Origin of the sequence: Mucilaginibacter phenanthrenivorans (genome assembly GCF_024721155.1) — a bacterium.
Classification (GTDB): domain Bacteria; phylum Bacteroidota; class Bacteroidia; order Sphingobacteriales; family Sphingobacteriaceae; genus Mucilaginibacter; species Mucilaginibacter phenanthrenivorans.
In genome coordinates, this window is the sequence record NZ_JAHVAP010000008.1 from 57672 (window position 1) to 288357 (window position 230686).

At 42.4% G+C, this 230686-nt stretch carries 175 protein-coding genes, 1 tRNA gene and 2 pseudogenes (2 of these 178 only partly in view); 100 read left to right on the top strand and 78 right to left on the bottom strand.

The features are described from left to right. The 4 genes from KXD93_RS19775 to KXD93_RS19790 form a co-directional block, all read left to right on the top strand. On the top strand, positions 1 to 1295 hold the 3' portion of the coding sequence (locus KXD93_RS19775) for a pyridoxal-phosphate dependent enzyme (protein ID WP_258139079.1). The gene continues 64 nt to the left of window position 1, outside the view; the window shows 1295 of its 1359 coding nt (coding positions 65-1359); its start codon lies off the left edge, out of view; the stop codon is at positions 1293 to 1295. 71 nt (positions 1296 to 1366) lie between these two features. Next, entirely contained in the window at positions 1367 to 2191 is an 825-nt protein-coding gene (locus KXD93_RS19780) for a tetratricopeptide repeat protein (RefSeq protein WP_258139080.1), read from the top strand. Between the two features lie 95 nt (positions 2192 to 2286). Further along, positions 2287 to 3159 carry a hypothetical protein gene (locus KXD93_RS19785; protein ID WP_258139081.1) on the top strand — a complete coding sequence of 291 codons (873 nt, stop codon included), beginning with the start codon at positions 2287 to 2289 and terminating at the stop codon, positions 3157 to 3159. Between the two features lie 208 nt (positions 3160 to 3367). Further along, complete coding sequence (locus KXD93_RS19790) at positions 3368 to 5296, top strand: LTA synthase family protein (protein WP_258139082.1); 1929 nt, start codon at positions 3368 to 3370, stop codon at positions 5294 to 5296. A gap of 21 nt (positions 5297 to 5317) precedes the next feature. Here KXD93_RS19790 and KXD93_RS19795 read toward each other — a convergent pair whose 3' ends face one another. The 5 genes from KXD93_RS19795 to KXD93_RS19815 form a co-directional block, all read right to left on the bottom strand. Then, on the bottom strand, positions 5318 to 6877 hold the full coding sequence (locus KXD93_RS19795; protein ID WP_258139083.1) for an ArnT family glycosyltransferase: 1560 nt from the start codon (positions 6875 to 6877) through the stop codon (positions 5318 to 5320). Positions 6878 to 7013: 136 nt separating this feature from the next. Then, positions 7014 to 8321, bottom strand: coding sequence for a UDP-N-acetylglucosamine 1-carboxyvinyltransferase (murA, locus tag KXD93_RS19800; protein WP_258139084.1), 1308 nt, complete (start codon positions 8319 to 8321; stop codon positions 7014 to 7016). 172 nt (positions 8322 to 8493) lie between these two features. After that, positions 8494 to 9219, bottom strand: a complete 726-nt coding sequence (locus tag KXD93_RS19805; RefSeq protein WP_258139085.1) for a DUF4290 domain-containing protein — start codon at positions 9217 to 9219, stop codon at positions 8494 to 8496. Positions 9220 to 9461: 242 nt separating this feature from the next. Next, on the bottom strand, positions 9462 to 10835 hold the full coding sequence (locus KXD93_RS19810; protein ID WP_258139086.1) for a dipeptidase: 1374 nt from the start codon (positions 10833 to 10835) through the stop codon (positions 9462 to 9464). Between the two features lie 179 nt (positions 10836 to 11014). Then, entirely contained in the window at positions 11015 to 11644 is a 630-nt protein-coding gene (locus KXD93_RS19815; protein ID WP_258139087.1) for a hypothetical protein, read from the bottom strand. Positions 11645 to 11794: 150 nt separating this feature from the next. On the opposite strand from KXD93_RS19815, the gene KXD93_RS19820 reads away from it, so the two are divergent. Continuing rightward, positions 11795 to 12055: a hypothetical protein gene (locus tag KXD93_RS19820; RefSeq protein ID WP_258139088.1), complete on the top strand. Its 261-nt coding sequence runs from the start codon at positions 11795 to 11797 to the stop codon at positions 12053 to 12055. A 101-nt stretch (positions 12056 to 12156) separates the two neighbouring features. Then, complete coding sequence (locus KXD93_RS19825; RefSeq protein ID WP_258139089.1) at positions 12157 to 13593, top strand: tetratricopeptide repeat protein; 1437 nt, start codon at positions 12157 to 12159, stop codon at positions 13591 to 13593. 117 nt (positions 13594 to 13710) lie between these two features. Here the strand turns inward: KXD93_RS19825 and KXD93_RS19830 are convergent, their stop codons facing one another. The 3 genes from KXD93_RS19830 to KXD93_RS19840 all read right to left on the bottom strand — a co-directional run bounded on the left by KXD93_RS19830 (position 13711) and on the right by KXD93_RS19840 (position 17023). Further along, on the bottom strand, positions 13711 to 14004 hold the full coding sequence (locus tag KXD93_RS19830) for a hypothetical protein (protein WP_258139090.1): 294 nt from the start codon (positions 14002 to 14004) through the stop codon (positions 13711 to 13713). A gap of 199 nt (positions 14005 to 14203) precedes the next feature. After that, positions 14204 to 14572 carry a helix-turn-helix domain-containing protein gene (locus KXD93_RS19835; RefSeq protein ID WP_258139091.1) on the bottom strand — a complete coding sequence of 123 codons (369 nt, stop codon included), beginning with the start codon at positions 14570 to 14572 and terminating at the stop codon, positions 14204 to 14206. 168 nt (positions 14573 to 14740) lie between these two features. Then, complete coding sequence (locus tag KXD93_RS19840) at positions 14741 to 17023, bottom strand: ATP-dependent helicase (RefSeq protein WP_258139092.1); 2283 nt, start codon at positions 17021 to 17023, stop codon at positions 14741 to 14743. Positions 17024 to 17198: 175 nt separating this feature from the next. Between KXD93_RS19840 and KXD93_RS19845 the strand changes: the two genes are divergently transcribed. From KXD93_RS19845 to KXD93_RS19865, 5 genes are all read left to right on the top strand, one after another. Beyond that, the gene (locus KXD93_RS19845; RefSeq protein WP_258139093.1) at positions 17199 to 18524 is read left to right on the top strand and encodes a paraquat-inducible protein A; all 1326 of its coding nucleotides are present in this window, start codon (positions 17199 to 17201) and stop codon (positions 18522 to 18524) included. A gap of 11 nt (positions 18525 to 18535) precedes the next feature. Then, positions 18536 to 19858 carry a paraquat-inducible protein A gene (locus tag KXD93_RS19850; protein ID WP_258139094.1) on the top strand — a complete coding sequence of 441 codons (1323 nt, stop codon included), beginning with the start codon at positions 18536 to 18538 and terminating at the stop codon, positions 19856 to 19858. Positions 19859 to 19957: 99 nt separating this feature from the next. After that, positions 19958 to 20545 (top strand): hypothetical protein, encoded by a 588-nt coding sequence (locus KXD93_RS19855; protein WP_258139095.1) that lies wholly within the window; start codon positions 19958 to 19960, stop codon positions 20543 to 20545. Position 20546: 1 nt separating this feature from the next. Continuing rightward, the gene (locus tag KXD93_RS19860; RefSeq protein WP_258139096.1) at positions 20547 to 20753 is read left to right on the top strand and encodes a helix-turn-helix domain-containing protein; all 207 of its coding nucleotides are present in this window, start codon (positions 20547 to 20549) and stop codon (positions 20751 to 20753) included. 101 nt (positions 20754 to 20854) lie between these two features. After that, positions 20855 to 22570: a S41 family peptidase gene (locus KXD93_RS19865; RefSeq protein WP_258139097.1), complete on the top strand. Its 1716-nt coding sequence runs from the start codon at positions 20855 to 20857 to the stop codon at positions 22568 to 22570. Positions 22571 to 22906: 336 nt separating this feature from the next. Here the strand turns inward: KXD93_RS19865 and KXD93_RS19870 are convergent, their stop codons facing one another. The 14 genes and pseudogenes from KXD93_RS19870 to KXD93_RS19935 form a co-directional block, all read right to left on the bottom strand. Beyond that, positions 22907 to 23509 (bottom strand): DUF416 family protein, encoded by a 603-nt coding sequence (locus tag KXD93_RS19870; RefSeq protein WP_258139098.1) that lies wholly within the window; start codon positions 23507 to 23509, stop codon positions 22907 to 22909. A 6-nt stretch (positions 23510 to 23515) separates the two neighbouring features. After that, positions 23516 to 24052: a hypothetical protein gene (locus KXD93_RS19875; RefSeq protein ID WP_258139099.1), complete on the bottom strand. Its 537-nt coding sequence runs from the start codon at positions 24050 to 24052 to the stop codon at positions 23516 to 23518. A 129-nt stretch (positions 24053 to 24181) separates the two neighbouring features. Continuing rightward, entirely contained in the window at positions 24182 to 24796 is a 615-nt protein-coding gene (locus KXD93_RS19880) for an REP-associated tyrosine transposase (RefSeq protein WP_258139100.1), read from the bottom strand. A gap of 105 nt (positions 24797 to 24901) precedes the next feature. Further along, entirely contained in the window at positions 24902 to 25105 is a 204-nt protein-coding gene (locus KXD93_RS19885; RefSeq protein WP_258139101.1) for a hypothetical protein, read from the bottom strand. A 126-nt stretch (positions 25106 to 25231) separates the two neighbouring features. Then, positions 25232 to 25867, bottom strand: a complete 636-nt coding sequence (locus KXD93_RS19890) for an immunity protein Imm33 domain-containing protein (RefSeq protein ID WP_258139102.1) — start codon at positions 25865 to 25867, stop codon at positions 25232 to 25234. Between the two features lie 4 nt (positions 25868 to 25871). Beyond that, positions 25872 to 26735: pseudogene (locus KXD93_RS19895) on the bottom strand (RHS repeat domain-containing protein); the annotation flags it as partial. A 212-nt stretch (positions 26736 to 26947) separates the two neighbouring features. Next, positions 26948 to 27211, bottom strand: a complete 264-nt coding sequence (locus KXD93_RS19900) for a hypothetical protein (protein WP_258139103.1) — start codon at positions 27209 to 27211, stop codon at positions 26948 to 26950. Next, positions 27208 to 29091 (bottom strand): RHS repeat domain-containing protein, encoded by a 1884-nt coding sequence (locus KXD93_RS19905; protein ID WP_258139104.1) that lies wholly within the window; start codon positions 29089 to 29091, stop codon positions 27208 to 27210. Before KXD93_RS19905 ends, KXD93_RS19900 begins: the two co-directional genes overlap by 4 nt. A 204-nt stretch (positions 29092 to 29295) precedes the next feature. Then, complete coding sequence (locus KXD93_RS19910) at positions 29296 to 29568, bottom strand: hypothetical protein (RefSeq protein WP_258139105.1); 273 nt, start codon at positions 29566 to 29568, stop codon at positions 29296 to 29298. After that, positions 29561 to 33457 (bottom strand): DUF6443 domain-containing protein, encoded by a 3897-nt coding sequence (locus tag KXD93_RS19915; protein WP_258139106.1) that lies wholly within the window; start codon positions 33455 to 33457, stop codon positions 29561 to 29563. Before KXD93_RS19915 ends, KXD93_RS19910 begins: the two co-directional genes overlap by 8 nt. A 49-nt stretch (positions 33458 to 33506) precedes the next feature. Further along, positions 33507 to 36947, bottom strand: coding sequence for a hypothetical protein (locus tag KXD93_RS19920; protein WP_258139107.1), 3441 nt, complete (start codon positions 36945 to 36947; stop codon positions 33507 to 33509). 67 nt (positions 36948 to 37014) lie between these two features. Next, positions 37015 to 38259: a hypothetical protein gene (locus KXD93_RS19925; protein WP_258139108.1), complete on the bottom strand. Its 1245-nt coding sequence runs from the start codon at positions 38257 to 38259 to the stop codon at positions 37015 to 37017. A gap of 909 nt (positions 38260 to 39168) precedes the next feature. Beyond that, on the bottom strand, positions 39169 to 40956 hold the full coding sequence (locus KXD93_RS19930; RefSeq protein ID WP_258139109.1) for a hypothetical protein: 1788 nt from the start codon (positions 40954 to 40956) through the stop codon (positions 39169 to 39171). An 8-nt stretch (positions 40957 to 40964) separates the two neighbouring features. Continuing rightward, a complete protein-coding gene (locus KXD93_RS19935) occupies positions 40965 to 41711 on the bottom strand; it encodes a hypothetical protein (RefSeq protein ID WP_258139110.1) in 747 nt (248 codons plus the stop codon). A gap of 224 nt (positions 41712 to 41935) precedes the next feature. On the opposite strand from KXD93_RS19935, the gene KXD93_RS19940 reads away from it, so the two are divergent. Further along, complete coding sequence (locus KXD93_RS19940; RefSeq protein WP_258139111.1) at positions 41936 to 42577, top strand: response regulator transcription factor; 642 nt, start codon at positions 41936 to 41938, stop codon at positions 42575 to 42577. On the opposite strand, the gene KXD93_RS19945 is transcribed toward KXD93_RS19940, so the two are convergent. Both KXD93_RS19945 and KXD93_RS19950 read right to left on the bottom strand, forming a co-directional pair. Next, a complete protein-coding gene (locus KXD93_RS19945; protein ID WP_258139112.1) occupies positions 42558 to 43988 on the bottom strand; it encodes a tetratricopeptide repeat-containing sensor histidine kinase in 1431 nt (476 codons plus the stop codon). The genes KXD93_RS19940 and KXD93_RS19945 overlap by 20 nt on opposite strands. Positions 43989 to 44136: 148 nt before the next feature. Further along, positions 44137 to 46101: a M1 family metallopeptidase gene (locus KXD93_RS19950; RefSeq protein ID WP_258139113.1), complete on the bottom strand. Its 1965-nt coding sequence runs from the start codon at positions 46099 to 46101 to the stop codon at positions 44137 to 44139. A gap of 205 nt (positions 46102 to 46306) precedes the next feature. Here KXD93_RS19950 and KXD93_RS19955 point away from each other — a divergent pair, with 205 nt between their 5' ends. The 4 genes from KXD93_RS19955 to KXD93_RS19970 all read left to right on the top strand — a co-directional run bounded on the left by KXD93_RS19955 (position 46307) and on the right by KXD93_RS19970 (position 49516). Next, the gene (locus tag KXD93_RS19955; protein ID WP_258139114.1) at positions 46307 to 46510 is read left to right on the top strand and encodes a DUF2683 family protein; all 204 of its coding nucleotides are present in this window, start codon (positions 46307 to 46309) and stop codon (positions 46508 to 46510) included. Beyond that, positions 46501 to 46758 carry a Txe/YoeB family addiction module toxin gene (locus KXD93_RS19960; protein ID WP_258139115.1) on the top strand — a complete coding sequence of 86 codons (258 nt, stop codon included), beginning with the start codon at positions 46501 to 46503 and terminating at the stop codon, positions 46756 to 46758. The genes KXD93_RS19955 and KXD93_RS19960 overlap by 10 nt, the downstream gene beginning before the upstream one ends. A 138-nt stretch (positions 46759 to 46896) precedes the next feature. After that, a complete protein-coding gene (locus KXD93_RS19965) occupies positions 46897 to 48900 on the top strand; it encodes a thioredoxin domain-containing protein (protein WP_258139116.1) in 2004 nt (667 codons plus the stop codon). Between the two features lie 118 nt (positions 48901 to 49018). Then, positions 49019 to 49516 carry an FKBP-type peptidyl-prolyl cis-trans isomerase gene (locus KXD93_RS19970; RefSeq protein WP_258139117.1) on the top strand — a complete coding sequence of 166 codons (498 nt, stop codon included), beginning with the start codon at positions 49019 to 49021 and terminating at the stop codon, positions 49514 to 49516. 58 nt (positions 49517 to 49574) lie between these two features. Here KXD93_RS19970 and KXD93_RS19975 read toward each other — a convergent pair whose 3' ends face one another. Continuing rightward, positions 49575 to 50612: a LacI family DNA-binding transcriptional regulator gene (locus tag KXD93_RS19975; RefSeq protein WP_373417367.1), complete on the bottom strand. Its 1038-nt coding sequence runs from the start codon at positions 50610 to 50612 to the stop codon at positions 49575 to 49577. Between the two features lie 123 nt (positions 50613 to 50735). Between KXD93_RS19975 and KXD93_RS19980 the strand changes: the two genes are divergently transcribed. The 4 genes from KXD93_RS19980 (at position 50736) to uxuA (ending at position 56593) form a co-directional block, all read left to right on the top strand. Continuing rightward, positions 50736 to 52217, top strand: coding sequence for a xylulokinase (locus tag KXD93_RS19980; protein WP_258139118.1), 1482 nt, complete (start codon positions 50736 to 50738; stop codon positions 52215 to 52217). A gap of 12 nt (positions 52218 to 52229) precedes the next feature. Next, positions 52230 to 53558 (top strand): xylose isomerase, encoded by a 1329-nt coding sequence (xylA, locus tag KXD93_RS19985; protein WP_258139119.1) that lies wholly within the window; start codon positions 52230 to 52232, stop codon positions 53556 to 53558. A 52-nt stretch (positions 53559 to 53610) separates the two neighbouring features. Beyond that, on the top strand, positions 53611 to 55296 hold the full coding sequence (locus KXD93_RS19990) for a sodium:solute symporter family transporter (protein WP_373417368.1): 1686 nt from the start codon (positions 53611 to 53613) through the stop codon (positions 55294 to 55296). Positions 55297 to 55405: 109 nt separating this feature from the next. Then, entirely contained in the window at positions 55406 to 56593 is a 1188-nt protein-coding gene (gene uxuA / locus KXD93_RS19995; protein ID WP_258139121.1) for a mannonate dehydratase, read from the top strand. A 34-nt stretch (positions 56594 to 56627) separates the two neighbouring features. Here uxuA and KXD93_RS20000 read toward each other — a convergent pair whose 3' ends face one another. The 5 genes from KXD93_RS20000 to KXD93_RS20020 form a co-directional block, all read right to left on the bottom strand. After that, positions 56628 to 57305, bottom strand: coding sequence for a LytR/AlgR family response regulator transcription factor (locus KXD93_RS20000; RefSeq protein ID WP_258139122.1), 678 nt, complete (start codon positions 57303 to 57305; stop codon positions 56628 to 56630). Further along, positions 57305 to 58804 carry a TlpA family protein disulfide reductase gene (locus KXD93_RS20005; RefSeq protein WP_258139123.1) on the bottom strand — a complete coding sequence of 500 codons (1500 nt, stop codon included), beginning with the start codon at positions 58802 to 58804 and terminating at the stop codon, positions 57305 to 57307. Before KXD93_RS20005 ends, KXD93_RS20000 begins: the two co-directional genes overlap by 1 nt. A 3-nt stretch (positions 58805 to 58807) precedes the next feature. Then, positions 58808 to 60316 carry a sensor histidine kinase gene (locus KXD93_RS20010; RefSeq protein ID WP_258139124.1) on the bottom strand — a complete coding sequence of 503 codons (1509 nt, stop codon included), beginning with the start codon at positions 60314 to 60316 and terminating at the stop codon, positions 58808 to 58810. A gap of 180 nt (positions 60317 to 60496) precedes the next feature. Then, positions 60497 to 61189: a toxin-antitoxin system YwqK family antitoxin gene (locus tag KXD93_RS20015; RefSeq protein ID WP_258139125.1), complete on the bottom strand. Its 693-nt coding sequence runs from the start codon at positions 61187 to 61189 to the stop codon at positions 60497 to 60499. A 186-nt stretch (positions 61190 to 61375) separates the two neighbouring features. Further along, on the bottom strand, positions 61376 to 64180 hold the full coding sequence (locus KXD93_RS20020; RefSeq protein ID WP_258139126.1) for a TonB-dependent receptor: 2805 nt from the start codon (positions 64178 to 64180) through the stop codon (positions 61376 to 61378). 213 nt (positions 64181 to 64393) lie between these two features. On the opposite strand from KXD93_RS20020, the gene KXD93_RS20025 reads away from it, so the two are divergent. The 27 genes from KXD93_RS20025 (at position 64394) to KXD93_RS20155 (ending at position 99453) form a co-directional block, all read left to right on the top strand. Next, positions 64394 to 66310, top strand: a complete 1917-nt coding sequence (locus KXD93_RS20025) for a tetratricopeptide repeat-containing sensor histidine kinase (protein WP_258139127.1) — start codon at positions 64394 to 64396, stop codon at positions 66308 to 66310. Between the two features lie 251 nt (positions 66311 to 66561). Continuing rightward, positions 66562 to 67632, top strand: coding sequence for a fatty acid desaturase (locus KXD93_RS20030; protein WP_258139128.1), 1071 nt, complete (start codon positions 66562 to 66564; stop codon positions 67630 to 67632). 190 nt (positions 67633 to 67822) lie between these two features. Further along, a complete protein-coding gene (locus KXD93_RS20035; RefSeq protein ID WP_258139129.1) occupies positions 67823 to 69355 on the top strand; it encodes a TolB family protein in 1533 nt (510 codons plus the stop codon). Between the two features lie 14 nt (positions 69356 to 69369). Beyond that, positions 69370 to 70290, top strand: coding sequence for a sugar phosphate isomerase/epimerase family protein (locus tag KXD93_RS20040; RefSeq protein ID WP_258139130.1), 921 nt, complete (start codon positions 69370 to 69372; stop codon positions 70288 to 70290). Between the two features lie 433 nt (positions 70291 to 70723). After that, positions 70724 to 72403 (top strand): GMC oxidoreductase, encoded by a 1680-nt coding sequence (locus tag KXD93_RS20045; RefSeq protein ID WP_258139131.1) that lies wholly within the window; start codon positions 70724 to 70726, stop codon positions 72401 to 72403. A 34-nt stretch (positions 72404 to 72437) separates the two neighbouring features. Continuing rightward, a complete protein-coding gene (locus KXD93_RS20050; protein ID WP_258139132.1) occupies positions 72438 to 73871 on the top strand; it encodes a Gfo/Idh/MocA family protein in 1434 nt (477 codons plus the stop codon). Between the two features lie 115 nt (positions 73872 to 73986). Beyond that, positions 73987 to 74604: a gluconate 2-dehydrogenase subunit 3 family protein gene (locus KXD93_RS20055; protein ID WP_258139133.1), complete on the top strand. Its 618-nt coding sequence runs from the start codon at positions 73987 to 73989 to the stop codon at positions 74602 to 74604. A 135-nt stretch (positions 74605 to 74739) separates the two neighbouring features. Further along, positions 74740 to 75909 (top strand): Gfo/Idh/MocA family protein, encoded by a 1170-nt coding sequence (locus KXD93_RS20060; protein ID WP_258139134.1) that lies wholly within the window; start codon positions 74740 to 74742, stop codon positions 75907 to 75909. Positions 75910 to 76020: 111 nt separating this feature from the next. Beyond that, on the top strand, positions 76021 to 77073 hold the full coding sequence (locus KXD93_RS20065) for a sugar phosphate isomerase/epimerase family protein (protein WP_258139135.1): 1053 nt from the start codon (positions 76021 to 76023) through the stop codon (positions 77071 to 77073). 46 nt (positions 77074 to 77119) lie between these two features. Next, positions 77120 to 78427, top strand: a complete 1308-nt coding sequence (locus KXD93_RS20070) for an MFS transporter (protein WP_258139136.1) — start codon at positions 77120 to 77122, stop codon at positions 78425 to 78427. 61 nt (positions 78428 to 78488) lie between these two features. Then, positions 78489 to 78920, top strand: coding sequence for a c-type cytochrome (locus KXD93_RS20075; protein WP_258139137.1), 432 nt, complete (start codon positions 78489 to 78491; stop codon positions 78918 to 78920). A gap of 75 nt (positions 78921 to 78995) precedes the next feature. After that, a complete protein-coding gene (locus KXD93_RS20080; protein WP_258139138.1) occupies positions 78996 to 79886 on the top strand; it encodes a hydroxypyruvate isomerase family protein in 891 nt (296 codons plus the stop codon). A gap of 127 nt (positions 79887 to 80013) precedes the next feature. After that, a complete protein-coding gene (locus KXD93_RS20085) occupies positions 80014 to 80889 on the top strand; it encodes a sugar phosphate isomerase/epimerase family protein (RefSeq protein WP_258139139.1) in 876 nt (291 codons plus the stop codon). Positions 80890 to 81019: 130 nt separating this feature from the next. Beyond that, positions 81020 to 81784 carry a 3-keto-disaccharide hydrolase gene (locus KXD93_RS20090; protein WP_258139140.1) on the top strand — a complete coding sequence of 255 codons (765 nt, stop codon included), beginning with the start codon at positions 81020 to 81022 and terminating at the stop codon, positions 81782 to 81784. 97 nt (positions 81785 to 81881) lie between these two features. Continuing rightward, positions 81882 to 84338, top strand: a complete 2457-nt coding sequence (locus tag KXD93_RS20095; RefSeq protein WP_258139141.1) for a glutaminase family protein — start codon at positions 81882 to 81884, stop codon at positions 84336 to 84338. Positions 84339 to 84362: 24 nt separating this feature from the next. Further along, on the top strand, positions 84363 to 85154 hold the full coding sequence (locus KXD93_RS20100) for an NIPSNAP family protein (RefSeq protein ID WP_258139142.1): 792 nt from the start codon (positions 84363 to 84365) through the stop codon (positions 85152 to 85154). Continuing rightward, a complete protein-coding gene (locus KXD93_RS20105; protein WP_258139143.1) occupies positions 85154 to 86587 on the top strand; it encodes a phytoene desaturase family protein in 1434 nt (477 codons plus the stop codon). The genes KXD93_RS20100 and KXD93_RS20105 overlap by 1 nt, the downstream gene beginning before the upstream one ends. A gap of 220 nt (positions 86588 to 86807) precedes the next feature. After that, positions 86808 to 88055 carry an efflux RND transporter periplasmic adaptor subunit gene (locus tag KXD93_RS20110; RefSeq protein WP_258139144.1) on the top strand — a complete coding sequence of 416 codons (1248 nt, stop codon included), beginning with the start codon at positions 86808 to 86810 and terminating at the stop codon, positions 88053 to 88055. A gap of 67 nt (positions 88056 to 88122) precedes the next feature. Further along, a complete protein-coding gene (locus tag KXD93_RS20115) occupies positions 88123 to 89580 on the top strand; it encodes a TolC family protein (protein WP_258139145.1) in 1458 nt (485 codons plus the stop codon). 135 nt (positions 89581 to 89715) lie between these two features. Continuing rightward, the gene (locus tag KXD93_RS20120; RefSeq protein ID WP_258139146.1) at positions 89716 to 90381 is read left to right on the top strand and encodes an ABC transporter ATP-binding protein; all 666 of its coding nucleotides are present in this window, start codon (positions 89716 to 89718) and stop codon (positions 90379 to 90381) included. Between the two features lie 24 nt (positions 90382 to 90405). Further along, positions 90406 to 91635: an ABC transporter permease gene (locus KXD93_RS20125; protein WP_258139147.1), complete on the top strand. Its 1230-nt coding sequence runs from the start codon at positions 90406 to 90408 to the stop codon at positions 91633 to 91635. 30 nt (positions 91636 to 91665) lie between these two features. Then, on the top strand, positions 91666 to 92862 hold the full coding sequence (locus KXD93_RS20130; RefSeq protein WP_258139148.1) for an ABC transporter permease: 1197 nt from the start codon (positions 91666 to 91668) through the stop codon (positions 92860 to 92862). 147 nt (positions 92863 to 93009) lie between these two features. Then, the gene (locus KXD93_RS20135; protein ID WP_258139149.1) at positions 93010 to 94383 is read left to right on the top strand and encodes a sigma-54-dependent transcriptional regulator; all 1374 of its coding nucleotides are present in this window, start codon (positions 93010 to 93012) and stop codon (positions 94381 to 94383) included. Then, on the top strand, positions 94367 to 95668 hold the full coding sequence (locus KXD93_RS20140; protein ID WP_258139150.1) for a sensor histidine kinase: 1302 nt from the start codon (positions 94367 to 94369) through the stop codon (positions 95666 to 95668). The genes KXD93_RS20135 and KXD93_RS20140 overlap by 17 nt, the downstream gene beginning before the upstream one ends. A gap of 83 nt (positions 95669 to 95751) precedes the next feature. Next, positions 95752 to 96528: an aquaporin Z gene (aqpZ, locus tag KXD93_RS20145; protein ID WP_258139151.1), complete on the top strand. Its 777-nt coding sequence runs from the start codon at positions 95752 to 95754 to the stop codon at positions 96526 to 96528. A gap of 209 nt (positions 96529 to 96737) precedes the next feature. After that, positions 96738 to 98402, top strand: coding sequence for an ATP-binding cassette domain-containing protein (locus KXD93_RS20150; RefSeq protein WP_258139152.1), 1665 nt, complete (start codon positions 96738 to 96740; stop codon positions 98400 to 98402). After that, a complete protein-coding gene (locus KXD93_RS20155) occupies positions 98392 to 99453 on the top strand; it encodes a glycosyltransferase family 4 protein (protein WP_258139153.1) in 1062 nt (353 codons plus the stop codon). Before KXD93_RS20150 ends, KXD93_RS20155 begins: the two co-directional genes overlap by 11 nt. Positions 99454 to 99573: 120 nt before the next feature. On the opposite strand, the gene KXD93_RS20160 is transcribed toward KXD93_RS20155, so the two are convergent. The 6 genes from KXD93_RS20160 to KXD93_RS20185 are packed head-to-tail and all read right to left on the bottom strand — an operon-like array spanning position 99574 to position 105452. After that, positions 99574 to 100677 carry a glycosyltransferase family 4 protein gene (locus tag KXD93_RS20160; protein WP_258139154.1) on the bottom strand — a complete coding sequence of 368 codons (1104 nt, stop codon included), beginning with the start codon at positions 100675 to 100677 and terminating at the stop codon, positions 99574 to 99576. 11 nt (positions 100678 to 100688) lie between these two features. Beyond that, a complete protein-coding gene (locus KXD93_RS20165; RefSeq protein WP_258139155.1) occupies positions 100689 to 101603 on the bottom strand; it encodes a hypothetical protein in 915 nt (304 codons plus the stop codon). A 1-nt stretch (position 101604) separates the two neighbouring features. After that, positions 101605 to 102552 carry a GNAT family N-acetyltransferase gene (locus KXD93_RS20170; protein ID WP_258139156.1) on the bottom strand — a complete coding sequence of 316 codons (948 nt, stop codon included), beginning with the start codon at positions 102550 to 102552 and terminating at the stop codon, positions 101605 to 101607. Continuing rightward, entirely contained in the window at positions 102545 to 103552 is a 1008-nt protein-coding gene (locus KXD93_RS20175; RefSeq protein ID WP_258139157.1) for a polysaccharide deacetylase family protein, read from the bottom strand. Before KXD93_RS20175 ends, KXD93_RS20170 begins: the two co-directional genes overlap by 8 nt. Beyond that, positions 103549 to 104712 (bottom strand): amidohydrolase family protein, encoded by a 1164-nt coding sequence (locus tag KXD93_RS20180; RefSeq protein WP_258139158.1) that lies wholly within the window; start codon positions 104710 to 104712, stop codon positions 103549 to 103551. Before KXD93_RS20180 ends, KXD93_RS20175 begins: the two co-directional genes overlap by 4 nt. Further along, positions 104712 to 105452, bottom strand: coding sequence for a class I SAM-dependent methyltransferase (locus tag KXD93_RS20185; protein WP_258139159.1), 741 nt, complete (start codon positions 105450 to 105452; stop codon positions 104712 to 104714). The genes KXD93_RS20180 and KXD93_RS20185 overlap by 1 nt, the downstream gene beginning before the upstream one ends. Before the next feature lie 265 nt (positions 105453 to 105717). Between KXD93_RS20185 and KXD93_RS20190 the strand changes: the two genes are divergently transcribed. From KXD93_RS20190 to KXD93_RS20210, 5 genes are read left to right on the top strand one after another with little or no spacing between them, the layout of a single operon-like run. Further along, positions 105718 to 107220 carry a B12-binding domain-containing radical SAM protein gene (locus KXD93_RS20190; RefSeq protein WP_258139160.1) on the top strand — a complete coding sequence of 501 codons (1503 nt, stop codon included), beginning with the start codon at positions 105718 to 105720 and terminating at the stop codon, positions 107218 to 107220. 7 nt (positions 107221 to 107227) lie between these two features. Further along, on the top strand, positions 107228 to 107971 hold the full coding sequence (locus KXD93_RS20195) for a class I SAM-dependent methyltransferase (RefSeq protein ID WP_258139161.1): 744 nt from the start codon (positions 107228 to 107230) through the stop codon (positions 107969 to 107971). Positions 107972 to 107976: 5 nt separating this feature from the next. After that, positions 107977 to 109023: a radical SAM protein gene (locus KXD93_RS20200; protein WP_258139162.1), complete on the top strand. Its 1047-nt coding sequence runs from the start codon at positions 107977 to 107979 to the stop codon at positions 109021 to 109023. A gap of 10 nt (positions 109024 to 109033) precedes the next feature. After that, a complete protein-coding gene (locus KXD93_RS20205; RefSeq protein ID WP_258139163.1) occupies positions 109034 to 110494 on the top strand; it encodes a B12-binding domain-containing radical SAM protein in 1461 nt (486 codons plus the stop codon). After that, the gene (locus KXD93_RS20210) at positions 110494 to 111315 is read left to right on the top strand and encodes a class I SAM-dependent methyltransferase (RefSeq protein WP_258139164.1); all 822 of its coding nucleotides are present in this window, start codon (positions 110494 to 110496) and stop codon (positions 111313 to 111315) included. The genes KXD93_RS20205 and KXD93_RS20210 overlap by 1 nt, the downstream gene beginning before the upstream one ends. A gap of 4 nt (positions 111316 to 111319) precedes the next feature. Here the strand turns inward: KXD93_RS20210 and KXD93_RS20215 are convergent, their stop codons facing one another. From KXD93_RS20215 to KXD93_RS20240, 6 genes are read right to left on the bottom strand one after another with little or no spacing between them, the layout of a single operon-like run. Continuing rightward, a complete protein-coding gene (locus KXD93_RS20215) occupies positions 111320 to 112276 on the bottom strand; it encodes a hypothetical protein (protein WP_258139165.1) in 957 nt (318 codons plus the stop codon). A 33-nt stretch (positions 112277 to 112309) separates the two neighbouring features. Further along, a complete protein-coding gene (locus KXD93_RS20220; protein ID WP_258139166.1) occupies positions 112310 to 113620 on the bottom strand; it encodes an O-antigen ligase family protein in 1311 nt (436 codons plus the stop codon). Next, positions 113604 to 114725: a DUF1972 domain-containing protein gene (locus KXD93_RS20225; protein WP_258139167.1), complete on the bottom strand. Its 1122-nt coding sequence runs from the start codon at positions 114723 to 114725 to the stop codon at positions 113604 to 113606. The genes KXD93_RS20220 and KXD93_RS20225 overlap by 17 nt, the downstream gene beginning before the upstream one ends. Continuing rightward, on the bottom strand, positions 114722 to 115798 hold the full coding sequence (locus KXD93_RS20230; RefSeq protein ID WP_258139168.1) for a glycosyltransferase family 4 protein: 1077 nt from the start codon (positions 115796 to 115798) through the stop codon (positions 114722 to 114724). Before KXD93_RS20230 ends, KXD93_RS20225 begins: the two co-directional genes overlap by 4 nt. Positions 115799 to 115809: 11 nt before the next feature. Beyond that, positions 115810 to 116772, bottom strand: a complete 963-nt coding sequence (locus KXD93_RS20235) for a glycosyltransferase (RefSeq protein ID WP_258139169.1) — start codon at positions 116770 to 116772, stop codon at positions 115810 to 115812. Continuing rightward, positions 116762 to 118402, bottom strand: coding sequence for a hypothetical protein (locus KXD93_RS20240; RefSeq protein WP_258139170.1), 1641 nt, complete (start codon positions 118400 to 118402; stop codon positions 116762 to 116764). The genes KXD93_RS20235 and KXD93_RS20240 overlap by 11 nt, the downstream gene beginning before the upstream one ends. 295 nt (positions 118403 to 118697) lie before the next feature. Between KXD93_RS20240 and KXD93_RS20245 the strand changes: the two genes are divergently transcribed. Further along, a complete protein-coding gene (locus KXD93_RS20245) occupies positions 118698 to 120119 on the top strand; it encodes an oligosaccharide flippase family protein (protein ID WP_258139171.1) in 1422 nt (473 codons plus the stop codon). After that, complete coding sequence (locus KXD93_RS20250) at positions 120116 to 121327, top strand: glycosyltransferase family 4 protein (RefSeq protein ID WP_258139172.1); 1212 nt, start codon at positions 120116 to 120118, stop codon at positions 121325 to 121327. The genes KXD93_RS20245 and KXD93_RS20250 overlap by 4 nt, the downstream gene beginning before the upstream one ends. 6 nt (positions 121328 to 121333) lie before the next feature. On the opposite strand, the gene KXD93_RS20255 is transcribed toward KXD93_RS20250, so the two are convergent. Next, positions 121334 to 122131 (bottom strand): glycosyltransferase family 2 protein, encoded by a 798-nt coding sequence (locus tag KXD93_RS20255; RefSeq protein ID WP_258139173.1) that lies wholly within the window; start codon positions 122129 to 122131, stop codon positions 121334 to 121336. 377 nt (positions 122132 to 122508) lie between these two features. On the opposite strand from KXD93_RS20255, the gene KXD93_RS20260 reads away from it, so the two are divergent. The 6 genes from KXD93_RS20260 to KXD93_RS20285 all read left to right on the top strand — a co-directional run bounded on the left by KXD93_RS20260 (position 122509) and on the right by KXD93_RS20285 (position 127333). Beyond that, the gene (locus KXD93_RS20260) at positions 122509 to 123081 is read left to right on the top strand and encodes an RNA polymerase sigma factor (RefSeq protein ID WP_258139174.1); all 573 of its coding nucleotides are present in this window, start codon (positions 122509 to 122511) and stop codon (positions 123079 to 123081) included. Between the two features lie 3 nt (positions 123082 to 123084). Beyond that, positions 123085 to 124392, top strand: coding sequence for a hypothetical protein (locus KXD93_RS20265; protein WP_258139175.1), 1308 nt, complete (start codon positions 123085 to 123087; stop codon positions 124390 to 124392). Positions 124393 to 124396: 4 nt separating this feature from the next. Further along, positions 124397 to 124939 carry a YceI family protein gene (locus tag KXD93_RS20270; RefSeq protein WP_258139176.1) on the top strand — a complete coding sequence of 181 codons (543 nt, stop codon included), beginning with the start codon at positions 124397 to 124399 and terminating at the stop codon, positions 124937 to 124939. Between the two features lie 31 nt (positions 124940 to 124970). After that, a complete protein-coding gene (locus tag KXD93_RS20275) occupies positions 124971 to 125906 on the top strand; it encodes a DUF5777 family beta-barrel protein (protein ID WP_258139177.1) in 936 nt (311 codons plus the stop codon). A 93-nt stretch (positions 125907 to 125999) separates the two neighbouring features. Further along, positions 126000 to 126668 carry a hypothetical protein gene (locus KXD93_RS20280; RefSeq protein WP_258139178.1) on the top strand — a complete coding sequence of 223 codons (669 nt, stop codon included), beginning with the start codon at positions 126000 to 126002 and terminating at the stop codon, positions 126666 to 126668. Positions 126669 to 126739: 71 nt separating this feature from the next. Then, positions 126740 to 127333, top strand: a complete 594-nt coding sequence (locus KXD93_RS20285; protein ID WP_258139179.1) for a TMEM175 family protein — start codon at positions 126740 to 126742, stop codon at positions 127331 to 127333. A 75-nt stretch (positions 127334 to 127408) separates the two neighbouring features. On the opposite strand, the gene KXD93_RS20290 is transcribed toward KXD93_RS20285, so the two are convergent. The 4 genes from KXD93_RS20290 to KXD93_RS20305 form a co-directional block, all read right to left on the bottom strand. Beyond that, on the bottom strand, positions 127409 to 128209 hold the full coding sequence (locus tag KXD93_RS20290; protein ID WP_258139180.1) for a hypothetical protein: 801 nt from the start codon (positions 128207 to 128209) through the stop codon (positions 127409 to 127411). A gap of 185 nt (positions 128210 to 128394) precedes the next feature. After that, positions 128395 to 129138 carry an outer membrane beta-barrel protein gene (locus tag KXD93_RS20295; RefSeq protein WP_258139181.1) on the bottom strand — a complete coding sequence of 248 codons (744 nt, stop codon included), beginning with the start codon at positions 129136 to 129138 and terminating at the stop codon, positions 128395 to 128397. A gap of 342 nt (positions 129139 to 129480) precedes the next feature. Continuing rightward, positions 129481 to 131088 (bottom strand): SusD/RagB family nutrient-binding outer membrane lipoprotein, encoded by a 1608-nt coding sequence (locus tag KXD93_RS20300; RefSeq protein ID WP_258139182.1) that lies wholly within the window; start codon positions 131086 to 131088, stop codon positions 129481 to 129483. A gap of 34 nt (positions 131089 to 131122) precedes the next feature. Continuing rightward, the gene (locus KXD93_RS20305; protein ID WP_258139183.1) at positions 131123 to 134236 is read right to left on the bottom strand and encodes a SusC/RagA family TonB-linked outer membrane protein; all 3114 of its coding nucleotides are present in this window, start codon (positions 134234 to 134236) and stop codon (positions 131123 to 131125) included. Positions 134237 to 134553: 317 nt separating this feature from the next. On the opposite strand from KXD93_RS20305, the gene KXD93_RS20310 reads away from it, so the two are divergent. Beyond that, entirely contained in the window at positions 134554 to 135660 is a 1107-nt protein-coding gene (locus KXD93_RS20310) for a c-type cytochrome (RefSeq protein WP_258139184.1), read from the top strand. 20 nt (positions 135661 to 135680) lie between these two features. Here KXD93_RS20310 and KXD93_RS20315 read toward each other — a convergent pair whose 3' ends face one another. Further along, positions 135681 to 136583, bottom strand: coding sequence for an AraC family transcriptional regulator (locus tag KXD93_RS20315; protein WP_258139185.1), 903 nt, complete (start codon positions 136581 to 136583; stop codon positions 135681 to 135683). A gap of 171 nt (positions 136584 to 136754) precedes the next feature. On the opposite strand from KXD93_RS20315, the gene KXD93_RS20320 reads away from it, so the two are divergent. The 3 genes from KXD93_RS20320 to KXD93_RS20330 are packed head-to-tail and all read left to right on the top strand — an operon-like array spanning position 136755 to position 142487. Beyond that, complete coding sequence (locus KXD93_RS20320; RefSeq protein ID WP_258139186.1) at positions 136755 to 137789, top strand: aldose epimerase family protein; 1035 nt, start codon at positions 136755 to 136757, stop codon at positions 137787 to 137789. Next, on the top strand, positions 137767 to 139113 hold the full coding sequence (locus KXD93_RS20325; RefSeq protein WP_258139187.1) for a sugar porter family MFS transporter: 1347 nt from the start codon (positions 137767 to 137769) through the stop codon (positions 139111 to 139113). The genes KXD93_RS20320 and KXD93_RS20325 overlap by 23 nt, the downstream gene beginning before the upstream one ends. Before the next feature lie 35 nt (positions 139114 to 139148). After that, the gene (locus tag KXD93_RS20330; RefSeq protein WP_258139188.1) at positions 139149 to 142487 is read left to right on the top strand and encodes a DUF5107 domain-containing protein; all 3339 of its coding nucleotides are present in this window, start codon (positions 139149 to 139151) and stop codon (positions 142485 to 142487) included. A gap of 27 nt (positions 142488 to 142514) precedes the next feature. Here the strand turns inward: KXD93_RS20330 and KXD93_RS20335 are convergent, their stop codons facing one another. Next, positions 142515 to 142889, bottom strand: coding sequence for a LiaF domain-containing protein (locus tag KXD93_RS20335; protein ID WP_258139189.1), 375 nt, complete (start codon positions 142887 to 142889; stop codon positions 142515 to 142517). A gap of 312 nt (positions 142890 to 143201) precedes the next feature. Between KXD93_RS20335 and KXD93_RS20340 the strand changes: the two genes are divergently transcribed. The 4 genes from KXD93_RS20340 (at position 143202) to KXD93_RS20355 (ending at position 147045) form a co-directional block, all read left to right on the top strand. After that, a complete protein-coding gene (locus KXD93_RS20340) occupies positions 143202 to 144629 on the top strand; it encodes an inorganic phosphate transporter (protein WP_258139190.1) in 1428 nt (475 codons plus the stop codon). 38 nt (positions 144630 to 144667) lie between these two features. Then, entirely contained in the window at positions 144668 to 145489 is an 822-nt protein-coding gene (locus tag KXD93_RS20345) for a universal stress protein (protein ID WP_258139191.1), read from the top strand. A 248-nt stretch (positions 145490 to 145737) separates the two neighbouring features. Continuing rightward, positions 145738 to 145884 carry a hypothetical protein gene (locus KXD93_RS20350; protein WP_258139192.1) on the top strand — a complete coding sequence of 49 codons (147 nt, stop codon included), beginning with the start codon at positions 145738 to 145740 and terminating at the stop codon, positions 145882 to 145884. A gap of 30 nt (positions 145885 to 145914) precedes the next feature. After that, the gene (locus KXD93_RS20355) at positions 145915 to 147045 is read left to right on the top strand and encodes a family 20 glycosylhydrolase (RefSeq protein ID WP_258139193.1); all 1131 of its coding nucleotides are present in this window, start codon (positions 145915 to 145917) and stop codon (positions 147043 to 147045) included. Between the two features lie 52 nt (positions 147046 to 147097). Here the strand turns inward: KXD93_RS20355 and KXD93_RS20360 are convergent, their stop codons facing one another. From KXD93_RS20360 to KXD93_RS20370, 3 genes are all read right to left on the bottom strand, one after another. Next, on the bottom strand, positions 147098 to 151321 hold the full coding sequence (locus tag KXD93_RS20360; protein WP_258139194.1) for a hybrid sensor histidine kinase/response regulator: 4224 nt from the start codon (positions 151319 to 151321) through the stop codon (positions 147098 to 147100). Positions 151322 to 151332: 11 nt separating this feature from the next. Then, positions 151333 to 154032 (bottom strand): PAS domain S-box protein, encoded by a 2700-nt coding sequence (locus KXD93_RS20365; protein ID WP_258139195.1) that lies wholly within the window; start codon positions 154030 to 154032, stop codon positions 151333 to 151335. Between the two features lie 221 nt (positions 154033 to 154253). Next, positions 154254 to 156785: a glycosyl hydrolase gene (locus KXD93_RS20370; protein WP_258139196.1), complete on the bottom strand. Its 2532-nt coding sequence runs from the start codon at positions 156783 to 156785 to the stop codon at positions 154254 to 154256. 233 nt (positions 156786 to 157018) lie between these two features. Here KXD93_RS20370 and KXD93_RS20375 point away from each other — a divergent pair, with 233 nt between their 5' ends. Next, on the top strand, positions 157019 to 157441 hold the full coding sequence (locus KXD93_RS20375; protein ID WP_258139197.1) for a hypothetical protein: 423 nt from the start codon (positions 157019 to 157021) through the stop codon (positions 157439 to 157441). Positions 157442 to 157443: 2 nt separating this feature from the next. Beyond that, positions 157444 to 158412, top strand: a complete 969-nt coding sequence (locus KXD93_RS20380; RefSeq protein ID WP_258139198.1) for an MBOAT family protein — start codon at positions 157444 to 157446, stop codon at positions 158410 to 158412. A 21-nt stretch (positions 158413 to 158433) separates the two neighbouring features. Here the strand turns inward: KXD93_RS20380 and KXD93_RS20385 are convergent, their stop codons facing one another. Further along, entirely contained in the window at positions 158434 to 159081 is a 648-nt protein-coding gene (locus KXD93_RS20385; RefSeq protein ID WP_258139199.1) for a hypothetical protein, read from the bottom strand. A gap of 282 nt (positions 159082 to 159363) precedes the next feature. Between KXD93_RS20385 and KXD93_RS20390 the strand changes: the two genes are divergently transcribed. The 6 genes from KXD93_RS20390 (at position 159364) to KXD93_RS20415 (ending at position 166268) form a co-directional block, all read left to right on the top strand. Further along, on the top strand, positions 159364 to 160404 hold the full coding sequence (locus tag KXD93_RS20390) for a sensor histidine kinase (protein ID WP_258139200.1): 1041 nt from the start codon (positions 159364 to 159366) through the stop codon (positions 160402 to 160404). Beyond that, positions 160401 to 161114, top strand: a complete 714-nt coding sequence (locus tag KXD93_RS20395; RefSeq protein WP_258139201.1) for a LytR/AlgR family response regulator transcription factor — start codon at positions 160401 to 160403, stop codon at positions 161112 to 161114. Before KXD93_RS20390 ends, KXD93_RS20395 begins: the two co-directional genes overlap by 4 nt. Before the next feature lie 236 nt (positions 161115 to 161350). After that, entirely contained in the window at positions 161351 to 164107 is a 2757-nt protein-coding gene (locus KXD93_RS20400; RefSeq protein WP_258139202.1) for a TonB-dependent receptor, read from the top strand. After that, complete coding sequence (locus tag KXD93_RS20405) at positions 164098 to 164907, top strand: DUF4249 domain-containing protein (protein ID WP_258139203.1); 810 nt, start codon at positions 164098 to 164100, stop codon at positions 164905 to 164907. Before KXD93_RS20400 ends, KXD93_RS20405 begins: the two co-directional genes overlap by 10 nt. Before the next feature lie 130 nt (positions 164908 to 165037). Then, positions 165038 to 165997 carry a hypothetical protein gene (locus KXD93_RS20410; RefSeq protein WP_258139204.1) on the top strand — a complete coding sequence of 320 codons (960 nt, stop codon included), beginning with the start codon at positions 165038 to 165040 and terminating at the stop codon, positions 165995 to 165997. Then, positions 165990 to 166268, top strand: a complete 279-nt coding sequence (locus KXD93_RS20415; protein WP_258139205.1) for a hypothetical protein — start codon at positions 165990 to 165992, stop codon at positions 166266 to 166268. Before KXD93_RS20410 ends, KXD93_RS20415 begins: the two co-directional genes overlap by 8 nt. Positions 166269 to 166347: 79 nt before the next feature. On the opposite strand, the gene KXD93_RS20420 is transcribed toward KXD93_RS20415, so the two are convergent. Both KXD93_RS20420 and KXD93_RS20425 read right to left on the bottom strand, forming a co-directional pair. Further along, positions 166348 to 167043, bottom strand: coding sequence for a DNA alkylation repair protein (locus KXD93_RS20420; RefSeq protein WP_258139206.1), 696 nt, complete (start codon positions 167041 to 167043; stop codon positions 166348 to 166350). A 72-nt stretch (positions 167044 to 167115) separates the two neighbouring features. Then, on the bottom strand, positions 167116 to 168153 hold the full coding sequence (locus tag KXD93_RS20425; RefSeq protein WP_258139207.1) for a LacI family DNA-binding transcriptional regulator: 1038 nt from the start codon (positions 168151 to 168153) through the stop codon (positions 167116 to 167118). A 698-nt stretch (positions 168154 to 168851) separates the two neighbouring features. On the opposite strand from KXD93_RS20425, the pseudogene KXD93_RS20430 reads away from it, so the two are divergent. Both KXD93_RS20430 and KXD93_RS20435 read left to right on the top strand, forming a co-directional pair. Then, positions 168852 to 169813: pseudogene (locus KXD93_RS20430) on the top strand (glycosyl hydrolase 115 family protein); the annotation flags it as partial. A gap of 855 nt (positions 169814 to 170668) precedes the next feature. Further along, the gene (locus tag KXD93_RS20435) at positions 170669 to 171169 is read left to right on the top strand and encodes a hypothetical protein (protein ID WP_258139387.1); all 501 of its coding nucleotides are present in this window, start codon (positions 170669 to 170671) and stop codon (positions 171167 to 171169) included. A gap of 28 nt (positions 171170 to 171197) precedes the next feature. On the opposite strand, the gene KXD93_RS20440 is transcribed toward KXD93_RS20435, so the two are convergent. Continuing rightward, positions 171198 to 172262 carry a glycoside hydrolase family 43 protein gene (locus KXD93_RS20440; RefSeq protein ID WP_258139208.1) on the bottom strand — a complete coding sequence of 355 codons (1065 nt, stop codon included), beginning with the start codon at positions 172260 to 172262 and terminating at the stop codon, positions 171198 to 171200. 266 nt (positions 172263 to 172528) lie between these two features. Here KXD93_RS20440 and KXD93_RS20445 point away from each other — a divergent pair, with 266 nt between their 5' ends. From KXD93_RS20445 to KXD93_RS20460, 4 genes are all read left to right on the top strand, one after another. Continuing rightward, a complete protein-coding gene (locus KXD93_RS20445) occupies positions 172529 to 173275 on the top strand; it encodes an SDR family NAD(P)-dependent oxidoreductase (RefSeq protein ID WP_258139209.1) in 747 nt (248 codons plus the stop codon). A gap of 35 nt (positions 173276 to 173310) precedes the next feature. Further along, on the top strand, positions 173311 to 175320 hold the full coding sequence (locus tag KXD93_RS20450; RefSeq protein WP_258139210.1) for a sialate O-acetylesterase: 2010 nt from the start codon (positions 173311 to 173313) through the stop codon (positions 175318 to 175320). A 218-nt stretch (positions 175321 to 175538) separates the two neighbouring features. After that, positions 175539 to 177119: a glucuronyl esterase domain-containing protein gene (locus KXD93_RS20455; protein WP_258139211.1), complete on the top strand. Its 1581-nt coding sequence runs from the start codon at positions 175539 to 175541 to the stop codon at positions 177117 to 177119. A gap of 93 nt (positions 177120 to 177212) precedes the next feature. After that, complete coding sequence (locus KXD93_RS20460; protein ID WP_258139212.1) at positions 177213 to 178835, top strand: GH35 family beta-galactosidase; 1623 nt, start codon at positions 177213 to 177215, stop codon at positions 178833 to 178835. 14 nt (positions 178836 to 178849) lie between these two features. Here the strand turns inward: KXD93_RS20460 and KXD93_RS20465 are convergent, their stop codons facing one another. Beyond that, complete coding sequence (locus tag KXD93_RS20465; RefSeq protein ID WP_308726299.1) at positions 178850 to 179977, bottom strand: family 8 glycosyl hydrolase; 1128 nt, start codon at positions 179975 to 179977, stop codon at positions 178850 to 178852. Further along, positions 179974 to 180132 carry a hypothetical protein gene (locus tag KXD93_RS20470; RefSeq protein WP_258139213.1) on the bottom strand — a complete coding sequence of 53 codons (159 nt, stop codon included), beginning with the start codon at positions 180130 to 180132 and terminating at the stop codon, positions 179974 to 179976. The genes KXD93_RS20465 and KXD93_RS20470 overlap by 4 nt, the downstream gene beginning before the upstream one ends. Before the next feature lie 589 nt (positions 180133 to 180721). On the opposite strand from KXD93_RS20470, the gene KXD93_RS20475 reads away from it, so the two are divergent. From KXD93_RS20475 to KXD93_RS20490, 4 genes are all read left to right on the top strand, one after another. Continuing rightward, positions 180722 to 183925, top strand: a complete 3204-nt coding sequence (locus tag KXD93_RS20475) for a SusC/RagA family TonB-linked outer membrane protein (protein WP_258139214.1) — start codon at positions 180722 to 180724, stop codon at positions 183923 to 183925. Positions 183926 to 183949: 24 nt separating this feature from the next. Next, positions 183950 to 185497 carry a RagB/SusD family nutrient uptake outer membrane protein gene (locus tag KXD93_RS20480; RefSeq protein WP_258139215.1) on the top strand — a complete coding sequence of 516 codons (1548 nt, stop codon included), beginning with the start codon at positions 183950 to 183952 and terminating at the stop codon, positions 185495 to 185497. 127 nt (positions 185498 to 185624) lie between these two features. Next, positions 185625 to 187835, top strand: a complete 2211-nt coding sequence (locus tag KXD93_RS20485; RefSeq protein WP_258139216.1) for a CRTAC1 family protein — start codon at positions 185625 to 185627, stop codon at positions 187833 to 187835. A gap of 199 nt (positions 187836 to 188034) precedes the next feature. After that, positions 188035 to 192213 (top strand): hybrid sensor histidine kinase/response regulator transcription factor, encoded by a 4179-nt coding sequence (locus KXD93_RS20490; RefSeq protein ID WP_258139217.1) that lies wholly within the window; start codon positions 188035 to 188037, stop codon positions 192211 to 192213. Positions 192214 to 192268: 55 nt separating this feature from the next. Here KXD93_RS20490 and KXD93_RS20495 read toward each other — a convergent pair whose 3' ends face one another. Beyond that, the gene (locus KXD93_RS20495; RefSeq protein ID WP_258139218.1) at positions 192269 to 193537 is read right to left on the bottom strand and encodes a peroxiredoxin family protein; all 1269 of its coding nucleotides are present in this window, start codon (positions 193535 to 193537) and stop codon (positions 192269 to 192271) included. Positions 193538 to 193659: 122 nt separating this feature from the next. After that, positions 193660 to 195351: a GH39 family glycosyl hydrolase gene (locus tag KXD93_RS20500; RefSeq protein ID WP_258139219.1), complete on the bottom strand. Its 1692-nt coding sequence runs from the start codon at positions 195349 to 195351 to the stop codon at positions 193660 to 193662. A 644-nt stretch (positions 195352 to 195995) separates the two neighbouring features. On the opposite strand from KXD93_RS20500, the gene KXD93_RS20505 reads away from it, so the two are divergent. Genes KXD93_RS20505 through KXD93_RS20515 form a run of 3 tightly spaced genes read left to right on the top strand, consistent with a single transcriptional unit; the run spans position 195996 to position 197751 of the window. Next, a complete protein-coding gene (locus KXD93_RS20505; protein ID WP_258139220.1) occupies positions 195996 to 196655 on the top strand; it encodes a carboxymuconolactone decarboxylase family protein in 660 nt (219 codons plus the stop codon). A 6-nt stretch (positions 196656 to 196661) separates the two neighbouring features. Next, positions 196662 to 197084: a putative quinol monooxygenase gene (locus KXD93_RS20510; RefSeq protein ID WP_258139221.1), complete on the top strand. Its 423-nt coding sequence runs from the start codon at positions 196662 to 196664 to the stop codon at positions 197082 to 197084. A gap of 28 nt (positions 197085 to 197112) precedes the next feature. Further along, positions 197113 to 197751 (top strand): NAD(P)H-binding protein, encoded by a 639-nt coding sequence (locus tag KXD93_RS20515; RefSeq protein WP_258139222.1) that lies wholly within the window; start codon positions 197113 to 197115, stop codon positions 197749 to 197751. Between the two features lie 219 nt (positions 197752 to 197970). Here the strand turns inward: KXD93_RS20515 and KXD93_RS20520 are convergent, their stop codons facing one another. The 8 genes from KXD93_RS20520 to KXD93_RS20555 form a co-directional block, all read right to left on the bottom strand. Next, a complete protein-coding gene (locus tag KXD93_RS20520; protein ID WP_258139389.1) occupies positions 197971 to 200322 on the bottom strand; it encodes a xanthine dehydrogenase family protein molybdopterin-binding subunit in 2352 nt (783 codons plus the stop codon). After that, positions 200264 to 201289, bottom strand: a complete 1026-nt coding sequence (locus KXD93_RS20525; RefSeq protein WP_258139223.1) for an FAD binding domain-containing protein — start codon at positions 201287 to 201289, stop codon at positions 200264 to 200266. Before KXD93_RS20525 ends, KXD93_RS20520 begins: the two co-directional genes overlap by 59 nt. Before the next feature lie 37 nt (positions 201290 to 201326). After that, positions 201327 to 201983, bottom strand: a complete 657-nt coding sequence (locus KXD93_RS20530; RefSeq protein WP_308726296.1) for a 2Fe-2S iron-sulfur cluster-binding protein — start codon at positions 201981 to 201983, stop codon at positions 201327 to 201329. A gap of 409 nt (positions 201984 to 202392) precedes the next feature. After that, positions 202393 to 203115 (bottom strand): SDR family oxidoreductase, encoded by a 723-nt coding sequence (locus tag KXD93_RS20535; RefSeq protein WP_258139224.1) that lies wholly within the window; start codon positions 203113 to 203115, stop codon positions 202393 to 202395. 147 nt (positions 203116 to 203262) lie between these two features. Beyond that, positions 203263 to 204282: an amidohydrolase family protein gene (locus KXD93_RS20540; protein ID WP_258139225.1), complete on the bottom strand. Its 1020-nt coding sequence runs from the start codon at positions 204280 to 204282 to the stop codon at positions 203263 to 203265. Between the two features lie 111 nt (positions 204283 to 204393). Then, positions 204394 to 205812: a carboxymuconolactone decarboxylase family protein gene (locus KXD93_RS20545; RefSeq protein WP_258139226.1), complete on the bottom strand. Its 1419-nt coding sequence runs from the start codon at positions 205810 to 205812 to the stop codon at positions 204394 to 204396. A 268-nt stretch (positions 205813 to 206080) separates the two neighbouring features. Next, on the bottom strand, positions 206081 to 207016 hold the full coding sequence (locus KXD93_RS20550; RefSeq protein WP_258139227.1) for an NAD(P)-dependent alcohol dehydrogenase: 936 nt from the start codon (positions 207014 to 207016) through the stop codon (positions 206081 to 206083). Positions 207017 to 207182: 166 nt separating this feature from the next. Continuing rightward, positions 207183 to 207761, bottom strand: a complete 579-nt coding sequence (locus tag KXD93_RS20555; protein WP_258139228.1) for a Crp/Fnr family transcriptional regulator — start codon at positions 207759 to 207761, stop codon at positions 207183 to 207185. A 438-nt stretch (positions 207762 to 208199) separates the two neighbouring features. Here KXD93_RS20555 and KXD93_RS20560 point away from each other — a divergent pair, with 438 nt between their 5' ends. The 5 genes from KXD93_RS20560 to KXD93_RS20580 all read left to right on the top strand — a co-directional run bounded on the left by KXD93_RS20560 (position 208200) and on the right by KXD93_RS20580 (position 215777). Continuing rightward, positions 208200 to 209099: a helix-turn-helix domain-containing protein gene (locus KXD93_RS20560; protein ID WP_258139229.1), complete on the top strand. Its 900-nt coding sequence runs from the start codon at positions 208200 to 208202 to the stop codon at positions 209097 to 209099. Positions 209100 to 209586: 487 nt separating this feature from the next. After that, positions 209587 to 210195 (top strand): TetR/AcrR family transcriptional regulator, encoded by a 609-nt coding sequence (locus tag KXD93_RS20565; RefSeq protein WP_258139230.1) that lies wholly within the window; start codon positions 209587 to 209589, stop codon positions 210193 to 210195. A 61-nt stretch (positions 210196 to 210256) separates the two neighbouring features. Then, positions 210257 to 211612, top strand: a complete 1356-nt coding sequence (locus KXD93_RS20570) for a TolC family protein (RefSeq protein WP_258139231.1) — start codon at positions 210257 to 210259, stop codon at positions 211610 to 211612. A gap of 9 nt (positions 211613 to 211621) precedes the next feature. Continuing rightward, a complete protein-coding gene (locus tag KXD93_RS20575; RefSeq protein WP_258139232.1) occupies positions 211622 to 212674 on the top strand; it encodes an efflux RND transporter periplasmic adaptor subunit in 1053 nt (350 codons plus the stop codon). A gap of 4 nt (positions 212675 to 212678) precedes the next feature. Beyond that, complete coding sequence (locus tag KXD93_RS20580) at positions 212679 to 215777, top strand: efflux RND transporter permease subunit (RefSeq protein ID WP_258139233.1); 3099 nt, start codon at positions 212679 to 212681, stop codon at positions 215775 to 215777. Between the two features lie 209 nt (positions 215778 to 215986). On the opposite strand, the gene KXD93_RS20585 is transcribed toward KXD93_RS20580, so the two are convergent. The 4 genes from KXD93_RS20585 to pyrE all read right to left on the bottom strand — a co-directional run bounded on the left by KXD93_RS20585 (position 215987) and on the right by pyrE (position 219297). After that, positions 215987 to 216059: transfer RNA gene (locus KXD93_RS20585), tRNA-Lys, on the bottom strand. Between the two features lie 120 nt (positions 216060 to 216179). Continuing rightward, a complete protein-coding gene (locus KXD93_RS20590; protein ID WP_258139234.1) occupies positions 216180 to 217808 on the bottom strand; it encodes an ABC-F family ATP-binding cassette domain-containing protein in 1629 nt (542 codons plus the stop codon). Between the two features lie 322 nt (positions 217809 to 218130). Beyond that, positions 218131 to 218532, bottom strand: a complete 402-nt coding sequence (locus KXD93_RS20595) for an SRPBCC family protein (protein WP_258139235.1) — start codon at positions 218530 to 218532, stop codon at positions 218131 to 218133. A 117-nt stretch (positions 218533 to 218649) separates the two neighbouring features. Beyond that, positions 218650 to 219297: an orotate phosphoribosyltransferase gene (pyrE, locus tag KXD93_RS20600; protein WP_258139236.1), complete on the bottom strand. Its 648-nt coding sequence runs from the start codon at positions 219295 to 219297 to the stop codon at positions 218650 to 218652. Between pyrE and KXD93_RS20605 the strand changes: the two genes are divergently transcribed. Beyond that, a complete protein-coding gene (locus tag KXD93_RS20605; RefSeq protein WP_258139237.1) occupies positions 219296 to 219922 on the top strand; it encodes an NUDIX hydrolase in 627 nt (208 codons plus the stop codon). The genes pyrE and KXD93_RS20605 overlap by 2 nt on opposite strands. Positions 219923 to 220053: 131 nt before the next feature. Here the strand turns inward: KXD93_RS20605 and coaD are convergent, their stop codons facing one another. Then, a complete protein-coding gene (gene coaD / locus KXD93_RS20610; protein ID WP_258139238.1) occupies positions 220054 to 220515 on the bottom strand; it encodes a pantetheine-phosphate adenylyltransferase in 462 nt (153 codons plus the stop codon). A gap of 179 nt (positions 220516 to 220694) precedes the next feature. On the opposite strand from coaD, the gene KXD93_RS20615 reads away from it, so the two are divergent. Genes KXD93_RS20615 through KXD93_RS20630 form a run of 4 tightly spaced genes read left to right on the top strand, consistent with a single transcriptional unit; the run spans position 220695 to position 224255 of the window. Next, the gene (locus KXD93_RS20615) at positions 220695 to 221591 is read left to right on the top strand and encodes a decaprenyl-phosphate phosphoribosyltransferase (RefSeq protein ID WP_258139239.1); all 897 of its coding nucleotides are present in this window, start codon (positions 220695 to 220697) and stop codon (positions 221589 to 221591) included. Beyond that, positions 221591 to 222928 carry an FAD-binding oxidoreductase gene (locus KXD93_RS20620; RefSeq protein ID WP_258139240.1) on the top strand — a complete coding sequence of 446 codons (1338 nt, stop codon included), beginning with the start codon at positions 221591 to 221593 and terminating at the stop codon, positions 222926 to 222928. The genes KXD93_RS20615 and KXD93_RS20620 overlap by 1 nt, the downstream gene beginning before the upstream one ends. Positions 222929 to 222933: 5 nt before the next feature. After that, positions 222934 to 223665, top strand: coding sequence for an SDR family oxidoreductase (locus KXD93_RS20625; protein WP_258139241.1), 732 nt, complete (start codon positions 222934 to 222936; stop codon positions 223663 to 223665). Further along, a complete protein-coding gene (locus KXD93_RS20630) occupies positions 223665 to 224255 on the top strand; it encodes an HAD family hydrolase (protein ID WP_258139242.1) in 591 nt (196 codons plus the stop codon). Before KXD93_RS20625 ends, KXD93_RS20630 begins: the two co-directional genes overlap by 1 nt. A 147-nt stretch (positions 224256 to 224402) precedes the next feature. Here KXD93_RS20630 and KXD93_RS20635 read toward each other — a convergent pair whose 3' ends face one another. The 5 genes from KXD93_RS20635 to KXD93_RS20655 all read right to left on the bottom strand — a co-directional run bounded on the left by KXD93_RS20635 (position 224403) and on the right by KXD93_RS20655 (position 230208). Then, positions 224403 to 226076 (bottom strand): glycosyltransferase family protein, encoded by a 1674-nt coding sequence (locus KXD93_RS20635; protein ID WP_258139243.1) that lies wholly within the window; start codon positions 226074 to 226076, stop codon positions 224403 to 224405. 74 nt (positions 226077 to 226150) lie between these two features. Continuing rightward, positions 226151 to 226690, bottom strand: a complete 540-nt coding sequence (gene rsmD, locus KXD93_RS20640) for a 16S rRNA (guanine(966)-N(2))-methyltransferase RsmD (protein ID WP_258139244.1) — start codon at positions 226688 to 226690, stop codon at positions 226151 to 226153. Further along, the gene (locus tag KXD93_RS20645; RefSeq protein WP_258139245.1) at positions 226666 to 227475 is read right to left on the bottom strand and encodes a DUF3822 family protein; all 810 of its coding nucleotides are present in this window, start codon (positions 227473 to 227475) and stop codon (positions 226666 to 226668) included. Before KXD93_RS20645 ends, rsmD begins: the two co-directional genes overlap by 25 nt. Before the next feature lie 81 nt (positions 227476 to 227556). Beyond that, the gene (locus tag KXD93_RS20650; protein WP_258139246.1) at positions 227557 to 228813 is read right to left on the bottom strand and encodes an acyltransferase family protein; all 1257 of its coding nucleotides are present in this window, start codon (positions 228811 to 228813) and stop codon (positions 227557 to 227559) included. Positions 228814 to 228987: 174 nt separating this feature from the next. Further along, a complete protein-coding gene (locus KXD93_RS20655; RefSeq protein ID WP_258139247.1) occupies positions 228988 to 230208 on the bottom strand; it encodes an acyltransferase family protein in 1221 nt (406 codons plus the stop codon). A 139-nt stretch (positions 230209 to 230347) separates the two neighbouring features. Between KXD93_RS20655 and KXD93_RS20660 the strand changes: the two genes are divergently transcribed. Next, positions 230348 to 230686, top strand: the 5' portion of a protein-coding gene (locus KXD93_RS20660; protein WP_258139248.1) for an ATP-dependent DNA helicase. Its footprint extends 1083 nt past the window's final position; the window shows 339 of its 1422 coding nt (coding positions 1-339); the start codon lies at positions 230348 to 230350; the stop codon falls past the right edge of the window.

Sequence of the window (230686 nt, forward strand, 5' to 3'; positions counted from 1 at the left end):
CAAAGGATATTCCTGCTACTGTTTTGGCTAAGATAGAAACCACTAACCCCGGTAACTCTATCAAGGACCGAATGGCGCTTAAAATGATTGAGGATGCCGAAAAAAGCGGCAAGCTTAAGCCGGGCGGAACCATTATTGAAGGCACATCCGGAAATACCGGTATGGGGTTGGCTATTGCAGCAGTTATAAAAGGATACAAATGTATTTTTACCAGTACCGATAAGCAGTCGAAAGAGAAATTTGATGCCTTGCGGGCTTTTGGCGCCGAGGTAATTGTTTGCCCGACCAATGTTGATCCGGAGGATTCACGTTCATATTACTCAGTTTCGTCGCGGTTGGAGCGTGAGGTGCCTAATTCGTGGAAACCTAACCAGTACGATAACCTATCAAATTCACAAGCGCATTATGAATCTACAGGCCCGGAGATCTGGGAGCAGACTGAGGGCAAAATTACACACCTTGTAGCAGGGGTGGGCACTGGCGGTACTATTTCGGGAATCGCCAGGTATTTGAAGGAAAAGAACCCTGCAATACAGGTATTGGGGATTGATACCTATGGTTCAGTGTTCAAAAAATACAAGGAAACCGGGGTTATGGACAAGAACGAGATCTACCCATACATTACCGAAGGTATTGGTGAAGATTTTTTACCGCAAAACGTGGATTTCAACCTGATAGATCACTTTGAAAAGGTAACCGATAAGGATGCTGCATTAATGACCCGCGAAATTGCGCGTAAGGAGGGCATCTTTGCGGGGAACTCAACAGGCTCGGCAATTGCAGGCGTACTACAGATGAAGGATAAGTTTAAGGAAGGCGATGTAGTGGTTGTGATCTTCCCGGACCACGGCACCCGCTACCTCGGCAAAATGTATAACGACGACTGGCTGCGCGATCGCGGATTTTTGAAGGACGGCAAGCTGACCGCACGCGACATCATCCAGAAAAAGGAAAATCAACAGATTGTTACCATCGATTGCGAAAAATCGGTGCTGGAGGCCATCAATACTATTAAATCGCTCAATATCTCGCAGATCCCGGTTACACAAAAAGGTATGGTGATAGGTAAGATAACCGAGAGTGATATTTTAAATTCTTTGATAGAAAATCCGTCCATTAAATCTCAACCCGTAAAAAACATTACCACAGCACCGTTTCCGTTTGTCGATCTTACTACTTCAATAGACAAAATTTCAGCTATGATCAACAAGGATAACATTGCCGTGCTGGTTGAAGACAACGGAGAGATCGAGATCATCACACAATACGATATCATTAACGCGATATCTGGTTAAAAAATGTTAAAGTTGGGTAGTTAAGGAGTGTGGGTGTTTTAGATTATTTTCCGCCGTCTTATATTTACCCCATGTTTAAACTTTTGATTGCCGCCGTTATTTTTTTGTCGGCTTGTTCTGCTGCGTTTTGCCAGGGAGATACTAGTGTTGCGTTTCATTTATTTCAAAAAGGATATAACAAAGAGGTTTCCGGAAATTACAAGACTGCACTTAGTGAATATGATTCATGTGCAATGGCCAATCCCGGCTATAGTAGAGTCTATTTATACAGGGGGTTAGTAAAATATCACTTGAAAGACCTTAACGGATCAATCGAAGACTATTCAAAATTTATAACTGCCAATCCCAATTCTTCGGCGGCATTTGATAACAGGGGATATTCAAAATTTTTGCTGGGCGATGACAAGGGAGCGCTGGAAGATTATAACAAATCAATTGCCATAGACCAGCATGCTGCAAAAACTTTCCTTAACCGTGGCGGCGTGAAAAACAGGATGGGTGATTTCCAGGAAGCTCTTCTCGATTTTAACAAAGCACTTGAACTAGACCCTGGTAACGCCGATATTTATTTCAATATCGGCATATCAAAAGGCGCCATGAATGATAACCCCGGCGCTATCGATGCTTTTAATAGCGCTATAAAGTTAAGGCCTTTGTTTGAGCTTGCTTTGTTATACCGCGCAACTAATGAAAGCTTATTAAGACAATATAAAGAAGCCGGAGAAGATTTCAATATGTGTATCACGCTGAATCCCAAAAACAGCGATGCTTATTTAAGTCGCGGTGCCATGAAACTGGATGAAAATGATAAACCAGGAGCTTGTGCTGATTTTCAAAAGGCGCTGGCGCTTGGAAATAAGCGCGCTGCTGATATTATAAAGGAAAACTGCAATTGATCTGTCGCTTAGACAGACTGTTACCTTTATTTTATAAGCACATTACAACATTTAATTGGATGAGAATTGTCTATATTTAACCAAATCCTAAATGAATGTCAGTATTTAAATACCTCCTTCTAATTTGTTTAATCTTTGTGATTTGCCCTGCGTTTTCTCAAAGTAATGATCCGGTTATGTTGAAATGGAAGCTAAAGCCCGGTGAGGTGATTTCTTATAAGACAACCATGGATGAGATCGACACAGCACATAGTAAAGATTTTTCCATAGACGGGTTTGATAAATTGTTAGGAAGTGATGTAAATAGCGCAGAAATAAAAAAAATGATTAAGCAGCTTCGCCAGGCAACCAACCTGTCTAATTTTGTGACTCACCTGAAGAAGAACTCAAAAAATGTGATTGATATAGAAATGAAGGCAGGGGATCAGCCGGCGGCTCAAACAACAGCCGATACAGGTGAAATGGGCAAAGCATTAAAACTTATGATGGCTACAATGGGAGGTGTTGTATTACGTGGTGCAATACGTGAAGATGGTACAATAGAAAGCTTTTATACAAAGAACGATCAGAAAAATTTGATAGCAACATTTTTTGAGTTGCCTGGCAGGCCGGTAAGAGTTGGTGATACGTGGTCAGCTGATGTTCACTTCCTTTCAACGGATCAGAGCTTTATCTGTGATAGCTCACATAGAAGGAATATTATTACAATTGTAAAAATAGACGATGTTGAGAACGAACACGTAGTAACAGTTAAGTACGATATTGAGGAATATGTATCGGGATACTTTAGCACTCCGTTTGATAAAAATCCGGTAAAAACAACTATGAGAATGACGCATAAGGCATTGGCAGATTTTTCAATAGAAAGAGGCAGATGGATAAATTATGATGGAATTATGTCGATATCTTCTACCGGTTTCATGAGCTCTCAGTCGGCCAAAAGATGTAACCTAACTTTAATTAATTAACTCCCCGACACCAACAAGTTGTCCTGATGTCATATTTGTCGAAGTTGGGCAGAGTAGAGGAACAATCAGTATAATAAAAACTGTTTTTTAGTATTTTCGTGTTTTAAATTAACACTGTTTTTACACAGAGTTAATTGTGGTTCTTGCGGTAGGGACCTCACCATCAATTATCCCGGTCAAATCGGGATAGATAAACACGTTGCGTTTAATGAATAACACTTTTCGACTGGCTGAATACAAGGCGCTTTTATATAGATTATTGCTTGGGTACTTATTCTACTTCATCAGCAGGGTATTATTCTTTGCATTTAACACCAATCTTTTCGCTGTTGATGACCTTTCGACTTTATTAAAGTTATGCTATTATGGGCTTGCATTCGATACAACTGCATTGTTGTATGTCAATAGCCTTTTTATAATCCTGAGTATTCTCCCGCTGTGGATTAATACGCAGGCCAGGTATCAAAAGGGGCTTGGTATTCTATACCTTGTTACCAACCTGTTCTTCTACGCCACCAATTTTATCGACATAATTTATTACCGATTCAGCCAGGTACGTTCTACTAAGGCTACGCTCGACCTGCTTTCTGATGAGAGTAATAAAAAGGCGTTATTCGAGCACTTTACCTGGGCCTATTGGTATGTAATTATCATTTATATACTTTGTTGCATAGCATGGGCGTGGTTGTACTACCGCGTAAAAGTTAAGCCCACGCCCATGGTAAAACCGAAGACGTATTTTATATCATCAGTAGTTGCAGTCTTACTGATCATGACGCTGGTTGTAGGTGGTATAAGGGGCGACTTTAAGCACAGCACCAGGCCAATCAATATGGTTGATGCTTATAAGCATGTTACCATCCCCAACCAGGGCGATATTATCCTCAACACGCCATTTGCAATATTCAGAACACTAAGCAGCAATAGCTTTAAAATTGAACACTGGACGAATGAGGCTTACATCAATGCGAACCTCAAACCCATAAAGCAGTACAATAGCAATCCCGCTGTTAAACCAAACATTGTGATTATTATTTGTGAGAGTATGGCTCGTGAGTTTTGGGGTAGTATGAACCGGAACACTAATATTCCCAACTTTAAATCTTATACGCCATTTTTGGATTCATTGTCAGACAGCAGCTTAATTTTTACCAATGCCTATGCAAATGGGCGGCAGTCCATTCATGCTGTGTCGTCTGTATTGGCTGGGATCCCGTCGTTTCAAACAGCGTTTACGTCGTCGCCATATGCAAAGCAGAAAATTCAGTCGCTGGTATCCATCTGTAATAGCATGGGCTATGAGACATCGTTTTTTCATGGTGCAGCTAATGGCTCGATGGGCTTTGAGGGCTTTGGCAGTATTTTGGGGATGAAGAATTACTACGGAAGGACGGAATACAATAACGAAAAAGATTTTGACGGAATCTGGGGGATTTGGGATGAGCCTTTCTTTCAATTCGTAGGTAAAACGCTTGGCACACAAAAGCAGCCTTTTATGGCTACACTATTTACCTTGTCATCACACGATCCATTCCAGATCCCCGAAAAATATAAACCGCGTTTTAAAGGCGGACCTTTGGCCATTGACAAATGTGTTCAATATTCAGATAATGCCCTGCGTCAATTTTTTAACTACGCCAAAACGCAGCCATGGTATAACAACACCATATTTGTGATCACGGCGGATCATACCAATCAAACGTATTATCCTGAATACAGCAAGCAGGTTAACCGCTTTGCTGTGCCGATATTGTTTTATAGCGCAAACAAGGCATACGCATTAAAGGGAGTAAGAACTGATTTTGCCCAACAGATGGACATTTACCCATCGCTGGTTAGCCTAATCGGGTACAATAAGCCATTCAGATCGTGGGGGAGGAGCCTGGTGGCCAATTTGCCAACAGAGCCACCAAGAGTTATCAATTCAACCGGTAATATTTATCAATACATGGAGGGAAATTATATTTACCTGTTTGATGGGAAAAAGATTACCGGGATATTCGCCGCCAACGATAAGGGACTTGAAAAAAACTTAGCCGATGCACCGCATACTGCTGAAATGGATAAGGGCTTATTGAATTGTAAAGCGTTTATCCAGGACTATTCGGATAGGATAGTGAATAAGAAGTTGAATTAATAGGCATCACTAATCAGGCCGTTATTCCAATCTCTTTACCGCAAGTTCCTTGCTGTACCTGTCGTTTAATTCCGGCCCGGGGTGGACCAAAATAAAGATCCCTGTTCCCTTTTCAACTGCAAGCGGATTTTTTACTTCCCCAACTTTACGATAACTTTCCAGGTGTGACGCGAATGTTTTGATGTTACCGCCGCCCTGGTCGTCAACGTAAATTATGTATTGTGCATTCAGGCTATCAGGAGCCCAAAGGGTAAAGCTGCTATTCAGGGAAATTACGTCGGGCAGGTTATACAGTTTGCCGAAATGATGCAGCGCACCGGCCTCGCCGTAATTATCGGCGTAGATCTGGGTGTGTTTTTGTTGCTCCGGCGTAAGGCTTTTCCACGCCTGCGCTACGCTAGCGGTCATTTCATCCCAGCCAAACATGTCGGCATAATCCTGTGTGGTGGCATGTTGCTTATGATCCTCCCAGGTGGTTGCAAAATCTAAAAACGGAATATGGTTACGATCATAAGTAAACACCGCCAGGGTTTTATTTAAGGGTAATATGGGTAGCACCAGCGGGAAGAAGATCAAATTTGGAATAGTGAACAAAATCAGCACAAAACCGCGCAACGCGTAACCGGTTGTTTTTAGCCATCGCTCAAACCCAAATCCACCAGCGGCAAATAACATTGGGTATGCGCCAAACAGGTAGTAGGCCTTGCCATTCATTACCAGCAAAAAGGTAAATATCAACACAAATGCAATTGCCAGGAATTGAAATTTATGCAGCCTGAATGAGAACAGTAGAAAAACAAAACCGGTTAACCAAACAAATAACGCTATGCCATTCACCAATAATTGTTGTTTAATAAAATCTGATGGCTTGATAAAATCCAACTGCTGCTCCCTTAGATTTTTCATATGGGTAATCACCGGCAAATGATGTTGAAGCTGCCATATAAGGTTTGGCAGGAAAATAAGCAGGGCCAGCAATGCAGCGCCGATGATGTGCTTATTCAAAAGTAACTTACGGTTTTTACTAAACACCAGGCCTATGATGAGCGCAAAGGTGAAAAATGCCATAGTATACTTGGTCAACAGGCCGAAACCAACAACTAAACCGAGGAAGTACAGGTATTTAACGGATGAGGTATTACAATATTTGGTGAGCATCCAAACCGCCATCACCCACCAAAGCTGGTCGAAAACTACCGGCTGAAAAAGGTAACCACTGGCAGCAAAGGCCGGCGAAAATATCATTGCCAGGCAAGCCAGCGCAACAGCAAACTTTTTGCCCCCCAACTCAACGGTAATTAAGCCGGTAAACCAAATGATCAATCCACTGCAGAGGGTAGGGAAGACCCGTGCCGCAAAAACAGAGTCGCCAAAAAGAACTGAACTGGCTTTTGCTACAACTGCAATAAATGGCGGCACCTCCTTGTAACCCCAATCCAGGTGATCGGCTAGCACAAGGTGCAGCAACTCATCACGATGAAAGCCGAAGTGCGAGATGGCCAGTAAATTTAAACCGATTTTAACGATAACAAAGATCAGAATGAAGGGGGCATACGTTGATCTCTTGTTTTGATACGGCATGTTTTATAATTGGGTTTGCGATAAAGATAATTATTAAGTCCGAAAGTCTGTAAAGCCGGAAAGTCCGAAAGATTATTTTTGCTTGATTTTGCTCTTCTTTCGGACTTTACTGGCTTCCGGTCTTTCGGACTTCGAATCAAATTCTCTTGATATTCGCACCCAACGCTATTAGTCGCTTGTCGATATGTTGGTAGCCGCGTTCAATTTGCTCAATGTTGTAGATTGTGGATTTACCCTTGGCTGAAAGCGCAGCAATCAATAATGACACCCCTGCCCGGATATCCGGCGAGGTCATGGAGATACCGCGCAGTTGTACCTGTTTGTCCAGGCCGATAACGGTAGCACGGTGCGGATCGCATAAAATGATCTGTGCACCCATATCCAGCAACTTATCTACAAAGAACAGGCGGCTCTCAAACATTTTCTGGTGGATGAGCACTGAACCCTTTGCCTGGATGGCAACAACAAGGCAAATGCTCAACAGATCGGGAGTAAAGCCTGGCCACGGTGCATCAGCAATGGTCATGATCGATCCGTCGATAAACGTTTCTATTTCGTAGTGCTTCTGTGCAGGAATATAAATGTCGTCGCCCCTAAGCTCCATTTGGATGCCCAACCGTTTAAATACGTCCGGGATCATGCCTAATTCATTATAACAAACGTTTTTAATGGTTATCTCTGATTCTGTCATGGCAGCAAGGCCGATGAACGAGCCGATCTCGATCATGTCAGGTAACATGCGGTGTTCAGTTCCGCCAAGTTCGGTAACACCTTCTATAGTCAGCAGGTTGGAGCCGATACCGCTGATCTTAGCGCCCATGCGGTTAAGCATTTTACAAAGCTGCTGTAAATAGGGTTCGCAGGCTGCATTGTAGATGGTAGTGATTCCCTTTGCGAGCACAGCAGCCATTACAATATTGGCAGTTCCGGTTACGGATGCTTCGTCAAGGAGTATATACGTGCCTTTTAAATTAGATGCATCTACGTTAAAAAAACCGTTCGATGGATCGTAATCAAACCTGGCGCCAAGTTTTTCAAAACCCAGGAAGTGGGTATCCAGGCGTCTGCGGCCTATTTTATCGCCACCCGGTTTCGGGATGGAGGCCTTGCCAAAGCGCGCCAGCAACGGACCTACTATCATAATAGAGCCACGAAGACCGCCGCCCTTTTCCTTAAAGGCGTCAGACAAAAAGAAATCAAGGTCGATATTTTTTGCTTCGAAGCTATAAGTGTCATCTGCCAGTTTTTCAACCGTAACCCCCATATCGCCAAGCAGCTCAATCAGCTTGTTAACATCCTTTATATCCGGAATATTACTTATCGTTATTTTTTCGCTTGTTAAAAGCACTGCCGAAAGAATTTGCAGTGCCTCGTTTTTTGCACCTTGTGGTATTATCTCGCCCTTTAGCGGAGTTCCGCCAATAATTTCAAACGCGTTAGTCATAATTAGTTCATAGTTGATGGTTCATGACTAGTTCATAGTTGATGGTTCATAGTTCATGGTGCTGCAAATATATGATCCTGCTATATGCCAATCAATCCTTTGCCACCGTGAGTTATCAACTAATTTCATGCGTTTTTGCTATGAACAATCAACTATGAACCATGAACCAGAATTAATACTTTTTAGGTCCGTTGGTACGGTTACGATTTTGGTTATTGTTGTTATTACGCGGGTTATTATTATTTTGGTTGTTGTTTGTGCGACCGCGATTGTTATTATTTTGGTTGTTGTTTGTGCGACCGCGATTGTTATTGTTGCTATTGGTGTTATGCGTATTTGCACGATACTCAACCTTATTAAGATTGATGTTTTCCTCTAGTTTTAATTGCCCGCCAGACAGGTTATAAAGGTCGTTTAGAATACTTTCATCTGTAACCGAATCCTTGTTCCATTGTACGTAGGCCATTTTCATGAAGTTGGCAACTGCCTGGGTCATGTGGCGCTTACGATCAGGGTCCTCAATGCTTTTAGCCTTTTCAATCATCAGCTCAATGGTTTTGCCATAGTGCTTGTATTTTATACGCTGGTGCGGATATCTTAAAGGCTCCGGCTTCATGTGGATCGCTTCCACTGATGGCTTTGGATACGGGGAATCCACATCTATCTGGAAATCAGAGATGATGTGCAGGTGATCCCAAAGTTTGTGCTTAAAGTCGGCAACGTCACGCAGGTGCGGGTTTAAGAAACCCATCAGGTCAATTACTACCTGTGCATAGCGGTTACGTTCTTCCTTGGTTGGCAGCGCAACAATATATTTTACCATATTTTGTACGTTGCGGCCATACTCAGACAGGATAAGTTTATTCCTGGTTGAGTTATAATCAAATTCTTGAGGCATAGTTTTTAAGCCGTTTAAATAAATTTTTTATGAAGATCTTTAAAATTAGCGCAGAGATTTTTCCCGGATTAGAGTAGGAACAACAGGCTAAAGTTGAATTTTAGTACGAAGTATTACGCAAATATAATGTATTTGTGTTGAAATGCAAATGTTTGTGTTAGAGATTAGAGACCGGAGATTAGAGATTAGTTAAAAAAAGTTCCTTAACTAATCTCTGGTCTCTAATCTCTAATCCCTGATCACTACTCCTCACTCAATTCTGCGAAATACTTATGGAAAAGCGGGATGGTTTCAATGCCTTTATAGTAATTAAAGATATCATACTTTTCGTTAGGGGAGTGGAGTGCATCGCTATCCAGCCCAAAGCCCATTAAAACGGTTTTAATACCCAGTTCTGCTTCAAAAAGTGCCACAATTGGGATGCTGCCGCCGCCACGGGTTGGGATCGGATCCTTTCCAAATGATTCCTTTATCGCTTTTTGCGCCGCTTTATAAGCTATGCTGTCAGTTGGCGTAACAACGGGCTCGCCGCCGTGATGCGGCGTAACTTTAATCTTTACTGATTTTGGTGCGATCTTTTCGAAATGAGCGGTAAATAATTGTGTTATCTCATCTGATACCTGGTTAGGCACTAAACGCATGGAGATTTTTGCAAATGCCTTTGATGGCAGCACAGTTTTGGCCCCTTCGCCAATGTAACCGCCCCAAATTCCGTTTACCTCAAGGGTAGGGCGGGTGCCGGTACGTTCAAATGTACTGAAGCCTTTTTCGCCCCAAAGTTCTTCAACGGCAAGGTCCTTTTTATATTCATCCTCATCGTAAGGTGCGCTGTTAAGGGCCTTGCGCTCTGTTTCAGTCAATTCAATTACCTTATCATAGAAACCCGGTATAGTTATATGGTTGTTTTCATCGTGCATAGAGGCAATCATTTTAGCCAATATGGTAGCCGGGTTTGCCACAGCGCCGCCGTATACCCCTGAATGCAGGTCACGGTTTGGTCCTGTTACTTCCACTTCCAGGTAGGAGAGGCCACGCAGGCCAGTTTCCAGCGACGGATTTTCCATACTTAGCATTGAAGTATCGGAGATCAACACCACATCTGCCTTTAACCTGTTTTTATTCTGTTTTACAAATATTCCCAGGTTTGATGAGCCCACCTCTTCTTCACCCTCTATCATAAACTTGATATTGCAGGGCAGGGTATTGGTCTGCATCATCAGTTCAAAAGCCTTTACATGCATATAAAACTGGCCTTTATCGTCGCAGGCACCGCGGGCGTAAATCTTGCCATCGCGCACTGTAGGTTCAAAAGGCGGCGTTTTCCAAAGCTCAAGCGGATCAGGCGGCTGAACATCATAGTGGCCATATACCAAAACCGTTGGTTTCGACGAATCGATTATTTTTTCACCATATATAATAGGGTAGCCGGCAGTTTGGCATACCTCCACATTTTCTGCGCCGCTGTCGCGGAGCTTTTCTGCTACAAACTCGGCAGTTTTTAAAACATCAGTTTTATATTTCGGATCGGCGCTAACGGATGGAAAGCGCAGCAGGGCGAATAACTCTTCCAGCATCCGGCCCTTATGCTGTTCAACATAGTCTTTTATAAGCTGCATAATTGTAATTTGAAGCAAATATAGGGTTTGTTTTGAGAGATAAAATGAGAGAGGAACAGAATGATAATTTGCTGATCACCACACAGGATAGTTTTGCAGCGATTGCATCAAGGTATCCATAAACAGAAAAAGCCGGGACGCATCCCGGCTTTAGTATATTTATAAATTTAAACCGATTATTAGTTTAAATCAGCAGTACCTACGTTTTTCTTATCGTTAAGATCAGCAGTGCCAACGTTCTTTTTGTCGTTTAAATCAGCAGTACCTACGTTTTTCTTGTCAGAAAGATCATCGGAAGCAATTTCTTCGTTAAGGTCAGCAGTGCCTACATTTTTCTTATCGTTAAGATCAGCAGTACCAACGTTCTTTTTGTCGTTTAAATCAGCAGTACCTACGTTTTTCTTGTCTGCGAAATCAGCGGTGCCTACATTCTTCTTATCTGCAAAGTCAGCAGTACCTACATTCTTCTTGTCAGAAAAATCGGCAGTACCTACGTTTTTCTTGTCTGCGAAATCAGCGGTTCCTACATTCTTCTTATCTGCAAAGTCAGCAGTACCTACATTCTTCTTGTCAGAAAAATCGGCAGTACCAACGTTTTTCTTATCTGCAAAGTCAGCAGTACCAACGTTTTTCTTATCTGCAAAGTCAGCGGTTCCTACATTCTTCTTATCGTTCAAATCTGCGGTTCCTACATTTTTCTTATCGGAAAAAGTATAGCCATTGTCTGATTTTAAGCTGATAGTCTGAGCTGACGACACTAATGCTGTTGCGCTTAAAACGATAATTGTAGAAAATATTAATTTTTTCATTTTGCTTTATAAATATGTTTTGTTATAAATATTCTTGTTCAATAAAATTTATCAGATACCGGGTAACCTTTATTTTTTACTTACGTACAAGGGGTAACGCCTGGTAGTAAGGTGTAAAAAACGCATTTGGTTGTAGTTTTGAGCTACGCTATGGCATTAACCATAATAAACCACGATAAATTTTTGAAAGGGAATAAAGCAAATGATGAGGATAATTACGCAATTAATGAATTGCCATTATCGCTATTTGTTATTTCTTCAGCGAAGCTAAATAATAAGGAACCGTTAACGCAGCTTGCCCAACACGAACAGTTGAAGGCTATAACTTGTGCAATTAAAATCTGTCTTAAAATTTACTTATTGGTCGCCAATAATTTATCGCCACAAGTTTACGAAATATTTTTCGAATAACAAAATAAATTTATAATTAAATTAATACAGTTTGCCTGCAATTAATATATTATTATCAATTATATATAACTTTATACGCAATTGAACGTAATAGTGACCCAATGAGAACCATTTTCATTTACATATGTGTTGCTTTGATGGCATTTTCGTTCGGCGCTAAGGCAGAGGATAGTGTTACGGGCGTGGATACGACTGAAATTATTAAGCTAAACAAGCAGGCCTATGAAATCCGTAACTCGAACCCCGACGAAACCGTTGCCGGTGCGCAAAGGGCTCTGGCAATGGCTCAAAAGGCGGGCTATTGGAATGGAGTAGGTGAGGCATACAGGGTAATGGGGATAGGTAACTATTATTTAAATAAACCCGAGGTAGCCATTGATAATTATTTGAACGCCCTTGCCCAATTTAGCAAAGCCGGGAATTTACAAAGCGAAGCCGCGGTTTATAATAATATAGGCAACCTGTACATGGATAATGATTATGATCAATCATTGTACTTTCTGCAAAAATCACTGAAAATTGCACAACGGTTGAAGGATAATGAACTGATGGCTAAGCTATATAATAATATAGGAAATATTTATTTTCGTAAAAAAGCTTACCACCAGGCATTAACTTACTATGATAAAAGTAATGACATGTTTGCCGTACTAAAGGATTCGGTAAATCTTATTAAATCCCTGCAAAATCGTGGCGTAATTTACTATAGTCTCAACCAGCTTGATAAAGCCCGTGTATTACTATTGCAAGCCAACAAGCAGGCAAAAGAAAAAGATTTGAATGAACCTGTTGCCAGCATCGATTTGACGCTGGCATCGTTGTATATCGACCAAAATAAATTCGACGACGCCCAGGAGATAGTTGCAGAGGGTTTAAACTATGCTAATATTATTAAGGACGAGAAACTGAAGCACGATTTTAATTACACTAATTACGAACTGGAGTTTAAGCGTAAGAATTACGAGCGGGCGTTGTTTTATTTGCGTGATATCTATCACCAGGACAGCTCGTCATTTAAAACAAGTGTTTCAGCCCAGCTAGGCTTACTGGATGTTAAGCATAAACAGGAAGCCCGGGACAGGGAAAATCAGCTGATCATTCAACGACAGCAATATGACCGGGTGAAGTTTTGGGCGGTAGCGGTAGTTGCCGGCCTCTTGCTGATATTGGTGGGCCTGTTAATCAGTAACGTAAAACGCAAGGCGAAAACCAACGAACAGCTTACTAATCTGAATGCGGAAGTTTCGCGGCAGAAGGATAACCTCGACCGCATAAACCATCACCTGGAGGAAATAATTGACGAACGCACAAAGGATCTGCAGATTAAAAACAAAAAGCTTTCCGAATATTCGTCCTACCTTTCGCACCAGATCCGCGGACCTATTGCTACGCTTAAAGGCTTAATGAACCTTGAAAAGGAAGGGCTGGTTGACCAGGCCGAATGTATTAAGATGATGAATAAGTGCGTGAGCGAAATTGATGATAAGATCATCGAAATGAGCGATATGCTTCACGATCCGGTGAAGACGAGTTTGTGATTATTTAGTCTTTAGTCTTTAGTCAGGAGTCTAGAGTCTTAAGTCAGAATCGGGATGTTTGGAAGCTTGAACGAAAAAACAAGACTACGGACTTAAGACTACAGACTATTGACTACATTACATAACCAACGGCCAGCTGCTATGAATCTGCGCCTCAATAAGGCCCAGATAAAGGCAGTACCACGCTATCATTTGCAGGATCACCAACTCACGGTGCTTTTTATAACCCTTGGTTTCAAAGGCAAGGGTTTCGTCGCCTGCTGTTACAAAAAATCTTTTTTCGCCGGTGCTTGGGGTGAAGCGCGTTTTTAAAAGATCAACCACTTTTACCTTCAGCTTGCTCGATGGATCATGAATTGTTCCGTTCTGTATTGCTTCGGCTTTAGGGATGGATATCAGGTAATTTGGCATAGCAAATGATTTTGTTTCATTTGCTATGTTGCAATTTTTACTCCAAAACAGGCCAAAACATCAAATCTGGGCCGTTTTTCAGTATTTTATAAGGGGGAAGGGATAAATTCTTTTTAAAAACAAAAAAAGCCACACCATGTATAACGCCCGCAGGTTTATACAGTAGTGTGTTATTTATTGAACAATAAGGGGGTAGAAATTAAACCATAGCGGGAATTCTGTTCCTTAGTTCTTCATAAAGCAGGATTACCTTGCGTTGCAGGTTTGCTATTTCGGCTTCGCGATCCAGGATCTTTTTCTGGGCAACATTTAAGTGCGATACCTGTGGCTCAATATCCTCAGCATCCAGCACCAAAAGATTAACCACGTTAACCTCATAAATGTTTGCAATTTGTTCAAGGCGGGATAAGTTGATGTCAGTTACTCCAGTCTCAATTTTTGAAAAGGCAGGAATAGAAATGCCTAACTTGTTTGCCACATCTTCCTGGCTCCAGCCACGTTGATGACGGATAGTACGAATGTTTTTACCAACTGACTTGTTGGTCTTCTTTTTTAGATTGTCGTTCATAACAGTTTACTAATAGTTTAAGAGGTTATTAGGAGTATAATAACATAGTCAAATCCTATGCCATATTTAATTAATGGGCAAAAGTGATTTGCCACAGACTTAATAAATATATTATGCGGAAATGTGTGGAATTATTTCCACAGCTATCGGTAAAAAATTGCTTAAACGTTAAACTATCCGGAGCTTGGCAAATTTCAGCAGGAGTTGCTTTTGGCCTATTTCCTTAAAAAATATGGTGGCCTTTATATCGGGTTTGTTACCTTCAAGGGTTAAAACCTTTCCAAAACCGAACCTTTCATGTTCAACTTCCATACCAACCTGCAACTTCGATGTGTCTGACGGGGCAAATCCCGGGGTGGGAACGTGCGCCTTTGCCAGTATCGAGGTTGTTTTTACGGGCGGGGCAGTTGCCGATTTTGGCTTTGAAAAAGTATCAGCAGCTTTATTGCTGTTCCAGGCTGTTTTTTCCTGGTCAAAAAATGGGTTGTTACTGCTAGCAGGCTTGGCACTGTAATCCAGTTCCAGGTACTGGGCGTCTATTTCATCCAAAAAACGGCTCGGCTCACAATTGATGAGTGTTCCGAATTTAAACCTTGAAGTTGCATAACTGAGCGTTAGCTTATTTTCGGCGCGGGTGGTGGCCACGTAAAACAGGCGGCGCTCCTCCTCCAAATCGCTGCGGGAATTGAGCGACATTTGCGACGGGAACAAGTTCTCCTCCAGCCCCACAACATACACCTGCGGAAACTCCAAACCTTTTGAAGAGTGGATGGTCATCAGGGAAACGGTGTCGGCGTTTTTGTTCTTGTCGTTATCGTCATTGGTGAGCAGGGCAATATCCTGCATAAAAACATCAAGACCTTTTTCCTCAATATCTTCCCGTTCCGAAAATTCCTTGATCCCATTCAGCAGTTCCTGGATGTTTTCGTAGCGGTTAAGGCCTTCTACCGATTTATCTTCATAAAGGTCCTTTAACAAACCCGAATGCTGCGCAATATGCAGTGCCGCCTCATAGGCTGAAAGGTTTTTTACGATCACCTGGAAGCTCTGGATCAGCATGGCAAAGGCGCTTACCTTGCCTGCAGTTCGCCCGTCCAGGTATTTGGATGCGCTGATGATCACCTCGAACGGTGAAATGTTATTTTTATCGGCACTAACAATAATATGGTCTACCGTTGTATCTCCAATGCCGCGGCGCGGGTAATTGATTACCCGTTTTAAAGCTTCCTCGTCGTTAGGGTTAAAGGTTAGCCTGAAATAGGCAACCAAGTCCTTGATTTCCTTACGCTGGTAAAAGGAGAGCCCCCCATAAATTTTATACGGCGTGCCCAGCTTGCGCAGGGCTTCCTCCATCGAGCGGGATTGCGCGTTCGTACGATATAGTATGGCAAAGTCGTGCCAGTTAAGGCCCTTGGTGCTGCGCTCCTGCATAATCGCTTCAGCTACCAATTTGCCCTCCTCGTTATCGCTGAATGCGCGCATCACCTTTATTTTGTCGCCGTTTTCCTTTTCGCTGAAAACACGCTTTTTTAGCTGGTCTTTGTTGTTGGCGATAATACTATTGGCCGTATTTACAATGTTTTGGGTCGACCGGTAATTTTGTTCCAGCTTAAAAACCTTCAGGTCCGGGTAATCCTTTTCAAAGTTCAGGATGTTCTGGATATTGGCGCCGCGGAAGGCATAGATACTTTGCGCATCATCACCCACCACGCAAATGTTCTCGTTTACGGCAGCAAGTTTTTTTACGATCAGGTATTGCGAGTGGTTGGTATCCTGGTACTCATCAACCATCAGGTATTTGAATTTGTGCTGGTATTTGTTTAGAACCTCAGGATGTTCCCGCAATAATTCGTTGGTTTTGTATAGTAAATCGTCAAAATCCATAGCGCCGGCGCGGTAGCATCGGGTAGCGTAGTTTTGATAGATGATACCTAACAGCGGCCTCTTGGTAGCAATATCGTCCGCCTGGATCTGGTCGTTCTTCTGGTATTCCATCCACGATACCAGGTTGTTTTTGGCTGCCGAAATGCGGTTGAGCACAATATTTACGGCGTACAGCTTATCGTCAAGGTTCATTTCTTTGATGATGGCCCTTAGTACGCTCTTGCTGTCGTCGGTATCGTAAATAGTGAAGTTGCTGGGGTAGCCAATTTTGTCGGCCTCAACCCTGAGCAGCTTTGCAAAAACAGAGTGGAATGTACCCATCCAGATGTTTTTGGCATCGGGACCCACAATTTTGGTGATCCTGTCGCGCATTTCGCGGGCGGCCTTGTTGGTAAAAGTAAGTACCAGGATATTAAAGGCATCAACGCCCTTATGGATGAGGTGCGCCACACGGAAGGTGATCACCCGCGTTTTGCCCGATCCTGCGCCGGCAACTATCATTACCGGACCTTTTATTTGTTCAACTGCTGCTCTTTGTTCGGGGTTTAATCCCTGTAGATAATCCAAATTCTGTTCCTCTTTTCTGCAAGGGCGAAATTAGGATTTTTGACGGAAAGGCGAAAGGGAGATTTCGGAAAATGGGATGGCGGATGATGACTCATTTCAGTGTAACATAAACCATCTGCCAAACAATACAGCAACTGTTGAGTTATATCACGGTCCAGATTTAACAAAACCAGATTTGACTGCCAGAAAAACAACCGATACTGCTAAGGGATTTAGCGTTTCCAAATTATTGCTCATCCTTGGCCTGGGTGCCTTTTTATGCTGCGAGGGATATTTTGGCTGCCGGCTGCATACTTTGTCTATTCAGCAGGAGGAGATCAAGAAGGATTATTCCGATATCAATAACATCACGCTAGGTTTGTTTTCGGTTGATCAATGGCGGGATAAGGTGTCCGGGATAATAAACCACCAGGTAAAGCATTTTACGCTTAGCCCTAAGCAAAAAAGGGACCTGCAGAAAGAAGTTGAACAGATCATCCTCGCGCTGATCAATAAAGCAGAGGGCCTGGTTAACAAGCCAACAAAATCCATCGGTGGCAAACTGAAAAAGCTGGCGGTGAAAACCTTTGTGAATACAGATAAGATTAAAGCACAGGTACCTGCCTTTGCAAAAACCATTATTGCCAAAATAGATAATCCGCAAAGTAAAAACAAGCTGAGTTCGTTAGCATTGAACAAGTTTGCACAGGCGCAAAAAACCGGCTATTTGGATAGCACCATCACGGCAAACGATTCGTTGAAGAACAAAATGTACCAAAAATACCACGTCTCGTCGCCCGAAGAATTCAACAGTAAGCTTACATCATCGCTCGACAGCATTCGTACCACTACTTACAATTATTGTTTTGGGATGCTGGGCTGCATCCTGATCGTTTTGGGGTTATGGTGGGTGTTCAGGAAGCGGGTGGAGTTGCACGCGGTGCTGTTTATCATGTCGCTGCTTTTTGCCTTCATCCTGCTGGCGGTTGGCTTAACCGCATCCATGATAGAGGTCGATGCGCGGATCAAGTCGCTTGATTTTGTGCTGCTGGGCGAACATGTGGTTTTTAAAAACCAGGTTTTGTTCTTCCAAAGTAAAAGTATCCTTGATGTAGTTGAGGTGTTGGTTAAACAGCCGGCGGTTGATTCCATATTGGTCGGTGTTTTGATCCTGATGTTTAGTATCCTCTTTCCCATCATGAAATTAACCTCCACCGGGATCCACCTGTTAAGCAAAAGAAAGCTGGCGGAAAATCGGTTCATCAAATACTTTGCCTTCCAATCGGGTAAGTGGAGCATGGCCGACGTTATTGTTATTGCCATATTGATGACCTATATCGGCCTTAACGGGTTGCTGGAAAGTCAGCTGGCCGGCCTGAATATTAAGAGCGACGCCCTGACCATCATCACCACCAATAATACGGCATTGCAGCCCGGCTATATCATATTCATCAGCTTTGTGTTGTACGGACTGGTTTTATCAACCATCTTGAAGTTTATTACACCTTATGATTCACATTAACAAGTACAGCTTTGACAACTCAATCACAACATAGGGAAACAAAAAAGTTCGGGCTGCCCCATATCCTGCTTATTCTTGGGTTAAGTGTGCTGCTCTGCGGGGAAGTTTATTTCGGCTATCGTTTGCACGCCCTCTCTGCCGAGCAGGAACAGATAAAGGAAGATTACAGCATGGAGAATAATATCACCTTCGGTTTATTTTCTGTCGACCAATGGCGCGACAGGATCACCGATGTTGTGAACCACCAGGTTACGGATTTTAATATGACACGCGCCCAAAAGCGGGCGCTGCAAAGGCAGGTAGAGCAGGCGCTTCACGGTTTAATTAATAAAACCGTTGCTGAGATCAACAAGCCGCAAAAATCAATAGGTGGAAAGCTGAAAAAGTTGGCGTTCAATACTATGGTGAATGCAGATAGCATCCAGGCATTGGTACCCTCATTTTCCAAAACCATTATCGACAAGGTGAACAGCCCATCAAGTACCAAACGGCTAAAAAACATTGCCACCAGTAAAATTGATCAGCTTGCTAAGCAAACCTACGATAATACGTTCGAAACCAATTCGCAGGTTGACAAATACCTTTATAACAAATACCATGTGTCTGACCCTGTCGAGTTCAATAAAAGGGTCTCTTCGCAATTAGCAGCTATCCGCCAGGTTACTTACAATTATGCTTATGCCATGCTTGGCTGCGTGGTTTTTGCGCTTGCCTTATGGTTGCTGATGCGCAAGCAGGTACATTTGCAAAGCACGCTTTTTATCATGTCGCTGCTGTTTGCCCTTGTTATGCTGGCAGTTGGGATAACCACTACTATTATAGAAGTGGATGCGCGGCTCCAGACACTTAGCTTTGAGTTGATGGGACAAAAGGTTGCGTTTGAAAACCAGGAGTTATTTTTCCAGAGTAAAAGTATCCTGAGCATAGTTTCCACCCTGATAGCGCAGTCAAAGCCGGATGCCGTAGTGGTGGGGGTTTTGATCATGCTGTTCATCATTATTTTGCCCGTTGTAAGGATGGTGGCAAAGGGGATCCATTTATTAAGCTCTAAAGAATTCGCTGAAAATAAGGTGGTAAGGTACCTTGCCTTTGAGTCGGGGAAATGGGATATGGCTGATGTAATGATAGTGGGCATCCTGATGACCTATATCGGCCTGAACGGGATCTTAAAAAGTCAGCTGTCCAACCTGAATATTCATAACAGCTTTATGAACACCACCACGGTAAACGATACCTCGCTGCAGCCGGGTTATTTCATCTTTGCCGGGTACGTGATCTTCGCATTGACATTGTCCTACATTTTAAAACGCATCACACCTTACGACGTAAAGTAAACAGGATCGATTTAATTTTAACAATTATTAACAATAAATATTTATTGTTTTTCGATAAATTATATACTTTTGGATCTCTAATAAAACAACCGGAGATCAATGAAAATAAGGTTAAAATTTTGGCTTCGCGCTATCCGGGTACTTGTCTGGATTTCAATAATAGGATTTAGCATCACCCTTTTTAATTCAGTTCGCCTGGCCATCGGCTCAAATACGATGCGTGCTGAAGTGAACCTGCAAAAAGCAGATACATTACCATTAACGCACGGAAGTCTTGAGTTAAGCAGCGGCGTTTACTCATTTAAATCAACAGAATTTATCGACCGGCTGATCTTCAGGCATACCTATGAAAATTGGGATTTCATCCAGTCGTTGTTTAGCCTGGTTAGCTGCTGCCTTTTACTGTTCACTGTCAATGGCATCAATGCCGAATCGCCCTTCACGCTAAAAGTTGCCAAAAGAATAGCGGGTATCGGCGTGGTGTATATAGCTTATGGCCTGATAAATATTGGCGCCGCCTTTTACATGCGGGCAAAAATAATACAGCTCGAGAACCATCTAAGCCTGCATTATTTTAGTTTCCCGGCCGACCTCTCATACATCAAATCAGGGGTGTTTATTTTGATCTTCTCGTTCATTTACCGCATTGGTGTTAGCTACCAGGAGGAAAACCAATTAACAGTGTGATATGCCGATCATTGTAAACTTAGATGTAATGATGGCGAAGCGCAAAATGTCGCTGAATGAACTGCAGGAAAAGGTAGGCATCACCCTGGCCAACTTATCTATTTTAAAAACAGGAAAGGCAAGGGCCATCCGGTTTGAAACGCTGGAATCGATCTGTAAGGCTTTAGACTGTCAACCAGCAGACATCCTGGAATATAAACCCGAATAATAAAGTATAACAGGTCGCCCGCTTTCAACCTAAACCTTATCACAATTGAATTGGCGGAACCAAAATTGAATAATAATCAAATCTATTAATACAATCTCCCTATGAAGAATATCAAATGGATCTTCTTACTTGTTTTATTGCAGCATGCAGGAATCGCGTTAGCGAAAGTCCCGGTTAATATTTACAAGCCTGAACCGGCGATAACGGTTGCTCAAAAAAATGATCTTGCATTGTTATGCAAAGTATGGGGACTGCTTAAATATCACCATCCCGCCGTTATAAAGGGCACTTATAACTGGGATGAGGAGCTGATTAAATTCTTACCAGCTTACAGCGCGAATAAGGGCAAGGCTGATCGCAATAAAATACTTTTGCAATGGGTCAGTAAATTTGGCGCGGTGCCTAAGTCTCAGCCGATTCCTGACAGTTTACTCGCTAATGCCAAGCTTGTACCCGATTACACCTGGATCAGGAAAAGTAAGTTGCCTGCTGAACTGGCGGATCTTTTGGTGTCTATCAGCAATTATCATTCTCCCGATGATCAAAAATACGTTAAGTTTCTTGCGGACGATGATATTGTGATCCCAACCTTTATTAATGAGGAAGCCTATCCAACCATGACTTACCCGGCAGTTGATTACCGGCTGCTGGCAGTATTTAGGTATTGGAACATCATTGAATACTGGTACCCGTATAGATATTTAGCCCGGCAGAAATGGGAAGATTGTTTAACCCCGTTTATTGTTGAGGCTATTGCTGCAAAGGATGAACTGGCCTATGCCCGCCTGGTACAAAAAATGGCAGGAACTATTATGGATAGCCATGCAACGGTTAATTTTAAAAAGCGGGACGAAGTTACCGGGAAATGGGTGATGCCCTTTATGGTTAAATTTATTGAAGATAAGGCAGTGATCAATTCGGTAGATGTAAAGTCGCCGGAGGTTGCCGGCTTACAGGTTGGGAACATAGTGCAGGCAATCGATGGTGTGCCTGTAGAAAAAATAGTGGACGACAAAAGGCTGTATGTATCCGCATCTAACAAAGCCGTGGTGTTACGGGAGGTAGCCAGGCTGCTGAACCGCAGCAGCGATTCGACCAGCAAAATAACCATAACCGCTAACGATGGGGCAACAAGGATACTGGCGGTAAGGAACAGCCTGTATAAACACTATGCAGCTGCACCGTATGACTTCCCCTACCAAAAGGACTCTTCCTGTTTTGTGTTGCCGGGCAATGTGTTATATGTAAATGCAGGCGCCTTTAAAGCCAGCCAGGTGGACCGGGTTAAACGGGAGTTGAAAAAGGTAAACGGACTGGTACTGGATGCAAGGCAGTACCCAAGAACCGGGGCCGGCGACGTGATCAGCCTGCTGCAGGGCTTATTGCTTGCGGATAAGGGGGCCATGTCTAAATTCTCTACCGCTGTAAAGGGATATCCCGGTTTATTCAGGTACGCTAAGCCGTTTATAATAGGGGAGGCCAATGCCGATCATTATAAAGGCAAGGTTGCCATTTTGGTTAACGAGGAAACACAAAGCACCAGCGAGTTTTTAACAATGGCTTACCAGCTGGCGCCCAGGGCCTTAGTAGTTGGATCAACAACGGCAGGGGCCGATGGTAACGTAAGCTATGCCTTCCCGTTACCCGGAGGTTTTATGACACAAATTACCGGCTTAGGCGTGTACTACCCCAATGGCAGGGAAACACAGCAGGTAGGCATTGTGCCCGACGTGAAAGTTGTACAAACCATCAACGGTTTCCGGAATCATAAGGATGATCTGTTGGATAAGGCGGTGGCTGTTATTAATGGTAAGTGATTAAGCGGCAATGTTTCCAGTTTTCAAGCAGGATGTCTTTGTATTCATTTCGGATAAAAGAGGTCTATCCAGCCTACAACAGCAAAGCTTACAAAGTAAAGCCGCTCCTGGTTCCTGAATTTATATTTGGTACTCATTTAAAATAAAAATACCGCATTGCCGGGTATTTGGCAAGCGGTATTTTCTTCATTTTGGCATTTTACAACATGGCATGCTGGCTACCTAAACGCGGGGCACGAGTACGCCTTTACGCTTTTGCCGGCGCTGCATACTCGCGCCAGGTTGGGTTTTATTTGATTATCAATCTGTTATATTGATAACAATAGGAGTGAAACACTACCGTAGTAATGATAAATCTATAATAGGTTCTATCGTCCTTAAGTCGTTTAATAGTTCATCTGTTATAATGTCCAAATCTATATTTGCTAAAGTTTCAATTAAAACTCTTTGTCTGTTTTTCTCTTTTATCATAAAATCATCGTGTTCAATTTGTATGTCAATGCTTGAATCCAATGAATTCAAATCATCTTTTTCCTGAATAAACATATCAACGGTATCACGGGCATAAACAGCCACATCGACTATTTTATCGCTATTATTATCAAGTAAAAAACTCAGTGAACTATAAATCGATGTGCAAGCATCTAAAGCAAATGAAACAAAAATTTCCGGAAAATCCTCTGTGTTTGGAGTAACCTTCTCAATGTTTAAAATTGCATTTTCCACGTTTTGCACTCTGATTAAATCTTTATTTAACAGACATTGAAATAATAAAGAAAGACCTTCTGCAAGTATATTAGAATCCCCCCAATTAGTTACTTTTTTAAAAAAGACATAATTTGGATAAAGCTTTTCGCATGTTAAAGCAGCAAAAATTATCTTTCCTTTATCTGAAATTAATTCAAGCGCGTTTCGTGTTTCTTGTCGGAATTTGTCCATTGTATTTTAATTATGGGTTTTGTTAGCCGTCTTAATCGGTGTAACTGGCTTAGCGCCTGCGGCATCAATAGCAGTTTGACACAATAAACAAATTGGTCTGCTTGCTCCTATGTCGGTTATACTTATGCCGTTACTAACAGCATGATTTAATACAGTCGTTTCAGCATGTCCTGGACCGGTAGCTTCAATTTCATTGCTTTTAAGCATCTGTCGTTGAGCAGGCCTTAATCTATTTTCGCTTGAGCCCACAACGCGAACTGCCTTGCCATTTGCGTCGATGCCATCAGCGACAGCAATAGTAGTTCTATTTTGGGTAGCAGCAGGAACCGCACTATGTATGTCATTTGCCCTTGAGCCAAGACTAGGAGCGTCCGAGATAGGGGGTTTAGCTATAGTTGTTTCCGGTATACCACCTTTGCCCTCTTCGGGTATAAATATACTTGCAATTGTTTGTAAAATTCTGCCGGTTATGGCAAGTTTTTCACCTATTGAAACGTCTTTGCTGCCGATATTTTGGATGTCTTTTGAAGTTGCTAATCCCAATTCCTTAGCAAGCTTTTCCCCCCGCCTGGCGCGAGTATGCAGCGCCGGCCTTTAGAGGTGGGGTACTCGTGACCATTCCAAAATGCCCATGGTTTGTACCCGCCAACCAATATGCAAAATACCCATGGTTTACCTTACCTCCGGATCAGCTAAAATTACGTCAATCAATCCGGACATACCATAATAGTTTCTTGCGCTGCTGTATAAATAATCTTCAGGCTTTTCGACAATTCCGGCTACCACCGGATTGTTATGGATATAATCTAGTTTTTGATGTAATATTTTATGGTCGAACAATTCAACAGGATGATTGTCCTGCTGCCATAATTGAAATTCAATGTTCTGACTGTTCTTTTGTCCGGCACGTTCCATCAACCATAACATCCATTCGCGCCGGCTTTCTCCGGGATGATCTTTGATTGCCTGCTTTAATGCTATTGAAGTATGCTTTTTCATATCCCGCATAATATCTTCCAGCTTGTTGCCATGTGTGCCGATGATCATGTGGACATGGCTGGTCATAATGCACCAGCCGTAAATTTCCAGTCCTTTATGCTGCTGGCAATGCTTCCAGCTTTCAAGCAAAATGTCCTTGTATTCATTTCGGATAAACAGGTCTATCCAGCCTACAACGGCAAAACTTACAAAGTAAAGCCGCTCCTGGTTCCTGAATTTATATTTGGTGCTCATTGAAAATAAAAATACCGCATTGCCAGTTATCTGGCAAGCGGTATTTTTATTCATTTTGGCATTTTGTAACATAGCATGTTGGCTACCTAAACGCGGGGCACGAGTACGCCTTTACGCTTTTGGCCTGCGCGGCATACTCGCGCCAGGTTGGGGCTGTTATTAATGGTAAGTGATTAAGCGGCAATGTTTCCAGCTTTCAAGCAGGATTTCTTTATACTCGTTGCGGATAAAAAGGTCTATCCAGCCTACAACGGCAAAGCTTACAAAGTAAAGCCGCTCCTGGTTCCTGAATTTATATTTGGCACTCACTGAAAATAAAAATACCGCATTGCCGGTTATTTGGCAAGCGGTATTTTTCTTCATTTTGGCATTTTATAACATAGCATGTTGGCTACCTAAACGCGGGGCACGAGTACGCTTTACGCTTTTGGCCAGCGCGGCATACTCGCGCCAGGTTGGGGTTGTTAGCAACAGAATTGAAACACTAACCTATAATAAAACCTTTTCATCAAACCAAATTTTTTCCGGTTCACCTGTAAGAATACGAAAGCCAAAAGGTAGCGCAAGATATTTTATTAGGTCAGGTCTCTTAAAAACTACATGATAATAATGAATAGTCTGCAGTGAACTAATATCCCCATCATAAAGCTCAGTAGTTAACCACCAGCCAGTCATATTATTAGGCGACGGATATCGAACAGCGTCTATGTCTTTTCCATCAAATACTCCTTCTGAAATTACAATTAATTGACTAAATAGAGGAAACAATGGTATGATGTCGTATTTAATACATTCTTGCTGCTGGTCAATAATTACTTTTATAGCGTGATCTCCGCCTTCGACAAAGCCTTTGCCGTCTGGTTGGACTTCATGTAAATTTATAATACTATTAGCGACAATCACAAACTTCAATAGCCATGAGTGGTAGGCGATCGTTTGACCGTCGTTTATTACAGGTTTGTAGTCTATAAAATAATTAATTAGATAAGTTAGCAGCGCAATGTATTGCTTCTGTTCCTGTTTACCCAACAAAAGTTTGAGTTCTAATCCGACAAAGCGTTTCAAGTTAACTGTAGTTAAATAACCGTTCTCGGTCTTAATTTTTATATTTTTTATTATTAGCATAATATTACGGATTATTTCTTTTTGCTGTACTTACCTCACCACCTTGTTTTTTACTACATCCAAGGCATTGGGGAAATAATTCTTTCGGTGGTTGTAAAGCACTAGGGGGTTGATGATCTGGTACAAAATTTCCGCTTTTCGTCCCGGGGTCAGTTGTGCCACAAGTATGACATCCCGTGTCGTTTCCTATATTATTTATTGCATCTCGTTCTGCTTTTGTAAAATTGCGTCCTGAACCATTTGCGGGAATAGAACCCGCTGCATAAGGCCCTGGCTCTAAAGTGCTAACTGGTTTGGTCAATGCCGATAAATCTGCAGCAAACCCTTCATTAAATACACTTTTTAGGGCTTGGGCAGTTGGCGCAATTGTCTCGCCAACCCCAGCAGTTGCTAAAACCGTTGTAACATTGGCGGCTCGGTCTCCGACAACCCCACCAAATGCCTTGCCATCCCCTTTAATTAATGCCTTAACTGCTGTTACTTCAGCATGTACCTGTTGGTAGACCGGAGACATCCTGATTGGCAATGTTGCAATTTGTCCTGCCGACATTTTGCTAACCGCTTTTACAGCACTCTTCGCTGTATTAATCGGATGCCTTAATGCACTATAAGTAGATGTAAAAAAGTTTTTGAAAGAACTTTTCGCGGAATTCCAGGCATCGCTTATAAATCCCTGGCCAGGCCACATGCCATCGGGGTCTTCAAATCTTATGGCGTTATCAAAACCATAAACGTATGATGACCATCGCCTTCCTTTTTCAGCTAAAGGGTCAATTGTTTGCCACCTAGCAACCACCGGATCATACAGCCTCGCGCCGTAATCATAAACCCCCAACTCTTCCTGCAACTCCTTCTTATTGTAAAGGTATTCATTTTTTAATAATGGTACAGGTGGGGAAACACTACCACAAAAAAAACCGGATGATACATTTGTACCGTCCGGTTATGCTGGTTTTTAATTTGATGTTTTGGTATTTGCTTTGATTTTCAATCTGTTACGTTGTTAGCAACAGGATTGAAACACTACCATAATGTGTTCGTTGTTAGCAACAGGATTGAAACATTGCCGACACATTAGCCCTAATCTGGTATACTTGATGAAATTTTGTCAATTAACGATTCAAGTTGATTTCCAAGCGGATTTGTTTCAAAATCATCTTTAAGACCGGCTTCCATTAGTTTACTTATTAATTGATCCTGTAATATATCTACAATGTAGGCTGTGACCTCTAGATTTATGACGTCATAGTCTCCTTTTTTATAACTTAGTCTGTCAAAAACATCTGGATCAACTACTGATTTAAGAAGATCGAAGTCGGTTTTATATAATTTAATATTTATCATTTTATCAGAAATGGATTGTAACTCGCACCTGTTACTGCTATTGATTTTCTTTGCGCTGCGCCACCCCCAGTACTTCTTGCCACATTTTGGGTTTTAGGCCCTCTATATGCGCTTTTTTTAGTACTCATAGTTGTAACAACCTTCCCTTCTTCATTCAGAACAACTTTAGCGCTTTTTCCTGTATATTTCGTTGTGCCGTTTGCTTGTTGAACAATACTTTTAGGTTCTTTAACCGCATCTAGTATAGATGACGGCTTTACGCCGTGACCCCCATCTCTACCTATGGCTTGAAGCAACCCGTGTTCAGTGTATCCAGTTATCTTGCTAGCCTCAACGCCTTTATCAGCAAGTTCAGCAAGCTTCCCAACCTCTCCAACTTTCCCAACCTCCCCAACTTCACCGCCCAATACTTGAGCCACTTCACCAGTTGCCATTCCGATTATTTCCGCCCTGTCACTATTGCTTCCATGTTTAAATTTTTCAACAGTATTGTTTAGGGCAAGAGAACCATTTAAAACGGTTTCCGGGTCTGAACGGACAAGCTTATCTATCCCTTTTGCGGTTTCAATGGGGTGAGCAATAGCATGTATTGTTCCTGTAACAGCGCCTTTTACGTCGTTATAAAAGCCCTTTGCAAACGCGCCAAGAACTCCGCAACAGTCCCCGTCAGGCCACATTCCATCAGGATCGGTAAAACGCATCGGATCGTCAAACGCATATCCATAGGGGGTTTCTCGTCTATCTTGTTCCGCTAACGGATCGACACTCGTCCACCTAGCAACCATAGGATCATACAGCCTCGCGCCATAATCATAAACCCCCAACTCCTTCTTATTGTAAAGATATTCATTTTTTAATGATGGAACAGGCGGATTACGATTTATTTCTAAACCAAAGGCATAGTAATCATCTACCTGCACAGGATTGGTAACACCGGTTTTTGAATCGAATGACACCCGGCTGTTACCCAAGTGGTCGGTTAAAAAATACTCGTAATTATAATGCTGCGCGCCATCAGGTAAAGCACGGCCTTCTTCGGTTTGAATGAAGCTTAGGGTTTCAGTTGTGGTACCGTCATATTGGATGCCGCTGATGTAATCGGTATTCCCTGTTACCGGGCTCTCGCGCCTTAATTTTTGGCCGTCGGCATCATAATAATAAGTGATGGTTTTTGCACCGGTAATCGCTTTAGGCAGATTCAGCAGGTTGTAGCTGGTGTTGGTAGTGCCGCTATTCCTGCTTGGGTCGGTGGTTATGTTGCCGTTTGCATCATAAGCATAAGTGTAAGGCCCGCCTGCTTTAATATTGGTATTGTCCGTACTATTGTCCGTTATGGTTTGCAACTGGTTGGTCAGGTTGCTCCCGTTCAAATAATTATAAACCAACAGATCGGTAGGAGCGGAAACATTCCCCGCGTACCTGTTTAACGATTTGATATTACCCATTAAATCATAGGTAATATTGTTCTCGTTAAAGTTATCAGTTGAGTTGGCGCTGATGAGCCTATTCAAGGGATCATAAGTGTAAGTATAGGTTTTGCTATCCGGCGAAGAACCTGTTCCCCAGTTTTGGTAGGCAATATTACCATTATATTGCTTTAAAGCACCTGTATTGTATTGCAGCTGTTCCTCGAAGTAGGAGCTGCTTCCCTGCCTTAACCATCCACGCTCATTGTATAAATAAGCAATATCTTGTTTATAGGTTGTGCTGTCCGTACTGTGCAGGTGTTTGGTTAATAGTTGGCCGATCTCGTTGTAACTGTTTTTCGAAATTTGTATCCTTGTATCGGCCAATTGCCCGGCATTGGTTATTTGTTTCCATGTGGAAATCTTGCGGCCAATTTGATCGTAATTGTATTGGTTGGCAATGGTTACCGCCACATTCCCCGATGCCGCTGCCGTATGGTGCAGGCGGGTAGTGGTAGTAGGTTGATTGCTGAAATTATAGGTTTATATCTAAAAAATAACCGGATGATACATTTGTACCATCCGGTTTTACTGTTTTTTAATTTGATGTTTTTGTGTTGGATTTGATTTTCAACCTGTTATGTTGGTAACAACAGGATTGAAACACTATCCTACCAACTATTTGCCAGATTCAGTTATTTCCCATTTGGAAATGGTGTTTTTCCTGTTAGCGGTGTGGCCCATTTTTAAATCTAAAATTTGTAAAACCGTATTATCTATATCGATTATCTGCTGTAAGCTAACAATCATCATATCCTGAAGTGACACAGGTTCACCGTTAAGAAATTGCCATTCACCTTCATTGTCGTGGACTACATATAGTATTGTCCCCGCTTTATTTATTATAGATTTTAACGTAAAGACCGCTTTGTTTAAATCTTGCTTAATCATCACTTTTGTCTAAATTTTGTTTCTTTGTTATTAACTGTAAGTTACCATTACTATTTGTACCACCTTTCGATTTAGGATTTATGTGGTCTCCCTCAACTTGATCCATATCAGCCTTGACACCCTTTTGAGATTGTTTTGATGGGTTCATCGGACTGCCATCTGCATCACTTTTTAATGATCCTCCATTTTGTTGAGCATTTAATTCTTTTGCATTTTTAAGCTGAGATGGTGAAAAATCCTTACCTTCTGCAATATTTAGAGGTTGGGGCAGGCCACTATAGTCAACTGGGCCGTTCCATGGTTTAGTCAATGCCGATAAATCTGCAGCAAACCCTTCATTAAATACACTTTTTAGAGCTTGGGCAGTTGGCGCAACTGCTTGACCAATCCCATCAGTTGCCAATACTGTTGCAACATTGGCTGCTCTGTCTCCAACAACCCCACCAAACGCCTTACCATCCCCTTTAATTAACGCCTTAACTGCCGTTACTTCAGCATGTACCTGTTGGTAGACCGGAGACATCCTGATCGGCAAGGTGGCAATTTGTCCCGCTGACATTTTGCTAACCGCTTTTACAGCGCTCTTAGCTGTATTAATGGGATGCCTTAATGCACTATAAGTAGATGTAAAAAAGTTTTTGAAAGAACTTTTCGCTGAATTCCAGGCATCGCTTATAAATCCTTGACCAGGCCACATGCCATCGGGGTCTTCAAATCTTATGGCGTTATCAAAACCATAAACATATGATGACCATCGCCTTCCTTTTTCAGCTAGCGGGTCAATTGTCTGCCACCTACCCAACACCGGATCATACAGCCTCGCGCCATAATCATAAACTCCTAACTCCTCCTGCAACTCCTTCTTATTGTAAAGATATTCATTTTTTAAATTAGGTGTAGGCGGTGTGCGATTTATTTCCATGCCAAAAGCATAATAATCGTCGGTTTGTATAGCTATGGCTGAACCCGAAACTGTTGAAAAATTCAGCCTGTTGTTACCTAAATGGTCGGTTAATGTATACTCATAGTTATAAGTACTACCGTTAGGGACGGCGCGACCATCCTGGGTTTCGATGAAACTGATAACCGGAGAAGTAGTAGTTGTACCCGTATACTGGATACCACTAATGTAGTCGGTTGTGATAGTACCCGATACTTTTCTAAGTTTTTCCCCTTCTGAATCATAGGTATAGGTAATCGGTATCCCTGAGGCAGTAACTGTTTGCGGCAGATTTAACAAGTTATAAGCAGTGATACTTTTGTTTTTCGTAGCGTCACTGGTATAGTTGCTGTTTGTCAAATTACCGTTTCCGTCGTACTGATAAGTCCAGCCGCCATGCAGCAAGCCAATATCTGATGTGGTAGCATCGTTAATACTTTGCAGCTGGTTGGTCGAGCTGTAAACATAGGCCAGGTCATCGGTAAGTGAGGCGCTTCCGGTTGAGCGCTTCAGCGTAAGGATATTCCCCATTAAATCATAGCTGATGTTCTTCTCATTATAATTATCGGAAGAGGAAGCATCAGTTAACCTGTTTAACGGGTCGTATCTATAACCATAGGTTTTGCCTATCGGTGAGGTGGCGGTTCCCCAACTCTGCATGGCTATATTGCCGTTGTACTGCTTCACCGGCGTAATGCCGTTTTGCAGGGTATCGGTATTATACTGCAACTGCTCGGCAAACAACCCGGCGCTGGTTTTTGCCAGCCAGCCGCGCTCATTGTAAATATTGGTAACGGTTTGCAAAAAGTTTACACTGTCGGTACTGTGCAGCTTTGTGCGCCGCAACTGGCCGATCTCGTTACAATCGATTTTCGACAGCATGATCCTGGTAGCAGGGTTAGGTGCATTGTTGCCAACGGTGATCTGTTCCCAGCTGGAAGTTTTTCTGCCAACCTGGTCATAATTGTATTGGTTGGCAATGGTTAATGCCAATGTCGCTGTGGTATTGCCGGCATCTTTTACGCGGTGCAATCTTGTCGTAGTTGTAACTGCGTTTGTGAAATTGTAGGTGCTGCTGATCTCGTCATAATTATATGGGCTTAGCTGCGCATTCAAATAATGCTGCTGGTAGCTTTTGATGTTTCTGCCAAAACCATCGTAATAATGGGCAGTCCAGAGCATATCCGTTGGCGCGTTCAGCACCGCCGTCTTTGTGGCGGTGATCAGGCCCTTAGTCATGCTGCTGGTCCCGGTCGGCGCGGTAAACCCTGCGGGAATGCCGGGGATATTGTTATAATCATCAAAGTAATTGACGGATAAAATGGTGGTTAGGGTAGGGTAGCTGGTTACATGGTAACCGGCGGTGTTATCGGTGTAATCCCGGTAATCCCATTGCGCGCCGGCATAAATACTGGCCTGCAGGGTTGCCAGTGGTATTGTAGAACCTGCGTTCCATAAGCCAGTCATAAATACCCTGCCCTGCGCATCATACTTATTTACCACCCACTGGTTATTCAGCCGCTGCAAGCTATCCTGCGTTAATACCGGCTGATCGAGCCTGTTGTAAACGATGAAATCCCAGCCCTTGCCGGGGATCATTTTCTGGGTTGGCCGTTCGCGGTCGTCATACCTGTATTGGTAGCAGTAGTTTTTAAGCTGAGCAGTCGTTGGAATGCCGGTGGCAACATCAGGGTTAGCGCCCGGCGGCAATACGTAGGCGAGGTTCCCCACTTCGTCATAAACATAATAAGTGCTCAGCATTTCAACAGCGGGTGTTGCCAAAGCATTATTAAGGTTATAGGTTCGTTTTAAAACTACACGGCCGTTTTTGTCGGTGTATGTTTCCATGCTGTTCAGGCAGCCGTCGGTTGCCGGTTTCCAGTTTTCGTTTCGGCTGATGGTTTCGGTTAACTGTCCTGTTCCGTAAAACGGAGTAGCAGCCCTTGTTAAAACCCTGCTGTTGTTGCTATTGGTTGTAGCCACATAGAACGCAACTTTTTTGCAGCCGGGATTATTGACTGTCGCCGTTCCGCTGAATGTGCTTTGGTCATTAGCGGTGTACAGCATCTTCATGGTATGCCCGGCGCTGTTCGGGTCGCCGTTTCCCGGCAGTTGCCAGTCGGCTCCCGGTGCGCCTTGTTCCACCAGGCGGTTTAATGGGGATGGTTCAAAGCCGGTAGTTGCTGATGGAAAAGCGGTATTCACAACGCCGTTCGGCTGTTGTGTAAGTGTTGAGCTGTTGGTAGGGTTGTAGAAATATGCCTGTCCCGCCAGCGGCGTCAGCGCATCACTCTTATAGCTCCCGTCACTCGTCCCCGAGCTAAGCGCATAAGGCAAATACTTCTTCACCTCACGCCCTATGGAATCATATTCCATGGGCTGCACCAAATCATTGGTGCCGGGCGAGGCCTTTACCTGCACGGTTTGGATGGGGCGGCCCAGCCCGTCGAAATAGGTGATGGACTGCATCAGGTCACAGATCGTGCGGCCGCGCAGCATGCTCGTGTCGGTAATGCCGGCTACCCTCGGCGTCGAGGTCATGATGTATGTTTTATCCACGCTGGGCGCCGCAGCCAGCGGGAAGCAATTTGAAATGTACAAATGCAGGTATTGCCCCGCTGTCGGCACAAAGCCAAAGGTCGGCACAGCCGAAATATGGTTGTTATGAAAGTAATTCCCCGGTGCGGGTGTGCCCGTCATGGGGGTTGTTACGTAGGTCTGGGAGTGGGAGCTCAAAGCTGAAAGCAAAAAGCTTAAAGCCAGGAGCAATTTCCCGAAGCGGGTGAAGGAGCTGAAAGCTGAAAGCGAAAAGCTTAAAGCCGGGAGCACCCATCCGTACCTGTTTTTTATGTTGAGATGTGTTGCCACGGTTGTCTGTTTTAAATTGTTAAAAACATTTTTATATTCATCATATGCCTCCGGCTTTCCCGGGCTTTTCGCTTTTTTCAAAGCTTTCTGCTTTAAGCTTTCTGCTTTAAGCTTTTCACGGCTTTCAGCTTTAAGGTTTATAATGATAATCAGTGTGCTTCACCAAATTGCCGTCCTTGTCCTTCACGTTTATGAGGCGCAGGTAATTGTCATAGTCGTAGGTGGTGGTTTCGCCTTTGGCGTCAATCATCCCGGTTATGCCGCTTACCGGGTCGAACACCAGGTTGCTCATTTGTGCATCGCTGGGGTAAACCGCAACATCGTCTATATAATCGCTTGCGCTAAAGGTTTTGCTGCCCGTATAGGCCTCGCTATGGTAATCCCAAAGGCTGCCGTTCTTCTGGAACCAGCTGATGACATAGGTTTTACCAACGGGTGGCGTAAAGCTTACCGTATAGGCGCTGTGGTTGCTGCGCAGTCCGGTATGGTGATTGGCAGTATCTGCGGTGGCAGAAAACTCGAAGCTTTGGTACCAGATCTCGTTCGCGGCAGCGTTCTTCACCTCGGCAACGGGCAGCAGGTTGTAATAGCCCCACAAATAGCTGCTTGCAGGTCCGTGCGATTTGGATTGCGACAATAAACCGCCGCTGCTGTTATAAGCATAAAAGTTCAGCCGGGTATCATAGCTGCCCGTGGTTTTGGTCTGGATGCTGTCGGGCTCGTACACATGGTTGCCAAAATCGCCGTAATTGGTCTTTACCGACTCCTGCATAACACTGTTCTTCCAATATTGCTGCTCAATAACGGGTTCGATATCGTTATCGTCAATCATGGCCTGGTAGGGCACGGTAACACCTGCCTGCACCATATCGCTGGGGTATTTGTAAACAGATTGCTGCAAAATGCCGTCGCTGCCAGTGTTTTGGGTTTCGCTCACCAAAAGGTTGGTGGTGTCGCGGTAAATGTCCACCTTATAAGTGCTTACGGGGTTGGCCCCGGCAAGGTCATAGGTGGTGGTGGTTACCGTATCGGGGTAGATCCATTGCGACACCAAAAAGTAACCTGAAATATCGAAAGGGGTAAACATGGATTCGCGAGGCGGATCGTAAATGGTGCGCGGCGGGTAATTCTTACGGACGATGTAATTGATCTGTTCCCGGTACTTCCGGGGATCTATGGTGGTATGTGTTGCAGTTTTGCTCACTATGCGGTACTGGTGGCTGCCTGCCGTATCGCTTGTGGTAACAAATGTTTGGCTCAAGCCTTCTATCCCGGTAGGGAAATCAAAATTGGAAAGGGGGGAGCCGGGGATCACCGTGCCGCGGAAAATAAATGCATCGATACCCGGGTTGGCAAAAATATATTGGTGCTCGGTACCGCCGTTATTCCACAGGGTATCCTGCAGCTCAATCACGTTGCTGTAATAAATATGGCTGCCTGTAAAATAGGTAAGGGGCGAAAGCGGGGCCGAGTAGGCTACCGGGTAGGTGCATATTTGCACCCGGTTTTCAAAATCAACGGTGTCCTGGCAGTAGGTTCCCTGCACCTGGGTTGAATAATACTTGTTGGGGTCGGCATCTGCCCTTACCCTGGCAGATGATTTATCCTGCGAGGTAAGCGCCGCGTACACATATTTTTTTGTGAGCGGCTTCCCAACAAGGGGGCTGGAGATATTTTTAGCCAGCCGCATGCCGCCGGCAGGGTAGTTGGCATACACAACCGGGCCGGGTTGCTGGTAGGTGTATGATACCGTGCCCACCAGCCTGTCGCTTTGTACAATCAGCTTTATTGTAAAATTACCACCGATTTTAAATGCGCGGTCATAGGTTCCTTTTGCAAATTTTTCCGAGTAATATTCCGACCCATCGGCGTTAATGATCTTAAACATCACAAACTGGTGCACCGGATCTATGGTGCCAGTACCAACGGAATCGCACTGGATGTGGAAATTGATATGCTGTGATGTATATAAATATAAGGGCGACGAGGCAGTCTGCTGACCCCTGTCCCCGGTGCCGGTTTGTGAAAGGCTCACGCTGGTAGGCGGCGGGAATATAATGCGGCCCTCATAAATAGTATTGGGTTCGTATATCAGGGTATCCGAACCTTTTGTGGGGTAGGTGATCTTGCTCATCAGCCCCATATAAGCATAGCTGCCGCTGGGGTTTCGGTAAGCTAAGCCAGATGGAAATAGCGTCGAAATTGAGGCGTCATTAGCAGTCGGGATCAAATTTTGATTGTTAGCCCCGTTAAAATATCCCCAATAATCCTGCGCGAATGAAAGGCGCGAAGCCAACCCATTGATATTATTATACTGCATGGTATGCGTTTGCGGCTGCATGCCGGCGGCGCTGCGGGTAACCGAGGTTAAAAACGGCCTGATGCTTAGGATGCTGCTGTTGCCGTAAGCATTGTAATAGCTTGAATTGCTTGCTATCGTATAGCTCAGGGCGTAGCTGTTGTACGGCTCCGCAGCACGTGAGGTGGTATCGGTTAACTGCCTTTTATAAAACTGTACGTCTTTTAAAAGCGAATCGCCTAAAATATCCGTCCGTGATTCATAATTGAAAATGGCAGTCTCAAACTTTGAGTTGATGGATTTTAACATGACCCCGGTTGTAACCAGGTCGCTGAAACAAATGTTACTGAAGGTGCCGGGGCCGCATTGATCGCTTGGATGGCACGGGTTAAGAATACTGCTGGCATTAGGCTGGATGGTCTGCGAGACGTCAGACAGGTAGCTGAAGCTTACCGTTTGATAGGTAAGCCAAATGTATTCGCCCGTATAGCGCTGTACGCTTTTGAGGTACCAGGCATTAGGGATGGGCAGCCCGTAATTTTTACCGCAGGCGGTGCCAACCCCGGTCGGGTTGGTTTTGGAGGTTTCGGTAGCGCCCGATCCGCCAAAGCAATATTTGGTGCCTTTGGGATCGATCACCATAAACGTCCAGTTGCCGGTGTATTCACCATGAAAATTGGTTTTTATTTTCAAGTTACTGGCCGAGATAAACACCACTTTGGTTTTATCATTTGGGTCGAGGTAGAACTTTCCGTTATAGCCGTTAAAATCAAAGCTGAAAATGTCTACCTGGGTGTCCTGTCCCGTTGGGTTCAGCGTTGCATCATTGATATAATCGTACACCGTCTGGGTTGTCTGGCTGATATCGGCAGTGGAGGGCGGGGGCAGCCAGTTGTTGCTTTCATCGGGATTGTTGTAAACCGTGCGGGTAATTACTCCCCCTGCGTTTAAAACCCAGCTCATCCCCGTGCGTGAAGCATTCTGGTTTACTAAAATACCATTTCCCGAATTATAGGAAAGGCTGATGGGTACGTCAACCTTGCCGGCTTTAATGTCGCCCATAGGTATGGAAGCGCTCACAGATCCGGCCGAAAGGCTCACCGGCAAACCGCTATACCGGGTAATTTCGAACGCGTTTGGCGCGGGCGGCAAAACCGTAGTTAATGCCAGCGAGGCCATGGGCTGCGTTGGATTAGGATGCTGCGCGGCTGCGTTAAACCAAAGCAGCAACAGGAGCATAATAATGTTTATATTTTTATTAAATGGATTCATTGATATTAAATTTTAAGAGTTAGAAATAGGGTAACCGGCATTGCAGGATACTATTGATGATGCCTTCTTATTGCTTCCTTTTCAATTCGTCAATTTCCTTTTGTTGTTGCTGCAATTTTTTATCCTGCTCTATCATATACAGCGTCAATTCCTCCACCTTTTGCAGCAATACCCTGTTCATTTCGCCCAGGTTAAGGCCGTTTTGTTTTACGTCCTGTTCGGTAGGTACGTCGGGCAGGTGGTGATTGGCGTCGATATAGGTTTTAATTTCGGTAAGGGCAGGGAGGCGGTAGCCTGTTTTGAACACATAATCGGGCCAGTTGGCATTCAACTTTACCCACAGGGCAGTGGCGATGGCGCTGCCGTTTACCGCCAGCTTGTAGCCTTTGGGGTCGGTTGTTCCGATACTTATATTGCCTGCGTTATCAATCCTCATTCTTTCAGAGCTGGCGGTTCCACCGTTAGTCGTTGTGGAAAAACTCAAATAGGAGCCGTTTGTGCCGCCGGTCCAGTCCTCGGATGCAAATCCCGAAATGCTTGCTGCATATTTATAGGTAAGGGGAGCAACCGAATTATTTGGCGCGCCAAATCCAAGGAAGCCCAGGCGCTGGTCTGTTGCGTTTGGTTCCGTATTTGTAATCGCCAAAAGGCCGCCGCCCGAACCTCCGCCCAGGGTACCGGAACTTATTGAGCGAACACCCACGCTAGTTGCGGTTGCCAGTACATCCAGCGCTGTTACCGGCGCAGTTGTTCCCATGCCAATCTTGCCGTCATAAGTAATCGTTAAACGGTCTGTCGAACTGGTGACCAGCGACAGGGAGGGCACATTGGCATACCCGATGGATGATTCCAGTACCATGCCGCCGTTTTTTCCGGATTCACCAACACTGCTTTCGCTGCTCATTTTGAGCAGTAAACCCAACCTGCGATTCACCGCGGTGACGTCGACCCCGGCATGCCTGATGGTCATCAATTCTTCGTAGGTGCCCGGCGCACTGCCGGTAAAGACTTCCACATTGGGGGTTACGGATGAAAACATGGGTACACCTGCCGAAATCGGTGATGGTGCACTGATGCCAAAGGAAGCCTTGCCCGAAACGCTCAGGCCGTTTGCAGGCGCTGCCGCACTACCTGCAAATGTGCCGACAGCCAGGGCGCCCTTAACATCGAGCAATGATAGTGGAGTGGTGGTTCCAATGCCTACGCCGCCGGTGTTACTATTGTAAATATTGGCGCCGCTGATGGTCCACTGTGCAGTTGCGCACTGAAAGGCGCATAAAAAGGGGATGATTAAAAAAAAGGCTGATTTCATATAAAAAGTTTTAAAGGGTTAAAATGAATTGATGTTTATGTGTTAATTGCTGGGTTAGCGATGTGTCTTAATTAGTGAATTAGTGATACGTGTCGAGGTGTTACATCTTAATTAGTTAGCTGGTTATTGTTGATTTTGGATTTTTAATTGTGAATTGATGATTGGTTTTAGGTTGAATTTTGGGCAAAGCTGATCCGCTGAGACTGAAGGTCTCATAATTTTATGCAGGCTTGTTTGTTACTGTTGCTGATTTTTAGGGGTATTCTTCATTCGTTAAGGTGTTAGGTGTTTGTTTTAATGTTTAACGCTTAAATATAAAAAAATTACCGGTCAAAAAATAAACTGGTACTAAGTCAACAGTCATTAGCCGCAAGTCTTAAGTCAAATCCAGTTTTTTTAGACTCATAACTCAAGACTTTCGAGTCAGGACTTAACATCAATTCCCGGTTGAGGCCTCATTACAAATATCGGGCTTCTCAAAACAAAAAGTGCTGACACTGTTTTGTCAGCACCTGGTGATCATTAACATTGGTACACCAGGCAAAGGGTAAACTTATAACAGGATTAATTATCAAAGTGTAAACTTGCATTTTTTAGGAACGCTGATAATCAGCGTGTTTCACAGTGTTCCGGGTGTTCCATGTGTAAAAATGGAACGCCTTGGAACAAAAAATCCTGCAAACATTGCTGCCTGCAGGGTAATGATTTTTTTTGGACGATATAAAATGTAAAGTTATGACAGGATTAATCATCAAAATTGTAAAGCCTTTTTTTAGGAACGTTGATAATCAACGTGTTTCATAGTGTTCCGGGTGTTCCATGTGGAAAAATGGAACGCCTTGGAACAAAAAACCCTGCAAACATTACTGCCTGCAGGGTAAACTATATCACCATAAAAAAGGTCGGGTTTTAATGGCAGTGCACGCTGAATGTGGCACTGATAGCAATGGTATTGCTGCCCGCATCATACACCGCGCTCCCGTTTATCCCCGCTACCGACGGGAAGGTGAAGCTTCTCGGCGCCATGGTAAACAACGGCGATTCGAACCATTCAAAGCTGTTGTAGGCGTACATATAATATTGGTCGCCGTTGAGCAGCTTGATGCTGTAATGCCCGTTGCTACCTGTTATCCCGGTGCCGAATGCATACCTGATCACGCCGTTAAACACGTAAGCATAGGTCCATGGGTTTTGCAGGATCTTGGCAGCCCCGGCATCGTACAGGAAGAACCATCCCGATGGCAGTAAATTGATGTTTTTGTTTGAGCAATGCCCCTTAATGTCTAGCGTCACGTTAATAAACGACGGAGCCGCAGGCGCACCAAAGTTAAGGTCGATAGAACCCTGGCTGCAGGGGTTAAACAAGCCGGTTTCTGCTAATATTGGCAGACGTGGATTCAGGTACAGGTTAAAGTTACTGATCACCACCTTGCACTGTGCAATGTCTGGTACAAACGGGAACACAACTACATCGCCGTCGTGCACAAACTCGCCGTGGGCGCCGGCAAGATATTGGTTGCCCGGGGTTACTATGGTTACGTCGAACACGCCGCTGTTGCCTGCTCCGCAATGGATGCGCACAGTTAGCGGATGGAAGCAGGTGCCATACGGATGCCCGGCCACGGCCCAGCTCCAGTCGAGGTTAAAGCAGCACAGGTGGCTGGTTTCAAAGTTAGCTACCAGGTTGCCGCCGCTGTCTTTGGTTATGGTTACATCACCTTCGCTTTTCCACTGCCCGGTTTCTTCGGTAAGGCTCCAGAGCGGCACGGTATCGCCGGCTTTAATATCGGCGCCGGTAACAAAGTTGGTGGTGTTGGGGTCAAGCTTCATGCTCACCTGCAGCGGCCTTGAAAAATGCCTCACCTGGGTATTACCTGCAGTCATTTTGATAGACAGCAACCCCGCCGAAACAAAGTTGATGCCATTACCGCCATTAACCTGGTTGCCCGAAGCGTCAATTACATTTGTGGGACTAAATCCGCCGGGAAACGCGCCGAATGAGGTTGTTGAGGTTGCGCTATAATCAACAATGTTTGATTTTAACTGGTTCGAGCTGATAGGCTGGCCGCTTTCGTCCAGCATTTGTGTGCCGGGCTGAATTTTTATTTGTGCCGATTCTACCATGCCTGCACCGGGAGCTAAATTAAGGGTGGTTCCGTCTGATACACCATCGGTTAATGCAGACTGTGTAACCAGTACAGAAGTACCCTTTGGCGGATTTGCATATTCAATGGCGCTTACATCCACTATGGTCATGGTATCCTTGGTTATGGTAATGGTTTGTGTAAGTGGTGCAAAGCCCGGAATTTGTGCCGATACATTAAAGGTAACCGGTGCGCCTGCCGATGGCGCAGCATTAGTGGTTAACGATAGCGGTAAAAAGCCATGCGAGGTTTTGAAGCCCGAAGTTGCGCCGCCGTCCATTTGAACCTTATCGGCGTCCTTGCCGCTGATGGTAACGTCAAAATCGCCCGGCTGAACTGTTGAGCTGCTGTTGGCATTGGCGAAGTGCACCAATACTGGTGCCTTGGCCAGTGTACTTTCGTTAACTACCAGGCTGATATGGTCGTTAGGCTTTTTACAACTGTTTATGGCAAACAAAAGCAGGGCTAATATAATGCCTATAAAAATTACTGTGAGGAAGCTCAATTCCGCGTTGGTTTTATTGAGCTGACTTTTTCTGGTTGTGTTTTTCATTGTCGTAATTATTTAATCCTGAAGTTAAAATTGAGTTGAACTACGGGTAACCAACGGTAACCCTGCATGTTTTGGTTAAATTGTGCTGCTTGTGAATTGTTGTCTGATAGTAATTTGGTGCCGGTAAACGAAGTGCCCGGGCTGGCCAGGTAATAGGTGCCTATATCAATGTTCATATTAAAAAGGCGGTTCGGAAAGCTCTTGAATAAGGCGACGCCTAAATAAGGTGCCACGCCCTTCCAATCAACAGACGCACTTAACGAACCAATTTGGTCCTTATTAAGGGTTTGGCTGCCAAACTGGTAGCTGCCCGACGGGGTTATAATTACGTTTGCATTCCCCTTTACCAGGTATGCTGCGCCGCCAACCAACCGGTAGCTTTTGTTGTTAAATGGGGCGTAGTCTGCCAACAGGTGCAGGTTTGAAAACTTTGCGGAAAGCTGGTCCTCAACCGGGAATGCTGAAAATCCGAACATGTTATTTGCCGTTACCGGGATAATACCGAAACCAAACCTGCCCGATAATTTTGGTGTGATGCCGTATTTAACATCGGCGCCAATGCCCTGGCTGCCAAGAAGGATCTGCACCGATATGGGCGAAACAAATTGCGCCATCGGTTTTTGTTGTGATTCTTCCGGGCTCACCTGTTTATTTTTAGGCTTCGCTACGCCGGCAAAATTTGACGCCGCGTTCTGCTGTGCGTAAACTGTTAGGCAAAGCAGCATTATGATTGTTGAAGTAAAAATATTTTTCATTGTGTTGGATCTTGATTTAAGCTTTAAAAAGTGCGACTTATCGTGTGGTGTCAATCCACTCGTCTGTCGGCTTACACAGGGGTTAAATAATTGCGATTTTTCATTGTGGTTTTTGTTTAGTTTTAACATCACAATTTTAGGCTGATGCGCCAGGGCACACAATACAAAGCAGTTGGTATTTTTTGGGGAGACAGCCGGACCTACTTTTACTATTAAATATTACAATGGAAATGACAGGAGAAAAACTATCGGTTATCATAGCGGACGATCACACCTTATTTATAAACGGCCTGCGCATGTTGCTGCAAAATGAGCCGGATATCGAGATCATGAATATTGCCGCCAACGGTAAGGAATTGCTGGGTTTACTGCACACCCATTCGCCCGATTTGATCCTGCTTGATATCAATATGCCGGTTATAAATGGATTCGATGCCCTAAAAAAAATAAAGTCCTTTTATCCGAAGATCAAGGTGATCATGCTCTCCACCTATAACGAGGAACATTTAATTGAAAAAGCAAAGGCAGGTGGTGCGGATGGCTATCTTTTTAAAAACGTAGAAAAGGATGAACTGCTGCAGGCCATGCATTCGGTAGGGCAGGGGCAATTATGTTTTCCACACAAAACGCCGGTAAACAATTCTGTTTTTGATGACTCGGATTCATTTTTAAAACAGTTTCAGTTAACCAAACGCGAGTTGGAGCTGTTGCAGTTCATCAAACAAAACTACACCAACCAGCAAATGGCCGATCACCTGCATTTAAGCATCTACACGGTTGAGACTCATCGCAAAAACATCATGCAAAAACTCAACCTTAAAAACCCTGTCGAGCTCACCAAATTCATTATTCAATATGATCTGTAAGCTTTGCTTTAAAGGGAATATAGGCTGATACAAGGGTTCCTTTACCTATATGAGCGTCCAGCTCTATCTTGCCTTTTAAAAAGCTGATGCGGTTCTGCATATTGGTGAGCCCCATGCCGGTGTAGTGCGCAGGGTCGGTAGCATCGAAGCCTTTGCCGTTATCTTCAATAGAGAGGCTAATACCCTGTTCATCCCGCAACAGCGAAATATCCAGGCGGCTGGCTTCGGCATGTTTCATCACATTATTTACACATTCCTGCAGAATGCGGTACAGAATGGTTTCTATGGTATCGTTATAAGGCTCATCAAAGCCCCTTGAGAAGAAATTAATAGCGATGGTGTTATTCGCTATGTTTTCAATAAATTGTTTGATTACAACGGCTAATCCGGTCTCATGCAGCGCCCATGGCATCATGTTATGTGAGATGGTCCGCACCTCCTTAAATCCGTCATCCACCAAACCAACGGCCTTGTCAAATCTTTTCTTTTGCTCATCGGTTGCAAATGGTAATTCGCCGCCAATAACGGTAAGGTTAATTTTGGCCGCCATCATGGTTTGGCTCACGCTGTCGTGCAGGTCCTGGGCAATTCGTTTGCGTTCTTTTTCTTCTGTTTGGATGATAGCCTGCATGGCAATATTGCTTTGCTTCAGCTTTGTTTGTTTGTAATAGATATAACCCAACAACAACAGCAACACCAGGAAAATAGAGATCCCCGCCATCCAGTAATTACGCCTAGAGATCTCGAATTGCTGTTGCAGGATGCGGTCTTCTCTTTGTGTTATCTCGTATTTAGTTTGAAGTTCATCAATGCTTTTTGCGTCTTTGATATTTAGTGTCAGACGCTTTTTAAAATAAGCGAGGGACTGCTTGTAGTCACCCATTCGCTCGTACAGGTCGGCCAGTTCGGTTAATGCACCTTTTTGCAGGTCGGCATAATTTATTTGCGTGGCATATTGCAGGCTGTTTTGCAGGGCGTCAAGCGATTTGGGATACTGTTTTTTATCCTTGTACAACATCCCCAGGTTAAAGTAATTGATGGTGAGCGCCAGTGTGTCATTAAGAGATTTTTTGTTGTCGATGGTCTTTAAAATATCCTGTTCAGTTTGGCTCTTTTCCTTCATGCTGCCCAAAACGTCGCCAATAAAATCACGGCTGTAGGATTCAGGCGAGTTTTGTTTTGTTTTTTGAACGATGTCCAATGAATCCTTGATATCAGCCGATTGCCTGAAGTAATCCAGGGCCTCCCGGTAACTATGCTTATGCTCATATAACCTGCCAAGTTCGGTAGCCGCCTTCAGTCGCTCTGTTGCAGGATAATTCCCGGATGCGATTTTTTTTAAACTATCAATGTTCTGACCGCAACACGGAATTATTATCACCAAAAGGAGAAAGGAAAAAAGGTATTTCATAATCCTGTATAAGTGGCCGGTTAAATATAGCGATTATATGAAATGATCGGAAACAGTGGCACTACCGTGTTTATCAAACAAAAAAAGACCTGCCTTTCACAAAGCAGGTCTTTCTTAAAATCCTAAAATTCAATTAAATCCGAAATCATTATTTCCCCCAAACATTATTCTTCCTGTCAACATCAGGAAGCTGCCTGTCCGGATCAAGCTCCATCGATTGAATTTCGGAAGTTGACGGGTAGATGAATGTCCAAACGCTATCACGTTGCCAGATGTTTACCGGCAGGTGGATGGTTTCGGTTTTGCCGTTTACCTGGGTGATCTTCAAATCAACAGGCATAGCCATTTTCTCTTTGTTAACTAAAGTGATCATTGCGCCATTGGCTGCATTATCCTTTACGTATTTAACCGATTCAACAGCTTGATCAAGCTTGTAAGTGGTAAAGAACCATGGTTTAAAGAACCAGTTCAGGTCCTCGCCTGCAGCGTCATTCATGGCGCGGAAAAAGTCGTACGGCAGCGGGTGTTTAAATGCCCAATGCTTAATGTACTCATGAAATGCATAATCAAAACGATCAGGACCTAAAACCACGTTGCGCAGCATATCCAGGCCCAAAGCGGTTTTGTTGTAATATTGGCCGTAATCATTCTGTGCCTCGCTTGGGGTCATTAATGGGTCCTTAGCTTTTCTCATAAAGGCAGCGATGCCATTAGCTGGCCTGGCCTTGCTGTTGAAATACTCGCCATTATTAAATTTCTCTGTGGAATATTCGTTGATGAAAGTATTGAAGCCCTCGTCCATCCACATATATTTACGCTCGTTTGAGCCTACGATCATCGGGAACCAGTTATGGCCGATTTCGTGGGTAATATCGCCAAACAAACCGCCTTTTTTAAGATTGCTTAAGCAGAAGATAGTACCCGGGTATTCCATACCCAGGGCAACACCCGATACGTTTACAGCTGAGTTCCATGGATATTCAAAATATTTACCGGAATAGATCTCGATACTGTTTTTTAAATATTCTGTCGAACGGCCCCAGGAATCAACGCCCGAGCTTTCAGCAGGGTAAGCGCTCATGGCAATACATTTACGGCCCGACGGTAAATTTACCTTTGCGCCATCCCATATAAACGCGTTTGAAGCGCCCCATGCAATATCGCGGGTGTTTTGCATTTTGTAGTGCCAGGTTAAAGTGCCCTTGAACGGATGCGTTGCAGCCTGGTCAACTTCCTCAGGTGTGATCAGCATTACAGTCTTATCGCTCTTGCGCATTTCTTCCATGCGGTTCTGCTGTGTTTTGGTTAACACTTCTGATGCATTTTGCAGATCACCTGATCCAACTACTGTCATGCTTGCAGGTGCGGTTATGTAATAATCATAATCGCCGTATTCGCAATAAAATTCGCCAAGGCCCATGTAAGGCAGGGTGTTCCAACCCTCTACGTCGTCATAAACGCACATGCGAGGGTACCATTCGGCAATTTCATAAACGTAGCCTTGTTTAAACTTCTTGCGGCCCATCCGGTCGGCGCCATAAAAAGGAATTGAAAAGCTGTAGTTGATCTTGACCTGGATCTTTTCGCCTTTAGCACCCATTGGTGTATTCAACCTGATCTGCATGCGGGCGTCAGAGATCACCGGGTCGGTTTTATAAGTATTGCCCTTGTAAGTTACCTGTACCGATTCGATATGGTAACCACCGCGACTAAAGCCTTTTACGTCGAAACGGTCGCCGCCAATCGGGGTAGTTGCTGCACCGCGGGAATCGGGTTTAAATAAATTTTGATCCAGTTGCAGCCAAAGGTGATCCAACTGATCCGGGCTGTTGTTGGTGTAAGATATAGTTACCTCGCCTGTAATTGAAGTATCCTGTGCGGTTTCGTTTAATGATGCTTTGATCAGGTAATCCGCACGGTTTTGCCAGTAATGTTCGCCGGGCTGTCCGCTTGCCGACCGGGTGCCGTCGCCGGTTACTGGCCATGGCGTAGGGGCAAAGATCTCGTTATGGTCGTATTTTACAGAATCGGATTTGGTTTGTGCCGATACCGCTGTGCTTAACAGGAGTAACCCAAAAGCACCTAATAAATAGTTTAGTTTTGAATGCTGCATTTTAATTATAATAATTTGAGGGCCAAATTAACCAAATAAATTATGAATGTGATAATTTGTATTGGGGATGATACATTTGGAGTTATTAGTTGACTAGGTTGATTAGGTGAGTGGTTGATTTGGTTTGCAAATAGCATCTAACTACCCACAACAGTACGCGTTATATTGTTATAATTCTTAATTGGAAATTCATATTTTTGTTATTATGGAAACTTTAATAATGCACCCTACCAATAAAGAGCAGGCAGCTGCGCTAAAAGCGATTGCTAAGGCACTGAAAGTCGCTTTTGAATCGGATAAGGGTTCTGCATATAATCCTGCGTTTGTCGCAAAAATATTGGCCGGAGAAAAGGCAAAAAATGACGGCGAAAAAGGCCTTAAGGTTGATGTGGAAAACCTATGGAAATAGAGCTTTACAAAGATGCCAAGGACGACTTAGAATACTGGAAAAGATCGGGCAATAAAGCTATTCAAAAGAAAATACAACAATTGTTCGCAGATATGAAAGAGCATCCTTTTGACGGCATAGGAAAACCTGAAGCTTTGAAATATGAACTGGCAGGAAAATGGTCAAGACGTATTAACGGCGAGCACCGAATTGTTTATACCGTTACGGCTGATGTTATAAATGTTTATTCATTGAAGGGGCATTATTAAACAGACTTCTTTAATTTCCTACAACCTAACACCGCTTCTAATCTACCAATCTTCCCTTTTTGTAAAACTTTTATCAAATCCAATTGATATTAAATGATTGTGTTTAATATTCGCATTTTTGTCGGCTAATAATCAGCTATGAATCAACTTGCCAATTCCACTTCGCCATATCTGCTACAGCATGCCAATAACCCAGTTAACTGGTTTCCATGGGGGCCGGAGGCCTTGCAAAAAGCAAAGAATGAAAATAAGCTGATATTAGTGAGCATCGGCTACTCGGCCTGCCACTGGTGCCATGTTATGGAGCATGAAAGCTTTGAGGATGTAAGCGTCGCCGCCGTAATGAACGAATTTTTTGTTTGCATTAAAGTGGACAGGGAAGAACGCCCGGATGTTGACCAGGTGTACATGAGCGCTATCCAACTGATGAGTGGCAGGGGAGGATGGCCATTGAATTGTGTCTGCCTGCCCGATCAGCGCCCGATTTACGGTGGTACCTACTTTCGTAAAAATGACTGGACTAGTCTGCTGTTCAACCTGGCCGATTTCTACAAACAGAAACCCGAAGAAGCAGAGGAATACGCAGCCCGCTTAACTGAGGGCATCCAACAATACGAATCGGTACCGTTTGTAAAGGAACAAGCCGAATATAGCAAGGCCGACCTGGACGCGATCATCATTAACTGGAAAAAATATTTTGATAAGGAGGAGGGCGGAATGGGCTCGTCGCCAAAATTCCCGATGCCAAATAACTGGCAATGCCTGATGCGTTATGCCCATTTAATGCAAGATGATAGTGTTGCCGAGGCAGTGAAGCTAACCTTGTATAAAATGGCCTTTGGTGGTATTTACGACCATGTAGGCGGTGGGTTTGCCCGCTATTCGGTTGATGATCACTGGCATGTGCCGCATTTTGAAAAGATGCTGTATGATAATGCACAGTTGATCAGCCTATATGCCGAAGCTTTTACATGGGACCCTGATCCGCTTTATCCTAAAATAGTGAGTGAGATAATTGGTTTTGCTCAAAACGAATTAATGTCGCCTGAATATGGTTTTTTCTCAGCGCTTGATGCGGACAGTGAGGGTAAGGAAGGTAAGTTCTACATCTTTACAAAAAAGGAAATTGAAGAAATTTTAGGCAATGATGCAGAATTATTTTGCATCTATTATAACATCACCGAAAGCGGTAACTGGGAAGAGGAGCATTCCAACGTTCTGTTCAGGAATGAGGGTGACGTTGATTTGGCGAAAAAATTGGGTTTGCCTGTTGAGGAATTACTCGACAAGATAAATTCATCCAAACAAAAGGTATATGAAGCCCGCAGCCACCGTATTCGGCCGGGACTGGACAATAAGATCCTTGCCTCATGGAATGGCTTAATGCTGAAAGGTCTTTGTGATGCTTATAGAGCGTTCAATAAATTGGAATATCTTGATCTTGCTCTTAAAAACGCAGGGTTTATTTTGGATAATTTAATAACTGCTGACAGGTTGTCACGCGTTTATAAATCAACGGATAAAAATCAGGTTGCCTTTCTTGACGACTACGCAAACGTAATTGACGCCCTTATCGCCTTGTACGAGGTAACCTTTGATGAACAATGGTTACACCAGGCAAAAAAGCTTACTGATGCAGCTTTAACCCATTATTATGACGAAGAAAAAGGCATCTTTTACTTCACCGCTAGTGATGATGAACTACTAATAGCCCGCAAGTCGGAGATAATGGATGGAGTGATCCCTGCGTCAAATTCGGTAATGGCACGTAACCTTAAAAAACTTGGCTTACTATTTGACAATGAAAATTATCAGCAGGTTTCAGCCCAGTTGCTCAGGAACATTGTGCCGCATTTAGCACGTTACGGTTCCAGCTATTCAAATTGGATCATGCTGCTGATAGAGGAAGTGTTCGGTACTTACGAAATTGCCATAACCGGTGATGATTTTGAGGCCAGGCGAACAGAAATAGAAAATAATTACATCCCCAATAAAATAATGTTGGGCGGTAAAAAAGGAAGTTTACCTTTGCTGCAAAACAGGTTTGGAGAGGTTACACAAATATTTATTTGTAAAGACAAAACCTGCGGATTGCCTGCAACGGATACGAAAACTGCCTTGACCGGGATTAACGGATTTTAGAGATTTCCGAAAATAAGTACATTTAAATAACACAATAAACAAAATAGAATCATAATAAGCCGGAAGCATCCGATTTAATGCGTTAAATCACTAAATCCCGGTCACAAACACATTTACAATGAAGATTAACCCACAACACGTAGTGTCATTAACTTACGATCTGTATGTTGACCAGGACGGTGCCGAAGTATTGCAGGAAAGTGCAACAGAAGAGCAACCGCTTACTTTTTTATTCGGAGCAGGACAAATGCTTCCGGCCTTTGAAGAAAATCTGAGTGCCCTTTCAACCGGCGATACTTATGATTTCCGTTTAAGCGCCGGAGATGCTTACGGTGAATATGATGAAGAAGCCGTAGCAAACTTGCCTTTGGAAATGTTTAACGAAAGCGGTGTGCCTGAAATTGGAACTGTTATACCTTTGCAGGATAACCAGGGTAACCGTTTCCAGGGAATGGTAGTTTCTGTTGCTGAAGATTCAGTAATAGTTGACCTTAACCACCCGATGGCTGGCCAGGAGTTACATTTTAAAGGAAATATCCTGAATGTACGCCCTGCTACTCCTGAAGAATTATCACATGGCCACGCGCATGGCGCCGACGGTCACCACGCACACTAATTGTTTTTGAAGTCTTAAGTCCTGAGTCGGAAGTCTTTAGTCGTGATGACTTAGAATTTCAGACTTGGGACTTTTTGCTTGACGACGCTCTTACAATAAGCTCCGGTTTTATACTGATGGTTTTTGGTGTAACTGATGTGTCCTTATTTCCCAACTCATCAAAATATAAATTTGCCACTGCCGTACCCATATTCACGCTGAATTGATCTATCGTGGTAATGGAAGGACTTGTTATTTCGGTAAAGGCTTCGTTTGAATAACCGCAAATACCCAACTGGGTTGGCACTTTAAATCCCATCGCGGTAGCTACTTCCAATACACCGAGTGCCGAAAAATCAGATGTGGAGGCAAAAATGGCGTCAGGCGGAGTGCGTAAGCTCAACAACTTTCGCGTTGCTTCTGCCCCGAGCTCCTTTGTCCATGCGTTTTCAACCACAATTGTTTCATCTACTAAGATATTGAATTTTTCCAGGGCCCTCAGGTACCCGATTTTCCGCTGACGGAAGATATTCAGGTTTTGCGGTCCTTCCAGCAGGGCGATTTTTTTATACCCTTGCCCAATTAAATGACAGATCGCTTCAAATGAAGCCTGTTCGTTATCATTTATCACCTTTAGCGTTTCCAGTTCTTCAGCCACGCGGTCAAACTGGATCAGCCGAATGCCTTGGTCCAGTACGTTTTGCAGATGATCGTAATTGTAGCTGTCTGCCGAAACGGAGATCACGATACAGTCAACATGCTGGTTAATTAATGTATTCACACATTTTACTTCTTTTTCATGCAATTCATCCGACTGGCAGATGATTAAATTATAACCTTTTTGATAGGTTATAGCCTCGATGCCGGCTATCACGTTCGAGAAAAAGTTTTGATTAATGCGCGGCACCACAACACCTATTGTCTGGGTTTGTCCCATCCGCAGGTTTGATGCCAGCGTATTGCGCTTGTAGTTAAGCTCGGCGGCAGTTTTTAATACCAATTGCTTGGTTGCCTCATTAACATAGCCATTATTACTAAGGGCCCGTGAAACCGTAGATGCGGTTACATTGAGCCTTTGGGCAATGTCGTAAATGGTGACGCGTTTTTTAGATTTCATAAAGATTTTGTAAAGATGATAAAATATTTTTCTGCAATCGATTGCATATTCAAAAAATAATTTAATTTCGTGCGTTCAATCACCAAATTATAAATCGGCCCTTGCGGATAAATATTAAATAACATGTTATTATTAGGCATTGATATAGGTACATCTTCGGTAAAAGTTTCTGTTGTTGATGCTGCATCGCAAAAAGTACAGGCATCGGCACAATACCCTGATGAGGAATCACCTATAATAGCCCCGCAACCCGGCTGGGCCGAGCAATCGCCTGAGATGTGGTGGGATCATGCACAAAAAGCCATCGCGCTTTGTAATGTAACAGCCGCTTACAATCCTACGGATATTGCCGCTATTGGTATCGCTTATCAAATGCACGGTTTGGTTTTGGTTGATAAGGATCAGCAAGTGTTAAGAAATAGTATTATCTGGTGCGATAGCCGCGCGGTAGAGATTGGCGACAAGGCTTTTGAAGCGATAGGCGAGGAGCAATGTCTTTCGCATCTGCTAAACTCTCCGGGAAATTTTACAGCCTCAAAACTTGCATGGGTAAAAGAAAATGAGCCGGAGATCTACAATAAAATAGATAAAGTAATGCTTCCCGGCGATTTTATTGCCATGAAGCTTACGGGGGAAATTACTACGTCAGTATCTGCCTTGTCTGAAGGTGTCTTCTTCGATTTTGAAACCAACAGCATATCAAAGGATGTTATCAGTTATTTTGGTTTTAATGAAGCTTTATTCCCGAAGATAAACGAAGTATTTTCATCCCATGGTGAACTCTCAGTTTCGGTCGCACAGCAGCTAACTTTAAAACCGGGCATCCCGGTTACCTATAAATCGGGCGATCAGCCAAATAACGCCCTTTCATTAAATGTTTTAAACCCCGGTGAGGTTGCTGCTACAGCAGGAACTTCAGGCGTGATATATGGCGTAACGGACCAGCTGGGATATGATAAGCAATCACGTGTAAACACCTTTGCGCACGTAAACTACACCGAGCAGCAAAAACGCCTGGGTGTGCTTTTATGTATAAACGGTGTTGGCAGTATGTACCGATGGTTAAAGCAAGCATTCGGTGCCGCCGAAAGTTATTTGCAGCTAAATGAAAAAGCTGCTAAAGTACCTCTGGGCAGCGATGGTCTGCGTGTTTTGCCTTTTGGCAATGGGGCCGAACGGATGCTGAATAATAAAATGGTTGGCGCGCATTTTCATAATATCGATTTAAATATTCACAGCCAGGCACATGTTATTCGTGCGGTGCAGGAGGGGATTGCCTTTTCATTTCGTTACGGGCTGGATATTATGCGTGAAAACGGCATGAATCCAACCATAATCCGCGCTGGCAAGAACAACCTGTTTTTAAGTGAATTATTTACCGAAAGCTTTGTAAACATAACAGGCGTGCCTGTTGAACTTTACAAAAACGACGGCAGCGTGGGGGCAGCATTGGGAGCCGGCATTGGCGCAGGTATTTTTTCATCTCCCCAACAGGCATTTGAACACATGCACCCTGTTCAGTTGGTGCAGCCGTCAACCAAACAATTAGAACTCGCTTACCAGGAATGGAAGACATTACTCGAAAAACAATTAGTAAATAAATAATCCAATATCAATATGAGCATCATCTTAGGCGAAAAGGAATTTTTCAAAGGCATTGGCCAGGTAAAATACGAAGGTCAGCAATCAGATAATCCATTGGCATTCCGCTGGTACGACGAAAATAGGGTAGTCGCCGGCAAATCAATGAAGGATCATTTACGTTTTGCGTGCGCCTACTGGCATTCGTTTGTTGGGAACGGCGCTGATCCGTTTGGTGAACCGACCCACATTTTTGCATGGAATGAAAAATCCGATCCTGTTGAACGTGCCAAGGACAAAATGGACGCAGCCTTCGAATTCATCACCAAAATGGGAATGAACTACTATTGCTTTCATGATGTTGATGTAGTTGACTATGGCAACGACGTAAATGAGAACGACCGCCGTTTACAGGCGTTGGTTGACTATGCCAAACAGAAACAAGCTGCCAGCGGGGTGAAATTGCTTTGGGGAACTTCTAACCTGTTCAGCAATCGCAGGTATATGAATGGTGCAGCAACAAATCCCGATTTTCATGTGTTGAGCCATGCCGGTGCACAGGTAAAGGCGGCAATTGATGCTACGATTGCGCTTGGCGGCGAGAATTATGTTTTTTGGGGGGGAAGAGAAGGTTACATGAGCTTGCTGAACACCGATATGAAGCGCGAGCAGGAGCATCTTGCAAAATTCTTGCATACTGCTAAGGATTATGCACGGAAACAAGGCTTTAAAGGAACATTCTTTATCGAGCCAAAACCTTGTGAGCCAACCAAGCATCAATATGATTATGATGCAGCTACTGTATTCGGCTTTTTGCAGAAATATGACCTGTTGAATGATTTTAAATTGAATTTAGAGGTTAACCACGCTACACTGGCCGGCCACACGTTCCAGCATGAGCTACAGGTAGCTGCTGATTCAGGTTTATTAGGTTCGATAGATGCTAATCGCGGTGATAGCCAGAACGGCTGGGATACCGACCAGTTCCCGAATGATATCAATGAGGTTACAGAAATTATGATGATCATACTGGAAGCAGGCGGTTTCCAGGGCGGAGGTATAAATTTTGATGCTAAGATTCGTCGTAACTCTACTGATCCTGCTGATCTTTTCTATGCCCATGTTGGCGGAATGGATGTTTTTGCAAGAGCATTGATCACTGCGGATAACATCCTTCAAAAATCAGACTATTTAAAGGTCAGAAAAGATAGGTATGCTTCGTTTGACGCCGGAAAAGGCAAGGAATTTGAAGAAGGCAAGCTGTCGCTTGAGGACTTGAGAGCCTATGCAATAGACAATGGAGATCCAAAAACGACAAGTGGTAAACAAGAATATCTGGAAAATTTGATAAATAGATATATATAGTTTATAATTGTCAAACCAACATATAAAAAATCTAATTAAATTAAATATGAGCTTGAAAACCCTATCTCTCGGCGACTGGACCGTGTTCCTTGTCTACTTTGTAATTGTATCGTTTTATGGCTGGTGGGTATACCAGCGTAAAAATACCAGCGACGGTACTTCCAAAGGTTATTTTTTAGCAGAAGGTTCATTAACATGGTGGGCGATAGGCGCGTCGTTGATCGCTTCGAATATCTCTGCCGAGCAGATGGTGGGGATGAGCGGTTCGGGCTTTAAGATGGGGCTTGCCATTAGTACCTACGAGTGGATGGCTGCTGCTACACTGGTAATTGTAGCTGTGTTTTTTATACCTGTTTATCTTAAAAATAAGATAGCTACTATGCCGCAGTTTCTTCACCAGCGGTATAATGGCACAGTAGCCATGATCATGGCTATCTTCTGGCTAATGTTGTATATCGTTGTGAACCTCATGTCGATACTTTATTTGGGCGGCGTGGCGATAGCAGGTATTTCTGGGTTAGACCTTAAATTGGTGATCGGGCTGTTGGCCATTTTTTCAATAGTTATCACGCTGGGAGGCATGAAGGTTATTGGCTATACCGACGTTATACAAGTATTTTTCCTTGTATTAGGGGGACTGGCAGCTACGTATATTGCACTTCATTTGATAAGCGAAAAATCTGGTACAACTGGTCTTTGGAATGGGTTTAAAATACTGCGTGCGGATGCCAGTGATCATTTCCATATGATATTTAAGAAGGACAATGGGAACTATCTCGACTTGCCGGGTCTTTCGGTACTTATTGGCGGTATGTGGATCACCAATTTAAATTATTGGGGTTGTAATCAATACATCACACAAAGGGCGCTGGGTGCTGACCTCAAAACAGCCCGGTCAGGGATTCTTTTCGCTGCCTTCCTGAAATTGCTTATGCCTGTGATAGTTGTATTGCCTGGGATTGCAGCATACGTGCTTTATCAAAAGGGTATGTTTCACCAGGAAATGTTAAGCTCAAAAGGTGTTTTAGATGTTAATAAAGCTTATCCATCGGTTCTTAATTTGCTGCCGAATTACCTGAAAGGGCTTTCATTTGCGGCACTAACGGCAGCTATTGTAGCATCATTAGCAGGTAAAGCAAATAGTATAGCTACGATATTTACATTGGACATATACAAAAAGGCAATAAATACCAAAGCCTCAGAGAAGAACATGGTGAACACAGGTAAAATAGCTGTAGTGGTAGCTATGATCTTAGGCGTGTTGTTATCCTTTGTAATCGGAGACATGCTAATGGGCGAAGGAAAACAGGGCTTCCAATATATACAGGAATATACAGGCTTTGTTTCGCCGGGTATATTTGCCATGTTTATTTTAGGTTTCTTCTGGAAAAAAGCAACTTCAAATGCTGCATTATTCGCAACCATAGGTGGTTTAGTGTTCGCTATAATATTTAAGTTTTTGCCGTACTGGACTAATCTTTCCTTCCTGTCGCCGTATGGTTTTTCAAAACTAAATGCTGATCACGTATATGAAATTCCTTTCTTGGATAGGATGGGCTTTGTGTTTATCATCTGTATCGTAGGAATGTATGTTATATCAATGATGGAAAATGCTAAAGGATTACTAACCAATGGTTTAGAAGTAGATGTAAAGATGTTTAAAACGAACAGAAGCTTTGCAATTGGAGCCATAGTAATTGCTGTCATTCTTACTACATTGTATACCGTGTTCTGGTAATACTTAAAATCAGGAATTAAAATACAAGAGTCGGAGGTTAATTTTTCCGGCTCTTTTTATTACCATGTTGATTCTATATAGCTATTTTTAACGCAAATAATATAAACCTATGTTCAGCAATTTAGAACAAACATTCCGCTGGTATGGTCCCGCAGACCCGGTTACGTTAACAACAGTTAGTCAGACGGGAGCTACCGGCGTAGTAAACGCCCTGCACCATATTCCAAGCGGAGAAGTATGGAGCTTGGATGAGATAGAAACACGGAAAAATATTATCCTGGCCGCCGGGCTTACCTGGTCGGTGGTGGAGAGTGTCAATATTCATGAAAGCATAAAAACAGCCGGGCCGCAGCGCGATGAATATATTGAAAAATACATTGCCACTTTAAAAAACCTGTACAAGGCAAACATAAAAACGGTATGTTATAACTTTATGCCAGTATTGGATTGGACACGTACTGATATAGATTACCGCCTGCCAAACGGTGCATCTGCTTTGCGGTTCCATGCACCTGCGCTGGCTGCCTTTGACCTGTATATTTTAGAGCGACCAGCAGCATTTGACGAATTTTCGGTCGATCAGCAAAAAGCAGCGAAGGCATATTTAGATAGTATCGATAATGATGCAAAAAAAACGCTCACCAAAAATGTAATGGCAGGTTTGCCCGGAACAGATAAGGTTTTAACCATTGCAGAGTTTAACGGTCATTTAGAAAAATACAAGGAAATTGATGCCGCAGCGCTTAAGCAAAATCTTGCTTATTTTCTGCAGGCTATTATTCCGGAAGCTGAGCTAATGGGAATAAAAATGTGCATTCACCCGGACGATCCGCCGTTCCCGATATTTGGCTTACCGAGGATAATCTCAACAGAAGAGGATTTGGAGTTTGTAGTTGGCGCAGCCCCATCACGCAGTAACGGACTTACGTTTTGCACCGGTTCATTAGGAGCAAGGGAAGATAATGACCTGCCGGGAATAGTGAGCAGACTCGGAACGCATTTCCATTTCCTGCACCTGCGCAATGTACAGCGGGAAGCCGACGGAAGCTTTTATGAGGCAAATCACCTTGGCGGCAGCACAGATATGTATGCCGTTATGAAAAATATTATACTGGAACAAAAACGTCGTGCAGAAAGCGGGAGGGAAGATGTTGCCATCCCAATGCGCCCGGATCATGGGCACAAGCTTTTGGATGATTTCAGGTATAATACCTTTCCCGGATATTCAGCAATTGGCAGGTTAAAGGGACTGGCCGAACTAAGGGGACTGGAAATGGGAATTAAAAGGAGTTTGTAAATTTGTAGAGACGCAATATTTTGCGTCTCTACCCTTACAACAATATTTTTCCATCAAACGCCCCGCCAACAGGTACCGCCACCTGCCCAATGTGCAACTGATGCCTTTCAATCCTGTCAACTTTGGTTTTGTTAACAATGTAAGAGCGGTGTACCCTCACAAAAACATCACCCGGTAATAGAGAAATAACTTCTGCAATGGTTAGCCTTGACATTATTCTGCGACCATCATTCATAATAAAGCTCATGTAATTACCTGCCCCCTCAAGGTAAAGCAATTCATTAAAAACTATCTTTATTTGTTCGTAGCCGGCTTTTATAAAAATGCTATCAACAACAGGTGCGTTTTTTTGCCTTAACATCAGCTGTTCATTAGCCTTATGGCAGGCCTTCAGAAAACGGGTAAAGGCAAAGGGTTTCAGGAGGTAGTCAATGGCATTCAGTTCGTAGCCGGTTACTGCATGTTCAGCATAGGCGGTAGTGAAAATAACCAATGGTTTTTGTTGCAGACTTTCCATCAATTCGATCCCGGAGATATCCGGCATTTTAATATCCAGAAATATCAGGTCGACAGGTTCCTTAGCCAAATAGTCTATCGCCTTAAAGGCGTCAGTAAAATATTCAGCTACCTCCATAAAAGGTACTTTGGCAGCCAGCGATTTTATCACTTCCAGTGCAAATGGTTCGTCATCTATGGCTATGGCTTTTATCATTAAAGGTATTTTTCTATTTCGGTATAAAGTTCTTCTCCGTCGCTGGGTTGTTTGGCATCGGCCTGAACCAGCTTGCCGGTTTTATCAAAAATAAAGTAGCTTGGATATAGCCGTTCCTTTTTGCCGGGCAACAACTCTTCCCAAAACTGTTGGATCTCCGTATTGCTTTTCCGCAAATGCGTGCCGGTTATCCCGTTCAGGTGAATGAATTTTTTCCAGTCGGCGTCCTTTTCGTCAGCATCCATATCCAGGTACACAAATACAACATCCTTATCCTTAAAGCGTTGTTTCAATCGTGGATTAAAGGTCAGCTCCCTTTTGCACGGGCCGCACCACGTTCCCCAAACGTCTAAATATATTACTTTTCCCTTAAAGGTATTTACCACTTCGTAAATAGATTTTACTTTTTCATAACCTGCAAATACATCAATGTTTTTGAGCTGTTCGTTTTGTTTGCCAAGTAATTCAAGCGTATTTACCTTACGCTGTAATACTGCCATATAGCTGCTGGTAGGGAAATTGCTTTTAAAGCCGTCCATTAGCGGTGTAACATGGGTGATATCTTTTTCGCCGCACTCCTTCCAGATAGTTTGGGCAAGGTATTGTTCGGCTACGCTTTTGCTGAAATACTGCTTCATCAAATACCAGTGGATATAACTTTTCCCATTTCTTTTAACCACGGCAAGCGCGCTATCAAGGGACATATGGTATACTTTCAGGAACGCCTCTTTGCTGCGCGCGTCTGTTGGTTCATATTGAATAAAGATCCTGGTATCCAAATAGCTGATATAGGTTTCAACAAAGTTGTAAAACCAGGGCCCGGCCGGAAAGATCTTCGGTTCGGGTTGAAGACCGTCAAAATTTGCTATGATAAATTCGCCCACCTTTTTTTTATCGGCTGGCATTACACCGCGGGCAAAATAATTTAGCTCATTATAAGCCTGGTAATAGATCTCCGATTCGATCAGTTGTTTATCGTTTGTGTTTAGTGCTGATTTATGTACCCGTGCAATGTTTTCGTCCCTTATGCTGAACCAGGGTTTTACTAATTTTTCCTGCAAATCAGCGAGAGAAAGTTTTGCATAAGGGTTGTTTTTATAATCGCCCTGCAAAAAGAACGGTGGCTCATTCAGTTTTGCCTGGTAAAGCAGCTTGTTTTCTTCAGCGGCCGTGCCGCTGAAGCCGGTGATTTTCCCCGCCGAATCAATTAATAAACTAAGCGATTTTCCCGGACTTAATAAAACCGTGGTCATTAAGTTTTTGTAACGAAGCGTAGCGAATTTTTGTGTTGTTAGTGCAATTTTACTATCAAACTCCCCTTGATTGCTGATCGCTATCCTGGTATCATTTTCACTGTAATAACCATATACTAATGGGATATTTAAGGTTACTGAATCAACGCCTTTAAAGTTTTTAACGCGCCCGCTTATTTTAAATTGGGCAAAGCTGTTGAGGCTGGCCACCAATGTGATGACCATTAAGGTAATTGTCTTTTTCATGTTTTAAGATTTTTGGGCAGTTAGTGTAAGGGATAGATGAATAAAAAACTCTTGTGTGTTTTTCCGGATAACCAGTTCGTGCCTTTGCGGATATAATAATTGCAGGCGCTGTTTTACATTGTCAAGGCCGGTTCCGGAATGGTAGCGCTCTGGGTCGTTTTCTTTTTCGGGGTGGATGCTGTTATGCACGTCAAGGTGCAGGGTATCGTCCTGTTTAAACAGGTTTACCTTTATCCATGATTTTTCCTTCAGGCTGATGCCGTGCTTGTAGGCATTTTCAATAAACGGAATCAGTAGCATCGGGCCAATTTCATAGTAGCCGATGATATCCTCAATCAGGATCTCAATATTAATGTTGGGTGATGAAGCTATGCGGAGGTTTTGCAGATCGATATAATTATGCAGGTAATTGATCTCCCTGCTCAGCGCAATCTTGTCCTGGTTGTTTTCGTGCAGCATAAAACGCATCATATCGCCCAGCTTCTGGATACCCTCGCCGGTTTTTTCTGCATTTTCCATTAAGGCGGTGCCATACAATGTGTTTAATGCATTGAATAAGAAGTGAGGATTGATCTGCGAACGTAGAAACTGTAGCCCTGCATTTGATGTACCTAGTTCTGTTTTTAAGTTATTAAGTTCAGCGCTTCTTTCGCGTTTTACCTTATACAAATACAGGCTAATGGGGACGATAACAGCAATTTGTATCATCCAGATGAAGGAAAATAGCACTACGAAACTTATCCCGGAGTATGACGCTCTGGCCGAATATGCGCCATTGAAGGGAATATTTATAGCCAGCGAGATAAGCACGATTGTTAACCAAAACGGGCCCTTTTCGTTCTGCTGGTAATATTTGGGAATAATGTGATAAAAACAAACAAGGTAGATTATAAAACAGCAGGGGATAATGAGCGCCAGGAAGAAGGCAAACCCCCAGTAAGGCTCAAACACAGCAATGCCAAACATGGCAATTCCCCACAGTAATAAAAACCAAATAATATCGGTAACAATAGTATTGGTTTTCCAGGAAGCCTTTACCTGTTTCAGTGTTAATGCCCAAAATACAAACTGTTTAAAAATTACGTACCCAACTATTGCCGTATTTACGGCAACGGCTACACCTAATTCCCTGAACAGCGAGTCAGGCAGTACATTGTCGTCGTAAGGCCTGTCAAGGCAATCTTTTAAAACAAAAAGCCCCCAGGTAACTAGTATGCCCGCAATAATGGTTAATAAAGCATTGTACCACTTTTGTGCAGTGATGAATTTGTTAGGCAGGGAGCAGGCCACCCAAATAAATGAGGCATATACAGTTACATAAACTATGATAAATGGGAGCATATAGTTTACAAAGAAATTGAAATGGAGGCCTTTCTCCCTGAAACGGACCATGCCCCAGGCGTTTTCCGAATAGCGTCCGGTCCAATAGATGTTAACTGAGCCAAATAGGCTATAAATGGCTATCAATAATAAAACAGTTGCAATGCTGATTTCTATGTTCCTGAATTTCATGATACAAGCTTACCATGATTGGCGCTAATAGAAAATAAAATGTGACTAAGGCTGGAAAAAATGTGACGAATTCGTGAATTCATAGTTGATGGATCATAGTTTATGGTAAAAAAGCAAAACGCAGCGGCTATGAACCATGAACTATGTTCTATGAACCATGAACTATGTTCTATGAACCAATTAAAAAAAGTCTATTGTTCCATCCGTATTTAGCGCACAATGAATAAACACCCGCGCAAGCACAGGTTGCCGGTTTATGGTTGCCGGTAAAAATTGCTTGTCTTCTTCGCTGAACAGGCTCGGTGAAAAATTAATGGTTTGATTATATTGATAGGCCTTGGAAACAATGTGTACCTTGTAGTCGGCGAGCCTGCCGCCGGGGCTAACAAGTAGCTCAACAACTGCATCAAAATAATCAAGGTTAATACCCTCTGTGTCGAAAGGCAGCCTGAAAAAATTGACGTAAGGAATAAATCCATAGTAGATACCGCCGATCCTCAGTGGACGGGTAACCCGCATGCCGCTATCGATAACTGCATCAAACCTGTACTGAATATCCGTGCTTGTATCCAAAGGGGCTTCGAAAATAAATTGATTCTTATCATAATCAAACTTTTCAGCAAGCTTGCCATCGTTATCATAAAAGCTCCACATCCCGGTTTTGGTGCCTTTAGTGTAAAAGCCATCGGCTACTAATACGCGCCGCCTGTAAAAAGCTTTGTATGCACCAACCCTGGTTTGCGGATCGGTTTTTAGCACTTTGTATCTTTCAATCACCGAGTTTGTAATCCAGTTTTTCTTTTCCACAGTGTCCTGTGCAAAGCAAGTGGTTGCAAAAAGGGGTATTAAAAGTAAAAGCAGGCTATATTTCACATCAATTGGTTTCAGCCAATATAACGGATGTTAGATCAAATTCAAAAAATAAAATCAGGAAGCCTATCGGATAACCAGAAATATTCAAGTTGGGAAATAGGTCTCGGATATGAAAAATTAATCTATAGCGATGGGTTTTAAACCCATCGCTATGTAAAAGCCGTTGTCATATCTAATGAATATTATTTATCCGTTTCTTCTTCCACCGCCGCCAAAGCCACCGCCGCGTCTTCCGCCACCACCGCGGCCGCCTTTAGGTTGTGAGCCGGCAAATTTTTGCAGACGCAGCGTGAATGTCAGCATAAAATAACGGCCCAATCGGTTGGTGCGGGTATCTATGATCTGGTTTCCGCTAACGGAACGGGTTATCCCTGTATTTTCATTGAACAAATCAAAGGCCTGGAAACGTAAAGAGGCAATGTTCTTTTTCAAGAACTGGCATTCAATATACGAACTTAGCAGGGTAGGGTTGGCCTTTACCGTACTGCTGAACCCATGGTTAATGGTTTGCACAAGGTTATACCCAAGGATCCAGTTGTAGAAAAAGTAACTGCGCCCGTCAAGTCCGATAGTCCATGTTCTGGCATTTGTACTTATAGACGATGGTAAACTGTATTTGGTTGTATTGATGCTGTAATTACCGCTTACTTCGGTATCCATTACACTATCGATATCAACCCGCAGCTTTGCACCCTGGTTAAATACCCAGTTCTTGCCCAGGTTGCGTTCATCTTCAATGTAAGACACGTTGTTATTAAAAGCGCCGCTGCCATTAACTGTTACGGTGAACTTGCGGTTATCAAATGGTTTTGAAAACGAATAATTGCCGTTCATTGAGTAATAGCCGTTGGTATTTAGGTAATGGGTTTCCTGTTTGGTGCTGGTTGCTACCGTTCCGCTTGTTCCGTTATCAGAAGCAACGGGCGACGAATTGCCTACAATCTGGTTCTCGATGGTGTTAAAACTGAGGTTGGTAAATAACGAATTCCCGCTTGCAATATCAAACTGGTTATACCTGAAATTGATACTGTTGCTGAAAGATGGCTTAAGATTGGGATTGCCATAAACAACATTCTGCGGGTTTGAGTAATCGGGTTGTTCCTGTAGCTGGGCAAAGCTTGGCTGACTGCTGTTACCACTGTAGTTTATGGTAAGCGAATGGTTTCTTTCAAAATTGTATACAAACCTGGCGGTTGGCACAATGTTAAACGTGCTTGTGGATGTATGAAAACTATGCGACTCCCCGGTTAGCGTTGCCGGTTGCGCCGATAACCCTACAGTATAATTGTATTTCGTCTTTATACCACGTAAGTTCAAGCCAAAGCGGTTGGTAACAAACTGGTAATTATACAGTGTGCTCAATGAATCCACGTAGGTTTGCGCACCAGTTGCAGGGTCTATCCTGTAATTGTACTTGTCGTTATCTGTATTGGTGTAGCTGTACGAGTAATTTGCTTCCAGGTAAGTAGTATTTCCCAGGGGCTCGAGGTAAGAAAAATGCAGGTTAAATTTGCTTGAATTGCTGTTGGTATTAATTTGCTGATATAGCGGCGTTACAATACTATCCTGAACGGTGGTATACTTGTCGTTAAAATCTTGCGTATGGTTTGAATAACTGTAGCTGGCATTAATGCTCAAGTTGCGCCCCTTTGTGTGGAACTTGTGGTTAAAAAGCAAGGTTGCGCCGCCGCTTGGGGCCGAACTATTAGTTAACGAATATTCAGTTCCGTTAACTGTTGCTCCGTTACGCATATTGCTGAAAATATCGCTGTTATTATCATTTGATGAGCCATAAGAAAAATTAGGGTTGAACTTCAGGTAATTCAAGGTATCGATCTTATATTCCATATTAAAATCAAAACGATGGTTGATGCTATGATTCTGGTCGATGGTGTTATCATTATTGATTAAGGCTCCCGATTGGAAAACATCCTGTTGTTGCGACGTGCTGGTTGATTTGGTGTCTTTATCAGCAAAACTATAGCTGCCATAAATGGTGATCTTTTTGCCCCAGGCATCGCGGTAATTTAAGCCCAGCGATTTATTATCTGTAATGCCATTTGCTGTACTGACCCCACCATCGCTGCTGCCTCCTCCTCCCGATCTGCCCGACCTTCCTCCGCTGCCGCCGGCTTGGGTAAGGTTAAAGGCATTCGTGTTATTGTTGTTGTCGGTGCCAAGTAATGAGATCTGTTGGTCGTTATTAAATGAATTGGCTGATAACTTGGCCTGGTAGCGACCGTCATTGCCGGCGCCAACTGTACCTTGTCCAAATCTGCCCTTCTTCTTACCTTTTTGTATAGTGATGTTCAGGATCTTGTCCGGATCTCCCGTTTTTATGCCGGTTAAATTGGCCTGGTCGCCGTAATCATCAATTACCTGGATACTCTCCACAATATCAGCAGGTAAGTTTTGAGTGGCTGTTTGAACATCCCCGGTAAAATAATCTTTTCCGTCTACGCGCACCTTCGATACCAGCTTGCCATGAGCCGTCACATTACCATTAGCATCAACGCTAACTCCCGGCAGTTTTTTCAACAGATCCTCGACAGGCGATCCTTCGCGCACTTTATAGGCACTTGCTTTATATTCAATAGTGTCCTCCTTAATAGTGATCGGGATAACCGCGTTTACAGTAACTGTATTAAGCATATTGGTTTGCACTTTTAGCTTTATCGGATCCAGCTTTATCGGCTTGGTGCCGTCTTCCATAACATACCTTCGGGTAAATATTTGATATCCCACTCCCGTAACCGTTATTTTGAAGTTTTTCGACTTGACAATGGGGAAGTCATAAACACCCTTAAGGTTACTTGTTACAGTAACGCTATCTGTGGCGGAGGTAAGCTTAACGTTAACAGCGGGCACGGTGCCCGTACTATCGACTATTACTCCAAAAACCTCGCGCGACGGTGGTTTCGGGGTTTGTTGTGCAAATGCTGTTACACAAAACAGACTCAAAAAAAGAAAGGAAAGTAGGGGAGTTTTCATATCAAAAAAGCTTATAACTGCTTATCGTCCATGAATATAAGTCTCCGGTTTAATAATTTGCCGCCCTGTCATACAAATGTTGCAGTACAGGGCATATGTCATGTAATTGTTGCAAGCAACTGATTTTTAGCGATTGAATTCTTGCAGATCTATGCGGATGGTAAGCTTAATGCTCACAACAACCTTTGCTAGCTTAATACCGTATTAATGCCCATGAGAGGTTTTATAATTTTATTATCACTTCTGCTAATCTTTAAACTATCTATTGCCCAACCGGGTCAGCGAAGTCATATCGCTGGTGGTAAGGCTTCGTCGTCACATGCTGATATAGATAATTTAAATAACGTAGCTTATGATATTTTCCTAAGCGAACCTGATTCTGCGCGTAAAATAGCGGAAAACGCCTTGCTACTTTCTCAAAAATCTAACTACTCATTAGGAATGGGCCGTAGTTTTTATAACATTGGACTTATTTACTGGTCGCAATCCTATTATACCATAAGCTTATTCTATCTCAATTCAGCAACAAACTATCTGTCCTTAAGTCATCCTATGGAGCTTTCTGATTGTTTCAATGCACTCGGTCGTACTTATGCTGATCTTGGAAATTATAAACAAGCGTTAGTTGAGTTAAACAGATCGCTTAGTCTTGCAGGAAATGATACTACCAGGATTGCCGAAGTCCATAGTCAACGCTCGTATGTTTATTTTGCCGAAAAGAATTATGATAAGGCAATTGTAACCGCACAATATGCACTGAAGCTAAACCTAAGCGTTGATGCTACAGGGAACGTAGCTGTTTTATATGCACGTTTGGGAGGCATATACCGCTGTAAGAAAAACTATCGCGCTGCCCTTGATTATGATGATGTTGCTTACGATCTCAGCAAAAAAACATTCAACAAAAGGTTACGGGCTAAAATGTATGTTGAATATGCTTTAATAAACAATGAACTTCATAAATATGACCTTGCTATAAGTTATGCAAAAAAGGGCGCGAGCCTTGCAGACAGTATTGGAGTTGTTGATGCGGAAGCAGGCGCTTATAACGCTATGGTGAAGAGTTATGAGCTGAAAAATGATTTACAGGGCGCACTGGCGTACCAAAAGAAATATACGGCAATGAATGATAGTATAAGCGCGTCGGCCAGGTTAAAAACCGTAAAACTTATACAAAACTATTATGCCCTAAACTCAAAGTTGGAGGGCATTAAGCTGATGGAGGCAAATGATATTGAAAATAAAGCTAAAATAAAAGCCCAAACCCGGTTGATTTTAATCTTGTCCGTTTCCTTATTGGTATTAATATCCCTGTTGTTTGTTACCTTTTATCTTTATAAACAAAAGAAGATACTTAGTAGCAAATTAGGTATTCAGCATAATGCCCTGTTGGATCAAAAACAGTTAATTGAAATCCAAACAGCAGATCTGCAATCAGTAAACGGACTTAAGGATAAATTGCTCGCCGTTATCGGGCATGATTTACGCACCCCGGTTGCTAACATGAGCAATATTGTTGAGATGTTTAACGACGGCTATCTCAATGAAAGTGAAGTTGGCGACTTAATGAAGGAGATAGCCCCGATAATTAAAGGGGCCGAGTTAACGCTTTCAAATCTTACCGAATGGGCAGGAAGTCAGATAAAAGGAAGAAATGTAAATTCTACCAACGTTGATATATTTTTGCTTGGGGTTGAAATGGAGCAAACCTTTACGCATCATCTTCAATTAAAAAATATTGAATTTGTTAACCAGGCCTATGCAGGACAATCTGTACTTGCCGACGAGAACCATATAAAAGTTATCTTACGTAACCTGGTTAGCAATGCTATTAAATTTACCGATAATAAGGGGAACATAAAACTCTCTACAAAAATTGAGGGTAATTCAATAGTGGTTAGTGTAACAGACACGGGCAAGGGAATGAACCGCAGCGAAATTGAAAAGTTATTTTCCATTAATACACACTTCTCTCATTCGGGTACCTCGGGCGAAAGGGGAACAGGTATCGGTTTGCTTTTATGCAAGGAACTTGTTGAGCTAAATGGTGGTAAATTGTCGGTAAAATCAGTAGTTGGCAAGGGTAGCACATTTTACTTCAACCTGCCGTTAATGGGCGCTTACGCTTAATAAATCGTAAAATATTTTAATTTTTTTGACGATTTTTTTCCTGTTTGTTAAAGATTTTTAAAATCAATAAAATCCTCCTTTAAGGTATCCTCAGGCCTGTTTTACAGACATTATCATGACAATTCTTGATGAATTTGGGGTTAAGTATTCGTTATGGTTGTGTTTTAAATGCTTTTACTAATGAAATAATATCTACTTTACGGTGTTCTAATTACAGTTAGACTATAAATTAAACTCTTTCCCCATTTATAATGGCATTTTTAAACACGGTACTTGAACCACCTGCTTACGGGTGGACGGATGAATCTGGCAATCTCTCGAAACCTACCCAACAACAAATTTTTAAGGAATTTTTTTCGAGGTTGAATGTGTTTAAGGATAAAAAAAATTGGCTTTCATTTCTTAGCTGGATGCTGATAGTGTGCCTTGCGCCTTTTTTAGGTTTATTTATTTTTAAATATTTCTCAATAACCGGTCTGGTAGTCGCGTTTGTTTATAGTATGATTTTCATGGGTACTCATGGTACTATTTGGCACCACAGGTATTGTACACATGGCGCTTATACATTTACCAATAAATTCTGGCGTTTTTTTACACAAAACCTTACCCTCAAAATAATTCCTGAAGAGATTTACGCCGTGTCGCACCATGTGCACCACGCGTTGTCTGATCAGCCCGGCGATCCGTATAATGCCCAGGGTGGTTTTTTATATTGTTTTTTGGCTGATGTAAATCACCAGCCCATAAATCGTAATATGAGTGAAAAGGATTATGCAAAATGCGTTAACTTAATGAAGCATACCGGCGTTACTACCAATACTTATGCCCAGTATAAAAAATGGGGCACATTGGCGCCTCCGTTGCGTACCATTATCGGGATAATATTAAACTGGAGCTTTTGGTTTGCTGCTTTCTATTTAATAGGTGGGCCTGCTTTGGCCTGTGCTGTTTTTGGAGCAGCAGGTTTTTGGGCCGTAGGGGTGCGCACCTTTAATTTTGAAGGGCATGGTAAGGGCGAGGATAAGCGTAAGGAGGGCGTTGATTATAACCGTGCCGATATGTCGATAAACCAGATCTGGCCGGGTTTCGTGGCCGGCGAATGGCATAACAATCATCACCTGTATCCTAAAAGTGCGCGTTCAGGTTTTAAACCTTACCAGGTTGACCTCGCGTTTTATTATATAAAGCTGTTGAGCCTTATTGGCGCCGTGAGTTCGTATCGCGATTCAAAAAAGGAATTTTATGCGGACTACTGCAAAGTGATTGTTGATGATAAAAAGGAATTTAAAGTACCAAAGGAAACGGCACTTGTTACCGAATAATTACGGATAAGAATATTTAACAATACTGCAAAGCCCCTCAAAACAGGGGCTTTGGTTGTTTTATACAGTTGCGTGTAACAATATTACTCGGCCATTCAAAAAGCGGATTAATGTTAAAAAAGTATTATTTGGTTTACAATTGGTTTTCTAACTTAGTAAACCGATTACACATTGTCAAAACCTAAATTCAATGAAACAGAAGATCTTGTACTTTTTTCTTTTTACTGTGGCTTTTGCTTTTTTTGCTCCTCGTGTACGCGCTCAAAATGCCGTTGGCATATTTGACAACCAAAGCGATGTAGGCGTAATCAAGCACCCGGGCACTGCTCAATTCGATGCTCATGAACAGGTCTATAATTTATCAGGTTCCGGAAGTAATATTTGGGCCAAAGCAGATGGGTTTCATTTTGTATGGAAAAGAATTAAGGGCGATTTTATATTACGAACCAATGCGGCATTTATAGGCAAAGGCGTTGAAATGCACCGCAAGATCGGCCTAATGATCCGCACTTCATTGGATTCAACTTCAAAACACGTGAATGCGGTGGTTCATGGCGATGGGTTAACGTCATTGCAATTCCGTAAAACAGTTGGCGGCGAAACGGAAGAGGAAAAATCAACACTTACACATGCTGATGTTATCCAGCTGGAACGTAAAGGGAATGTTTACACCATGTCGGTAGCACGAAAGGGTGAACTATTTGTAACCGAAGAAGTAAGCGATGTTGATTTAGGCGACGAAGTATATGTGGGGTTGTTTATCTGCTCACACAATGCCACTGTTACCGAAAAGGCCACGTTTAATAATGTGCGAATAGTGGTGCCTGCCCCAGCCGACCTGGTGCCATATAAGCAATATCTGGGCAGCAATATCGAGATCCTTGATTTAGAAAGCCAGAACAGCAGGATAATCTATCAGTCGCCAAAATCATTGCAGGCGCCAAATTGGATGAACGACGGCAAACGCTTGCTCTATAACAGCGAGGGCCTGCTTTATACCTTCGATCTGAAAACGAATACACCAACCGTATTTAATACCGGATCGGCAAAAAATAACAATAACGACCATGTGCTTTCATTCGACGGAAAGTGGTTGGCAATAAGCAGCGCAGATAAAACCAGCAATTCCATTGGATGGGTGGTGTCCACAAAGGGAGGGGAGCCAAGACGAATGAACGAGATTGGTCCATCGTATATGCATGGCTGGTCGCCTGATGGTAAATACATCGTTTTCTGTGGATCGAGAAATAACGAATATGATATCTATCGCATCCCGTCTGCGGGCGGCGCGGAGGAAAGGCTAACCACCTCACCCGGTCTGGATGATGGCCCTGAGTATTCGCCTGATGGGAAATATATCTATTTTAACTCTGTAAGAAGTGGGCTGATGCAGGTATGGCGCATGAAGGCTGATGGAAGCGAACAAACCCAAATAACAAACGACGATTATAACAATTGGTTCCCGCACATTTCGCCCGACGGTAAATGGATAGTGTATATTACCTTTTTGAAAAATGAAGTTACGCCGAGTGATCATCCCTTTTACAAGCATGTTTATCTTAGGTTGATGCCCGTAGGCGGTGGCCCATCAAAAGTTGTTGCCTATCTTTATGGCGGGCAGGGCACTATAAATACCCCATCCTGGACGCCAGACAGTAAGCATTTAGCTTTTGTAAGTAATACCAATTTATTGTTTCCTGTATTCCCGGTTGCGGGTAATTAAAATTTGATCAGAAAATGAATTCATCACGCAGAAATTTTATAAAAAATAGTGCAATGGTTGTTGCTGGTGCAGCGCTAATGCCAGATCTGGCATTGGCTGATCCGAAAAAGATCACCAGGTTAGGTGTACAGCTTTACACCGTAAGGGACGCGATGGGCAAGGATCCGATGGGTACCCTGAAAAAATTAAGTGAAGGGGAAGTAAAGCATGTGGAACACGCTAATTATATCGATCGTAAGTTTTATGGTTATACCGCCAAAGAATTTAAGAAAATCTTGAATGACCTATCCATGCAAATGCCAAGCGGTCATACGGTAATGACGGCCCATGATTGGGATACCGACAAAAAGGACTTTACCGATAAATGGAAATATACCATTGATGATGCGGCAGAAGTTGGCCAGCGCTATGTGATAAGCCCATGGTTGGATGAGGACCTGCGCACCAATCTTGACGGATTAAAACGCTTTATGGAACAATTCAACAAATGCGGCGAGTTATGCAAGGCGCATGGAATGAAGTTTGGCTATCATAATCACGACTTTGAATTCGGTACAAAAGTAGGAGATGGTAATTTGTTCGATTTTATTTTGAATAACACGGACCCGTCGCTCGTGGCCCAACAGCTGGATATAGGAAATATGTACGGATCACCCGGCGGCATTGCTTTGGATGTGATTAATAAATATCCCGATAGGTTTGAGCTGATGCATGTTAAGGATGAAATTAAAAGTTCGACTAACGGCGAAATGGGGCATGGTTTTGAAAGTACGATATTAGGCCAGGGGATTTTGCCGTTAAAGGATATCTTAAAGGCTGCCCGCAAAAAGGGAGGTACTTCACAGTTTATTATTGAACAGGAATCGTACCAGGGAAAGGATCCCATTGATTGTGTAAAAATTGACTTACAAATAATGAAAAAATGGCTATTCTAACAGTATAAATTCTAACTTACGGCCGGTTTTGAGTCTGCACTGCAATAAGAAGTTCAAAGAAAATTGTTCTACGTAATCAACCTCAAAATCCCCGGAAATTAAACTGAAGTTATTTTGCATTTTATATTTATAAATGTTAATTATACATGATTTTTTGCTAAAACAATTTAAGTGCAGCCAAACAACGATGAGGTAACAATTGCACGTTAATATTGGTAATATCGACAGCATTACCGATTGAGCAGGTTGACGCGCTAAGTGCTTTGTAATCAGGAATGTATTTCAGATGCCCGTTGCTAACTAACAAGTGCAAACTATAAATCGGCCTATTGTGTGGAAAAAACACAATGAAAATATTTGTTCAATAATTTTTTGTTCATACATTTAACAATTACCGATCTATAAATTTATTTAACCTTTTATACATTATAACATGTCTGCAAATACATATGACGCGATTGTCATTGGTTCAGGTATCTCGGGTGGGTGGGCCGCTAAGGAACTGACTGAAAGGGGTTTAAAAACCATTATGCTGGAGCGCGGCCGTAACATCGAGCACATTAAAGATTATGTGAACGCCAATAAAGATCCCTGGGAATTTCCACACAGAGGTGGCCGCACACAGGAAATGATAGCGGATTACCCTGTTCTTAAGCGCGATTACCCGTTAAATGAAACTAATCTTGATTATTGGGCAAGTGATAAAGACAGCCCATATACCGAAGTTAAGCGCTTCGATTGGTTTAGAGGGTATCATGTTGGTGGTCGTTCATTAATGTGGGGAAGGCAGTCATATCGTTGGGCAGACATTGATTTTGAAGCTAATTTAAACGACGGTATAGGTACCGATTGGCCTATTCGTTATAAGGATCTTGCGCCGTGGTATAGCTATGTTGAGAAATTTGCAGGCATTTCCGGCAATAAGGATCACCTTTCAATTCTGCCCGATGGTGATTTTATGCCACCGATGGAGATGAACGTTGTAGAAAAGGATGTTGCGAAGCGCGTGATGGAGCATTATAAAAACCAGCGTGCCATGATCATTGGCCGTACAGCTAACATCACCCAGCCTTTGCAGGCCCGCACAAATTGCCAATACCGTAATAAATGTTGGTTAGGTTGCCCGTTTGGCGCGTATTTTAGTACGCAATCATCAACTTTACCGGCTGCTATGGCTACCAAGAATTTAACTGTTCGCCCATGGTCAATAGTAACCAAAATCCTTTACGATAAGGATACCAAAAAGGCGAAAGGCGTAGAAGTGCTTGATGCGGAAACCAATCAGACTTATGAATACTTTGCAAAGGTAATTTTCCTTAATGCCTCTGCCTTAAACAGCGCATGGGTACTAATGAATTCAGCAACTGATATCTGGCCTGGTGGCTTGGGCAGCAGCAGCGGTGAATTAGGCCATAATGTGATGGATCACCACCTTGGTGTAGGTGCATCGGGGACTGTTGAAGGTTACCAGGATAAATATTATTTTGGCCGCAGGGCTAATGGGATCTACATTCCGCGCTACAGGAACCTGAATGGCGAAAAACGTGACTATATTCGTGGTTTTGGATACCAGGGCAGCGCGGGCCGCGAAAATTGGAGCCGTGATATTGCCGAAATGAACATTGGCGGGGCATTTAAGGATGCATTAACCGAACCGGGTGCATGGAGCATGGGGATCGGCGGTTTCGGCGAAACTTTGCCGTACCACGAAAACAAGATCACCCTTGATAAAACTAAAAAGGACAAATGGGGATTGAATATCCTGTCGTTCGACGTTGAGGTTAAGGACAATGAAAAGAAGATGCGTATCGACATGGCAAATGACGCCAAGGAAATGCTGGAGGCTGCAGGTTTGAAAAATGTGAATTCTTTTACCAGCAATGGCGTTTTAGGTAGGGGAATCCACGAAATGGGAACTGCGCGTATGGGCCGCGACGCAAAAACGTCGGTGCTTAACGAGTGGAACCAGGTGTGGGACGCAAAGAATGTGTTTGTAACTGATGGAGCGGCTATGGCCTCTAGCGCTTGCCAGAACCCATCACTTACTTATATGGCGCTTACCGCCCGTGCCGCCGCACATGCTGTGGAAGAACTGAAAAAGAATAACATCTAAAAACCTACTTAACAACATACAAAAACTAAATACAATGGCTGAAGAAAAAGAAACCGTTCAAAAAGCAAACCCTTCCCGCAGGGAGTTTCTGAAAACCACAACAGTAGCTGCTGCAGGCTTTATGATAGTTCCCCGCTTTGTTTTGGGCGGAAAGGGCTATACCGCACCGAGCGATAAACTGCTGGTTGCCGGATGTGGCGCCGGAGGAAAAGGACAAAGCGATATCGCCAATTTTTACAAAAGCGGTAAAGCCGAAATTGCTTATTTGTGCGACGTGGATGACAGGCAGGCTGCTAAAACACGTGCAAAATTTCCGAAAGCAAAATATTATAAAGACTGGCGCGAAATGTACGACAAGGAGTCGAAGAATTTTGATGCCGTTTCTGTTTCAACCCCAGATCATAACCATGCCATCATAGCTTACCATGCTATGCAATTGGGTAAGCACGTATATGTTCAAAAACCACTAACCCATGATATTTGGGAGGCCCGCATGTTAACCGAGGCTGCTAAAAAATATAAAGTGGTAACACAAATGGGTAACCAGGGCTCATCAAATGACGGCACACGTTTAATGTCGGAATGGTACGATGCTGGTTTAATTGGCGATGTACACACCGTATATTGCTGGACAAACCGCCCCGTTTGGCCTCAGGGTATCAAATGGCCGGCCCCTGAACCTAATATCCCGAAGGAATTGGATTGGGATTTATGGTTAGGTACCGCACCTAAAAAGGATTACGTTAATAAACTGGTGCCATTTAACTGGCGCGGCTGGTGGGATTACGGAACCGGTTCATTAGGCGATATGGGGTGCCACCTTGTGGAAGCACCTTTCAGGGTATTAGGCATCCAATATGCTAAGGATGTACAAGCTAGTGTAGGCAGTGTTTATGTTGATTCCTTCGAAGAAGGACATTTTCCTGAAAGCTGCCCTCCATCAAGCCACATTACCCTGACGTTCCCGAAAACTGAAAAAACAAAAGGCGATGTTACCTTACACTGGATGGACGGTGGCATTGAGCCTGAAAGACCTGATGAACTGTTAGCTAATGAAGATTTTGGCGGCGAGCAAGGCAATGGTACATTGTTTATTGGTACAAAAGGTAAAATGTATGCCAGCACCTATTCTGATGCTGCTACACTGCTGCCAACTGCTTTAACTAAGGACGCAAAAGCCCCTCAAAAGTGGGCACGTGTGCCTGGTGGTGCTGATGGGCACTATGCGCAATGGGTTGAAGGATGTATCGCTGGTTACGGTAAAACAGAGTTAAGCTCATCATTTGATAAGGCTGGCCCGCTTACTGAGGCATTGCTGATGGCAAATCTTGCGGTACGCGGCCATGAACTTAAAGGCGGAAGGATAAAGCTTTTATGGGATAACAAAGCCATGAAGGTTACAAACTTTGATGATGTTAACCAATATGTAAAACGCCAGTATCGCCAAGGCTGGGAACTTAAAGCATAAGGTAAAAGAATGAATTAGTGAATTGGCGAATTAGTGATTGAAAAGTTTCGATCACTAATTCAATTAATCACTAACTCGTTATTCACAAAATTACTAATTCACCAATTCACTAATTATGAATAGAAGAGATGCCATTGGAAGAGTAGCCCTGTTGATGGGGGGCGCTGTGATAGGTGCTGAATTCTTTATTTCGGGCTGTAAAAATGGCCCTGGTAAGGTTGAGGACCTGTTTGACGCAGATACTGTAGCTTTTTTAAACGAAGTTGCTGATACCATTTTGCCGACAACAAGCTCGCCGGGTGCAAAAGCTGCCAACGTTGGCCATTTTATGGCGGTAATGGTGCAGGACTGCTATTGGCCCAAGAATCAAAAAACGTTTTTAGAAGGTATTTCAAAGCTGGACGACGCCAGTGCAAAGAAATTCAGCGGAAAATTTATGTCGCTGACCGCTCAGCAAAAAACGGATCTGCTGGTTGATTTAGATAAGGAGCAGAAGGAATACACCAAAAAGAACGAAGCCTCTGAGCGGGAAGATAGCAAGCACAGAAACGATCCGGATTATAAAGGTCCGACAGTTGAACCGCACTATTTCAGGATGATGAAGGAGCTTACCTTATTAGGTTACTTTACATCAGAAATTGGTGCAACCAAGGCATTACGCTACGTTGCCGTACCAGGACATTACGATGGAAACCTGCCCTACAAAAAAGGCGATAAAGCCTGGGCGACCTGATAAGTTAGTGAGTGGTTGATTAGGTTGAATGGGTTGATTAAGTTTTTTACAACTTTAACTCATTCAACTTAAATAACCCATTCTAACTCAATCAACTTAATCAAACTTATTCAACTCAATCAACACTAAAAAAACATGGCTCACAGAAAACTCCGCATGGGGATGATAGGCGGGGGGAAAGACGCATTTATTGGCGCTATACACCGGATTGCCGCTAATATGGACGGCTTAATTGAACTGGTATGCGGCGCGTTAAGCGTACATAAAGAAACCGCGATTGAAAGCGGTCATATACTGTTCTTACCTGAAGACCGTATCTACACGAACTACGAGGAAATGATAACGGCAGAAAGTAAGCTGCCTGAGGATAAAAGGATGGATTTTGTAACCATTGTTACACCAAACTTTGCTCACTTTGCACCTGCAATGATGGCGCTTGATCATGGCTTTAACGTAGTTATCGAAAAACCAATAACTTTTACACTTGACGAAGCTAAAGCACTAAGAGAAAAGCTGGAAGAAACCGGCTTGATGTTACTGCTTACCCACACCTACTCGGGCTACCCGATGGTTAAGGAGGCAAAGCAAATTGTGAAAGGCGGATCGTTAGGAAAGGTCAGGAAAATTTATGTGGAATATATCCAGGGTTGGTTAAGCAAGCTTTCGGAAAGAGAAGGTAATGCGCAAGCTGCTTGGAGAACCGACCCTAAAAAATCCGGTAAAAGCGGTTGCATGGGCGACATTGGCACACATGCCGCTCACTTGGCCGAGTATATCTCGGGATTAAAAATAACACAGCTAAACGCATCATTAAACGTAGTTGTTGAAGGCAGAATGCTTGATGATGACGGCGCTATTTTATTACGCTTTGAAGATAACGCTACCGGCGTTCTAACTGCATCGCAAATTGCGGCGGGAGAAGAAAATGCTTTAAAAATTCGAGTTTACGGTGAAAACGGTAGCCTTGAATGGGCACAGCAGGAGCCAAACACCCTTACAATTAAGTGGACTGATAAACCGGCACAAATATTAAGGGCTGGTGCTAATTATGGCGACAGAGAATCGTCTTACGCTGTTCATAACACCCGCACGCCTGGAGGGCATCCTGAAGGTTACCTCGAAGCATTTGGTAATCTGTATCGCAATTTTGCATTATCGTTACAAGCGAAACTAAACAACGAAGAAGCAAAACCCGAATGGCTGGATTTTCCGGGCATTGAAGACGGCATAAGAGGCATGGCATTTATTGAAAATGTAGTTGCCTCGAATAACAGCAACGAGAAGTGGACGGATTACGTTATCTGATGTGCGGATATGTAAATGTGCGGATGTGCGAATAATTTGAAAATGTGTTGATTTATTTATCACCTCCGTTCACCAATGACTAATGACACAATGACCAATGACTAACAGAAAATGACTACAATAAAAGGACCTGCATTATTTATAGCACAGTTTATAGGCGATACCGCGCCGTTTAACAGCCTTGAAGGCATTTGCAAATGGGCTAAGGATCTTGGCTATAAAGGGCTTCAGCTACCAACGTTGGATTCTCGTTTTATCGATCTGCAAAAAGCGGCTGAAAGCAAGGGTTATGCGGAAGACCTGAAGGGCGAGATCAATTCATATGGACTGGAAATTACCGAACTTTCAACCCATTTACAGGGCCAACTGGTAGCGGTTAATCCTGTTTATGACGATCTTTTTGACGGATTCGCACCAAAAGAATTACGTAAAAACCCGAAGGCCCGCCAGGAGTGGGCGGTACAGCAGTTAAAATATGCTGCAAAGGCTTCTCAAAACCTGGGCCTGAATGCGTCTGTTACTTTTAGCGGTGCGTTGCTTTGGCCAATGGTTTACCCATGGCCGCAAAGACCGGCGGGTATTGTTGAAACCGGGTTTGATGAATTGGCTAAACGCTGGAAACCTATCCTTGATGTTTACGAGGACTGTGGAATAGATCTATGTTATGAGGTTCATCCGGGAGAAGACTTGCATGACGGCATTACCTACGAGATGTTTTTGGACAAGGTGAACAATCACGCCCGTGCGTGCTTGCTGTATGATCCATCGCATTTTGTTTTACAGTGCCTTAACTATTTGGAATATATTGATAATTACCACGAGCGTATAAAAATGTTCCATGTTAAGGATGCAGAGTTTAACCCAACCGGGAAGCAAGGTGTTTACGGTGGCTACCAGAACTGGATCGACCGTGCGGGCCGTTTTCGCTCATTAGGCGACGGACAGGTTGATTTTAAAGCGATTTTTAGTAAACTTACACAATATAATTATACCGGCTGGGCAGTGCTTGAATGGGAATGCGCCTTGAAACATCCGGAAGACGGCGCCCGCGAGGGAGCGGAGTTTATTAAAAACCACATTATCAGGGTTACCGAAAAGGCCTTTGATGATTTTGCAGCATCAGGATCTGACGATGCCTTTAATCGTAAAACGCTTGGTATTTAAAAACAAACCAATTATTTAAAAACTATTATAACCTAAAATTAGTAAAATGCAATCCATTAACCGTACTCAACTCTTTAGGGCAAGCTGCTTGTCGCTACTGGTAACATCGCTTTCATTTGGCATCAGGGCCGGGATTCTCAACGACCAGGGGGTAAGATTCCACCTAAATGCATCTGAATTAGGTACCATAGCCGCTACAGCGTTTTGGGGATTTCCATTGGCCATTATTGTAGGTGGGTTTATTGTAGATATCATCGGTATGAAAAAACTATTGGTTTCTGCCTTTGTATTTCATCTTATCGGTATTTTATTGACCATTTTTGCCAACGGTTACTGGACTTTATTTTTATCGACCCTATTGATAGGTATCGCGAACGGCACGGTTGAGGCTTCGTGTAACCCATTAGTAGCATCGCTTTTTACGGATAACAAAACAACAAAGCTTAACCATTTCCATCTTTGGTTTCCCGCTGGGATAGTTATTGGCACGTTGCTTGTTTTTGGCCTTGATTATACATTTGCTCATGGAGTATCGCCTAAACCGTATTGGATATCGCAACTCGAAATTGCTGCGATGTTAATCCCTACATTAATTTATGGGTTCCTGTTCTCTAAGCTGGAGTTCCCGGTAACCGAAAGAGTAGCGGCGGGTGTTAGTACCGGAGATATGTATAAGGCATTGATCAATCCCTTGTTCCTTTTTATGATAATATGCATGTTTGGTACAGCGATTACCGAGTTATTTACAAATCAATGGACTGACGTGCTTTTTAAAACGGTTACAGATAATGCTATCCTTATATTAACTTTTGTTGCGTCTGTACAAGTGCTGGGGCGCGCATTCGCCAGCCCTATTGTTCACAAGCTCGCGCCGCAGGGCGTTTTACTAATTTCTGCGATACTTTCTGCCTTGGGCATTTACCTGATGGTTCACCTGCATGGCGATGCTATTTATTTTGCAGCAGTTGTTTTTGGGTTGGGAGTAGCCTTTTTCTGGCCGTGTATGATAGGTTTTGTTGCAGAGAATCTTCCGCGTACCGGAGCCGTAGGACTTAACCTTATGGGCGGCGCCGGCATGTTCGGTGTGTCTATCTATATGATTTTTATGGGTGGATATTATGATCGGATCATGGCACAGAAACTTCCTCACGGGGCAAGCCTCGATGCCTATCGTTCTGCTGCCGGTGGTACGGATATGGCCAAGGCATTTGATGCAGCGAGGTCTGCAGCAGGGCCGGAAGTTTTAAATACTACACTTATCATTCCTGTCGTATTGATTTTTGCGTTCGCTGGTTTGGTAATTTATATGCGCTCTAGAAATAAGACAGCTCCTTTAAAATCAGCGGTTGTTTAAACAACAAAATATTAAAATTTTAATTCAATAATCCCTTATAACAACAAACAAGACACTAAAAATGAAGAAAGTTTTTGCAATCCTATTAATAAGTGCAGCAATATCTGCTTGCGGTGGTGGTTCTAAATCAGGCGGCGGTGCCGACAGCACAGCAGCAGCCGACCAAACCGCTAAGTCCGCTCAACCAAATGCTGATACCAGTGCAGGTAAAACCGGCGCAGCGGATGCAGGTGCAGCAGCCCCTGCTATTAAGTTAATGGCCAGTCTTGATTGCAATACTTGCCACAAAGCGGATGTTAAAGTGGTGGGCCCAGCCTTTAAGGACATAGCAGCCAAATACCCACCGACCGACGCTAATATTGATACTTTGGCTAATAAGGTTATCAAAGGTGGTAAAGGCCATTGGGGCGACATCGCAATGAGCGCTCACCCATCCTTAGCTGTTGGCGACGCTAAAACCATAGTTAAATACATTTTATCGCTCCATAAATAAATAGTATAAAGGAGTATTTCAATTGTGTCGATACAGAAAAGTTCTGTATCAAAAGGAACATAAACAAAACCAGCTATGGCAATTAAGCAAAACAGGCGGTCGGCAATAAAGAATATTGTAGCCGGTACTGCTGCTATCACCGCAACAGGCATGTTATCATCATTTACAACAGACGACAGAAAGGAAGAGTTGAGCGACAAACTAAAAGGCAATATAAACCATTCCGTTTCGCCATGGTGCTATAGCGAGCTCACGCTCGACCAGCTTTGCGTAACAGCTAAAGAGATCGGCATCACCGGGATCGACCTGTGTGGTCCTAAGGATTGGCCTACGCTTCAAAAGCATGGCATGTATTCGCCAATGTGCAACGGAGCCGAGATTAATCTTACCGATGGCTTTGGTGATACCGAGTTTCATGAACGGTTGATAAAAAGCTATACTGAAATGATTCCCCTGGTTGCCAAAAATGGTTATACCAACCTGATCTGCTTCAGTGGCAGCAAGCGTGGCAAGGACGATGAAACCGGTTGGAAGAATTGCGAGGAAGGCTTAAAAAAACTATTGCCGTTGGCCGAAAAGCATAAAGTTGTTTTGTGCATGGAATTGCTAAATAGCAAAATAGACCATAAGGATTACCAATGCAATACATCGAAATGGGGCGCTGAGTTGGCTAAAAGAATAGGGTCAGAGAACTTTAAATTGTTGTTCGATATCTATCATATGCAGATTGATGAAGGCGATATCATCAGGAACATAACCGATCATCACCAATATATCGCACACTACCATACAGGAGGGATTCCGGGTCGTCATGAAATTGACGATACCCAGGAACTTTATTATCCTGCCGTAATGCGTGCCATTGCCGCTACCGGCTTTAAAGGCTATGTAGGGCAGGAGTTTGTTCCGAAAAACGTGGACAAGATTGCTTCGTTGAGAAAAGCTATCCAAATTTGTGATATTTAGCTGGTCATTGGGCTGTAGTCATTGGTCAAAAAAAGCCTGCAGCTGCCATGAACTATGAACCATCAACTATGAATTAATACTCCGTTAAACCAAATACATCTAATACACTCTATAAATACAAAAACCTATGAGTACCAGGAGAGAATTTTTAACCCAGGCCGGGATGGTGACGGCAGGCCTGATGATAGCGCCGCATTTAGTATCGGCAAAGCCAAAAAGTGTAGTTGGTTTACAGCTATACAGTTTGCGCGACCAGCTACCAAAAGACGTAAAGGGCGTTATTGCTAAAGTTGCCGCAGCCGGCTATAAGGAAGTGGAGCCATTTGGTTATTCGAAACAAAATGGCTTTTGGGGACTTAATGCTAAAGATTTCAGCAGTTTGTTAAAGGACAATGGGCTAACCACGCCAAGCGCGCATTTTGATATGAACGGATATTTGGTTGACGGTAAAACTGAAGCGTTTGACTCGTATATCGAGGCCGCTAACATTACCGGGATGACCTATGTGATTATTCCATCCATCAATGGCGAGGTGTTGAAAAGTGCCGACCAGTTTAAAATGGTTGCCGAAAAAATGAATAAGGCTGCGGAGATCTGTAAAAAAGCAGGTTTGCAGTTGGGTTACCACAACCACAACTTTGAATGGAAACCCATCGACGGAACTACCTTTTATGATACGATTTTAAAGGAAACTGACGCTAAGTTGGTACACATGGAAATGGATATTTTCTGGGTGGTACGCGCCGGGCAGAATCCGGTTAAGTTATTTGAACAACACCCGGGGAGGTTTGCATTATGCCACATCAAGGACAGGGATAAAACCCAAACTGATTTGAATACCGAAATTGGCAAAGGTAGTATCGACTTTAAATCAATTTTAAGCCATGCGAAGCTTGCTGGTTTGAAACACTTTATCGTTGAACAGGAAAACTACATCAACATTGATCCTTATGTAAGCATTGCCGAAAGCGCTGCTTATTGCAAGAATGTGTTGCACGTGTAGTTAACGGTTGATGAAGTTGAGTAGGTTGAATAAGTTTATTTAGTATTGCAAATACAACCTAATCAACTGAATCTAACTCAATCAACTTACTAAACTCAATCTAACTTAATTAGCAACTAAATTAACTAAAATGAAATACTCACTATTATTAACCGCAGCCCTGGCAGGAAGCTTTTTTATGGCGAATGCACAGCAGGCTAAACCAGAAGATACCGAAGTATGGGACCCAATCCCGAAGGTGGTAACTCCCGGTAATACATTCAGGGATGCACCGTCTGACGCCGTAATTTTGTTTGACGGGAAGGGCCTTGACAAATGGGTTCAGGCAGATGACCAAACAGATGCCAAATGGGATGTGAAGGGCGATGTGCTCACCGTAAATAAAAAATATGGTAATATAGAAACCAAACAAAAATTCACCAATTACCAATTACACCTTGAATGGAAGGTGCCGGCAAGTATTACCGGTTCGGGACAGGCAAGGGGAAACAGCGGTGTGTTTTTAGCATCATTAGGTAAAGGCGATGCAGGTTATGAATTACAGGTTTTAGATTCGTACAATAACAAAACATATGTTAATGGTATGGCTGGGAGTATCTACAAACAGGCTATTCCTTTGGCTAATCCGGGCAGAAAGCCGGGCGAATGGCAAACTTATGATGTAATCTGGACTGCTCCAACGTTTAATACAGACGGCACAGTGAAAACACCTGCAAAAGTAACTGTGTTTTTCAACGGCGTTTTGGTTGAAAATGATTTTACCCTGCTCGGTCCAACAAAATATATCGGGAAACCTGAATACATTCAACATGGCCCTGCATCGATCAAATTGCAGGCGCACGGCGACAAAAGCGAACCCCTAAGCTACCGCAACATCTGGGTGCGGGAGTTGTAAAAATATTACTTCATAGTTGATGGTTCATAGTTTATATTTGTGAACCATCGGCTATGAAGTATTATTGAGGCCGGCGTAAAACTATTATCCCTACATCATGAACAAAAAACTAACGATAGCATTATTGCTGCTTGCGTTTGCCTGTAATTTAGTTAACGCCCAGGTTACAAAGGCCCCGGCTTATCCCTTAATTACCCACAATACCTATTTCAGCATCTGGTCGATGACGGATAGCTTAAACGCGCATCCAACAAGGCATTGGACAGGTAAGGACCAATCGTTGATCGGGATGATTAAGGTTGATAACACCGTTTATCGTTTTTTGGGTAAGGATGTACCATCTTATGCAACCATACTACCTGCGGCAGACGAGCAAGCCTATAAATGTCAATATACCGAAGCAGAACCAACCGGTAACTGGCAGGAAGTGAAATATGACGATTCCAAATGGCAAACAGGAACTGCGCCGTTTTCAGATGATAAAAAACAGGCTAAAACCGTTTGGGCAAGCAAGGATATTTGGGTTAGAAGAACCTTTGCACTTAATGATCTGAAAATCGATCGTTTGTTTTTAAAGCTATACCATGATGATAATGTAGAAGTATATTTAAACGGCGAGAAAATCTATAATAAAGTTGGTTGGGTAAGCGACTTTAAGCTTATCCCCCTAAAAGAAAAAATCAAAAACAGTCTGATTAAAGGCAAAAATGTGCTGGCCATCCATTGCGCAAACACCGCCGGCGGTGCATGGCTTGATGCTGGATTAGTTAACGAAGTAAAAGCCAAGCCGACAGGCATATTATTGGCTAAACAAAAAGATGTTACCGTAAATGCAACCCAAACCATTTATGATTTTGAGTGTGTTGGTGTCGATCTGAAGCTAACATTTACCTCTCCGCTGTTAATGAACGACTTAAACCTTTTCTCAAGGCCGGTTTCATATATCAGCTATAAGGTAAAATCAAACGATGGCAAAAACCATAATGTTAAGGTGTTTCTCAGCGCTTCAACAGCTATAGCAGTTAACACGCCCACACAAACTGTCACCGCGCAAAAATATCTTACGCAATCATTATCAGTTCTTAAGGCCGGAACTGTAGCTCAACCGATACTGCAGAAAAAGGGCGACGACCTGCGGATTGACTGGGGATATATGTACGTAGCCGCGCCGGCTGCTGCAAAGGCGGTACAATACATAACAACACAGGGAGAATCGGTAAACTCATTTCTTGGCCAAGGAGCCAATACCCTGGTAAAACAGGGAAAACAATTGGCTTTAAATACAGTGATTGATTTTGGAAGTATAGGAGCTGTAGCAAAGGAAAAATTTGTAGAGCTTGGTTATGATGATATCTACTCGGTTCAATACTTTAAACAAAATTTAAAGCCATGGTGGAAAACCACTGGTGCAACTATCGATAAGGAATTAACTACCGCAGCTGCAGATTATACATCTGTAATACAGAAATGCGATGCCTTTAACAAGAGCATGTACAGCGCTGCATTAAAGGCAGGGGGTAAAAACTATGCTGATCTGTGTGTATTGGGCTATCGTCAAAGTATTGCTGCACATCAACTGTTAAAAAGTCCGCAGGGAACTGTTTTATTCCTTTCTAAGGAAAACTTTAGCAATGGATCGATAAATACCGTGGACGTAACTTATCCGTCGGCCCCGTTATACTTAATTTATAATCCAAGGTTACTGGAAGGGATGTTAAATGGCATCTTTTTTTATTGCGATGGAAAAAATTGGGGGCATGACTTTGCTGCGCATGATTTGGGAACTTACCCGCTTGCCAATGGACAAACCTATGGTGAAAATATGCCGGTTGAGGAATCAGGCAACATGATTATACTTACCGCTGCTATAGTAAAGGCAGAAGGCAATACAGCATACGCCAAAAAGCATTGGAAAACACTAAGTGTTTGGGCGAATTATTTAAGCGAGAATGGATTTGATCCGGGTAACCAGCTTTGTACAGATGATTTTGCCGGGCATTTGGCGCGTAATGCAAATTTATCGGTGAAGGCAATTGTGGCTTTAGGCGCTTATGCCGATATGGCCGACAAGCTTGGCCAAAAGGCTGTAGCACAAAAATACAAAGCTATCGCCCTGGACATGGCCAACAGGTGGCAAAAGCTTGCCGATGCCGGCGACCACTATTCATTAGTGTTTGAGAAAAAAGATACCTGGAGCCAGAAATATAACCTGATTTGGGATAAGGTTTTAGGTCTGCATTTATTCCCGGCGCAGGTTTATAAAAAGGAGATCGACTATTATTTAACCAAACAGAACGAATTCGGTTTACCGTTGGATAGCCGAAAAACCTACACTAAATCAGATTGGATTGTTTGGACTGCATCGTTGGCTGACAATCAAAAGGATTTTAAAGCGCTGATCGACCCCGTTTATAAATACGCTACCGAAACACCATCGCGGGTGCCACTAAGTGATTGGCATGAAACCAAAGATGGTAAAATGGTAGGCTTCCAGGCACGCAGCGTTGTGGGGGGATATTTTATGAAGATGCTGGAAGCGAATTGGGTAAAATAAATTCACAAAGTTAACCATTGAACTATGAAGGGATTAAGAAAACTTCGATACCTGTTTTTAACTGTAGTCATTGCTGTTTTGGTAAGTTTTAGCAGTATTGTTAAGGCTGCAGATGGTTATTATTACCAGTTAAAGATCTATCATTTTAAAACCCAGACGCAGGAAGACCTGGCGGATAAATATTTGCAAAATGCATACTTGCCGGCACTTCACAGGTTGGGCGTTAAGTCGGTAGGGGTATTTAAACCTGTCGAGGGTGATACTTTGGGTAAACGCATCTACGTATTTATCCCGTTCAAAACCTGGGATCAGTTTAAAAAAGCTGACCAGCAATTAACCGCCGATCAGCAATATCAAACCGATGGCAAGGATTTTATAGATGCATCATATAAAGACGCTCCGTATACCCGCATAGAAACTATTTTACTGAGCGCCTTTCCTAAAATGTTATTCGCGGCTGTTCCAGAGCTTACGGCAAAAAAGACTGACCGGATCTATGAGCTGCGCAGTTACGAAAGTGCAACCGAGAAATACAATGTGAACAAGGTGAAAATGTTTAATGACGGCGATGAGGTTGCCTTGTTTAAACGACTTGGATTTAACGCGGTATTTTATTCAGAAGTGATAGCAGGAGCGCACATGCCAAACCTGATGTATATGGTTACCTTTAATAGTATGGCCGATCATGATAAGCTTTGGAAGGCATTTGGTGAAGACCCTTATTGGAAAACCTTGTCGGCAAAGGCGGAATACCAGAACAATGTGTCGCATGTGGACGCTATATTTTTGCATCCGGCCGCTTATTCTGATTTCTAATGAAGCTTGAAAGAAGGGATTACGACGCCATAGTGGTAGGCTCCGGGCCTAACGGTTTGGCTGCGGCAATCCTGATGCAGCAAAAAGGGCTGTCGGTTTTATTGTTGGAAGGCAAACCAACCATTGGAGGTGGTTTGCGAACCGCCGAACTTACCTTGCCCGGTTATCTTCATGACATCTGTTCGGCCGTACACCCGCTTGCAGTGGCATCTCCATTTTTTGAGACATTACCTTTAGACAATCACGGACTTGAATATTTATACCCTGAAATAGCTGCCGCTCATCCATTTGATAATGGCACCGCTACAATATTAAAAGGCACCGTTGAAGAAACGGCAAACCTGCTAGGTGATGACGCTGCAGGGTATGTCAAACTAATCGAACCGGTGGTAAAGGATTGGCCATTAATTGCTTCAGACGTATTAGGACCTTTACATTTTCCCAAATACCCGCTGAGGATGGCTAGGTTTGGTTTACCTGCCCTAACTTCCGCCAGCAATTTGGTAAAGCGTTTTAAAACTCCCGAAGCAAGGGGATTACTCGCAGGCATGGCAGCCCATTCAATCCAGCCATTAACTAATTTAGCCACTTCTGCCATCGCATTGGTATTGATGGCGAATGGCCACTTAAAGGGCTGGCCAATTCCTAAAGGCGGATCAAACCAGATTGCCAATGCCCTGGTATCGTATTTTACTTCGATAGGGGGCAAAATAGAGACAAATACTTACATTACTTCATTACAGCAATTGCCATCTGCTCATGCTGTTTTGTTTGATGTAACACCAAGGCAATTACTGAAAATTGCCGGGCATAAGTTTTCATCCATTTATAAATGGCAAATGGAACGCTACAGGTATGGCGCTGGGGTTTTTAAGATAGATTGGGCGTTGGATACCCCGATTCCATTCACCGCCGACGGGTGCCACAAGGCTGGGACTATTCATATCGGTAATACTTTTGAAGAAATAGCCAAGGCGGAACAGGAGATCTGGGATGGTAAACATCCGGATAAGCCGTTTGTACTACTCGCCCAACCGACTATAATAGATCCAACCCGCGCACCGCAGGGAAAACATACCGCCTGGGCTTATTGCCACGTTCCGAATAGTTCGGAAAAAGATATGACAGCCATTATTGAAAACCAGGTAGAACGATTTGCTCCGGGATTTAAAGACACCATCCTCGCAAGGCATACCATGAACACGGTGCAAATGGAGGAATATAATCCTAACTATATCGGTGGTGATATTAATGGTGGTGTAATTGATCTCGGCCAATTGTTTACACGCCCTGTGTTGCGGTGGTCGCCCTATAAGACATCTGCAAAAGGACTTTATATCTGCTCATCATCCACTCCGCCCGGAGGAGGTGTTCACGGTATGTGTGGTTATCATGCGGCAAAAAGAGCATTGAAGGATGTCTTTAACCGCTGATTTTAACCGTTGATTTTTTAATGATTAAACGATTTCGTTGATTTGAATTTGTTAGGAAATCAACGAAATCATTTAATCATCTTTAATCAACGGTTCGTTTACGAACTTTTTGTCCGATATCGATCACTTTTTTAAAATTCAAAAATTATAACTATCTAATTATCAGTATTAATGCTATGGCACAGCTATTGCAAGTAACTATGCTATACAAGGTACTATAATGGATAAAGAAATTACACAGGAAGTTACAACTCAGCGGAGAAAAAAGACATTTGTCATCGCTATAATCGCCATCACCGTTTTTATTGTTTTGATCTGGGGCGTCAGGTCGACATTCAAATCTTCAATAAAAAGATCAGAGATCACAACCGCCAAAATTGAGACCGGCAATATTGAAAACACCATAAATGCAACAGGTGAGGTTTTGCCGGAATTCGAGGAAATCCTGACCAGCCCGATAAATGCATCTATAAAAAATGTGATTATGGATGCCGGTAACAAGGTAAAGGCTGGTCAGTCTATCCTCACACTTGATAAATCTGCTACCCAAACAGATTTCGAAAAATTGAAATTTCAGCTGGAATCAAAACAGAACGAGATCAAAAAGCTCAGGCTCGACCTTAGTAAAAGCTTCTACGACATCCAGTCGAACAATGACATTAAGAAACTGCGTATTGATAACCTGGCCGATGCTGTTGAAAATGCCAAACGCTTATTCAAAGCGGGCGGTGGCACCCGCGAAGGCATAGAGCAGGCTGAACTGAATTTAAAAGTTGCACAGCTTGAAAAGAAACAGCTGGAAAACGAGGTAAAGAACAAGCAGCAAACCATGCAGATAGAAATAAAGGAGGCCGAAATAGCTTCTGATATTTTAAGCAGCGATTTAAATGCCTTGCAGCGCAAGCTGAACCTTGCAAATATTGTGGCAACCCGGGCAGGTGTGGTAACTTACGTGAACAGAAATATTGGTGCAAATGTACACGAAGGCGAATCGCTTGCCCGCATTGCCGATTTGGGAAGCTTTAAGGTGCAGGGCAGTATTTCAGATAATTCACTTGATCAGCTGCATGCCGGCCTCCCCGTTATAATCCTGATAAATGATTTACAACTGCGCGGGCATGTTGTAAATGTATCCCCATCAATTCAAAATAGTATAATCTCGTTTGATATTCAGCTGGATGAACGCAATAACAAACAGTTGCGCCCTAATATGAAAGTGGATGTTTACCTGGTAACCGCTACCCATAACCACATTATGCGTATCGCAAATGGCCCGGCTTTTAAAGGCCCCGAGTTGCAGGATATTTTCGTAATAAACAACGGCAAAGCCGAAAGGCGCACGGTTCACATCGGCCTCACAAATTTTGATTTCGTGGAAATTAAAGACGGTGTAAAACCCGGTGATGTGGTGATCAATTCGGATATGAGCGAATATAAAAATTCAAAGGAGATCACTGTAAGTGAGTAGTTGATTGGGTTGGATTAGATTGATTGAGTTGAATCGTGAAAATCCATTAAATCTTTAAATCGTGTTTATGAAACTGTTATATACAATATTACTTTTAACCATCAGCCTCAACGCATTTTGCAGCGGGGGGGCTGATTCGACCAGGCTTACTTTAAAGGAGGTGGTGGCTATGGCAAAAGATAATTCTATTGCTGCCAAGCAAGCCGTTACCACCCGCGAAACCAAGTATTGGCAATGGCGTACTTATAAGTCAAATTATCAGCCGCAATTATCATTAAACGGCAATTTGCCTGGCTACAGCAAAACAAGCACCCCGGTTGTACAACCTGACGGTACCATAATATTCCAGCCAATTCATTATGATAATTCATCGCTAACATTAAACTTCAGCCAAAGCATTACCGCAACAGGCGCAACTATTTACGGGCAAACGCAAATGCAGCGGTTTGATGATTTCGACAGGAACAGCATTTTGTACAATGGCGTTCCGTATGCAATCGGCTTTAGTCAGCCATTGGGACAGTTTAACAGTTTAAAGTGGGATAAAAAGATCCAGCCGTTGTTATACAATGAAAGCAGGCAGGCTTATATTGAAGCGCAGGAGCAGATCTCTATAACGGTAACCGGCTACTTTTTTGACCTGCTGCTTGCCCAGGTAAACCTGCAAACGGCCGAAGCAAACCTCATAAATACCCAAAAGATCCTGAAAATAGCCAATTTAAAGTTCGATCTGGGTAAAGTTTCAAAAAACGAGATCCTGCAATTACAGCTGGAACAGCTAAATGCAAAAAAAGCAGTGGGTACAGCCAAACGCGATATGGAAATAGCCACTCTTAACCTGCGCAGCTACATAGGGCAGGAGGGCGATGAAAAAATTGTACTGCAGGTGCCCGAAACCATTAGCCAAATGACCGTGACTGCCGACAAAGTTTTGGCCGAAGCTTTTTCAAACCGGTCGGACGCGATAGCATTTATGCGGCGTATTGCCGAAGCAAAGCGTGATGTTGCCCTGGCTCATGGACAAACAGGTTTAACGGCAACTTTAACAGCTAATATTGGCACTTCCAATTCAGCCAAAAATATTGTGGGGGTTTACAGGTCGCCGCAAAACCAGCAATTGATAGAGCTGCAGTTCTCTATCCCCGTGCTCGACTGGGGACGGTCAAAGGCTAAGATAAAAACGGCAGAAGCAAACCAGAAATTCACTGAATACTCAGTTGAACAGGATAAGCAAACCTTTAAGCAGCAGATAGTTACACAGGTTTCCCTGTTTAACGTAATGAAAGATCAGTTGACCCTTACGGCAGAGGCGGACAGCATAGCATCAGAAAAATACAAAATAGCAAGGGAAAGGTATGTTTTGGGCGATCTGAGCATTACCGACCTTAGTATTGCCTTCCAGGAAAACGATCAGGCAAAAAGGGACTACGTACAATCCCTCCGTGATTTTTGGAGCGCGTATTATCAGTTGCGCTACCTGTCGCTTTATGACTTTGAAAAAAACGAAAAAATAAATTATAAATGAGCGGAAAGCAGAAAGACAAAAGCAGAAAGCTCAAAATCGGAAAGATCTAAAACTAATAAAACACAATAAGATCATCAATTCAATAACTAAAATAAATCACTAATTCACCCACTCACTAATTCACTAATTAAAAATATGATAAGCTTACAAAACATCGAGAAAGTATATCGCACCAATACGGTAGAAACACTGGCGCTAAACAGTATCAGCCTTGACATAGCCAAAGGGGAGTTCCTGTCTATAATGGGGCCGTCAGGTTGTGGTAAAAGCACATTGCTAAACATAATGGGCCTGTTGGATCAGCCATCAAAAGGGGCCATTAAAATAGCCGATCAAAAAACAGATCACCTGTCAGACAAGCAGCTGGCAAATTTTCGCAATCAGAAGCTTGGCTTTATCTTCCAAAGCTATCATTTGATCAATGACCTACAGGTGCTGGATAATGTGGAACTGCCTTTACTATACCGTTCAGGTTCGGCAAAAGAGAGAAGAAAGCTTGCCACTGAAGCTTTGGAAAAAGTTGGACTTGCTAACCGGATAAAGCATTTTCCCAACCAGCTTTCAGGCGGACAAAAACAGCGTGTAGCTATAGCCAGGGCAATTGTTGGTCGCCCCGAAATTATACTCGCCGATGAGCCTACCGGTAACCTTGACAGTGCCATGGGGAACGAAATTATGGACATACTGATGCAGCTTAACCAAAAAGACGGTACAACCATAGTAATGGTTACGCATGACGAAAACATGGCGCACAAAACCCATCGTCTGGTTCGCCTATTTGATGGTTCACAGGTTCAGTAATTAATCAGCCTAAAAATTAAGATTATGCTTAAAAATTATTTTAAAATAGCAATAGCGGTATTACGGAGGAGGAAGTTCTTTACGTTTATCAGCCTGTTCGGTATCAGCTTTACACTTACCATATTGCTGGTATTAACCGCCTTTATTGATAAAGTTGTAGGTGACAGCTATCCCGACAGAAAACGTGACCGCTCATTATACGTGTCCCGGATTCAGCTGAGCATGAAGGACGGGAGAAGCTCGGGACCCGCGTCGTTTTACCTTTTTGATCACTATGGCCGCTCTTTGAAAACTCCTGTTAAAGTGGGCATTTCATCGGGTTTTAACGGCACCAATACCTACGTAAATAACAAAAAAATTGCAGTAAACTACAAATACACCAATGGAGACTATTGGGATATAATGGAATATGATTTTACAGAAGGCAAAGCATTTACTAAGCAGCAAATTGATAATGCCGATAAAGTAGCTGTAATATCCGAAGATATGAAACGGGAGTATTTTGGTGATGTGCCTTCGGTAGTTGGTAAATATATTGAGGCCGACAATGTTAAATACAGGGTAACCGGGGTGGTGAAAAGTGTACCTATAACCAGCTATATGGTCTACAGCGATATTTACCTGCCCTATACAGTAGCAAAAACCGATTTTAGGAAAGATAAGAGTTACCAGGGTGGCTTTTTTGGGGTTTTCCTGGCAAATTCAAGTGCCGATGTACCTAAAATGCACGCTGAGTACGAGGATATGATAAATAGGCTGCCAATGCCGCGCAAGGAGGTTATTAAAATATACAGCCATGCCGATCCCTATATCCGCAGTTATGTTGATGCAGGCGATGAACAGCATTCCGGTATAACTATAGCGATTACGGCAATCAGCATATTTGCCTTACTGGTAATGCTGCTGCCTACCCTTAACCTGGTCAATATTAACATAACGCGGATAATGGAACGATCATCCGAGATAGGCGTCAGAAAAGCATTTGGCGCATCATCAGGTACGTTGGTTTATCAGTTTATTGTTGAGAATATTATCCTCACTTTATTAGGGGGCCTGATAGGTGTAATACTGTCAGTAGTGGCCCTGCAGGTATTAAACGGTGCAAACCTGATCCCTAACCTGGTATTAACGCTAAACTTTACGGTGTTGGGTATTGGCCTGCTCATTTGCTTTTTCTTTGGCCTGCTATCCGGCGTTTACCCGGCATGGCGAATGTCAAAACTGAACGTAGTTACTGCGCTGAAGGCGCAATAACAATTGTCAAATCATTTAAATCAAAATATTATGTTCAAGCATTTATTTAAACTGATCTGGAATAAAAAGAAGCAAAACTTTTTATTAATGTCCGAGATGTTATTCTCGTTCCTGGTCTTATTTGCTGTGTTTACACTGCTGGTATACTATTACAATAACTATAAAAAGCCGATGGGCTTTGAATATAAAAATGTGTGGGTGGTAAACTATAATAACGCTTATAAAGCGACCAATACCGATTCGCTTACCCAATTTTACGAAACCCTGCGGCAAAATTTAAAAGCCTTGCCAGATGTTAAAGAAATAAGTTTTTGCAGTGATAACGTGCCTTTCTCCCAAAATACATGGCAGGGTTCTGTAAATTATAAAGGAAACCCGGTGGGCGGCGTAAACCAATATACGGTGGAAGACAGCTATAAAAATACCATGACCGCTGAACTCCTGGAGGGAAGATGGTTTAACAAAGGAGATGTAGCTGCAAAAAACAGGCCCATTATAATTAGTTCTGATTTAAAAGAAAAACTTTTTGGAAATGAACGGGCCGTGGGGAAATTGGTTGGCGATGGCGACCAGCCCGGCCACGATAAAAATGCTATGAAAATAATTGGTGTGATCCAGGGAGTTAAAGCAAAAGGAGATTATGCACCGGCCGGTTATGCTGTTTATCATCGTACCGATACCGGCTCTTTCCATTCGCTTGGAAAAATTATGGTACAGGTTACCCCGGGTGCTACCGCTGCTTTTGAGGCCCGGCTATACAAAACACTGGCCAACTATATGAAAGACTCGAACGTTGAAATTGAACATTTAACCAGTAAACGTAAGGACATCAATTATTTTACCCTGGTGCCAATGATTGTATTATTAATTGTAGGCGGCTTTTTAGTTATAAATGTAGCGTTGGGGCTGTTTGGTGTACTGTGGTATAATATTAACAAAAGACGTGGCGAAATTGGCTTGCGCAGGGCAGTAGGGGCCACTGGTAATTCTGTTTCATCGCAATTGATAACTGAATCAATGATCCTGGCAACGCTTTCCTTAATTTTAGGGACGTTTTTTGCCATCCAGTTCCCTTTATTAAATGTATTTGACCTGCCGGCAAGCATCTACATTGTAGCCATTTTTTGTTCTATCGGGTTTATTTATGTGCTGGTGTTTTTATGCTCGCTGTATCCGGGAAAACAGGCCGCTGCGATTTACCCGGCTGTGGCATTGCATGAAGAATAACCTGGATTTAGCAGATTTTAAGGATTTTTATGGATGATAATTTTAAGATTGACATCCGTATAAATTCTTTTAATCAATTTAATCACGGTTTCGGCATCCAAATAAATCCGTGAAATCTGATAAATCCGGGTTATACTTGTATAAAATATGGTACTAATTATTGATGATGATATTGCCGTCAGAACATCGCTGCTTTTGTTGTTGAAAAACGAAGGTTATGATGTAATGGACAGTTCTGAACCTGCCGATGCAATTAAAAAAATAAAAAAACATGAGCCGGAGCTGATCATCCTCGACCTTAATTTTTCAAACGATACCTCGGGCAAAGAAGGGATGCATTTGTTGGGTAAGATCAAACAAATTGACGCCACTTTACCAATTATCCTGATAACAGGCTGGGCAAGCATTGAACTTGCTGTGCAGGGAATGAAGCTTGGCGCCAATGATTTCATCAATAAACCATGGAGTAATGATCATTTGCTGCAATCAGTTAAAACATTGCTCGACCTAAAGGAAAAAAAGACGGAGCATCACACACGCAAACAGCTCGATAAAACTTACGATTTTCAGCATATAATTGGGGAAGATCCTAAAATGTTGAACATATTGGAAACCATAGGCCGTGTTGCCGGAACCGATGCCTCGATATTGATAATGGGTGAGAGCGGTACGGGTAAGGAACTGATTGCCGAGGCGGTACACCAGAATAGCCTGCGAAGAAGCAAGCCGTTTGTAAAAGTAAACCTCGGCGGCATTTCCACTTCCCTATTTGAAAGCGAGATGTTCGGCCATGTGCGGGGGGCTTTTACAGATGCACGTTTTGATCGCACCGGCCGCTTTGAACTGGCTAATAAGGGAACGATCTTCCTTGATGAGATTGGCGATCTTGATGCCGGCAGCCAGGTGAAGCTGTTACGCGTGTTACAGGACAGGACTTATGAAGTGCTTGGCAGCAGCAAGACGAAATCGGTGGATGTGCGGGTTGTTTGTGCTACCAATAAAAATCTTGGTGAAATGGTAAGCAAAACCACATTTAGGGAGGATTTGCTGTACCGGATCAACCTCATCACCATTTACCTGCCCGCCCTGCGCAACAGGCCCAAGGATATTCCCTTGCTGGTGAATTATTTTATCAATAACTTAAAGGAAATTTACGGTCGTCCTTCATTGTCGGTAGCGGGCAGCGCTATGAAGTGGCTGCAGCAACTGCCCTTGCCCGGCAACATCAGGCAGCTGAAAAACATAGTGGAACGAACTATCCTGGTTAGCAAAAATGATGAGCTGGATATTGATGACTTTCGATCGCAACTGGAATTATCGCCGGTAAAAAAGGGAGACATACAATTGCCCGGCATCGGGACTTTGACATTGGAGGAAGTGGAAGTTGAAATGATAAAGCGCGCGATGGATCACCATAAAAACAAGATCGCCAAGGCTGCTGCCTCTTTGGGGCTTACCCGGAGTGCCTTATACCGGCGGCTCGATAAATACCAAATTCCTTACGATGAAGCTGAGGACTAAGTACATCCTGTTTGTTGTGATCATTCACATGGTGGCCCTGGTGGTTACCTGGTTTATTTTCAATGACAGCAGGGTTTGGTTTATTGTGTCGGAAGTATTTGTGCTTATCTCAATTATCATTGCCATCCAGTTATACCAGCAGCTTATCCAGCCCCTGAAAACCCTGATGCAGGGGGTAGAAGCAATAAAGGATAGAGATTTTAACGTAAAATTCTTATCCACCGGTAAACACGAGATTGATCAGCTGACGGATGTTTATAACCAGATGATGGACGAGTTGCGTACCGAACGCACCCGGCAGGAGCAGCAGCACTTTTTTTTGGAGAAGCTGATCTTTACCTCTCCAACGGGAATTATTATTTTAGATTTTGACGATAATGTGCAACAGGTCAATCCAAAGGCTTTACAAATATTAGAGATGGAGGCAAGGCATGTGCTGAACCACCCGATAGACGATCTCGGACATCCACTATTTGACCAGATAAAGTTGCTGAAATCGGGAGAAACCGTAGTTGTAAAACCTGACGGCATAAATACCTATAAGCTGCAAAAATCGCACTTTATAGACCGTGGATTTTCAAGGCATTTTATTATGATTGAGGACCTGACCGCGGAGATAGTCGCTGCAGAAAAGAACGTGTATGGCAAAGTTATCCGGATGATGGCGCATGAGGTAAATAATACAGTTGGTCCCGTTAACTCTATTATGCAATCGGCATTAAAAACCGATAAACTTTGGGAAAACGAACGGTTCGATACACTAAAGGATGCCTTACAGGTAGCAATCGACCGCAACCAAAACCTCAATTACTTTATGCGGAATTTCGCCGAGCTGGTTAAACTACCTTCGGCAAATAAACAACTTATCGACCTGCATCAATTGGTAATCTCCGTTGCAAAACTGATGGGCATCAAAGCGCAGGAAAAGGAAATTGAATTTAAGTTTCAATTGGCTAGTGGTTCCTTTAAAATAATGGCCGATGAGCAGCAAATGGAGCAGGTACTGATCAATATTGTAAAAAACGCCATCGAGGCAATTGACTTCAAGGGTGAGATCACATTCACTACCATACCCGATAAAAAGAGCTTCATTATTTCTGATACCGGCCCAGGTATCAGCACTGAGCATGCTGCAAATTTGTTCTCCCCGTTCTTCAGCACCAAAAAGGACGGACAGGGGATAGGACTCACTTTAGTGCGTGAAATTCTCGTGAACCATGGTTTTGATTTCTCATTAAAAACAATAACTGATAAGAAAACTAATTTTACCATATTGTTTACTTAGTATTTTATTTTCTGCAATACTTCCGTAATTGATAATTTGTTATTTATATTTAGTTGATTTTAAACCTAATCTTTTGATAAATTATGGAAACTAAACCCTTTACTAAGTATGTAGCCGAGTTCATCGGTACATTTTGCCTGGTGCTTTTTGGATGTGGTTCAGCTGTTATTGCCGGAGCCAATGTTGATGGAGTTGCTCCCTGGGGAATTGGTCTTTTAGGCATCTCACTGGCATTTGGCATCAGCGTTGTTGTTATGGCGTATGCTATCGGTCCTATCTCCGGCTGTCACATCAATCCTGCAATTTCTATCTCAATGCTGGCTGCAGGTAAGCTGAGCGCTAAGGATTGTATTGGCTATGTGATCTCGCAATGCATTGGTGCAATTTGCGCTTCGGGTGTATTGTACCTGATCTTATCCGGCAGGCCCGGTTTTTCGATGGGCGAATATGCCCTCGGATCAAACGGATGGGGCGAAACCTATCTCGGCAAGTATTCTATGCAATCTGCATTTATTGCCGAAACCGTGTTCACCTTTCTTTTCCTTATCGTTATTTACGGTACCACTGCTAAAAGAGCAAACCCTGCAATGGCTGGTTTGGCCATTGGTTTATCATTAACATTGATCCACCTGGTGGTTATTCCTATCACCGGCACATCAGTAAATCCTGCCCGTAGCCTCGGCCCTGCATTGCTGTCAGGTGGTAAAGCGCTTAGCCAACTTTGGTTGTTTGTTGTGGCCCCCATACTTGGCGGACTGTTGGCAGCCGGGTTCTGGAAGGGTGTTATGGAACAAAAAGAAACCATTATCAGCAAAACTGTTGAGGTTCACGAAGACATCTCTATCAACAGGGTGAAATAGCTCTTCCCCGTAATTGTCATTGCGAGCGATAGCGCGGCAATCTCGTAACTGTGCAGATCGAATATGCATGTCGACGAGGTTGCTTCGTCGTTCCTCCTCGCAATGACAATTTTTATTAATAATCTTCTCCTGGCAACCAAATTCAAAATCGCTTCGTACTGTGCATAAAGGTGTTATAACCTAATAATCCACATTACATCCTTAAGCACTTGAAGCAGATTTTACAAGGTATTTCAGCTATTTTAAATACCAGGGAAAAGATAAAGCTGTACCAGCTCATCATCTTCGATCTTGTTATTGGCATGCTTGATATTGCCTTTTTAGGTGCGTTGCTTTTCGTGCTGAACCTGTATACAAAAAATACTGCGCCTGCTAATATTTCATTCCTGCCCCAGGCGTTGATGAACTCCGGTTCGTTAACACTGATTGTTGTTTTCTTTGTCCTCTTTAGTGTTAAGAACTTATTTGGCTATATCGGGCTGAAATCACAGCACCATTTTTTTTATAACGTTGCTTCCCGGCTCTCAAAGCGTAATATATTAAATTACCTATCGGATGATTATGGCCGTTTCGTAAGCATCGATTCGTCTGTACAGATCAGGCGCATCAGTCAGCAGCCGATTGAGTTTAGTCATTATATCCTGACCAATGTTCAACAGATCGTTTCGCAGGTCATTTTGATATTTTTTACTGTTTGTGCAATTCTTTTTTATCACCCCACACTTTTCCTGTTGTTGTTTATTCTTTTACTGCCGCCGGTTGTGCTGTTGGGCTGGTATCTGCGTAAAAAGCTAAAGGATGTACGCGCCCATATTAAGACAACCAGCGAGAAAACACTGCAGCATTTGCATGAGTCGTTGGCAGGCTATGTGGAGAGTAATATTTACGATAAGGACGATTTTTTTACCAACAGGTATTCCGGTTACCAGGATCAGCTTAATGAAAATATAGCCACCCAGCAAACCTTGCAAAGCCTGCCATCGCGACTAGTTGAGATCTTTGCTGTGCTTGGTTTTTTGATCCTGGTTGTCATTAATAAATTATCTGCCGATGCACCGGCTATAAATATGCTTACTGTAGGAGTGTTTATGGCGGCTGCCTACAAGATTATTCCCGGTATTGTTAAAATACTGAACAGCACCGGACAGATGAAAACCTACCAGTTTACCTTAACTGATCTTTTGCCTGCTGCTAAACAAGAAACAGTAAGTAATACACCTCCGGAGAGTATTAAATCAATCGGCTTCGAAAATATTAGCTTCAAATACAAGGAACATGAAATAATCAATAACCTCAGTTTTAAATTAGTTCCCGGTGATTTGGTGGGCATTTCGGGTAATTCCGGTATGGGGAAAACAACCATCATTAATCTTTTACTTGGATTTATAACGTCGGGGAACGGGCACATCTGCATAAACAATAAACCGGCAGGTCCGGCACAACTAACATCCTATCGCCAGCGAATATCGTACGTTAAGCAACAGCCGTTTTTTATTAATGATTCTATTGTTAAAAATATCACGTTGAGCGAGGATGGGTTTGATAATGATAAGTTGAACGAGGTAATCGCTGTTTGTGGCATCGATAAATTATTAGAGAAATATCCGGAGGGCTTGGAAAAGGTCATCAACGAGAATGGTAAGAATATTAGTGGTGGCCAGCGGCAGCGGATCATGCTTGCCCGGGCGCTTTACCATGATTTTGACCTGCTGATACTGGATGAGCCATTCAGCGAAATGGATGGTGCTTCGGAAAGGGAAATTCTTAAGCAAATGCAATTGTTGACAAGACAGGGTAAAATGATCCTCTTTATCACCCATAACAAGGCAAGCCTTGAATTTTGTAATAAAATTATAACACTTGATGAAGCATAAACGGCAAACACTGGTGATTCTCAGTCCCGGCTTTCCGAAGGATAAGGCGGATACTGCCTGTTTGCCCCCGCAGCAGATCTTCGTTAAGGCGTTAAGGGAAGTTTGCCCCGGACTGAACATCATCGTTTTAACCTTTCAATATCCATTTTTTGCTGCCGAATACGACTGGCACGGTGTAAAGGTAATTTCAATAGGAGGTAAGGATAAGGGACGAATCTTCAGGATGATAACCTGGCTAAAGGCCTGGCTGATATTGAAGCGGTTGAATAAGGAGTATCGACTGATAGGTCTACTGAGCTTTTGGCTGGGTGAATGTGCCTTTGTAGGCAGCAGGTTTGCGAAACAAAATAAATTACCTCATTACAGCTGGCTGCTGGGCCAGGATGCCAAAAAAGGCAATAAATACTTCAAATGGATTAAACCTAAGGGCGAGCAGCTGATTGCACTTTCAGATTTCCTGGTACGGGAGGTTAAGAGAAATTATAAGGTTACACCGTTACATGTAATTCCAGTCGGGATTGATACATCATTATTTGATATGGCACATCATAGAAGGGAGATAGATATTTTGGGTGCAGGCTCCCTTATTCCCTTAAAACAATTTGATGTATTTATTGAAGCGGTAAGTTATTTAAAGGAATTTATGCCGGATATAAAGGCAGTAATTTGCGGCAACGGACCTGATATGAACAGGTTAGAACTGTTGGCCCGGACTAAAGGCGTGAGTGAAAGTATTGTATTCAAAGGAGAACTGCCACATAAGGAAGTATTACGATTAATGCAGCGATCGAAAATATTTTTGCACCCGTCAAGTTATGAGGGCTTTGGCGCAGTTTTATCCGAAGCATTGTATAGCGGTGCCCAGGTAGTGTCGTTCTGCAAGCCGATGGACAAGGATTACCGGCACCACCATGTGGTGAATAATGCTAATGAAATGAATTTGAAGCTGATAGCGCTTTTGAAAAGTAAAAAGTTGGATCACGATCCAGTATTGATGTGTCCCATACAACAGATAGCTAAAAATATGATCAGTTTGTTTGTGGATTCATAGAGGTTAACCATGAGTTTTCTGGCAATGTGCCTGTGAGGACACGGGCACAGGGAATCTCCCACGTAATCAGATCCCCAATCTCCCCTTGTGCTGTGTCCTCACAGCACCCCCGCACAAAGGTCACGAAATGATACGCCGCCCAATTTCATCGATTTGCTTCGCTATTGCCTCAAAGGAAAGTTTTTCCTTAAAGTATTTTAAACAGAGCTCTTGTTTTTGCTTAATATCCAGAATTTTAAGTTTTAGCAATGTTTCCAATAGAGCAGCTTCATCGCCAACTTTATAAAGCAATCCGCAATTGCCATTATCAGTTATCATCCGGAACGAAAATATATCAGTAACAATTGGGACGCATCCACACGACATGGCCTCGCAAACCGCTGTGCCGCTACCCTCATAGTGTGAACCGGAGATCAGGAAATCGGCGCTGTTATACCAATAAAGCAAATCGTCATGTGGCACTTTGCCGACCATGATAATTGATTTACCATTCGGATCGTTTTCGAGCAGTGAATTTATTTCGGGCAATAATTCGTCGGTATGATAGATCATATATAGACTTGCGTCCGGATTTGTCTTTAAGTACTTCAAAAATGCCCGGACTACGTTTAGGGGATCCTTGTTATCATTTAATCTGCCAACCCAAAGGAAGTAGGGATTGCCGGTAACCCTGGTTTTCTGCTTTGCCGATGCTTTATCAACAGGGGAAAAGTTTGACGAAACCTCCATTACCTCATGAAGTTTTTTAGCCGAAGATATATTACCCTTGGTCACCCATTCCAGTCCCATATCCATCGAAGCAAATAAGTAGGCGTCCACATATCTATCGGCCCACCTTTGCCTATATTTTTTCATGCCGGGCAGCGGCTTTTCTGCGTGGTGATGGGCGATGATCTTTGTTTTTTTTGGTAAGATGGAGTGAAGATGGATCAACTGGATAGGATTGTGCAGTCCTTGTATGATCACAACGTCCGGGTTTAAGCTTTTTATATACCTGTTTATCCTGAACGGAAAATGCGTTTTGTCCCTGTTTAAGTTTACAAAATGATAGTCGACGTCGTTATGCGAGGCAATTCCCTCGTAATTGATCTGTTTAATGCTGATCACTTTGTTCTCCTTAGCTAAACATTCGAAAATGCCTGCATAGCCTGCTGTTCTTTTAAACCAGCTTTCAGGCGTGTTAAAATCGGGGGAGTAACTATAGCTTATGGATACGTACAACATGAATGCCTGTATTAAAACAACCCGTCGATACTTTCATAGTTACCCTTCTGGAACTGTAAAAAACCGACATGATAAAGCGAGGACGGGTTTTCCTTGCGCTTCTTTTTGTTCAGCACTTTACCAATCATCAGCATGTGGTAACCCATTTTTCGATTGGCGATAATTTCGATCTCCTTGTATGATCCTATAAATTCAGGAATAGGAAATTTAAACAATTCACTTTCTGTGGTTTTAAATGGCAGCTGGTTCGGCGAAGTTGGCGATTTGCTGGAGTGTTTACCCAAATCATAGACTGTATTGATATCCACATCGCTGGTATCGCATACCACTACCTTTTTAGCCTCTAAAATTTTGTTGAGTGTTACATTGGTAGTTCTTAAGCCTAATATGTACATGTCCTCCTGTTCAATATATCCATGAATATCCATCGGGAAGATATTGCAATAATTATCGTCCTTGTAAGATACAATGATAATGCTACGCGGATAGGAGTACATGGCGCTGATAACCCTGCGACTGTAATAAGTATTAGCTTTTGAACGTAGGAAATAGGCAAACAAGACCAACCTGTGTAAAGCGCTGAGCTGGTGGTTTTTTACCTTTTCCACCTTAAATAAAAATAAGACACCATGATCTGTGGGAATCTTTTCAATCAGCGATACATAAATTACGGCGTTATGCCAAATGCCTTTAACAAAATGTATTTCCGCCTCCTGGTTACTGGTTAAGACGGCCTGTTCTGTGGTAAGCCATGCGGCCATGCAAAATGGGTCGAGGCAGATCATGCTGTTGGTAGCGGTTATATCGGCCCGGTATTCACCATTCTTTAAAAATACTTTTTCTTCCACCTCACCGGGTTGCAGCCTTGTGATATAAAAGGTGCGTATTTTTTTGTTATTGAAAAAGAGCTTGTTAATGAAACTCATATTAAAAAGTATCTATGTCTGCCGATGTGAATTTAATTTTATCCAGCGGTAATTCCTCACCCAAAAGTTTAAATATTACCGGGAATGATGGTATGGAATTAAACCGCATGGCAAACAAACTGTGCAGGGTAGTTCCCGGACTTGCGTGAAAATGGATCTGCCTCAATCCCAGTTTATTTGCCAGTTTTTTCAACTCGTATATCATATCATCAAAGTCATCGGCCTGTATCTTAATATCCCCAACTAAAAGCGCGCCGCTTGTCTTTACCCATGAAATTGAACCGGCGGCCTTAATTAAAAATGTATCGTTATACGTCTTGTATTTAAAATAAGCATCATCGCGGTATACCCCATCACAGCCATCTTTAAATACCGAATTCTCAAGCCTTTGATCTTCAGCCATGCGCCTTTTTATGGTATTTTTTTGATGATCGAAAGCAAATTTTTTCAAAACAGGCAACTTATTTAAAGCCCGCTTCCATGAGAAACTGCCTGTATGGATGATGAAGCAATCCATGGTATCGGTTACTGTCCATCCTAGCTTTTTAACAAAACCCGGCAATGAGTTTTGATTAGGAAAGCCAAAAAGTACCCGGATGTTTAGCTCCTGGCATAGTAGAAAAGTTGTAAGCGCCAACTCAATAAATAAGCCCTTGTTCCGGTGATCCGGGTGGGTCATTGTATCCGCCGATTGTGCAGCCAAAATAGGTTCGTTATTCACTAATAAGAAGCAGGGAATAACGGCGTAAAAAGCAACAGGCTGGTCGTCGTTATAAGCAATAAAGCCTGTGTATTCAACCCCGGTAAACGCTGTATTATACTTCTTAGCAAAAAAGCATGGAGCAGCCTGCTTGTCATATACTGCTGTAAAAAGCTTTTCCACATCGGGTAAATTTTCCTTATTTAACCGTTGAATATTATAGTGACCGATGGCTGATTCTCTACTCATAATTACCGGTTACTGTTGCATACATTTGGTTATTGACCGATATAAACGGGTTTATGGTTAAACGTTCCCGCATTTCGGTTTTGTCCTTATCCGCTTCATTAGAAAAGTCTGTTGACAGCAATTGTTTGTAGCCGGCATTTTTTGCGGCGGCTATCACAGGATCGTTATAGGATCCATAAGGAAATGCTATGCTGTTTACACTTTTCTCAGTAATGTTTTCAAGATATTGTTTTGCAAGGATCAGCTCTTCAGCAGCATCATTTATTCCGATCTTTGCGAGGTCATTATGATAATAACCATGCGCGCCAATAATTGCAAAAGGAGAGGATGAAAGTTCCTTTATTTGCGCGGTTGTCATTTGTCGCCAGTGATCCTCGTCATTTTTATAGTCTTTAATTGGGCACAGGGGGCTAAACTCTTTCATCATTTCCACTTTCTCATCAAAGCCGTAAAGCCTGAGTTTCTCCGCCAGCTTTACTCCGCTAATTGTTGAAACATATTTATTATGGCGATTCTTTAAATACGATTCCCCTTTAAAGATGATTTTCGCAGGACCGTATTTGCTGATTATTCCTAAAAAATCATTCCATAAAATATCATAGCCAGCTGCCTGTATGGCAGTGACGAAAAAGGTGGCCGGGACCTGGTATTGTTCCAAAAGCGGAAGCACATACTTGTGGTTATTAGCAAATCCGTCGTCAAAAGTAAGGCAGATGTTAAACTTGTCGTCGCTAAATTTCTGCTGATAATAATCGTCAAGTGACACTACGTTAAAGCGTTCCTTGTAAAATTTCAGATGCGATTCAAAGGTTTTTTTGGTGATGAAAAGAGTATTAAACTTTAAATGATCATGCTCGCAAACGCCATGATAAACCAAGATCCTGCTTCCACGCGCCGATTGATAGAAATTCTTATAAAACCCCAAGCCATGCCTAACATCACGGAAAACGTATTTGATCTTCCGTGTAATTTTTAAGCGTATTTTTTGTGATAAGCTCATAGCTGCGCGGGTTCATTTAAAGTTACCGGGAAACAAACGTCAGGTTGATATGCCCTGATTTTCCTTATCAATACAGGCAGATCACCTTTTACATATTTGCAGGTATCATTTAAGAAAACTCTGCTATATCCCTCTGATTGATTTTCGTGTAGTTGCGGCAACAGGCATTCGTCGAATAGCCTGATTTCACCCTTGTGAACAACTAACTGTATGTCTTCGGGTGTTATCTTGTAAAATGCATCGTAGCTGCTTTTACCGGGCCGGCGACCGGCGACTACCAGATCAGCGTTCTTCCCGAGTGTAATACTGCCCGAATTCAGTCCCCAGGTGTCTGCCGGATTTTGATTTAATGACCTGTACAATTTCTCATCGGTAAGCATCCCCGTTTTTCTGGCTAATCTTAAATGCTCCCATATATCCCAACTGCCGGTTAATGTTGAATCTGTTCCGAATAATATTTTGGTATGCTTTTCCAGTTCATCAACCCTTGCTGTTTTATTCAACAAAAAATAATTCGATTCAGGGCACCAAACGATGGCTTCAAACTTTTCAGCCTGTTCTGCCGACATGGATACTGCATGAATACCGATAAGCCCTCGCTTTAGCAGGTTATATTGAATTAATTTATTGATTTCAGTAAAAGAAAGGTAATCGTCCCCCTCGCCAATATGGATATTTACCGGTATGTCTTTTTTTAAAGGGTTATTCAGCTTTAGCTTCCAGTATTTTTCAAAATGAACAGAATGCAGGCAGTGGCTATCTTCAAATATTGTTATCAACGGATCAACTAACCGGGATCTTTCACCATGATTAACTACCGTAGTAACTCCGCAGATCAGGTTCTTGTATACTCCCCATTCAGATCGTAAAGCAATCGGGATCTTTAAAACCCCAGCTATTTCGTTTTTGTATTCTTTATGGATGTAGTTTCCCCACTCGGTATAGTTGCGGTAGGTTCTGTTGCCAAGTGGAGAGAATAGGTTAAAATCGAGGTGGTCGTGTGAGTTGATAAGCCCCGGGAAAATTAATGCATCTTTAAAAGTAAGTGTTAAATTATCATCTGTGAGAACTGTATCAGATATTTCCGCTATTTTTCCATCGCTCATCTGGATGTTAACAGCAGCCTCATCGCCAACTATATGTACATTTTGCAGGATCATTATCCCCTCCTGAAATGGATCCCGTAAATAATCGGGAAACCCTTGAATTTTTCGTAAACATGCATGGCATCCTGCACATCATAATAGTGCCGCACTGCCTCGTCAACCAATCGTTCAGCTTCTACTACCACTTTGAAGCCATTTTTCAAAAGGATCTTCCGAATGCTTTCTGTTGAGTGTACATAGTTACGTACTGCTATGTGTCCGCTGTTGTGTTTGAAGGTACGCTGTCCGCCTGATGCTAAAGCGTTAGGGTGGAAGTCGGTAATAATTATGTCCCCTGCAGGCTTCGTGATCCTGCTCCAGGCAGTTAACGCCTCTTCAATGTTTTCGATATGAGCAACAGTAAGTGTCGACACTATCACATCATAAGTATTATCTGCAACGTCCGAAAATTCGTTGTCGGTAATTACGTGCGTATTTGCTTCCGGATATTTGCCCTTCAATTTATCAAGCATCCCCCGTGAAACATCAAAACCGGCAAGGCTTCTTAGTTCTCCCTGTAGCAACATAGGCCAGTGCCTGCCGGTGCCGCAGCCAATATCAGCAACGTCCTTATTGTTTATGTCGATAGTATCCAGTAATTCTGCAAAAACAATCTCGTCCAGGTCGAGCATCAGGTTGCCGGGCTGTGCGTCATAATTATCGGCCCAGATGTCATAAGCCTCCACAACATTCCGCTCCTTTATAGCAGGTGAGCCGATGTTTTTACGAATGAATTTTTTTAGCGTGTCTATCAAAACAGGGTGTATTAAAAATTAAGCCAATCAACAGTGGTTTATACCAAATACGTGCAATTATTTATGATGGTTGCCCTATGTAATTTATTTAATAAAGCAGGCAACCTAAGTATTTGGGCTGGCGTAATTACTGTAGAGTAATTGTTTAATTGGGGTTAAATAGGTTTTGTGTGATTGACCTTTCCGTATAAGGGAATACCGGCTGGCTAAAACCTGCCGGTATTTACGGAGAACTCCTTTTGTCCCAATATTTACGAAATACAAAATGAATAAAATACTATTGTTTAATCCCCGAAGCGCTGTCAATAAATACCGGATTCCTAATTCTATTTTAAATATTGCGGCCTCTGTTGAGGGCAAGTATGATTGGGCAATTATTGACGGTAACTGCGAAGCTGATCCTATAAAAAAAATTGAATCATATTTAGACACCGGCGAATATAAATACCTGGGTTTTACAGTTATGCCCGGCCCGCAATTAAAACAGGCCATTATAGCAGCAAAAATTGTAAAAGAAAAATATCCGCATACCAAAATGATCTGGGGGGGCTACTTTCCGTCAAATCAGCCAGAGTCGGTATTGTACTCCCGGTATGTTGATTTTATCATCAACGGCCCCGGCGATCATGCCTTTCCATTATTAATAGATGCTTTGGAGGCTGGTCAGCCTTTTGAGTTTATCAAAAACCTGATCTACCAGAATACCGACGGCAAAATATTTAAAACGGCAAAAGAGGACCTGATAGACCAGGACACATTGCCGCCGCTGCCGTACGATAAACTCAATACTTTTTACCCCATTACTAAATTTTTAGGAAAAACTTACCTGGGCGAGAAAACATTGTCATATCACTCCAGTATCGGTTGCCCTTTTACCTGCTCATTTTGCGCGGTAGTTCCTATTTACGAGGCACGCTGGAAGGCTAAATCAGCTCAAACGGTTTATAAAGATGTTAAGTATATAAAGGATAAGTGGGGAGCTGATGCGATAGAATTTCACGATAATAATTTTTTTGTATCAGAAAAACGTGCGGTGGAATTTTCAAGGCTGATAGAGCCTGAAAACATGACCTGGTGGGGAATGGCGCGGATAGACACCATGAGCAAATTCAAGGATTCATCACTGGAAGCTATTCGCAGAGCAGGCTGCAAGATCATATTCTTTGGTGCTGAAAGCGGCAACAATGAAGTATTGGCCCAAATGGACAAGGGCGGAACCCAAACAGGTAACCAGATCATAGAGTTTGCCGAGCGGCTTAAAAAATTCGACATCATCCCTGAATACTCATTTGTATTGGGTACCCCGGCACCGACACAAGAGAAAGTACAGGCCCAAATAGACTTCGAGATAGATTTTATCAAAAAGGTTAAACAGGTAAATCCAAGAACGGAGATCATTATCTATACTTACAGCCCGGTACCCACTGAGGGTTCTGAAATGTACAAACAGGTATTGGCCAGTGGTTTCAGGTTTCCTCAAACATTGGAGGACTGGATAAGCCCTGCCTGGGAAAGCTTCGATTTAAGGAAGAATCCGCTTACGCCGTGGCTCACCCCGGAAATGATAGATAAGATCAGGAACTTTGAAACCGTACTGAACGGTGTTTATCCAACGGTTACCGATATTCGGTTAAGTGCTTTAAAAAGACACGCAATAAAGATGGTTGCGGGCTTACGTTATAAAGTAAACATGTACAAGTATCCTTACGAAATAAAGTTGCTGCAAAAAGTTTGGAGATACCGCCAGCCGGAGATCCAGGGATTTTAATTGATGTATGGCGAACACAATTGCATATAATACGGAAGTTATGGAGGAGCGCAGAACAAACCAGTTCTTTGGTGATTTATATATTGATCTGCGGCAGGAAGAGAAAAGGGTGATGACCGACGATGAACTGATGTTTTTGCCCAATATTGACCCGGCTCATGTCCATTTCAAAGAATGGCAGATGAGAAAACGATCATCTGAACGCCTAATAAGGTATCTGACGGCGAAGAACAAGCCACTTAATATTTTGGAGATTGGCTGCGGAAACGGTTGGCTATCATCAAAACTGTCAACAATAAAAGACTCAACAGTAACCGGGCTTGACATAAATGAACCTGAAATAATGCAGGCAAACCGGGTTTTGAAAAAAAACAACCTTCAATTTATCCGGGCCGATTTTGCACCTGCGATGTTTGCCGAAAAATTCGATGTTGTATTATTTGCTGCATCTATACAGTATTTTTCGTCATTAAAGAGAATTCTGCAAGATGCGCTTTTGTGTTTGACAGATGATGGCGAGATCCATATCATCGACACAAATTTTTACCGGACCGAAGATGTTACCGGAGCGGCCAGGCGTACGGAAGATTATTATACAACGATGGGCTATCCCGAAATGACTGCGTATTATTTCCATCATACATTAAACGATCTCCGGAGTTTTAATTACAAAGTGCAGTTCAATCCACATGGCCTGCTGAACAAGCTCACGAAGAAGGATCCTTTTTATTGGCTAATTGTAAAACATTAAACAGGATGACCGGCCAATCATTATATAGCACCTATAAGAGATACCGCACTTTAAAAACAAGTGTTATATCGGCTTTGCCTATTGTGATATTAATGCCGCATAGCGCCTGTAATTGTCGTTGTGTGATGTGTGATATCTGGAAGGATAACAAAAACCTGAAGCAGCTTAGCGAGCAGGATATAACCGGGTTGCTTGACTCTCTAAATAGCTTCGGAACACAGCAGGTGTTGATGTCTGGTGGAGAGGCTTTACTCAATGCCAATTTTTTTAAGCTTTGTGAGATCCTTAAAAGACAAAAAATTAAAGTTACGCTGCTTACCACCGGTCTCACCATTAAGAAAAACGCTAGCCAGATCCTGGAGTGGGTTGATGACCTCATTGTTTCATTAGACGGTGACGAGTTTTTGCACGATGCGATCCGAAATATTCCGGGCGCGTTTAATAAATTAAAGGAGGGTGTACAACATATTAAATCCATCAACCCTGACTATAGAATTACAGCCCGTACCGTGATCCACCGGTTGAACTTCAGGAACTGGGAAGCCATTATTAGTGAATCGCGTGCGATGGGGATTAACCAGGTGAGCTTTTTGCCTGCAGATGTAAGCAGCCATGCTTTTAACCGGCAAATGGCATGGGAGGAACCAAAACAACACGAGATCCTGATTTCAGAAAAGGAGTTGCCGGAACTTCTGGAGGTAGTTACACGGATAACAGCTAATGAATCAAATTTTAAAACCCATTTTATCGCAGAATCAAAGGAAAAGATCCGGGACATTTATCAATATTATGCGGCATTTTACGGATTGAATCCATTTCCGTTTAAAAAATGTAATGCGCCGTGGGTGTCGACAGTTATTGAAGCAGATGGCAATGTTCGCCCCTGTTTTTTTTATGATGTGATCGGTAATATTCGTGACCAGTCGCTGGCGGAAATTTTAAACAGCAAGGAAGTTATCAGTTTTAGGAAAACACTTGACGTGGCAACAAATTCCACCTGTATGAAGTGTGTATGTTCACTAAATTTACCACCGCGCATGAGCCTTGCATAGATAATACAGTATGAAGAGTATCCTATTTTCACATTCCTACTTTTTGCGTTTTGACCCTAAGCAGTGGCAGATCGGGCAGCCTTATGCACCATTGGGCACTATATATGCTGCCGCTTTAATGCGGGAGAATAATTATGCTGTATCGCTTTTTGATACCATGTTTGTGAGCGATCCGGAGGAATTGAAACCGGCGCTGGCACAAAGCAAGCCTGATTTTTTTGTGGTGTATGATGACGGGTTTAACTACCTCACCAAAATGTGCCTTACCAATATGCGCGAGGCTGCCTTTAGCATGTTCAAGATGGCGAAGGCCGAGGGCTGCACAGTAATTGTTTCGAGTTCAGATTCAACCGACCGCTACGAACAATATTTAAATGAAGGCGCAGATTTTGTAATAATAGGGGAGGCCGAACAGACATTGTTAGAGCTTACCAATCATATTGAAAATGGACTTTCTGATTTCGATTCTATAAAAGGCCTGACCTATCTTAAAGATGGTAAATTAGTTAAAACTTTAGGCCGGTCGGTGTTAAAGGACCTTGATAGTTTGCCGTTACCGGCCTGGGATTTGGTTGACATTGATCAATACCGCCAAACATGGCTTAAACATGCCGGTTATTTTTCCATCAATATGGGCACCACGCGTGGTTGCCCGTTTAAATGCAACTGGTGTGCGAAGCCCATTTACGGTAACCGTTACAATTCACGCAGTCCTGAAAACGTGGTGACCGAAATTAAGCTGCTAAAGGAGCTTTATCAAATGGATCATATTTGGTTTTGCGACGATATTTTTGGATTGAAGCCGGGTTGGGTAAAAGAGTTTTCGCAACTGTTGCTAAAGGAAAATATTGAGATCAGGTTTAAGATCCAGTCTCGGGCTGACTTGCTTTCTGACGAGGATACTGTTGAGGCGCTTGCGGCATCAGGCTGCGAAAATGTCTGGATAGGTGCGGAGAGCGGTTCCCAACAGATCCTGGATGCTATGGATAAGGGGATCAGTATTGCACAGATCCGTGAGGCAACGCAATTAATGAAGAAGCATGGTATAAAACCATCGTTTTTTATCCAGTTTGGTTACCCGGGTGAATTAAAAGACGATATTCAGCTTACTATCAACATGATCAACGAGCTATTGCCTTTTGAAATTGGGATCTCAGTATCATATCCACTTCCCGGTACGGTTTTCTATGATCGGGTTAAAGCTGATCTGAAGAAAAAAACAAACTGGACCGACTCCGACGAGATGGCGTTGATGTTCAGCAATACATTCCCGCCATCGTATTACAAACAATTGCATAAATACGTTCATCAAAACTATCATAAACACCTTGCGAAAAATAGCCTGGTAAAGCTGATAAGCAATCCGCTGAGTGCCAATTTCAAGAGCATCAGGAAAGCGGCATCTGTTTTGTACCACGCACCGGCAACAATGATAGAAGGTATGAAATTGCGAAAGCTGGAGGAAGCGTAATGGAACCGATAGTGGCAAACATTAATGAGCAACAAGCTGAATCAGCCTTTTCTACACAATCCGTCATTTTTGATGAATTGTACTCTGGTAATACCATCATCAATTATAAAAGAAAGCGGGTACGCGACCATATTTTACAATTTTTAAAGCCTGGCAGCTCAATATTAGAACTGAACAGCGGAACAGGCGAGGATGCCCTGTTCTTTGCTCAAAAAGGGTTTAAGGTACATGCAACCGATATATCTGTTGGGATGCAGGCCGAGTTAAAACGAAAAGTAGCATCAGCCGGATTAAATGAAAACGTAACTACTGAGATCTGTTCTTATACTATGCTGGATCAGTTGCGCAATAATGGTCCATTTGATCACATCTTTTCCAACTTTGCTGGTCTTAATTGTACCAACGAACTGGACAAAGTACTGGGTTCATTTGATAGCTTGTTGAAGCCAGGCGGAACCGTTACGTTGGTTGTATTGCCAAAATTTTGCCTGTGGGAGACGTTAATGCTTTTCAAAGGAAAATTTCGCACTGCCTTCAGGAGGTTTTTTAGCGGCAATGGCGTAAAGGCTCATATTGAAGGTGTTTATTTTAAATGCTGGTATTATCAACCATCATTCATAATTAAACGGCTAAAAGATCAGTTTGATTTGATGGGAGTGGAGGGGTTATGTGCGATAGTTCCGCCATCATACATTGAGGGGTTCGCTGAAAAGCATCCGGCGTTATATAAATTCCTGGTAGATAACGAGGATAAGCTTAAATCATCCTGTCCATGGAAATTCATCGGCGACTATTACATCATCTCCTTAAAAAGGAAATAGCCCCTTAATGTGCCAGGCTTTCCTCGTAACTGCGTAAAACACAGGCTATACGGTTTTCATGCCTTACCAGCAATTTCTTCTGAAAGTTTCTCGGGTCAGGCTTGGCGAAGTGTTTGCCGGTATCCATTCCCATAATTATTCCGTGATTATTGAGCTTTTTTTGCTCCGTTTTTTTGTTCCAGCGGCTACTGGTTATTTTCATCAGCATATTGTCGAGTTTGTCACCTGCCGTATTGTTAAATAACACTTCGGTCATATTCTTTAAAAAGCCGGTTTTAACCGATTTTGCAGAAGCGATCCGCATGTTTTTGTTAGGAAGAAATTCCCTTGTCCATGAGTTTGCTGTATAGAATTTTTCGAATACTGTATCGCCTTGTAGGGGAATCAATGTCGCTATTTCAATTGCTGTATACAGATTTTTCTCCGCGATCTCCATTTGTTGCTCATCAATATAGTAATTCATGCAAAACAGGTGCTCTTTATTAACCAGGAAGGTTAATTTTTTAAAGCAGTGCATTATAGTGCGCGCAATCCAAAGCTTATTTTTAGTGGTAATGATAAACAGATCGATGTCCGATTCATCATCGGCATAGTTTTTTGATAATGAGCCGGATATAGCTATTCCGCGCACATAGGGGAAATGAATCAACAGGCTCCCCACTCTCGCGGCTATCTTAATAAGCTCAGCAGCTTTTTTATTGCCTTCTGTACGGCGTACCGCGAGATAATGATCGTTTTTTAATGTATAGAAATTATCAAACAGGTGAATAGTACCGTTATTTAATAGTAATTGCAATGCGTCATTAAATGCCTCGAAGCAATGCTTGTTTTTAAGGAACAGGTAGATTTCCGCCCGGGTTAAAGGGTAATCGAATAAGTCGAAATAAGCCAGGGTTTCTAATATGTTTTCTTTAATTGGCGACAAGCTCTTATTGATTAGTGGATATGATATATGTTGCATTACCTGTTTATTATTAAAAGATATCCTTTATAATTATGACGGGGTAACCAACTCTTTGGTTGCCAGTGCTGCTAAATAATTATGCTGCTTTTTTGTCTTTTGCCTTGTTGTTTTCTGTTCTCCCGAAAAAAGGAAGAACGGGAAGAAAAAAGCATAGTAAATGATCCCTTTATCCACATCAAGAAAGTTTTCGGAAAATGAAACTGCCACAACGATTATCATGAAAGAAAAAAAAAGCAGATCGCGTTTTTGATAAGATATTCTTATTCCAAATGCCAGGGTTCCGGTATACAACAGGAGGCCCATGATTCCTGATTTTAGCAAAAAACTCAAATATTGATTATGCGCATTCAGATTGTTAATAAAAGAGCTGTATAGTTTGTTTTTAAAGAAATTATCGTGTAAAAGCGGCATTTCCGAACCTGCACCGTATCCCAGAATAGGCTTTTTTGCAATCAGGTCGACAGTAACATGCCACCTGGACAATCGTGAGTCCTCGAGATGAGGCCTGTTGGTAGTGGATAGGTCTTCTGTTAGCTGGGTGATATACCTGTCCCTTAATGTGCCCGACGACAAAACGCCCGCGGCCATTAATATACAAAGTGATGCTGCGATATAAATAAACCTGCGTCGCGCAATTCCGGTGAGCAAAAAATAAGGAACCACAAAAGTCACAATAGCCGCTAAGGGAATACAAACCGATTTTGAGCTGAGTTGAATTAAGCCGATAATGAGGGTTCCGATACAGGCGACATAAAATAACTTTACTTTAAGCACCTGTTCTTTTAAAAAAAGCGAGATCAAATAGATTAAACACAATGCCAGCTGCATGGAAAAAAATGTGGCATGCATGTTTATCGGCTCTGAAAAGTTATGATTGGTAAAAGCGCTGGAAAATAAAATCGATAATGGCAATCCATAGTGCCTGACAGTTATCAACGCATCAAGATATAAATAAACGATGGTGACACAGCAAATCATGGAGAACGATAAAAAGAGCTGTGATCTGTACTTCTTTAAATCCAAGGGATTTAAGAAAAATAAAACCGGGAAAAGGAAAATCACTGAACGTTTCCCTACTTCATTAAAGCCCTGCGATGTATTTGTAGCATAAATTACGGTTAGTAAAGAGATGAAAAATGCTGATTGCAGTATCAATATTCTCCATTTAAATAACGATTTGAAGCGTTCACTTCTTAGGTTAATAATAGTATGCAGACTATAACTTATTAAAATAACGTGGCTATAAAACATGTCGAACGGCAGCGTTGCCATTAACAACATGATGTGGTAATAACTTATTTTATTGGGTATGGTATCGTTTATTTTAAATAACCCGCTCATAATTTGAGTTGTTATGGCATTCAATTATAAACTGCTCATATTGGTCAATTATCTTTTCCCAGTTAAACTGGTATTTAATTTTGTGAAGATTATTGCTCACCATGGTTTGCTCAAGTTCCTTTCGTTGAACGGTTTCCACAAGGTTTCGCACCTCTTTAGCATTTGAAAAATAAAAGGCATCTGAATTAAGCACCGATTTATTGAACGGGTTATTATGAGCAGCAATCAAAGCCTCGCTGGCCATAGCCTCCAGCAGAGATGGATTAGTGCCACCTACGCTATGCCCGTGAAAATACAGGTAGGAATTATTTTGCAGCGCACGTACTTTAGTAGTGTCAAAAATTGACCCTTTAAACTCGATCCGTTCATCATTTTTAAATTTTTGAGTGATATATTTTCCGAATCTGTTGCTGGTATCGCCCAGCACCTTGAAATTACGGTGCGAACTGCTGTTGTTAAAACCCTCTAATATTGTTTCGATATTATTTTCAGGCTCCATGCGTGCCATAAGTAAAAAATAGTCTTCCTTAAGCGCCAGTGTATTATCTACCTGTTCTCGTTCCTCTTCGGAAAATAAATCCGCACCGTAGGGAATATATTTACTGTTGATATTATATTTTTCACCGAGATATGATTTGATAACGAGTGAGTCGGAAATGTAATAATGGCTATATTTTACCGCAAGTTTTTCCGCATACTTCAAAAACTTTTGTACCGATGGCGAGTATTTTGATCTCTTCCATTCCAATCCGTCCATATTGGTGATAATGGTGCTTTTTGCGGGATATAGTTTACCCCAGATAGAGCTGCTGGTATAACCCATTAATAAAACGGCATCAAACTTTTGTTTACGTGCGTCAAGCAGGCAGTTTAAATCATAAATAAATTGGCCCCCGGTTCCCACCAAATATTCAGGGTCATAACAATGCCTTATTTCTACACCGTTCCAGTTATCTTCCTTGTAAGGATGATTATGGGAATTGTAAACGGTGACTGAATGACCTCGTTTTACCAATCCTTCTGAAACATACTCCGAGATATGCTCAAAACCCCCGTAATAATTTGGAACCCCTCTTGTGCCCAATATTGCAATTCTTAGTTTCATGCTGTAGCTGCTAATTGATATGCTTTTAATGTTTGTATAGCGGCCTGTTTCCAGGTGTATTTTTTTAATATTCTATCACGTAAACCTTCATCAAATTGTGCTGCGCTTGCTTGCTCAACAGCCGCCAGGATGCTTGCCGGATCAGCCGGGTTGCAATAAAAGGCATCATTACCAAAATATTCCCGTGTATCGCCTTTGTCCGTAATTACAATATTGCAATGCATAACAGCGGCTTCTATCGAGCTCAATCCGGTAGTTTCAAACCAACTTGGCAATATGTGTACCTTTGCAAGTTGGTAATATTCAAGCAATTGCATTTGAGGGATACGGTCAAGAAACGTAATGTTGTTAGCTGCGATAGTGCGGCACTCGCGATAATAATCGCCCTGGTTAGGAGCGGCAGCGCCGATAAGCACCAGGTTGAATTTGGTATTGTTTAGCGCTTTTATAAGGTTGATGTGGTTTTTACGCCCCTCTATTCTTGCTACACAGATCACCAGGCCTTCATCCTTTTTTATTTCCGGTTCGAATGGAAATTTATCCGGATTAATGCCATTGGGCACTACCAGGTGATCAATTTTGCAGGGGTAGTTTTCCTGTACCCGTTTATATTCCGATTCGGAATTTGGCAATATCATAGTAGCGCGCCGCAGTATCTCAATAATGCTTTTGCGTTGTCCTCTCCATAAGTAGTCATAGCTGGAAAGGTGATCCTTACCCAATACCCAACGGGCTATAGTTTTCAGGTATTCAACGCTGTCGCCGGGCAGGTGGGTAAACAACACGCCAATACCCTTACGATGATTTTTATCAAACTCACTGTAGCTGCACAATATGGTTGACACAACAAATGGTTTGTTGGCCTTTTTGCTATGGTATAAAATATCTGCGGGGCGGATGATGTTAAAAAAATGCAACAGGTCGTATTGCTCATAGGCTATTGTATCTTTTGATAACATTATATCAACTTCAATCCCCATGGCCGTTAGCTGCCCTGCAGTTTGTACCACCTGCACAGTATCGCCCCCGGGAACGGTGTATAAAGTTGATCGTGTTATAAAAGCTATCTTCATTTTCTCTCTTGTTAAAATTTGCCCTGGGTTAGGTTATGCAGCCATGCAATAAATCTTTCGGGCAAGTAACTCACCGTATAGATCAGGTAATTATCCAGTCGCAAAGGGTGCAGGCTGATGGCCCTTGCCATGTTTAGCCGGGCTTTTTCGGGCTGGTAATTGTTTAGCAGAAATTTTTTACCACATAAGGCATAGTAAGCACCTTCTTTTATTTTAGGCGAGTATTGTTTGCCCCCTATCTGGTATAATTTATTCCCCTCGGCTTCGGTTATATTTTTGTTCCTTAACGTTGTGTATTTAATTGAGCGAAACTTACGTGTACGCCATTTCTCATCAATGGTGATGGATTCTGGATTTAGTCTTACTTTAATAAGGGCCTGGGATAAATTACACGCCTTTTCATTTTTCAAGATATTAACCCATAAAAAATGATCTTCGTAGGTATAAGCGTGCTCATTATAGCCGCCTTTATTTACAACCGCCTCCTTTTTATAAAAGACGCTTGAATGAATAAACGGGCAGATGGAGTATTTTAACTGCTGGATCTCCTCGTTAAGGTGTCCCTCCGGGTGATGAGTGAAAATATAATGCCCGTCGGCGTCCATATACTCCACCGCCGAACCGATAATGGTATATTCAGGGTAAGTGGTAATGAATTCATACTGTACCTTTAACCGGTTTGGCAGGCAGATATCGTCTGCATCAAACCTGGCGATATAGGGTGCCCGGGCATGTGCTAAACCTAAATTTAAAGCGGCCGAAACACCTTTGTTTTCCTGCCTGATCATCACAATACGTGAATCATGAAACGACCGGATGATTTTTTCGGTATCATCGGTTGAGCCATCGTTAACTATCAAAAGTTCAAAATCAACAAACGACTGGCCCAGTACTGAAGTGATAGCTTCCCGGATATATTTCCCCGCGTTATAAGCAGGCATTAAAACAGTCACCTTGGGATTGTTAGGATCCATATATGATTGGGGCGTTAGTAGTTTCCTTTATATTGAGCAATAACAGCAATTCAAAAAGCACGATAACCGATAATTGCTCAAACCAGTAATCGGTAAATAATATCATCGTCAGCAGCAACAGTACGGGGATGCCGTAAGTAAGTGTTTTGGTATGTTTGGCGAAAAAGCCTAAATAGTAGACAGTGAATGCCAAAAGCCCCAGTAAGCCATATTCGGCCAATACCTGGTCATATACAGAATAGGGGCTGTTAATCAAAGAATGTAAACCCAAGGTCCGACTGAAAAAATTGAGATATAGATCCAGGTGATTTGTCAGGAAATTATTATTGATATAAGCGTATTTTGGAGAGAAGCTCCCCGCAAACCCCATGCTTGTCGCCCTGTAGGCTAGTTTCGACGAAAAATTACCCATCCCATCACCTGTAACTAACTTTGCGGGGTTCAGCTTCAAAAAATTAAAGGTTTGAAGCATGCTCATTACTTTTCCCGGAAGGCCTGATACGAAAGTTTTTTGAGTAGATAATGAGAGACTTGCCCTGTGTTGATCAATAAATTTCAACAATACTTTCTGACTTGTGTCTGCGTCAACTCGCGACTGATAATAAAATGCGTTGATGTTGGGGGTATCGATAAACACCCTCCCCATTCCGGTTTGCGGTAAGTGTGCTAGCGCAGGGTTCGGTTTTGTTTTTATTACACCTGGTAGTTTTCTAACGCTGTCGAGATAGTGTGCGGCTATTTTGCGTCTTGTCTCCTCGAGTGTTGGAACATTAGTACAAATTGCTGCAGAAGTCGTTTTGGTTGGGTCTTTGCTGGCGGAATCAGCAAGGTTAGCTAACGTCCGCGTAACGTATACATTATTTTGTGGTGAAACCTTTCCCATAAAGGTAGCCAGCAATACCAGGCAGACAACGATCAGGCTTTTTTGATTTTTGCTACTTTTGAAAATAAATAACAGCACGAGTATAAAAACCACTGCCAGGTTGAGAAAGTTGCTTCCAGTAAGAAGCAGTACAGTCATACATACCAGTACCATTGCCGCATTTTTGCGGGTCATGAAATAAATCACACCCATTGCATTTAATGCTGCGTTGGTTAATGATGTATCGAATGTTAGCCCTTTTATAAAATCGCCGGTGCCGATAAAATACTTTTGAAATTCGCCCTGATAGCGGTAGGGGTTAAGGCTGTGCGTCTCCAATATAATAGCCCCAATGTTTAAAAAAGAAACGGCTGCATTTACTATGAAAAAAGCAAGAACTGTATTATGGATCGTTTCTGTTTCGTTGTTTTCTACCGAAAGTTTAACCTGGTGTATGGCCAGCAGGCACATAAACCAAAACCCTATCCCCATAAAAAATACAAGCAGATACCCTGGGTTGTTGTATCCTTTCATTATGAATAGGTTTATAAGGGAAATAAACACGATGAGCAAGTAAAAAAGCGGCAGTCTTGAATTTTTAAAGCTTAATCCAAATTTGAAATTGAAACGGAGCAGATAAATTATAATGACAGCGACAATCTTTACAGCGATTTTTACATTTAAAAAGAGCACCAGGAACAACAGCAACTGCCAGTCCATCTTGTTGATGACCTTTGTTAATTTAAAATCAGCGATACTTTTAAACATTCGCAATCAATTAATCAAGCTTTTAATAGCCACGCAGTAGCTGGTGATTATATAAAACATTACGGCGGGAAAATTGAAAGGGTTGCCTGCTTAAACAGGTCTAACGTGCTATTTTTCTGGTGAAATTTAGCTTTCAGCCTTGCCTAAATATTATATCGCAAAATGTATTTAAGTTGGAGGCAGCCAAAGGAGGGTATTGGCCGTAATTGTTCGTAACCGGGGGGGCTAAAACAACCGCTTCGCGACAAACTAAAAGATAATACTAATTTTATGCATTCAGAAATAAACAGTTTTGGTGAAAAATAAGCTACTGGTCAAGGTCTTTTCTTCAGGTTTGCAAGCCATGTCGGTACAGGTGCTGGGCGCATTTTTCTTTTATTTTATTTCCATTTATATCTCGAAGAACGATTTCGGCGTCATCAGCTGGACAAATGCAGTATCGATATTCATAACCACATTATTGGGGTTTGGATTGGAGCAAGTTGTGGTGCGGCGAATAGCTGCTTCAAGAAGATCTGATTGGGCTGCCGCCGCCTTCTTTTTTCATGCGGTGGTCGGGTTTATCCTAACGTTCGCTTTACTTCTATTCTTTGTGGGGTTGCTGAAGAACCAGGAAAGTATCTACAAAGTGCTTCCATGGTTTTTCCTGGCGCAGGGCATACTTTTTATCGGCATACCGCTGAAACAGTTTTTGAACGCAAAAGAGCAATTTACGCCTTATGGTGTTATTGCTATAGTTAGCAACACGTGCAAAATTGTAACCGCCTGGCTGTTGATGAAGCAGGGCATATTGCATTTGGAAACGATATTATTGATCCTGATCGGTACAGCAGTTTTCGAGCTGTGTTGTTTGCTTATTTATCTGCTTGTGAAAAATTCTTTTAGCTTTAGATTTCAGTTCAGGGCTTACCTCAAACTTATAAAAGAATCATCGTCGCAATATTTATCTGTTATTTTTGATATGAGTTTGTCGCGGATGGATTGGATCTTGCTCGGCATTATGACAAGCAGCAGTGTTTTGGCCGACTATAGCTTCGCTTATCGAGCCTACGAACTTGCCCGTTTGCCTATGTTAATTATGGCCCCAATAATTTTACCACGGTTTGCTCGACTATTGACAAATAATAATGTATTAGATATTTGGTATCAAAAGTATATCAATTCATTTAACATCACTGAACTGTTTTTTGCCGCACTTATTCCGCTCGTGTTAAATATTTTGTGGATCCCGCTACTAAACCTAATTACCAATGGCAAATACGGCGAATCAAACTCATTAGAGTTTTTGATTTTATCGCTTTGTATTCCGCTACAGTTTTTTATCAACACATTATGGTCATTGAGCTTTGGAGCCAAAAAATATAAAGCAGTTTCGTACATCACCATAATATGTGCTGTAGCTAATGTCACTTTAAACTTAATACTGATTTCAAAGTTCACTGGACTCGGCGCGGCTGTTGCATTTCTCGCAACCACGTTGTTGCAGGCCGGTTTATACTACAGGTTGGTACAAAGGGAAATTATGGCGATATCGTTACGTCCCATCGTGATTTTTACCGTGGAAGCAATTGTTATATACTTTATCACAATGGGCATTCATGTTAATTTTATTGTTCAGCTAATTATAGCCATAGTATTATATCTTTTAATTACTTTGTTAACAAGACAGATAACTAAACAGCATCTTAATAATTTTAAGCATTTGCTCTCAAAATGAACATACTCTACCTGTGCGATGAATACCCGCCCGGTAAGCACGGCGGGATAGGTACATCAGTAAGGATGCTTGCGCGGCAAATGGTAAAGCTGGGCCATCATGTTATTGTTGCCGGTTTATATGCGCCGGGCTATGGAGGTGCAGACGAATTTGAAGACGATGGGGTTAAGGTTTATCGTTTTCGAAGAGGTTTTAGTTCAAAAATATTTAGTGATGAGGAGTCGTTAAAGTCGCGTATAGCCACCCGGCTGCTGCAGGTCTCCGGGTTGATGGATCGGGAGATCAGGAAAAGCCTTGCTACTTACAAAATCGAACTGGAACGGCTAATCAAAGACCACCAGATCGATATTATTGAAATGCCGGACTATAACGATTATATCCGTTTTTGCAGCCGGGAAATTCCATTTCCGGTATTGTCAGTTCCTGTTGCCGTTAAATTTCATGGCTCAATAACCTACTTTATAAAGGAGGCAAATGGCCCGCTATCAGGCCATATATTAAAAATGGAACAGGCCATTGTCAGCCAGGCAGCCGCAGTAGTTTCAGTGAGCGAATACACGGCAAAAAAAAGTGCCGCCTACCTCAATTATCCAGGCAAAATTGAAGTTTTATACAATGGCATTAATACTGATACATCTGTCTTAAAAACCAGTAAAAAAACTTATCAGGTTATATTTACCGGTAGCCTGGTGGAAAAAAAGGGAATTTATCAATTAGCAAAGGCATGGAATATAGTAAACAAACATGTCCCTAACGCACGGTTGCTAATTTGTGGCAAAGGCGATCAACAAAAGGTCGCTTCATTCTTTACCAGGGAGGCTAAGGATTCGGTGATTTTTATGGGACATTTACCAATGGAAAAGCTATTTGATCAATTGTCTGCCTCCAATATCAGTGTTTTTCCTTCATATGCAGAAGCCTTCGCTTTGGCGCCCATGGAGGCCATGCTCTGTGGTGCCGCAGTGATAAACTCAAACCGTACATCGGGCCCGGAATTAATTGATGATAATGTAAATGGGGTACTTATTGATCCTGATAGACCGGAACAGATTGCAGAGGCTATATTATATCTTTTGAATAACCGTAATATTTGCGATAATCTTGCTAAAAAAGGGAATGAAACGGTGAAGGAAAAATTTGAAATTACTAAGGTAGCCGAAAAATACATTGAATTTTACGAGAGCGTTTTGAAGGGACGTGTTATATAATGCCGGTTAATATTCAACAACTAAACTCTCATTTGCCGGTTGTTTTTTCTCACCTGTAATTTCCATTTGGCTCAGGAAATGATATTTGCGCCGGGTATGTTTAACAGTGATCTTAGCTATATTCCACCCGGTACGGCCGTCTAAAAAGCCTAAGTAAACTATATAATTTTTAATAAACCCAAAAATAGGGGAGATATAAAGCTTAATTGCACCCGCCTTTTTTCCGGTTCGGAAGTATTTTTTGGCACTCAGGTTTGCATAGTAGCATCCTTTGCTATCAAACTCCTGCACGTTTTTTACTGAATAGTGGTGGATATGGCCTTCGATTTTCTTTTTTTGAATAAACGAGGGCAGTGTCAACGTTTCGTGTACAATGGTTTCTGACCATTTTACAAATTCGCGGTTAAACAGGCGAATGTGATGATCCTTTCCCCAACTGCCGAAGCGTACAGGCTTACCGCCAAAGTATGACCGAAACTTAATGTCATATACAGCCTTTTTATCGTCGAAGTTTAGTTTATGGATGGCACTTATAAGCTCATCATCCGGAACCTCGTCGGCGTCTATGCTTAAGATCCAGTTGTACCTGGCCAACTCTACACCTTTGTTTTTGTTGGCGCCGTAACCTTCCCATGCTTTGTTATAAAAGCGGCAATTTTCATTTAAGCCATTAACTGATGTTTCTGTTTCACTGCCATTATATACTACTATAATATCATCCGTTAATTTGCTCGCTTCTTCTATGCACCCCTTAATTATATCGGCGGCATTTTTAGTAATTATAACAACAGAAACCGGAACCATTTATTTAAATTTAGATGCGCTAAAAAGCATTGTGTTTATAGATTATATCGTGGATTTAAATAAAAGGGTTGCCTGTTACAATTAATTTTTAACGAATCATTTTTTTAACAGTGACAAAGAATAACTTACTATCGTGGATTGGGAAAACGTATTTTATGAATAATAAATAGTGAGTTAATTTAATTTATTGATAAACAGTTATTTATATTGCGGTAATATTTTTTTTAATCATAAAGGCAACCTTTTTTTAATAAGTAACGTGATAGCGTATAGACAATGGGAATTACATTAGCTAACAGGATATAACCCATATGGGAGAAGAAGAGTTACATCAACTGATCGGGGGCTGTATAAAACAGGATAGGAAGTGCCAAAAAATGCTCTATAAAGCTTTCTATGGATTTTCTATGGGCATCTGCCTGCGCTACGCCGGGAACAGGGATGAAGCTGCTGAAGTAATGAATCAGGGCTTTTTTAAAGTTTTTACACATATAGAAAGCTTTGACACAAGCAGGCCGTTTAAAGCCTGGCTGGGAAAGATCATGATGAATGTTTCAATTGATCATTACCGGGCGAACCTTAAAATGGCGTATACCGAGGATCTTGACCAGGCAGAACAAATCAGCGACGGCGATATTGCCGATAAAAACCTGCACTATAATGATCTTTTAGCGATGGTTCAAAAGCTTCCCCAGGCTTACAGGACTGTTTTTAACCTTTTCGCAATAGAAGGTTATTCGCACGAGGAAATTGCGACAATGCTTAACATAAATGCCGGCACATCAAAGTCGAACTTACATAAGGCCAGGCAAAAGCTTAAACAAATGATATTTAAGGCGGATTCGTCTGCCGGAGGAGGTGCTAATTATAATAATGGCATGGATTATACCCCGATCGTTGCTATCAACGCAATAAACATGAATGGCGGTATTTTTAAACAAAGGTATTAGGGAATGAACACAGAGAACGACAAAAGATTGGATGATCTTTTTAAAAAGAAGCTGGAGGACCCGGTCGATGAGATCCGGTACGAGGAGGGTGATTGGGACGCGCTTGAACAAATGCTGGATAAGCCAAAACGGAAGGGAATCATCTTTCTGTGGCCTTTTATCAGCAGTGTGGCGGCTATAGCTCTGCTGTTTTTTGGATGGTGGATGTTTAAAAATCAGGCAGGAACAAAACCAGGTAAAGATCAAACGCAAGTGGCGGCAAGGCATAACAAAGTTGACACCATTGTTGAGCACAACCAGATTGCAGCTCGAAATGTAAAAAAAGATACAATTGTTGAACACACTGCCGCACAAATGCAGGTTGCAGTGAAGAAGAGTAATCCAATTGACACAATAGTTGAGCACAAAGCAATTAAACAAGGCGGCGTGCCGGTAAAAAAAGTAGTTCGCCCGTTTAACGATGACAAAGCGTTGTTCGCAGCTTCGGCTCAAAAGCAACGGAAAGATACTATTATAGAGAAAAATGCTATAAGAAATAACCGGATGGCCGATGAATTGGTTGTGATGAACACAGTGCCTGCAGTAAGCAAAGGAGTTGCAGGCGACAAGGCAGTTAAGTCAATTGAATTGCCACGGCCTGTTGTAAGGCCCGGTGCATCACAAATGGCGGGTTTGAGCAGTAAAAAAGGTAGAACAAGCCTGGCTTACAGGCCGCAATATACATTGAGCATAATAGCTGCACCTGATTTTAATGGCGTCGGCTCGTTTCAGCAAAGCAAAGTAGGTACCAATATTGGGTTAACATTTGCGGTTGGGTTATCGAAAAAGTTTACAGTAACAACGGGTGCGCTGTATTCTGTTAAGCCTTACCTCACCAACTTTAATAATTACAACACCGGTTCTACTTATAAATGGGCGGTCAATCCGATAAATGTTACCGCAGATTGCCGCATGCTGGATATCCCGCTTAACGTTGGTTACCAGGTTTATCACAGGAACCAAAACAAGATCTCTGTTGGAACGGGCTTGTCATCATACCTTATGCTGCATGAAAGCTATAAATTCCAATATGAATATGGTGGCCCGCAAGGCCCCACAAATTATACCGTTGCTAAACCCGGGAAATACTTTTTGGGAATAGTGAACTTAAATGCTACTTATGAAAGACAGGTTACCTCAAAAGTTGGCGTAAGCATACAACCATACTTAAAACTTCCATTGTCGAATGTTGGCTACAGCCAGGTTAAATTACAAACTACAGGTGTCGCCGTGGGGCTCAGCTGGAACTTAAACTCACTAACAAAACCCTAGAAAAATGAAATATATCAGTATTATTTTACTCACCTGGATGATCAATTTCCAGGGAGGTCAGGACCTCTTTGTCTGTAAAAATGCAAAGGTCAGTCTTTATTCGAGCGCGCCGATAGAAGATATTAAGGCCGAAACCTCAACCGGCGCATCGGTATTTAACGCTGCTACCGGCGAATTAAACTTCAGTGTAGCCATCAATAGTTTCAAATTCGAAAAGTCACTGATGCAGGAGCATTTTAATTCGGATTATATGGAGAGCGACAAATATCCGCGCGCCACATTCAAAGGAAAAATAGACAATCACATTGATGTAAGCAAGGACGGAAGCTACCCTGTAAACGTCACCGGCGACCTAACTGTACACAACGTTACCATGAAAAGGACTATCCCGGGTACTATTACTGTAAAAGGCGGAGTTGTGAATATGAAGGCTGAATTTATGGTTAAATGCGCCGATCATCATATCGAGATTCCCAAGATCGTGTTTCACAATATTGCCGAAAGCATTAAAATTAATGTAGCTGCAACATATGCGGCAAATAAATAAATCGTTCACACACACTCAAAACAACCTTTATATGAAGAGATCAATTATCCTGTTTAGCTTCGTGGCGGTAAGCCTCGGAGCAATGGCCCAAAAAACCACTACTGATAATAAAGGTAGTGCTGCCGATTCATTGCTGAACTCGATGAGTGCAGACGATAACAAGGGCCCTATAGTTATTGCCAAATCGTCAAGGTACGTACTGTCCCAAAGTACCGAAACGATAAAGAAAAATAACCTTAACTTTTTAGTGATCCATCGCTTTGGCGACTTTGCCGGTAAGCAGGGCGGAGGACGGCTCTATTATGGCCTTGATGACGTTGCCGATGTGTACATAGGATTTGAATATGGAATTTCGGATAACCTGAATATTGATATTGGACGCAGCACTATTGGCGGATTGGCTGACCTGGAGTTAAAATACGCTGCGTTGCACCAGTCAAACGATGGATCACCTTTTGCGGTTACCTTAATTGGGGAAACAGGTTTCAGACCTTATGGCGCGAATTTTACCAAAACAACCGACAGGTTCTCATATTTCGGGCAGGCCATTATCGCTCACAGCTTTTCGCCCGGAAATGCGCTGCAGATAGCGCCTTCGTTTGTACGCAATAACACGCCAATCCCCTTTGAGCCGGGCAACGATCTTGATTTTTTTGCACTTTCAAGCACCCTTCGTTTAAAGCTTACCAAACATTCCGGTTTTATTATTGACTATGCACACTCATTCTCTTCGTATCAGCATACCAAAGGCAACGGTTTTTCCGACCCGCTCGGTTTTGGGTATGAAGTTGAAACAGGCGGCCACGTATTTACAATTAATGTAACCAATGCCCGCGCGGTAAATGAGATCACCTACTTAAGCAGCACGCAATCAAGCTATGGCCGCGGACAGTATCGACTGGGCTTTACCATCTCGAGGATGTTCGATTTTAACGGACATAAAAAGGAGAAAAAGGAAGATAAATAACGACAATAATCAATTATAAAAAGGTAAAAATTAACCATAACGGGGGGCGGTATTTTTATAGCTTTATTAGCTGTAAATTATACCGGCCTTTTTATGAAAAAGAGATTTCCTATAATTTTTTCCTTGTGCTTTATCATATTCATTTGTTATTTTAATACCGTTTTTAGTCAAACTAATCCTATCGGGATGTTTGATTATCATGGCGATATCGGGCATCCTAAAAACACCGGTTCAGCGCAATACGATAAGGTTACCCATACATATTTTCTAAAGGGTTCGGGTTATAACATCTGGTTTAACCGGGACGAATTTCAGTATGTCTATAAGAAAATAAAAGGTGACTTTACCGCAACCGCCAACTTTGAGTTTATTGGTGCAAAAGGAAATGACCACCGTAAAATAGGGTGGATGATAAGGGAGTCGACAGACGAAAAGTCCATAGAGTTAAATACAGTTGAACATGGTGACGGCTTAACAGTAATGCAATGGCGCTCACAGACCGGGGAAAATATGAAGGATCCAGAGGGCGAGATTTTTTACCCGGAGAAAAAATTTGAAGTAATCCAGCTACAACGGATCGGGAAACGGCTTATCATGCGTATTGGTCACGTTGGAGAGCCGCTGAAAACAGTAGGCTCGCACATTATGGAAAATATGCCGGGCGATGCCTTCATTGGCTTATTTATTTGTTCGCATGATCCGGAGGTAATAGAAGAGGCGAGAGTTTGGGATGTGCATATAGAAACGCCGGGATCGGAATAAAAAGCCGTGTGCCTTTTGACTTTCAGCTTTCATCTAAATTTTCTATTTTGTGTGCTGTTAGGTTTATTAATATGGATAAAGGACGTTTGGAGGCATTTAGTGATGGCGTAATTGCCATTATCATTACCATAATGGTTTTGGAACTGAAAGTGCCTCATGGAGCCGATATCAAATCACTGCTGCCGCTTCTCCCGGTATTTATCAGCTACCTGCTTAGTTTTGTTTATGTTGGGATTTACTGGAATAACCATCACCATACTATGCAAGTGGTTAAATCGGTAAACGGCACTATTCTGTGGGCCAATATGCATTTGCTTTTCTGGCTTTCATTGATTCCGTTTGTAACCTCGTGGATGGGCGAAAATCATTTCGCGCAATGGCCGGTTACCTGTTACGGCATTGTTTTGATCATGTGCTCATTGGCTTATGCTTTATTGATGATAACCCTTATCAGGCACCATGGCCGGAATTCTGTTTTAGCACAGGCTATCGGGAAGGACCGAAAAGGTAATATTTCTACTTTGATCTATGCTACTGCAATTGTCGTTTCTTTCTTTAGCGCAAAAACCAGCTTCGCATTGTATGTGGTTGTGGCGTGTATCTGGTTTATTCCCGATAATCGAATTGAAAAAAAGATAATAACTGAGGAGCCGCCTTGTAAATAACTAGTCATTGGTCATTCCGTTATTAGTCATTAGCATTTCCGCCAATAACTAATGATGCAATTACCAACGATTATTTTAAGCTGATTGTAGTTTATTCAAAGATTCTGACGGTTGAGTTTTCCACCCAAGTGCAAACCATAACGCCAGGATGCATCCGTAGCTGCCGCCACGTTCAACCCATTCAAATATTTCATAATGCGGGTAAAATAATTCGCTCATGGCCTTCCATGCCAAGAAAATCAACAATATGGAGCGGATCGGCTTTATCAAAACTAAAATAGCGGCTACAACCTCTAATGCCCCGATTAAATGCCCCACGCTTACCGGGTCTGAAAAACCGAGCGAAGTATATTGTCCCATTAATCCCTTTTTACCAAGGAGGTTAAGCCATCCATGGCCTGCAAGAAGCAGAAACACTACTACCTTTAAACAGGTTGTTACCGTTGCCAGTGCTTTTGCATCGGGTTGAACATCGGGGCTGATTGGAGTAAACAAATTTTTAATATTTAGCTGCATGCCTCCGGACAGTAGCAATAACGCAAGTGGAGCGCCAAAATTACCGGCACGTTCAATAAATTCAGCAAATGGTTCGCCGGATAAGGGGCGAAGCAGCGCTGTGACTATTCCCCAGGTTACGAGCCAAAGCGGGATAACACGTAATGGATAGATAAGCATAATTATGCCGCAAAGGATATCAAATGCTCCAACCCAGGGCATCAGGTGATAAGCCATAACCTTGCCAATGCCAAATACGGCAAAATAATTGCACCAAACTGCCTTGGTAATTATTCCGAATGCCCCGTGACCTATAAAGCACATTGCAACTGCAAAGCGCAGCGTGTAGTGAAGCTTTTGCTGAAGATTAAGGTTTAACATGAGAAACAGGCTTCAATTGGCTTACTTTTAATCAGGAATGCTAAAGTATAAAAAAAAATCAATTGTTAAAATCAAACAGATTTAATCTATGTGTAATCTATACTTTATGAAAGGCGATTGCACCGAAAAAAAAAACAGGCAGCTGTTTTTGTAGCTGCCTGTTTACATATCGGTATAAAGTTACTTTAAAAATGAACGCCTATTCCAAACGTTGCCTGTATTTCACTTATAGGTAATTTAGTTACCAGGCGCCCGGTAGTTCCAAGCGCAGAAGTATCGCCTGTTGTACTAATCTTTAATCCGCTTGAGTTTACATAATTAAGACGCAGGCCCAGGTCCCATCCGTCGGCAAATTCCCAGCGAAGGGCTGCCTGTCCGCCATAAGCAAAAGCCGATGCTTTTGAACTGGCTTGAGTTATAGTTTGCGAAGAATTATTTTGACCACTTATGTAAATTGTAAGCAGGGGCGTGGAAGAGCTTTTAAGGATCCCTGCATCAGCGCGAACATCAACAATAAATTTGCTGAATGTAAAGGAATACTGGGGACCGAGCATATAATTCATGTTATGATAGCGGTTAACAGCCTGCACAAGGGTAGAATTTACCTTGAAGATATTGTTATAACCGTCAGACAGTGCCTGAGCATCGCTTTGAGTAAGTTCACCCTGATCCTGGAAGCTGACAACGCCACCTATTGCTAAATTTTTATAAACGTAAACAGCGCCTTCAAGACCAACTGTTATACTTCTTTTAGCAAAGCCAGCCTGGTTGTTGTTATAATCTGATTTGGCGAAATCGCCCAGGGGCTTGGTGTAGCCGGTGAAAAGTGAAATATAACTTTTTACATATTCCTTTGGTTCAGAATCCTGTGCTTTGGCGTAGAAGGAGATAAGTGTAATAATAGAAACTAGTGTAAGTGTTTTTTTCATTTTATGGTGTAAGGAACGTTTTATCTGATGTTAAATTTAATATGACAGGTAATGCACGTACATCGGTTATGCAAACGTGTAAAGAAAGTTAATAGTATTCATATTAAATCTTAAAAAATGTTAAATTTTAGCTATAATAAAGCAGTTCAACAGGTTAGGAAGCTTATTTCCCAACAAACCCAGTGACCGGTTTCTATTAAGCCGCTAAAATAAGGCTAAAAAGTCATTCGTGGGATATTTCTTTTAATTACTTCAATTATTGACATTATAAACAGGCGGTATAAAAAAACAAAAGCCATCTTGATAAAGATGGCTTTTGTTAAAAAGTGTTTTATAAAACGGCTATGGCAGATCCCACCATACCCTGCTGGTGATTTTATCACCGCCGGTCAGCCTTGATACCGCTGCATTATAATTTACAGGGTTTACCTGCTTATCAGCTACAGAATATTCCATTCTGCGGGGGATGGCGCCTGGTGATTGCGAACCCGGGTATGCGCGTGGCGCCCTAACGAAGGTGGGCATTTCAGTACGGCGAAAATTACTCCAGGCTTCGTATTCATCCATAAACGTTGTAACCCAGTATTGATCATTGATCATTTCAAGCCCACTGGCTGCAACATATGGATGGGCTGTATAATAATCCCCCGCAGCCGATGCAGCTACAGTAGCTGCGGCACCAAAAGCAGATAATTCCGTTATACCATTTATTACGCCATTTTTATAATGAGTAGTCGCATCGCCAAGTCCCCAGCGTTGGGCGGCCTCGGCAAGCAGCAATTCGGTTTCTGCATAGGTTAACACCAACGTCGGTGCTGTGGCATAAAACACATTAGGGCTGGGCCTTGAATATCCGGCTATACTGCCAGGATACGTCTTCGTATGCGTAACCGGGTCGACGTAATTAGAGATGCCGTACAAAACCGTGTTACCAACATCATATCCATTAGGTAAACCAAGCTGATCCGCAGGGTCAGAAGATCCTCCTGACGGATCGGGGTTACTCAAGGGATCAAAGTCGGCAGGATAAAGATAAGATAGTACAGGTAACCGGGGATCATTAGTACTTTGCAAAAAATCTATAAAGGTTTTACTTATTTGCCAGGATAACTGCACCTGGCCGTCTTCGCCTATACCCCTGTAAATCCTGTTAACCGAAAGCGGGTCGTTACCATCATGCTGTACAATGGCGTTGTCATCGTTACTTAGCATAGTTTTACCCTGCACCTGCGTAGCATATTTTTGTGAAGTGGCCGGATCCTTTTTTGTAAGGCGCATGGCAAGGCGCAATAAAAATGAATTTCCAAATCTTTTCCATTTAGCTATCTGATCATCCTGGCCTGAATAAAATAGGTCTCCTGAAGGTTTATCTGCATTGTTATCAAGGCTGTCTACCGCTTGCGAAACTTCTTTTAGCATGTCGCTGTAGATGTCCTGCTGTTTATCATATGCCGGAAAAAATACCGAGCCGTGATAACCTAAACCAGCCTGGAAATATGGCACATCACCATAAACATCGGTAATGCGTTGAAATATAAGCGCCCTCATTATCCGCGACATTTGGTGCAGGTTTTTGTACTGTGGTTTACCCTGGGTGGTTGTATATAAGTCTACTGCGTATTTTACAGCTTGTGTATAAACATTGTCATAAAAATAACCAAAGCCACCCGTGCTGAGCAGGTACTTATCCCCAAAAAAGATGCCTGAAGTTGAAGCGTAGTGCTGAATAAAACAACCTGCGCCCGCAATTTCAGTTTCTTCCACTTCCTGTGCGTTATTGCTGCTGCCGGTGTAATAAAGCTGTGTACTGGTAAGGATATTATTAGGGTCGAAAACATCAACCGACACTGCATTAGGATCGGTATTTGTTTTTAGCAGATCTTTTTTGCATGATGCAAAAGCCATTAACATAATGACGCTTGCAAGTATATATATAGTTTGTAATTTCATGTTGAGCAGTTTATTATATTTTTCAATAATCATCTTAAAATTTCACGTTAAGGTTAAAACCAAATGTACGGGTATAAGGCACCGTAGCCTGTTCTATACCTTGCGGCCCGTTTGAATAGTTTGATTCGGGGTCGATGTCTGGTGTATGTTTCATGATGGTAAACAGGTTACGGGCAACAAAGCTTAAGTTGATAGCCTGGATCTTGTTATTGAATAAACTAGTCGGGAAGGTATAACCAAATATCAACTGCCTGAATTTAATAAAGCTGGCATCATAAATAAAAATGGCTGGATTGTTTGCGGCAATGGTTTGATAGTAAGTTTGTGCAAAAACTTGCTGATCGCCATATAGTTTATCCCTGCCAGGAAGTGTTGCTTTTGATAAACCAAAGTTATAGCCGTACCATTCTGTGCCCGAGAATATTTTACCACCAAATTTACCATCTAACAGGAATGAAAAGTTGAAATGTTTGTACCTTAATTCGCTGGTGATACCGGTTGTCCAGGGGCTAATAGCAGAGCCTGCGTCAACATAGTTTGTGCCTTGGGCAGGTGCGCCAGTGCCGGGGTCAATAACGATTTTACCATTGGCGTCGCGCTGCGGATCAGCAACATAGATCTGGTAAGCCGATTTGCCTATGGTTTGCCCTATATAAGCAACACTTACATTCTCATCCTCGCCCGCACGCGATGAAGAGCCGGTAGGGATATTTCCTAAGCCGGTAACAAGTGCCAATACTTTATTGTTATTATATGACACGTTAAGAGATTCTGTCCAGGTGAAGTCTTTTGTTTTGATGGGTGATCCTGATACGAGGAATTCGAGACCTTTATTTTGGATAACACCTGAATTGAGTATAACGTTGGTATACCCTGATGATTCAGATATTGTTGCAGGTATAACCTCTCTGCTTTCTTTTTTATTGTAATATGCAATATCAAAGTGCAGGCGGCTATTAGCGAAGCTTAACTCGGTGCCGATCTCTAGTTCTTTAGCAGACGATGGCTCTAATAGGGCATTTGGTACAGTACCACCATTAGAAATATTGCCTATTGGATGGCCGTACAAATTACCAATGTTATTATAACCCAATAATGTTTGATATGGAGAATCAGCCTCACCACCCACATTAGCATAACCTATCCTTAATTTTCCAAGATCCATACCTGGTATGTGAATCAGTTCGGAAAATACAAATGAACCGCTCAGCGAAGGGTAAAAGTAATTTATTTTTTTACCCGGTGCCAGGGTGGAGTACCAGTCGTTACGGCCGGTAGCTGACAGGTACAGGAAATTTTTATATGCAAAATCCAATGTGCCGTAAATTGATTTATTAACGGTTACAGGGTTGTATGTAGATTCCCGGGGGTATAAAAGATTTCCAATTGTATATAAATAAGGCGTTGCAAAATTAGCTCCGCCGGCGTCAATCTGGTCTACAACATATCTTCTTGAATTTGCGCCTAAAAGTGCAGTTACATTGAAGTCCTTCGTAACCTTAAATTCCTTACCCACTATAGCATCTATATTCAGCTCAGATGATTTCTGGTTTTCTTCTGTCATATCCCCTGTCGGTTCGTACGCTGTACCATTGGGAGTTACGCTTGTGTTCCTGTCAGCAAAATAATCTTCACCTGCGCGCAATTGCAGGTATAATCCATTGTCGAAAGTGTATTTAAGATCGCCGGAACCTATGAACCGATTGCGGCTTGTATTGTTGATGAATTTGTATGCTGCGAAATACGGATTGGTAGTGTAGGGGTCATCCAAAAATTGATTTTCGGATCCATCCGCTTTATAACCCGGGGCGAGTGTAGTTATGTTAACGTTAGGCGGCAGAAACTCCGTAGCAAAGTTCAGGTTGCCGGGAGCATCTGATACTGATGGGCGATTGTGTGTATAAGCATAAATGTATTGTGCCTTTAATTGCAGGTCCAGGTGTTTATCCAACTTATAATTTGCGGATAATGTAAAGGATTGTTGTTTATATCCTGCATTAGGTATAATACTGTTGTCATGCAGGTCGCTTGCCGAAAAACGCACACTTCCATCATCACCGATATTCTTACTGAACGATACTGTATTTGTTAAATGTGTTCCGTTTTTATAAAAACGGCCCATATTGCCATTTGCAACTTCGCTATAGGGCCTTTTAACACCATCAAATTGATAAACCATCTTTCCATCGAGCTTAGCTCCCCAGGCGGATAATCCTGTTTCAAATGCAGAAGGGCCATCAATGGGTTTTTGTTGGTTAGAGCCCTGTCCATACGTCGTCTGCCAATCGGTGTTGTCTATTACGCTGGTTATTACAAAGTTGGAGTTCAGTTCCACACCTGTACCTTTAGCATTTTTACCCGATTTGGTAGTAATTAATATAACACCTTTACTACCCCTATAACCATAAAGCGCCGAAGCAGCCGCACCTTTCAACACGGAAATAGTTTCTATATCATCCGGGTTGATATTGATGGTTTCATCGCCACCATCAACTCCGCCGTAACCTTGCGAGTCGGTTTGTCGGGACGTACCATTTGTCATAGGCACACCATCTATTACATATAATGGCTGATTTGAGCCTGTAATGTCCGAAATACCACGGATCACCACGTTTGCAGAGCCTCCGGGCCCTGTTGATACACCGGATACGTTAACACCGGCAACCTTTCCCTCCAGGCCGTTTACAAAGTTATTGTCGCGCGCCTCAGTAAGTGATGATCCCTTCACCTCGGTTACAGAATAACCCAAAGCGCGTCTTTCCTTCTTTATACCCAAAGCCGTTACTACCACGTCCTTTAATTGCTCTGACGACGGGGGTAATTTAACGTCTAATTTAGTTTTACCGCCTACAGCAACTTCGGTTCGTTTATAACCTATATAGGTAAAAACAAGTGTTGCGGCAGGATCGGCAGTAATAGAGTAGGTTCCGTTACCATCGGTAAAGACACCTTTGGTCGTTCCTTTTATGCCTACCGTAACGCCAACAAGTGTTTCATTTGTTTGGGCATCAGTCACCTTACCTGTTACGGTTATGCCGGTGCTGGTTTGGGCTGCGGCTGTCCTGCTAAGCAATAAAAGAAATGCTGTCGTGGCGACAATATTCTGCAGAACCGAAGCAAATTTTTGAAAGTAAAGATTTTTTCTCATAGAGTGAATTTTGGGAATAAAACTAGAATCTTATTATTTGAGTAATTGGGTAAGAACTAATCGCCTTTAAATCAATCATCATCAAATGGGGCTGGATCGGAAATATTGAATAGGCTTAGTAAAGATAATGTTAAAATGGTACTAAAAAACTTCTTCGCAGAAAAAAAATGTACCATGTTTGTTACTTGAACTCGCATATAACTATTTAGTAACAGGTGTCGTAACCAATTGATATTCCGCTTTTTTGTTTCATCAAAATAACTAACTTCACACAGTATTTTCGTCTTTCGGTAACCTGAAATCACTTATTAAACAATATGCCATCCCCTGAAAAAAAGGAACTTGTTAAGGCACTGCTTAAGGTGTCAAGGTTTGTAATTTATATCACCTTGATATCCCTTGCCTGTATGGTAATTATCATTGTTATTTTATTGAGCGATGGAAAAACGGGCGCACCCGCACAAACTGCGGTTGACAGCAAACCTGTGTCCATTGGGGATACTCACGCTTCCTCACCAAATAGTGCTAAATCAGCACCAGCCATTATTTGGACGGCTCCTGACACAGCAACTATCCCAGCAGGTAGGGCAGGTGAAATGATCAGGTACGGCAGGGATCTTATTGCGCATACAGGAAATTATTTTGGTCCGCAGGGCAGTATTGCTCATATAAGTAATGGTATGAATTGTCAGAATTGTCACCTCGAGGGCGGCAGCAGGCTTTTTGGGAATAATTTTGCCAGTTTTATAGCAAGCTATCCTAAAATGAGCAACCGATCGGGCAAGATTGAACCAGCTACCGGGCGGTTTGTGGAATGCTTTAAGCGGAGCCTTGGCGGCACAAGTCCCGATACTTCAAAAAAGGAGACCCGGGCCATGCTGGCCTATATGAAATGGATAGGGCTGGGCATTAAAAAAGGGCAAACGCTATATGGTAATGCTACAGAGAAATTGCCTTTTTTGAATAATGCGGCAGATGCTGCTAAAGGGAAATTGGTGTTTATTTCAAAATGTAAAAGCTGTCACGGAGTGAATGGTGAAGGATTGTTAGCAGCTGATAAAAAATCATACACCTATCCTCCTTTATGGGGACAGCACAGCTATAACGACGGCGCAGGGATGTACCGGATAGGTAACCTGGCAGGATTTGTTAAAAATAATATGCCGTTCGGTGCAACGTATAAAAAACCTCAATTAACAAATGAAGAAGCCTGGAACGTGGCGGCCTTTATCAATTCGCAGCCGCGCCTGCATAAGGATCAGCATAACGACTGGCCCGATCTGACCAAAAAACCTATCGATTTTCCGTTTGGACCCTACGCTGACAACTTTAGCGAAAAACAGCATAAGCTGGGGCCATTTAAACCGATTGCTGCATACCAAAAAGGTCACACCATTAAAAAATCGAAGACGGATGTTTTGTAAATAGTTGATGGTTAGGTGATTTATTCTGTCGTTTGGTTTTTTTTGCGATAGTCGGTAGGTGAGGTTTCCATCAGTTTGGTAAACATTCGTGAAAAATAGTATTGGTCCTCAATTCCCAAAGTAAGAGCTATTTCCTTTACCGCCATATTGGTGAATGAAAGATACTGGCAAGCCTTTTGAACTTTTAACTGGTTAAAGTATTCAATTGGCGAGTGGCCGGTTTTTGACTTAAAGAGCGCGGAAAAATGAGATGCTGACAAGTTTACAAACGCGGCAAGATCTTCCAGCTTCAGTGTTACGTCCAGCCGCTCCTGCATGTGGGTAATCGTTTTACTCACAAAGTCATCGTTGTTCGTTTTATCAATATGATTAAATTGGTTTTCGTAAATAAGTGACGATAAGAAATGTGAAAATATCATATTCACATAACGGAGGGTATCCTCACTGTATCCCTTTTCAAGGTTAAAGCAGATGTCCTCAAAAAGTTTTATCCGGTCTTCGTTAAATGACAGGTACGGCTTGTAGTTTTCGGAGTTCTTTAATATCAGGCCGACTATAAACGCGGCAATATCACCCTTAAAGTGCATCCAGTAAATAGTCCATGGCTTATCGGTATTTGCCCCATACCTGTGCGGCGTATTTGCCGGAATGGTAATGAATTGAGAGGGCATCAGCTCAACCCTTTTTTTATTTATTTCCAGCCAGCCCGTTCCTTCCGTGCAATAGATGATGATGTGCTGGCTTATACCCGCGGGGCGTTCCACAAAATGGTGTTTTGCTTTAGGGTAATAGCCTATATCGGTTATATAGGTTTGCCTGGTAACAGGGTCCTTACTTAAAAAACCTGTTATTATCTTTTTGGGCAGCACAATAAGTTTTTGCCCTGCAAAACCCTCTCTCAGCCTCACATTTTTTTGCTTCATTGCAGTTAAAGGTATCTAAATGGTTGATGCAAACTTAATTAAATAGTCGTAATATAATCCATCATTATAATAATAATACCTATTCATTAAATGGTTTTAATCCATGAATTTTACAACAACCAATAGCGATGCATTTTATTTACATTGCTTTTATAAATCTAACTGAACCTAATGATTACGTTTACGAATTTTGGCCATGTTAACCATAAGGAAGTTTTGCTCTTTCAACTAAAAAACTCCTCAGGGGCAATGGTTGAGCTAACCAACTATGGTGCCGCCATTGTATCCGTAAAGGTGCCTGGCACGGATGGAGAAATGGCTCATGTAGTTGCAGGGTTCAATAACCTGCAGGCGTATCTTGATGACAAATGCTACATTGGATCGACTATTGGGAGATTTGCCAACCGCATAGCTAATTCAACTTTTAGCTTGGAGGGTAAGCAATACTTATTAGAAACCAACGACAATGCAAACAGCAACCACGGTGGCAGCAGCGGCTACAATTATCAGGTGTTTGACTATAGAATGGAGCATGAAAGGGTATTGTTTACCCTCAATAGCCCGGACGGCGATGGAGGGTACCAGGGCAACCTCGAACTAACGGTTTGTTATGAATGGACAGCAGAGAACCAGCTTAAAATCAATTATCTTGCAACAACCGACCAATTAACCATAGCCAATTTTACCAATCATGCTTATTTCAACCTGTCGGGAGAAGGGGATGACATTACCGGCCACCGGTTGAGTATTTATGCAGATAAGGTGCTGGAAACAGACAATGAATATATCCCAAACGGGGAAATAATCGCGGCTGGAAAGAAAGCTCTTTCGGGAGATAAACTTGGGGATAAGATTAGTATAAACGATGGCATGGGGTTCAACGATTATTATATCCTCGGTAACGTATCTAAAAACATAAAATTGGCTGCTGTTTTGGATCACGAAGCTTCGGGCAGGAGGCTAAATGTTTTTACTACCTATCCGGGTTTAATGTTTTATACGGGAGATTACTTAAACAGTACAGCCCCCGGACATCTGTCAAAACCATATAAACCGTTTGATGGATTATGCCTGGAATGCCAGTTTTACCCTGATGCACCAAATCACAGTGGTTTTCCATCAACAGCGCTAAAGCCGGGTGAACAATATAAGGAAGAAATAATTTACGAATTTACTTTAATACATGAGCCAACTATCAACCTTTAACAGCCGCTACATTATCGGAATCTCGTTTATCTCGGCGCTGGGCGGCTACCTGTTCGGGTTTGATTTTGCGGTGATCTCAGGAGCGCTTCCGTTTTTGAAAATACAATTCGCAATAAACTCGTGGTGGGCGGAAGGCGGCCTAACCGGCTCATTGGCTTTAGGTTGTATAGTTGGCTGCCTGCTTGCAGGCCGGATCGCGGATAGATACGGACGGAAACCCGGATTGATGATAGCTGCTATTATCTTCGCTCTGTCTTCGATAGCTATTGCGTTCGCTAAGGTATTAACTTACTTTGTAATTATGCGTTTTGCAGCCGGGATCGGCGTGGGGATGGCCTCCATGCTTTGCCCAATGTATATCGCTGAAGTGTCTCCAGCATCGGTGAGAGGTCGTAATGTAGCCATCAATCAGCTAACAGTTGTTATTGGCATTCTAATAACTAACCTGGTTAATTATTTTCTGGCAGATAAAGGTGTTGACGCATGGCGTTGGATGTTTGGACTTGGTGTTATTCCCTCTACTATATTTTTAATTGGCGTGTTGTGGCTTCCTGAAAGCCCCAGATGGCTGGTAAAAGCCGGGAAAATAGACCAGGCAAAATTGGTTTTAAATAAAATAGGATCGGAAATGTTTGTAAAACAAACCTTTACCGCTATCGAACAATCAATGGCAGGTACGGAAAAACAATCGTATAAAGCCGTTTTTGAAAAGAGCGTACGACCAGCGGTAATTGTTGGTATAACATTGGCAGTATTCCAACAGTTTTGTGGTATAAACGTTGTGTTTAATTATACGTCAACCATATTTCAATCTATAGGAGCTAATCTTAACAAACAATTATTTGAAACAGTTGCCATTGGTGCGGTGAACTTGATATTTACCTTGCTGGCAATGTGGCAGGTAGATAAACTTGGCCGCAGGCCGTTGATGCTTGGGGGATCAATTGGCCTGTCGTTAATTTATATAATATTAGCATTCTTACTGCAAAACCATTCATCAACCGGCTTAGTATCTATCTCTGTTTTATTGGCGATCAGTATCTATTCTATGTCGCTTGCTCCGGTTACCTGGGTTCTTATTGCAGAGATATTCCCCAATAAGATTCGTGGTCTGGCATCGTCGGTAGCAATAGTTTCTTTGTGGGGAGCTTATTTTATATTAGTATTTACATTTCCCTTATTGGCGAAAACATTAGGAACCTACGGGACATTTTACGTTTACGCAGGCATCTGCTTTTTGGGCTTCCTGTTTATTAAATACAAGGTCAAGGAAACAAAAGGGCAAACATTGGAAGAACTGGAACAACACTTTGCAGGGCATTAAATTTTAACAGGAATATTTTATTAAATTATACATAAATGAATAGTTCAACGGTATCGGTTTGGGAAGAGAAGGTAGTTATACCGACTTACGGTATTGGTAAGCCCGATAAGAACCCAATGTTTTTTGAAAAACGTGTTTACCAGGGCAGCAGTGGTGTTGTGTACCCTAACCCGGTTATTGAAAAGATAGAAGACGAAAAAACAGATAAAGAGTATATTGGCCTGTTCCTTGAGAATAAATACCTGAAGGTAATGATCCTGCCTGAGCTTGGCGGCCGTATCCAGATGGCTTTTGACAAGGTGAAGCAAAGGCACTTCGTTTATTATAACCAGGTAATTAAACCCGCATTGGTGGGTCTTACAGGTCCGTGGATCTCTGGTGGGATAGAATTTAATTGGCCGCAGCACCACCGCCCCAGCACCTTTGAGCCAGTTGATTATACTTTATCTGAAAATGCTGATGGCAGCAAAACCGTTTGGGTTAACGAGGTGGAGCGCATGTTTCATACCAAGGGCATGGCCGGCTTTACCCTGCACCCGGATAGGGCCTATATTGAGATCAGCGCTAAATTATATAACAGATCGGCTCTGCCGCAGACCTTTTTATGGTGGGCCAACCCGGCTGTTAAGGTAAATGATCATTACCAATCGGTATTTCCGCCCGACGTGAACGCGGTTTTTGATCATGGCAAGCGTGATGTATCTGATTTTCCGATTGCCACCGGCACTTATTATAAGGTGGATTATTCACCGGGTACGGATATTTCGATGTACAAAAATATCCCGGTGCCAACATCATACATGGCCATTAATTCTGATTACGATTTTGTGGGTGGATACGAGCATGATAGTAAGGCTGGTCTATTACACGTTGCCGATCACCATGTATCGCCCGGCAAAAAACAATGGACCTGGGGCCACAGCGATTTCGGCCAGGCCTGGGACAGAAACCTTACTGACGAGGATGGTCCATATATCGAACTGATGACGGGCGTGTTTACAGATAATCAACCCGATTTTAGCTGGCTGATGCCTTACGAGGAAAAATCATTTACCCAATATTTTATGCCTTACCAGGAACTGGGTATGGTAAAGAATGCCAGTAAGGATTTGCTGCTGGCGGCTGACAAAGCGGAGGATAAACTGACAGTAAAAATATATGCGACATCTGTTCATGATGATATTAAAGTAATAATCACCCTAAAAAAACAGGTAGTATTTGAAGCTGCAATAGCCGTTTCGCCGGAGTTTATTTTCACCAGGGAGATAACCATCGACGCAAATTTTGATGAAAACGATCTTTTAATACGAATAGTAGCCGCTAATGACCGGGAACTGCTTCGGTATGAACCGGCAGGTAATCGTAAAAATGAATTGCCAAGCGCAGCAAAACCGGCGTTGCCGCCAAAGGAAGTTGCAAGCACCGAACAGTTGTTTTTAACCGGGCAGCATTTGGAACAATATCGCCATGCTACTTATAACCCTGTCGATTATTATGAAGAAGCTTTGCTGCGCGATCCATCGGATGCGAGAAATAACAATGCCATGGGCAAATGGCTGTTAAGGAAAGGGCAATTTGCAAAGGCTGAAGCTTACCTCAGGAAGGCAATTGAAACTATAACTCAACGTAATCCAAATCCATATGATAGCGAACCTTATTATAACCTTGGTTTATGTTTAAGTCTTCTTGAACGCGACGACGAGGCCTACGAAGCCTTTTATAAAGCCACCTGGAGCAACGCCTGGAAGGATGCAGGCTATTTTTCTGTTGCGTTGATCGACACAAAAAGAGAACACTATGAAAAGGCTTTGGAACACATCGAACTTTCATTAGACAGAAACCGGAACAATAGTAAGGCATATATAATAAAGGCCGCCGCCTATAGGAAACTAATGCTGACTGATAGCGCCCTGCAAACAGCTAATGAAGCATTAAAATTTGACCGGTTTAACCTGGGCGCACTATTTGAAAAGGCACTGACCTACAAAGCGAATAAACAATACGATAAAGCCAATAAGCTGGTAGACGAATTACTGACGATCTCGCGCAATGACGAACGGAACCTGGTTGAATACGCCCTGGACTATGCCGCTGCCGGGTTATACGAAGAGGCGGGTCAATTATTAGCATATGCCGTAAACGAAACGGGAACCAACCCAATGACGTTTTACACGCTGGGCTGGATCAGTCATCAATTGGGCGACCTGGAAAAAGCAACAGAATGGTTTAATAAAGCAGCGGCTGCTGATCCTTATTTATGCTTTCCAAACCGCTTGATTGAAATTAATATCCTAAAACTGGCAATTACTGTAAATCCATCCGATTCAAAAGCGCCATATTACCTTGGCAATTTGTTTTATGATAAACGTCAATATACCGATGCCATCGAATATTGGGAAGCGTCGGCAAAGTTGGATAACAAATTTCCAACCGTTCACCGCAATTTGGGAATAGCTTATTTTAACAAACAAAATGATCCGCAAAAGGCTTTACGCAACTTTGAAAAGGCATTTTCGTTTGACCCCACTGATGCACGGGTACTAATGGAATTGGATCAGCTTTACAAAAGATTGAACCGCGTCCCGGCACAGCGCTTGAGGTTCCTGGAGGATTATTTGTCCTTAACAGAACAGCGTGACGATATTTACCTGGAACGCCTTAGCCTTTATAATTTTGCAGGGGATTATAAAACAGCGCTGGGATTGATTGAAGCAAGGCTATTCCACCCATGGGAGGGTGGCGAAGGTAAAGTAAGCTACCAATACCTGCTAAGTCTTGTCGAACTGGCAAAAAATCACATCAAACACAAAGAATTTCAAAGGGCTATTGACTATTTGCAAAGGGCTCAAACTTATCCTCATAATTTAGGTGAAGGTAAATTGTACGGGGTACAGGAAAATGATATTCATTATTGGCTGGGATGTGCTTATAGCGGCCTAAATGAACAGGTTACTGCAAATGAGTATTTTACCAAGGCCACTATGGGGCTGAGCGAACCGTCAGCCGCGATATTTTATAATGATCAACAGCCGGATAAGATCTTTTACCAGGGCCTTGCGCACAAGCAATTGGGCAATAATGACTTAGCAGATGTAATTTTTAACAGGCTGGTTGAATATGGAGCGGCACATGCTAATGACGAGGTTAAGCTTGATTATTTTGCTGTATCGCTGCCAAACCTATTGATATTTGATGATGACCTGAATTTACGGAACCGAATCCATGCTTACTTTATCCAGGGGTTAGGTCACCTCGGCCTTGAAAATTACAGCGAGGCAAGCGACTTGTTTAGCAAAGTGCTTGAATTAGATGCAGCTCATTCCGGCGCCAAATTACACCTCAACCTTGTGAGGAAAAAGCAGGAAAAAGTATAATAAATAAATTAGGCAGCTTGTAAGGTTTTACAGGCTGCTTAACACTTCAACAACTCCGAAAAACGAGGTGCCTCTTAATACCAGGATCTTTTTTGAGTCATAGGTATTCATAACGTTTAACCGCTTGTCTTCAACTGTGGCGAAAACCTGTGTGGTGTCGCTTTCAATCCACCAGTCACCGGGTACAGCAATTTTTACTTCGCCAAAGCACTGGGAAATATCCAGTACCGCTACACCAGCAATATCTGCATTGGTGAAATCCAGCTCGGTAGCACCAAATATGTTGCTGACCCTGCCGCCTCTGAAGTCTTTTGAAATAATTGTTTTTTTGATACCGCCGAAAATGGTAGTCGTATTTATGTAATCGTCGTTGGTGAAAATAAATGCTGCCTGGTTGTTCATGATGTTTGATTTTTTAATTGTTGATCAAAACTAAGCGATGAGCCTTGCGATGCGAAGCCAAACCTTGTGGGTGATAACAAGATGTCGGTAAATAAGAGGATTAGATCGGTAAAAGCCTGTTTCCCTCAATTTCACCGGTCACCTGTGCCCTGCATTTACTATTAATTATCACTATCCTAACATAAGTAACATGATAAGATAATAATTTGATAATCTGAATTTTTCGGCAACTACACCGCACATCTATTTCTTTGAGTAGTAATCACTTGTGTCACAATTAACAAATTATCCCCTAAAAAAAGCTGAAAGATTATGCTCAACGTATTAAGTGCAATCACCCTCCCTTTTATTGGTGAAGTTAGTTTAAGCGCTTCATTAACTATTGTTTTTTGTATTTGCCTGCTGGCTGTTGTCGGGTTCGAATTTGTAAACGGGTTTCATGACACCGCCAACGCTGTTGCTACGGTTATTTATACCAAAGCGTTGAAACCGGTGTATGCCATTCCATGGTCAGGCTTTTTTAACTTCCTGGGCGTTTTTTTAGGCGGTGTGGCAGTAGCTATGGGCATTCTGAAACTGCTTCCTTTGGATGACCTGATGAAGCTACCCGTCGCAGTTGGCGCCTGTATGGTGCTGGCCGTATTGTTGGCCTCAATTGTATGGAACCTGGGCACCTGGTATTTGGGTATTCCATGTTCAAGCTCACACACGCTTATCGGTGCTATGATAGGTGCAAGTATTGCATTTACCTGGTACTACGGCGGTGTCGGTGTTAACTGGGACAAAGCAAAGGAAATCGGATTGTCGTTAATACTTTCGCCGCTAATTGGTTTTGGTGCAGCTGCATTGCTGATGTATTTCTTAAAACATGTGGTTAAGTCAAAAGCATTGTTCCATATCCCGCAGGGTGAAAACGATACGCCGCCGATACTTGTACGCATCCTGCTGATCATCACCTGTACGCTGGTAAGTTTTTTCCACGGCAGTAACGATGGGCAAAAGGGCGTAGGTTTATTGATGCTGATCCTTATCGCATTTGTACCTGTTAAGTTCGCCGTTAATCATTCTATTTCAAATGATAAGATCCTGCTTTCATTGAATAAGACAGAGCAGGTGATCACAAGAAATGTTGCTTCTGCAGCAGATGCTGCTCATGGATTATTGATTCATTTAGATTCTGCAGTTACACAAACAAAGGTGCAACTGGTTAGTAAAAATCCTGCCGACACAGCCAAGACCTATAAATTCCGTAAGGAAGTAAAGAGCGTTGTTAAAGGTATTGACGCTGTGTTAGCTGATAAAAATGGTAAATTTACCAAAGAAGATGTAGCTGTACTTAAATCGGCATCGAAAGATTTAAACGGGCTTACAGATTTTGCCCCAATCTGGGTTATCGCAACCATATCCATCTCACTGGGTATCGGCACCATGGTAGGCTGGAAACGCATTGTGGTGACCATAGGGGAGAAGATAGGTAACGAGCACCTTAACTATGCACAGGGAGCAACTTCCGAGATTATCGCAGCCTCAACTATTGGGTTAAGTACAGCGTTCGGGTTACCGGTAAGTACCACGCACGTACTATCAAGCGGTATAGCCGGTTCTATGATGGCTTCGGGCGGCGCAGGTAACCTCAATAGCAAAACCTTGAAAAATATAGCTTTGGCGTGGGTTTTAACATTGCCGGTAGCCATAATTTTATCGTTGCTACTATTTATGTTCTTCCATTTGTTTATTTAAAATGTAACCGGTAATACCTAACTTAACAAATCAAAAAAATGAAACAGATACTTGTTGCAACAGATTTTTCAAACAGCGCGGCCAACGCAATGGAATATGCTATGGCACTGGCTAAAACATTAAACATGGAAGTATGTGCCATAAACGCCATTCCATCGATGGAAGGTGTGGGCAATAACATATACAATGCTATTTTTATTGAAGACTATCATAATAATAAACGCCAGGCTTTAAAGGAGTGGGCAAATAACTATACTTCGAAGGATGAATACAGCAACGTGCCGGTAACAACTACCTGCAATGTTGGGTCGTTAAAAAGCGTGATCAGCGAATATATTAACCAGCACCATGTGGAATTACTGGTGATGGGCCTTACAGGGTCAACGGGTATTACCGGAATTGTGGGCAGTAATGCCAGTATGATGGTTGAGGCAGTAAAAATCCCAACACTCATTATCCCGCTTGAAAGTAAATTTTCGAAGGCTCCGGTTATCACACTGGCTACCGATTACGAAACAAGGCTCTCGGCCGATGACGTAAATGCGTTGAATGAAATGGTGCTTGCCTTCGGATCGGATAAAATGAAGATATTATACGTTGCCGAAAGCGCTGCAAAAAAGAACATAGAAACGGAGGAAAGTAAACTCCAGGAACTGATCAAAAATGCGCAGCTTGAGTTCAACTATATCACAAATAGCAGTACTTTAAGTGGAATTTTGAGCTTTATTGAGGCTAATGAAACTGATATACTTTGCCTGGTGAAACATCACCATAATATTGTATATCGATTATTCAACAGGAGTACCATAAACCAGGTAATGAATAAGTCGGTAAAAGCCATTTTGGTTTTACACGAATAGATTTTTGATACTTCTTATAAACTTAAATTTTAATATCCATGTTTCGAAGCCGCCTGTTAAGGCGGCTTTTTGTATATTAATGTGAGTTTGATTTGAAAGTTTATGATTTGATTGCTGATTATCAGTTATTTAAGTCTTTGTGATCTTTGATAAAAAGTAAAATTTGAAAGTTTATGATTTGATTGCTGATTATCAGTTATTTAAGTCTTTGTGATCTTTGATAAAAAGTAAAGGTGCTGATAATCAGCATGTTTCACAGCGTTCCAGGTGTTCCGCATTTAAAAATGGAACGCTTTGCCCGTATGCGCAGCCTGCTAAGGCGATACTATTTCACTACTACAAATGTTAAAAACGCTATCCGCTTTAAAATAAAGCGGCTATTTGTAGTAACTTAGTTTTCGGTTCGCTAAACAACCGTTATCCCAATGAAAACACCTAAATACTTACTGTTACTCATAGCCTGTTTATTTACCTTTAATGCCTTTGCGCAACAAATAGCAGATAGCTCGTTCCTGGTCCGTGGATTTGCAATAGCAGCACCCAGGCCCGATGGTGTAGCCGATTTTGTTAAATTTATAAACGAAGAACTGGCGCCCCGCAAGGTCAATACACTGATCCTTAGGGTCGATTATAACTACCAGTTTAAGAGTCATCCGGAACTTCGCGACTCCATCGCCTTGTCAAAGAGCGACGTAAAAAAAATGGTGGAAGCCTGCAAAAAAAACAGCATCAGTATCATTCCGCAGATCAACCTGCTTGGGCACCAATCATGGGCTAATAAAACGGGAATGCTGCTGAAGATATATCCCGAATTTGATGAAAATCCATGGGTAAAGGTGCCGTTAACCGCAGCCGAATATAAATGGCCTAATGCAGATGCCCTTTATTGTAAAAGCTATTGCCCCCTTCATCCCGGGGTGCATAAAGTTGTGTTTGACCTGATTGACGAGATCACCGAGGTGTTTGAAGCAAAGGCTTTTCATGCCGGTATGGATGAAGTGTTTTATTTGGGTGAGGATAAATGCCCCCGCTGCGCAGGGCGCGACAAGGCCGTTCTTTTCGCGAACGAGGTTCAAACTATCCGCGATCATTTGGCTGAAAAAAACCAGGAACTTTGGATCTGGGGCGATCGGTTGATTGATGGCAGAACCACGGGGATAGGAGAGTGGGCGGCCAGCTACAACAACACCTGGAGGGCTGTCGACCTTATTCCCCGGGATGTGGTGATTTGTGACTGGCAATATGACGAGGATAACCAAACAGCAGTTTATTTTGCCATGAAGGGCCTGCGGGTAGTTACCTGTGCCTGGAACAGGCCGAAAGTGGCAGTAAGCCAGGTAGAAGATCTGTACCGTTCACGGGCATTGGCAGGTAAAGCGCTAAAAGGGCGATTTTATGGTATTGCCGAAACGGTATGGTCATCGCCTGTACAGTTTCTAAACGGCTATTATGGAAAAACTGTGAGCCCCCAGGGTGGCGATAACACACCATGGAACACCTTTAAGATTATGTTTGGTAAGGCTGGGCAGTTGGATCAGGCAGCTGTCAGCAAATAGAAGGTTCTTTTAGGTGGCGCATTAAGTATTGGAATAACAATAGCCATATTATTTATGCTTTATTCGTAACCTTTTTACCGTATTTTTCAAGTAAAGCTACCAGTTCCGAAAGCTTCATGGGCTTGCTCAAATAATCGTCCATTCCTGCTTTTATACAATCGTCCCTGTCCTCGGCCATGGCGTTTGCGGTCATGGCAATTATAAATGGTTGCTTGGCGATTTGTTCCCTGATGAGGCGGGTGGCTTCCAGTCCGTCCATTTCGGGCATTTGAACATCCATCAGGATAATATCGTAGTTGCGTTTGTGCATGGCGTCCAGGGCGGCCTGGCCGTTGTTTACTATCGACGGATAGTAACCCATTTTCTGGAGAATGTGCATGGCAACCTTTTGATTTACCAGGTTGTCTTCCGCAATTAAAATATCCATCGGGTACAATCTTGCGGTATCCTTCGAAAGTTGACCTTGTCCTGTTTTAATATTGGGGATTAGACTTTTGTCGCGGCTTAGCTGCTCAATAATGTGCCGGTAAAGTATATGATACTTTGCAGGTTTGGTTAATATCACATTAAATAAATTAGCCTCGCGCTTACCCTGCTGATTGTCAACAGAACTCAGCAGAATTATAGGCAGGTCTGGATAAATTTCCCTGAGTTTTTTTGCGAGGACAATACCATCCATTTCCGGCATATTCAAATCTGTTATTACCAGGTCCATGTGTTCAGTAGCCAGTACTGCAAGGGCTATAGCTCCCGATTGAGCAACCAATGGAATAAATTCCCATTGTTTTAGCTGCTCCTCCATTATTGTGCGGTTAGTGGCATTATCGTCGACCACCAGTATTTTTTTGTTTTCGAGTTCCGCAGAACTTAAATTGGTATCAGTTTTTGGAGGTGTTGTACCAACCTTGGCCCGGATATCAAAATTAAAGATAGTGCCAACCCCAAGTTCACTTTGTACGGTTATTTCGCCCCCCATTAAATTGATCAGTTTTTCGCTGATGATCAGGCCTAGACCGGTGCCGCCATATTTGCGGGTTGTGCTTGAATCAACCTGTGAAAACGCTTTGAACAGTCGTGTTAACTTATCCTTAGGGATTCCGATACCCGTGTCACGAACCACGAACGATAGCTCACGATCAATGGTTTTGGATGCCGAAGCGCTAATGCCTATAAAGATTTCGCCTTTGGAGGTAAACTTTATGGCGTTGCCCACCAGGTTTATCAGGATCTGCCTGAGTCGCATAGAGTCGGCAATGATATGGGGTGGAACATTGGGTTCAATCCGGTAAACCAGGTCAACATTCAAACGCGAAGCTTTTTCAGCAAAAAGGTCCAATACGCCCTCTACACAATCCCTGATATCAAAATCATGTTCCTCCAGCTCCATGTTCCCCGATTCGATCTTTGAGAAATCGAGAATGTCGTTAATTACGGTAAGCAATGCATCACCCGAGCTTTTAATAATTTCGGCATATTCGTGCTGTTCAGGTGTTAACGAAGTGTTTGACAACAGTGTAGCCATCCCGATAACACCGTTCATTGGCGTCCGTATCTCATGGCTCATCGTTGCAAGAAATATACTTTTTGCTTTATTGGCGCTTTCTGCCTCTTCCCGTGCCTTTTCTGCTTCTTCCCTTGCTTTTTCTGCAAGTTCCTTCGATTTACGTTCTTCTATGGTAAGTTGAGCCATGCTCTCGGTGCGTTCTTTTACCTGCATTTCCAGGTTGGCCTTTTGCTTTTGGATGGTATGAACACGGTATTTAAACAAACCGTAGATAGCGCCAATAATAGCCAGCAGTGCAAGAATTTCAAACCACCAGGTTAACCAAAACGGCGGTACGATAGTTATTTTCAGAGGCGACCTAACCGGCGACCATAAACCCTGGCTATTCCTATATTTTAGCATTACTGTATAAGTTCCGGGAGACAGGTTGGTATAGGACGCAGCGTTATGACTACCGATATAATTCCACTCCGTATCAAAGCCGTCTAAAAAATAAGCATATTGTTTTCTATCAGGTGATGCATAATCAAGCGCAGAAAATTCGAAGGAAAATACAGACTGCTTATAAGATAACGTTAAGTTACGCGTATCTGAAATGTCGTTTTTTAAAGGGGATGGGTCAGCAGCGTTTTTAGCAATCACAAGCGGTTTATTAAACAGTTGGAATGAGGTGATAACCAATGGTGCAAAATTTGCCGAATTTAGCACATGACTGGGCGAAAACTCATTAAAGCCATTGATCCCGCCGAAATAAAGGTTACCGTTATGGTCCTTTAACGCAGAATGTGGTTTAAACTCGTCTCCCTGCAGGCCATCCTCCGTTGTATAGTTGCTAACTGTTCCTTTCTCCGGGTCAAACTTTGACAGGCCGCCGTTACTGCTCACCCATAACTTACCAAAGTTATCCTCTCTTATCGAATATATGATATCGCTTGGAAAGCCATCTTTTTTTGAAAAAATGGTAAAGTGTTTAGTAACAGGGTTGAAAAGGTCGAGGCCGGACAGGGTCGCTATCCATAACCTTCCTTTATTATCCTGCAAAATATCGGTTACGCCATTGTTGCTGATACTGTTCCGTTTTTCGCTGTGATTGAAATTTTCAAATTTGTCCGTTTTACGATTGTACAACTCGAGCCCGGCGTCTGATGTGCCTATCCATAAATTGCCGTTTTTATCCTCCAGCATCGAATAAATCCTGTCACTCACTATACTACCCGGGTTGGTACCATTAAATTTGTAATGCTTAAAGCTGTTTGTTTTTTCGTCGTAACAGTCCAAACCATCATTAAATGTACTTAACCATGTTTTGTTGTTCTTGCCGTGTAGAATATAGTAAATGTTGTTGCCCCCAATTCCCTGTGGTTTAGTAGCATCATGTCTGAAGTTTTTAAATACGTGGGTCTTTAGGTTCATTATGCTTAGCCCGTCACCCCAGGTTCCAATCCATAAGTTACCGGCGCTATCTGGTTTTACAGTTAAAATATAGTTACCGGTTACTCCGTTTTTTCCGTCCGGCTGCTTTTTATAGGAAGTGAAAGTTTTGCTTAGAGGATTAAACATATTTAACCCACCGCCATCGGTACCTATCCAGATGTTGTTGTTCTTATCTTCGGCAAGATCAAGTACATAGTTGTTTGAAAGGCTCCCCGGAAAACTGTTATGACGGTATAGTGCGAAGCTTGCTGTGGTTTTCTTAGAGAGATTGATGCCGCCACCAAAAGCCCCAACCCACATGTTAAAATTCCTATCCTTACATATAGCGTAGACCGAATTGCCGTTGATGCTATTATTATCAATCTCGTCGTGCTGGTAAGTATTAAAAATACCTGATTGTTTGTTTAAGATACACAAGCCGCCGTTCTCAGTTCCTATCCATAAATTACCGGCATCGTCATCATTTAAGCTGTAAATAGTGTTACTTGATATGCTGTTTGTGTTTTTTGGATCATGTTTAAATCGTTTAAAAGTTTTAAGCTGCCTGTTAAACAAATAAAGCCCATCGTCCTGTGTTCCTACCCATAAATAATGCTGTTTATCTTCAAAAATACTTATGATATTCGCCCCGGCGGGAGTGCCGGTAAGCGGGTCGAGATAGGTGAATTTGGTAAATGTTTCCGTCTTTCTATTATAAAGATTCAGCCCGCCTTTTGCTGCACCAACCCACAAGTTATGCTGCGCATCGATATAAATCGAACGGATATTATCATCACTCAAACTGCCTAGGTGATCGTTTGAATGAGAATGATGCTGAAAGGTGTGTGTCTTTATGTTGTAGCAGTCAAGGCCACCGTTTTGAGTTCCCAGCCACAAGTTGTCGCCGTCAATTTTTAGTTTGTTAATTACATTATTTGCTATCGTGTTGCGATTGTTTTCATCGTGTATAAACCTTACAAACCGGCTGGTTTTTCTTTGATACATGTTTAGGCCGCCCTGGGTAGCCAGCCAGATATTGCCGTTTTTGTCCTCGGCCATATCGGTCACCATGTTATTGCTTAAGGAGGTGCTGTCATTGGCATCATATCGGTAGGTGATAAATTTATAGCCATCATACCGGTTCAGGCCATTTCGGGTGGCTATCCACATGAAACCCCTGCTATCCTGTATAATGTTATTGACATTTATTTGCGATAGTCCTTCGCTTGTACCTACATGCAAAAACTTCAAGCTTTCGTTTTGTGCAGTACTGATAAATGGTAGTAAAATACCAATCACAAGCGTTATGGCAGAAGAAAAAAGCAATCTTTTATATACCTTAAACATAATCAAACTCATCTTTTTAATCGTTACGATGGATTTGCTAATTGCATTTGAGGGAATTCCACTATAAAACCAGTGCCTTTATTGAGTACGCTGTGTACCGCAATACTGCCTCCAAGGCTTTCCACTTGCATCTTAACCATAAATAATCCCATACCCTTACCCTCCACACTTGTATCAAACCTTTTGTACAAGCCAAATATTTCGCCGGCATACCTGGACATATCGATTCCCCGGCCATTATCGTCATAAAAAAGACTGATCTTTCCGTTGCTAGTTGCCGTGCGTATGGTAATAAATGGTTCCGTGCCAGGATTTCGATATTTAATACTATTTGTAATTAAATTATAAAAAATACTATAGATAAAGCTCTTTATCGAAAGCATTTCACTTGCTTCCGTAAAGTCATAAATTATCCGTACGTGTTCCTTTTCAATTAGGTTTCTTATGCTGAATTTTATATCCTCAATTAATTTAGATAATGAAATTAGCTCTATAATTTCGTTAATATCTTCGTTAACCTGTAAAACCTGGTTAAGATCCAATATAATGCCATCAAGCTTATACGCAGAATGGCTGATACTGTTTACTATTTTATTAAATTCAGTGACTTCAATATCCGGATCTTTTAATAACGAGGATAACCCGATGATATTAGCCAAAGGAGCCCTTAGATTGTGCGATAATATGTAAGTAAATTGTTCAAGAGCTTTATTTCGTCGTATCAGATCAGTAGTGATTTTTTCCCATTCTATTTCCGATTTTTTCTTCTCGGTGATGTCTTTAACAGTAAATACATGTCCAAAATCCTGATTTTCAATATCTTTAATGCCGGCCCACGTTAAGTCGAACCATTTAGTAATGCCATTTGTTTCCCTTCTTAATTGGTAATTTATTGCTGACCCATTTTTTGTCTGATTTAAAATATCCAGTACAAAGCACCGCCGCTCTTCGTCAACAGCATTAATAATGGCATATCCCGCACTAATAGTTATATTGTTCTGTTCTTCAAAAAACTTTTTGGCGAGCGTATTGAAGGAAACAACGCTAGCATTGTTATCTAGTAGAATACAAGCCATATCTGTATTGTTGAAAATAGTTCGTAAACTGGCTTCCGATTTCCTGATCGCCATTTCGTCCGATATTTGTTTGGTAATATCGCGGGCTGCGCACGAAAGACCGATCACTACATCATTCTCCCAAATAGGGTTAATTGAGAAATTGATAAAGGAGGTAACATTGTTAATGGAATATTCTTTAGTGAATTGTACCCCCTTTCCCGTCAGCGCCCGCGCATAGGTCTTTTCCCATTCTTTTCCCTGGTCAGGGTCATTCTCACCTAAAAAATTTAATATACTATCGCCTGGCTTAACTTCTACATTGTAAACCTTTAAAACGTTATCTTTAAATAGTTTATTAAAAGTTATACACCTTAAATCGGTATCAAGCGAATAAATACTGGCATCGGTATTTTCAATTATGGCAGTTAAATTGGCGGCCGATTTTCTAATTGCGATTTCATCAAGTTTTTGCCTGCTTATGTCGCGCGAAAAGCAGGACATCCCGATTACTTTGCCAACTTGCCAAATAGGATTGATTGAATAGTTAAGGTAAACCTTATCATTTCCAAATGGATATTCATTTACAAATTGCATTGTTTCCCCCGAAAGCGCCCTCTTGTAAATTCCCCTCCATTTGACAGCCATATCCGGATCCAGACTATTAACAAGTGCTAACATGTTAGCACCCTGTTCAATATGAAATCCATAAACATGCTTCATTGCATTTTTAAATGGCTGATTGAAGGTGATGAGCTTAAAGTCCGAATCAAGAGAGTAGACCAGGTCTGTCGTGTTTTCAATAATTGCTGATAAATTGGCTTCCGATCTTTTCAGTGCATCTTCATCTGATTTACGTTGAGTAATATCAGTAAGCATAGCCAATGTGCCCAAATATCTTCCCTCATCATCAAATAAGCCATTAGTAGCAACGTTACATACAACCAGGTCACCGCTTTTTGTTATAAAAGTTGATTCATGAACTTCTATTGTGTCACGATTTCGTTTATTGAGGCGTTCTATCGTTTTCTCTTTTTCATCCGCATCCTTGAAATCATAGCTATGTTTACCGATCATCTCTTCGGAAGAATAGCCCAGGATGTCACACATTTTTTTGTTGACAAAAACTGTTAAAAGGTTTTCATCAATCATCCAAATTCCTTCGTGCGCGGTCTCTACTATTTGGCGGTATCGTCTCTCACTTTGTATTAATTCATCTTCTGGCAACCTGGCTTTCGTATGATTAAGAAATCCGTTTAAGTTATTATTTGTATTTTTTTGAGTGTTATGCTTTTCAAGAGCGTTTAAAATTGCATCCTGAAGGCTCTCGATAGCGTCTTTTAAAATGTAATCATAAGCACCTTGTTTTATGACGTTAACAACGTCTACAGTTAAGCTATCTTGCGAGGGGACATTTACCGCAATTAAAGGAATACTCAGCCCCATTTTTTTAATATTGGCTAAAGCAGCTATTGTTTTTGAAGAAGGCGCAACGTCTCCCGAAATGACAACATCCGGATGAAACGATATTAAAGAAGGCAGATAGTCCTCCTGCGGTTGCACCGAAAGTACTTCACACTCAACGCCGGTATTTTTCAGTATCTGGCCTGCCAGTGCAGCGTCTCCAAAGGCATGTTCAAGATATAGGATTTTAATTTTAGCGTTCACAAATTTAAAATTTAATAAGCACGTAAGTCCTGATAACCACTGTTCTAATGACTTATTTTAAAATTTGTGTGCTACTATAGTGCCATCTGCTTAAATGGCTCTTTATTAGGCTTCTATTGGGGGATCGTTCCCTTGGTAAATTCCATATTCTGGATTTGTTTTCTTCTTTTGGAATTTAGCAGGGTAAATATGTTGTTGTTTCAGCGCAATCTTTTTACAAGTCAAAACTCATCTTCTTCAATTCTCACAGGCCCCAATAATCCCGATGGCGACAATTTAGAATGGTTGTCGAAATAATTCCACGTGGTAAAACAATATCTGCCTTTTGACGGACGGGGAGTATTATTCAGGAACCAGTCGGGAAACTCCTTTAATGATTGTCCGCTGTTATACAGGTAGCTATTGGGGAGCCACTTCATGTCATCAGGCTCTTGTTCGTCACCAATTAATCTGTTGGCCCAAACGTTGGTAACTTCTATTCTTATTTCGTTTGTTGTTTTCAGGATAGACGACGGAATGCTAATCCGCCATGGCGCCGTCCATAAAACGCCTGCTTCCTGGTTATTTACAAAAACTTTGGCGATAGAATTAACTGTCCCCAGGTTAATGTAAACGGTTTTGTGCAGCTTTGAAAGATCACCGGCCGGAATGGTGAAAGATTTGGTGTAAACAGCTGTGCCACTGTAATATTTAATGCCCTTGTCATCGTTTTTTGTCCAGTCTGTTAATACATCGAACTTCACAGGTGTAGCCGGGCCGCCCCATGCTGCATCGAACTTTACTATCCACGGGCCATCAATATTAAGTAAAGGCTTACTGGCAATAAAATTGGGTTTATGAACCAAGCCAAGGTTGATTGTTTTTTTTCTGAATACGATAAAAAAGCTTTGTGCATCGTCAAAACTCAGGTTAATAGTGGTTTTTCCATTTTTTTGCGTGAATTCGTTCAAGTCCCGCATATTTCCCGAAACAGGATCCCATAATTCGGGCTGCATACCGGTAACATTAAATGTGCAATCTGCCTGGCCGGGATAGTGTGAGGTGTTGGCCACAAAATAAATATCCGTATTGTTTTCCCTTCGGTGGATGTTCTTTATCACCATATCCATATTACTTAAGTGCAGCCCGAAATCGTCCAATGATCCCGGTACATAGTGTCCCCACTGTAAAACGGCCTCGCAGCGCTGCAGGTAATGAACCATCGCCTTTGCTGGTTTCCACCAGGTTTGGGTGCGGTCGAAATGTGTTCCCCATTGGCCCATGGTAGCGCCGGGCAGGTATTTGTCGTCCCACGGTTGCTGTACAAAGCGATGGATTATTATTTTGTTAACGCCGGCGCAAAATGCTTCATCGCCCACTGGTTTTAGCCATGCGGGTGTTTCGCTCCATTTACTGTCGGCCGGTTGGCCTGTAAAGGCCTCTGCAGACAATACATTTTGTTTGCTTTGTCTTAGCGACCAGATCACATCGTCAATTAAATAGGGTGAATAAATACCGTCATGTGTCCAGAACTCGCCCATTTCGTTTGATACCATCGGTACTACTTCATCTACCCGCCAGGGGCCGCCGTATGATTCCGACTGGAATTTAAGATTAGCAGCTTTTAGTTTTTTGGCGATCGTCGTAAAATAAACATCGCGGTAAAGATCCTGCACCGTAAGCGCAAAATCCTGCCGAAAGCGGTCGGTTTGTTCCCTGCCCTCTATGGTTCGGCCGGCAAATGTTGCCAGGTAGGGGAGCAGGTCGTACCCACGGCGGGATGTAAATTCTTCACGCATTTTTGGCGTCCAGGTAGCGTCATTTTCTTCGTAGCTGTCGAAATAAACATGATCCACAGTCTTACCAACCAAATCGCCAAGGTGATTTTTCATTTCACCTATCACGTGGTTTAAATGAAACTCAACAGCTTCCTTGCTCATTTTATCACACTCAAAACCTGCGGCCTGCCATTGCGCGGGCTGTACTTGTGCGCCCATAGTGGTGTGCCCAAAGCGATATATCACCCAATTGCCGTCAGGCGTATCCCATTCCAGCTTTCCGTCAGCCGTCATTAGCGGGGTTAGATCGATAATTGAACTTTTAGAAACGGTATCCTTTGCTGGCATGGCTAGCACCGCTATGTCTTTGTAGTAAGTTTTACGTTCCTGGATCTCCGGCATTTCTATTTTGCCATTTTTCGCATCATAGGATGGAAAGCGCGCATTTGAACGCAGATCGACTTTAGGCCTGTCCAGCTCAATTTCCTGCTTGCCTTTTTTTCCGTGTATTGTTTTTTGCGACCAGGACAACTGCTGCATAGAAAGTTCGGGAGTTATCCAAACGCCGCCGCTTGTGGCGTAGCCGGCTCCGTTAAACATGCCCATCGTCATGCCCAATCTTTTGGATTCTTCGGCTGCATGCCTTACCAGTTTCCACCATGGCTCTGTCCATGCGATCACATCAGGTGTTGGATCCTTGCCAATTGGGACGCCCCATGGATTTGTGATATCTGCTAATCCAAGCATCGTAGTTGAATTAAAGCCCTCTTCCTTTAAAGCCTCCAGATCTTTAGTTATCCCGCTCTTACTCACGTTGGCGCCCATCCACATCCATAATACACCCGGCTTTGCCGATTCCGGCGGATTGGAGAAAAGCTGTTCCGGATCGTTTATAGACGGCTTATGCAGCGTTTTTGCTTTGCTCTGTGCTAAAGCAATCGAGGTAGCAAAAAATAAAATAAGCAGGGATAACGCAACGGCTTTGGAGGGCTTCATCTTGAATTAATTAGGTATTGCATATTTAATAAATTAAATACTAAAACAAGATAAAGTTGTGTGATAATGTTGTGAATAAGAGATGATGTTAAATTCTAAGTATATTAAGTTATTTGATGATTTTTTAAATTGAATTTTCAATATATTTTGAAAGTTTAATATTGTGACTTACATTTGCCAATGAAATGAATATGTGAGAGTAGGGAAGACGAAACATAACCTAAATCCCGGAAATGGTTAATACGCAACAATTAATTTGCATAGCAGGATTCGCACAGATAGCATTGGTTATCGGTAGCCTGGCTATCCCAAAGATCCTGAACTGGCAGTCTGAGCTGGCTAAGGTTCAACCGCTAATTAAACAGATGTTCTGGACTTATGCAGCCTATATACTTGCAATAAATCTATGTTTTGGGTTGCTCTCTGTATTTGATTCGGTCGAGTTGATTAACGGTGCCCATATTTCAATGTTTGTAACAGCATTCATAGCCGTTTATTGGATCTCTCGCGTTTTAATCCAGTTCTTTTATTTCGACAGGACAAACTTTCCAAAAGGAAGCAGGAACCGGTTGGCGGAGATTGTGTTGGTTGCGCTTTTTATCTTTCTTAGCCTGGTTTACAGCCGGGCATTTTATATAAATTATAACCACATTTGATAATGGAACTTACGCTGCTGCACCTGCTTTACTTCGCGCTGATTAACCTGGGATTGGTGCTTTTGGGTTTCATGTTGTTACAAAGACAGATGGTTCTGTTAAGCTGGTTCTTGTTGTCTGGGAGTATTGCGTCCATCTATTTCATCTTTTTGCATGAACATCCGATCATAAAAATGCTGGCGCTTATTGCAACAACTTTTACTGCCATGAAGATTGTGGCGGTGTGCGAGGCTTACATGCAGAAGGCGCCGAATCTTAATTTTAAACAATGGTTTGTTTTTGCTGTTGGCTGGGCCGGGATGCGGGCACAGGCCTTTGAAACGCTTGGCGGAAGGGCACTGCCAAATGCCTGGCCGATGATCAGGTTTGGGGTAAGCAGGATTATCGGCGGATTGTTACTTATCCTGCTGGCACATGGGTTGGTATCGTTACATTTAAATAACAACCTAACCTATATTTTAGTTAGTCCGATATTATTAGCCGGCTTTAGTTTGATATTGCATTTCGGCTTTTTAAGCATCAGCGCAGGGAGTTGGCGGTTATCAGGCGCAAATACTTATTTATTGTTTAAGTCGCCAGCGAGGGCAATGAGCCTTACCGAATTTTGGAGCAAACGCTGGAATGTCGCCTTTAGCGAAATGACCTCGATCGCCATTTTTAGACCTTTAAGGCCTAAGATAGGTAGCGCAATGGCTTTGATGACTGCGTTTGCATTTTCAGGCTTGCTGCATGAGCTGGCGCTTAGCGTACCGGTTAACAGCGGTTACGGCTTGCCGTTGCTGTACTTTATAATACAGGGCGTAATGGTTTTGCTGGAAAAGGTCTTAGCGGACAATAAGGCAACATTTTTAAAGAACAGCATTTTGGCCAGGGTGTGGACATTGTTTTGGGTGATTGGCCCGGCGCCTTTGCTATTTCATACTGAGTTTATAAAACAAATTGTTTGGCCGCTAGCCGGGTTGCATGTGTAACAATTCTGAGCAAGATGCTTTTTAATTTAATGAATTATACCATGCAAAAAGCTTTTGCAAATCAACATCACTTTTAAAATTGATGTTGTTTGATTTCAGGTAAGCTTCGGTTTGCAGGCCGTAGTCATCAAAAGCCTTAAGGATCGATTTTTTATTAAGGCTTGTTTTAATCATCTGGTTATTCCTGAACAGGTAATAAAACTGGAAGGGAACAAACGTTTTAACGTTTGTAGCTGAATTAAAGGCCCTCGATTCGGATGTTTGCTTCCCGTAATATTTTAACAGCTTAACTTTCCCGTCGGCAATTACCTGGTACCATGAATTTTCTGTTTGTTTATCGACTGCCGGGAAATTGTTGGCAAACACAAGCGGGCTGATATTACTGATTTCCGTATTGGTAATATTTAAGGTGAAGCCGGTAAGCTTATCGATAAACTCCAGCGTCTCGCTATTTTTTCCCTGGAAAAGTAAACGATCTGCATAAATATCAAACTTTAAGGTTGCACCCACATTCTTGCCATTTTGCAGGGTGACGGTACCTGTGGCCCAATCGGTTGCCAGATATGGATCGCCCTCAATATCGGTATAGGAAAGTTCGTTGATGGGGCGGCCCTGCCTGTCGTACCTGAATTGTGATTTTGCCTGGATACAAAAGGTTAACAAGCTCATGCATGTTATAAAAAAAGCCTTCCTCATCGCTTTCGATCTAAATATTAAAATACCTGAATAAAATTAAGATTTATCTGTCTCTATTACTATTTATCCCAAATATTTCGAACAAAGGAGATTCCCTTAACATTAAATAACTAATGAAGGTTAAATAGTGTTAAATAGACAATAATAGCGCCATGGAGCTTTTCCTTACGCACAATTTATAGCGATAATTGCACGTTTCACAGGCACAATTAAACTATTGGTCTATAATTGAAAAATATTGGGAACAGTTAAAATATGTTGAAGCGTTTAAAACCGGCCCTGCTTCTTGAAGTTTTGCTCCACCTGTTATTTTGGGCATTTATTACTTTTCTGCCTATTTTAACAGGCCCGTCGGATCCCGTTTTTCGCAGCTTTTTTTCGCCCTGGCACCTGGCGCTCATTAACCTGTTGCTGGCCATCCAGTTTTACCTCAATGCCTTTTTCCTGATCCCGGTTTTTCTTAATAAAAGAAAACAACCCTGGCTGTATTTTACATTGTTATTGGCCGCTTTTATCTGCCTTGATTTTCTGATCATGCGCACACACTCAATAATGAGATTCCCACCAGGAATGCACCCGTTCGGCAGAGCAATGCGCCCGCCGTTTGCAAATTTTAACCTGTTGCCCTTAACCGCCATTACCGCAGCCGGGTTTGCTTATCGGTATCTCGCGGATAGGTTCAGGCAGATCAATACTAAGCAGGATATTACCAACGCAGCTCTGGTTTCCGAGCTGGCGTTCCTGCGGTCGCAAATCAGCCCGCATTTTATTTTTAATGTTATCAATAGCGTGGTGGCGTTGTCGCGCTTAAAGCCTGCGGCAGTAGAGCCTACATTGATCCAGCTTTCACAATTGCTGCGTTACATGCTCTATATCACAGACGAGGAGAAGGTTACTATGAAACAAAAGGCCGATTACTTAAGCAATTATATACAGCTGCAGAAATTACGTTTTGGCGAGCAAGTAAAAGTTGATTTTACAACTAACATTAACGCCCCCGAGAAAACAATTGAACCCATGCTGTTGATCCCTTTTGTGGAAAATGCCTTTAAACACGGAACCGGCGATATTTTATCGCCCGAGATAAAAGTGTATTTAACTGCAAATCAAAAAACGCTGAATTTACAGGTGTCAAACACTTTTAATCCTGATGAAGAGCAAAAGGACGAACACCACGGTATAGGTTTAAATAATGTACGCCGCCGCCTGGCACTATTATATCCAGGCAAGTATAGCCTTGTGACCAGCCATTCAAACAATAATTACCACGTTAACCTTCAAATACAATTGAAATGATTAGATGCCTGTTGATTGACGATGAGCCCCTTGCGCTCGACCTTGTTGAGGATAATCTAAAACAAGTTAACTATATCCGGGTGGTAGGCCGGTGCCGTACTGCATCTGAAGCACTTGCGCTACTTCAAACAGAACAGGTTGATTTGATTTTTTGTGATATTCATATGCCCGGTTTAAATGGCTTGCAGCTTGTGAAAAGTCTGGTGGTAAAGCCTATGGTTATTTTTATTACGGCGTATGAAAAATTTGCCATCGACGGATTTGAGCTGGATGTGCTGGATTACCTGGTGAAACCGGTGCCGCTTGATCGGTTTTTGAGGGCCTGCCAAAAGGCTTACCAGGTGTTTGAGCTAAAAAAGGCATCAGAACAAATTCCTGTGATTTCTAAAAAGCACATCTTTGTTAATTCGGATTATACCCTGGTTAAAATAATGTTTAGCGATATTGAATACATCGAGGGACTTAAGGATTATGTAAAGATCAACCTTACCGGCAAACAAAAGCCGTTGCTTACCCGGATCAGCATTAAGGCGCTTGAATTGCAGCTTCCTGCCGGGCAGTTTTACAGGGTGCATAAATCGTACATCATTAACGTGGATTATGTTACACAGATAAGACGGGGAAAGATTATTACAGATAATTCGGAACTGCCGCTGAGTGATTCCTACCGGGATATGATCCATAAAATGATAGGCAGAGAAGTAGCCTAGACAAATTGTTTTAATATCGAATAATGAATGCTGAATTTTGAATATCGAAGTTTACTTCATCATTAGATATTAGTAATTCGGTGTTCAATATTTCTCAAGGATGCCAATCCTGTATTAATTCTGTAGAATTAAAGCGACACAATTAGCCCTTTCGTCTGCACTTTTGGGCATGCCATCTCATTTATTTTACTTCCCGCACCGCATACCGCACCTTAGTGCCGAAGTAAAAATAAGGGATGAAGAAACTGGTACTGTTATTTATAATTGCCGGGTTTAGTTTGGGCGTACATGCTCAGAAAACCCAGCAGATCCTGAAGAAAAATTACGTTAACAAACTTTACACCTGTGCACTTGACCAGATGCTGGACACGCTGGGCATGGACTACCATTTGCACATTGTTTTTGAACGCGACTCGCTGCACAAATTTGACGTGGTGGAGCACTTTTTCAACGACCGGCTGGATAAGGTTTTTGATAAGATCTGCAGTGATAATAACCTGCATTACTGGTTGGAAAACGACGGTACAATTTATATCTTACAAAATACCGACGATCTTACACGGCTCAAGAAACTAAACACGCTTAATAATATTGCCGCGGGCTTAAAACCGGTTACCATTGAAGCGCCAAAAGGGCCACCTACTCACTTTTTGTTTACTGTAAGCGGCAAGGTGACGGACCAAAACTCCGGCGAAGCCCTGCCGTCGGCTACGGTAAAAATCCGCAAAACGGATCTTGTGGCTACGACAGGCACCGACGGCAATTTCACCATATTTAATGTGCCCGCAGATACCTGTGTGGTTGAAGTATATTATTCAGGATATCAGCCGGAATTAATCCGGTTAAATGCTAAAAACATCAACGAAAGCATCGTGGTAACCATGTATAAATCGCTTAATACTTTAAACGAGGTTACCATTATGGGTAAAAAGAGCGGTGTAATGAATACCGATACCAAAAAGGTGGGGGTATTGCAATTATCACCGGCAAATCTTGATAAGCTGCCTAATCTTGGCGAAAAAGATATTATGCGGGCGTTCCAGCTAATGCCGGGAGTAGGTGCTACCAACGAGTCGTCGTCAGGCGCTTATGTTCGGGGTGGGACGCCGGATCAAAACCTTGTTGTTTTTGATGGCTTTACTGTTTACCAGGTTGATCACCTTTATGGCTTCTTCAGCGCCTTTAACAGCAATGCGGTAAAGGATGTGCAATTGTACAAAGGTGGATTTTCATCGATGTATGGTGGCCGGCTTTCCAGCGTTACCGAAATAAACGGGAAAGACGGCAATAAAAACGAGGCTAATTATGGCGTTGATTTAAGCTTACTTAGCTTCAACGCATTTGTAGAAACACCCATAGGTGATAAATCGTCGTTATTGGTGGCTTTCCGCCGCTCATACCAGGGGCCGTTTTACGACAAGATTTTTAAGCAATTTAATACCTCTACAACAACAGGTGGTGGTGGCGGCCGGGGAGGCTTTCCCGGCGGCGGGGGCGGTGGTTTTGGAGAACAAACCACGCCCGCATCGCACTTTTATGATGATGACATCAGGTATACGTATCACATCAACAAAACCAACTCACTGGCCTGGAGCTTATATTCAGGATCAGATGTAACCGACAACAGCCGCCAGTTGCAGTTGCCATCCTTTTTGAGTTCGGGCGGGGATATTAATATTACCGACTACACGAAATACGGCAACCTGGGCAGCAGTTTAAAATGGTTTAGCCAGTGGAGTAAAAAGGTGCATTCCAATACCTATATAACTTATTCATCCTATTATAACGACAGGAATCGTACCACGGCAGGCACAACCACTGATAGCAATGGCGATGCAGTCGCCTTTAGCAATGGTACTATCGAGAATAATAATCTGAAGGACATCGGCGTGAAATCAGAATGGCAATACCAATTGGATAATAAAGTGAAGTTGTTATACGGCGGCTTTGGATCGCGTCAGCATATCAATTATGATTATATCCAGAATGATACCAGCAGGCTGATCGATCAGCACAATACAGCGTTTATCGGTGGGGGATACGCCGAACTGGAATATGACCCTGATAATAAGCTGCACCTGCAGCCGGGAATGCGTACCACCTGGTTTCAACCAACGGGTAAACTATATTACGAACCGCGTTTTTCGGCAAGCTATGTGCTGAACGACAATTATACGCTAAAGGCCGCCACAGGCCAGTTTTACCAATTTATGAACGAGGTTACCCGCGAAGATGTGGCCAATGGGAACCGTAATTTCTGGGTGCTGTCAAATAATAGCAATATCCCGGTAGGTATGTCGAGGCATATAATGGGTGGGATCAGCTGGGAGAATAATGGCTTTTTGGTTGATGTGGAAGGATATTATAAAACGCTTTCGGGTTTAACACAATATGCTATTCGTCAAACCGGCTTTGCGCCGGGATCGGCTGGTACGATAGAGCAGGACTTTTTCCAGGGAACCGGGCATGCAAAAGGGATTGAATTGTTGCTGCAAAAGAAGTTAGGCCGCTATACAGGCTGGTTAAGCTATACGCTTGCGAGGGCCGAGAATAGATTTGCGATTTACGGCGACACTTACTACCCGGCAGATCAGGATGTAACACATGAGTTTAAGGCCGTTAACATGTACCATTATTACCGGTGGAACTTCTCGGCCGTGTTTATTTTCAGTACCGGACACCCTTATACTGCTCCGCTTTCAACATACACCGTTACCAATGCCGACGGAACTACGTCCACATCATATAACGTAGGCGCCAAAAATAGTGTCCGTTTACCTGATTATCACCGCCTCGATCTATCTGCAACCTATGACCTGCTTAAAATAAGTGGCGATAAAACGGGCAGTATCGGTATTTCGCTTTTTAATGTTTACAACCATGTAAATACCTGGTACAAGGAGTACCAGATCCAAAACAATGCGGTTATTGCTACCGATGTTAATTACCTGGGTTTTACACCAAATATTACGCTTAGTTTAAGATGGAAATAAAGAAATACTTTTCAGCGGCAGATATAATTTTATGCATGGGAGCAATGCTGTTGCTTTTTTCATGCAAAAAGGATACGGTAAATACAACTACAACGCTGCCTGTGGTGGAAGCGTATTTAATGCCGGGACATATAATTTCAGTAAAACTTTACCTGCAAAAGGAGTTAACCGATACTTCAAAATATGGAGGCCCGATAACCGGCCAGCAGCTTGCCATATCAGACGGAAGCACCAATGTAACACTTACCGAGAGCGCTAAGGGAGTTTATACCTACAGTGATACTACATTCTTAAAAACCGGCAAAACTTACAGCCTTACGTTTAAGTACCTGGGTAATACGGTAACTGCTAAAAGCACTATGCCTGCCAAGCCTTTGAATTTTGCCACGCAATATGCATCTGTTACATACACAAAAACTTCAACGGGACCCAATTCTGTCCAGGATACCCTTAACCGGTTTACATGGTCGAATCCCGACTCGTTAAATCACGTTTTGGTATTTAAAAATGCAGATGGGATTGCATTCGCACTTAGCGCCCGCGGGAATGAAACTACGTCTGATTTCGAGCTGAATACCGATCAGCGGTCCGTTTTGTATGCAACGCCAAACATATTCCCATATTACGGACATTATACCGTTATTTTGCTGCGTGTAAACCAGGAATATATCGACTTGCTAAAAAGCAATACCAGCCGCTCCACTTCGCAAAACCTGGTGAATACGCCTACTAATGTGGTAAACGGTTTCGGTATTTTTACTGCCATGCAGGCTGATACAGTTAAGTTTGATTTGCTTTAATAACACTGTCTCGTTTTTTTAAAGGTCATCCGAACACACATCTACGGAAATTTTCTTTCGTCCCGCTGTTGGTTTATAGCCTGGAATATTTTATAAATACTTTTTATAAAATATTTAGCTTTGAGTTTTTATGAGTAAAAGCGAAAAGAAAGGTACTGACAGATCAAGTGACAAAGCTGCCGGTCGTCCAACAGTTGGCAAACCTGCAGCTACTGGCGGAAAACCACCTGCAAAAAAAATAGCAGCGGCTAAGCTCAAGCTCCATAATAAAAGTCAGAATAAACTGGTAACCGAACATCCTGCTTCGGAAAGCGAAAAAATTACCGATCAAGATTCCTCACCCGAAAATAAAATGGAAGTACACCATCATCCCCAATTGGAGCATAAGCCCAAGCCCATTAAAGAATACCTGCTGGAAGGTTTTATGATATTTATTGCTGTAATGATGGGCTTTATAGCTGAAAACGTGAGGGAATCTATTACGGATCGTGAGCATGTAAAGCAACTGACATCACAATTAGTACAGGATCTTAAAGCAGATACTGCCGAGTTAAACGTTATGCTAAAGGGTGAAACAGGGATTGTAAAAATCAATGACACTCTGATAACTTTATTGCAACAGCCTTTTAAACAAGTTGACACAAGAAAAATTCAAAGCCTGCTGACCAAGTCTCATAGTATGTGGCTATTTCATCCGTCTGCAGGAGCCATGGCAGCTATTAAAAATGAACTGCATTTAAAGCAATTTAGCGATTCTGAAATAATAAGTCATTTTGCCAAATATGAGGGAAATTTTGAACTTTTACGTACAGCACAGGATATTAACCTGCAGTACCAGCGGCTTTACCTGGACTCTTTTTTAACCCAGCACCTTACTCCTTCAAACATGCAGGCATCGTTCGACAAAAACGGGAAGCAAACCGCGCAGATGCGAAATTTGACGCAGGCAGATCTTGACCAATTAGCCGCCGATTTCGTTCTGATAAGAATTATCAGCAAGGAACTGGTGAGGGACTATGAAATGCTAATGAAGGACGCGGTTGATATGCTGCATTATGTAACTAAACAATATGGGGTGAAAGATGAGTAAAATAATAGTTAAAACTATTTTGTATGTTGCCTTTTATTCGTTTTTCTGCGCCATTTCGATTTATGCAGGAATAAAATGTGGTTTTACAGACAGCCATACTCCGCCAATCCCCTTTGCTATTGAGCTATTTACATTGATAGTAGGTATAGTTCTCATGATAATTGACATTAAGATTGCTAAGGAAGGAAGATTGATAATTATATTAGTTCATAGTTTAGGCCTGCTTGCTAATGGTTTAGTGGCTGGCTATGTGATAATGCTGGCAATTTAGTCAGGCAACTGCCTGAGTATTCGAATTGGCCCATTTATTAAATACGAAGGTTAAACAAACTTGCATCTATACTTTAATTTTATGACAGTTTTCTTAGCGCTTTGAGTTCGCTGCGTGTTATCTCATCTGTTTTTTCTATTGCAATGGTAAAGGCTATGCTGCTTAGTGATTTGATATTGGTTCGTAGCCACGAAAGCGTTTCCACCGGGTACACGTTATGCAATTCGCGGAGCGACCAGCCAACACCTTTCTGTACATAATATTCCTTATCGTTTAACAACCTGGTAATGAGCTGCTCAATTTGGTTAAATGTCGAAAAAAATTTCTTCGTGCGGCTGTAGTATAAAAGCGAAACAACCGACTGCCTGCGTTTCCATAGATTCTTATCCGAGCTCCACTTTTTGAGTTGTTCATATACAATGGTCGTCTCAAGTTCCATGATCTTGGTATAAATTTTGGCCAGTGCGTCGCAAAGGCCCCAATCATCAACCTGGTCCTGCCAGTGGACAATTACCAGCCACATTTCCCGCATTTCACTGTCCTTTTTCAGATGACGCTCGAGGAAGAAAAATGCGTGGAGCTTAAGCCAAAAGTTATCCGCCGTGCGCCACAATTCATCCCAGATCGCCAATTGTTCAGTGAACGTCCATGAAGAGAAGGAATAAACACGCCTGGACTCGCGCCTGTGCAGCGGGACATTTCCTTGTAAGCTATAAATATGAGCGCAAATTTCCCGTAATTCAGTCGAATAGCCAGGAGTGTTCAGTTCATCCATTTATTTTGTGTAATAAAAAGGCTATTACCAAGCCCAATGCCATATATAACTTTTATATGCCGGTGTTGCGCATTAAATCGCTGGCTTCTTTAATGACGACTCCCTTATGATGAGTTCTGATCGCAATATCAAACTGTGTGTATTTTGCAACTCTCCCGGATTTGCCAAATGGTTTATGATCATCCTGGCAGCAAATTCACCCATTTCAAACCCTTTGTAGTCAATTGTAGTTAGGTGTGGTTCTACTACACATGCCATCTGGTCATTATTGAAACCTGCAACAGCAATATCACCAGGCACCTTTAAGCCCGCTTTTTTTATTTCCAGTATACAATTTACAGCGCAATAATCATTTGCCGCGAATATAGCGTCAGGCCTGGGCTTCATGCCTAAAACTTTTTTTGCCGCAGCAATCGCTGATTCTTTGGTTAAGTCGTTAACTATCAGCAATTCCTTGTCAAAAGGGAGTTGGTTGTCCTTTAAAGCCTGCTGGTAGCCGCGTGTACGATCAGCATAAACATTCCGCCGCTGATCGCCGCTGATGTGGACGATTCTTTTACATCCCTGTTCAATCAGATGGCTTACCAGGCTATAGGCAGCTTTGTAATTGTCAATACAAATACTGGGATACTTCGCGTGCTCTATCACCCTGTCAAAAAAAACAACGGGGATGTCGCGCTTGGTAAAGAATTCAAAGTGCTCAATATTGGTCGTGTCGTAAGCTAATGAAACTAAAACGCCGTCTACGCGATTATTGAACATTGCCTTTGCATTACTTACTTCATTTTGCATCAATTCCAGGGATTGGCTGATAAAAAGCGTATAACCGGCCTTGTTAACCACTTTTTCAATGCCGGCAATAACGTCAGACATGAAGTTGCTGTTAAGACGGGGAACTATCACACCAATAATGTTGCTTTTTCGGTTACGAAGATTACTGGCAAAGGAATTTGAACGATAACCCATTTCATTGGCTGTAGCAAGTATCTTCCGCTTGGTGTTTTTGTTCACACCCGGATGGTCCTTTAGTCCCCGGCTTACAGTGGCAGCAGATATATTAAGCTTTTGGGCTATATCGTATATGGTTATTTCCTTGCCTGTTTCAGCCATGCCAATTTCCGTGTGTTTTTATAAAAATACTATCGACTAAAATTAAACGAAACTTTTTTGCAATCGATTGCAAAATAAATACATTTGAGGATACTAACGAGTATTTTTATTTTTTTAACACCGCATTTTAGCATCCCGTTACAAATATTCTGTAAATGAAAATTCTATTTTGCATACTAATGTCGGTAATTTCAATGATTCCGTGCATGGCCTATGCACAATCATCAAAAATAGCTCCCAATATATTATTTGCTGATGGCCCCGGATCTGTTACCATTTCAGCAAAACACTCTTCAACAGCCTTATACATCAGTGAGGAGGACTTTCCCGGCGTAGCGATTGCGGTAAAAAGCCTGCAGGCAGACATCAAATCGGTAACTAATTATATGCCCAATATTATAAATCAGATCGGTTCTGATAAGCAATTAATAATTATCGGAACGATCGGTAAAAATAAGCTGATCGACCAACTGATACAGCAGGGCAAAATAAATGCTGATAGCATTACCGGCAGGTGGGAAGCTCATATTATGCAGGTGGTGGATAACCCGGTAGCTGGTGTTAAACGAGCGCTAATTATAGCAGGAAGCGATAAGCGGGGAACTATTTATGGGATATATGGTCTTTCGGCACAAATTGGCGTATCACCGTGGTATTGGTGGGCGGATGTACCTATAAGGCATCATGATAACCTGTATATGGCGCCCGGTAGATATATAGACAAGGGGCCCGCTGTAAAATACAGGGGAATCTTTATAAACGATGAGGCCCCGGCTTTTTCAGGATGGGCAAACGAAAAGTTTGGCGGCGTTAATCACCTGGTGTATGAAAAGGTGTTTGAACTGATCTTGCGCTTAAAAGGGAATTATTTGTGGCCTGCTATGTGGGGAAATGCCTTTAATGATGATGACAAGCTTGACCCCGTATTGGCAGATAAATATGGGATAGTAATGGGCACATCGCACCACGAACCTATGGATAGGGCGCAGCAGGAGTGGAAACGTTATGGAAGCGGTGTATGGAATTATGAGACAAACGGCGCTGTGCTGCGTGATTTTTGGAAAAAGGGCATCGAAAACATGGGTAGCAAGGAAACTATCGTAACCGTCGGAATGCGTGGCGATGGCGATATGCCTATGACGGATGGAAGTAATATTGCCCTTCTTGAAAAAATAGTGAGGGATCAGCGTAAAATAATTGCTGATGTTACCGGTAAGGATGCATCGCATACGTCGCAGATGTGGGCGCTATATAAGGAAGTTCAGGCGTATTATGATAAAGGCATGCGGGTGCCCGACGACGTAACCTTACTGCTTTGCGATGATAACTGGGAAACATCCGTAAGCTGCCTAAATTGGGCGAGCCAGTAAGAAAGGGAGGCTACGGGATCTATTATCATTTCGATTATGTAGGCGATCCACGTAATTATAAATGGCTGAACACGAATCAAATAAGTAAGACCTGGGAGCAAATGCACCTGGCCTATGAATATAACGCCCGCCAGGTTTGGATAGTAAACGTGGGTGATTTGAAGCCAATGGAGTTCCCGATAAGTTTTTTCCTGGATTATGCATGGTCGCCGGATTCATGGCCGGCAAACAGTTTAGACAGGTATACAAAACAGTGGGCTACCGGGCAATTCGGACCGGAACATGCCGGTGAAATAGCTCGTATCTTAACCTTGTATACAAAGTATAACAGCCGCCGGAAACCGGAGCTTCTTGACGAAAATACCTACAGCCTGGTTAATTATAATGAGTTTGAAAGTGTGATAAAAGACTATCAAAATCTAAGAAAAACAGCAAGGGATCTGAATGCAAAAATGCCGGTTCAATTTAAGGACGCCTATTATCAATTGGTATTGCATCCTGTTGAAGCGTGTTCAAATTTGTATGAATTGTATTATTATACGGCAAAAAACAGACTTTACGCCATGCAGCAAAGGGCAATTACCAACGCCATGGCTGATAGTGTAAAAAAGTGCTTTGAACGCGACTCACTGATATCTAATTACTACAACAAAATTATGGCCAATGGTAAATGGAACCATATGATGGATCAAACTCATATTGGCTATACTTACTGGCAGCAACCACCTGGTAATAAGATCCCCGATTTGAAGACTATTCAACTGCCATCAACTCCTCAAATGGGGGGGGTAATTGACGGCGCTGAATCATTGTGGTTAAATGAAACCAATAAGCCGGTAATACCGGTGTTTTTCGACGAGAAAAAGAAAAAGCATTACGTAGAAATCTTTAACAGGGGACAGGGCAACTTTACATTTAAGGTTCTGCCCCAAGCCGGTTATATAACTGTTGATCCCGCAAATGGTAAAATTACCGGCGAGCAAAGGCTTTGGGTAAATATTGATTGGGCTAAAGCACCGAAGGGGGTTAGCCATGTGCCAGTATTAATTGAGGGGAATAATCAAAAGGTGGTTATTGAAGTTGTGGTCAATAACGCACGGCCTGCACATCCGTTTGGTTTTTATGAAGAAGGTGGCTATATTTCGATGGAGGCAGAACATTATTCCAAAGCCATTGGTGATAAAAATATAACCTGGACCATCATCCCCGGGTATGGCAGGACACTATCCGGAATTATGCCCACTCCGGTTACTGCAAAAAGCCAAACACCGGGCGGTGATAGCCCACACTTAGAATATACAATAAATCTCACCGACACAGGCAAGATAGACATCCAGGCTTATATTTCGCCAACTATCGACTTCACAAATACCCATGGCCTGCGTTACGCAATTTCAATTGACGACGGACAGCCACAGATAATGAATATAAATGCTGACCAGTCGCAGGCAACGTGGAGTATGGATGTGAGTAATAATATCAAAAAGATCACCTCCGCTTACCAGGTCACCAAACCCGGTCGTCATCTTTTAAAATATTGGATGATCGATCCGGGTGTAGTGCTGCAGAAACTGGTGATAAATTGCGGAGGTGAAAAAGCAAGTTACTTGGGGCCGCCTGAGAGTTTTTATTGGCCCGGGAAATAACAAGCATTTTTACCAATATGATACGCAGCTATTTTTCTACAGAAAATGTGTTTATCATCTGCAGTGTGCCATCTGCATTATGATGTAATTCGGTCATTTTTACATTTCTTAAATAGGTTTTTCCCGATAGTTCCACATCGTGATAAAAAATATACCATTTTCCTTTAAATTTTATAATAGAATGGTGTGTGGTCCAGCCTTGTACCGGTTGCATAAAGTGTCCGGCGTAAATAAATGGGCCCATCGGGCTTTTTCCGATTGCATAAGCGAGAAAATGAGTGTCACCAGTAGAATAGGTGAAATAATATTTGCCGCGGTATTTATGCATCCAAGAGCCCTCGAAAAACCGGCGATCATGGTCGCCGCCCAATAGGGGGTGCCCGGCGCTATCTGTGATCACAGCGTCATGTACTTTCCCATCAAATTCGAGCATATTGCTTTTAAGTTTAACAACCCTGCAGTTTATAGCTGGTGACTTGTCTTGTTGCAAATCCGTTTTGGATCCGTTTGCGTCGAAGCTTCCGTTTTTCCAGCGCTGTAGTTGTCCGCCCCAAATACCGCCAAAATACATATAAGTGCTGCCATCGTCATCCGTAAAAACAGCCGGGTCAATGCTATAGCTGCCTGGAATGGGATTCTTTTTCGCCTTAAACGGACCCGCAGGAGTTTTAGCAGTGGCTACCCCGATTTGAAAGATATCCTCGTTATTCTTTACAGGAAAGTACAGGAAGTAGGTACCGTTTTTATAGGCAGCGTCGGGAGCCCAAAGTTGACGCCCGGCCCATGGAATATCCTTAATATCCAAAGCAACTCCATTATCGGTAGCTTTTCCGTTGATATGATCCAATGATAAAATATGATAATCCCGCATGGCGAAATGGTCGCCGTTGTCATTTTCCGGGATCCCCGCATCAATATCATGCGATGGGTAAATATATATTTTACCGTTAAAAACGTGTGCTGAAGGATCCGCCGTGTAAATGGTACTAATCAACGGTTTGGAAAGGTATTTGATCCTCCCTTTTTGCTGGGCCTCAGCATGGATGAATGAAAAGATGCCTGCCGCAAGGAATAATAGTTTTGATTTAAACATGGTTTTAATTATTTAGGTGTAGTTGGTTCGTTAAATATTGTGAGGCCTTTGATTGCAACGCGGCCTGATCATTTAATAGACTTTTTTCCTTTGGGATGAGGGGCTTATCCCGAAGAAATGGACTGCTTATTTCCTTGGTTAGCAAAAATAAAAAAATATGCAATCGATTGCAATAAAATCTATACTTTAGCATTGTTTTACTCATTTAGTCGACAGTAATCCTGTCACTACGCTTCTGCAGACCTAAAAAATATAAATTATATAAAATGGATATTTCTCCTAAACTGGCCATTGTAACCGGCGGAGCATCAGGAATAGGACTTGCCACCACCAGGGCCTTTGTAAAGGCTGGTATTAAAACCATTATTATCGGACGAAACCAGGATAAGCTGCAATTGGCAACAGATGAATTGGGGGAGCTGTGCGTGTATAAAATTTATGACCTTACAAATATTGCCGGGATCCCCGATCTTGTAAGTGAACTGGTCAGGGAACACGGCGTTCCGGATATTTTGGTAAATAATGCAGGGATAAATATGAAAAAATCCTTTATTGAAGTTACCGATCAGGATTTTCAAGATATTATTCAGATCAACCTGATGTCGGTGTTTTCGTTAAGCCGGGAGGTTGTTAAGCGGATGCTTGAAAAAGGACAGGGCAGTATTGTTAATATCAGCTCGATGGCTGCGCAATATGGCATTCCGCAGGTTATTGCTTACACTGCGGCTAAATCAGCTATTGAGGGTGTTACCCGCGCTATGGCGACAGAGCTTTCTCCTGGCGGGATTCGTGTGAATTGTGTGGCTCCAGGGTTTATCGCTACTGAAATGTCGGCAGCTGCTTTGGAAGACGATCCCGGGCGAAAAAATAAAGTATTATCAAGAACTCCAATGGGAAAACTTGGCGATCCGGACGATGTAGCTGCTGCAATACTTTATTTAGCATCAGACGCTGCCAAATTTGTGACCGGGGTTGTATTGCGGGTAGACGGGGGAAACGCCATAGGCTTTTGAGTGTGAATTATTTATGCCAGCTACCAGGAACGAAAATGATCAGGATATTTGATATGGCGAAGCAATCGGAGACTCAACAGATCAATCGAAATAAAATGAAAATATCGTTTAGTGTTTTATTGATAATTTTCTCGTTGGGTGTGTTTGTATGTCCGGCGCAGGTTCGCTTGCCGCAATTAATAAGCGATGGTATGGTTTTGCAAAGAGATACAAAGCTAAATTTATGGGGCTGGGCATCACCAAATGAGCATATCACCATCCGGTTTAATCATCAAACCGCTAAAACTGTTGCCGACGCTGCAGGAAATTGGAAAACTGTGTTGCAGCCTATGAGCGCTGGTGGCCCTTATATAATGGATATCAGCGCAAGCAACCACATTGCTCTTCAAAATATCCTGGTGGGTGATGTGTGGTTTTGCTCCGGACAATCAAATATGGTGCTGAATATGGAACGGGTAAAGGAACGCTACCCGAAGGAAATCGCCTCCGCTGATTATCCCCTGATAAGGAACTTTTTTGTTTCTACAGTAGCCGACGTAGCAAGAGAACACCAGGATTTGCCTGCCGGTAAATGGGTTGCGGTGAACCCAACTGATGTGCTAACTTTTGGAGCAGTATCATACTTCTTTGCAAAAGATTTATACTCAAAATACAAGATCCCTATCGGGATAATAAATTCAAGCGTGGGCGGTACGCCTATCCAGGCCTGGATTAGTGCCGATGGTATAAAAAGTATTGATAAATATGCCGACCGGTTAAGTCAATTTAAGGATACGGCTTATCTCAACAGGTTACTTCATCCAATAAAAAGAGCGCCGTTAAATAATATAGACTATAAACAGCCTGATAAAGGACTGAGCGGCGCATTAAAATGGTATAACGTGAATTATCAGCCCAAAGGCTGGCATAACTTCTGGCTTCCGGGTTATTGGGCTGATCAGGGCATAAAAGGATTGAATGGAGTAGTGTGGTTTCGTAAGGAAATAAAGGTGCCTGCGCGCATGGTCGGTAAGTCTGCAAAGTTATTTCTCGGCCGGATTGTGGACGCTGATGAAACGTATGTTAATGGCGTAAAGGTGGGCAATATTACCTATCAATACCCACCGAGAAGATACGTTATACCAGCTGGCGTGATCAAACCGGGAAGTAATTTGATAGTGGTAAAAGTTACAAACACAGCTGGAAAGGGCGGGTTTGTGCCCGATAAACGTTATGAACTTACTGACGGCACTACCTCTATAGATCTTCGCGGAGATTGGCAATACCGGGTTGGGCAAGTGTTTGATCCCATAGCAAACAAAACCAGTGATGTAATGTCATTTTCTGCGCAGAATGAACCAACCGGATTATACAATACAATGGTTGAACCGGTTACCAAATATGCCGTCAAGGGCTTTGTATGGTACCAGGGTGAGTCTAATACCGCAAGCCCTAAAGAGTATGATCAATTGTTGCCGGCGCTAATTGCTGATTGGCGCAAAAAATGGAAAAGGGCGGATCTGCCTTTTGTATACGCACAGCTGCCAAATTTTATGGAAGTGCAGTATTCGCCATCTGAGAGCCAATGGGCGGAAGTCAGGGAAGCGGAGTTGCATGCTTTATCGATCCCGAACACCGGAATGGCTGTAACAATTGACGCCGGGGAATGGAACGATGTTCATCCTTTAGATAAAATGGATGTGGGGCACCGTCTGGCCCTTGCCGCTGAGAAGGTAGCTTATGGAGAACAACGGCTTGTTTCGTCAGGTCCCATTTTTCAATCGGCTACCGTTAACGGTGATAAAATAAGTATCAGGTTTAGTAACATAGGAAGTGGCCTGGTAATAAAAGACGGCGATGAACTTAACCAGTTTGCCATTGCGGGTGCCGATAAAAAATTCGTTTGGGCAAACGCTGTAATTGACGGAGATAAGGTGGTTGTTTCTAACAGCGATATTCCCAATCCAATGTACGTACGTTATGCGTGGGCAGATAATCCTGAAGGTGCAAACTTGTACAATAGGGAGGGGTTGCCCGCATCTCCATTCAGGACGGATGACAAATAACGGACAAAGATAAATGTGATATTATCCAACGGATTAACTGGTGTTGGTTGTTGTGGTATTTATTGCAACCGATTGCAATAAATGTTAAAATTTGCGATGCTTATAAATCAATTTTTCATGTTTATCCAATGCCGGAAACAGGGCTAATATTAAACAGATGTAACCGCTTCGCAATTTCCGATAGGATAGTATTAAAAATTTGCAAACTACTCTAAACCATGAAAAAAGTCGTTTACTTACTCATTTTCGCCGCGTTGCGCTCCGCAGCTCAGAACACTGCTTCGTCCCCGCAAGGCAGCTACCCTGCGCTGGTAACATTTACTGCAGAACAGGATCATCAAAATATGATGGACCAATTAGGAATCAAGTCCCTTCGTCCTGGCCCAAGTGGTGATGAGCGGGCACCAAATCATGCCAACTACGATGAGTCGATGGCTAATCCATGCCCTCAATTGCCCGATGTACTTACATTAAAAAATGGCGAGAAGGTGGCGTCTCCCGCAGCTTGGTGGAATACGCGCCGCCCTGAAATAGTTGATGATATGGAGCGCGAAGTATACGGCAGGCTCCCGGCAAATTTGCCAAAGGTGACGTGGGAAACAAAGTTTGTTGATCATGAGTATATGGGCTTTACCCCGATTATTGCAAAACAGCTAATAGGCCACGTTGACAATTCTGTTTACCCATTAATAAACGTGAATATTGAAATGATGGTGGTTTTGCCTGCCAATGCTAAAGGGCCTGTGCCATTGCTGATGATGTTTGGTCAAAGTCGTGCTCCATCACCAAGTCAGCCGAATCCTGCTCAACTTGAAGAACTCAATAATGCAATAAAGAAGCTGCTTTTGCAACAGGATCCTGCTCTGCAAAAGATGTTTGACGAACATCCGGCTTATCAATTGTTTACGTCGTCAAATCCGGTCAGTTTTGGTGGTCCCGCGCGGCAGCCGACGCCAGGTCCGATTGATCAACCCGGAGTTAACGGCGTTAATAATGATCCTCCTTCTGCTGAACAGCTAATCGCCAATGGTTGGGGCTTTGCCTATATCGATCCATCCAGTATCCAGGCTGATAATGGCGCAGGCTTAACGCGCGGTATCATAGGTTTGGTTAATAAGGGCCAGCCGAGGAAGCCGGATGATTGGGGAGCATTAAGAGCATGGTCATGGGGCGCGGCCCGGGGTTTGGATTACCTTGAGGCAAGTGAGCCCCAGGTCGACGTTAAGCATGTTGGGATAGAGGGCGTTTCAAGATACGGTAAGGCCGCTCTTGTAACACTTGCGTTTGAACCACGATTTGCAATGGGGTTGATTGGCTCATCAGGAGAAGGCGGAACTAAATTGAACAGGAGGAACTGGGGGGAAGCCGTTGAAAGCTTGACCGGCGGAGAATATTACTGGATGGCGGGGAACTTTATGAAATATGGAGCAGCTGAGGCTAAATCGGGAAGTAAAACTGCCTGCGACTTGCCGGTAGACTCGCATGAATTGATTGCGCTGTGTGCACCGCGGCTGGTTTTTATTAGCTATGGGATACCCGAAAAGGGCGACGCCAAATGGCTTGATCACCAGGGGAGCTATATGGCTGCCGTTGCAGCCGGCACTGTTTTTAAGCTTCTCGGCGTAAAGGATCTGGGCGTTTCCAATAATTGCAATATTGAAAAAATGCCGCCTGTTAATACGCCTATGTTAGATGGGCAGCTGGCCTGGCGCCAGCACGACCAGGGACACCAGGACCAGGCAAATATGAAATGGTTTTTGAAGTGGGCAGATAAAAACATCGGCCATCAGTCACTTTGATTTAAGGCAGATCGATAGATGTCGATAGAAATAAATCGAAATATAAATGATCCCGATATGACCGGCCTACAGTGGGCCAAAAATATTAAAATTATGAAGTTGATCAGTTTGACCGGCTTGTTGTCCTTGTTGCTAATTATCGGCAAGGCTCAAAACAAGCAGCAAAATACACCGCGCCTGGTAGATAACGGTGCCTATCATGAATTTATGGTAGATGGCAAACCCTTTTTAATAATGGGAGGGGAGCTTGGGAATTCAAGTGCTTCCGACATGGCTTATATGTTACCTGTTTGGCCTAAATTAAAACGAATGCATTTGAATACGCTTGTGTCGCCGGTTTATTGGGAAGCCCAGGAGCCACGAGAGGGGATATTTAACTTTAAACTGGTTGATGAGCTCATAAAAAATGCACGAATAAATCACCTCAAACTGGTGTTGCTGTGGTTTGGCACATGGAAAAATAGCATGAGTTGCTATGTTCCCGGCTGGATGAAAACCAATGAGGCGCGCTTTCCACGAGCAAGAACGTTTGCCGGCGATGCACAGGAAATAATTACGCCATTTTCTAAAAATACCCTCGATGCTGATAAAAAAGCATTTGCCGCGCTTATCCAGCATATCAGGAACACAGATAGTAATTATCATACAGTTTTGATGATACAGGTAGAAAATGAGATCGGCATGTTGCCCGAAGCCCGCGATCATTCGAAAATGGCGAATGAAGCTTTTGAAGGACCTGTTCCTCTGCAGCTGCTAACTTATTTACAGACTCACCGAAAGTCACTTGCCCCTGCAATTGCAACACAATGGCAGGAAAATGGGTTTAAGATATCCGGTACCTGGGAAGAGGTTTTTGGGAAAAGTTTGGCAACTGACGAACTATTTATGGCCTGGCATTTTGGGGTTTATGCAAATGAAGTGGCAAAGGCCGGGAAGAAGAGCTATAACATCCCCATGTATGTAAACGCAGCGCTAAATCGTCCCGGGAAAAAGCCCGGTGAATATCCGAGCGCCGGGCCATTACCGCATGTTATGGATGTTTGGAAGGCTGCTGCTCCGGAGATTGATATGCTCTCTCCGGATTTTTATAATCCCGACTTCAAATATTGGAATAACTTATACACCCGCCCCGATAATTTATTGTTTATCCCCGAACACCGCTTTGAGGACGGAGTTGATGCAAAGGCGTTTTATGCCATAGGGCACTACAAAGCAATTGGATTTTCGCCTTTTTCGATAGAGTCAACAGAAAAGGCGGGTAGTGAGCCAATTGGGAAGGCTTATGCGATAATTAACCAACTGGCAGGGGAGATCAGTAAAGCAAAAAGAAGAAAATCGCTTGATGGTGTTTTGCTAAGTAAGGATAGTAGCTCAGTAAAGATTGAAATGGGCGATTATGTTTTTACTGTTTCGCATGAATTTACACTGGGATGGTCGCCCGCAGCGAAGGAGAAAAGCTGGCCATTGGCAGGAGGGATAATTATTGGCTTATCTAAAGATGAGTTTTATGTAGCGGGAACCGGCTTAGTGATCACTTTTAAGCCAAAAAATGGCTCGCATGCGGGGATACTTCAGATAGATGAAGGTAAATTTATAAACGGAAAATGGCAACCGGGCAGACGAATGAATGGCGACCAGGATCACCAGGGCCGGCATCTGCGAATTCCCACAGGCGAATACGGGATCCAACGGGTTAAGTTGTATACTTATCAATAAATTAAAGCAATATGCTATTTAGGGGCATAGATCCTGAAGTTTCCACTGCAGTGCAGCAGACTCATTAAATAAAGTAATCCATCATAGTAACGTTCCACCAATTGGTTTGGGATTGGAGCAGTCCATAAGGCATCGACAAATTTTGAGGATAGTGGCGATGTAGCAGATTGGCTGGCAACCGCGTTTGTAGCCACCAATCCGTTTGCGTGCCGGTCGTCAAGCTGCTGAGTGCCGTCAAGTGTAAACTGACATCCATAGGTAGTCAATCCCCGTGATGCGAAAAATGATTGGATGCGGTCGCTTAATACTTGTTCTTGCGGGGCCTTTTTGAACCATAGCCAGTCCACGGCCCAATTGCTTGCCGTGCGCCAGGCATCGAATGAGAAGTTAGCCGCATGCTTATTCCAGGGGCTACTAAATGGTGTTCCATCAAAATTGGCGTAATCAGGTGCCAGGCCTGTAGCGCTGTTGGTTGTCTTTACAAAATAATTCCTGCTGCTGTCTGCCGCTGCGTACCAGAATTCCCGGTCTTCCTTTGGTCCCCATCGGGCCCATAATTCGTAAAAATGAGGTAGATGGTAGGAGGGATCAGAGAAATTGCCGGACTCTATACCCGGCACAAAACGGATCATCCTTTTATCTTCGTTTACCATTGAGCCAATATTCCGGATCCCAAATTTTGTCTGTCCCTTTTTTGCAGGGTGATGCCTCATATTTGATAGGATTTGATCCGCCCAATGGTGATAATTATATATGCCGCTTCCATTTCCCCAACGACCAGACGCAAAATACAGGGAAGTAACAAAATATTCCTCCCCATCCGGTGCCGGGGTTTCCTCATTGGGTTCGCCGGTCCTTTTTAACGACCATGAAAAATAGCCTTCAGATGGATGGTCGTGCGAGCTGATGTACATATAATGCATAGCATAATTCCACAACGCATCAAAAACATCTTTCCTGTTTAACTGAACCGCTATCATCATTCCGTACGACATGCCTTCTGTGCGTATATCGTTATGAGGGACGTCGCTAACGTAGGCAAGAGGCCCATTCTCATTTTTTCCGGACGGGAAATAGATGGCCTGGCTTTCCGGGTCTCCAAAAAAGAGTTGATTAAATCCTGCTTGTATTTTTGTAGCTATCTCCTTTTTAGAATGGCCCTGTTCCTGAAATAAGTTGCGGTATTTCCCACTGGCAAATGCCCCGCTGCCATCATTGAGTTTTCCTGGGCAAAAGCTGCTATTGGCAACAAGGAAGCAATGATGATTTTCCTTATAGCATTTTTAAGTGTCTTCATAAATCGGTTGAAATATATTTAGGTTACTTAATACGGATTGATGATGAAATGAGCGGTGTATTAAAGCTTTTAGTCTACAGATCAGATACTAAATTTGACACTTTAAATCAGTCTGACGCGAAAAATAATAGAAATCCGAGCTTCGATATTTAATTATCAGTTACATGCTAATTTAAGAAATTTATTTCTTTTTAGCAATCGATTGCAATGATAATTACTGCAGGTGTTAAATTAAAACAATGCCATCATTTTGTAGAATAACACTCCGCCTTAAATTATTTCGGAATTGCGGCAAATTGGTTATTGCAAACCAGACCAAGGATAAGAATTAATAAAATCTATTTTTTTTTCCTTTAATGGCGGATTTTCTTTGTGCTACACGAAGTACAGATTTCGCCTTTGATAACATTCGTCGCACCCCGCACGTCCTTAATATCCAATTATGAGCTGAAATGTGATTTATGTAACATTTGAAATACCAAATTGTAACATTTGAATCACTTCGGAGATACAATATCAATATACTTTTACTTCTGCAATCGATTGCACAAACCAATCAAACCTCTTGTTAACCTAAAAATTAAAAATTATGAATTGTTATTTACAAAACAAAAAAATCAAATTGTATTTGATGCTCACCGGGGCATTTTTAGCAATTGCGCTATTTGCTAATACCGCAATTGCCAATACTCATTTGAACGCATCGTTAACCAGTTCCCGGGCTGAAAAACCTCCTGTTAAAATAACGGGTACCGTTACGGACGAGGCTGGCTTGCCTTTACCTGGTGTAACAGTAAGGATTAAAGGTTCAACTAACGCCGTTGCAACAACATCTGACGGAAAGTTTACGATCTCCTCAGAAAATCCCAATGATATCCTGGTGTTTACGTACGTAAGTTTCGTTACACAGGAGGTTCCGATAAACGGTCGAACTGAAATATCCGTAAAGCTTAAATCATCAAACCAGGCATTAAATGAAGTGGTGGTGGTTGGTTACGGCTCGCAGAGAAGAGCAGAGGTAACAGGAGCTATATCATCCGTAAGTGGTCCAACATTAACGTCGCTGCCGACAGCTGGTATTGATGAGGCCTTACAGGGCAGGGTATCCGGCTTAAGCGTAACTAATAATGGTTCGCCGGGCACATCTCCTTTGGTTGTTATCCGTGGTATAAGTTCAATATCATTCGCTTCTGATCCATTGTATGTAGTTGATGGCTTCCCGATAAAGGGCGGACTAACAAGCTTTGATGCAAGGGATGTGGAAAGCGTGCAGGTATTAAAGGATGCAAGCGCCGCTGCTATTTATGGTTCAAGAGCTACAAATGGTGTAATTATTATCACTACTAAAAAAGGCACAAGAAACGGAAAGGTGGGAATCACCTTTAATTCATACGTTGGTGTTCAAAGTCCTTCAAAGTATTTGGACCTTTTAAATACTAACCAATACGTTCAATACGCTACCGCGCTGGATGGCGCCGGCAGTTTGCCGCCACGTTTGCAGTCGGCTAATTTTAATTTGCCAATATACGCGGGTGCTTCCCAAACCTACGCACAAACTAATACTGATTGGCAAAGAGCATATTTCAAAAGCAACGCCATATTAACTTCAAGCAACTTTGCTTTAAATGGAGGTAACGATGTTTCCAGGTTTTACAGCTCTGCAGGCTATTTTAAGCAGGACGGTATTGCTCAAGGGTTAAGCTATCAGCGTATAAATTACCGGATCAATTCAGACCATATTATAAATAAGTTTTTTACAGTGGGCGAGAACTTATACATAGCCGGCGATGTACAACATTATGATGCCACCGGAGGTAATCGTACGCCACTTGCCAACGTAATACGCTTCCAGCCCTACCTGCCTGTTCATGACCCTACAACCTTAGGCGGCTTTAGAGGCCCGATAAGCAGTTTTGACGGTTCGGATCCTACTAACCCTGTAGAGGCTGCGTTGATTGGAGTGAATAGGAAAAATACGACGAACATTATGGGAACAATTTATGCTACCCTTAATTTCACCTCGTGGTTAAGGTTCACTTCTACTTTTGGAGGTAATTACATCAATGGCTTACAGTATAATTATACGCCTATTTACAATGACGGCGGTACGTTAAATGCAGCAACGGCTTCAATAGCTTACCAGCGTCAAACAGTTTTTGATAGATTATATACGCAACAATTATCATTCGACAGGACGTTCGGCAAGCATCATATTACAGCAATAGCAGTTTATGAAACCCAGGGCGCTCATTATATTACTGATACCGAATCAGGTAACCAATCGCTCAACACTATCAAAACATTACCGGCCGGATCTACCAACGTAGCTGCCACCAATATCAATGAGGATAATTATTTAGTGTCCTATGTTGGACGTGCAACTTATGATTTTGGAGGTAAGTATTTATTAAATGCATCTATCCGCCGCGATGGATTGTCTATCTGGGCGCCTGGGCACAAATACGCCAATTTCCCGGCGGTATCGGCAGGCTGGAACATTAGCCAGGAAGATTTCATGAAGGATAATAAAACAATCTCGGAATTGAAACTAAGAGGCGGGTATGGCGTAACAGGCGTTAACCCTAATTCATTAGGTAATTATCCTTACCTGTCGCCGGTGCAGCTTGACGGCGCGTTTTATCCTATAGGTAACGGATCAATTGGAAATGCCAATTCATCATATACCAATGGTTTGACCAACCCTAACCTAAACTGGGAAAAAACAAAGCAACTTAACTTTGGTGTTGATTTAGGCTTACTTAATAATAAGATCACCATAGTTGCAGAGTATTACAGAAGGCAAACAGACAACCTTATATTAAATGTTCCTACCCCGCCAAGCCAGGGTTTCCAGGGCAGCGGATCGTTGCAAAACATTGCTTCGATGCGTAACACAGGTATTGAGCTACAGGTAGGTTATCACAAAACCAGCGGCGATTTTAAATATGATATTACCGGCTTGATAAGTGGTGTGCGTAATAAGGTTTTGGCATTACAAACCGCTACAGCTTCGCTCCCGTCGGGCAGTGACGCGGACTTTGGCGGAGGTGATGCCTTTACCAATACTACCGTTGGGCAGTCCATTCAATATTTTTACGGATGGATTAAACAAGGTATATTCCAAAATCAGGCACAGATTGATGCGTTAAATGCACAGGCTGTTGCTAAGCATGGTGCAGGTGCTGTTTATCAGACCAATGCCGCGCCCGGCGATTTGATGTTTAAGGATATAAACGGCGATGGGGTAATTGATGCTAATGACCGTACCAACATTGGTAGCTTTTTACCCAAATTTACTTACTCTTTAAACTATAACGCATCCTATAAAAACTTTGATTTTGCCATATTCTTCCAGGGAGTTCAGGGTAACAAGGTGTTGAACGCTTTGAGAATTATTGAAGAGGGAATGCCAAGGTTATTTAACTCGGATACCAAAGTGCTTGACGCGTGGACGCCGACCAATACAAATACCGACATGCCGAGAACGGTAAGTGGTGATCCAAACCGTAACGGGCGTTTATCAACCCGGTGGATCGAAAACGGCTCGTACCTGAGATTGAAGAACGTGGTTATTGGCTATACCTTACCCCAAAGTATATTGGGTGCTACCGGGACTTCAATCATCAAACGTTTGAGATTGTATGCATCAAGCCAAAACTTGTTAACAATTACAGGTTACAAAGGCTACGATCCGGAGATAGGTTCTAAAAACGGAACGCTAACTAATGGGGTTGATTTTGGACAATACCCCTCTGCACGCACATTTCAGATGGGATTACAGGCTGGATTTTAATAAGACATTTTTAATAAAAAAGATATGAAAAAAATAAAAATTTATGCGGTAACGCTTATAGCAAGTGTTATAGCAGTGGTGGTGATCCTTTCGTGCAATAAGGATAAACTGAATACGATAAACGGTAACGTAGTAGCAACAACCGACTATTTTAACACATCGGGCCAATTGCTTGAGGCTGTAAATGCAGCTTACGGCGCATGGAGAGGATCAAATCTTGTAGCCAGGGAATGGTTCTTTCTGCATGACCTGCGGAGTGACGATGTGTCTACAGGTGGAAGCCAACTGGAAGCTCCGCGCTACCAAATATTATTAGGCGTTGTTGACCCGTCGAACCCGATAATGAATGCAAACTGGAATAACCTTTACACTGTTATTCACAGGGCAAATACCGTTACAGATAACGCGCCCTTAATTAAGGATAACCCTGATCTGGTAAAAAGAATTGTTGGGGAGGCCGAATTTTTGAGGGGTTGGGCTTATTATGACCTGGCCAGTCAATGGGGGGCAGTTCCAATTTACACAGCTACGGTAAAGGCGCCAACAGATTACAAGCCGAAATCGGCTGCTGCTGATGTTTTTGCCCAGGCAGCTAAGGATCTTCAGGCCGCCGCGGCCGTGTTGCCCGGTAAGTCGGGTACGGATCTTGGCCGCGCAACTGCTTCTGCTGCAAATGCGATGCTAGCCCGGGTGTTAATGCAAACGGGAGATTATGCTGGTGCTAAAGCTGCCTTATTGAAAATTCCAACAACAGGGGCAGACGGCTATCAGCTAACGAACCGCTTCCTTGACAATTTTGAAGAAGAAACAGAATTTAATAAGGAATCGATATTCGAAGTTATCTATGCCGACAAAGGCGATAATAACTTTAATTGGGGGAGCGGTACCGGCGACGGTGCAACAGCCGATCAAACTACTGTGCGTAACCAGGAATATAACCCGATAGGATGGCGTAACCTGGTACCATCGGACAAGTTGCTGAATGAGTTTGAAAGTACTGTTACTGGCGCTGCAAAGACAGACCCAAGATATTCATACACTGTATACCAAACAGGAGATAAATTTGATAATAATACCGCTACCTTAGTAGATGCGGATCAGAATGGTAATTCGTCAACAGTACACGGTGTTAAGATCAAAGTTGGCTGGCGCAAATTTCAATTAATCTATAAGGAAGACAGGGCGACAGCATCATTCCACCCGGGTAGCAATAACCAAAGAATATTGCGGTATGCGGAAGTTTTGTTAATGCTGGCCGAATGTGAAAACGAGCTTGGTAATACTGCCGCAGCAGTGGGTTATTTAAACCAGGTTAGGGCGAGAGCAGATGTAGCAATGCCACCTTATCCAACCGCCCAATTTCCTGTAACTACCAAAGCCGACATTGTAAAGGCAATTATGCACGAAAAAACAGCGGAAATGGCCGATGAAGAGGTTCGGAATGTTGACATATTGCGCTGGAGAAAAAAAGGGTATTTTACTACAGAGCCGCTATCCTGGTATACGGCTGCTAAAGAATTTTTACCTATACCTCAATCAGAGATCGATAACAATCCAAAAATCAATAATTGAGATTTAGTTGATTTGTAAATAATTGTTACCGATAAACAGGTAAGGAGTATAACAACTTCTTACCTGTTGTTATTTGTATTACACATGACGATGGCTCCATGTATGTTATTAAAATCTGTTAAGTAATATGATAGTAAACAGAATTGCTTTTTCATTTTTAGTAATAACCACGCTTTTGTTTTCCTGTATGCATAAGCAGGATTCTAACAGTGAAATGGTTGAGCGTTTGCAACAGCAGGATAAGTTTGAAACCAACTCCTCTAATATATATGGCAGTGTAGCTGTTTTGGCGCATTTGGATTCGCTTATCGCATCGGCACCAAACGGTGCTGGTCTATTACAATTTAACATCGATAAAGCAAATACATTACTGCAATTGGGCCGTGAACGTCAGGCCGTCCGAATACTGGATAGCCTGAACAAAACTTTTATTCCTGATTATTTAAACCGGCAAACCGTGGTTAAAACTTTGGCACTTGCTTACCTGCGCCTGGGCGAACGCACTAATTGTATAATTAATCATTCGGCAGAATCCTGTCTTTTTCCAATTCGGGGGAGCGGCGTGCATATGGATAAATCAGGGTCGGAACAGGCAATAGCGCTGTATGAAAAAATCCTTAAGGAGAATCCCGACGATTATGAATCCCGCTGGCTGCTTAATATTGCATATATGACAATTGGTTCTTATCCGGGGCGGGTACCGCTTGCCTACCTTTTAAAAATGGATGATAAGCCGGCGGATACGTCTGTTAAGCCATTTAAGGATGTAGCCATGAATCTTGGCTTAGCAATACGCAAACTGGGAGGTGGTACCATTATTGATGATTTTAATAATGATAATTACCCGGATATTATTACAAGTAGTTCGAGCCTTAAAGAGCATATGCATTACTTTCGGAATAACAGGAACGGGACTTTTACGGATCTCGCGGGGCCATCGGGCCTGGGACGATTCATGGGTGGTCTCAACATAATTCAAACCGACTATAACAATGACGGCCTTAAAGATATTTTTGTTTTAAGAGGCGCCTGGAAGGGTAAATTCGGAAAGGAACCAAATTCACTACTGCGAAACAACGGGAACGGAACTTTTACCGATGTTACCGTGCAAAGTGGTTTGTTATCCTTGCATCCCACTCAAACGGCTACCTGGGCCGATTTTAATAATGACGGCTGGCTGGATGTTTTTATTGGAAACGAAAGTGAAGATGGTGACGTTAACCCAAGCGAGTTGTACATCAACAACAAAAATGGAACTTTCACCGAAATGGCCGCGCAGGCGGGCTGCGATATAAAACTGTTTGTAAAAGGCGTCAGTTCCGGTGACTATGATAATGATGGTCGTACCGATTTGTTTATTTCAACAATGAACGGCCGAAAGGTGTTGTTAAAAAACATCACCGAGAAAAACGGCCCGGTAAGGTTTAAGGATGTTACACAGCAAGCCAATTTAGGAAACAAGGGTCCCGGAACATTTGCCACCTGGTTTTGGGATTATGATAATGATGGCTGGCCGGATATTTTGGTTTGCGGCTATGGCAACAGGTTCCCGATAGCCGAAGCAGCCGGTGCCGAAGCATTGAACCGCTATAAAGGTGATAACGGAAAGGTGATCTTGTACCATAATCAACACGATGGAACATTTAAGGATGTTTCGAAGGAAGCTGGTTTGGATAAAATTTCCTTTGCTATGGGCGCCAATTTCGGAGATATTAATAACGATGGTTTTCTTGACTTTTACCTGGGTACCGGCAACCCAATGTTTACTTCCCTTGTTCCAAATAAACTTTATGAAAACGAAGGGGCGCACCGTTTTGTTGACATAACCAGCCCTGCCCGTGTGGGCAGTTTGCAAAAAGGGCATGGAATATCCTTTGCTGACATGGACAATGATGGCAATGAGGACATTTTAATAAACCAGGGGGGCGCGTTTCCCGGCGATGCATATCAAAATGCATTATTTATAAATCCCGGGCAAGGCAACAATCATTGGGTGAATATTTTGCTGCAGGGTTCGGTTTCGAACAGGGCGGCAATAGGAGCCAGGTTGAAAATTACTTTTACCGAAAATGGCAAAGCGAGAAATGTTTTCAGGGATGTTAATTCCGGCGGCAGCTTTGGCTCCAATCCATTAATGCAGCACGTAGGGCTGGGGTCATCAACAAAAATAGAAAAATTGGAAATTACATGGCCGGTAACGGGTATTATACAACGCTTTACCAATATTGCCGCCGGTGAGAATATAAAGATCCAGGAGGGTAACAGTAAAATTGTCACGTATAAATTATCAAAATTTAATTTCAGTTATCTGCCAATGTCAAATATGCCAATGAATTAGTGATTTGATTCCCCACCAAGATCTTCGGAATTTTGCCACACTTAATAATGTTATCCATTCCCAATAATTGATAATATTAATGTAAATTTACAAATAGTTAACCTTTATAAGCTTTTAATATTTACCCGCTGAAACGTCAAAATCAGGCATAGTAATTAATGCCGGACTATTTTACGCATCGGCATTTTTCCAAATCTTTATGACGAAAAGTTTACTGGGGATTTGTTTGATATTTTTGTTTATACAAAATGCAGCGATAGCACAGGAGGATCAGTATCAATTTTCACGCCTGAACATCGAAAATGGCCTGTCGAATAATAGGGTAATTTGTATTTACAAGGATGTTAAGGGTTTCATGTGGTTCGGTACAAAATCCGGGCTTAATCGTTATGATGGATATAATTTTAAGGTTTTTAAGCACGATATAAATAATCAATCGTCCATTAACGACGATTATATTGAAGGCATCACAACGGGACCGGATAACAAATTATGGATAAAAAACCGGAAGGGCTTCGATATCTACGATCCGGTAACTGATCGCTTTGACCACCACATTAAGGCAGCTCTACGGCGCTATTCTATCCCTGATTCACTTATTACTACACTAATACAGGACCGCTATGGAAATTTTTGGTTTATGCACGTTAGCAAAGGGCTTTATGTGTACAACCCTGGTGTCAAAAAAGCGACGCACCTGGAGCATCTGAAAAATGACACCACTTCTCTTCATGCCGGCATTGGTGCAAATATGGCCCAGGATTCTGAAGGCAACATTTGGGTGATATATAATGATGGTGTGCTGGAAAAGATCAACCATGTTACCCACAAGGTTATAACCCGGATAAATGCCATCGGCAAGACTTATCCCGGCGAATTGATCGATTACCATATAAGTGTTGATGGGCAAAACGACATATGGGCATTTGCTCCCTTGCGTGCAAATGGTGTGTTTTATGTTAACCCCGCTAAAAATTCGTGTACCCAGCTAGGAAAGGATATAGGAACCATAAAAATCAGCTCAAATATTGTGTTTAATGTTCTTCAGGATGACAAAGGCCTGATGTGGATTGTTACCGATCATGGAGGGATAAATCTTTTGGATAAAAAAACATTTAAGTCCAGGGAAATTACCAGCAGGCCCAATGATAACAAAAGTTTAAGCCAGGATTGTATTATATCATCTTATAAGGATAATGCTAATATCATCTGGCTTGGAACCTTCAAAAAGGGAATATGCTATTATCATCGCGGCATCATTAAATTCCCGCTTTTTCGTCACGAATCATCAGTAAGCAACTCATTAAGCTACGACGATGTCAACCGGTTCCTGGAGGATAAAAAGGGTAATATCTGGATTGGCAGTAACGGAGGCGGCTTAATTTACTTTAACAGGCAAACCGGCAGTTTTACAACTTATAAGCATAATGATGCCGACCCGGGTAGTTTAGCTAATGATGTAGTTGCCAGCCTTTGCGTGGATCATTACGGAAAACTTTGGATAGGGACTTATTTTGGTGGTTTGGATTGTTTTGACGGTAAAACTTTTACGCACTACAAGCATTCGGCAAAGGACAACACAACCATATCAGACAATAGCATTTGGGAACTTATGGAGGACTCAAAGAACCGGCTATGGGTTGGTACTTTATCTGGTGGCTTAAATATGTTTGATCAGAAAAAAAAGACCTTCATTCATTATCCCCCGGGGTTACCCAATTCGGTTCCCAATCCTTATGTGTCTGGCCTACTTGAGGATGACAATGGGGATATTTGGGTGGCCACCTACAATGGACTGGCGGTATTGCAAAATCACACCAACAGGTTTATTTATTATAAGCATAACGAGGCCGATAAGCAAAGTCTTATAAATAACAACGTATCAAACCTGATGATGGATAGCCGGAGGCTTATTTGGGTAGCAACCAACGAAGGGCTAAGCATGTACAACCCCAAAACAAATAAGTTTAAAAGTTTCCGACAGGCGGATGGACTTCCATCAAACGCAGTGTTGACAGTTGTTGAGGACGATAACCATAACTTGTGGATGAGCACCCCCAACGGGCTTTCAAATATGATCATCAGTAAACGAGATGGTCGACTTGATTTTCAGTTCAAAAACTACGACCAGACTGATGGCTTGCAAGGGCGGGAATTTAATGAGGATGCTGCACTTAGAACCAGGAAGGGTGAACTGATTTTTGGTGGCCCCAATGGGTTTAATTTATTTAAGCCGGAGGATATCAAGTCTGCAAAGGAAAAGCCGGTTTTGGTACTTACAGATTTTCAATTATTTAATAAAAGTATTCACGCCGGCGAGAAAGTAAACCACCATGTGATCCTTACGCACTCAATTACCGAAACAAAAGAAATTACCTTGAATAATGATGAGAACGTTTTTTCGATCGAGTTTGCGGCGGTCAATTTTTTCAATCCTGCCAAAATAAAACACGCGTATAAGCTGGACGGTTTTGACAAGGACTGGGTTATGGCCAATGAAAAGGTAAGAAATGCAAACTATACGAACCTTGACCCTGGATCTTATACTTTTAGATTGAAGGCAGCGGGTGAAGACGGCAAATGGAGTAAAAACGAGATTGCTTTAAAAATAACCGTTTTGCCACCGATATGGCGCACTCCGATAGCCTATTTATTTTACGTAGTATGTTTTATAGGCTTTTTATTATACCTGCGCTACCGGGGCATCAAAAAGCTAAGGGCCAATTTCCTGATTGAGCAGGAAAGGCAGGAAGCCCACCGGATGCACGAGCTCGACTTGATAAAAATCAAGTTTTTCACAAATGTAAGCCACGAGTTTCGTACGCCACTATCACTGATATTGGCGCCGCTTGACAGTCTTTTAAAACAGCAGTTCAATGACGATTTGAGGCGCCAGCTGCAAATGATAAATCGTAATGCCAGGCGTCTTCTAAATTTAGTGAATCAGCTGCTTGATTTTAGAAAAATGGAAGAGCATGAACTTAAACTAAACAGCAGGAAGGCGAATATTATCCAATTTATTGAAGAGGCAGCTTACTCGTTTTCAGACATAGCCGAAAACAAAGGGATCGCGCTAAGCTTTCATACCCAAATAGATTCCCTTTTTACAAGTTTTGACCACGATAAAATAGAACGGGTGTTTTTTAACCTATTGTCTAACGCGTTTAAATTTACGCCCGAGGGTGGCAAAGTAGGGGTAAGGCTTTCATTAGAAGATAAGTTGACTGCACGGAAGATGTTGAAGATCGAGGTGATTGATAATGGCATCGGCATTCCGGAAGCAAAGAAGGAAAAGATCTTTGACCGGTTTTTTCAAAATGATATTCCAGGTTCAATGGTTAACCAGGGAAGCGGGATCGGGCTGGCAATAACCAGGGAGTTTGTGCTATTGCACCAGGGATCCATAACAGTAGAAAGCCAGCCGGGTAGGGGCAGTCGTTTTATTATATCGCTGCCGGTAAACCCTGGGCATATTTTGCAGGATACAGATAAGAATATAATTATAAGCCACGATAGCGAGTTGTTTGCCAATGGAATATTGGAACCCGGCAAGAAAGGCCCTGTTGTTCAACGGATGATGCATGATCTTAAAAAACCGGTAATACTTATAGTAGAAGACAGCGAGGATTTCAGGTTTTATTTAAAGGATAATTTAAAGGAGCATTTTCAAATTTTGGAAGCCTCCAATGGAAGAGACGGATGGCAAAAGGCGCTATCGGGGCACCCTAATTTGATAGTTAGTGATATCAGTATGCCCGAAATGAACGGTATTGAACTGTGCCGGAAAATTAAGGCCGACAGCAGGACGTCACATATTCCCTTAATTTTGTTGACAGCTTTGACCGGGAGTGAATCGCAGTTAAAGGGATTTGAAACGGGAGCCAATGATTATTTGACAAAACCGTTCAATTTCGAAATCTTATTGTCGAGGATCAGGAATTTGCTTAGTCTGCAAAACACGTTAAAGAAAACATATCAGAAACAGTTAGACGTAAATTCAGCGGTCTTTTCAACCAATGTAGCCGATGAGAAATTCATGAAGGATATTTTGAAGTTTATCGACAAAAGAATGGCTGATCCCAACTATTCGGTGGAGGAATTAAGTTCGGACATGGCCATGAGCAGGGTAACGCTTTACCGCAAAGTTTTGCAGATGACCGAACGGACACCCTTAGAGTTTATCAAGCTAATGCGGTTGAAGCAGAGCGCCCAACTCCTTGAAAAAAGCCAGTTGAACATTGCAGAAATTGCCTACAAGGTTGGCTTTAACAACCCCAAATATTTTGCCAAGTCGTTTAAACTGGAATTTGACAAGTTGCCCAGCGATTATAGAAATGATCTGCAGCAAAAAAATCACGAGCTGATTGTTGTAAAATAAAATTGCATAATTTATTGCATTAAACTTTTCAACAACCGTTCAGCGCGTAATACACTTAGATAGTTTTTTTTAATAAATCGTCGATGATGGCAGACATTTTCTTTTCAAAATCATCAGAATATCCACTCACAACACTTGCTATTTTTCCGTCCTGATCGATGAAGTAAAAAGTAGGAGCCGAGGTGACATGATATAATTTGGCCACACTGCTACCATCAGGATACATTTGATTTTTTATTCGTTGAGCTTTTTTAAATGCCGTAACTAATTTCTTACTGTCTCTGTCACTGATGCTTAGTATTACGAAGTTTTTATTCTTGTATTTTTCATGAAGTTTATCCAATGGCGCTAAGGTATTCATGCAAGGGACGCAGCCAACGAAGAAAAAATCCAGCAACACAATTTTACCTTTTAATCGAGATAATGACATTTTTTTACCATCAGTATCGTATAAGTTCCAATCAGGTGCGATATTACCCGGTACCAATAAAGCAGTTTGCACTGCAGGTTTTTCTTTAGGCGGATGAAATCCTTCAGGCACGGCAAAGGCAGCTGTGTTGATATTATCCTGATCGATCTTATAATTGAAATAGCGTTCTTCTGTATAATAGTTTGTGACTTCCTTGCCAAAGTCAGCAGTCCTTGACCTGGTCAATTTGCCAACAGGCAAACCTGTTGCCTTGTCAATAAACAGGTGGATTCGTACATATTGATGATCTTTGTTAATAATGGTATCTTTAGTATTAATAATTAAGTGATAACTATTTATTGAATTAACAACAGTATCACCTGATTGTACGATTTTGGAAGGGTTTTTATTTAAAAAGGTTTTTATCCAATTTAATTTACCGAACAATGATTCGCTAAATGTCATTGCTTGTGCATTCCTGGTAGTGTAAGTGCTATCTTGAGGATTTAATGTGATTAAATTTTTTCCATTATATAGGGCTATCGCAGGGAGTTTCATATCGCCGTATTTAAGCTCATGTTTAAAAAAGTAACCAATTTCTTTATCTCCAGGTGTCTTTAATAAAATAAATTTTTGGTCATATATTAAAGTGTCACTAAACACCTCCTTCTGTTTATAAACATATTGATAGCTGAAATTTTTATAGCTTTCAAGTTTGTCAATTGTGGTTTGAACTAAAGAAATTTGCGCGTTTGCACTCATCCCCGTCAAAACAAACGCGACACAAATAAATGACTTAATGAGGTTCCTGGCGGCGTAATTCATTTTACTATTTTTTTTGTTACCGTTGTTAAATAACTCTACAAGGTAATCTGAATTTTCTTCTTCAGGATAAGCCTTAACCTTTTTTAACATCCTGGCGATTGTGGATTTTAGTTATGGATAAACTATACTTACAGACGGGGACTAGTCCGATAAAAAGCCCCTCAGCAACGCTGAAAGGATTTTCGTGGCCCCACTGACAAGTTGGCTGAATATCATTTATTTCCGGTTTGGTAATCGAAAACCAGGAGTGAAACGGCTTGCCTTGGCAAAGAGATATTGATATTTGTTTTGCCGCCGGTAACTTTTAATGCTTTTGGTTTACCGAAAATTTGTAATTGCCCGGCTTTTTGAAGTTCAGCAATTTGACTTTTAGTGGGTTGCTGCGGCGATCCCATTTTTTTCCATACTTCGTATGAGTTACTGTGTGTATTATCAATCCGATATTGTGTTACATTAACCCGGGTGACATCAGATGCCAGTCCATTTATATTTATGTTTACAGGCTCACCGGGGCTTTGTTTATCTTTATCCGCATAATTCCATAACATAATAGTTACCGACTTCTCATCATTCGCAGCCAGTGCGCCTATATCAGTTTGGTTGCCACGGATGCCGGAATCAAGTATTGTTTTAAGATCATACATACGGGTTCCGCTAACGTCTACTCTTTTACCCTTCATCATACCAAGCATACGGAAAACATTGAGTACCGGCTTATCAACGCCGTTTGTGGCCAAATCGCGGAAACCTGCAAACCAGGGTTGGTTTTCAAACTCAAACGACCAATTTACAGCTCCAATCAGGTTTTCATGGTAATCATCCATCAACTCATAAATGCGGGCTAGTGCAGCTGCGGTGTAGCTGGAATACATGGTGCCATTGCGGTAGGCGTTTTCGGGATTTGTAGACATACCACAGGCTGCGCAGCCTTCCGGGTCCGATTCTCCAATAACTAAAGGGATATTTTTAAGAGCCGGGAAAGAATTAATTTCCTTAAAATGCCCCGCAATATTACTCATCTGCTGCCTTATACTCATCACCACGGTATCATCTATTACCTTCGGGGCGCCCTTTGCATGAAATAATACCAGGTCGAGCGGAGAGCCGATTTTGCCGGTTGCATAATTAGTATCAGTTAAGCAATGGTTTAAAAATCCCCCAAGCCATTTTTCTGCTCCGCCGGTTACATCGGGCCCACCAACACGGGCTGTTGGTAATGCTCGTTTTACACCGTTAGCAGCATAATCATATAGTTTATAAAACTCGGGTATCGTACCTTTCCAGTATGCGCCGTTAGGCTCGTTCCAAACTTCCCAATACCAGCTTTCAACTTCCTTTTTTCCATAACGTGTTACACAATGGCTTACCCACTGATAAACCATTTCTTCCCATTTTGTGTAATCTTTTGGCGGATAGGCCCAGCCTGTTTCAATTTTGGCATAGTCAACTCCGGGTGCCCAGTGATGTTGATAAGGTTGCGGATGGGTTGACAGGGCTTCGGGCATAAAACCAATTTGTGCCAGGGGCTTCATCCCTCGTTTAATGTAGGTGTCGAATATGCTATCGGTGATGTGGTAATTATAAACAGGATTGCCTTGTGCATCTTCGGTATAAATATTTGTTGAGCCCCATTTTAGCGCAGGAACACCATCACCGGATGTCAGCAGATTATGCGTGCGCACATAAACCGGAACCGGGCTTAAGGCTGAAATCTCTGTTAACAGTTTTCGGCCATCCTTCATGTAGGTAAAGTTGGGTTCGTCATAACCATACCATGCCCAAATTGCCTTCATTTCGCCCCTGGGCCTGGTAAGGTCTACTTGAATAATCGCCGGCGTATTTTGGGCAAAGATATTTATACAAAATACCTGCATCATCAAAAGTAAAAAGCAAGCTGTTTTCATTGGTTCGATGTTAGTGAAATGGAATTAAGTTAGTTCCAAGGTTATGTCGTAGGGCAACAAAGAATGCAAGTGTATCATGTTGTAAAGCCTGCAAAGACGCTACCGTATTAATTGTTGAATATACGGTTATCGATAATATTTTGGTACAGCAATCTGTTTTTTAAACTTCAAATATTATTTCGAATTAAATTTTGACACATAATTGCCGCAACCAGTATCATAAATGTTACTGTTGGATACAACATACGGGAGATATATAGATAACGGCAGAACAAGATTTAGGCGGAAAAAAGCGAGGAAAGGCATCTGAAAATTTGCTTAAAAATAAAAACCGCATCTATTGTTATTAGAAGCGGTTTTTTAAATTTCGTGACCCCAAAAGTACAGATGACGGACACTTTTATTGATGATTGTAAGAAGATTGTAGCGCTAAAAACCCACAATAACGACCATTAACACGTTCTAATACAAAACTACAACAAGATTTTCTGGGCAAAGCGCCTTTGTCTCACAATCAGGAATAATGGTAAGTATTTCAGGATTCTGTATAACTACCGACTGATATTTTCGCACGAAATTTGCACTTCAATCAAACAATGATCCGCACATTTTTGATACTTCTTATAACCATTACAAGTCTTACTATGAATGCACAGCAAAGTCACGAGTTAAATCCAAAGGAAAAACATGTCGTATTGATTGCCTCGTTTACCGCAACGGGTAACCTGCCGCAATTGAAAAATGCCCTGAGTGCAGGCCTTGATGCCGGGTTGACCATTAACCAGATCCGGGAAGAACTGCTGCAGTTATATGCCTACTGTGGTTTTCCGCGCAGTCTTAACGGCATTACCACTTTCATGTCCTTGCTGGAGAAGCGGAAATCCAAGGGCATTCATGACCCGGAAGGACAGGCCCCAATCGCCGTAACCGGCGATAATGAAAGCAAATATGAGATAGGCAGGAAGACACTGGAAACCTTGACTGGTAGGCCGCAGAATGGCCCGCTAACCGGTGCCAATGCCTTTGTGCCCGGCATCGATGCTTTTTTGAAAGGGCACTTGTTTGCCGACATCTTTGGGCGGGGCGTATTGACTTATCAGGAGCGTGAACTGGCAACGATCACAGTACTTGCGAGCTTGCCCGGACTGGAAGCACAGTTACAAGCGCACCTTGGCATGGGGATGAATGTCGGGCTAACGGAAGGGCAACTGGAACAGGTTTTTGCTTTACTGGAAAGCGGTGTAGGGAAACAGCAAGCAGATGCTGCCCGTACAGTACTGATTAAGCTCAAGGTTACTAAATAAAGAAATATGAAAATCAGCAATCATTTTTACAGAACGACAGTACGGGCATCATTTAGGATACTTGGCTGTTGTGGAATATTACTCCTTTCTATTTTACATGCCCAGGCACAAACAGATAAGCGAATGATCCGTATAGCTCAAATTGAAGTTGATTCGACGCAACTCAAGCAATATAATGCAGCACTGAAAGAACAGATGCAAACGGCCGTCCGGCTGGAACCTGGGGTATTGACCTATTATGCAGTTGCCGACAAAAAAGACCCTTCGCGGATAACTATCCTGGAGATCTACGCCGACAGTGCCGCCTATCTAAAACATATTGCAACGCCTCACTTTAAAAAGTACAAGGCTACCGTAGCGCATATGGTAAAGAAATTGGAACTGGTAGACGTTAACCTCATCGGGAGTGCGAAGCAGCATGGGTTATAGAACATTATATTAACTATAGAAACTGAATATGACAAAGGTATTAATACTTGGAGCCGGCGGACAAGTCGCCGGACATGTGATCGAAAAGTTATCACAAAATAATTCCATCCGTCTTACTTTGTATCTGCGTAATGCCTCACACCTGCAACATTTGGAAGGCGGGCAGATTAAGCTGATCGAAGGCGATATACTGGACGGCGAAAAACTTGAAAATGCTATGCAGGGACAAGACCTGGTCTATGTTAATATAAACGGTCAGGAAGATGTGATCGCCGAACAGACGGTAAAAGCCATGCAGACCGCAGGTGTGAAGCGTATTGTGTTCATTGCAGCCATTGGAATTTACGATGAAGTTCCCGGTGCTTTTGGCCTTTGGAACAAACAGATGATCGGGCCTATACTGGAACGCTATCAAAAAGCCGCAAGCCTCATTGAGGCGTCTGGCCTGGTTTATACGATTCTTCGTCCGACATGGTATACAAACAAAGATGAAGTTGAGTATACAATTACTCAAAAAGGCCAACCAGTTACCGGAACAGAAATATCCCGGAAAAGTGTTGCTGACCTGGTGGTAAAACTTATAGAGGACCCGAATCTTCATGTTAATGAAAGCCTCGGTATGGAAAAAGCCGGAACGGAAGCGGATAAGCCTGGTTTTATGAATTAAAGGAAAATTTGAGATAAACGACAAGTAACGTTAAGGAAATAGGACAGGGTCCAAGTTGGCTCGATTTTCCCTGTTAGCCCTAGTAGGGGAAAAAGCCGAATTCTTTCTGAAGTGCTTATAAAATAAGTGCACCGCATCCTTAGTGTCGCCAGTCCAAACCTTTCTGAATATGCATCCTATCCCTATTACTGAGATAAAAAACACCCTCCTTCACACATGTTATACATCAAAAAACTTCTCCGGTGTTAATGGGAGATCCCGCAATCTTTTACCTGTTGCATTAAATACAGCATTCGCAATAGCTGCAGATACCCCCGTGATCCCGATCTCACCAATGCCACGCGCGCCAATAGGTGAAATATGTGGATCTGGTTTCCCAATAAAATGAACGTCAATCGGCGGGACATCCAGATGAACTGGCACATGGTAATCGGCCAATGTTCGTGTTACCGGGTTTCCCCAGCGTTTATCGTACTCAGTTGCTTCCATGAGTGCTGCTCCGATACCGAAGATCACACCACCAATGATCTGCGATCGCGCTGTTTTCTCATTCATGATCCGGCCTACGTCCTGAACACTGGTAAAGCGTTTAACGCGGATGGTGCCAAAGTCTTCATCTACCCATACTTCGGCAAACTGGGCACCGAACGAGTGAAAAGCATACTGCTTGGTATCGCTGTTTTGTTCCGGCGGAGTTTGGCTTGGCGTGCAAAGCGCACTTGGAACAGTAAGACCAGCACCTGAGACCGGCAAAGTGGTCGCACAAGCCTCGATCTCGCTTCGTTTTGCACGGCTTAATATATTCAAATAAGTGTCGGCCTTTTGATCATCGCCTTTTACGAAAAGTTTACCGTCCGCATAACCGATCTCTTCCGGTTTGCGACCATTTAGTTTAGAAGCAGGGTCAGCGATTGCCAGGGCAGCAAGTTCTTTTCTTAACAACATGCAGGCTTCCAATGCTGCAGGATGGATACTCGCGGTGGTTTGTGAGCCACCGGCCAGTGGCGCAGGGGGAAGGCTGGAATCACCGATCTTTACATCGATGCGGTCCACCGGTACACCAAGTGCATCCGCCGCAGTTTGCGCCAGCACGGTATACGTTCCTGTGCCGATATCGATAGAGGCGGTCATCACCGTCACATCACCTTTCGAATTCATGTGCACCTTTACAGATGCGGCACTCCTTCCTCCGGGATAGGTCGCTGTTGCCATTCCGTAACCCACCAAATATTTTCCGTTCCGTTTCTGCCGGGGCTGCATGCTGCGGGACGACCATCCGAATCTTTCTGCGCCAATACGGTAGCAGTCCACCAGGAATTCGCTGGAGAAGTCATGCCCCTTCATGGGGTCTTTTGTCGTATGATTTTTGATCCTGAATTCTATGGGGTCCATCTTTAATTGATAGGCCATCTCATCCATAGCTGACTCGAGGGCAAAGGTGCCCGGAGTTTCACCGGGGGCACGCATGAACGTTGGGGTACTGCGGTTCAGTTGCGCTACATTGTAGGTTACCTCGCGAAGCGGGGCCTGGTACAAAACAAGCGATTGCTTTCCGCTGGGTTCAAAGAATTGGGTTAGATTATTATAAGTGTCCGTATGATGCCGTACTACGCTTAATTTTCCGGCAGCATCTGTGCCCAGCGCAACACGCTGAATTGTTGCTGCACGGTGACCAACATTGGTCTGCATCATCTGCCGTGTTAGGGCAAGCTTAACCGGGCGGCTCGCCGCCTTAGCGGCCATCGCCACCAGTAAGGTGTGCAGCCAGAGCCCTTTAGAGCCAAATCCTCCGCCAACAAAAGGTGCAATGACATTTACGTTTTCCGCTTTTAAGCCCAGAAAATATGCTGCAATAGAACTTGTAAGCCCAACTCCCTGGGTGGCATCATATAAGGTAAGTTTATTCGGACCCTCCCAAACCGCGACCGTGGCATGCGGTTCCATCGGGTGATGATGTTCGGCTGGTGTTGAATAAGTATGATCCACTTTTTGGGAGGCGGCGGCCAGCGGAGCAGCGGCCTGGCCTTCATTGACCTGAGCCTCTTCACCCATGAACATCTTCGGTTTTTTACTGTTCGGAAGTTCAGTTTTCAGATCAACGGCACCCTTTTCCACTGTGTAACGCACTTTCAGTTTATACGCGGCTGCGCGCCCCTGCTCGTAAGTTTCGGCAACTATCACGGCAATGAACTGTCCGGGATAGTGCACGATATCATCCTGAAGCGGCGGCAGGTTTTCGCCGAGAAATCCGGCACCGGCCTTCATCTGCGCCTGCATGTCGAGGGGCGTTAATTTCAGTGCGTTCTTATAACTGATCACGGCAATTACACCTGGTTCTTTTTGAGCAACAGCGTCATCTATGGATGCGATCTTTCCCTTTGCGATTGTCGCCCGCACAGGAAAAGCATAAGCCATGTTTGGCTGGTTGAACTCTGCAGAATAGGTCGCCTTACCACTAACCTTCATGCGCCCGTCAATGCGGCTTATTGGTTTACCTGTTTCACTCATGATCTTAATTTTTGCTTGTTGAATCTGCTTCCATGGTTCCGTAGGCGCCGCCCTGCATCGCACCTTCAAGTGCGCGTATGATGGCTTTAGCGGCCAGAGCTACCTTGTATTTATTATGCTGCAATGGTTGCGCATTTTTCAGTTCGGCCGCTGCTGCTGCCTTAAAGTTTGCTTCCGTAGCGTGTTTCCCAATCAGCCATTGCTCGGCAACAGATGCGCGCCAGGGTTTATGCGCTACTCCGCCGAGGGCGATCCTCACTTCTTTTATCTTGTTGCCGTCTGTTACCAAAGCCGCGGCAACAGAAACCAGTGCAAATGCGTAGGAAGAACGTTCACGAATCTTTAAGTAATAAGACTTTTCGGCGAACTTGTTTGCAGGCAGATCGATAGATGTAATGAATTCCCCCTGTTTCAGGTTATTATCTAGCTCAGGATGATCGCCGGGAAGCCTGTGGAAATCTGCAAATGGGATACTTCGCTTTGTATTATTAACGCCTTCAACTTGTACAACGGCATTCAGCGCGGCCAGTGCTACCGCCATATCAGAAGGATAAGTGGCCACACATTTTTCCGACCAGCCAAAAATTGCATGGTTTTTATTCACGCCATGCAATGCACCGCAGCCCGTGCCCGGTTCGCGTTTGTTGCAAGGCATATTTACATCATAAAAGTAAGAGCATCGCGTACGCTGATTCAGGTTACCGCCATTGGTAGCCATATTGCGTATCTGGGCGCTGGCGCCCGCAAGTATTGCCATTGCAAGCAATGGGTAATTTTCACGGATCAGATCATCGTTGGCTGTGAAAGCATTGGTGGCGGTAGCACCGATAGAAACGCCACTTCCTTTCTTTTCGATCTTGGCATATTTTAACCGTGACACGTCCACTAATTCGGCAGGGCGCATCACATCCTCTTTCATCAGGTCCACAAGGTTGGTTCCGCCGCCAAGGTACTTAGCTGTCGGATTAGCAGACACGAGTCCGATCGCCGTAGCGGGATCGGGTGCAGTTGAGTATTTAAATGGTCTCATAACGGACGTTTTTTTGAGTAATAAAAGGAGGTATGATCTAAATGGTTCCGTCGGCAAACTGCCAAACCTGCGCTACTGCTTTATCGCCATGAACTTCCCGGATGGCATCTACAATATTTGGATAAGCACCGCAGCGACAGATATTGCCCGACATGCGTTCCCTTATCTCTTCATCGGAAAGTTTAATAGACTTGTTTTTATTGCGCACATTGGCGGTTACGTAACTGGCCTCGCCGTTTTTTGCTTCATCCATTAGTGCAACGGCCGAGCAGATCTGCCCGGGAGTGCAATACCCGCACTGGAACCCATCGTGTTTGATAAAGGAGGCTTGCATAGGATGCAGCTCGTTGCCGGTGGCCAACCCTTCTATCGTCGTAACTTTTTTATCCTCACAGGTCGCGGCGAGCGTCAGGCAAGATAGCACACGTCTGTCATCTACGATCACCGTACATGCACCGCACTGGCCATGATCGCAACCCTTCTTTGATCCTGTTAAATTAAGGCGCTCCCGCAGCGTATCAAGCAGCGTCATGCGCGAATCAACCATCAAATGTTGCGGACTGCCGTTAACTTTAAAGGATATATTGATCCCGTTCTCGATGAATACCGGTGCTTGCTGTTCAATCGGGGCGCTGCGGGCCATCAATTGTTCGATGCCTAACAGGTGAGCGGCTAGTAAACTGGCACCGGTCACGGCGAAGAGTTTTAGGAAGTGCCGGCGTTTGATACCTGATGTAATGATCTCGCTCATTTCATCGGGCATGAGTTCTTCCAATGCTTTCCTTTCTGCTTCTGTGAGGTCAGGGAGTTTAGCTTGTTCTTCCATAAACGTGTGATTGAGGATATTCCTGAATTGAGATTTAGTTTCCTATTTTTTTTAAACACATGCTAATAAAGATTGTTTGAGGGGGCTTGGCTATTCAGCCAATTAAGTTGAGTAATAAAAACCCACCGCATATATTAAGTCAGATTCTGTATAAGATATGGTAAATTGTGTGCCATAAAATTCTAAAAGTGGCACTGAATGCTGCTGAAAACGCTTTCGATGACCAAATACTTGCAGCCCGGGGCTAACCAATTCGCAAACACATCATGATGAATTCTTATGGGTTCATTCTTTTAAACATCCCCTGAATTTCAGTTGGCGTTGCTTTCGATAGCATTTCGCTATATCCAAAAGTCAGTTCATTCTTACCTTCTTTTAATTGTTGAAACACTGCATTAATAAAATCAGCAACAGCAGGGTGTTCGCTGTGCAATCCTTTGCCCCCCAGGTCAGTGTTGAGGGCGGGTGGGATCACTTCGATGACCACTATATCTTTTGATTTCAACAAATGCCTCAATGAAAGAGTAAACGAGTGAAAAAAAGCTTTTGTGGCACAATAAACAGGCACCTTCGTAAGTGGCGAAAATGCCAACGCAGAAGTTACATTAATGACGGTATCCAGAGACTGGAGTCCGGTGAATAGTGAAGTTAAATGTAAGGGAGCTATAACATTTATTTCAATTTCGCTTTTCGCTTTATCATAAAAGCGCTCATCAGAAATATCCACCCAGTTTTGAATACCTGCATTGTTTACCAATACGTTCAGATCACTGTGGTGTTCAGCGATCCAGTGGTAAAGTTCTATACGTTCGGATTCCTCTGATAAGTCGCAAACCTTGGTTATTAAGCCAGGGAATTTGTCAGACACTTCTTGCAGCGCTTCTTTCCTTCTGCCGCAAATAATAACCTGGTTATTTTCCTGAATAAATCTTTCAGTCAATCCCAGACCGATGCCAGTGGCTCCGCCAGTGATCAAGATTTTGTTGTTTGATAATTTCATTAGTTTTTCGTTAGTATTATTCGTATTGAGGAACAAAGCTCTTGATACTTTCGCTCAAGACTGTTATACGGATTCCTGTTTTATTTACCATTATTCCGATTAGCGCCGACATATACACTTTTTGACTAGCGGCATACAGAGAGCAGGCTATAAGCCCAACAATTTTTCGGCATTCTTATAACCGATTTTTTCTTTGGCCTCTTGTGAAATAGGCGCCGTTTCAAGAAATCGCCCGGTATTTTTATCTATTAAATAGGGATAATCACCTGAATAAATAATTTTGTCGGCCCCCAGTTCTTCAATCACATATTTAAGTTGAGCTTCAGAAAAAAGCCCGCTTGGTGTGATATAGATATTGCTTTTATAATAGCCGGAGATTTTACGATCTAACGTTAAAGTCTTGCTTAATTGATCGTCTAAGCGATTCAGGAAAAAAGGAACCAGTTCGCCCCAATGTCCTGAAATTAGTTTCAAATCGGGCAGTTTGTCAAAAATACCCGAAGCAATTAACCGGACAATTGCGATTCCTGAATCTAAATGCCAGCCATATCCTGCCGATGCAAACATAGCCCCTGCAACGGCAGGCCAGTTATTACTCTGATAATAGTGTGCTGCAATATTTGGGGGGATGAAACCAGGGTGCATATACACAGGGACGTTTAGTTCCTGGGCTTTGGAAAAAATGGGTAAAAATTCAGGTTCATCAAAAAAGCGACCATTGAAAGTTCCTGAAAGCATTGCGCCTTTAAAACCTAATTCGTTCACAGTCCGGTTCAACTCCTCTCCGGCCGCACTTGGATCGGCAACGGGCAAAGTGGCAAAGCCGGCAAATCTCGTTGGGTGCAGTTTTATCAGATTAGCTAATTCATCATTGACTTCCCGGCAAAGTTCAAGAGCTAAGGTTTTATCTGTTATATTTTGAGGGCTTCCGGCACCATATGACAGTACTTGCATGTCAATACCGCTTTCATCCATAAATTTTAGCCGCCGTTCTCCAACATCTTCCATATCATCGCTGGTTGGCCCAATTTTCATTAACTCCTTTTGCACTAAATCGTTGGGCGCTGTCCCACCATTTTCTTTGATGTTGAATGCGGTTACTTTTTGCGAGATGCTTTTCAGGATAAAATGCTCCTCAATGGTAATTATTTTATTTAATGGCTTCATGTTTATTTTAGTGATGGTTTAAACCAGACTCATGGAGTCCTGTTTTAAAATAAGGAGCCTGGGATTTTAATCCCAAACTCCTTTTTAGGAAATTGGTGCTAATGAAAGAAATTATTTACCTGCACCGTCATATACCTCTTTTACAATTTCTGACGCAGAAATAAGTTTAGGCCAACCTGCATAAAATGCCAGTTGAGTCAATGCTTCACCCATTTCCTGCCTGGTAATGCCGTGCTCAACAGCCCTGCCCATGTACATTCCCAGAAATTGAATATCCCCGGCCGCGATCATTGCACATACTGTTGCCAGGCTTCTGCTTCTTGATGATAATCCGGCACGCAGCCAAACTTCGCCATACAATAATTCATTGGTGTATTTAGCAAAGCCTTTTGCTATTGGGGCGATGTTTTGCTGAATAAAAGCTATCCTGTTTTCATCGCCCGGTAAAGCCTCATTTTTATCAAGCGTCAGCGGGGCGATTGAAGGTAATTCTGCTTGTGATATTCCATAGTTTGCAAATACATCTTTTGCAACAGCCACAGCCGACATGGCGTTAGGCACTCCTGAATAGAAAGCAAGGTGAGTAATAATCTCTGAAAGTTCGCCCGGTGTAATACCGTTGTTCAGCGCTTTAATAAAGTAATGGGGCATTGCATTACTTTGGTTTCTTGCTATCAGGCTTGATAAAGCAACTATGCAACGGTCATGCTTGGACAAACCCGGACGCTCCCAAACTTCGCCGACTAATTTTTCAGCAATATACTTGCCTAACGCAGGAGAAACACTACTTACATCAGCATTTGAAAATGCAGGTTTAGGTGCTGATGCGCCGGTAGCGTTAATTTTAAGCGCTTTTACAATGGCTTCGCCTACGCTGGCGGCAGATTGCGGATTTTGGCCCGTAATCAATCTGCCATCAATGGCGATGTTATTGTTCCAGTTGGGCGCGTGCTTGTAAACAGCGCCGTGTTTAATTAAAGCATCCTGCAGCAGGAATGGAACTACATTGGTTGATTGCACTTCTTCCTCTTCACCATTAGTAAAGCCTGCCACATTTTTGTCTGCGATCAAATATGCGCCATCACTTAGTTTTACATTTACCAAAGCTGCGGGGCCGTGGCAAACTGCTGAAACAATTTTCCCGGACTCATAAAATTCCGGTACTAACTTTAAGATCGCGGGGCTATCAGCGAAATCCCACATGGTTCCGTGACCACCTGCAAAGAATATGGCGTCATAGTCTGAAGCCTTTACATCATCTAATTTCAGGGTATTCGCGAGAGCTTTACGAAAATCAGCATCTGCCCAATATTTGGCATTAACCGGATCATTGAAATCCTCTAAACCATCTAACGGGGCCCGGCCGCCTTTTATAGATGCAATATCTACAACAACGCCGCTTGCTTCCAATTTTTCCAATGGATGTGTAACTTCGCTCAGGTTAAATCCTGTTGGGATACCTGTAGCTCCTTTAACATTGCAGCTTGTTACTACGAATAAGACTTTTTTTGCGCCTTTTGTTATATTCATTTTTTTATTTTAATATTTATTGGGGTAGATTATTAGATTGACAATTATATCATTGATGTCGAGTGATTCAATAGATCATTGGACGGAGCGAAGTTCTTTATACTTTTGCATCAGATCGTTATACAGATTCCTGTTTCTCTTACCATTATTTCTGTTCAGGAGTATTTCTGTAAGATTGTTTACAATACCTTTGACCCAATAAAAAGGCCTTATGACTTTGTTTCATAAGGCCTGTGCATATCAAAAAATAGTTGCTAAAACGGGCATTTTAAGATGGGATATTAAAAACGACTTTGCCTAAAGCTCCCTCTTTGATTATGGTTTTATAAGCTTCTTTATAATCTGACATGGGATAGGTTTTGCTAATGTGAATATCAAAACCGTTTAACGTATAGTTTGCCAAGCGATTTAAACTTTCTGTATCTGATTTCATTAAAATAACTTCGTGTCTCTTTTTAGATACGATATTATTAAAAAATGAATGCACAAAATTCCATAGCGAAGGGGTTACGGTAAAATATGTTGAATCTGCTTTCATTAATTTTTTAGCCTGGCTGAAAGGTAATTTTACAGAGAGTTCAATGATAACATCAAACTTTTTCTTTAAGTCCGTCACTTTTTCTTTGTTGTAATCAATCACATAATCGCTACCCCATTTTTTCAACAAATGATGTCCTTTTGCGCTTGAAACAGCCGTTACAATCGCTCCCTGGCTTTTAGCAATCTGTATAGCAAACATTCCTACTCCGGCAGATGCACCATTTATCAAAATTTCCTTCCCTTTAATGTTATTTGTGAGCATCTGTGAAGCTGTTTGGCCGACCGTTGGTATTGCAGCAGCCTGCTCAAATGGCAGATCTGTAGGCTTCTTAGCAATTTCTTTTTCATTCACCAGGATGTATTCTCCAAGGACTCCCTCTTTAAAAGGATTTGTTACACCAAACACGTCATCCCCGGCTTTAAATTTTTGGACACCCATACCTGTGCTTTCTATTGTTCCGGAGAAGTCGCAGCCAACAGATTTTGGGAATTTCTTGCCTGACATCATTTTGACCTCACCCATTAAAATCTTCCAGTCAATAGGATTAATAGAAACTGCCTTTACCTTAACCAAAATTTGTTGTGTATCGGGAATTGGCTTATTTACCTCCACGGAATGTAAAACGTCGACACTGCCGTATTGGTCATAGATTATTTTTTTCATTGATTTAATTCTTTCTTGAAAATTTATTATTCGAAAAAACGGTCAGTCACTCAATGACTTATCAGGTCGCGCGGATAAAGCGCGATATCGATAACATTGAGGTGATCGTTTTTCGCTGTAAAATTACCGGAACGGAAATTGAATGTCGTTGACTTGGATCAACAAATCATAGGTGGGCAACTCTTCTTCTAACCCTGCTTAGGGTTTCTTTCCGGATGCCAAGAAAGTTTGCAATATAGTGCTGTGGAACACGCAGCAATAAGGATGGTCTTTCCTTAAGAATTTCCAAATACAGCTCTTCAGGTGATGCCGATTTAATTCGGTTTGAATTTTCCATTATGGAGGCATTATCAGAAAAACTCTTATGCATTGTAAAGTTCTGAATCCATGGTGTTTTTACGGCGTTACACATATCATCGCCTGTTATACACAATAATTCGCAATCCTCAAGTGCCTGTAGGTTCATGTCCGTAGGCTTTTGCGTTACCATACTTTGGATCTGACCAACCCATGCATTTTCTTCATAAAATTGGAAAATTTTCTCGTCGCCCTCGGTATCGATCCAATATTCACGCAAGCAGCCTTTTAAAGTAAACGACCAATACTTGGGAACTTTACCGGCTACGTAATGGAACTCACCCTTTTTTAAATAAACCGGTTTAAACAGGTTAAAAAAGAACTCAAATTCATCTCTGGATATTTGAACGTAAGAGCAGATATGAGTATAAAGTATATCAATGTTCATTTTAATTAAGGTTTATAAAACCCTTGATGTATCAAATTTGAAATGGGAATAATTAAACGAAAATTCGTTAATTAAAAGTAAGTAATCTTATGGATTGAAAATGGCCATATGAAAAACAAAATAGCGATTTCCTACACTGTTAGATCCAAAATTAGTATAAATTGTGATCTGCCGTTTGTCCGGCTAGTCAAATAAGTGCTGGATGGATTAACATATCAGGGTATTCGAACAAGGTTAAACTAAGTTTTGCCAGGTGACTTTATTTGCAGAACTATATCAAATGATTCAATAGATCATTCTAAGGGGCGAAGTTCTTTATAGTTTTGCATCAGATTGTTATACAGATTCCTGTTTCTCTTACCATTATTTCTGTTCAGGAGTATTTTTGTAAGATTGTTTGCAATACTTAATCTAATTTCACTTCAAATAACCGAAGTCATGGGAAATCCCCTCAGAATTGAAAGTGTGACCCAGATCAATAATGACCGTGGGCAAAAGACCCTGCATCCATTAGTTAGTGTTCTTGACCAGTCACTGTCGAAGCCCGTAAAAGAGGCACGTTATATTTCGGACGTATACATGATCTTTTTAAAAGACGAGAAGTGCGGGGAGGTAAAATATGGCCGCAGTCATTATGATTACGAAGAGGGAACACTTCTTTTCATTGCACCCGGGCAGGTATTTGGATTTGACGAAAGCGAAAACATGATACAGCCAACGGGCTGGGGATTATTCTTTCATCCCGATTTGATCCGCGGAACCCACCTTGGCAAATGCATTAACGAATACAGTTTTTTCTCTTACGATGTCAATGAAGCGCTTCACGTATCCGATGCAGAAAGAGAAATAGTGCTGGAGTGTTTTAATAAGATCCGATATGAATTAGCTCATCCAATTGATAAGCACAGCAGGACATTGATCGTAAGTAACATCGAAATGTTCCTGAATTATTCCGTTCGGTTTTATGACCGGCAGTTTCTCACAAGAGAACATATTCATAAGGATGTATTGACTGGATTTGAGGGATTACTGAACGATTACTTCCAGTCGGAAAAGCTGCAAAACCTGGGATTGCCTTCAGTTTCATATTGTGCAGCTCAACTCAACCTGTCTCCAAAATATTTCGGAGATTTGGTAAAAAAAGAGACGGGGAAATCAGCACAGGAGTATATACAGCTAAAACTGATTGATGCCGCGAAAGAACAGATACTTGATGTCAGCAAATCAGTAAGTGAAGTTGCTTATAAGCTTGGTTTTAAGTATCCATCCCATTTTACCCGTTTCTTTAAACAGCATGTTGGGCATTCACCCAACGAATACCGGACTTCATTTAATTGATAGGTAGGCGTAGGATGTAAGTAGCGAGCGAGCAGAATGCACTCATCCACCGGTAAGTGAAGAATGGCCGCAAAATGGTGTTGATCCGTTGTGTGTCCAAACTAGAAATTACGATAGGCTTGACCAGGCTGTTTCGTGCTCCTTAGAGCATCGGGGTTTGTTGATAAGAAGGAAAATCCCAATTAGCGCCCAGAAAGTTGAGGTGGTCAAAGTGTTCCGGAAATGCCTGTTTGTGGTTTTCGGAATGAGGTAGTCTATCGCTTCGGAATCTCCACGTTAATCCCTGATCCGCAAATAGATCCACCGATGATGTCTTGTTTTCTGTTTTTAATGTCAGATTTCGAAATAGCGATTATTAAATTTGTTTTGTTGAACACTGTTTAATAATATTGCATCGGTTTTAAATTAATCAATCACGGACCATTATGAAAAAAGCGTTCACCACAGGTGCCAGCGGATCTAATATTTTTATCTTATCATCATTTAAATGGGCATAGCAGAACGAAAACAGGAAGAGAAGCAGGAAATGCACAAGCGCATCCTTAATGGTGCACGTAAAATATTTTTAGAGAAAGGCTATGAAAAAACCAGCATGCGTAATATTGCCCAGGAGATCAACTATAGTCCGGGCTCTCTATACTTTTATTTCAGGGATAAAAGCGAGATCTTCCATGAATTGCACAAGGAGGGCTTTCGTCTGCTGCTTAACCAGTTAAAAGTACTGGAAAAGGTCGGCGATCCTTTTGAACGGTTAAAGGCCTCCGGCCGCGTTTTTATCCAGTTTGCGCAGGAGAACAAAGATTATTATAATCTGATGTTCATTGTTGACGAACCGGTAAAAGATTCGCTGCCTGAGGGATTCCAGATTGGCGAAGAGGCGATCAGTTATATGCAGGGAATGGTAAAGGAATGTCAACAGAAAGGCAAATTCAAGGATATGGACACAGAATACTTTACTTTCCTGATCATTTCCGTGGTACATGGCATCTGCGCACTTTTCTGTAAGCACCGTAACACGAGCTTTAGTGGTAAAACCGATGAGGAATTGATGGAGAACGGCTATGAGGCTTTTGTTGCTCTGCTCGAAAAGAGTTAGCCTATTTTTTTAATATTATGTTGAACACTGTTTAAATTTATAACAATGATTAATTAACATCATGAAAAATCGAATCTTTTATTATTATGCTCCTGTCCTGATGGCAATTTTTGTCACTCCGGTGGTGTATGGGCAGGGCAAGCTGGACGCATACATTCAGGAAGGACTTGCCACGAATCAAAGCATCAAGCAACAAAACTTTGTGCTCGAAAAAAATATCTATGCATTAAAGGAAGCCAAAAGCATGTTTTTGCCTGAGGTTACCTTTTCCACCACCTACACGAAAGCTGATGGCGGGCGTACCATAGATTTTCCCACCGGCGACCTGCTCAACGGCGCTTATGCCACATTGAACCGGCTGACGGGGAGCAATTCCTTTCCACAACTGCAAAACCAAAGTATCCTGCTTAACCCGGACAATTTCTATGATGCCAAGTTCCATACCAAACTTCCAATTCTCAATGCGGAACTGATCTATAACAAGCGGATCAAAAAGCAGCAGGTAGACCTGCAAAAAGCCGAGGTATTGCTTTATAAGCGCGAACTGGTCAAAGAGATCAAAACGGCTTATTACAATTACCAGAAAGCCGTGTACGCGACCGGTATTTACGAATCTTCACTTCGTTTGGTTGATGAAGGGCAAAGGATCAATACGAAGTTGTATGAAAACAGCAAAGTAAACCGGACGGTGGTGCTCAGAAGCCAAAACGAAGTGTCGCGGATCAACGCCTCGCTCATCAGTGCCCAAAAAACAGCGGAATCAGCACGTTATTATTTTAACTTCCTGCTTAACCGCCCGCTTACAGACAGCGTACTTTTAGACGATATTAAAACATTGCCTGCAAGGGAACAATTGCTGGGAAACAGCATTACCGGTAGAGAAGAGTTATCAAAATTACGGATAGCTACAGATATTAACGGCAACCTGACCGGGCTGGCCAGATCCTATATCGTCCCCAAGTTAGGAACGTTTATCGACCTGGGTTCGCAGGCCTTTGACTGGAAGTTCAACGGTAACAGCCGTTATTACTTATTCGGGGTTTCCCTGGAATGGAACCTATTCTCTTCCGGTAAAAACAATTACCGCGTGAAGGAGGCAATTGCCGACCGCGAGGCCCTGGCCTCACAAACCGATTATGTACAGCAGCAACTGCTTACCGAGCTAAAGGTACGTCAGGCCAGTATGCAAAGCGCCATTGCGCAATACGAGGCGGCACAATCCCAATTAAAAACCAGTCAGACCTATTACGGGGATATGCTGAAGTTATACAAACAGGGAATGGCCATTTACATAGAACTGCTGGATGCCCAGAACCAATGGATCGATGCACAGCTTAACGCCAATATTGCCCTTTACGACACCTGGATCGCAGATGCCGCGATCGAACGCGCCAATGCCAGTTTCACCATTCAATAAAAACCCATCATGAAAAACTTAAAATTATTCAGCCTTGTTGCAGCCACTCTAATCGTCGTTGCTTCCTGCAAAGAAAAATCCAAAGAAAAAAATCCTATTGGCGAACCGGATATTATTTCCGTTAAGGTTTCCAAGGTATCTGTTTTAGGAGTGCCTGACAGCGTTACGGCCACCGGCCTGGTTAGTACGGAAGATGAAGCCAAATATGCCTTTAAGATAGGCGGCGTGATCAGCCGCGTCCTGGTACAGGAAGGCCAGTCCTTTAAACAGGGACAATTGCTGGCAACCCTCAATTCCACCGAAATTTCGGCAGGGTTAGCCCAGTCCAGTTTGGGTGTAGAAAAGGCACAACGTGACTATAGCCGGGCACTGAATCTTTACAGAGACAGTGTTTACACTTTGGAACAATTGCAGAATACCAAAACAGCTTTGGATGTTGCCAAAAAAGCAAGGGAAGCAACAGCCTTTAATGAGCGTTACTCTAAAATATATGCCGCTTCTGACGGTTTTGTAAGCAAGAAAATAGCGAATGAAGGAGAAGTAATTGCAGAAGGGACGCCGGTTCTGCTCATCAATTCAACCGAGCAACATAACAGTTATTCTCTTAAAGTGGGTGTGACCGACCGGGAATGGGCCATCATCAAGCCCGGACAAACAGCCAAAGTAACGCTCGACGGCTATGCAGGTCAAATTTTTGATGCCACCGTATTCCGTAAGTCGCAGGCGGCAGACCGCGAACTGGGTTCTTTCCAGATCGAATTGAAGTTGCAATTAAACGGCGTGAAGCCCGCCGTGGGCATGTTTGGAAAAGCGCAAATAGCCACTCATCAGGATGAAAGTGTTATGGTCATTCCTTATGCATCGCTGGTAGAGGCCGACGGCAACAAAGGATTTGTATTTACGACCGTAGGGTTAAACAGAGTGAAGCGGGTGCCGGTCAACATTTTGAAGTTTGATAACGAAAACGTGTACCTCAAAGATAAATTAGCGGGGATAGACCAGATCGTAATTTCCAACAGCGCCTACCTCAACGAACAATCCACCGTAAAAATCATCAAGTAAGGCCATGAAGATCACCAATTTTGCAGTCAAGAACTATCAGTTCACGCTGATCATATTTCTTTTAGTGGCCGTTGTCGGCCTACTGACACTTTTCACCATGCCCCGTTCGGAAGACCCGACCACGCATGCGCCGCAATATATCATTACGGTTATTTACCCGGGCACCAGTCCTAAGGATATGGAAGAACAGGTGGTAAAACCTATCGAAAACAAAATATACGGCCTGGAGAATATTGAAAAGATCCTGACGACCGTAGAAGACGGCGTAGCTGTTATCCAGCCTAAGTTTAAATACGGTGTAGATGTAGACAATAAATACCAGGAAATATCCACCGAGATCAATGCTTTAAAAAACAGTGAACTTCCCAAGGATATCTACCTGATCAAAACAGAAAAGGTTTCCTCATCAGATGTAAAGGTAATACAGGTGGCCTTGGTTTCAGACCAAGCCTCCGGTAAAATACTCAGGGACGAAGCTGACATCTTAAAAACACAGTTAGAGAAAATCACCAACCTGAAAGAGGTAAAATACTTTGGTATGCCCGAGCAGGAGATCCGCATCGATATGCAGCTGGATAAGCTCGCCCAACTGAAGATACCGCTTAACGTGGTCATGGGTAGTTTGCAAAGCGAGGCTGCGGATATCCCCGGAGGCAGCATTAACCTGGACAGCAAGGTATTTAATGTAAAAACCAGCGGCAAATTCAAAAATACCAATGATGTAGCCAATACGGTTATTTATAATGCCAATGGTAAGATCATCTATTTGAAAGATGTGGCCACGGTAAGTTATAAGGACGGCACGGTAAACCATATCACACGGATAAACGGTCACCGTTGCATCCTGGTTACGGCGGCCATGAAAGACAATGTGAATATTGCCAGCGTTCAGAAAGAATATTTACCGGTATTGGAGGAATTTGGCAAAACCCTGCCGGAGAACATCCGCATGGTTAAGAACTTCGACCAGGCCAATATGGTATCCGAACGTTTAGGCCATCTGGGCTTCGACTTTGGGCTGGCTATTGTGCTGGTGGTAGTAACCCTTCTTCCCTTAGGCTTCAGGGCATCGCTGATCGTGATGATCTCCATCCCGCTTTCCTTAGCCCTGGGACTCATTGCCTTAAACATGTTAGGCTATTCTTTAAACCAGCTGAGCATCGTGGGCCTGGTGGTGGCGTTAGGATTACTGGTGGACGATAGTATTGTGGTGGTGGAGAATATTGAACGCTGGCTCAGGGAAGGGCATTCGCGTTGGGATGCCATATTTAAAGGAACGCAACAGATCGCTGCTGCCGTTGTAGGTTGTACCGCAACCTTGGTTATCGCGTTTTTGCCGCTGGCATTCTTACCCGATATAGCCGGTGAATTTATCCGCAGCCTCCCCATGGCTGTCATGACCAGCGTACTGGCATCCATGATCGTAGCTTTGACGCTTGTTCCCTTCCTGGGCAGCCGGATGTTAAAAACGCATACACATGGCGAGGGCAATTTCTTTTTAAAGCACCTGCAAAGATTTTTGACCAGATCTTACAGCCGCGTGATGCCGCTTGCCTTAAAATGGCCTAAAGCCACCATCGGGATATCATTAGCCTTAAGCGGGCTTGCCTTTTTCCTGTTCACGCAAACCGGATTTAAGCTTTTTCCAACGTCCGAAAAACCGATGTTCCTGATCAATATTAAAATGCCATTACAGGCAGATATCCCCGAAAGTGACCGGGCGACCAGGTTGGTAGAGGGAGAATTGAAAAAGCATAAAGAGATCGTCTATTATACCTCTAACGTAGGTAAGGGTAACCCCCAGATCTATTACAATGTGCACCAGCAGGATGTAAAGCCCGACTTTGCCCAGGTATTTGTTCAATTGGGCGAAGACGCAAGTCCGGGTGAAAAAACGGAACTGATCAAACGACTGCGAAAGAAGTTCAGCGACTTCCCTTATGCCAGGATCGAAATCAAAGATTTTGAACAGGGAACACCTATAGAAGCGAATATTGTAGTAAGAGTATTTGGTGAGAACCAGGATACATTACGGTCTCTTTCATTTAAAGTGGAAGAGATCCTGAGGAAACATCCGGGCACTTTCTTCGTCAACAACGAACTCAATACCTATAAGTCGGATGTTAAAATAAAGATCGATAAAGAAAAGGCCCGTACTTTGGGTGTCCTGACCAGTGATGTGGACAAAGTAGTCCGCCTGGCAGTCGCCGGGTTAACCGTAGGGGATTATATTGATGACCGGGGCGATTCACGCAATGTGGTGATCACGCTTCCAAGGGATAAATTCTCTAACCTCGATGCTTTAAAAAACCTCTATGTTAATAATGTGCAGGGCACCCCGGTGCTGGTAGACCAGATCGCTACGATCTCCTTTGAAACCTCGCCTACGGCGATCAACCATTTTAATAAATCACGTTTCGCGAAGGTAACGTCGCTTACGAAAGAGCATGTACTGGCCAATGACATTTTGAAAGACGTTGTTCCGCAATTGAATAAATTAAAGATGCCGCAGGGCTATTATTACAAGCTTTCCGGCGAGGCCGAGTCAGAAGGTGATACTCTTGGCGGCAACTTCCTTTCCGTAATTATATTGAGCACCTTTCTTTTTATCGGGGTCCTGTTGCTGCAGTTTAAGACCTTTAAAGGGATCATTATTGTATTGTCGATCATTCCTTTAGGTATCCTTGGCGGGGTGGTATTACTACTGATGACAGGCAACCCGATGTCACTTGTCTCTATTATCGGATTCATCGGCTTATCAGGGATACAGGTTAAAAATTCGCTGTTGCTGGTAGATTTTACTAACCAGTTACGGCTCGAAGGCCATAGTATTGATGAGGCCATCAACATGGCAGGCGAAACCCGCTTTCTGCCGGTAGTGCTTACATCCATAACGGCCATCTGTGGCTTACTGCCTATTGCCCTGAATCCTAACCCGCTGATAGCGCCATTGGCTATTGTATTGATCGGCGGACTGATTAGTTCCACTGTCCTTTCGAGGATCGTAACGCCGGTAATGTATAAACTGATACCGCCACATTTGGAAAGTGATGATAATGAAAATTTGAACTCGACAGAGATATCGAACTCCAAGAGCGAATGAAGATATTGCACCAATATATCTGATTAACAATCTATTAATAGGAGATAAAAATGGGACAGAACGGAATTTTAACAGTTTGTCCCATCAGGTCACCCTCACGAGAATCGAACTCGAAAAGTGACTCTACCGCTTAGAAATGTAATATCTAAAAAATGCTTAAAACCTAAAAACCGCCTCTAAATGCATTAGAAGCGGTTTTTGAAATTTCGTGACCCCTCAGGGATTCGAACCCTGGACCCAATGATTAAGAGTCATTTGCTCTACCAGCTGAGCTAAGAAGTCATATTTTTTTACTGGGATGCAAATAAACGATTTTTTTTTCAAAAAAAAGAAGCTGGCGATCAGAGAATAGAAATTTGTTAATATTTTTTTATAACCTTCTGATCTCTAATCGCTAATTAACTATGCTGAAGCATATAACTCGTCCCTTTGCTTCTGTACCACATCGCTGTTGATGTATTCGTCGTAGCTCATCAGCTTGTCGATAGTGCCGCCCGGGGTTAGCTCAATGATGCGATTCGCCACAGTTTGTACCAATTCATGGTCACGTGTGGTGAACAGGATGGTACCGCGGAAGTCCCTCATGCCATTATTTAATGCCGTGATTGATTCTAGGTCAAGGTGGTTGGTTGGTTCGTCAAACATCAGCAAATTAGCCGATTGCAGCATCATACGGCTGAACATACAGCGCATTTTCTCGCCGCCTGATAGTACGTTGCTTTTCTTCAATACTTCCTCGCCTGAGAATAACATTCGGCCCAAGAAGCCGCGGATAAACTGGTCGTCCTTTTCGCCGGGTGAATATTCGCGCAGCCAGTCGATCAGGTTGTCATTTTTGCCTTTAAAATATTCAGCGTTATCGATAGGGATGTCGGCAGGGTTTATGGTTACGCCCCACTTAAATTCGCCTTTAAAATCTTTATCGCGGCCTGTTAAAATATTGTAGAATGCCGTAGTTGCCAAGCTATTTTGCGAGATGATGGCAATTTTATCGCCCTTATTAACCATTAGCCGGATATTGCTGAACAATACTTCGCCGTTTAATGACTTGCTAAGATTTTCAATTTGCAGGATCTGGTCGCCCGCTTCGCGGCCAAGGTTGTTGAATATAATTCCTGGATATTTACGGTTTGATGGCTGGATCTCATCAATATTGATCTTATCCAAAGCCTTTTTACGGCTGGTTGCCTGTTTTGACTTAGAGGCGTTGGCGCTAAACCTGCGGATAAACTCCTGTAACTCTTTTACCCTGTCTTCAGTCTTTTTATTTTGATCTGACCGTTGTTTCAAGGCCAACTGGCTCGACTCATACCAGAATGTATAGTTACCTGTATAAATCGTCATCTTGGCAAAGTCAATATCCACTACGTGGGTACAAACAGTATCTAAAAAGTGCCTGTCGTGCGATACAACCAATACAATGGCCTCATAGCCTGCCAAAAAGTCTTCCAGCCAGCTAACGGTATGGATGTCCAAATCGTTGGTAGGCTCATCAAGCAGCAAGATGTCAGGTTTACCAAAAAGGGCCTGTGCAAGTAATACGCGCACTTTTTGTGTGTTATCGAGATCTTTTACCAATTGGTAATGAAATTCCTCCTTTATCCCCAAATTACTCAATAGGGTAGCGGCATTGCTTTCGGCATTCCAGCCGTCCATCTCAGCAAATTGGTTTTCAAGTTCGCCAGCGCGTTCTCCATCTGCATCGGTAAAATCTTCCTTAAGATAGATGGCGTCCTTTTCCTTCATTACGGCGTACATCTCCTTATGACCCATCATTACAGTTTCAATAACCGTAAATTCGTCAAAAGCATAGTGGTTTTGGCTTAATACCGCCATTCTTTCGCCCGGAGTAAAAGCTACTGAGCCGCTGGTTGGATCAATTTCTCCAGATAGGATTTTTAAAAATGTAGATTTACCGGCACCGTTGGCGCCTATTATGCCATAACAATTGCCTTGCGTAAATTTAAGGTTTACGTCTTCAAATAGTGTGCGTTTACCGTAACGTAAAGATAGATTGGATACGTTGATCATTCTTTTCCTGTACTTTTTGCTGCAAAAGTACGTTTAATCCTCATAAATAAGTCATTTAACCATCAATTAACCCATTATTGGCATCATTTTAGCTTTGCTTATATAACAACTAATTATTAATTAACTGTTAATAAGTTGATAACTATTTTGCACCATTAAGGAACCTGAATGCTGAACTTTACGTTTAACTAATTATAAACCAATTTTAATAAACCATTATGGCACTATTAATTGCAACGCTGATTGTAGTGAACGTATTAGTTTTTGTTAGACAATTTGAGAAGAGGAAAGAATATTAATCCCCCGTTGCCTTAAGAATTCTCTACGTTTTGCTAAATATAGAAACCAGGGTACTGGTTTCATGATCTGCCAATTTTTGTAAAGGGCCCGATGCCAGCATTTTTAGCATCATGTTAAGGTCTGCAAAAATGGTAAACAAGATTTCTGTCTGATCATTCTTTGATGACAAGCTCCATTTTAATTCAAGATTAAATGGCGGTTTTTCTGAGGGGATGATTTTTATTTCTGTATTTATTTCCCTACTGTCTACAACAAGGCTAAGCTTTGCCATGTTTTGTATATTAAAACTTGCAGTATCATAGGTTGATACCCAATCCTGGATGTTTTCAGGCATCAGTTGCTGATGATTGTTCATATCAGCCAGGAAGTTGTACACTTCGCCAATTGGCTTTGGAATGGTAACTTTACTTTCAAAGGTAGACATAGAAAAAGTTTGCAGTTTATAGTTTGCAGTGGGCAGTAATAAATTAAAAGTTTGCAGAAAAACTTAGGCAGAAGAAAGCATTCACTGCCAACTGCCAACCGAAAACTGCCAACTGATTTATTTCCCCCAGGTAGCAGGATTCTCGCGCCATTTTTTTAATACTTCGATGTCTGATTCGGCTATGTACTGGTTTTCGCCTGCATATTTAATCAGTGCATTATAGTTTGATAACGTTACGAACGGACAGTTTGCCTGTTTAAAATTATCAGTGGCTACATCAAAACCATAGCTAAATATGGCAGCAAGGCCCGCTACATCATAACCGGCGTCGCGCAATGCTTCAACGGCCTGCAGGCTGCTTTTTCCAGTTGAGATCAAGTCTTCAATAACAACAATTCTTTTGCCGGCTAGTGATGAAACGTCGCCTTCAATCATACTGCCTGTACCGTGTTCCTTAGGTTTTGAACGAACGTAGATAAAAGGAAGACCAAGTTCTTGTGCAACAAGCGCTCCTTGTGGAATGCCCGCTGTGGCAACACCAGCTATGCAGCCAACTGCGCCAAATTGTTCCTGTATTGCACTGGTTAATTGCTGCCTGATGTAGGTGCGTATAGCCGGATGGGACAATGTAACGCGGTTATCGCAATAAATTGGCGATTTCCAGCCGCTTGCCCATGTAAAAGGATTGGTAGGTTGTAATTTTATTGCTTTAATTTGCAGCAGGAATTCAGCAACTTGCTGCTCTATCTCAGTTTTATTAAACATGGCCCAAAAATACAGAATTTATATTAACGAAAAAGTTATTCTGCTAACAGAATCGGAACCTAAAAAGGTACAGAATTATAAGCAGATTGATGCAGAGGCATTTGACCTGAAAATACTATACACCTGGGTTTTAAATCACCCGAGTAAGTTTTTTTATGTGCTTTGCAATAATTCAAAGGATTTTTTAAAAACAGTAACCAAAAGCGTAACCCTTATTAAGGCTGCCGGTGGCCTGGTGGAGAATGAATATGATGAATATTTATTCATCTATCGTAACAACAAATGGGACCTGCCAAAGGGTAAAATAGAGAAGCAGGAAGGAACAAAAGAGGCCGCTGTGCGAGAGGTTGAGGAGGAGTGTGGTATAAAAGTTAGCAAGCTTGATGATAGGATCTGTAAAACCTACCATTGCTATATATACAAGGGGGATGTTGTACTGAAGAAAACTTATTGGTTTAATATGCGGTGCAAGGGACAAAATAACCTAAAGCCGCAAAAGGAGGAGGGAATTACCGATGTGCGCTGGTTTAAAAAGGAAGATATAAACCCTATAGTTGAAAATACCTTTCCATCTATTATGGATGTGCTGGTAAAGGAGAAGCTTATAGAGGGAGTGAAGCACTAGTTTTAGAGGCAAGAAACAAGAGTCAAGAATTTAGAATCAATAGGTCAAGGGTCAGGAATCAAGACAGGTAGGAAAGAATATCTGTTTTAGTAATCTTGATTCTTAATTTCTTGATTCTTGCATCTGTATTTCTACAAATACGCCAGTGCTTCCTTGGGTATAAACTGGCTGACATCGCCGTTATAACGCATGATTTCGCGCACTATGCTCGAGCTGATGGATGAGTAACCCGGTTTACTCACAATAAAAATACTCTCAATTTCAGGTTCGAGTGAATGGTTCATCTGGGCGATTGCCTTTTCATATTCAAAATCGGATACGGTACGGATGCCACGGATCATATAGGCCGCACCGATGCTTTTGCAAAAATTAACAGTTAAGCCCTCATAAGCTATGATATGAATCCGGTCATCGGCCTCGAAAACTGCCCGTAGCATTTGCTCTCTTTTTTCGACGGACAATAACCCTGCCTTTGAACTGTTAACACCAATACCGATGTAAACCTTGTCGAACAACCCTACTGATCGTTTTACGATATCGACATGGGCCTTGGTAACCGGGTCAAATGATCCCGGAAAAAGAGCAATTTTCATTTACGGCGTGTGTTTATAAAACAAATTTATAAATCATTATTCAATATCATCAATTAATTAACATTGCTGCCATTTTTCAGTAATTTATGCGTGTTTATTTGTTAAATTGCCCTATCTAAATCCATCACATTCGCAACTCTTAGCTTACCGTATTCGTATTAGGCATAATCTGTATCTGAATGAAATATTATATAAAGCTTTTACGACCTAAGGACTGGGCAAAAAACCTTTTTCTTTTTGTACCGCCCTTTTTCGCAAAGCATATTTTTACATTCTCAAAAATAGAACTCCTATTAGCGGGCTTTGTAGCCTTTAGTTGTGTGGCAAGCAGTATTTATATAATAAACGACTATCGCGATATTGAAGACGATCGTAAGCATCCTAAAAAATCACAACGTCCACTCGCTTCGGGCAAGGTTAAGCCCTCACATGCCATAATCATCTGCATAGCCCTTGTTTTGGCCGGATGTGGATTCGCTTACCTTGCAAATCCGGGTTTGGAATTTTTGTTCGTATTGGGGGCTTATTTTATAGTTAATCTTGCTTATTCATTCGGGCTAAAAAATATCCCTATTCTTGATATGCTGATCCTTGCATCAGGTTTTGTGTTCAGGGTTAAAAGCGGCGCGATCATCGCACAGGTGGATAGTTCCGAGTGGTTAATTATTATGACCTTCCTGCTGGCTTTGTTTATGGCGATAGGCAAACGCCGTGATGATTTGATCTTAAAGGAAGCATCGGGTACAGAAATGCGAAAATCAGTAAAAGGCTATAACCTGGAATACCTGAACACCATGCTTGGCCTTTTCAGCGCCATTATTATTGTTGCCTATATTAGCTACACACAGTCGCCCAAAACAATAAACAGGCTTGGGACCTATCGTTTATACTATTCAAGCGTATTTGTAATAGCCGGTATTATGCGTTATATGCAGGTGGTTTTTGTGATGAAAAACGCCGGATCACCTACTGATATCCTTTACAAGGATCGTTTTATCCAGGTAACCATTCTTTTATGGATAATTAGCGTTTACATAATTTTGTACCTGTTACCCAGAACTCCAATTTTTATTTGATGAACAAAAAACTGGCCAATTGGGGCAACTACCCTGTTATAGAAGGTGACGAGGAAACTTTTGTTTTTGCTGATCAACTTGATAGGCTGATTGAAAAAGAGCAGCCTTATATCGCACGTGGAAACGGTCGCTGCTACGGAGATGCATCATTGGCTGAACGAACCATATCAACGCTTAAGTTCGATAAAATACTTTCATTCAATATAGCTGACGGCGTGTTTGAATGTCAAAGCGGGATTACGCTTGATCAAATTCTTGCCGTAATAGTGCCTGAGGGTTGGTTTTTACCGGTAACACCGGGCACAAAATTTATTACAATAGGCGGTGCCCTTGGCAGCGATGTGCATGGGAAAAATCACCACGTAGATGGTTCAATTTCCAATCATGTTATTGAATTCGATCTTGTGCTTGAATCTGGCGAGATGATCTTGTGCTCCGCAGATAATTATCCCGATCTTTTTGAGGCAACACTTGGGGGGATGGGTTTAACAGGCGTTATAAGTCGCGTAAAATTCAGGTTAAAGAAAATTGAAACTTCGTATATAAAGCAAAAGCAAGTAAAGGCTAAAAATCTGCAGGAGTTAATAACCCTTTTTGATACTTACAAGGACTATACCTATTCGGTAGCGTGGATTGATTGCCTTAAAAAGGGAGATGGGTTTGGCCGAAGCATTTTATTGCTTGGTGAACACGCCACTATCAACGACCTGGATGAAGGTAAAAAAGCCGACCCGCTAAAAATGCCTGGTAATAAACAAATAACTTTCCCGATAAATATGCCGTGGTGGGTACTTAATAAACTCACCGTTAAGGCCTTTAACTTTTTATATTACGGTAAGAATTTTAAAAAGGAAATTAACAATGTCGTATCATACGAGCCTTTCTTTTATCCGCTGGATAAAATTTTACATTGGAACCGTTTATACGGAAAGAAGGGTTTTGTGCAATACCAATTTGTGCTTCCTCTTGATGCCAAAGACGGACTTATTGAAATAATGCACCGCATTTCTGACGAAGGCCTGGGGTCGTTCCTGGCTGTACTAAAAGTATTTGGAAAACAGGAGAGTATGATCTCCTTTCCGAAGGAGGGCTATACTTTGGCGCTTGATTTTCCTGTGCGAAACGGCCTGTTGGAATTTCTTGATGAGCTGGACAAAATTGTGCTCAAATATAATGGCAGGCTGTATATGTCGAAAGATGCCCGGATGAAACCCGAAACGTTACAAAGTGGATATCCTGAATTGGACAGATTTAAATCTATCATAAAAAAATACAACCCTCAAGGGAAAATCAGGTCGGCGCAATCTGACCGTTTATTATTAACTGGTACTAAATAACATACATGGAAACCGTACTTATACTTGGTGCAACATCAGACATCGGCATCGCGACAGCAAAGAAATTTGCATCAAGTGGCTATAATATTCAACTGGCGGCCCGTAAACCTGCAGAGCTCGATGCGGTAAAGTCTGACATTGAGATTCGTTACAAGGTTGACTGCACTATACACGCCTTTGATGCGCTGCAATTTCATTCACACGCTGCTTTTTTTGAACGGTTAAATCCAAAACCGGATATAACTATCTCAATTTTCGGTACCATGTACGAGGAAGATGACGCATTTAATGAATGGGACCTGACGCAAATGATGATTGACGTTAATTATACAGGCGTAGTTTCAATATTAAACATTGCTGCAAAATATTATACCGAACGTAAAACAGGATCCATCATAGGTATTAGTTCAGTGGCGGGCGATAGGGGAAGAGCGAGCAAGCTTATTTACGGAAGTTCAAAAGCTGCGCTAACTGCGTACCTGGCCGGTCTGCGAAATAAATGTTTTAAAGATAATGTGCATGTGATGACCGTAAAACCTGGTTTTGTTTATACCCGTATGACGGAACATTTACCACTTCCAAAGGCATTAACTTCAACACCGAACGAGGTTGCTTCTTTGGTTTACGATGCCTATGTTAAGCGAAAAAACACCATCTATGTAAAATGGTTCTGGCGTTATATTATGCTCATTATCAAAAATATCCCTGAGTTTCAATTTAAAAAAATGAAGCTGTAATGAAAATAGCTTTTTTTGATTTCGACGGCACGATCACCACAAAGGACACCCTGCTGGAAGTGATCAAGTATCAAAAGGGCAAGGCTGGTTTTTATACCGGCTTTTTGCTGAATGCGCCTTTTATGGTAGCGCTAAAATTGAAGTTGATCTCGAACCAGGCAGCAAAGGAGCGGATGCTTACGTATTTTTTTAAGGGGACTGATTTGAAATCCTTTCAGCAGAGTTGCGATAGTTTTATTGATAACGCATTGTCCTCCATGATCCGCCCTGGTGCGCTGGAGGAAATTGAAAGGCTTAAGGCGGAGGGGTTTGAAATTGTGGTGGTATCTGCATCGCCGGAAAATTGGATCAGGAAATGGAGTAATGCAAACGGGCTTGGCCTGATAGCAACAAAACTTCAATCGGTTAATAATGTACTTACCGGCTGCATTGATGGCGTTAATAACAATTCGGATGAAAAGGCCGTAAGGATTAAAGCTGAATATGATCTTTCTAAATATAGCGAGATCAATTGTTATGGCGACTCAAGCGGCGACTACGCAATGCTTGTATTAGGGACGAAGGCATTCTTTAAGCCTTTCAGAAAGTAATAATATTCGTGATTTGGTAGAGACGCGATGCTCTGCGTCTAACCGGGAACAGGTTACCGACAGATTCCGCAGATCGTGCTTCCAATTATTACGGCCAAATAGTATTTGCTTGCTGAGCCACCATGCACCGCGTTTCTGAGTGTCGCTTTAAAGATTATCCGTCAGCATATCGCTATTTTTCCCGAATGACAACATTGTAAAAGATCCGTTTTTAAAGATCACTTTGACATTTGCAAAAGCGGGAGTTTTGAATTTTGCATAATCCTGGTTGGTTAGCAAAACGATACTTACGTTATAATCATTAAACAATTTTGCAGCACTGGCAGGCACAGATGCTGACAAATAATTAAGCATAGTATTCCTGTCGCTTTCGCGCTGGTCATAGCTGATATAAGGATTGGAGAAATAAGTTTCAACCGATACCATTTTTATAGCCGAAGGCATTACAGGGAAAAGCGATAGATCATGCTCACATAAAAGAACATTGTCAAGCGGGATGCTTGTGGTGATGAAGTTGTATACTTCTATTTTATCTTTTTCATTTGCTTTTTTTATAGCCTCTTCCCTTAATTCAACAAAGTCTGCCCGTTTGCTATAAATAGGATAATAAAGAAACGCATATAATAATACGCAGATGATTACCAGGTTGTTTGAAAATTTAAGTGTGAAATTCTTTTTATTTAAACTGTTTATCCATTGTACCAATTTGGACAACAGGAATATAAACCCAAATCCAAAGAAGACAGACTGCAAAGCTTTCAGGTAAAAGAAATAATGAAATGCCGGGATGGTATCCGGAAGCTTGATATGTAAAATATGGTCTGCAGTGGGTACTGCGGATTCATACACGTACATAATTAGACATATAAAAAACCAGTTCCAAACTATTTTGCGAAGTGTTTGGTTTTCAAATTTCCTATAAAACCATACCAGGCCAATAACTGAAATTGGCAGGGAAAAAGTGATGTTTAGTTTGAGCAGTGTTAAAGTTTCCTTGCGTGCAAATACGCCGGGGGCACATTCTAAAATCGCATGATTGATAAAATGGAAATGGTATTTGCCATAAACATAATAAAGAAACGGAAATGCGAATATTACAAAAGGAATTATAGTAACAAGCCCCTGGAAAAATAATTTGCCAATGGCAGGATATTCTTTTGATCGTAAGGCTTTAATAACCCTTTGTCCCTGGATAGAAATCATTATTAAAATGATTATAAAAACGGGTGCCGAGTGCCCTAGAAATGTTAAGCCCAATGAGGCGCCAAGTATTATAAACCAAAATAATTTTTGTTCAGCAAATGCCTTGTAGCAAAAGAAAATGCTTGTATAAAACAGGAACTGTGAAAAAGTATCAGAAATAAGCCATGGCGAATAAGTAGCCCCGCCCCAGCATGGCAAATTGCCATTCACCAAAAACAAAAATGAAAGCAGAGCTGCCAGGCCAACCTTAAAATCAAAAAGCTTTACAGCCATAAAGAAAAATGCAACAGGGCTAAGCAGGTTTATAAATGCACCGGCACGCGCTACAACTATGTTTATTGGGAGGCCGGTGACTTTTACTATCAATGTTTCCATCAGGAAAAGCATTGGGTTATACCACATATATTGGCCAGCTATATTGGGATCCTTGCCATAATTGCCATTGAGGGTAGCACGGATATAAGCTATGTCCCTGTCAAAATCTGGTTCGCTGGCCCAGTGAAGATCATGTATTGTTCTGTAACATTGCACCATGGCAATAAGTAGCATAACAATGCAGGCTAACCAATACTTCGTATTATCTTTTAACGGCATGCGCTTGGGTTCGGCTTTAATCATTAGGGGGATGATTTATACTTAATATTTCAGCAATATTCCTCTTAGGCATTTATACCGCTAAAATTGCTTTTTAGTTACATTTGATTGACGAAAAACGAAAAAGAAGAATGGCCATATTTTCGCTGCTCTGAAAACGCGGGGTGATTACTTAGGTTCTGCATTGATTGATGCTCCACAATTAGCAATCCACCTGGCAGCAGGAGTTTTTTTTCGAAGATGATCTTTGGGATTTCAGGGATTTGGTTCAGGTCGTATGGAGGATCTGCAAATACGAGGTCGAACTGTTCAGTTTCCAGCTGTAGGTATTTAAACACATCGTCCTTAAAAGCTTTAATGGTGGTTAGTCCATGTTGTCGTGCAGCATCTTTGAGGTAATGCACACAATAAATACTGCGGTCAACCGATATTACCTGTGCCGCGCCACGTGAGGCAAATTCCATAGAGATATTGCCAGTACCGCTAAACAGGTCGAGTACCTTGATGTCTTCAAAGTCGATTTTATTTTGCAGGATGTTAAACAATGCCTCCTTGGCCAAGTCTGTAGTAGGACGAACCGGTAGGTTTTTCGGCGGATTAAGCCTTAATCCCTTTAAAGAACCTCCGATGATCCGCATAACGATAAGGCGGCGAGAGCCAGGAATTTATGTGAAGCAATTTGACCGGGCAACTCAAGTACCTTTAATCCGTTCAGCTCAATTTTTGGGAAAAAGTAGGCCAGCCGGGTAAGGTTTTTATCGCCTGCAGTAACGTCTCCGCTTACTACAAGCGTTAGCTGCTGAGCTTTTAAGTTAAGTTCCTCGGTAACAAACGAAGTAAAATAGGCTAATTCGTCCTCGTTTTTAAACTCAAAGGTGTTGTAAAAACGTAAGGCGTTTAACGAAAAGTAAAGGAAGTGAACCTTGTCCTTACCAATTTCGATATACAGATTGCTATTTGGCGGGTTGGTTTTTGCAATTGCCTTTATCCATCCTTTTGCAGTATAAACGGTGTTTTGTAGCCCAAATTTCTGTATTGCGGCTACAAGGCTATCGTTTGTTTTGTAAATAATGGCGTTAATGTCGTCGAGCGTTTGGGCAAAAACCTTTTCGTGGTCCTTAACATCCAAAAAACGGGCAAATCCCGGGACTTGCTCCTCATTAAATAAGCTGCTCGGGATAAGCGTTAAAGCGGTCGACGGCATTCCGATGATTACCTTTTTATAAGTAGCCGATAAAAGATCGTGTAAAGCACGTGGCTGCACCAATTCCTCCAGGGCGCAATTTTGTGCGGAAACCAACAAGTGGCTATCGGTCACAACTGCATAGCTAAATGAAGTTGCCTCAAGCTGTAGTAATAAAGTATAACTGTAAGCCTGGTACAGGTTAAAGTTATTATCGGTATAATTGTTATTGTCGCTCATGCAGATAAGCAAAAGTAATTATTTTTTATGATTTGCTATCTGCAATATAGGGCGGCCTCTAAATAAATTTTAACCTTATTTTTATGAGCCTGTTAACCGCACTGAAGGTGCCTGGTGTGGCAACAATTGTGCATCTTGTTGCTTGGCAGCCATATCTGCCTTTGGTTTTACTTCTGTATCTTGTTGCTTACTTTTTCTAAAATAACTCATCACCACTGGTTGTAACCAGCTCTCCAGCCCATAGGCAATCACTAAAATAATAGGTAAGCTGGCAAGTGCATAGAGCAACACGTTGTGGATTAGCTTCGAGAAGATAAACAGAATGGTATAGTGACTGATATATAAAGAGTAGGAATATTTACCCATTATAGCCCCCGATTTGGAGATGAAATTTATCAGCTCGTCTTTTATTTTCAACAGATCAATAATATAGCCAACACCCATATACAAATAAGGGAACGTGCTGTACACAATTGCATTTTTTAAAGGCATATAACGTACAGTAAGCGCAATGATAACAAAAATGGTATGTGGGATTATCACGTATATCATTTTGATTTTTTTTCCGGATGGCGGCAATTGCAAACAATACCTGAAAAATGGAATACAGAATATTGAAAAGATAAAATATTTTAATGGGTCATAAAAATTTGCTGAGAATTGCATTCTTGAAATTAAGGGGAGGATACCAAGGCTGAAAAGCACTGTGTATTTTTCCGCATAAAAATAGCTGCGATATTGATAGATATAATAACCTACCAGCCAAACTGACGAAAATGCAAACACCGCTATAACATGAGTAAGCGCATCGCGCTCAATCTTTAAAAAGTAGAGTGGTATGGCTACAAGGGAAAGCATGAACCAATAAAATAATGCCTTTTTTTGATGACGGCCAATGGTGAACGCAAACAACACGTAAAAGCCAACTTCAAACGAGAGAGACCATACCGGCAAGTTACTTTGGATACTGGTAACAACATAACCCATATAATCATTCATGGTGCTTACCATGAAGAAATTTCCAATGGTATCCTTAATTGATGGAAAAGCCGTATTTGTTACATATAATGCTACAAATGCCAATAACATACCTGCAAGAAACTGCGGATAAATCCTTATAAAGCGATTTTTTATAAACTCTCTTCTTGGTTTGGGCTTTTTGCTTTCAGAAAGGTTAATTACCAGGCCCGATAGCATAAAAAACATTATCAATGCATCTGTGCCCCAATAGGCAGTAAGGTGAGTAGGATGGCCCGTAGGAGCAAGGAAAGCCATGTGCCAACCTAAAATAAATACTGTTGAGATTCCCCTTAGGAATTCGAGGTAAATTTTTTTCACACAGAGAGAGTTAGAATTTATGCAATAAAAAACTATTAATCCCTTTTTACGAAGACTTGAATTAAATGTTTCGTTAGTGTTGGCTTTTTAATTTACAGTTGTTTGTAGCCTGGTTTTATTGATTTATAGTTAGCCTGTGTGCTGAAAATCTAGAAATAAGGTGCTATTTATTAACTATGAAGCATTTGCCAGTTTTTCAATGCCTATCCAGCCTGGAGCCTCAAGCATGAATAGGGCTTTTTGTTTCTTGAAAAAGTTCGCCATAACCGGTTGCAGCCAGTTTTCAAGGCCATAGGTAATAACTGCGATACAAGGCAAACTAACCAGCAAATACAAGCCTACGCTGTGAAAAAAATAGGCACACGCAAACAGAACCGGGTAATGGCTAACATAAATTGAATAGGAATATTTACCCAGGATCTTACCAGTGTTATTGATAAACACAATGGCCTTTTCTTTTAGCTTTAATAAACCCAGCATAAAACATATTGCCATTAATACAACCGGCAACCCGCTATAGGCAACAAAACTTGTAAAGGTTAAATACGGCTGATTGAACACTATATAAACCAAAACCAAATAAGGGATCACCAGGTAGTATAACCTGATCTGTTTCCCTTGTTTTGGTAACTGTAAGCAATACCGAAAAAAAGGAATTGCAAATGCTGCAAAAAGAAGATATTTAGCCGGATCGTAATAAATGGTTGAGAGGTGCAATCTTGAAATTAGAGGCAAAACACCTGCACTAAACAACGCGGTATATTTATCGGCATAAAAGTAATTTCGATACTCGTATACATAATAACCGATTAACCAAATGGACGAGAATGTGATCACTCCAAATAGATGGCCCCATGCACCAACAGAAAGTTTTGAATAGTAAAAGGGCAAAGCCAGTAACGATACCAGGAACCAAACGGCAATTGCTTTTTTCTGAAAGCGGCCGATTGTCAAGGCAAAAATCAGATAAAAGAACATCTCGAACGACAAACTCCATAAAGGGCTGTTGCTTGCGAAACTTGGCACAATGTTGTTCATGTAGTCCTTTAAAGCACTAAGCATTAAAAAGTTGCCGACGATGGTCCAAAATGACGGTATAGCGGCAGAGGTTATGTACAAAACTATTAAACCAAATAGCAAACCAACTATAAGTTGCGGGTAAAGCCGTAATAGTCTGTTTTTTATAAATGCGCTCTTGGTTTTTGGATTACGTGATTCAGAAATATTGATGACAATGCCTGACAGGATGAAAAACATAATGACCGCGTCGGTACCCCAGTTTGAAAAATAAAAATGTTTGGGACCCTTTCCCTGCGGGTGCATTTCGATGCAATGATAAAGCAATACTATAATTGCAGCCGTGCCCCTTAAAAATTCGAGGTAAAGTTTCTTCATTTAGGTGAATTGAAAAGGCTTTTACGGGTAGAAAGGATACTTTGTTGCGTTTAATTTGACTGCTTTGAACACTTTGCCTGAAATAGATTGCCCCAGTTCAATTATTCGTAAATTTACCGCGTCATAACCCGGTAGACTCTTGAACGACCACATCCAAAAAGCATTTCCGCATGAAGCCACGCCGCAGCAACTGGAGCTGTTCGGTAGGCTGCATGAGTTTTTGGTAAGCAATGACGGGGATGAGTGCTTCATTTTGAAAGGCTATGCAGGTACCGGAAAAACTACAATTTTAGGAGCCTTAACAAAAGCCTTACGGGCATACAATTTTAAATATGTGCTGCTGGCGCCAACAGGTCGTGCGGCTAAGGTTATTACAGCTTACTCCGGAAGAAAGGCCTTTACCATTCACAAAAAGATCTACCGTAAAAAATCGGCGGTAAATTTGGACGAGGGCTTTTTAATTGGGGATAACCTCGCT

Excerpts from the sequence above, each read along its gene's own strand:
- KXD93_RS19790 (WP_258139082.1), top strand. The coding sequence starts at position 3,368 with ATGAATAACACTTTTCGACTGGCTGAATACAAGGCGCTTTTATATAGA.
- KXD93_RS19900 (WP_258139103.1), bottom strand. The coding sequence starts at position 27,211 with ATGATAAATATTAAATTATATAAAACCGACTTCGATCTTCTTAAATCA.
- KXD93_RS20595 (WP_258139235.1), bottom strand. The coding sequence starts at position 218,532 with ATGTCTACCTTTGAAAGTAAAGTTACCATTCCAAAGCCAATTGGCGAA.
- KXD93_RS20080 (WP_258139138.1), top strand. The coding sequence starts at position 78,996 with ATGGCAATTAAGCAAAACAGGCGGTCGGCAATAAAGAATATTGTAGCC.
- KXD93_RS20405 (WP_258139203.1), top strand. The coding sequence starts at position 164,098 with ATGGAAATAAAGAAATACTTTTCAGCGGCAGATATAATTTTATGCATG.
- KXD93_RS20265 (WP_258139175.1), top strand. The coding sequence starts at position 123,085 with ATGAACACAGAGAACGACAAAAGATTGGATGATCTTTTTAAAAAGAAG.
- KXD93_RS20555 (WP_258139228.1), bottom strand. The coding sequence starts at position 207,761 with ATGAACATTGATATACTTTATACTCATATCTGCTCTTACGTTCAAATA.
- KXD93_RS20625 (WP_258139241.1), top strand. The coding sequence starts at position 222,934 with ATGGAAACCGTACTTATACTTGGTGCAACATCAGACATCGGCATCGCG.
- KXD93_RS19820 (WP_258139088.1), top strand. The coding sequence starts at position 11,795 with ATGGCATTAACCATAATAAACCACGATAAATTTTTGAAAGGGAATAAA.
- rsmD (WP_258139244.1), bottom strand. The coding sequence starts at position 226,690 with ATGCGGATCATCGGAGGTTCTTTAAAGGGATTAAGGCTTAATCCGCCG.
- KXD93_RS20320 (WP_258139186.1), top strand. The coding sequence starts at position 136,755 with ATGATTACGTTTACGAATTTTGGCCATGTTAACCATAAGGAAGTTTTG.
- KXD93_RS20545 (WP_258139226.1), bottom strand. The coding sequence starts at position 205,812 with ATGAATATAACAAAAGGCGCAAAAAAAGTCTTATTCGTAGTAACAAGC.
- KXD93_RS20205 (WP_258139163.1), top strand. The coding sequence starts at position 109,034 with ATGAAGAGTATCCTATTTTCACATTCCTACTTTTTGCGTTTTGACCCT.
- KXD93_RS19980 (WP_258139118.1), top strand. The coding sequence starts at position 50,736 with ATGTTATTATTAGGCATTGATATAGGTACATCTTCGGTAAAAGTTTCT.
- KXD93_RS20415 (WP_258139205.1), top strand. The coding sequence starts at position 165,990 with ATGAGTAAAATAATAGTTAAAACTATTTTGTATGTTGCCTTTTATTCG.
- KXD93_RS20395 (WP_258139201.1), top strand. The coding sequence starts at position 160,401 with ATGATTAGATGCCTGTTGATTGACGATGAGCCCCTTGCGCTCGACCTT.
- KXD93_RS20535 (WP_258139224.1), bottom strand. The coding sequence starts at position 203,115 with ATGAAATTATCAAACAACAAAATCTTGATCACTGGCGGAGCCACTGGC.
- KXD93_RS20010 (WP_258139124.1), bottom strand. The coding sequence starts at position 60,316 with ATGAAATTCAGGAACATAGAAATCAGCATTGCAACTGTTTTATTATTG.
- KXD93_RS20270 (WP_258139176.1), top strand. The coding sequence starts at position 124,397 with ATGAAATATATCAGTATTATTTTACTCACCTGGATGATCAATTTCCAG.
- KXD93_RS20180 (WP_258139158.1), bottom strand. The coding sequence starts at position 104,712 with ATGATCCTGCAAAATGTACATATAGTTGGCGATGAGGCTGCTGTTAAC.
- KXD93_RS19785 (WP_258139081.1), top strand. The coding sequence starts at position 2,287 with ATGTCAGTATTTAAATACCTCCTTCTAATTTGTTTAATCTTTGTGATT.
- KXD93_RS20410 (WP_258139204.1), top strand. The coding sequence starts at position 165,038 with ATGAGTAAAAGCGAAAAGAAAGGTACTGACAGATCAAGTGACAAAGCT.
- KXD93_RS19930 (WP_258139109.1), bottom strand. The coding sequence starts at position 40,956 with ATGAAAAACACAACCAGAAAAAGTCAGCTCAATAAAACCAACGCGGAA.
- KXD93_RS20100 (WP_258139142.1), top strand. The coding sequence starts at position 84,363 with ATGAAGGGATTAAGAAAACTTCGATACCTGTTTTTAACTGTAGTCATT.
- KXD93_RS19945 (WP_258139112.1), bottom strand. The coding sequence starts at position 43,988 with ATGAAATACCTTTTTTCCTTTCTCCTTTTGGTGATAATAATTCCGTGT.
- KXD93_RS20050 (WP_258139132.1), top strand. The coding sequence starts at position 72,438 with ATGGCTGAAGAAAAAGAAACCGTTCAAAAAGCAAACCCTTCCCGCAGG.
- KXD93_RS20455 (WP_258139211.1), top strand. The coding sequence starts at position 175,539 with ATGAAAAAAGTCGTTTACTTACTCATTTTCGCCGCGTTGCGCTCCGCA.
- KXD93_RS19795 (WP_258139083.1), bottom strand. The coding sequence starts at position 6,877 with ATGCCGTATCAAAACAAGAGATCAACGTATGCCCCCTTCATTCTGATC.
- KXD93_RS20620 (WP_258139240.1), top strand. The coding sequence starts at position 221,591 with ATGAACAAAAAACTGGCCAATTGGGGCAACTACCCTGTTATAGAAGGT.
- KXD93_RS20525 (WP_258139223.1), bottom strand. The coding sequence starts at position 201,289 with ATGAGACCATTTAAATACTCAACTGCACCCGATCCCGCTACGGCGATC.
- KXD93_RS20340 (WP_258139190.1), top strand. The coding sequence starts at position 143,202 with ATGCTCAACGTATTAAGTGCAATCACCCTCCCTTTTATTGGTGAAGTT.
- KXD93_RS20165 (WP_258139155.1), bottom strand. The coding sequence starts at position 101,603 with ATGAGTTTCATTAACAAGCTCTTTTTCAATAACAAAAAAATACGCACC.
- KXD93_RS20025 (WP_258139127.1), top strand. The coding sequence starts at position 64,394 with ATGAGAGGTTTTATAATTTTATTATCACTTCTGCTAATCTTTAAACTA.
- KXD93_RS20250 (WP_258139172.1), top strand. The coding sequence starts at position 120,116 with ATGAACATACTCTACCTGTGCGATGAATACCCGCCCGGTAAGCACGGC.
- KXD93_RS20140 (WP_258139150.1), top strand. The coding sequence starts at position 94,367 with ATGAAGCTGAGGACTAAGTACATCCTGTTTGTTGTGATCATTCACATG.
- KXD93_RS20295 (WP_258139181.1), bottom strand. The coding sequence starts at position 129,138 with ATGAAAAAAACACTTACACTAGTTTCTATTATTACACTTATCTCCTTC.
- KXD93_RS20195 (WP_258139161.1), top strand. The coding sequence starts at position 107,228 with ATGGCGAACACAATTGCATATAATACGGAAGTTATGGAGGAGCGCAGA.
- KXD93_RS20040 (WP_258139130.1), top strand. The coding sequence starts at position 69,370 with ATGAATTCATCACGCAGAAATTTTATAAAAAATAGTGCAATGGTTGTT.
- KXD93_RS20420 (WP_258139206.1), bottom strand. The coding sequence starts at position 167,043 with ATGGATGAACTGAACACTCCTGGCTATTCGACTGAATTACGGGAAATT.
- KXD93_RS20615 (WP_258139239.1), top strand. The coding sequence starts at position 220,695 with ATGAAATATTATATAAAGCTTTTACGACCTAAGGACTGGGCAAAAAAC.
- KXD93_RS20380 (WP_258139198.1), top strand. The coding sequence starts at position 157,444 with ATGGAACTTACGCTGCTGCACCTGCTTTACTTCGCGCTGATTAACCTG.
- KXD93_RS19935 (WP_258139110.1), bottom strand. The coding sequence starts at position 41,711 with ATGAAAAATATTTTTACTTCAACAATCATAATGCTGCTTTGCCTAACA.
- KXD93_RS20005 (WP_258139123.1), bottom strand. The coding sequence starts at position 58,804 with ATGAAAAAGACAATTACCTTAATGGTCATCACATTGGTGGCCAGCCTC.
- KXD93_RS19870 (WP_258139098.1), bottom strand. The coding sequence starts at position 23,509 with ATGGACAAATTCCGACAAGAAACACGAAACGCGCTTGAATTAATTTCA.
- KXD93_RS20435 (WP_258139387.1), top strand. The coding sequence starts at position 170,669 with ATGGAGGCAGAACATTATTCCAAAGCCATTGGTGATAAAAATATAACC.
- KXD93_RS20570 (WP_258139231.1), top strand. The coding sequence starts at position 210,257 with ATGAAAAATCGAATCTTTTATTATTATGCTCCTGTCCTGATGGCAATT.
- KXD93_RS20480 (WP_258139215.1), top strand. The coding sequence starts at position 183,950 with ATGAAAAAAATAAAAATTTATGCGGTAACGCTTATAGCAAGTGTTATA.
- KXD93_RS20125 (WP_258139147.1), top strand. The coding sequence starts at position 90,406 with ATGCTTAAAAATTATTTTAAAATAGCAATAGCGGTATTACGGAGGAGG.
- KXD93_RS20645 (WP_258139245.1), bottom strand. The coding sequence starts at position 227,475 with ATGAGCGACAATAACAATTATACCGATAATAACTTTAACCTGTACCAG.
- KXD93_RS19825 (WP_258139089.1), top strand. The coding sequence starts at position 12,157 with ATGAGAACCATTTTCATTTACATATGTGTTGCTTTGATGGCATTTTCG.
- KXD93_RS20070 (WP_258139136.1), top strand. The coding sequence starts at position 77,120 with ATGCAATCCATTAACCGTACTCAACTCTTTAGGGCAAGCTGCTTGTCG.
- KXD93_RS20170 (WP_258139156.1), bottom strand. The coding sequence starts at position 102,552 with ATGAGTAGAGAATCAGCCATCGGTCACTATAATATTCAACGGTTAAAT.
- KXD93_RS20485 (WP_258139216.1), top strand. The coding sequence starts at position 185,625 with ATGATAGTAAACAGAATTGCTTTTTCATTTTTAGTAATAACCACGCTT.
- KXD93_RS20490 (WP_258139217.1), top strand. The coding sequence starts at position 188,035 with ATGACGAAAAGTTTACTGGGGATTTGTTTGATATTTTTGTTTATACAA.
- KXD93_RS20135 (WP_258139149.1), top strand. The coding sequence starts at position 93,010 with ATGGTACTAATTATTGATGATGATATTGCCGTCAGAACATCGCTGCTT.
- KXD93_RS19780 (WP_258139080.1), top strand. The coding sequence starts at position 1,367 with ATGTTTAAACTTTTGATTGCCGCCGTTATTTTTTTGTCGGCTTGTTCT.
- KXD93_RS20360 (WP_258139194.1), bottom strand. The coding sequence starts at position 151,321 with ATGAGTTTGATTATGTTTAAGGTATATAAAAGATTGCTTTTTTCTTCT.
- KXD93_RS20120 (WP_258139146.1), top strand. The coding sequence starts at position 89,716 with ATGATAAGCTTACAAAACATCGAGAAAGTATATCGCACCAATACGGTA.
- KXD93_RS20220 (WP_258139166.1), bottom strand. The coding sequence starts at position 113,620 with ATGAGCGGGTTATTTAAAATAAACGATACCATACCCAATAAAATAAGT.
- KXD93_RS20385 (WP_258139199.1), bottom strand. The coding sequence starts at position 159,081 with ATGAGCTTGTTAACCTTTTGTATCCAGGCAAAATCACAATTCAGGTAC.
- KXD93_RS20095 (WP_258139141.1), top strand. The coding sequence starts at position 81,882 with ATGAACAAAAAACTAACGATAGCATTATTGCTGCTTGCGTTTGCCTGT.
- KXD93_RS20565 (WP_258139230.1), top strand. The coding sequence starts at position 209,587 with ATGGGCATAGCAGAACGAAAACAGGAAGAGAAGCAGGAAATGCACAAG.
- KXD93_RS20175 (WP_258139157.1), bottom strand. The coding sequence starts at position 103,552 with ATGAGCTTATCACAAAAAATACGCTTAAAAATTACACGGAAGATCAAA.
- KXD93_RS20260 (WP_258139174.1), top strand. The coding sequence starts at position 122,509 with ATGCTCTATAAAGCTTTCTATGGATTTTCTATGGGCATCTGCCTGCGC.
- KXD93_RS19960 (WP_258139115.1), top strand. The coding sequence starts at position 46,501 with ATGGAAATAGAGCTTTACAAAGATGCCAAGGACGACTTAGAATACTGG.
- KXD93_RS20000 (WP_258139122.1), bottom strand. The coding sequence starts at position 57,305 with ATGATAAAAGCCATAGCCATAGATGACGAACCATTTGCACTGGAAGTG.
- KXD93_RS20280 (WP_258139178.1), top strand. The coding sequence starts at position 126,000 with ATGAAAAAGAGATTTCCTATAATTTTTTCCTTGTGCTTTATCATATTC.
- KXD93_RS19810 (WP_258139086.1), bottom strand. The coding sequence starts at position 10,835 with ATGCAGCTTATAAAAGACTATGTTGAACAGCATAAGGGCCGGATGCTG.
- KXD93_RS20550 (WP_258139227.1), bottom strand. The coding sequence starts at position 207,016 with ATGAAAAAAATAATCTATGACCAATACGGCAGTGTCGACGTTTTACAT.
- KXD93_RS19835 (WP_258139091.1), bottom strand. The coding sequence starts at position 14,572 with ATGAACGACAATCTAAAAAAGAAGACCAACAAGTCAGTTGGTAAAAAC.
- KXD93_RS20090 (WP_258139140.1), top strand. The coding sequence starts at position 81,020 with ATGAAATACTCACTATTATTAACCGCAGCCCTGGCAGGAAGCTTTTTT.
- KXD93_RS20505 (WP_258139220.1), top strand. The coding sequence starts at position 195,996 with ATGAATGCACAGCAAAGTCACGAGTTAAATCCAAAGGAAAAACATGTC.
- KXD93_RS19950 (WP_258139113.1), bottom strand. The coding sequence starts at position 46,101 with ATGCAGCATTCAAAACTAAACTATTTATTAGGTGCTTTTGGGTTACTC.
- KXD93_RS20315 (WP_258139185.1), bottom strand. The coding sequence starts at position 136,583 with ATGAAGCAAAAAAATGTGAGGCTGAGAGAGGGTTTTGCAGGGCAAAAA.
- KXD93_RS20230 (WP_258139168.1), bottom strand. The coding sequence starts at position 115,798 with ATGAAGATAGCTTTTATAACACGATCAACTTTATACACCGTTCCCGGG.
- KXD93_RS20470 (WP_258139213.1), bottom strand. The coding sequence starts at position 180,132 with ATGAAGACACTTAAAAATGCTATAAGGAAAATCATCATTGCTTCCTTG.
- uxuA (WP_258139121.1), top strand. The coding sequence starts at position 55,406 with ATGTTCAGCAATTTAGAACAAACATTCCGCTGGTATGGTCCCGCAGAC.
- KXD93_RS19910 (WP_258139105.1), bottom strand. The coding sequence starts at position 29,568 with ATGATTAAGCAAGATTTAAACAAAGCGGTCTTTACGTTAAAATCTATA.
- KXD93_RS20500 (WP_258139219.1), bottom strand. The coding sequence starts at position 195,351 with ATGAAAACAGCTTGCTTTTTACTTTTGATGATGCAGGTATTTTGTATA.
- KXD93_RS20655 (WP_258139247.1), bottom strand. The coding sequence starts at position 230,208 with ATGAAGAAACTTTACCTCGAATTTTTAAGGGGCACGGCTGCAATTATA.
- KXD93_RS20355 (WP_258139193.1), top strand. The coding sequence starts at position 145,915 with ATGAAAACACCTAAATACTTACTGTTACTCATAGCCTGTTTATTTACC.
- KXD93_RS19805 (WP_258139085.1), bottom strand. The coding sequence starts at position 9,219 with ATGCCTCAAGAATTTGATTATAACTCAACCAGGAATAAACTTATCCTG.
- KXD93_RS20130 (WP_258139148.1), top strand. The coding sequence starts at position 91,666 with ATGTTCAAGCATTTATTTAAACTGATCTGGAATAAAAAGAAGCAAAAC.
- coaD (WP_258139238.1), bottom strand. The coding sequence starts at position 220,515 with ATGAAAATTGCTCTTTTTCCGGGATCATTTGACCCGGTTACCAAGGCC.
- KXD93_RS19970 (WP_258139117.1), top strand. The coding sequence starts at position 49,019 with ATGAAGATTAACCCACAACACGTAGTGTCATTAACTTACGATCTGTAT.
- KXD93_RS20155 (WP_258139153.1), top strand. The coding sequence starts at position 98,392 with ATGAAGCATAAACGGCAAACACTGGTGATTCTCAGTCCCGGCTTTCCG.
- KXD93_RS20515 (WP_258139222.1), top strand. The coding sequence starts at position 197,113 with ATGACAAAGGTATTAATACTTGGAGCCGGCGGACAAGTCGCCGGACAT.
- KXD93_RS20475 (WP_258139214.1), top strand. The coding sequence starts at position 180,722 with ATGAATTGTTATTTACAAAACAAAAAAATCAAATTGTATTTGATGCTC.
- KXD93_RS20330 (WP_258139188.1), top strand. The coding sequence starts at position 139,149 with ATGAATAGTTCAACGGTATCGGTTTGGGAAGAGAAGGTAGTTATACCG.
- KXD93_RS19955 (WP_258139114.1), top strand. The coding sequence starts at position 46,307 with ATGGAAACTTTAATAATGCACCCTACCAATAAAGAGCAGGCAGCTGCG.
- KXD93_RS20630 (WP_258139242.1), top strand. The coding sequence starts at position 223,665 with ATGAAAATAGCTTTTTTTGATTTCGACGGCACGATCACCACAAAGGAC.
- KXD93_RS19925 (WP_258139108.1), bottom strand. The coding sequence starts at position 38,259 with ATGAAATCAGCCTTTTTTTTAATCATCCCCTTTTTATGCGCCTTTCAG.
- KXD93_RS20085 (WP_258139139.1), top strand. The coding sequence starts at position 80,014 with ATGAGTACCAGGAGAGAATTTTTAACCCAGGCCGGGATGGTGACGGCA.
- aqpZ (WP_258139151.1), top strand. The coding sequence starts at position 95,752 with ATGGAAACTAAACCCTTTACTAAGTATGTAGCCGAGTTCATCGGTACA.
- KXD93_RS20510 (WP_258139221.1), top strand. The coding sequence starts at position 196,662 with ATGAAAATCAGCAATCATTTTTACAGAACGACAGTACGGGCATCATTT.
- xylA (WP_258139119.1), top strand. The coding sequence starts at position 52,230 with ATGAGCATCATCTTAGGCGAAAAGGAATTTTTCAAAGGCATTGGCCAG.
- KXD93_RS20190 (WP_258139160.1), top strand. The coding sequence starts at position 105,718 with ATGAATAAAATACTATTGTTTAATCCCCGAAGCGCTGTCAATAAATAC.
- KXD93_RS20400 (WP_258139202.1), top strand. The coding sequence starts at position 161,351 with ATGAAGAAACTGGTACTGTTATTTATAATTGCCGGGTTTAGTTTGGGC.
- KXD93_RS20605 (WP_258139237.1), top strand. The coding sequence starts at position 219,296 with ATGGCCCAAAAATACAGAATTTATATTAACGAAAAAGTTATTCTGCTA.
- KXD93_RS19880 (WP_258139100.1), bottom strand. The coding sequence starts at position 24,796 with ATGAATAAAAATACCGCTTGCCAGATAACTGGCAATGCGGTATTTTTA.
- KXD93_RS19860 (WP_258139096.1), top strand. The coding sequence starts at position 20,547 with ATGCCGATCATTGTAAACTTAGATGTAATGATGGCGAAGCGCAAAATG.
- KXD93_RS20060 (WP_258139134.1), top strand. The coding sequence starts at position 74,740 with ATGGCTCACAGAAAACTCCGCATGGGGATGATAGGCGGGGGGAAAGAC.
- KXD93_RS20160 (WP_258139154.1), bottom strand. The coding sequence starts at position 100,677 with ATGTTGTACGTATCCATAAGCTATAGTTACTCCCCCGATTTTAACACG.
- KXD93_RS20255 (WP_258139173.1), bottom strand. The coding sequence starts at position 122,131 with ATGGTTCCGGTTTCTGTTGTTATAATTACTAAAAATGCCGCCGATATA.
- KXD93_RS20045 (WP_258139131.1), top strand. The coding sequence starts at position 70,724 with ATGTCTGCAAATACATATGACGCGATTGTCATTGGTTCAGGTATCTCG.
- KXD93_RS20445 (WP_258139209.1), top strand. The coding sequence starts at position 172,529 with ATGGATATTTCTCCTAAACTGGCCATTGTAACCGGCGGAGCATCAGGA.
- KXD93_RS20055 (WP_258139133.1), top strand. The coding sequence starts at position 73,987 with ATGAATAGAAGAGATGCCATTGGAAGAGTAGCCCTGTTGATGGGGGGC.
- KXD93_RS20450 (WP_258139210.1), top strand. The coding sequence starts at position 173,311 with ATGATCAGGATATTTGATATGGCGAAGCAATCGGAGACTCAACAGATC.
- KXD93_RS20105 (WP_258139143.1), top strand. The coding sequence starts at position 85,154 with ATGAAGCTTGAAAGAAGGGATTACGACGCCATAGTGGTAGGCTCCGGG.
- KXD93_RS20310 (WP_258139184.1), top strand. The coding sequence starts at position 134,554 with ATGCCATCCCCTGAAAAAAAGGAACTTGTTAAGGCACTGCTTAAGGTG.
- KXD93_RS20300 (WP_258139182.1), bottom strand. The coding sequence starts at position 131,088 with ATGAAATTACAAACTATATATATACTTGCAAGCGTCATTATGTTAATG.
- KXD93_RS20560 (WP_258139229.1), top strand. The coding sequence starts at position 208,200 with ATGGGAAATCCCCTCAGAATTGAAAGTGTGACCCAGATCAATAATGAC.
- KXD93_RS19815 (WP_258139087.1), bottom strand. The coding sequence starts at position 11,644 with ATGAAAAAATTAATATTTTCTACAATTATCGTTTTAAGCGCAACAGCA.
- KXD93_RS20495 (WP_258139218.1), bottom strand. The coding sequence starts at position 193,537 with ATGTTAAAAAAGGTTAAGGCTTATCCTGAAGAAGAAAATTCAGATTAC.
- KXD93_RS20215 (WP_258139165.1), bottom strand. The coding sequence starts at position 112,276 with ATGCAACATATATCATATCCACTAATCAATAAGAGCTTGTCGCCAATT.
- KXD93_RS20635 (WP_258139243.1), bottom strand. The coding sequence starts at position 226,076 with ATGATTAAAGCCGAACCCAAGCGCATGCCGTTAAAAGATAATACGAAG.
- KXD93_RS20225 (WP_258139167.1), bottom strand. The coding sequence starts at position 114,725 with ATGAAACTAAGAATTGCAATATTGGGCACAAGAGGGGTTCCAAATTAT.
- KXD93_RS20325 (WP_258139187.1), top strand. The coding sequence starts at position 137,767 with ATGAGCCAACTATCAACCTTTAACAGCCGCTACATTATCGGAATCTCG.
- KXD93_RS20370 (WP_258139196.1), bottom strand. The coding sequence starts at position 156,785 with ATGAAGCCCTCCAAAGCCGTTGCGTTATCCCTGCTTATTTTATTTTTT.
- KXD93_RS20065 (WP_258139135.1), top strand. The coding sequence starts at position 76,021 with ATGACTACAATAAAAGGACCTGCATTATTTATAGCACAGTTTATAGGC.
- KXD93_RS20305 (WP_258139183.1), bottom strand. The coding sequence starts at position 134,236 with ATGAGAAAAAATCTTTACTTTCAAAAATTTGCTTCGGTTCTGCAGAAT.
- KXD93_RS20035 (WP_258139129.1), top strand. The coding sequence starts at position 67,823 with ATGAAACAGAAGATCTTGTACTTTTTTCTTTTTACTGTGGCTTTTGCT.
- KXD93_RS20285 (WP_258139179.1), top strand. The coding sequence starts at position 126,740 with ATGGATAAAGGACGTTTGGAGGCATTTAGTGATGGCGTAATTGCCATT.
- KXD93_RS19965 (WP_258139116.1), top strand. The coding sequence starts at position 46,897 with ATGAATCAACTTGCCAATTCCACTTCGCCATATCTGCTACAGCATGCC.
- KXD93_RS20440 (WP_258139208.1), bottom strand. The coding sequence starts at position 172,262 with ATGTTTAAATCAAAACTATTATTCCTTGCGGCAGGCATCTTTTCATTC.
- KXD93_RS20335 (WP_258139189.1), bottom strand. The coding sequence starts at position 142,889 with ATGAACAACCAGGCAGCATTTATTTTCACCAACGACGATTACATAAAT.
- KXD93_RS20020 (WP_258139126.1), bottom strand. The coding sequence starts at position 64,180 with ATGAAAACTCCCCTACTTTCCTTTCTTTTTTTGAGTCTGTTTTGTGTA.
- KXD93_RS20210 (WP_258139164.1), top strand. The coding sequence starts at position 110,494 with ATGGAACCGATAGTGGCAAACATTAATGAGCAACAAGCTGAATCAGCC.
- KXD93_RS20540 (WP_258139225.1), bottom strand. The coding sequence starts at position 204,282 with ATGAAGCCATTAAATAAAATAATTACCATTGAGGAGCATTTTATCCTG.
- KXD93_RS20030 (WP_258139128.1), top strand. The coding sequence starts at position 66,562 with ATGGCATTTTTAAACACGGTACTTGAACCACCTGCTTACGGGTGGACG.
- KXD93_RS20115 (WP_258139145.1), top strand. The coding sequence starts at position 88,123 with ATGAAACTGTTATATACAATATTACTTTTAACCATCAGCCTCAACGCA.
- pyrE (WP_258139236.1), bottom strand. The coding sequence starts at position 219,297 with ATGTTTAATAAAACTGAGATAGAGCAGCAAGTTGCTGAATTCCTGCTG.
- KXD93_RS20200 (WP_258139162.1), top strand. The coding sequence starts at position 107,977 with ATGACCGGCCAATCATTATATAGCACCTATAAGAGATACCGCACTTTA.
- KXD93_RS20235 (WP_258139169.1), bottom strand. The coding sequence starts at position 116,772 with ATGGATCCTAACAATCCCAAGGTGACTGTTTTAATGCCTGCTTATAAC.
- KXD93_RS20350 (WP_258139192.1), top strand. The coding sequence starts at position 145,738 with ATGTTTCACAGCGTTCCAGGTGTTCCGCATTTAAAAATGGAACGCTTT.
- KXD93_RS20075 (WP_258139137.1), top strand. The coding sequence starts at position 78,489 with ATGAAGAAAGTTTTTGCAATCCTATTAATAAGTGCAGCAATATCTGCT.
- KXD93_RS20580 (WP_258139233.1), top strand. The coding sequence starts at position 212,679 with ATGAAGATCACCAATTTTGCAGTCAAGAACTATCAGTTCACGCTGATC.
- KXD93_RS19885 (WP_258139101.1), bottom strand. The coding sequence starts at position 25,105 with ATGAAGAAAAATACCGCTTGCCAAATAACCGGCAATGCGGTATTTTTA.
- KXD93_RS20345 (WP_258139191.1), top strand. The coding sequence starts at position 144,668 with ATGAAACAGATACTTGTTGCAACAGATTTTTCAAACAGCGCGGCCAAC.
- KXD93_RS19865 (WP_258139097.1), top strand. The coding sequence starts at position 20,855 with ATGAAGAATATCAAATGGATCTTCTTACTTGTTTTATTGCAGCATGCA.
- KXD93_RS20290 (WP_258139180.1), bottom strand. The coding sequence starts at position 128,209 with ATGTTAAACCTTAATCTTCAGCAAAAGCTTCACTACACGCTGCGCTTT.
- KXD93_RS20275 (WP_258139177.1), top strand. The coding sequence starts at position 124,971 with ATGAAGAGATCAATTATCCTGTTTAGCTTCGTGGCGGTAAGCCTCGGA.
- KXD93_RS20240 (WP_258139170.1), bottom strand. The coding sequence starts at position 118,402 with ATGTTTAAAAGTATCGCTGATTTTAAATTAACAAAGGTCATCAACAAG.
- KXD93_RS20590 (WP_258139234.1), bottom strand. The coding sequence starts at position 217,808 with ATGATCAACGTATCCAATCTATCTTTACGTTACGGTAAACGCACACTA.
- KXD93_RS20425 (WP_258139207.1), bottom strand. The coding sequence starts at position 168,153 with ATGGCTGAAACAGGCAAGGAAATAACCATATACGATATAGCCCAAAAG.
- KXD93_RS20390 (WP_258139200.1), top strand. The coding sequence starts at position 159,364 with ATGTTGAAGCGTTTAAAACCGGCCCTGCTTCTTGAAGTTTTGCTCCAC.
- KXD93_RS19855 (WP_258139095.1), top strand. The coding sequence starts at position 19,958 with ATGAAAATAAGGTTAAAATTTTGGCTTCGCGCTATCCGGGTACTTGTC.
- KXD93_RS19975 (WP_373417367.1), bottom strand. The coding sequence starts at position 50,612 with ATGAAATCTAAAAAACGCGTCACCATTTACGACATTGCCCAAAGGCTC.
- KXD93_RS19890 (WP_258139102.1), bottom strand. The coding sequence starts at position 25,867 with ATGCTAATAATAAAAAATATAAAAATTAAGACCGAGAACGGTTATTTA.
- KXD93_RS20460 (WP_258139212.1), top strand. The coding sequence starts at position 177,213 with ATGAAGTTGATCAGTTTGACCGGCTTGTTGTCCTTGTTGCTAATTATC.
- KXD93_RS20110 (WP_258139144.1), top strand. The coding sequence starts at position 86,808 with ATGGATAAAGAAATTACACAGGAAGTTACAACTCAGCGGAGAAAAAAG.
- KXD93_RS19940 (WP_258139111.1), top strand. The coding sequence starts at position 41,936 with ATGGAAATGACAGGAGAAAAACTATCGGTTATCATAGCGGACGATCAC.
- murA (WP_258139084.1), bottom strand. The coding sequence starts at position 8,321 with ATGACTAACGCGTTTGAAATTATTGGCGGAACTCCGCTAAAGGGCGAG.
- KXD93_RS19830 (WP_258139090.1), bottom strand. The coding sequence starts at position 14,004 with ATGCCAAATTACCTGATATCCATCCCTAAAGCCGAAGCAATACAGAAC.
- KXD93_RS20375 (WP_258139197.1), top strand. The coding sequence starts at position 157,019 with ATGGTTAATACGCAACAATTAATTTGCATAGCAGGATTCGCACAGATA.
- KXD93_RS20575 (WP_258139232.1), top strand. The coding sequence starts at position 211,622 with ATGAAAAACTTAAAATTATTCAGCCTTGTTGCAGCCACTCTAATCGTC.
- KXD93_RS19920 (WP_258139107.1), bottom strand. The coding sequence starts at position 36,947 with ATGAATCCATTTAATAAAAATATAAACATTATTATGCTCCTGTTGCTG.